Source organism: Mycobacterium sp. NGS17, from assembly GCF_059813205.1.
In genome coordinates this window covers 1-230,686 of record NZ_JCALED010000009.1, presented here as the reverse complement: position 1 = coordinate 230,686, position 230,686 = coordinate 1, and the positions used below count along the sequence as shown (strand labels likewise).

Genomic DNA, 230,686 nt, shown 5'->3' with positions numbered 1-230,686 from the left:
ATGAAGAACCGCGCCGACTTGCCGTCCGGCGACAGGAACATGCGAAGACCCGTCTGGAAGTCCGGGTTGTCAAACGCTTCTGGCGGCAGGTAGAAGAAGTCGTCGTTCTTGGAGTTGTCGAAGCTTTGCCCCATCACGATGGCGGTGTTGCTCATCGCCTCCATCTGGTTGATCATCGCCTGGAACGTCTGGTAGAGCGTCAGCGTGATGCCCCTGGTGTTCTTCAGCGTGTTGATCAGTATGGGAAACAGCGCATTCAGGTCGTGTGTGGCCTTGGCGGTGTGCGCGATATCGGTGGTGAGGTAGTGGAACTGCTCGGCGAGCTGGTCGAACCCGTCGAACGTGTCGAAGAGGGACCGCAGCCCGATGCACAACGGAATGTCGTAGCAGTGCTTCTCCCAGTAGAAGTACGTGCGCACCGGCCGGAAGGTGTCGTCGAAATCCGCGATGTGGTCGCGCAGGGTGTCGGTGATCTGCGACGTCACCGCCGTGGTCTTCGCGCTGTCGTCGGCGGCGCCCGCCAGGTCTAGCGACACCTCGTACTGGCGCTGCGTGGTGTCGATCTGGGTTTGCAGGTCGTCGGCCATCTTCAGGATGTCGTTCATCCGCTCCTTGAGGAAGCCCATGTTCTGCATCGTGGTCTGGCTTTGGACGCTGTTCTGGAACGGAATCGAGCTGTGCTGGATCGGAATGCCCAGTGGCCGCGTGATGTCCTGGACCATGGCAATGCCGAGGGTGCGCATCTCGTTTTTGGCCACCCGGTCCAACACCAGCATGTCCGCCGGGTTACGCATGTCGTGGTCAGATTCGACCATCAACAGGTCGGGGTTCATCCGTGCCTCGGAGAAATGCCGGTTCGCGGCCTCCTGTCCTTGGTTGGACGGGGCCGACAGCGGCAGGTAATGGCGGTCGTTGTAGCTCGTGTGGAAGCTCGGCAGGGCGATCATGCCGACCAGCACGATCGCTGCGCTGACCGCCAAAATCGGTGCGGGCCAACGCACGACGGCGGTGCCGACCCGACGCCACAGCCGACCGCGCTTGGCCTGCCGTTCGAAGAGGTGGAAGCGACTTCCGACGAAGACCACCGCCGGGCCCAGCGTGATGCCGGCCAGCACGACCACCAGCATGCCGATCGCCACGGGCGCGCCCATGGTGTTGAACCACGGCAACCGCGAAAAACTCAGGCAATAGGTCGCGCCCGCAATCGTCAGGCCCGATCCCAAGACGACCGGGGCGACGCCCTTGAATGTGGTGTAGTACGCAGTTTCTCGGTCCTCGCCCGCGGCCAACGCCTCCTGGTATCGGCCGACGAGGAAGATTCCGTAGTCGGTTCCCGCGGCGATCGCCAGCATGGTGAGGATGTTGGCGGCGAAGGTGGTGAGCCCGAATGCGTTGTGGTAGGCGAGAACCGCGACGACCCCGCGCGAACAGGCCAGCGCGACAAAGGTCATGAACAGCTGCACGAGCGTGGTGACGATCGACCGGTAGACCAACAGCAACATGATCGCGATGGCGCCCAGGGTGAACAGCGTGATCTTGGCCAGGCTGGCGTTACCGATGATGTGCATGTCGTCGGACAATGCCGCGGGACCGGTGACGTAGGCCTTGACGCCGGGCGGCGACTTGTTCTCGTCGATGACCTTGCGAACGGCGTCCACCGACTCGTTGGCCAGCGTCGTGCCCTGGTTACCGGCGAGGTTCACCTGTACATACGCGCTCTTGGCGTCGGCGCTCTGCGCGCCGGCGGCGGTGAGCCGGTCGCCCCAGAAGTCCTGAATGTGCTGAATGTGCTTGGGGTCCTGGCGGAGTTGCCGGATCAGCTTGTCGTAGTACTGGTGCGCGTCCGGGCCCAGCGGGTGCTGACCCTCCAGGACGATCATGACGGTGCTGTTGGAGTCGAACTCGTGGAAGTTGTGGCCCAGGCGCATCATCGCCTTCATCGACGGCGCGTCCAGCGGTGTCATCGGCGCCGAGTGCGCCTCGCCGACCTTCTCCAGGGTGGGAACGATGACGTTCACCAACACGGTGACGGCCACCCAGCCCAGAATGATCGGTATCGCGAAGATGCGGATCGCGTGGGGCAGGTAAGGCCGGTGGCCCCGTTCGGCCTTGGACAGGCGTCCAGTTTTGATCGGGCCGGTGTCGGCGGCGCTCAGGTCGCGCTCGGTCTTGCTGTTCACTTCGCTCATGCGGACTTCACCAGGCAGAAGGTCTGGGCGTTATGGCCGTCGGAGTTCTGGTTGTCGCGGACGATGCCGTCCACGGTGATCTTGCAGCTGATGGTGCTGCCGTCGCTCTGCGCCATGATGTTGGCGCTCACCGACGGCAGCGTGGTGGAGATCGTGGTCGACCACGGCAGCGGGGCGTTGTTGACCTGATGCGTGTTGGCGTTTTCGTCCCAGTAGTTGATGTTCGCGGTCGTACCCGGGGAGCCGGAGATTTCGTAAACGACGACCTTCGGGTTGAACTGCACGATGTCGATTCCCTTGCCGGCGTTCGCGTTGAGATCTTCCGAACCGAAGATCCTGTGCAGCCGCGACACGATCAGCGCCGAGGTCGCCAGAACGACCACCAGCACCAGCGGGATCCACCCGTGTTTGAGCGCGCGGGTCAAGAGGCCGGGGCGGGAATCTGAGTCTGGACTAGTCACCACCTGACCGCCTTCCGCAAAGCTCACCAACCGTCGCCGACGACACCACTGTCAACGGAACATTTGCTCAGTTAGGGATACTAACCTTAGTGCACGCAAGCGTTCCTCCCGGGGCCGCCTGTTGTGGCGAACGGCATAGCCGCTAGGGGGCCAGCCGGCCGGTGACCGGAGGCAAATCCGCCAGCGTCACGATCCCGGCCGGGGCGGCCACCACCGCCGGGACGGCATTGGTGACCGGCATGGCGGTGTAGATCATTCCCAGTCCCATGAACCCGGGCTCCGTCCAATCCTTGGGCGGCAGGCAGTGCAACACGGTCCGCATGTTGGGCAACCCGAAGACCTGAATGACGTGGCCGTGCTCGAGTGGCTTGGGCGGGACGACGTGGCTGCCCATGGTCCAGTTGAATCCGACGCTGACGACGTTGCGGTCGCCGACCCAGCCGCGGTGGTATCCGTAGACGCTGCCGACCGTTCCGGCGGGGATCTTCATGAAGCCCAGATCGGAGTCACCGGTGGCCGCGGTGAAGGTGACGTCGAAGGTCATCTTGTCCAGCTTCGCGCCGATCGCGTCGGCCATCATCGCGGCCGATTCCGCGAAGACCTCGCTTTCCCGCCGCACGTTTTCGGCCAGCCCAGGGGTATCGGGATCTTGCGAAAAACCCATCGCCGTCTGGGTTTCCGCCGACTCGTAGGTCGAGCAGTCGACCGACTCGGTGATCCGGATCTCGTCGACGCGCTCGCACGAGGCGGACAGAACCATGCCCACCATATTCGTCATGCCCGGGTGCGCTCCGCTGCCGAAGATCGTCGAATTGCCCTTCTGGCAGGCATCCTCGATGCGTTTGTGGTCCTGCGGCGTCTGCTTGCCGCCGGTGATCCACGCGGCGCTGGTGCACACGTTGACTCCCGATTCCAGCAGCCGCACCAACTCGTCGATGTTGGGCCACAACGGGTTATAGCAACACGCGTCGGCGCCCAGGGCCAGCAGCGCGTCGATGTCGTTGGTCGCCCGTACCCCGGTCGGCTCCGGCCAGCCCGCCAGATCGGCGGCGTCGACGCCGACCTTGTCGGCGCCATGCGCATACACCCCGGCCAGTTCCAAGTCAGGCCGCCCGATGATGGCGTGCAGGGAACGGCGCCCGATGTTTCCCGTCGTCCACTGGATCACCCGCAGCGGACGGTCCTTGCTTGCCTTGCTCATCGCGGCTCCTTTGCCGTGGGGCGAACTAGTTGCTGATGTCGAATCCCGCGTTGACCTTGGTCGGGCGCACCCGCACCACTAATTCACCGGGAACGGCGTTGCGACGGCCGAATTCTTCGGCGCGGTCGGCACCCATGTAGCGGCGCCCCGTGCGGGTGGCGATGTCCAGCACGTCCTGCACGTCCTCGCTGACCGCGGCCACGCCCTGAACCTGGACGAACGAGTACGGCGGGTGGGGGTCGTCAACGCAGATCACCACTCGCGAATCCCGAGCCAGAGCACGGCCTTTCGACGTGTCGCGCCCGGTGTTGAACGCCAGTTCAGCGCCGTCTTGCCCGATGTCGACCACGAACCACACCGGCGCGACCAGCGGCCGGCCGTCGGCGGCGACGTAGCCCAGCATCCCGGTGCGGGTGCCGGCCGATAGGAACTCGATGACCCTCTGGCTTAATTCCGCGCGCTCGGCCATGCCTTAAAGACGGGCCAAGTCGTAGTCGCCGACATGATCAATCAGGTTGTGCAGGTGCTCGCCCGAGGTGCCCAGGGTGTTTTCGATCGCGGTGAGCCGGGCGGCGTAGTGGCTGACCGGGTATTCCGCCGTCACCCCGATGCCGCCATGCATCTGGACCGACTCCTGCGCGATGTGCCGGCCCGAGCGACCGATCTGCAGTTTGGCCCGCGAGGCGATCAACGGGTCGAGCTTGCCGTCGGCGATCGACATGGCCGCGTACAGGGTCATGCTGCGCGCCATCTCCAGCGACACGTACATGTCCGCGGCGCGCTGTGTGAGCGCCTGGAACTTGTTGAGCGTGACGCCGAATTGCTTGCGGGTCTTGAGGTAATCGGTGGTCAGGCGCAGCGATTCCTCCATTGCCCCAAGCGCTTCGGCGCACAGCGCCGACTGAATGCGCACGACGGCGTCGCGGACGGCACCCGACACGTCGCCTGCTTCGCCGAGGGGTTCGGCGGCGGTGGAATCCAGGTCGATCTGGGCGCCGCGCTGTCCGTCGAACGTCCGGTACGGGTGCCTGGTCACCGATGCCGCATCGACCAGGAACAGCCCCGTGCCGCCGTTCGGCAAGCCGGCACTGACCACCAAGGTGTCGGCGCAGTCGCCGGCTAGGACCGGGTTCTTGCGACCGGTCAGCGTCCACGAATCCCCTTGCTGCGCAGCCTTGGTGCTCACCTCGGCGGACGGCTTGCGCTGGCCCGGCTCGAGGTGGGCGAACGCCAGCAGCCGCTGTCCGCCAGCGACCTCCTCGAGCAGTTGCTTCTGCTCAGCGCTGCCCCGCTCGGCGATCAGCGCACCGGGCCCCAGCGCGGCATGCAGCACCGGTTCGGGGGCCAGTCGGCGCCCGATTTCGTGAAGCACCACCATGATCTCGATCTGGCCGGACTCCTCGGGCTCGAAGCCGAGACCCAGAATGCCGGTGTCGGCGAGCTGATTCCACACCTCGCGGCTCCAGCCGAGATCGGAGCCGATGATCTTGTTGCGGCTTTCCGGGTCATAGGTGCGCGACAACAGGTCGCGGGTGGTGTCGCGGAGCAGGGCTTGCTCGTCGCTCAACTGAAAGTCCATGGCTGCCTCACAATCCCAGAATCGTCGACGCGATGATGTTGCGCTGCACCTCGCTGCTACCGCCGTAGATCGACGTCTTGCGATAGTTGAGGTAGTGCGGCGCACTGTGTTGCGCCCAGGGCGGCGACGAAATGTCTTCGCCGTCGGCCGGCAGCGCATCCGGCCCGGCCACCTCGACGAGCAGTTCGGTGGCGACCTGCTGAAGTTGGCTGCCGCGCAGCTTGAGCACCGACGAGGCGGGGTTGGGCTGTCCGTCCGCGGAGTCCGTGACCACTCGCGACTGCGTGAGTTCCAGTGCCAGCAGCTCGTTTTCGGCCTCGGCCAGCCGCGCCGCGAACAGCGGGTCGTTGAGCACCCCGGTAGCCGTGGCGTGCTTCTTCACCTCGGCGAGGCGCACCTTGGTCCGCCCCACGCCGGCGATGCCGGTGCGCTCGTTGCCCAGCAGGAACTTGGCGTACGTCCAGCCCTGGTTCTCTTCTCCGACAAGCTGATTGGCGGGCACCCGGACGTCTTCGAAGAAGACCTCGTTGATCTCTTGTCCGCCGTCGATCGTTTTGATGGGCCGCAGGGTGATGCCCGGCGTATCCATGTCGAACAGCAGGAACGAAATGCCGGCCTGCCGCTTGGGCGCCTGCGGATCGGTGCGGACCAGGCAGAAGATCCAGTCCGCGTATTGGCCGAGCGTGGTCCAGGTCTTCTGGCCGTTGACGACGTAGCTGTCGCCGTCGCGGACCGCGGTGGTACGCAGGGACGCCAGGTCCGAGCCGGCCTCGGGCTCCGAAAAGCCCTGGCACCACCAGATGTCGAGGCTGGCCGTCGGGGGCAGGAAGCGTTGTTTGACCTCCTCCGAACCGAATTCGGCGATCACCGGGCCCACCATTTTGGTGTTGAAGTTCAGCGGCTCGGGCACGCACGCCAGCTGCATCTCGTCGGCCCAGATCTGGTGCTGGGTCGGCGTCCAGTCCTTGCCGCCCCACTCGACTGGCCAGTTCGGTACCGCCAAGCCGTGCTCGTGCAGGATCTTGTGGCTGGTGACGATGTCCTCGTGGATCACTGCCGCCGACCCCTGGCGCACCCGCTCGCGCAGCTCCTCGGGAATCTTGGTGGTGTAGATGTTGCGAAGCTCGTCGCGGAACGCGGCTTCCTCGGGTGTGAGCGCCAGTTGCATCGGCAGCCTCCTGTCGTTTCGGGTGAGGTGTGACCACGCAGCGCCCAGAGCTGCTTTCTGGCGATGCCGGTCGTTCGCTCGACTTCCATCTTGACCCATCCCTCGCGGACTCTGTGCACAGCCTCGGGTTAATTCACAGATCGGCCCGGTGGCGCCGCTGAGCGATGCCGTCGGGGCGGTGCGCGGACCTACCGTCGGCCCATGCGAACAGAACTTCCGGCGGAGCGCCTACAGCGACGGCTCAACGCTGAACCGGAGACCGAAGCGCCCGTCGAGCCCGGCGACGCGCCCTCGGGCTCGACGGAGGAGGCCCCCGATGACGACCAGAATTCGCTGTTGCCGCGGTGGCTCCCCGACGCGTCACAGGGCCGCGGCTGGGTGGCCAGGGTGCGTGCCGACCCCGGACGGGCCGGCGCCATCGGGTTGGCGATCGTGGCGGCGCTGGCGGTGCTGGTCACGGTGTTCACCTTGCTGCGCGACCGCCCGGCGCCGGTGATGTCGGCCAAGCTGCCACCGGTGGAGAAGGTCTCGACGGCCGGCCCCAGGTCATCGGCCGGCCCGGGTGCCGCACAGCCGCCGAGTCCCGACCGCCCGGTGGTGGTCAGCGTGGTCGGCCTGGTGCACTCGCCGGGTCTGGTGACGCTCGCACCGGGCGCGCGCATCGCCGATGCGCTGTCGGCCGCCGGCGGCGCGGTGGACGGCGCGGACACCATCGGATTGAACATGGCCCGGCCGGTCGGTGACGGCGAACAGATCGTGGTGGGTCTCGCCCCGGTTCCCGGGCAGCCGACGGCGCTGGGCAGTTCGGTGGCAACCGGAACGACACCCACATCGAAGGCACCGCCATCGGCGCCGGGGTCGGTCAAGCCGAAGCCCGGCCAGACCGTCGACCTGAACACCGCGACCGCTCAGCAACTCGACGATCTTCCCGGGGTCGGACCGGTCACCGCGGCCGCGATCGTGGCGTGGCGGCAATCCAACGGCAAATTCACCAGCGTCGACCAGCTCGCCGAAGTCGAGGGCATCGGGCCGGCGCGGCTGGAGAAGCTGCGCGCCCTCGTCCGTGTCTGACCCCGGTGGTTCATCCCGGACCGGGCGAATCGCCTTCCGAGCATGCCGATGTGCGCCTGGTGCCGGCCGCGTTGACCTGTTGGGTGGTGACCGCCGGCGGGGTCTGGTGGCAGGCCGGCCCGATGCTCGCCTGGTGCTGCGTCGGGTTGATTGCCGCGTCCGGTGCGCTGGCGTGGCGTGCGGCGCACCGGCCCGGCCGGAATGCGCGGCTGCGATCGATCAGCGCCGGCCTCGCGGCGGTCGGTGTGGTGGGGGCGGGGTACGGCTTCGCCATCGCGCTGCGCACCGACGCCGTCGTTCACCACCCGATCACCGCGGCCTTCGGCAGCAGCGCCCAAGTCACGGTCACCCCCACCGAGAGCACGGTGTCGCTGGGCAGCAGCCGGTTGATGTTTCGCGCCACCCTGCAGCGCTTGCGCACCGCCGAAACATCCGGCCGGGTGGTCGTTTTCGCGCGCGCCTCGGACTTCGCCGCCGTGGCGGTGGGCCAGCCGGTGCAGTTCACCGCGCGCATCACCCGGCCGACCCGTCGCGACTTGACGGTCGCGGTGCTCAACGCATCGGGGCAGCCGACCATGGGCGCCGCAAGCGCCGTGCAGCGGGCCGCGCACGCGGTGCGCGACCGATTCGCCGTCGCCGCCCGCGACGCGCTGCCCGGGGAGCAGGCAGCGATGCTGCCCGCGCTGGTGCTAGGCGACACCTCGGCGGTGCCGGCCGACATCAACCGCGATTTCCGCGCGGCCGGCATGACGCACCTGATGGCCGTGTCGGGCGCGAACGTGATGATCGTGTGTGGCGCGGTGTTGTTCTCGGCGCGGTTGATCGGCCCGCGGGCGGCTGTCGCGCTTGCCGCGCTGGCCCTGGTGGCCTTCGTCATCGTCGTGCAGCCCACGGCGAGTGTGTTGCGGGCGGCGGTGATGAGTGCCATCGCGCTGGCGGGCATGTTGTCTTCACGCCGGCGCCAGGCCATTCCGGCCCTGGCCGCCACGGTGCTGGTGCTGCTGGCCGTCGCCCCCGCGCTGGCCGTCGACGTGGGGTTCGCGCTGTCCGTGGTCGCCACCGCCGCGCTGGTCGTCATCGCGCCGGTCTGGTCGCGGCGCCTGGTCGGCAAAGGATGGCCCAAGCCGCTGGCCGATGCGCTGGCCGTCGCCTGGGCCGCGCAGGTGGTGACCGCGCCTCTGGTGGCGGCGATCTCGGGCCGATTCAGTGTGGTTGCCGCGCTCGCGAACCTCGTGGTGGCCGCCGTCATCGCGCCGATCACGGTGTTAGGCACCGCGGCGGCCGCGCTGTGCGGGATATGGCCGGGCGCCGCGCGGCTGCTGATCCGGTTCACCGGTCCCGAGTTGTGGTGGGTGGACCAAGTCGCCCGCTGCGCTGCCAACATGGCGGGCGCGACCTTGCCGGTGCCGCAGGGTGTGCCCGGCACGATGATCGTCGGCGGGGTCACGGTGCTGGCGGTGGTGTTGTGGCGGTGGCGGCCTTTCCGCGTCGTGGGGGCAGTGGCGGCGCTGACCGGGCTGGCCTGGGCGCTGTCCGGGCTGTGGTAGCACGGATTGCTGAGCCGTTGGATCCCCGGGCGGCGCAGTCGGTGGGGCGTGACACCATCGTGGGGTGAGCGAGGTTTCGCCGTTGCACCTGGTCCTGGGAGACGAGGAACTGCTGGTCGAGCGGGCGGTGGCTAACGTTTTGCGGTCGGCGCGCAAACGGGCCGGCACCGACGACGTTCCGGTCAACCGAATGCGCGCCGGCGATGTCAGCACGTATGAGCTCGCCGAGCTGCTGAGTCCGTCATTGTTCGCCGACGAACGCATCGTCGTGCTCGAGGCCGCCGGCGAAGCCGGCAAAGACGCTGCGGCGGTGATCGTTTCGGCCGCGAGTGACATGCCGACGGGCGTGGTGCTGGTCGTGGTGCACTCGGGTGGCGGGCGAGCCAAGGCGCTGGCCACCGAGCTGCAATCCCTGGGCGCCGAGGTGCATGCGTGCGCGCGGATCACCAAACTCAGCGAACGGATCGACTTCGTCCGCAAGGAATTTCGCGGTTTGCGGGTCAAGGCCGACGAGGACACGGTGACCGCGATGCTGGATTCGGTCGGTTCTGATCTGCGGGAGCTGGCTTCTGCCTGCTCCCAGTTGGTGGCCGACACCGGCGGGCTGGTCGACGCCGCTGCGGTGCGCCGCTATCACAGCGGCAGGGCCGAGGTGAAGGGCTTCGACATCGCGGACAAGGCGGTGACCGGCGACATCGAAGGAGCCGCCGAGGCGCTGCGGTGGGCGATGATGCGGGGGGAGCCACTGGTGGTGCTGGCCGATGCGCTTGCTGAGGCGATCCACACGATCGGCCGGGTCGGCCCCCTGTCAGGTGATCCCTACCGGCTCGCGTCACAGCTCGGGATGCCGCCTTGGCGGGTGCAGAAGGCCCAGAAACAGGCGCGGCGTTGGTCGAATGACTCGGTGGCCTCGGCGATGAAGGTGGTGGCGGCGCTCAACGCGAACGTCAAGGGAGCGGTGGTGGACGCCGACTACGCCCTGGAATCCGCGGTAAGGCAGGTTGCCGAGCTGGCCGCCCAGCGCGGTCGCTAGAGGGTGGGCGTCGCCTGCCGGTAGGGCCTCAGATTTTGTTGAGGGCCTGCGCCAGCGCCGACTTCTTGTTCGCCGCCTGGTTCTTGTGGATGACGCCCTTGCTGGCGGCCTTGTCCAGCTTGCGGGTGGTCGACACCAGCAACTCGGCGGCCTTCTCCTTGTCGCCGGCGTGGGCGGCCTCGCGGAAGGCGCGGACAGCGGTACGCAGCGACGACTTCACCGACTTGTTGCGCAGGCGAGCGCGCTCGTTCGTCTTGTTGCGCTTCTGCTGCGACTTGATGTTGGCCACGCTGGAGTTCCTTCTTCGATTAGACGTTTTGTGGGGCGCCGGATATCACCACAGCGATTGCCCAGGTTATCAGTGAGTTACGTTTTCTCCCAAAACGGGAACACGTGGGCTGCCAGAACGTCGACTTGAGGCAGCATCTGAACAGTGAGTCTTACGAACCAGCTTGACGACACCAAGCGGGGTTTTCGCGCTGCCCGTTCTGAACGCATTTTCGGCGGGTACAACGGGTCTTCGGACGCCTACGAGATGGCGTTCGACGAGATGTTCGATGCTCAGGGCGCCGTCCGCGGCCCGTACCGGGGTATCTACGCCGAGCTCGCGCCGTCGGACGCCTCGGAGCTGAGGGCTCGCGCCGAGGCGCTCTCCCGCGCCTTCCTCGACCAGGGGATCACCTTCTCGCTATCGGGCCAGGAGCGGCCGTTTCCGCTGGACCTGGTGCCGCGGGTGATCTCGGCGGTCGACTGGATGCGCCTGGAACGCGGCATCACCCAGCGGGTCAAGGCGCTCGAGATGTACCTCGATGACATCTACGGTGACCAGGAAATACTGAACGACAGTGTCATCCCGCGCCGGCTGATCACCTCTTGTGAACATTTCCACCGCCAGGCGATGGGCATCGTCCCACCCAACGGGGTGCGCATCCACGTGGCCGGCATCGACCTGATCCGCGATGACAAGGGCGTCTGGCGGGTTCTCGAGGACAACCTGCGCTCGCCGTCCGGTGTGTCCTACGTGATGGAGAACCGGCGCACCATGGCGCGCGTCTTTCCCAACCTGTTCGCCACCCACCGGGTGCGTGCGGTCGACGACTACGCCTCGCACCTGCTGCGGGCTTTGCGCAACTCCGCGGCCACCAACGAGGCGGATCCGACCGTGGTGGTGCTGACCCCGGGCGTCTACAACTCGGCCTATTTCGAGCATTCGCTGCTGGCCCGCCAGATGGGCGTCGAGCTGGTCGAAGGGCGCGACCTGTTCTGCCGCGACAACCAGGTGTACATGCGCACCACCGAGGGCGAACGCCAGGTCGACGTCATCTATCGGCGCATCGACGACGCCTTCCTGGACCCGCTGCAGTTCCGCGCCGACTCGGTGCTGGGCGTGGCCGGCCTGGTCAACGCGGCCCGCGCCGGCAACGTCTCCATCTCCAGCGCGATCGGCAACGGCGTCGGGGACGACAAACTCGTCTACACCTACGTCCCCACGATGATCGAGTACTACCTGGGCGAAAAACCCCTGCTGGCCAACGTCGAGACGTTGCGCTGCTGGCTCGACGACGAGCGTGAAGAGGTGCTGGACCGCATCGACGAGCTGGTTCTCAAGCCGGTGGAGGGATCCGGAGGCTATGGCATCGTGTTCGGTCCGGAGGCCTCGGAGAAGGAGCTGGCCGCCGCCGCCAAGAAGGTGCGTGACGATCCCCGGAGCTGGATCGCGCAGCCGATGATGGAGCTGTCGACGGTCCCGACGCAGATCGGCAACACCCTGGCCCCCCGCTACGTCGATCTGCGACCGTTCGCGGTCAACGACGGCAACGACGTGTGGGTGCTGCCCGGCGGGCTGAGCAGGGTGGCCCTGGTCGAGGGGTCGCGGGTGGTCAACTCCAGCCAGGGCGGAGGCTCCAAGGACACGTGGGTGTTGGCGTCGCGGGCGGCGGCCGGCGACCACGAACTCGAGGCGGCGGAGGTGGTGCGTTCGCTGCCCGACCCGTTGGAAGAGGCGCAACGGCTGACATCTCAGCAGGCGCAGCCCGCCGAACTGCCCCAGCGCGAGCAGCTCGAGCAGCAGCAACAACAAAGGGCGGTGCACGATGCTGGCACGTAACGCCGAGGCGCTGTACTGGATCGGCCGTTACGTCGAGCGCGCCGACGACACCGCCCGCATCCTGGACGTGGCGCTGCACCAGTTGCTCGAGGATTCCAGCGTCGACCCGGACCAGGCATCGCGCCTGCTGCTGCGGGTGCTCGGCATCGACCCACCGGATCACCACCTGGACGTGTGGTCCTTGACCGACCTGGTGGCCTACAGCACCAACGCCCAGGGTGGCTGCTCGATCGTCGACGCCATCACCTCGGCACGAGAAAACGCGAAATCGGCGCGCGAGGTGACCTCCAGCGAGATCTGGGAGTGTCTCAACACCACCTATCACGCCCTGCCAGAGCGGGAACGGGCCGCCAAACGTCTTGGGCCGCATGACTTCTTGTCGTTCATCGAGCGTCGTGCTGCGATGTTCGCCGGCCTGGCGGACTCGACGCTGTCCCGCGACGACGGCTACCGGTTCATGGTGCTGGGCCGGGCGATCGAACGGGTCGACATGACGGTGCGGCTGCTGCTGTCGCGTGTCGGTGACAGCGCCTCGTCCCCGGCGTGGGTCACGCTGTTGCGTTCGGCCGGCGCCCACGACACCTACCTGCGCACCTACCGCGGTGTGTTGGACGCGGGCCGGGTGGTCGAATTCATGTTGCTGGACCGGCTGTTTCCGCGTTCGGTGTTCTACTCGCTGCGGCTCGCCGAACACAATCTCGACGAACTGGTCCACAACCGGCAGAGCCGGATCGGGGCCACCGCCGAGGCGCAGCGGCTGCTCGGCCAGGCCCGCAGCGAGTTGGAGTTCGTCCAGCCCGGCGTGCTACTGGAATCGTTGGAAAGCCGGCTGGCCGGGCTGCAGCGGACCTGCCGTGACGTCGGCGAGGCGTTGGCGCTGCAGTACTTTCACGTCACGCCCTGGGTGGCGTGGTCGGATGCGGGGCAGCGCGCCCGGCTGGTCAGCAGGAAGGGGGACGGCTGATGTGGCGGCTGCGGGTGGTGCACACCACCGGATATGCCTACCAGTCGCCGGTGACCGCCTCCTACAACGAGGCTCGCCTGACCCCGCGGTCGAACACCCGGCAGAACGTGATCCTCAACCGCGTCGAAACCATCCCCGCGACCCGGTCCTACCGCTACATCGACTACTGGGGCACCGCGGTCACCGCTTTCGACCTGCACGCGCCGCACACCGATCTCACGGTGATGTCGTCCTCGGTCGTCGAAACCGAGCGGGCCGAGCCACTCTCGATGGATGTGGACTGGAGCGACCTGCAATCGGAGACGGTGATCGATCGCTACGACGACCTGCTTCGCCCCACCGAGCATGCCCCGGCCAGCAAGCGCGTCGCGTCGGTTGGCAAGAAGATCAGCAAAACCCACAAGCCGGCCGAAGCCGTTGTGGCGGCAGCCGATTGGGTACGCAACGAATTGGAATACCTTCCGGGGACCACCAGCGTGCACTCGTCCGGGCTGGACGCGCTGAAGGCGGGCAAGGGTGTCTGCCAGGACTTCGTGCACCTGTCGCTGATGTTGTTGCGCAGCATGGGAATTCCTGCGCATTACGTATCGGGCTATCTGCATCCCAAACGCGATGCCGTGGTCGGGGACACCGTAGACGGGCGAAGCCACGCCTGGATCGAGGCGTGGACGGGCGCGTGGTGGAGCTATGACCCCACCAACGCCACCGAGATCACCGAGCAGTACGTGGGCGTGGGCGCGGGCCGCGACTACGCCGACGTCTCCCCGTTGAAGGGCATCTACTCCGGGGAGGGCGCCACCGACCTCGACGTGATCGTGGAGGTAACTCGGCTCGCCTAGCCGGGGTGATACTCAGGCACGGGGATAGCGTTGCGGGAATGAACGATTCGGCCGGGGTCGCGGCTCGGCGCGACGAGAACCCAAGTCGTAGCGGGTGGCCCCTTGCGCCGCTGTCCCTGGGCTGCATCGCGCTGCTCGTCGGCGGCATCGCCATCGGGGTCGCCGTAGGCGGCGTCATGCCGTTGCCATACGGCCCGCCGGCCGCCGTCACGAACTACGTCCGGGCTCAGCCGGCGGCCGTACGGATCATCGCCGTCGGGACGTTTGCGTCCTCGGTGCCGCTGGCGCTCTACGGTGCGATCGCCGGTGCCCGATTGCGGCACCTCGGGGCGAGGGCCGGATCCGCGTCGGTCGCGCTGACCGGTGGCGTCCTGGCCGCCGGTGCGCTCGGCCTGGCCGGGCTGCTGGGCTGGACGTTGTCGATACCGGAAGTCGGGGCGAACCAGGCATTGGTGAGGGCGCTTTACTTGCTGGTGTTTCTCGCCGGCGGTCCGGCGCACATCGTGGCGTTGGGCCTGCTGGTCGGCGCGATCGCGGCCTCCGGGAGGGCAGTGCTGCCCAAACCGCTCGCCGGGATCGGTTTGGCGACGGCCGTTCTCGCCGAGGCGGCGGCGGTGGTGCTGATCTGGCCGGCGCTAGGCGTCATTTTGCCGGTCGCGCGGGTGCTGGCGCTGACCTGGCTGATGGTGGCAAGCTTTGCGTTATCCCCTGCGGCGCAACGAGGTTCGGCAGACCGATAAAGCGGCGGCCGTCACGTGTGTGCGTCGATCTGGACCCGGTGCAAATCGTCACCGAGTTCGATGCGTCCACCGAAATTCGTGGCCGCCAGCGCACGCCATTGTTCTTCCTGGCCGGGCACCGGCGCGGGGACGTAATGCGTCATCACCAGGGTGGCCACCCCGGCCCGGGCCGCGGTCGCCGCCGCTTCCTCCACAGACGAGTGGTAGTCACAGATGTCCTGCAGCCGCTGCTGGGGGATGGTGGCGACGATGTCCTTGCGGATAACGGTGTGCACCAGCGCGTCGGCGCCTGCCGCCAGCTCGTCCAGGCCGGCGCACGGGACGGTGTCACCGGCGAGCACCACCGAGGCGCCCTGATATTCGACCCGAAAGCCGATGGTCGGGGACACCGGCCGGTGGTCGGTGGGGGCCGTGCGAATGGTTACCCCGTCGCGATCCCAGACGGGGCCCTCGGTGTATTCGTGGACGTCCACCGCCGGCGGCTCGCTGATGTCCTGGTGGTGGGCGATCCGGTAGCCGATGTCGTGGCGGAACGCGTTCAACGTCGCCGCGACCGCCTCGGCGGTGCCGGGGGGTCCGATGATGGGCAGCGGCGGGGGATTGGGCGTGAAAGTGCTGATCCACCGGGTGATGAGCACGTCGCCGAGGTCTCCGATGTGGTCGCTGTGCAGGTGGGTGAGTAGCAACGCCGACAATCCGGCCGCGCCGACCCCTACTGCGGCGGCGCGCTGCAGCACGCCGCGCCCGCAATCGACCAGGAACGCCTGCCCTCCGGCGCGCACCAGGGTTGAGGGCCCGGCGCGGTTCGGATCGGGGATCGGACTTCCGGTACCCAGCAGCGTGACCTCGATCATGGCCCTATCTTGCAAGCCCCGGCGTGCCCGCAGGGGTCCAATCGCCCGATCAGCGGCGCTTTCACCGATTTGGACACGATCTGTTTGCAGGTTCTCTTGGCGGCTTTCCCGCCGCGCGAGGAAGCCGTAGCCTGATGTGAAGCGGATCACAACCCGGCTGGAGGCCCCATGCGGATAGCGGACGTCTTGCGGAACAAGGGCGCGGCGGTGGTGACCATCAACCCGGACGCGACGGTTCGCGAGCTGCTTGCGGGGCTGAGCGACCAGAACATCGGCGCCATGGTGGTGGTCGGCGACGAGGGTGTGGTGGGCATCGTGTCGGAACGCGACGTGGTGCGCCAGCTGCATACGCACGGCGCCAGCGTGCTGTCTCGCCCGGTATCCAAGATCATGACCTCGATGCTGGCGACCTGCAGCAAGACCGACGAGGTCGACGCCATCAGCGTGTTGATGACCAAGAACCGGGTGCGGCACGTGCCGGTCCTGGACGGCAAGAAGCTGATCGGCATCGTCAGCATCGGTGACGTGGTGAAGACCCGGCTGGAAGAACTCGAAGCAGAGCAGCGGCAGCTGCAGTCCTACATCACCCAGGGCTGAACGAGCGCTTCTCCGGCGCCGCTCGCGCGGCTCCGCTCGCCGGCGTCACTCGCCGAACGTGCACTCACGGCGAAAATCTCGGCGTTTTCTCGCCCTGAATGCACGCTCGGCGGCGCACTAACGCCCTGAGTGCACGCTCGGCGGCGCACTAGCGCCAGGAGTACTCGGCACGCAGCCGCGCGGCGACCACATCGAAGATCTCGCGATCCAGGATGGCTCCTTCACGCCGAATGCCCTCTTCGGGCACGTCGAGCACCCGGTCCAGCCGGACCCAACTTGGTCTGCCCTCGTAATCCCAAGGGCCAGAACCGATTCCAATCCAGTCGTGATCCGCGGCGTGACGCTCCTGGCTGGACACCATCAACCCCAGCAAGACGCTGCGGTCCCGTCCCACCACCAGGACCGGGCGGTCCTTGCCCCGGGTGGGGTCGTCCTCGTAGACCACCCACGTCCAGACGATCTCGCCCGGATCGGCCCGGCCGTCCAGGCTCGGCGCGTACACCAGCTTGCGGGCCCGCTGCGCGGTCGGCAGGCTGGCGCTGGTCACCGGCCGGCCGGTGACGGGCGTATCGGCGGGCGCCGGCGACACGGCGGCGATCACGTTCGCGGTGATCCGCACCGCCTGCTGCAGCTCACGCAGTACGGTTTGGGAATTCTGCACCTGCCGGGCCAGGCGAGGGGCGTTGTTGAACACCAGATTCTCGGCAAACCGCTGAAACGTCTTCCACTGGGATTTCCGGGGGGACGCCATATTCGCAGCATAGACGCGAGGGGCGGGGTGCGATTGTGTCCAAGTAGGTCAGCGCGGCCCGGTCTGGATACGCTGGACAGACCCGCGAACCGTCCCAGAAACGGCGGCAAAGCACCCCGTCAAGCTTGCACGCACCAGGAGATTCCCATCAGCAGTTTCGCCGACAAGACCTTCACAGCGCCGGCGCAGATTCGGAACTTCTGCATCATCGCCCACATCGACCACGGCAAGTCCACGCTGGCCGACCGGATGCTCCAGCTCACCGGCGTCGTCGACGAGCGGTCGATGCGCGCCCAGTACCTGGACCGGATGGACATCGAGCGCGAGCGGGGGATCACCATCAAGGCCCAGAACGTGCGCCTGCCGTGGAAAGTCACCGGCGGCCCCGACGCCGGAAAAGATTACGTGCTGCACCTGATCGACACCCCCGGCCACGTCGACTTCACCTACGAGGTGTCGCGCGCGCTGGAGGCATGCGAGGGCGCGGTGCTGCTGGTCGACGCCGCACAAGGCATCGAGGCGCAGACCCTGGCCAACCTCTACTTGGCGCTGGACCGCGACCTGCACATCATTCCGGTGCTGAACAAGATCGACCTGCCGGCGGCCGACCCGGATCGCTACGCCGCCGAGATCGCCCACATCATCGGTTGCGAGCCGGGCGACGTGCTGCGGGTCTCCGGCAAGACCGGAGACGGCGTCGCCGACCTGCTCGATCACGTGGTGCGCGAGGTGCCACCCCCGCAGGGTGAGGCCGACGCGCCGCTGCGCGCCATGATCTTCGACTCGGTCTACGACATCTACCGCGGTGTGGTGACCTACGTCCGGGTGGTCGACGGCAAGATCACCCCGCGCGAGCGCATCGCGATGATGTCCACCGGCGCCACCCACGAACTGCTCGAGGTCGGCATCGTCTCGCCGGAGCCGAAGGCCAGCGACGGCCTGGGCGTGGGGGAAGTGGGTTACCTCATCACCGGCGTCAAAGACGTCCGACAATCCAAGGTGGGTGACACCGTGACGACGGCACGCCACGGTGCCGCCGAAGCGCTGACCGGATACCGCGAACCCAAGCCGATGGTCTACTCCGGCCTGTATCCGGTGGACGGTTCGGACTACCCGGTTCTGCGCGACGCCCTGGACCGCCTGCAACTCAACGACGCCGCCCTGACCTACGAGCCGGAGACATCGGTGGCGCTGGGCTTTGGATTCCGTTGCGGCTTCCTGGGTCTGCTGCACATGGAGATCACCCGTGAGCGCCTGGAGCGCGAGTTCAATCTGGACCTGATCTCGACGTCGCCCAACGTGGTCTATCGCGTGATCAAGGAGGACAGCACCGAGATCTGGGTGACCAACCCGTCGGACTGGCCGGAGGGCAAGATCCGCGAGGTATACGAGCCGGTGGTCAAGACCACGATCATCGCCCCCAGCGAATTCATCGGCACCATCATGGAACTGTGCCAGTCGCGTCGCGGCGAGCTGGGCGGCATGGATTACCTGTCACCCGAACGGGTCGAGTTGCGCTACACCATGCCGTTGGGCGAGATCATCTTCGACTTCTTCGACTCGCTGAAGTCGCGCACCCGGGGCTACGCCAGCCTCGACTACGAGGAGGCCGGCGAGCAAGAGGCTCAACTGGTCAAGGTCGACATCCTGTTGCAGGGCGAGGCGGTCGACGCGTTCAGCGCGATCGTTCATAAGGACGGGGCATCGGCCTACGGCAACAAGATGACCACCAAGCTCAAAGAGCTCATCCCGCGCCAGCAGTTCGAGGTGCCCGTCCAGGCCGCCATCGGATCGAAAATCATTGCGCGCGAGAACATCCGCGCGATCCGCAAGGACGTGTTGTCCAAGTGCTACGGCGGCGACATCACCCGTAAACGCAAGCTTCTGGAAAAGCAGAAGGAAGGCAAGAAGCGGATGAAGACCATCGGGCGCGTCGATGTGCCACAGGAGGCGTTCGTCGCGGCGCTTTCCGCCGACGCCGCGGGGGACAAGGGCAAGAAATAACCATGCGAATGCGGGGAATGGCGACGGTGCTGATGGCCGTCGCCGCACTGGCGACGGGCTGCGGTGACGTCGTGGCCGGCACGGCGAAGCCGGCGCCGAACCTGAAGCCGGGACCGCTCAGCGGCGCGACGGTCAAGCAGGTGCTCCTCGACGGCGCGACGCTGTCGCGGATGCTCGATCAGACCTTCGTGGCGCGTGATCCGGCCTCGTTCGGCGGGCCCGAAAAGCTCTATCAGGTCAAGCGATCGACAACGCAGGCCGGCTGCCTGGGCGTGACGGCGATGTTGCAGCAGGGCGTGTACCGGTCGGCCGACGTGAAAGATGTTGCGTCGGAGTCGTGGTGGAACAACGGCCAACCGGCGCAGGTGATCGTGGTCGAGGAGGGCGTGGTCACGCTTCCGTCGGCCACGCAGGCCCGGGCGCTGTTCGCTCAGTTCTCGGGGCAGTGGCAGCAGTGCAACGGCATGACGACGTCGGAACAGTCCGGTCCGATCAGCACCACGAACGTCATCAGCGATGTCCGCGCCACCGAATCCACCGTCGCGGCAACCAAAACCGCGACATCCATACTGCCCAACATGCCGCCCCTGCGACCGACCCCGCAGGCACGCGCCATCGGCATCCGGTCGAACTGCCTCGTCGAGGTGCAGGTGGTGTTCTTCGGCGGACGCCGGTCCTCTGACCCGGGATCGGCGGACATCAACTCCAGCGCGATCGACGTGGCGCACGCCCTGATGGACAAAGTCAGCGCGCTGGGCTGACGTCGCGCCGGGGAGGCAAGGAACGAAGTGACAAGCAGCGGGCGCCCGCTGGCCGCTTTGGTTGCGGTGCTGCTGGCGAGCGGGTGCACCGAAACCACTTCTGGCACAGCCACTCTGGCGCCGGACGCGGGGCGGGTGCCGGCCATCAAGCGGGCCTTGTTCGACGGCACCGCGCTGGCAAGGCTGCTCGGTCAGCCGTTTCAGCCCTACCCGCACTACTCGGAGTTCGGCGGCACCGACAAGTTGGGAAGCAACTGGGACAACGGCCAGCCCGCCGACTGCATCGGAGTCGTTCACCTGATGCAGCGGGGCACCTATGGTTCAGCGCCGATCCAAGACACTGCCGCCGAAATGTGGGTGCACAAGGGTGATTCCGTGAAGGTCGACAGCATCCAGGAAGGCATCGTGGCGTTGCGCACGACCGGGGACGCCAGCGCGTTGTTCGCCAAATTCACCGCGCAGTGGCAGAAGTGCGACGGCACCACGCTGACCGTCGAGCCCATCGACGTATGGGGTTCGGACGCCATCTCCGACGTACGCGTCCGGGATTCCGTTGTCGCGGCTACCGTTTCGATGGGGTCCGGCCCACACGGGGGTTTGAACGCAATCCCCACCGCGCGGGCCCTCGGCGTCAAGGGGCCTTACCTGGTCGAGGTCACCGTCGACTTCATTCCGATCTATACCCCGGCAGACGCGGGGAACGCCGATATCAACTCGACGGCCGTCGACCTCACCCACGCGCTCATGGACAAGCTCAGCAGCCGCGGCTGACGCGCTGCGGGGTCTGATGGTGGCGACCCGCTTCGCCCGGCTCACGCCGCGCTTGCGATCGCCACGTCACATCGGAGCGTTCGCCGGCTGGAACATCCCGGAACCGTCGGCTTCCTCCTCGGCGCGAATGACGTGCACCACTGCGTTGATCAGCGCCAGGTGGGTGAACGCCTGCGGGAAGTTGCCCAGCTGCCGGCCGGTGCGCGGCTCGATCTCCTCGGCGTAGAGGTGCAGCGGGCTGGCGTAGGACAGCAGCCGCTCACACAGGCGTTTGGCGCGCCGCACCTCTCCGATTTCGACCAGCGCCGACACCAGCCAGAACGAGCAGATCGTGAAGGTGCCCTCTTCGCCGGACAGCCCATCGTCGGTCTCCTCGACCCGGTAGCGCAGCACCAGGCCTTCCTGGGTGAGCTCGTCGGCGATCGCCAAGACGGTGTTGCGCACCCGCGGGTCATCCGGTGGCAGGAACCGCGTCAGCACCACCAACAGCAGCGAGGCGTCCAGCGCGTCACTGCCGTAGCGCTGGGTGAAGACCCCGCGCGAGTCCACGCCGTGTTGCAGGATGTCGTTCTTGATCTCCTCGGCGATCGCCCGCCACTGCTGGGCATAGCTCTTCTCGCCCTGCCGCTCGGCCAGCTTGGCTCCGCGGTCGAGTGCCACCCAGCACATCACCTTCGACGACGTGAAGTGCTGCGGTTCCCCGCGCACCTCCCAGATGCCGCGGTCCGGCTCGCGCCAGTGCTTGATCGCCTCCTCCACCTGCTTCTTCAGCACCGGCCACAACGTCTCCGGGACCTGCTCGCGCGACTTGGCGTGCAGGTAGAAGGAATCCAGGATGGAGCCCCAGATATCGTGCTGGATCTGGTCGTAGGCGCCGTTGCCGATTCGCACCGGTCGGGCGTGGTCGTAGCCCGATAGGTGATGCAGCTCTTCTTCGACCAGGCTGCGTTCGCCACCCACGCCGTACATGACCTGCAGCGGGTGCCGCTCGTTGTGGTTGGCGCCGGAGACGTCGGCGATGAACGCGAAGAAGTCGTCGGCCTCGCGGTCGAGCCCCAGTGTGTACAGGCCCCACAACGCGAACGTCGAGTCGCGCACCCACGCGTAGCGGTAATCCCAATTGCGTTCGCCCTGCGGCGTTTCCGGCAGCGACGTGGTGCTGGCCGCCAGCAGCGCACCGGTGGGCGAATACGTCAGGCCCTTCAGCGTCAGCGCGCTGCGCTGCAGGTACGCCCGCCACGGGTGGTCGGGGAAGTTACCGATGTTGATCCACTGCCGCCAACACTCGGTGGTCTGCCACATTTTCTCGGCGGCCTCTTGGTAGGTCTGCGGCGCCGGGTGCTTGGTCCAGCTCAGCGCGACGAACACGTCGTCGCCCTCTTTCATCCGGGTGCGCGCGCGGGCCTCCCGGCCTTCGAGCCCAATACGCAGATTGCTCGTGAGCCGCATCGTCGGGTGGGCGTCGGGGTCCTTGGTGGCGCGCGCGACGGCCTCGCCATACGCGTTGGCGGAGTACTCCCAGGCGGCGCCGACGCGGTGGTAGTCGAACGCCGGCTCGCAGCTCATCATCAATTCGACGGTGCCGCTGACGCAACGCACGGTGCGCAGCAGGATGTGCTCGGCATCCCAGTCCATCGGCGTGCGGCGATGGGTCCGCGACCGCCGCTCCAGGTCGTGCCAGGGCCCCATGACCAGCGCGTCACGCACGATCAGCCACCCGGTGTGGGTCTGCCAGGTGGTCTCCATGATGAGGCTGCCGGGAAGGTAGCGGCGGGCCGAGGGCACCGAGACGCCGTACGGCCCCAGCCGGAAGTGGCCGGCGCTGCGGTCCAAGATCGCGCCGAACACGCTGGGGGAGTCCGGCCGCGGCACGCACAGCCATTCCACCGACCCGGCCGGCGAGATCAGGCAGGTGGTTTCCCAGTCCGACAGGAATGCGTAGTCGGCGATCGGCGGAAACGGATTCCGCAGCGCCGCACTGGGAGCGAGCGGCCCGGCCGTGCGCAAGTCGATCGACGAAGACGCCGCCGACGCGGCCGCGGGAAACGCGTCCTCGGGCGCGGTGTCGGTCGGCTGGTCTTCGGGTTGGGCATGCAGAACCATCTGGACATCATCGCTGCTCAGTGATCGCGCGTCCAACCTTTCGGCGAGGTGGCGTGGCGCGCGCCGGGGCAGTCGTGCGCCGACCTTTCGCGCATTGGTCTTCGGCAGCCGGGCCGAATAAGGTGGGCCCCGTGAACGCGTTCCTCAATTGGTGGGACGGCAACGAGCTTTGGCTTTCGGGGCTTCCTTTCGTAGTGCAGGCCATGGTGGTGATGCCGATCGTGCTGGTGGTGGCCTACGCGGTGGCGGCCGCGTTGGATGGCCTACTCGGCAAGGGCATCGAACTGATGCGCCGCGCCCGCCACGCCGACGGGGCGCCCGAGTAACGCGCATGCCTCGATCACACGTGACGCTGATCCTTGGCATCCTGGTGGCGCTGGTGCTCGTCACGTGGTTGGTCACCCACCTGGTGCACCACTAGGGGCCGTGGCCCGGTCGCCCCCCGTCGCGGTGGCGGCAACGTCAATTCCTGTTAGGCTTCCCGCCATGCGCGTGGCATTCGGCATTCCGGGCTGCTATCCCTTCGTGCACTGTTGTCGCTGACTCCCAAACCCGTACGCGGTCTGGTCTGGAGTTATCGAATTCTCCTGAAGTTCTAGGTGCCTATCCGCAGAAACGGGACCGAAATCCCCTACGTTCCGCATCGGAAGGCCCTCAATGGACATCAGGACCGCAACACAGTGGCGGCCCGTCCTCGCCCTTGCCCTGCTTGCCGGCCTCATCGCCGGATGCCACGGCGGTGCCAGTGATGCCGTCGGTGGCGGCGGGCTGGCCAACGCGCGCACCAGCATCACCCTGGTGGCCTACTCGGTCCCAGAACCGGGGTGGAGCAAGATAATTCCGGCGTTCAATGCCTCCGATGAGGGAAAGGGCGTGCAAGTCGTCACTTCCTATGGGGCATCCGGCGACCAGTCCCGCGGCGTCGTCGACGGCAAGCCGGCCGACGTCGTGAACTTCTCCGTCGAACCCGACATCGCTCGTCTTGTGAAGGCCGGCAAGGTTTCCAAGGACTGGAATGTCGACGCCACCAAGGGAATTCCGTTCGGCTCGGTTGTCACACTGGTGGTGCGAAAGGGCAATCCGAAGAACATCAAGGATTGGGATGACCTGTTGCGGCCGGGCGTCGAGGTCATCACCCCGAGCCCACTGAGTTCCGGATCGGCCAAGTGGAATCTGCTCGCGCCGTACGCCGTCAAGAGCGAAGGCGGCGCCCATAGTGATGCCGGCGTGGATTTCATCAAGAAGCTGGTGACCGAACACGTCAAACTGCGCCCCGGATCCGGGCGCGAAGCCACCGATGTTTTCGTCCAGGGCAGCGGTGATGTGTTGATCAGCTACGAGAACGAGGCCATCGCCACGGAGCGGGCGGGAAAGCCGGTCGAACACATCAATCTGGCGCAGACCTTCAAGATCGACAACCCGGTGGCCGTGGTCAACACCAGCCCGCACCTGGACGCCGCCGTCGCCTTCAAGAACTTCCAATACACCGCCGCGGCCCAAAAGGTCTGGGCGCAGGCCGGTTTCCGTCCGGTCGATCCGGCCGTCGCCGCCGATTTCCGAAACCAGTACCCGGTACCGGCGAAACTGTGGACCATCGCCGACCTGGGCGGCTGGACCACGGCGGATCCGCAGCTGTTCGACAAGAACAGCGGCAGCATCACCAAGATCTACACGAAGGCGACCGGATGACGGCCATCACGCCGGACCCGCTGGCGATCCGGCCCGAGCTCAGCGGTGACGCACCACCGGGACCGCTTCCCGGGCGCGGCCGCGGGACCACCGCCCTTCGGGTCGGAGCGGCCACGGTGTGGCTGTCGGTGATCGTGCTGCTGCCGCTGGCGGCCATCGCCTGGCAATCCGCCGGTGGCGGCTGGCACGCCTTCTGGCTCGCGGTCTCCTCGAACGCCGCGGTCGAGTCGTTCCGGGTGACCCTGACGATCTCGGCCGGGGTGACCGTGCTCAACCTGGTCTTCGGCCTGGTCATCGCCTGGGTGCTGGTGCGTGACGACTTTCCGGGCAAGCGGCTCGTCGACGCGATCATCGATCTGCCGTTCGCGCTGCCCACGATCGTCGCCAGCCTGGTGATGCTGGCGTTGTACGGCAACAACAGCCCGGTCGGCCTGCACCTGCAGCACACGTCATGGGGTGTGACGGTGGCGCTGGCCTTCGTCACCCTGCCGTTCGTGGTGCGCGCCGTCCAGCCGGTGCTCTTGGAATTGGATCGCGAAACCGAGGAGGCCGCGGCGTCGCTCGGTGCCAGCGGCCCGAAGATCTTCACCTCCGTGGTGCTGCCGTCGCTGCTGCCCGCGTTGTTGTCCGGTGCGGGCCTGGCATTCTCCCGGGCCATCGGCGAATTCGGATCCGTGGTTCTCATCGGGGGTGCGGTGCCGGGCAAGACCGAAGTGTCGTCGCAGTGGATACGCACTCTGATCGAGAACGACGACCGCACCGGCGCCGCCGCGATATCGATTGTGCTGTTGGCCATTTCGTTTGTCGTGCTGCTCATCCTGCGGATCGTGGGCGGGCACGCGGCCGAGCGAGAGGAGCTGTCCGCATGACATCGTCTGCGGGAGTGCGCTATTGGTTGCGGTTCATCGCGCTCGGATACATCTTCGTCCTGCTGGTCGTCCCGGTGGCGTTGATCCTGTGGCGCACGTTTGCTCCCGGGCTCGGCCAGTTTTACGCCTGGGTGAGCACCCCCGCCGCGATATCGGCGCTGAATCTGACGCTGCTCGTGGTCGCCATCGTGGTGCCCCTCAACGTCGTCTTCGGCATTCCCACGGCATTGGTGCTCGCGCGCAACCGGTTTCGTGGCAAGGGCGTGCTGCAGGCCGTCATCGACCTGCCGTTCGCCGTCTCGCCCGTCATCGTGGGCGTCGCGTTGATCGTGTTGTGGGGGTCGGCCGGTGCGCTGGGGTTCGTGGAGCAAGACCTCGGGTTCAAGATCATCTTCGGCCTGCCCGGAATCGTGCTCGCCAGCATCTTCGTCACGCTTCCTTTCGTGGTTCGCGAAGTCGAGCCGGTGCTGCACGAGCTGGGAACCGACCAGGAGGAGGCGGCGGCCACCCTGGGTTCGGGGTGGTGGCAGACCTTCTGGCGGATCACCTTGCCGTCCATCCGGTGGGGCCTGACCTACGGCATCGTGTTGACCATCGCACGTACGCTCGGGGAATACGGCGCAGTGCTCATGGTGTCCTCGAACCTGCCCGGGAAGTCGCAGACACTGACGCTGCTCGTCTCCGACCGCTACAACCGCGGCGCGGAGTACGGCGCCTATGCGCTGTCCACGCTGCTGATGGGAGTCGCCGTGCTGGTGTTGGTTTTCCAGGTGGTGCTCGACGCGCGCCGCACACGAGCGGCCAGACAGGCCTGACGAGGGGAATGACCGTGACCGACGCCGGCTCCAACCGCGACGACCTCGCCATCATCGTGCGTGATGCCAACAAACGCTATGGCGATTACGTCGCCCTGGACCACGTCGACTTCGTCGTGCCCACCGGCTCGCTGACGGCCTTGCTGGGTCCCAGCGGTTCGGGAAAGTCGACCCTGCTGCGTACCATCGCCGGCCTCGACCAGCCCGACACCGGAACCGTCACCATCTACGGCCGCGACGTGACCCGGGTGCCACCGCAGCGCCGCGGCATCGGATTCGTGTTCCAGCACTACGCGGCGTTCAAGCACCTGACGGTCCGCGACAATGTCGCCTACGGGCTCAAGGTCCGCAAGCGACCCAAAGCCGAGATCAAAGCCAAAGTCGACAACCTGCTGGAAGTGGTTGGACTGAGCGGGCTTGCGGCCCGCTACCCCAACCAGCTGTCCGGCGGTCAGCGCCAGCGGATGGCACTGGCGCGGGCGCTGGCCGTCGATCCGCAGGTGCTGCTGCTCGACGAGCCGTTCGGAGCGCTGGACGCCAAGGTGCGCGAGGACCTGCGAGCGTGGTTGCGGCGCCTGCACGACGAGGTGCACGTGACCACGGTGCTGGTGACCCACGACCAGGCCGAGGCGTTGGACGTCGCCGACCGCATCGCGGTGCTCAACCAGGGCCGCATCGAGCAGATCGGTTCACCGACCGACGTCTATGACACCCCGGCGAACGCGTTCGTGATGTCGTTCCTCGGTGCGGTGTCCACCCTGAACGGCACCCTGGTGCGCCCGCACGACATCCGGGTGGGTCGCAACCCCCAGATGGCGATCGCCGGCGGGGACGGCACCGCCGATTCCGTCGGGGTGGTGCGCGCCGTCGTCGACCGCGTGGTCACGCTGGGTTTCGAGGTACGGGTCGAGTTGACCAGCGCCGCCACCGGCGGCTTCTTCACCGCCCAGATCACCCGCGGCGACGCCGAGGCGTTGGCCCTGCGCGACGGCGACACCGTCTACGTGCGCGCCACCCGCGTTCCGCCGATCGCCCTTGATTCCGCCGACGCTAGCCGCGCGCACGGGGCCGACGAAGATGACAACACGCTGACGTCGGCGTAACCCCGAGGGCGCCGGTGTGCGCGCGGGAACTACGACGCGTGCAATCCGCATTCCGTCTTGGCGCGTCCCTGCCAGCGACCGCTGCGCGGGTCGGCGCCCGCCAGCGGCTTGGCCGTGCAGGGCTCGCAGCCGATCGATGAATAGCCTTCGTAGATAAGCGGATTGACCAGAACGCCGTGTTCGTCGATGTAGTTCTGCACGTCTTCGTCGGTCCACGTCGCCATCGGGTTGACCTTCACCAGCTTGAAGCCCTCGTCGAAGCCGACCACCGGTGCGTTGGCGCGCGTCGCCGTCTCCGACCGGCGCAGCCCCGTCACCCACGCCGAGTATCCGCGCAGCGTCTTGCCGAGCGGCTCGACCTTGCGCAGCCGGCAGCATTCTCCCGGGTCGCGCGCGAACAGATCCTTGCCCCGCAGTTTGTCCTGCTCGGCGACGCTCTGCTCGGGAGTGACGTTGAGCACCCGGATGTCATACACGGACTCGATCGCGTCCCGGGTGCCGATGGTCTCCACGAAGTGATATCCGGTGTCCAGGAACACTACCGGCACACCCGGACGCGCCTTGGCCGCCAGATCGATCAACACGGCCTCCTGCATGCTGGAGGCCACGACATAGTTGCAGGTGGCCCAGCCGCGGGGCCCGTTGACGCCGCCGAATGTCTGGTCGGTCCACCGCAACACGTCGGCGGCGCTGGCGCCTTCCAGCTCGGCCGCGCCGCGGGCGGCAAGCGCGCGCAGCTCGGCTTCCGGAAGCCTGGTCGTTCGTTCGCTCATCGCAAATCGTCCTCGTCTGCCCTCATAGCCCACTGTGCGAAACGTTCACCCTCACCGCGATATTTCAGGAAGTTGCGTGTGACCCGCTCGATGTAGTCGCCGAGCTCGTCGCTGGTGACCTTGTGCTGGCGCAGCTTTCGGCCGAACCCGCTGTCCAGGCCCAAGCTTCCGCCCAGGTGCACCTGGAAAGCCTCGACGGAGCCGCCGTTTCCGTCGTCGACCATTTGGCCCTTGAGCCCGATGTCGGCGACCTGAATGCGCGCACACGAATTGGGGCAACCGTTGAGGTTGACGGTGATCGGCACGTCGAGTTGCTCGTTGACGTCCGCGAGGCGGCGCTCCAAATCGGGCACCAAAGACTGCGCCTTGACCCGGGTTTCGGCGAAGGACAACTTGCAGAACTCAATCCCTGTGCACGCCATCACATTCCGGCGCCAATGTGACGGCTGAGTGTGCAGGCCGAGCGCTTCGAGGCCCGCGATCAGCTCGTCGAGCTTGTCGTCGGGCACGTCGAGGATGACCAGCTTCTGGTAGGGGGTGAGCCGGATCCGGTCCGACCCGGCCCCCTCGGCGAGGTCGGCCACGGCGGTGAGGATGGTGCCCGACACCCGTCCCGCGATCGAGGCGACGCCCACCGCGTTGAGCCCGTTCTTGAGCCGCTGCACGCCGACGTGGTCGATCGGGCGCTTCAGCGGCTCGGGAGCCGGGCCGTCGATCAGCGGACGCTTGAGGTACTCGGTTTCCAGGACTTCGCGGAATTTCTCGATGCCCCAGTCCTTGATGAGGAACTTCAGCCGCGCCTTGGACCGCAGTCGTCGGTAGCCGTAGTCGCGGAAGATCGAGGTGACCGCGTTCCACACCTCGGGCACGTCTTCGAGCGGTACCCAGGCGCCGACCCGCTGGGCCAGCATCGGGTTGGTCGACAGCCCGCCACCGACCCACAGGTCCAGCCCGGGGCCGTGCTCGGGGTGGTTGACGCCGATGAACGCGATGTCGTTGACCTCGTGCACCACATCCTGCAGGCCCGAGATCGCGGTCTTGTACTTGCGCGGCAGGTCGGCGAAGTCGGGCTGACCGATGTAGCGGCGCGCGATCTCCTCGATCGCCCAGCTGGGGTCGAGCACTTCGTCGAGCGACTCCCCGGCCAGCGGTGAGCCCAGGATCACCCGGGGGCAGTCACCGCACGCCTCGGCGGTCTGCAGCCCGACCTCGGTCAGCCGCCGCCAGATTTCGGGGACGTTCTGGACCTCGATCCAGTGGTACTGCACATTCTCGCGGTCGGTGATGTCGGCGGTGTCGCGGGCGAATTCGGTGGAGATTTGGCCCACAGTGCGCAGCGCGGCCGCCGAGAGCGCGCCGCCGTCGCAGCGCACCCGCATCATGAAGTACTTCGCCTCCAGCAATTCGGCGTTGTCGTCGCCGGTGAACGTGCCGTCGTAGCCCTGTTCGCGCTGGGTGTAGAGGCCCCACCAGCGGAAGCGCCCGCGCAGGTCGCTCTTGTCGATGCTGTCGAAGCCGTCGCGGGCATAGATCGTCTCGATGCGCTCCCGCACGTCCAGCGGGGCGCCGGCCTGCTTCATCTCTTCGTTCGGGTTCAGCGGCTCACGATTCCCCAGTGCCCATTGGCCCTCGTTACGGGCCTTGGCGGGTCGGGCGGTGGTCATCGGAAGTTCTCTCCTTCAACAAGATCGCCAGCGCGGCCAGCACAGTTCACCGGCACTTTTGGGCGGCGCGGAACCTCGGCCAGCTGGAGACACAGGGGGCTGGGTCTACCACGTCAAGGCAGACAGATACAGCTGCAAACGCGCTTGAGATCAATGTGCCGTCGCGCCACGAGCACCATGTGCGGGCTGGGCTGGGCGACAGTCACGCCACCATTGTGCCATGGATGCCGAAGGGCCGTGCGAGCAGGTCAAATCTCGGCTCACGGTGATTAAAAATACCGTGCAATTCTGGTAAATCGCACTCGCATACCCTTCAATGCGATCCTTCGCTGGGGGCGGCGGGTGCCGCAGCCGAACCGACGGCCCAGGGCCGACACGTTCGTCGTGGGATCATTTGGCATGGCCATTCGCGAGAAGCCGGTCGACCTGCCCGACATCGGGGTGGTCGCCGGGCGGCCGTTTGGGATTTACGTGCATGTCCCGTTCTGCGTAACACGTTGCGGCTACTGCGATTTCAACACCTACACCCCGGCCGAGCTGGGTGGCGTGAATCCGGACGCCTGGCTCAGCGCGCTGGGGGCGGAACTGGAACTGGCCGCCGCGAGATTGCAGGCGCCGCCGGTGAATACGGTGTTCGTCGGTGGCGGGACGCCTTCGCTGCTCGGGGGAGCGCGGATGGCGACGCTGCTGGGCATGGTGCGTCAGCACTTCACGTTGGCTCCGGATGTTGAGGTCACCACCGAGGCCAATCCCGAGTCGGCATGGCCCGATTTCTTCGACGCCATCCGAGCGGCCGGCTACACCCGGGTATCGCTGGGGATGCAGTCGGTGGCGCCGCACGTGCTGGGTGTCCTTGACCGCATCCACACGCCGAACCGGTCAGCAGCCGCGGCCCGCGAGGCGCTGGCCGCGGGATTCGGGCATGTCAGCCTCGATTTGATCTACGGGACTCCGGGGGAGTCCGACGACGACCTGTTGCGCTCGGTCGATACCGCCATCGAGACCGGCGTGGATCACGTGTCCGCCTATGCGCTGGTGGTCGAGGACGGCACCGCCCTGGCTCGGCGAGTCCGGCGCGGCGAACTGGCCGCACCGGATGACGACGTGTTGGCGCATCGCTACGAATTGGTGGACGCGCGGCTGTCGCAGGCGGGACTGTCCTGGTACGAGGTGTCCAACTGGTCGCGGCCCGGCGGTGAGTGCCGGCACAATCTCGGTTATTGGGACGGCGGCCAGTGGTGGGGCGCTGGGCCGGGCGCACACGGGTACGTCGGTACGACGCGTTGGTGGAACGTCAAGCACCCCAACGCTTATGCGGAGAGGTTGGGCGCCGCGGCGCTGCCGGTGGCCGGGTTCGAGCAGCTCGACGCCGACGCCTTGCACACCGAGGACGTGTTACTGAAAACCCGGCTGCGTCAAGGCCTTCCAATTGACCTGCTGAGCGCTGCCGAGCGCGGCCGCGCCCAGGGTATGGTTGCCGACGGGTTGTTGGTGTCCGACGGTGACAGGCTGGTCCTGACTCCGCGGGGACGGCTGCTGGCCGACGCGGTGGTGCGAACGCTGTTGGCCTAGCGGCGTTGTCCGTGCGGTCAGACGCCGAACCAGTGCTCGAAGGCGCGGGCTATCTCGATGTAAAGCGGGATCCCCACGGTGACGTTGTAGGAGAACGTCAGGCCCAGGGATGCGGCTAGCGGTAGCGTCGGGCTCGCCTCGGGGATCGCCAGGCGCTGCACCGCGGGGACCGCGATGTAGGACGCCGCGCCGCAGAGGACCGCGAATAACACGTATGTCCCGGTCTTGAAGTCGGTGTGGGTCAGCGATGCGTAGCTGCAGGCGACGATGATGCCCAGTGTCGCAAAGACATTCGGCGCCACCAGGCCGAAGACGATGAAACCGGGACCCGCGCTGCGAAGGTCCTTCAACTTGCGCGACGCCGTCATTCCCATCTCGAGCAGGAATAGACACAGCACGCCCTGGAAGGCCAGCACGAAGAATTTGTCGTCGTCGGCGACGACCTTCTGCCCCTGCAGTCCACTGACCAGGCCGATGATGATGCCGCCCATCAACAGGACGAGGCCGGGATTGAGGAAAACCTCCTGAAACAGCTCCCGGGAAAAAATCGGCACCCGCTTGCCCGTGGTGCGCGCAGGCCTCGGATCGGGCTCCCAATCGGCGTGTTCCAGCTTTTCCAGCGAGAGCTCCAGCTCCTGCTCGATGGCGGCTTCCTCCTGGCTCTCGAGGCTCTGGCCCTGCGGAGGACGCGCGGCGGTGCCGGGCCCGACCCCGACCTTGACGGGCGGTGTGTAACCGGCCTCGTCGGGCATGTAGCCCGCGGAATCCATGCCCCGATGGCGAAGTCGCGCCACGAAATACAGCGCGACCAAGCAGCCCGGGATCTCCATCACCGCCAGCATCACCGGCATGTAGGCGTTGAAAGCGACGTTCACCGCGGCCAGGACGGCCACGCAGGTGGCGAAGGTGCCCGCTGAATCCGACCCGTAATAGCCGGCGATGGTTGCGCGATCGACTTTTCGGAGGGATTTGAGTCGGCTGAGGCCCAGGTAGGCCAGGCCGCCGATCAGGCAGTTCAGTGCGAAGCCCAGGACCATGAACCCCACGATGGCCCCGACGCTCGATGCGCTGACCTGTGCGAGTTCTTCCCCGCCGTGCCAGCCGATGGCCAGCAACAGATACATGGTCAACCCCTGATAGATGACGTAGGGGAACTCGAACCGCACTTTGAGAATGGGAATCAGGAACCCGAAGTAAAAGAACAGCAGTAGCGGTTTGAACAGGTTATGGGTGAAGTTGTGCCAGAACTCCTGCAGCATCGATGCCTCCGTTGGTTAGAGCGCTGATCTGGGGAAGCACCGTCCGCAAGCGGAGCAACCACGAAACATCGCGACGACCGTCAAGAATTTATCCCCGCCGCTGACTGGTCGCCACTCGAACACGCGCCGGGCAACGACGCCTTCATCGCCTGCCCACGGTCGCCAAAAACGCAGGTCAAGACGAAATCAACCCGGCAAGAGTCCTCTTGTTTTCGGCCCTCGGACGCCACCAGTTTGGTGTGAGAATGCTGTGCATTTACTGTGGAGTTAATACGCTCGTCGTTTGGAATTGAGCTAAGAAAAGTCTGGCCGTCGAAGCCGCTTGTTGTGCGGCGGCGATGTAAACGACTGGGAAACACTCCGAGTCGCGATCCGCACAGCCGCTCGCATCTGGGGGGGCAGAGCTCAGGCACTCGGGGCACTGTTCGGGGGATCGGTTGCGCGCGGCTACATAGGTTAGGCTACATTTACTAACCGTGACCGAGGTCAGCGTCGAGACAAGTTCCGCCGGCTCTGAGTCGCCGTCGATTCCGCTCCCCTTGCATATCGATCCGGCCGATCTTGCGGCCGAGCTCGTCGCGAAACTGTCCGAGCGCGCCGGCGAAGAGTATCTGCTCTACGAGCGCGGCGGTGAATGGGTGCTGGCCACGGGCATACGCGCCATGATCGAGCTGGACAGCGACGAGCTGCGAGTGAGCCGCGACGGCGTGACCCGAAGCCAACAATGGTCGGGCAGGCCCGGGCCGGTTCTCGGCGAGGCCATCGACCGGCTGTTGCTGGAAACCGACCAGCTCTTCGGCTGGATCGCCTTCGAATTCGGCGTGTACCGCTACGGGCTGCAGCAGCGCCTGGCACCGGGAACCGCACTGGCTCGGGTGTTTTGGCCGCATGGCCGCATCGTGGTGACCCGGGAGGAGGTCCGGCTGTTCGGTGCGTCGGCGAGCCACCGGGACGAAGTGCTGGGCGTGCTGGCCGGCGGAGTGCCCGACGTGCGCGTCGCCTCGACGGTCGACGTGGTGGCTGACCCGTCCGCCTATCGTGATCGGGTGGCGTCGGCCGTCGGCGAGATCGCCGCGGGCCGCTACCACAAGGTGATCCTTTCCCGGTCCCTCGAAGTGCCTTTCCCGCTTGATTTCCCGTCCACCTATCGGCTGGCCCGACGGCACAACACCCCGGTGCGGTCGTTCCTGCTGCGGCTGGGTGGCATTCGCGCCGTCGGTTATAGCCCCGAACTGGTCGCCGCGGTCCATCGCGACGGGCTCGTGGTAACCGAACCGTTGGCGGGCACCCGTGCGCTCGGCCATGGCGAGGTCCGTGACCGCCAGGCGCGCGACGACCTGGAGTCCAATTCCAAAGAGATTGTCGAGCACGCTATTTCGGTGCGAAGCTCGCTGCAGGAAATGGCCGAGATCGCCGAGCCGGGCACCGCCGTCGTCACCGATTTCATGACGGTGCGGGAACGGGGGAGCGTGCAGCACCTCGGCTCCACGGTCAGCGGTCAGCTGGGTACGGGAAATGACCGGATGGATGCGCTCGAAGCACTGTTCCCGGCCGTCACCGCATCGGGCATTCCGAAAGCGAATGGGGTAGAAGCGATCATGCGCCTCGACGAGGGGCCTCGCGGCCTGTATTCGGGTGCGGTCGTCATGTTTTCAGCCGACGGTGGGCTTGATGCGGCGCTGACGCTGCGGGCAGCCTACGAACACGACCGCAAGACCTGGCTGCGGGCCGGTGCGGGCATCATCGGAGAGTCCACACCCGACCGCGAGTTCGAAGAGACCTGCGAAAAGCTCTCCACACTCGCGCCGTATCTGATTGCGCGCCAATAGCTTTAGCGTGGCTTGACAGCCACGTGCTCAGGCCGAGGAGCTCGATTCCAGGTAGTCGGCCAAGATGCGGCCGACGAGCGATTCGATACTGGATTCGATCGACGAGGCGAGCGTGGCGGTGACGGTCGCCACGGCTTGCGTTCGGAAGCGCACCAGCATGGTGATCAGCTCGGCGATTTCGGCGTCGGCCGGCAGCGGTTCACCGGGCTTGATGCGATCCAGCACGTGTTCGGCCCCGGCACGCACCAGCATGTCGCTGATCTTGTCGATCTCCGGGACGATCTGCTCGTGGAGGTCGATGAGCTTGTCGATCTCGACGCCATAGCCGCGTATTTCGTTGAAGGCTTCGATGAGCTTCGGGCGGGTGACGGTGGCTTGCGTCCCGTCGATCCGGATCACCTGCAGCGCCACCAGGCGTTCGAACGCGTCGGGGTCGTCGACCAGTCGCCGGGCGTCGGCCAGCGTCATCGTTTCCGGCTTTTCGGTGGTCCAGGTGCCGACGATCGCGGTCTCGAGGCCCAGCACGTCGCCGAGGTTCTTGCCTTCTTCCCACGCGCTGAGCATTTCTCGCACGTGTGCGATGTTGTACCCGCGGTCGAGCATCGAGGTGATGAGCCGCAGCCGGGTCAGGTGGGTGTCGTTGAACAGCGCGATGCGGCCCACTCGCAGGGGTGGCGGCAGCAGCCCGCGGTCGCGGTAGACGCGGATGTTGCGGGTGGTGGTACCGGCCAGCCGGGCCAGGTCGTCGATCCGGTATTCGCCGGAGTTTGCCGTGCCGTGCGGGTGCCGGGCCGCCGCATCGAAGAGCTGTGACACCGCCCCCTCGATGAGTTGGCGGTATTCCCGCGATTGGCGCCGAACCCGTTTGGGTGCGCGCCGCACGTTGTGCAGCACGCTGGCGATGGTGCCGGGTTCGGGCCGCGCGGCGCGTTCGGTGGCCATGTCAGTGCGGCATCTCAGGCCGACGCGGTGGCCTGTGCCTTCGCGTGATGTGCCACCGCCTGATAGTCCTGGTACCGGAAATCCCGCATCTGACGAAGATACTGCGTGGCAAACCCGGGGTACATCGAGACGTTGCGTCCGTCCTTGGTCAAATACCAACTGCTGCAACCCGACATCCAGGTCGTCTTGGTCAGCCGCCGCTGAATGCGTTCGTTATAGCGGCGCTGTACGTCCTGGCGAACGTCGAGGTAACGCAGGTCGCCCTCCAGAATGGTCGTGATGCCACGGACGGCGTAGTCGAGTTGCCCTTCGATGTAGACCAGCAGCGAATTGTGACCGGGCCCGGAGTTCGGGCCTGTCATGAAGAACAGGTTCGGGTAACCGTGCGCGCTGGCGCTCTTGTAAGCCTGTGCGCCGTCGGCCCATTCGGCGCTCAGCGAACGTCCACCCAAACCGGTGACCGGGAACGGCGGACCCGTCAGATGCACGTCGTAGCCGGTGGCGAACACCAGGCAATCCAAGTGGTGTTCGATGCCATCGCTGGTGCGTAGACCGACCGGGCTGAGCGTCGCGATCGGCCAGTCGATCAGCTTGCAGTTGTCGCGTTGAAGGGCGGGGTAGTAGTCACTGGACACCAGCATCCGCTTGCAGCCGGGGGTGAAGTCCGGCGTCAGCTGGCGGCGCAGCCATGGGTCTTTGACCTGTCGGCGCAGGTGCATCTTGCCCAGCCGGGCGACCACCGAGGTCAACGGCGTGTTCCACACCAACGCCGTCGCGCTTGCCTCGTGCCCCCAGTACAGCGCCTGGCGCGCAAGCTGTTGCAACGCAGGCGCTTTGGCGAAGGCGTCCTGTACCGCGGGCGGCGTCGGGAAGTCGAAGCGGGGAAGCACCCAACCCGGCGTGCGCTGGAACACCTTGACGAACTCGGCCTGCTTGACCAGTTCGGGGATGATCTGGATCGCACTGGCACCGGTGCCGATGACCCCCACCCGCTTGCCGGCGAAGTCGTAATCGGAGTCCCAGTGGGCGCTGTGAATCTTGTGGCCCTGGTAGGTCTCGATGCCGCGGATGTCGGGGAAGCTGGAATCCGGCAGCGGGCCGGACGCAAGGATCACCGTGCGGGCCCGAAAGCGCTTGCGGGCGGCCGTGGTTGCGGTCCACACGCCGGCGTCCTCGTCGAAGGACAGCCCGGTGACTTCCTGCCCGAACTGAACGTGGCGACGGATGTCGAAACGGTCGGCCATCTCTTCGAGGTGGTTGCGGATCTCGTCGGCGGGCGAGTAGGTCCGCGACCAGGTCGGATTCTTGACGAACGAGAACGAGTACAGCAGCGACGGAATGTCGCAGCTGGCACCGGGATAGCTTGTGTCGCGCCAGGTTCCGCCGACTCGGTCGCTGCGCTCCAGGATGACGACGTCGTCGACGCCGGCCTGGGCGAGCTTGATCGCCGCGCCCAGACCGCTGAAGCCGGCTCCCACGATGAGCGTCGCGTAGGTGTGTGCCTTTGCCATGGTCATGCCGCCGGCTCGTGAGTGACTTCGCGGACCCAGGTGGGTACCGACGGCAGCAGCGGCCGCGGGTACCGCTCGGACAGCCAGACCATCGAATTGGCCAGCAGGTGGTAGGGGTGGCGGGGATTCGTCACCACTCCGGCGTAGCGCCTCAGGAACCGGTAGGTCGGTACCCGCCTGGCGTGCTCGGCGCGGTCGCCCAGTTCCTTGAATCGCTTGACGGCCCTATAGAGTCGCTCGGGCTCCATGCCCATGGCGACGATCTCGTTGCGGATTCTGTTGATCAGCGGTGCCCCCATGACCGCGCCGATGATGAGGCCCGGGGTTGCGTTGTGGCCGATGAAGTCGATCAGCATTCGTCGGATCTTCGCGTGACCGATCATGTCGAGAACTTCGAAATCGACCACTAGATGGCGTGATTCGTCGTTGTTGATTTTCTCGAAGACCCGATGGCACACCGGGTCGTGTACCTCGTCGAGGAGGAATTTCAGCAGTGCGCCGTCCAGCGCGACTTCCAGCATCGGGATGACGGTGCCGAGCAGTGACAGTGGCATGTCGTCGGCCCAGCGATCCAGCCAGTCGATTGCCAGTCGGATGTTGACGTTCGGCTCGGGAACCTCGCCGTCCTCGAGCATGCCCCAGCGCTTCATCAGCGCCAGTTCGGCGTTGGCGTGCCGCTGCTCCTCGGCGTGGAAGTAGCGGTAGATCTCGCCGATGGTGGGGGTGGGTGCCTTCTTGGCCAGCGCCGCGAATCCTCTGGCGCCGATGTTTTCGATCCAGCACAGGTCGGCCATGAACGCCTTGAGTTGTGGCCGCTGCTCATCGGTGATCGTGTCGGCACCGGGTGCTTCCCAATCGATGTCGGCGAGCGCCCACTGTCGATCCTTGATCTTGGCGAGCATGGCTTCCATGTCGATGGCCATCAAAACGCTCCTTTGCGTCGGGTGATCAGGGCAGGTTGATTCGGGACACCAGGCCGGCCGCACGCGTATAGGTCTGTGGGGCCAGGCGTTTGATGTTCCAGCCGATCTTGGCGTCGAACTGTGGCATGCAGTACAGCTCGCCGCGGTCGTGGGCGTCCAAGCAGGTGCGTGCGACCTTCTCCGCCGATAATCCGGTCCAGCGCATCAATTTTCCGGCCAGTTCGCTGGACTGCTCGCTGATGCGGCCGGACTCGATGATGTTGGTCTTGACGAAAGTCGGGCACAGCACGGTGACCCGCACCGGCGTGCCGGCCAACTCCGCGGCGAGGGTTTCCGAGAGTGAGAGCACACCGGCCTTGCTGACGTTATAGGCGGCCATGCCGGGCGCCGCACCGAACGCCGCGGCGGAGGCCACATTGATGATGCCCCGCGGCGCGTGCGACGGTTCGGCCTCGCGCAGGATCGGGGTGAACACGTGGCAGCCGTGAATGGGGCCCCACAAGTTGATACCCAGGGTCCACAGCCAGTCGTCCAGCGGCGCTTCGCCGACGGCGGCGCCGCCCGCACCGACGCCGGCGTTGTTGATCACCAGAGTGGGTGGCGCGGCGAACCAGGACTGCGACTGTTCGGCCAACGCTTGTACGTCGTCGAATCGCGATACGTCGCAACGGATTGCGACCGCCTTCGCACCGCGCTCGTTGATCGTGTCCGCCGTCCGCTGCGCGGCCGCTTCGTCTATGTCACTGCACACCACTGCGCCGCCGCGCTTGCCGAGTTCGATGGCGAAGGCGGCACCGATGCCGCTTCCGGCGCCGGTCACCACCGCGGACGCGCCGCGGCTGGTTTTCGACCGATCGAACAATCTGTCCAGGGGGCCGAACATGGTCAGTGGACCTCCTCGGTGACGGCGCGCGCATCCTGCAGGGCGTGAGCGATGAATCGCGCCACGTAGGCCATGGCCTTGGCGGCCTCAGGCGTCATGCGCGGCAACGCCTGAAAGACGTGCACCTGATGGGGCCAGATCTGCAGTTCGCATCTGCCGCCGGCGGTGCGGATGTCGGCGGCGAGCTGGCGCGCGTCCTCCTGCAGCATTTCGGCGCCACCGGCCTGGATCAGGGTGGGCGGAAGCGCGGGGCCGCGGGCGACGTCGAGCGTCAACCGCTGGTGGGTCAAGTCGGTGCCGCTGTGATAGAGGCCGACCAGGCGGACCGCGTTCGCCGCCCGGGTGGCGGGATCGGGGCGTATCCGCTCGCGGGCCAGCGCCAGTTCGAACGTGAGGTCGTACAGGGGAGACAGGAGCACCATGGCGGCGGGATGATCGACCCCGGGCTGCAGCAGCAAGTCCACCGACAGGTGACCGCCTGCCGAATCTCCGGCGATCACAATCTGTTTCGGCGACACGCCGCAGGTATTGACCAGCCAGTCCCACCCCGCGCGGACGTCGTCGGCAGCGGTGGGGAACCGATGACGTGGTGCAAGTCGGTAATCGATGCAGAACACCGGAAGGCCGGTCAGGGCCGATAGCCAGGATGTCAACCGCCGGTGCGTCTTTGGCGAACACACGGCGTATCCGCTGCCGTGGACGTAGTAGATCGCACCATCGCTGATCGAGGAGCGCTCGGTTTCGCTCGTGGGTGTTCGCGGCCCATAGACCCATTCACCCTTGACGCGGCGGCCGTCGGGAAGCCTGACGTCTACCGACTCGACACGGGTGCCCGCGAGTGAAGGCCCGAAGGTCCCCATGATTCTGGCAACGATCTGGCGCGATAGCCACAGTCCCCAGGCCCGTTCGGGCGGAATCACGCTGGTGATCGGCCGAAGGGTGTACGTACTTACCGCTGCCGCGCCGCGGGACCTCAACGACCCGCGAGCCGGAACGCCGTCCGTCATACAACGCAGTCAACACCAAATGGTGACATTGGTCAATGGCAGCTTTTGAAGATGCGCGCTGACGGCGATCACTACCTACTCCGGCAGTGGCGACGCTGGCATCAGCTGACTGCCGAGTTCGCAGCGGCGCAGTTGTTCGAGCGGTCGCCTAAGCAGTAGCGGTCCGATCAACCCTGTTTCGCCTCGTAGCGCAGCAGCACCGTGCCGCCCGGAAAGGTGCGGTTCTCCAAGAGCCGCAGCGAGATCCATGACGGCAGCGTTGGAAAGAACGGGGTGCCGCCGCCCACGGCGGCGGGTGCGACCACGATCCGGTATTCGTCCACCAGTCCGGCCTGCACGATCGGTGCGGCCAGCGTCGCGCCGGCGACCTCCAGCCTGCCGTCGGTTTCGGCTTTCAGCTTCGTCACCACCTCGACCGGGTCGCCGCGTTCCAGGCGGGAGTTCCAGTCGACGGACTCCAGGGTGTGCGAAAACACGACCTTGGGCATGTCGCGCCAGATGCGGGAGTAGTCAACGATCAACGGGCTGGCATTCGCGGCCTTGTCGGCAGTCGGCCAGTACGCGGACATCAGTTGGTAGAGCCGCCGCCCGTAGAACGACAGGGCGGTCTCGCGCTCGAAGTCATTCCAGTACTGGTGCAGTTCTTCGCTCGGATCGGCCCAGTCGATGTTGCCTTGCGCGTCGGCGATGTACCCGTCCACCGACACGTTGAAGCCATAAATGAGTTTGCCCATCCAGTTCAGACTGCACCGGCGGGCAGATCTCATTGCGACGACACACCAGACATCGATCAATCGTGGATGGCCAGCGTCAGCGGCTTCCCGTTCCGTCTCGTCAGCGCCCGGTTCATTCGGGACGCTCGATGAGCTTGCCGTTTTCGAACGTCGCGCCACCACGAACGAGGGTGATCAGGTGCGGCGCATGCCAGCGGGCTGGAGGCACTTGATCAGCTTGTGGGCCATGGCATCCAGCCATCCGCGAGCCCGGCCCCTGGGTGCTTTGCTGCGGTTGCGCACGGTCGCAACGGTGAGCCAGCCTGTCCCGCCCGCGACGGGACAGCTCAAGCCGTTGCTCCTGGCAACTGACCGGTGTTACGGCAGCGCCAGCCGACTAAAATTTTTTTAAGCGATCCGGTTAAACCGTTCGGCCGAGATTTTCGTTATCAAGGGGTGGGGGATCAAAGGGTGGGGGAAATTAGTGTCATCGCGGGCGTGTCTGGTGCGTTGCCACCGTATCGCTATTCCCAGCGAGAGCTCACCGACCTTTTCCTCAGCATCCCAGGGTTCGACGATTACGAAGACATCATTCGACAGCTACACGCCAGCGCCCAAGTCAACAGTCGGCACCTCGTTCTGCCCAAAGAACAGTATCTGGCACTGGCCGACTTCGACCAGGCGAACCGGATCTTTATCAAGAACGCCGTAGACCTCGGGTGTGAGGCGCTGATCGGCGCGCTCAACAAGGCGGGCCTGCAACCCCAAGACCTCGACGCGCTTATCACGACGACGGTCACCGGCCTGGCGGTGCCGTCGCTGGATGCTCGCATTGCCGGGCGGCTGGGTCTGCGCGAAGATGTGCGGCGGACACCGTTGTTCGGCCTGGGCTGCGTGGCCGGCGCGGCCGGGGTAGCGCGGCTGCACGACTATCTGCGCGGTACCCCCGACGGCGTGGCAGCCCTGATTTCGGTCGAGCTGTGCTCACTTACCTACCCCGGGTACAAGCCGACCCTGGCCGGTTCGGTGGGCAGTGCGCTATTTGCCGACGGGGCTGCGGCGGTGGTCGCCGTCGGCGAGAGTCGCGCTGAACATATCGGCGCCGCCGGCCCCGATATCCGCGATTCGCGCAGTTGTCTGTATCCCGACTCGCTGCACGACATGGGCTACAACGTGGGCACCGCAGGGTTTCAACTGGTGTTGTCGAAAGACGTCGCGACCGCACTACAGCAATACATTGGCCAGGACGTCATCACGTTTCTGGCCACGCATGGCTTGACTACCACCGACATCGGCGCCTGGGTTGTCCATCCCGGCGGCCCCAAAATCCTCGAAACGATCAACAAGGCCCTCGACTTATCACCGGATGCCCTCGCACTGAGCTGGCGTTCGCTCGGCGAAGTGGGCAACCTGTCGTCGGCGTCGGTGCTGCACGTGCTGCGCGACACCCTCGCCGTACCGCCGCCCAGCGAAAGCGCGGGCCTGATGATCGCGATGGGTCCTGGCCTGTGTTCTGAACTCGTGTTGCTGCGCTGGCACTGACTCGTGCCTAAACGTGTGTGGCCCTGCCGGTGTCGCCTGCTGCAATGACTTTGCAGGCGCCTGTGGCTGGCGACCGCGCGCTGTCCTTGCCGATCTGATAAGCATCACTAATGGCCACCGCACGGGTTGCGCAGATACGGAGTGTCGGGCTTTCTGACTTACGTTTGAGATGAGTGAACATCGGGGTGGTTACTGCGTGTCATTGGGCGGCTGTGTGGATTGGCTGTTGTGCTCGCTGTACATCGCGTCGATCTGGGCGGCGTACCCGGTGACGATCGGTTTGCGTTTGAGCTTGGCAGTCGGCGTCAAGTACTGGCTGCCGGGTTCCCAGATATCGGGCAATACGGTGTAGCGCTTGATTTGCTCGACCCGGGACAGCTTGCGATTGGCCGCCGCCATACCCTTGTCGATTTCGGCATGCACCGCTGGATTGCGAGCGAGGTCGTCAAGTGACCCCGAAACCCCTTGCGAAAATCCATATTTGGTGACGGCGTCGGGATCCAGGGTGATCAGAGCGGTGTTGTAGGGCCGAGCGTCGCCGATGACGACGACTGGACCGACCAGTGGGCAGTTCGCGGCGATGGCGTTCTCGATATTGGTCGGCGACATGTTCTTGCCGGCGGCGTTGATGATCAGCTCTTTTTTGCGGTCGACGATGCGTAGGTAGCCGTCGTCGTCGATCTCACCGATGTCGCCGGTGTGCAGCCAGCCCTCGTCATCGATTGCCTCGCTGGTCTTCTCGGGATCTCTGCGGTAACCGCGCATGATGTTCTTGCCCCGCACCAACACCTCCCCGTCGGTTGCGATGGTGACCTCGGTTCCGGGAATGGGCGTGCCCACCGTTCCGATTTTGATCCGTTCCGGACGACTTAGGGTCGCCCCGGCCGTACATTCGGTCATTCCGTATCCCTCGCACACCGGGATGCCTAAACCCAGGACGAACTCGTGCACCTCGGGCGGGATCGGGGCTGCGCCGGTGACGCCGATGCGGAGCTGGTCCATGCCGAGCCGGTAGCGCACTTTCGACAGCACCAGCCGCTCGGCGATGGGGTGGGTCAGCTTCTCGGTGAACCGCAGTGCGCGGTCATCTGATGCGGCCCGCGCCTTGGCCTGGCCCACCCTGAATGCCCACGTGGCCAGCGCACGTTTGACCGGCCGCTCCGCGGCGACGGCCGATTCCAATCCGGCTTTGGCTTTGATCCATATCCGTGGCACGCCGAGGAAAAGTGTCGGCCGCACTTCGATCAACGCCGGAAGTACGGCCTTGACGTCGTCCACCGTGGTGATCTGCAGGCCGTAAAGCAGGTTCTGATAGTGAGTGATCCAGCGATTGGCCGCGTGCGCGTCTGGTAGATACGACACCGCACGGTCGGCATGAGTGATCCCGCCGACTTCTTCGGTGATACGGGCGTTTTCGATGAAGTTGCTGTGGGTTAGCTCCACGCCCTTTGGCGGGCCCGTGGTGCCTGAGGTGTATACGATCGTCAAGACGTCATCCGGCTTGACCGCCCGCCACGACCGTTCGAAGTCGAAATCGGCCGCCGGGGAGGCCTCGAGTTGATCCAACCCGATGGCGCCTTCCGCCATGCCGTCGACGCAAACCACGTGTTTTACATCGCCGCCCCGGTCTGCCGCGGCGAGAACCTGCGGCAAAAACTGGCGCTCACAGATCACGGTCTGGGTGTCGGCGTTGTCGAACTGATACGCCAGCAGCTCGGGAGGATTGGTGTTGTACACCGAGAACGGGGTGGCTCCGGCGTGCAGGACGGCGGTGTGGCATAAATGAAACTCCGGCCGGTTAGTCAGCATCAGTGCGACGGTGTCGCCCCGGCCGATGCCGAGCCCGGCCAGCCCCGCGGCGATGGCCCGCACTCGGTCGCGGTACTGACGCCAGGTGATCGTCACCGCGTCGCCGAGCGTCCGCAGCGCCACCGCATCCGGATACTTGTTGGCCGTCGATTGGAAGGCTTCGCACAGCGTGGTGGGCCGGCTGCCCGCGGGATTGGTCATCAGTTACCTTGAACTAGTCGATTATGCTGTATACGATACAACTGTATTGTTACGGAGTTGTGGCCTTAAAGCAAGGTAAGGACGATGACGGGTGGTCACCGAGGACTGGATTCGCCGTTCGACCCCGAAACCAGCGCAGACGACTTACTGCGTGAGCCGCAGGTCACCTATGACGTGACACGGTGACGGCCCACGACGGCGCGCGCCTGCATGTGCGCAGTTATGGTCCCGCGCATCGTCAGCCGATCGTGTTGATCCATGGCTTCGGGTGCCGCATCGAGTACTGGAACCCGCAGATCAACGCCCTGGCCGCCCGCTATCGGGTGATCGCATACGACCAGCGCGGCCTGGGCCGCAGCACCCTGGGGTCCGACGGCGTGCACCCCGATGTGCTTGGGCGCGACCTCGCCGCTGTGCTGAGCGCGGTGCTGGGGCCGGCGGAGCGGGCGGTGTTGGTGGGGCACAGCTTCGGGGGGATCACGGTCATGGCGTGGGCGCAGCGTTACGGTGCTCGCACCGAGCGCGCGGTGTCGGCCGTTCTGTTGGCCAACACCATCGCCGAGCGGTTCCGCGCCTCCACGATGCTGCTGCCATTCGCGAACCGGTATCGCTACATCCGCCGACCGTTGCTCACCGCATTAGCGAGCTCGACGATCGCGCTTCCCTCCATCCGCTGGTCACGATGGCCGCTGCAGCGGTTGGTGTTGTCCCGCTACGCCGATCTTGCGGCCGTGAACTTCGTGTATGAGATTTTGGCCGATTGCCGCACCGATGTGCGGGGCGTCTGGGGAGCGGGGCTGTCGCGGCTGAGCGTGGCCGCGGGGCTGGAGAACCTCACGGTGCCAACCACCGTGGTGGCCGGCAACGAGGATCGGCTGACACCACCGGCAGCAGCACACCGGATCGCCGATATCCTGCAGGCTCGGGGCAGACTGCACCGGTTTGTGCGGCTGCCCCGCGTCGGGCATTGCACGAATGTCGAGGCGCCACATGCCTTTAATGCCGAGATCGAACGGCTGGCAAAGTCGATCCGGTCATAGTCAACGCTAGGTCGCTCAGTTCTCGACGGTGATACGCAACCGCGGTTTGCGGCCCTCAGGTGGTTTGTCGACGCGGTCCCACACCGCGTCAACCATCGGCTGCAACAGCAGCTCGCCCATTTGGCGGATCAACACGCCCAGGATCTGGGAGGATTCGGGTCGTTTGGTGGATGCCACTCCCGAACCGCGCATCGCCGTGACTTCGCGGCGAGTCAGCTCGATGAGCGCGTCGAGCAGGTGCAGCCGGTCTTCGGAGGGCTCCAGCACCGCGCGCCGCACATAATTGACGACCGGCGGATTGTTGCGCAGCATGCGGGCGACGGCCTCGTCGCGCGCCGCCGCGACGTGCCGCGCGCTACCCTCGGCCGGGACCTGGGCGAGCGCGTGGGCGAAATAGTCCACCACCAGCTGGTCGACCGCGTCGCGCACGCCGGCTTTGGTCTTGAAGTGGTGCTGCACCAGTCCCAGGGTGACCCCGGCCGCAGAAGCGATGTCACGCAACGAAATTCGGTCTTCGCCATATTGCGCGTAGAGGTCCAGCGCAGCGTTGCGAATCCGCGCCTTGGCCGTCAGGTCTTCATTGGTCGCCCGCGGATCGATCATCGCCACAGCTCTCCTCCTCACCGCCATCCTAGGGCCCAACCTAATCTCCTCTACGTTTGATCTATTTACGATACAACTGTATTGTCTCCGGCATGAAGGTGACGTTCTAGTGCGGCCCTTGGCCGGTATCGCGGTGGTGTCCCTGGCGGTGAACCTGCCCGGTCCGCTGGCGGCGGCACGGCTGGTCGAGTTGGGTGCTGCGGTGACGAAGGTGGAGCCACCGGCGGGAGATCCGCTCGCGGCTGCCGCGCCCGACTGGTATGCGCGTTTGGTCGAGCACCAGAACGTGTTGACGCTGGATCTCAAAGACACGGGTGATCGGGCCAAGCTCGATGAGTTGCTGGGGGATACCGATTTGCTGATCACCTCGATGCGGCCCTCGGCGCTGGCGCGGTTGGGGTTGGCCCGTCCGCACGAGACGTTTCCGCGGCTATCGCTTATCGACATCGTTGGCTACGACGGCGAGCGAGCCGAGATTGCGGGCCATGATCTCAACTACCAGGCGGTGCACGGGACACTGACGCCGCCGCATATGCCGAAGGTACCGATCGCTGACATGCTCGGTGCTGAGCGCGCCGTGACGACGGCGGTGGCGGCACTGCTGCAAGCCGCGAAAACCGGTAAGGGGCAACCGCACCGCGTGGTGTTAGAGGAGGCGGCCGCCCGTGCCGGCGATGCGGTGCGCTATGGGCTGATGGGGGAGGGCGCAGCGCTCGGTGGCGCATTTCCCGGCTACGGCATCTACGAATCGGCCGACGGATATGTCGCGCTGGGTGCGATCGAACCGCACTTCTTCGCGCGGACATGCGCGACGTTTCACGCCGACGGCAGCCACCAAAGCCTGCGCGAGGCGTTCAAGTTGAGAACGACCGCGGAGCTAGAAGAGCTTGCGCGGCATATGGATATTCCCCTGAACGAAGTGAGGTAGACGTGTCCGAGTTGTTCCCCGATTACCGCGCGAGCTGGGAGACCGACGCCCACCGCGACTTGCGCAAGCATGCCGCGGAGTTTCTGCGCAAAGAGTCGACCCCCAACCAGGAACGCTGGGCCAAACAGCACCAGGTGGATCGCGAGTTCTGGAACAAACTCGGCGACGCCGGTCTGCTTGGCCTGGACTTGCCGGAGGAATACGGCGGCACCGGCGGCGATTTCGGCATGTCCGCCGTCGTTGCCGAAGAGATTGCGCTGGCCCACGATTCATCGACGGGTTGGGTCGTGCACTCGCCGATCGTGGCGCACTACATCAATACCTACGGTGACGATGAGCAACGCAAGCGCTGGATGCCCGGCATCATCACCGGCGAAAAGGTGCTCGCGATCGCGATGACCGAGCCCGGCACCGGTTCGGACCTCCAAGCGGTGCGGACCACCGCCGTCCGCGACGGCCAGCACTATGTGATCAATGGATCGAAAACGTTCATTTCCAATGGCACTCACTGTGACCTGTTGGTAATCGTCGCCAAGACCGATCCGACGGAAGGCGCGGCGGGCGTGTCGCTGATCGTCGCCGAGACCGATGACGAGTTGGCCGGATTCGAACGTGGGCGGGTGCTAGAGAAGGTTGGTCAGCACGGCCAGGACACCCGCGAGCTGTTCTTCTCCGACATGCGCGTGCCGGTGACCAATCTGCTCGGCGAGAAGGAGGGCCTGGGTTTCTACCAGTTGATGGAACAGCTCGCCCGCGAGCGCCTGATCATCGCGTCGCTGTGCGCCGGCATGGCCGAGGCCGCGGTACTCGAAGCGATCAAGTACACCAAGGAGCGCGAAGCGTTTGGTAAGCCGCTGATCAAGTTCCAGCACAACAAGTTCGAGCTTGCCCAACTCAAGGCCGAGGTTTTGTCGGTCAAGACGACTGTCGACTACTGCATCCAGCGCTACATCGACGGCAGCAACGACCCTGCCACCGCATCGATGGCCAAGCTGGTCGCCGCGGACAAGGCTGTCGACGTGGTCGACCGCTGCGTTCAGTTCTTCGGTGGCTACGGCTACATGATCGAATACCCCATCGCCAGGGCGTACGCCGCCGCGCGGGTCAACAAAATCTACGGCGGTACAAGCGAAATCATGAAAGAAATCATCAGCCGCTCACTATAAGGACACCCATGATTGAGGCATACATTTACGAGGCGATCCGCACCCCGCGGGGCAAAGGCAAAGCCAGCGGCGCGCTGCATTCGGTGAAGCCGATCTCGTTGGTGGTCGGGCTGATCGACGAGCTGCGCCGCCGCTTTCCGGACCTCGACGAGGACCGGATCTCCGACATCGTGCTCGGTGTCGTCACCCCGGTGGGCGATCAAGGCATGGACATCGCGCGCACCGCGGTCAACGTGGCCAAGCTGCCCGACACCGTGGGCGGTGTGCAGCTCAACCGGTTCTGCGGGTCGGGCCTGGACGCCGTCAACGCCGCGGCCAAGGCGGTGCGGTCAGGTTTCGACGAGTTGGTGATCGCCGGTGGGGTGGAGTCGATGTCGCGGGTCGAGATGGGCAGCGACCACGGCGCGATGGCCTACGACGCGGCGACCGCCTACGACAACTACTTCATCCCGCAGGGTGTGGCCGCCGACCTGCTGGCTACCATCGAGGGCTACACCCGCGAGGACGTCGACGCCTACGCGACGCGCTCCCAGCAGCGCGCGGCAGCGGCGTGGTCGGGCGGCTACTTCGCTAAATCGGTTGTGCCGGTGCGTGATATCAACGGCCTGACCATTTTGGATCACGACGAGCACATGCGCCCGGGCAGCACGGTCGACGATCTGGCCAAGCTGCCGCCCGCGTTCGCAGGCATCGGTGACTTCGGTGGCTTCGACGCCGTCGCGATGCAGCGCTACCACTGGGTCGAAGCGATCAACCACGTTCATACCGGCGGCAACAGCTCGGGCATCGTCGACGGTGCGTCGCTGGTGCTGGTCGGCAGCGCGCAGGCCGGCAAGGCGTCCGGCCTGACCCCGCGGGCGCGCATCGTGTCCGCGGCCACCAGCGGCGCTGACCCGGTCCTGATGTTCGGTGGCCCAATCCCGGCCGTGCACAAAGCACTTGACCTTGCGGGCCTTTCCATCGACGACATCGACGTGTTCGAGATGAACGAGGCGTTCGCCGCCATCGCCATCAAAATCCAACAGTACTTCGGCGTCCCGGACGAGAAGTACAACGTCAACGGCGGTGCTATCGCGATGGGCCATCCCCTCGGCGCCACCGGCGCCATGTTGCTGGGCACTGTGGTCGACGAGCTGGAGCGGCGGGGTGGCCGCTACGGCCTGATCACTCTCTGCGTCGCCGGCGGCATGGGCGTGACCACCGTCATCGAAAGGGTCTGAGTTCAATTGTTTAGCAGCATTATTAGCTGGGCGAAAGACGCCGACGGGATCGTCACGCTGACGATCGACGACCCGAACAACGGCGCCAACATGCTCACCGACGCTTACGTCGAGCAGATGGGCGCGACGATCGACCGGCTCGAGGCCGAAGTCGACGGTGTCACCGGTGTGGTAATCACTTCGGGTAAGTCGACGTTCTTCGCCGGCGCCGATCTGACCCAGATCCTGGGCGCCGGACCCGAGCATGCGCAGCAGCTGTTCGACGGCTCCACGGCGATCAAACGTGATCTGCGTCGGCTGGAGACGCTGGGCAAACCGGTGGTCGCCGCCATAAACGGCGTCGCGTTGGGCGGCGGACTGGAGCTGGCGCTGGCATCCCATCACCGCATCGCGGCAGATGTGCCCGGCAGTGTTATCGGCCTCCCCGAGGTGATGCTGGGAGTGCTGCCGGGGGCGGGCGGTGTGACGCGCACGGTGCGCCTGCTCGGCATTCAACCCGCGCTGATGCAAGTGTTGTTGACCGGCAACCGATTCAAGCCCGCCAAGGCTCGACAGGTGGGGCTCATCGACGAACTGGTTGGCTCGGTCGAAGAATTGGTGCCGGCCGCCAAGGCGTGGATCCTGGCCAACCCGGACAAGCATCTGCAGCCGTGGGATGTCCCGGGTTTCGAGATCCGTGGGGGAAGCCCGTCGACGCCGGCATTCGCGGCCAATTTGCCGGCGTTCCCCGCCAACTTGCGCAAGCAACTCAAGGGCTCGCGGATGCCGGCGCCGCGGGCGATCATGGCGGCCGCACTCGAGGGCGCCCAAGTCGACTTCGACACCGCGCAGCTCATCGAGACCCGCTACTTCGTGCACCTGGTCACCGGCCCCGTCGCCAAAAACATGATCCAGGCGTTCTTCTTCGATCTGCAGGCAGTGCAGGGCGGCACGTCGCGTCCGGCCGACGTTCCCGGGCGCACGATCAACAAGGTCGGCATCCTGGGTGCGGGCATGATGGGCGCCGGCATCGCTTATGTGACAGCGAAAGCCGGCATCGACGTCGTCCTCAAAGATGTCACCGTGGAGGCGGCCAGCAAGGGTAAGGCTTACTCGGAACACCTCGAACAGAAGGCGTTGGCCAAAGGTCGTACCACCGAGGCGAAGTCGCAGGCGCTGCTGGATCGCATCACCCCGACCGGCGATGCCGCCGACTTCGCCGGAGTGGATTTCGTGATCGAGGCTGTGTTCGAAAACACCGAGCTTAAGAACAAGGTGTTCGCCGAGATCGAGAACGTCGTCGAACCCGGCGCCGTCCTGGGCTCTAACACCTCGTCGCTGCCGATCACCGATCTGGCGGCCGGGGTGGGCCGGCCGGCGAACTTCATCGGCATCCACTTCTTCTCACCGGTGGAAAAGATGGACCCGATCGAGATCATCCGCGGCGCAAAAACATCCGATGAGGCCCTGGCGCGGGTCATCGACTACGCGCTGGCCATCAAGAAGTATCCGATCGTGGTCAACGACGGCCGCGGGTTTTTCACCACCCGGGTGTTTTCGACCTACCTGCTCGAGGCTTTCAACATGCTCGCCGAAGGCGTCGACCCGGCCACCATCGAGCAGGCGGCGTTTCAGGCGGGCTACCCGGCCGGACCGCTGCAAGTGGCCGACGAGCTCAGCTTCGGCACCATCCGCAAGATCATGGATGAGACGGTGCAGGCGGCCGCGGCCGACGGAGTCGCGCTCGACGAGTCGGTGCGCGTGGCCGGCGAAGTGGTCGCCACCCTTATGGACAAGTTCGACCGTACCGGTAAGCAGGGCGGTGCCGGTTTCTATGACTACGTCGACGGTACCCGCGCCGGGCTGTGGGACGGGCTGAGAAGTGCATTCAACACCAAACGCACACTGTCGGTTCCGTTCGACGACCTGCAGGACCGCTACCTGTTCATCCAGGCGATCGAAACCCAAAACGCCTACGACGACGGCGTCATCGGCTCTGACCCGGACGCCAACATCGGCTCGATCTTCGGCATCGGCTACCCGCCGTGGACCGGCGGGGTGCGCCAGTTCGTCACCGGCTACCCGGGCGGTATTGAAGCGTTCCGTGAGCGCGCCGGCGACCTCGCGGCGGCGTATGGCCCGCGGTTTCGGCCACCGAACAGCGAAGGCTGACAGTGGATCTAGCAGACAAGGTCGTCGCGATCACCGGCGCGGCACGCGGCATCGGGCTGGCGACCGCCCAGGCGTTCCTGGCCGCCGGCGCGAAGGTCGCCATCGGTGATCTCGACACCGAACTCGCTGAGAAACAGGCCGCCGGACTCGGCGCCGACCCGCCCGCAACGGTCATCGGGTTGTCGCTCGATGTCAGCGATCCCGCGTCGTTCGCCGCGTTCCTGGACCGAGTCGAGGCCAAGCTGGGTCGCCTCGACGTGCTGGTCAATAACGCCGGCATCATGCCGACCGGCCCGTTCGTCGACGAGTCACCGACCATGACCCGTCGCATGATCGACGTCAACGTCTATGGGGTGCTCAACGGCTCGCGGCTGGCGGCCGGGCGGTTCGTGCCCAGGGGCGCGGGTCACATCGTCAACATCGCGTCGCTGGCCGGTGTCACCGGTGAGCCGGGGATGGCGACCTATTGCGGCACCAAGCATTTCGTGGTCGGCTTCACCGAGTCGCTGCACCGCGAACTGCGCCAGCACGGTGTCGGGGTCAGCATCGTGCTGCCGGGCATCATCAACACCGAACTATCGGCAGGCACAAAGGTGCCCGGCTGGGCCAAGCCACTGGCCACCGCCGAGCCCGATGCCGTGGCCGCCGGCATCATCGCCGCAGTCGTCAAGGACAAGCCACGCAAGAGCGTGCCGGCCGCACTCGGCGTCATCCTCAAGTCACTCTCGCTGCTGCCCGACAAATCTCGCTTCGCCGTCGCGCACGTCGCCAGGTTCGACCAACTCGTCTGCGCCGCCGAGCCGCAAGCGCGCGAGGCCTACCACCGGCGGCTGTAGTCCGCGAAAGTGTGGTGCCGCGCGCTTATGCAACCTTGAGGGGGAGTTGCAGGAACGACGGGCGAGTTCCGCCGGTGTGGATGACGTGTTGCCCACTGTTTTGCGGCGTGTATTCGCGAAGTCCGGGCATCCATGAGCCAAACAGATTCCGCGCACTGATGACCAGCCGTAGCTGTTCGCCAGGGTAAAGCACCAAGCCGATTGGCAGAAGGTCGATTTCGATGTCAACGACCTCACCTGGACTCAGTTTCTCGACCCGATCGAAACTGTGGGCAGGGACTTCGTCGGTCGACAGCGACTCGTCTAGGTGGCGCATCGATACGCGCAGCTGGCCGCTGGAGCCCTTGTACCGCAGGATCGAGGCGCCTCGCTCGGTGACGTCGTGGATCCTGGCGCCGTGATTGGGCACCGTGAACACCTGCAGCGGCGTTCCCTGCTCGTTGAGCTTTTGGACGAAGACGAACAGGTCCATGTCGTCGGCATCTTCTGCTTCCACCCACAATCGCACTCTGGGGTAGCCGACCAACGTGGTTTCCTCGTCGAAGCGGACAACGAAAGAAGCCAAACCAGGGCTGGTTTCGGCGTCGTACACCGTCGTCGCCTCCTCCGCCGGTGCGTTCGTGCTCAGCGTGCGCGAACGACCATCGAGATAAAACTTCGTGGAGGCGACACCCTGCGGAGGAAAGTTGTCGGCAGGCAGATTTATCTGATCGCCGCCCTGTAGATCGAGAAGCGCATACCGAACACGCGGGGTTGTTTCCCAGCCGTTGTCCTTGCCCTTGAGGAAATGATCGAAGAACCGGCGTAGGTCCTCCCTGTTTGCTTCGTCGTAGTAGTCGGGCCATTCCTGGCTGTTGTGGATACGCAGCCACTTGTCCTTCGACCCCAACCGACGCCAGGCTCGGAAGGTGCCGGCTGTGTGCAAAGTGTTGGAGTAGCTGGCCACCACGTAGGCAGGCACGCTGATCCGGTCAACATGCGGAATCTTGTTGCGCCACAAATCGTTCATCAGCGGATACCGTTGCGCTTCAGCGAGAATGTCCTCCTTGCGGCCCTTACCCCAAAAGCTGTTGTCTTGCAGTTGTCGTGCGAACCCGGTGTCGGGCATGCCGCCGCGCATCACCAGATCGCGGTAGACATCGCTGATGCCCTCCCATGGGTTGATCGCGGTCAGGTGCGGCGGCTGTTCGGCGGCTGCAAACCATTGCGCCACTGCGAGATAGGAGGTGCCGCTCATCGCGACCTTGCCGGTGGACCACTCCTGTGCGGCCAGCCACTCGATCAAGTCGTGGCAGTCCTCACCCTCTTGGCGATCCCACAGCACGCTGTCACCGTCGGAGTCGCTGACGCCTCGAGGATCCGGATTGCAGATCGCATAACCCTGGGCACACCAATATGCCGGGTCCGGACCTTCGAACTTGTGCAGACCAGACACGGTGGCGTTATCCAAGCCAACCAGCCCGAACACCCCCATAGCCGCCGGCGCGCTTCCCTCACCCTTGCCATACGGACTGAACGCCACAATGACCGGCGCCCTGTCGTCGGTCACCGGCCGCAAGATATCGACATAGATCCTCACGCCGTCGCGCATGACGACTGGGACATCCTTCTCGCGCACGATGTCGACCGGCAGGGCACAAAATGCCGGCGCGAGTCGAAAACCCGCCGGCAGTGTCCTCGTGCCCGGATCGAAACCGCTCAGAACTCCGTACCGTTCACCTGGCTCCAGAGGGTGGGACGGCATGAACACCTTCTCTTCCATAGCCATATCCCCTTCCATCCCAATCCTCTTGATCGCGCTTCTTCGAGCATAGGGTCCGTACGGACAAAAATCAACAGACGTTGATATTGAGGAGTTATAGGCGGTAGATTCTGGGTTGTGACACCGAACAAAAGCCGAGCGCCGGCCGGCCGTCGGGGGCGTCGGCCAGGGATCAGTACGACTCGACAAGCCATCCTCGACGCGGCGCGCGCCCGCTTCGCCAGCGATGGTTTCGCCGCGACGACCATTCGCCAAGTCGCGGCCGACGCCGGGGTGGACGCGGCACTGGTGATGCAGTTCTTTCGGTCGAAAGATCAGCTGTTCGCCGAGGTGATGTCGATCTCCCCGGATGCGTTGGCGCGGTTGAGCACCGCGTTCGACGGGCCGGATGAATGCCTCGGTGAGCGGGTGGTCCGCGCGTTTCTCGACGTGTGGGAGGGGACTCCGCAAGATTCCGAGCCCCTCATGGCGATGCTGCGAGGCGCCATCGCCCACGAGCACGCCCGCGCACAGCTGCGCGAGTTTATCGAGGCCCGGCTGCTCGATAACGCCGGATCGCGCGCAATCGATGACGCGGTGGTCCGTGCGGGGCTTGCGGCGTCGATGCTGGTCGGGATCATCGTGGGGCGGCGAATTGTGGGTGTGCCGGTCCTTGCGAACACGGATCGTGACAAGGTTGTCGCTCTTGTTGCACCAGCAGTACAGAACGTGCTGACATCGAAGTGAACTCTTGACGCGTCAACCGAGGACAGGATTCATTGACTGGGGCTCCTGTTATCAGATTCGCCAGCACAGTTGGGGGTGCCGCATCATCTGAGAGGTGTTATGTCGAAGGGCTACTCCGGACCCATCGAGGTGACTCCAGTCGTCAGATACGCAACAGCGCTTCGACGTTGTTGTGCGCGATGGCGTGCATCTGCTGATCGGAAAGTCCCGAGCTGGTGAGGAATTCGGTGACGTTGTCGCGTTTGACATAAGGGAAGTCCTCGGAATAGATGATCCGCTCGGCGCCCAGGTCGGCGACGACATGGTCGAGCTGATGCTGGTTGAACATTCCGGAGGGGGTCACCCAGATTTGTTGGCGGTAGTAGTCGCTGATGTCGCGGTCGTGGCCTTTGCGTACCAGTGCGAAGGTTTCGTCGAGTCGTTCGAGCCAAAACGCCATGACTTCTCCCCAGTGCCCGCTAAGCAGTTTCAGCCCTGGGTGACGGTCTAACGCACCGGACAAAATCAGCCGGATGATGTGGATGCCGGCCTCGGCGTGCCAGCCGAAGGCGGGTCCAGAAAACATCAGTCCGATGGCGGCCGACCACTCGCCGAAGTAGTAGGGCCGAGAGACTTGCGGGTGGGGCAGTCCAGGATGCACATAGATCGGCAAGTCCACCGCTTCGGTGGCTGCGAGTATTGGGTCGAAACGCGGGTCATCCAGGAAGTGTCCTTCGAATGTTCCCGCGATCAAGGCGCCCACGAACCCGAGGTCTCCGACACAGCGGCGCAGCTCCTCGGCTGCTTTGGCCGGTTCATAAAGGGGGAGTGTGGCAAATCCCCGAAAACGATCGGGGTGTTCGGAGATCTGTTGTGCCAGATCGTCATTCACCTGCCGGCACAGCTCTACTGATTCAGGGGCGGCCAATGTACTTGGGCTGCCGTTACCGTGGGAGACGACTTGGACATCGACGCCTACCGCATCCATATGCGCCAATCGATGTCCGCCGAGCCGGGCGGCGGCCTCGCGGTCGTCGTTGAAGACCGAACCGAAGTCGGCGAGCTCGTCCAGCGGCAAGCCGCTGGGTGGCCCACCGAGCTGTAGAACCCGCTGACTGACCTCGGGGTGCTCAAAGTGTTCCTCAACGGTGATGATGCGCATCCGGTTCGCTCCTTCGACTCTGGTAGCCCGTGCAGCTGTTGCCGCTCACACGGGCGGAATGGCTCGATGAGGGGATTGTGAGGTTCGCCGATATCGGCACCTGCTTCGCCCTTGACTTCATACATACAGTGTGTATGTTAATACATACTGTATGTATCTGAAGGGTAGGGGCATGAGCACCACAATCGACGCCATGACGGAAGAACGCTGAGTCGTGTTGGATCTTTGTTCGAAGATGCCGGATGCGATGTGGGAGAAAGACAGTCGATGCCCCGGCTGGTCGGTCCAGGACCTCGTGTCACACATGGCATGCAGCTTCTGGCTGGCCGTCGATCCGTCGACGCTGCCCAGCCCGGGCGAAATACCTGCCGAGCGCGCGGCGGATCTCTATGTCGCCTCGCGGCGTTCGATGACTCCCAAAGAGGTTGTGGCCGATTATGAATCGGTCAGCGCGCGAGGGCTGGAGATGCTCGCAGCAATCGAGACTCAGGACATCGATATACCGATAGGCGACGTCGGGACCTATCCGGCATCGATCGTTCCGACCACGTTCGTCTTCGAGTCCTTCATTCACACCCGGTTTGACCTGTTTTCGCCGGATGGGCCATTGGAAGGCGATCCGCCGCCCGTCGACGAGCTGCGGCTTGCCCCCACCCTTGACTGGATCGAAGCGGCGCTGCCGCAACAGAACGTGCACTTACTCAACGACTTACACACCGGAGTAGAAGTGAGCCTCGACGGGCTGTGCGGGCGCACCCTGCACATCGGCGGCCACTGCGATGTCGCTGCGCGTGTCACGTCGGATTCGCAGGCCTTCGTCCGGTGGATCACCCAACGCGGCAGTTGGGAGAGTCTGGGCGTTCAGGCCGAGGGTGACTCGTCATCGCTGGACATTGTTCGCCGGCTCAGGGTGTTCTGAGCTGGGCGCAGACGGCGACGCGACATCGGCCGGTAGCAGAATCGCGGACCTTTCATGCGGTATGCATGAAATGCATACGCAGAAAGGTATGGGTTGATGGCGAACGACGGTCGCCGCACGCAGGCCGAACGTGCGGCCGAGACACGCGATGCGTTGATCGGTGCCGCCCGGCCGTTGTTTGCGTCAGTGGGATTCGCCGACGCATCCCTGGAAACGATCGTCCGCAACGCGGGGGTAACGCGTGGGGCCCTGTACCACCACTTCACTGACAAGACAGAGTTGTTCGCAGCGGTATTCGAGCGGGTGGAGGGTGAGATGGCCGCCCGGATGGGGGAGGCCGTCGCGGCCTCGGGACACTCCGATCCGGTCGAGATCATGCGACTGTGTTCGGGTCTGTGGTTGGACGCGTGCGCCGAACCCGAGATCCAGCGCATCGTCCTGCTCGAGGCGCTGGCGGTCCTGGGATGGGAACGGTGGAGCGACATCGGCCACCGCTACAACATCGGGTTCGTGACCGGACTGCTCACCGACGCCATCGAGTCCGGCGGCATTCCGGAACAGCCCGTCGAGGCGACCGCCCTGACGATCATGGGGGCGCTGCGCGAGGCAACGCTTTATATCGCCCGCGCGAAGGATCAGGGCCAGGCCCGCGCGGACGCCGGTGCGGTGATGGATCGTCTGATCGATGCGTTGCGCGCCAACACTTCTGGCGGGCCCGCGACACGGTGAGCGGATGGTGAGCAGCCGGGAAAGTGCCGGGTTGTCAGCTGCCTGGCTCCACATGGTATCTTCGCCGACGTGAATATCGGCGTGCGCAAGTATTGGCGCTTTATCGTGGCTCCGGGTGGAGCCGGCGAGACAGCGTCTGGTTGACGCAACCGCACGACTGATACCCGGAGCCCAGCAGTGACCATACGGTCGCTGCTTTTCGTTTTTCAGGGCATCGGGAACCAGCGGGCGTGCCCTGGGAGCCAGCAGAGAAAGGCACACACCCTCCATGTCCATCCTCAATTGCGACACGGCGACCATCGATACGTCCGATCATCGGATCGTCTCGTTCCGGGAACTCTCGGCCCCTGCCGTGATCCGCACCGAGCTGCCGTTGACGGCTCGGCGTGCCCAGACCGTCCAACGCGATCGCGAGGAGATCTCGGCGATCCTGGCCGGTGGTGACGACCGGCTATTACTGGTCGTTGGGCCCTGCTCGGTGCACGATCCCGCCGCCGCCCTCGATTACGCACGCCGACTTGCGCCGGTCGCCGCCGAATTCGCGGATCGGCTGAAGATCGTGATGCGGGTCTACTTCGAGAAGCCGCGCACGACTGTCGGCTGGAAGGGACTCATCAACGATCCCAACATGGACGGCAGCTTCGACGTCGAACGTGGGCTCCGCATTGCGCGCGGGCTATTGCTCGACGTCATCGACGTCGGCCTGCCGGTGGGATGTGAATTCCTGGAGCCCACCAGCCCGCAATACATCGCCGACGCGGTCGCCTGGGGCGCGATCGGCGCCCGGACCACCGAGTCGCAGGTTCACCGCCAGTTGGCGTCCGGGCTGTCCATGCCGGTGGGATTCAAGAACGGCACCGACGGCAACGTCCAGGTCGCCATCGACGGTGTCAAAGCCGCTGCGGCAGCACATCATTTCTTCGGTACCGACAACGTCGGTCGCGCGGCCGTCGTCGAGACCAAGGGCAATCCCGACTGCCACGTGATCCTTCGGGGTGGAACCGCCGGGCCCAACTACGACACCGCCTCGGTGACCACCGCCGTCGAACGGCTCAGCAAGGCAGGGCTTTCCACGCGGGTGATGATCGACTGCTCACATGCCAACTCCGCCAAAGACCATGTGCGGCAGGCCGAGGTCACCGCGGAGGTTACCGCACGCATCGCGGCGGGCGAGCGCGGTATCGCCGGCCTCATGCTGGAGAGCTTCCTGGTGGCCGGCGCGCAATCGCTCGGCGGCGAACTGACCTATGGCCAGTCCGTGACCGATCAGTGCATGGACTTCCGAACCACGGCGGGCCTGCTGACCGAGCTGTACGCGGCGATGGGCTGACGCGGGCCGTGGGAGAGCGCGCAAAGCTAGTGTCGCGCGGGTGCCTGTTGCGCCGAAACCCGGCGCGCAATGGCCTTTTTGTCGATCTTGCCGATCGGGGTGGTGGGCAGCGCCGTCATCGCAACCAGAACGTCGGGGCGGGCGTGCGCGGCCACCCCACGCTCGTCGAGATAGCCGTTCAATTCCGGCAGCGATAGCTCGGGGCCACTGAAAACCACGGCCGCACAGATCTTCTCGCCCAGGTAGGAGTCTGGCAGCGCGACCGCGGCCGCCGAGAAGATCGACGGGTGGGTGTGCAGCTGCTCCTCGAGGTCCGCCGCGGAAATCGTTTCTCCGGCACGACAGATCACGTCTTTGACGCGACCGGTGACCACCAGATAGCCGTCGCCGCGTAGCCGCACCACGTCACCGCTGCGGAAGAACCCTTGCGCGTCGAAGCTGCGTTCGTTGTCGCGCTCGGCCCGGAAATAGCCGTTGAACGTGTACGGCCCGCGAACCAGTAGCTCGCCTTCCTCGCCCGGCGGCACCGGCTCGCCCTGCGCATCGACGACGCGCAGTTCGTCGGCGGCCGACAAGGGCCGTCCCTGGGTGTGTTCGGTGAGTTCCGGGGGATCGTCGAGCCGGGTGTAGTTCAGCAGCCCCTCGGCCATCCCGAACACCTGCTGCAGGCCCGGGGTCAGGGCGCTGCGCACCAACCGGGCATCCTCGGGTTCCAACTTCGCGCCACCAACCTGCAAGAGCCGCAACGTCTTTGGTGTCACGGGTTCCCAGTCGCAGGCCTGCGCCCACAGCTTGGCCAACGCCGGCACCAGGGCGGTCACCGTGACGCCGTGGCGGTCGATGGCGGCGAAGGCCGCTTCGGGACTGGGGTCGGTGCCGAAAACGGTGGTGGCGCCGACGGTCATCGCGCCGAGCAGGCCCGGGCAGGCCAGCGGGAAATTGTGGCCGGCCGACAGCAGCGCCAAGTAGACGTCGTCCGAGGTGAGCCCGCAGAGTTCGGCGCTGGCCTTCGCGTTGAAAACGTAGTCGTCGTGGGTGCGGGGAATGAGCTTGGGTGTTCCGGTGGTACCGCCCGAAACCAGTAGCAACGCAGGCGATCCCGGGTCAGGCGGCCGGGGCGGCGTGGACATCGCCGCCTGATCGCGCAGCTGCGCCCATGGGATGAACGGTCCCGGGTCGCCGTCGACGATGACGTGCTTCAGCGCGCCGTGCTCCTCGGACAGCGCGCGCGCCATCGCCCGATAGTCGAAACCCCCTGCGGCGTCTGCGATCAGGAGCCCGGTGGCCTCGCTGACCGCGGCGAAATGCCCGAGTTCGGCGGCCCGGTGCCCGGGCAGGCACATCACCGGGATCGCTCCCGCCCGCAGCAGCCCGAACAGCGCCACCGCGAACTGGCAGCCGTTCGGCAGCTGCAGCAACACTCGGTCGCCCGGCGCAATACCCGCGCGCAGGAGTCCACCGGCCGCGCGGTCAGCCTGGTCGTCGAGGTCCGCATAGGTAATGCCGGCACCGGCCATCGCGTCGCGGACGGCGATTCGGTCGGGCCATTGCTGGGCCGCGTCGCTCAGGATGGTGTCCAAGGGCCGCCCCGTCCAGTAGCCGGCCGCTCGATAGGCGGCGGCCCGATCGGCGGGAAACGGCACGAACCCATCGAGGCCTCCGGCCGGCGGCTGCGGTGTGTTGACGCTCATTGGGTCCTTCAGCAGGGGGCTTCGAACGGGGCTAGTAGCGGGGACGCCGGGAGTAAGGATAGGGTAACCAAAAAATTAGGGCAGCCTGTGCTAATCAGGGAGGGTCTGTGGTGCACGCCTCGGCACGCTCGGAGGACATCCGGGCGGAGGTGGCCGAACTGCTCGGCGTTGACGTCGATGCAGTCCAGCCGGGTAGCAACCTGATCGGCCAGGGCCTGGACTCCATCCGGATCATGACGCTGGCCGGCCGCTGGCGCCGCCAAGGCATCGCCATCGACTTCGCCACACTTGCCGAAACCCCGACGATCGAAGCCTGGGCCCGCCTGGTCGAAGACGGCGGGCAAGGCGCCGACCAGCAGATCTTTACCGCCGAGGCGCCCGGCGACCCATCCGGGGAGGACGAGCCATTCGCCCTGGCCCCCATGCAACACGCGATGTGGGTCGGTCGCCATGACCACCAGCAACTGGGTGGGGTTGCCGGTCATCTCTACGTGGAGTTCGACGGCGGGCCGATCGACGCCGAGCGCCTGCGCAGGGCGGCCACCGCGCTGGCACGTCGTCACCCGATGCTGCGGGTGCGGTTCCTGCCCGACGGAAACCAGCGCATCCCCGCGGCCGCCGAGAGCGGCGACTTCCCGGTCAGCGTCGAGGACCTGCGCTCGTGGAGCACCGACGAGGTCGAGCATCGGCTCGCCGCGACCCGCGACGCCAAATCACACCAGCAGCTCGACGGCGCGGTGTTCGAACTGGCGGTGACGCTGCTTCCGGGCGAGCGCTCCCGGCTGCACGTCGACCTCGACATGCAGGCCGCCGACGCGATGAGCTATCGCACCCTGATGGCCGATCTGGCTGCCCTCTACCGTGGCCGCCACCTCCCGGGGCTGAGCTACACCTACCGGCAGTACCGCCAAGCCATCGAGGCCGAGGACGCACAACCGCAGCCGTCGCGCGAGGCCGACCGGGCCTGGTGGGCCCAGCGCCTCGCGGAGCTGCCAGACCCGCCCGCATTGCCGTCGACCGGCGGCCGCGGTGCGAACCGGAGCACCCGGCGCTGGCATTGGCTCGACCCGCAAACCCGCGATGCGCTGTTCGCCCGCGCCCAGGCACGCGGCATCACCCCGGCGATGGCGCTGGCCGCGGGATTCGCCAACACCGTGGCCCGCTGGTCGACCACCTCGCGCTTCCTGCTGAACGTCCCGCTGTTCGGGCGCCAGGCTCTGCACCCGGACGTCGACGCGTTGGTGGGTGACTTCACCTCGTCGTTGCTGCTCGACATCGATCTCGTCGGCGCAGACACCGCCACGGCGCGGGCACGGGCCGTGCAGGACGCGATGCGTGCGGCCGCCGCCCACTCCGCCTATCCCGGCCTGTCGGTGTTGCGCGACCTCAGCCGCCATCGCGGCACCCAGGTGCTCGCGCCGGTGGTGTTCACCAGCGCGCTCGGGCTCGGCGAACTATTCAGCCGCGACGTGACCGGCCAATTCGGCACGCCGGGTTGGATCATCTCCCAGGGTCCGCAGGTGCTGCTTGACGCGCAGGTCACCGAGTTCGACGGCGGGGTCTTGGTGAATTGGGATGTGCGCGAAGGCATCTTCCCCTCGGGCGTCATCGACTCCATGTTCGCCTACCACATCGACGAGCTGCACCGGCTGGCCGCCGCCGACGACGCGTGGGACGCGCTGGGCCCCTCGCCGCTGCCGGGGGCGCAGCGTGCGGTGCGGGAGTCGGCCAACGCCCGCACCGCCGAACCCAGCGGAGAAGCGTTGCACGACGGGTTCTTTCGGCAAGCCGAGCAGCGGCCCGACGCCCCGGCCGTGTTCGCGAGCAGCGGTGATCTCAGCTACGCGCAACTGCGCGACCAGGCGTGGGCGGTGGCCGCGGCGCTGCGCATTGCCGGCGTCGCGGCTGGCGACACCATCGCGGTGATGGGCCCGAAAACCGCCGAGCAGATTCCGGCGTTGCTGGGCATCCTGTCCGTCGGCGCCGTTTACCTGCCGGTCGGTGTCGACCAGCCGCGTGACCGTGCCGAGCGGATCCTCGAGACCGGTCGGGTGAGCCTGGCGCTGGTGTGCGGGGGACAACGGCTGTCCCTGCCGGTGCCCGAGCTGGTACTCGCCGAGGTGCTTCGCAACCCCTCCGTCGGCGCCGAGATGGCCTCAGCGAGAATCGATCCCGACGAGCTCGCCTATGTGTTGTTCACCTCGGGCTCCACCGGCGAACCCAAAGGCGTTGAGGTCACCCACGACGCTGCGATGAACACGGTGGAATTCATCGGTCGCCACTTCGAGATCGGTCCCGCGGACCGATGCCTGGCACTGTCGACCCTGGAAGGCGACATCTCGGTGATGGACGTGTTCGTCACCTTGCGTACCGGCGGGGCCATCGTGGTGGTCGAGGAAGCCCAGCGGCGCGATCCCGACGCCTGGGCACGGCTGATTAACACCCATAAAGTCACCGTGCTGCATTTCATGCCCGGCTGGCTGGAGATGCTGATCGAAGTCGGAAGCGGGCGCCTCTCCTCGGTGCGGGTGATTCCCACCGGAGGCGACTGGGTGCGCCCCGAGGTGGTACGTCGCCTACGGGCCGAAGCGCCGAACCTGCGCTTCGCGGGCCTCGGCGGTGCGACCGAAACCCCGGTGCACAACACCATTTTCGAGGTAACGGGGGTGCTGCCGGACGATTGGGCGGCCCTGCCCTTCGGCATCCCGCTCCCCAACAACGCCTGCCGCGTCGTCAGCGACACCGGCGCCGACTGCCCCGACTGGGTCCCGGGGGAGCTCTGGGTGTCCGGCCGCGGCGTCGCGCGCGGCTACCGCGGACGTCCCGATCTCACTGCGGAACGCTTCGTCCAGCATGACGGCCGAACCTGGTACCGCACCGGCGATTTGGTGCGTTACTGGCCGGACGGCGTCCTCGAATTCGTCGGCCGCGCCGACCACCGCGTGAAGATCAGCGGGTATCGCGTCGAGCTGGGCGAGATCGAGACCGCGTTGCGGCGCGTGCCCGGGGTGCGGACGGCGGTGGCCGCCTTGATCCCCGTATCCGGGCAATCCGACGTGCTCGCCGCGCAGGTGTGCACCGACGACGCATCTTTGACCGCCGAGCGGATGCGGCGGCGCCTTGGTGAGCTGGTTCCCGCGCACATGGTCCCACGCCACATCACGGTGGTAGAGCGGATCGGTTTCACCGATGCCGGAAAGCTCGACCGGCGGACCGCCGCACGCGAATTGGAGACCGCCGCCTCGCAAGCGCAGCGGCCCGGCCACCGCCGCGCGTCGACACCCTTGGAATCGGCACTGGCGATGATCGTCGGTGATCTGCTCGGCCGCGAAGACGTCGGAGTCGACGACGACTTCTTCGCGCTCGGCGGCGATTCGGTGCTCGCCACCCAGGCGGTGGCGAGGATTCGGGCGTGGCTGGACGCACCGGACATCATCGTCGCCGACATCTTCGCCAACCGAACCGTGTCGGCGCTGGCCGCGGTGCTCAGCGCCGCAGAGAACGACCCCGGCAGGCTGGATCAGGTCGCCGAGCTGTACCTGGAAGTCGTCGGCATGGACGCCGAATCGGTTCTGGCGGCGTCTCGTCCGCCTGCGAAATCGTATACGGCGCAATGACTGTGAATAACTTGATCACCGTGTCTTCCACGTTCCCGTCCTGGATCAAGCTGACCCCTGGCCGCGGCAACGGATCGTCGACCGGTGCCACCGTGATATTTCCGCACGCCGGCGCGGCCGCCGCGAGCTACCGGGTACTGGCGGCGGCGCTGGCCGCCGGTGGCGACACCTACGTCGTGCAGTACCCGCAGCGGGCCGACCGCCTCACCGAACCGGCGCACGACAGCGTGCACGACCTGGCCGTCAGCCTGTTTCGGGCGGCGCCGTGGCCAAGCGTCGCGCCGCTGAAGTTGTTCGGGCACAGCATGGGCGCCGTCGTCGCCTTCGAGTTCGCCCGCGTCGCCGAAGCGTACGGCGCGGCCGTGCAGAAGCTCTGGGTATCGGCCGGTCCGCCGCCCTGCGTCGTCGCCGACATGCCCGAACTGCCGACCAGTGACGACGGACTGTTGGCCGATATCGCCGATCTGGGTGGTACCGACCCCGAACTGCTTGCCGACGAAGAGTTTTCCGAATTGCTGACCACCGCCGTACGCGCCGACTACCGCGCCTTCAACGGGTATGAACCCAGCCCCGATGTCCGCATCGGCGCCGACATTCACGTGCTGGGCGGTCACGACGACCACCGCATCGCCGCCGTCGTGCTCAAGCAGTGGGAAAGGCACACCGCCGGATCGTTCGCGGTGTCGCTGTATGACGGCGGGCACTTCTACGTCTATGACCACGTCGAGGCGGTCGCCGCGCAGGTGAATGCCGGGTGATGCCGATGTCTGACAATGCCTTTGGCGAGGGTCCACACGACGACGGCGCCGATCCCGTCGTGATCGTGGGAATGGGTGTGGAGGCGCCCGGCGGCATCGAAACCGCAGAGGACTACTGGGATCTGCTGGCCCACGGCCGCGAGGCGCTGGGTCCGTTTCCCACCGACCGCGGATGGGCGGTGCGCGAACTGCTCGCCGGCTCGCGCCGCAGCGGCTTCAAAGAAATCCATGACCGCGGCGGCTTCCTCACCGGGGCAACCACATTCGATCCAGAGTTCTTCGGCATCTCGCCCCGCGAGGCCGTCGTGATGGACCCGCAGCAGCGCGTGGCGTTACGGGTGGCCTGGCGTGCGTGCGAAAACAGCGGCATCAATCCCGACGACCTGGCCGGGCACGATGTCGGCTGCTTCGTCGGCGCCTCGGCCACCGGCTACGGACCCGACATGGCCAGGTTCTCCGAACACAGCGGTCATCTGCTGGCCGGCACCGCGCTCAGTGTGATCTCGGGCCGCATCGCCTACACACTGGGATTGACCGGGCCGGCGCTGACCCTGGACTCCTCGTGCGCGTCCGCGCTGGTGGCGTTCCACGTCGCCACCCGCTCCCTGCAGAACGGCGACTGCGACCTGGCCATCGCGGGTGGGGTCAACGTGCTGGGTTCGCCGGGCTTCTTCGTCGAATTCTCCAAACAGCACGCACTCTCCGACGACGGATACTGCCGCCCTTACAGCGCGCAGGCCAGCGGAACCGTGTGGGCCGAGGGAGCGGCGATGTTTGTGCTGCAACGTAAGTCGGCCGCGCTGCGCGCCAGTCGGCGGATCGTCGCCGAGGTGCGGGCCACCGCCATGAATCAGGACGGGCGCAGCGCCGGTCTGAGCGCGCCCAGCGGTGATGCCCAGGTGCGGCTGTTCCGGCGCGCGATCGGCCAGGCCGGGGTCAAACCCGCCGAGGTGGGAATGATCGAGGGGCACGGCACTGGCACGCGCCTCGGTGACCGGACCGAGTTGCGGTCGCTGGCCGAGACGTACGGCGAGACCGAACCCGGCCGCGGGGCGTTGCTGGGTTCGGTGAAATCCAACGTGGGCCACTCGCTGGCCGCGGCGGGTGCGCTGGGGCTGGCCAAGGTGCTGGTATCGGCCGAACACGGCGCCGTACCAGCCACCCTGCACGCCGGCGAAGCGAGCCCCGAAATCGACTGGGACACACAAGGGTTGCGGTTGGCCCAGACGCTGACACCGTGGCCGGCCATCGACGGGCAGCGCACCGCCGCGGCGTCCGCGTTCGGCATCGCGGGCACCAACGCACATCTGATCGTCACCGTCCCCGAGGTCGCATGATGCGGACCCATCGACTGCCGGACGGGCGCGTCCCGGTGCTGCTCAGCGCCCACGACCCAGAGTTGCTCCGGCGGGACGCCTTGGCGATCGCGGACTACCTTGGTCGTGCCGACGACTCGGCAGACCTGACCGCCGAGGTCGCCGCGACCCTGCTGCGGTTGCGCCGCGTGCGACGTCACCGCGCGGTGGTACGAGCGGCGGACAGCGCCGAGCTGGCCGCCGGACTGTCCGCGATCGCTCACGGCGAAGAACACGAGTTGGTGTCGCGCTCCGCCCAGACGACGCCGCCGCGCATCGCGTTCGTGTTCCCGGGCCAGGGCAATCAATGGCAGGCGATGGGAGCAGAGGCCTACCGGCGGCTGCCGGCCTACCGCGAGGCCGCCGACCGGTGCGCACACGCGTTCACATCCGCCGGATTTCCTTCTCCGCTGCCATATCTGGTGAGCGACGACGAGCGCAACTGGTCGCGAACCGAGATTCAGGCGGGGCAGTTCACCCACGCGGTGAGTCTGTCAGAAGCGTGGCGATCCTACGGGGTGCTGCCCGACGTCACCATCGGCCACAGCCTCGGCGAGGTGGCGGCCGCCTATGTGGCCGAAGCGCTTTCGCTACCGGACGCCGTCGCACTGGTGGTTGCGCGCGCGACCGTTGTGGACCAACTGACCGGCCGCTACGCGATGGCGGTGCTCGGGACCGGCCTCGACATCGCGCAGTCGCTGCTGGCCGAGACGCCCGGCTGGCTGGAAGTCTCGGCGGTCAACGGGCCGTCGTCGACCGTGGTCGCCGGCGATCACGAGGCGGTGGTCGCCGCAGTGCGGCTGGCCCAGCAGCGTGGCATCTTCAGCCAGCAACTCTCCGTCGACTATCCCGGACACACCAGTGCGCTTCGACCGCTGCGGACGAGTCTGGCCGAGCTGACGCCGAAGTCGGCGTTCCGGGACGCGCCGGTGAGATTCATCGGCTCCACGCTGGGAACCGAGTTGGGCGACACGACCGATTTCTCCGACTATTGGTATGAAAACCTCTGTGGCACTGTGCGGTTCGACCTCGCCGTGGGATATGCCCGCGCCTGCGGGGTCGACGCGTTCGTCGAGCTTTCGGCGCACCCGTCGCTGCTCTACCCCCTGGGCGGCATCGTCGACGACGAGTCGACCGTCATCGTCGGCTCGGGGCATCGCGACCGATCCATCACCGATTCGCTGTCGGCGAGCATCGCCGCCATCGCGACCGCGGACCCCGGCTGCAAATGGGCCGACGCCGTCCCGATCAGCGGCCGGCCCGCGCTGCGGGGATTCCCGAACGCCCCGATGCGCGCGGTGCACCTGTGGGCGGCACCGGAACGACTGACCGAAGCGGCGCCGGCGCAGCCGCTCACCGCGGCCGTCGAGGACTGGCGGCCGATGACGGCGCCGATCACACCGGTGGCTCCCGCCGTCGACATCGGCTTCTCCGGTGCGGGCGCGCTGACGCAGCGACTCGTCGATGCCGTTGCTGCACACGGCGACTGCCGAGCGGTGTCACCGAATCAAGCGGAAATCCTCGTGGTGGCCGCTGCGGAAATCGACGAACTCGACACGTCCGCCGCAATCGATCGGATCGCGGGCCGGCCCGATGCGGGTCTCCCCGATTATCCCGCGCTCATCGGCCCTCGATGCCGGGCCGTCTGGTTGCTCACCGCCGGCGCCGAACAGATCGACCGGGATGACGCAGGCGTCTCTCCGGCTCAGGCGGCGCTGGCGGGCATGCATCGCAGCGTCGGCTTCGAGTTCGCGGATCAGGCCTTCGGGCACCTGGATCTCGCGCACCGCGATCTCGATCCCGCGACGGCACAGGCCGCCGTCGAGGTGCTGCTCGGCGAGGCGGCCGAGGTCGCGCTGCGGGGCGGCGAATCTCCGCGACGCTACGCCCGGACGTTTCGCGCGTGCCGCGAACCGGTGACTCGGCGACCACTCGAGGCCGCCGCGCTGGAGGACGTGGTGATCACGGGCGGCAGCGGAGCCATCGGGCTACAGTACGCGCGGTATTGCCTGGACCGCGGCGCCCGCACCGTTACCCTGTTGAGCCGCAACGGCGTTGACCCGGCCGTACTGCGTGAGCTCGCCGACCGGCATGACGCCGAGGTCCGCGCCCCGCAGTGCGATATCACCGATCGCGCCGCGCTTGCCGCGGTTGCCGCCAATGCGGGGTCGGGTGCGTCATTACTGATCCACACCGCGGGCATCGCACGAGCGCGCTCGCGTGCGGATCTCACCGGTGCGGACGTCGCGGCGGTCTGCGGGGCCAAGGTCAATGGACTGGCCGCGCTGGTCGATGTGTGGCCGCTGCGGCCGGACTGCCGGATCCTGGCCTGCTCATCGGTATTCGGAGTTTGGGGCGGCTACAGCCACGCGGCGTACGCGGCTTCCAACCGGATGCTCGACGTATTGGCCGCGCAGTTGCGTGCCGCGGGCCGCGACTGCACGGCGATCCGATGGGGCCTGTGGCAGGGCGCCGGGGTAGTGGTGGGTAACGAGATCACCCGCACCGAGCGCTCCGGTCTGGTGGCAATGGAACCGGAGCGGGCGATCGAGGCCAGTCTGTATCGCTACGAGGGCGATCCACTGATTTTCGATGCCGACTTCGAGCGGCTCCGGGTCTTCTTCGAAAGTCAGGGAATGCCAATGCCGTTCGTCGCCGCCCGCACCGGCGACGACGACGACGGCCGCGAAAGCCCGGTTGAGAAGCCACTCGCCGAGATAGTCGGGGCCGAACTGGCCGCGACGTTGCACCTGGGTGATTCGCCATCGATTGACCCTGGCACGTCGCTCATTGACCTGGGTGTGGACTCGTTGCTCGCACTCGACCTGCGTAAGCGGCTGCGCCGCACGCTAGGCAAATCGGTTCCGGTGTCCCGCATGCTCGGCGGCATCACCGTGACCGAGCTGATCGAGGCGTTGCGTGCAGACTCGACCGGCGGGACCGTAATGCCGCCGTCATTCGAGCGCCCCGGCGCCGCCAACGGTGCGCACCACTCAACGCTCGCGATGCTAGAAAGGTTGGACTCCTAGCGTGACAGACACCACCGGCGTCAGCACCCATCTCGACGATGAGCGCCTGGAATTACTGCGCCGCAAGCTCACCGAGCGTGGCCTGGCCAGGACGACGGCCGTGGCGCCGGTGGCGGGCGACGGCGAGCCGCGTATGTCGGTCGGGCAGCACCGGATGTGGTTCGTCCAGTCCGTTGATCCCGACAGCGCGCTGCTCAACATCTGCGTCTCCTACCGCCTGTCCGGCACGGTCGACACCGCGCGATTGCACCATGCGCTCGACGCCGTCGCCGCGCGGCACCCCGTGCTGCATACGACGTATGTCACCGACGGGGAGGGTGACCCACATCCGGTGATCCGCGCGAACCTGCAACCCGAATGGGCCGAGCACGACCTGACCGGGCTGACCGATCAGGCGCGCCGGTTACGGCTGGATGTGCTGGCGCAGCGGGACTTTCGCCGGCCTTTCGATCTGAGCAAGGATTCACCGTTGCGAGTCACGGCGGCGCGCCTGGCCGACGACAAGCTGATGCTGCTGATCACCGCGCACCACATCGCCTGGGACGATGGCTCGTGGACGCCGTTCTTCGCCGATCTGACTCGCGCATACGCCGAACCGGACGTCTTCGCCGATACCCGAGCGCTGGTGGATCATTCGGCGGCCGCGACCGCCATCCGTCAGGCAGACCTGGACTATTGGCGACCACTGATGGCCGACCTGCCGGAGCCGCTCGAGCTTCCCGGGGCCAATGGTTCGGTGGTTCCCACCACTTGGCGCGCGCAGCGCGCGTTCACGCGGTTGTCGGCGGACACCGTCGATCGGGCGGCCGCGCTGGCCCGCGAGACGGGCGCCACTCCGTACCTGGTGTTGATGGCCGCGTTCGCCACGCTCGTGCACCGGTACACCCAATCGACCGACTTCCTGGTGGCGGCGCCGGTCCTCAACCGCGGCGCGGGCACCGAGGATGTGATCGGGTATTACGGCAACACGGTGGTGATTCGGCTGCGGCCGCAACCGCACCAGACGTTCCGCGAGCTGCTGGCCCAAACGCGTGACGGCGCGGTAGGCGCCTTCGCGCATTCGCGGGCCGACCTGGACTGGCTGGTGCGCGAGTCGAATCCGGATCGTCGCCATGGCGCCGACCGGATGACCCGGGTGAGCTTCGGGCAGCGCGAGCCCGACGGCGCCGGCTTCTGCCCGCCCGGCGTGCGTTGCGAACGCGGCGAATTGCGCGGGCATTTCAACCAATTGCCGCTGAGCTTGATGGTCGAGCTGAACCGGACGTTCGACGGCTCGAGCGGCGGCATGCTCGAGGCCGAGTACCTGGTTGAGGTCATGGATCAGCAACTGGTCGAGCAATTGCTGCGTCACTACGCCGCCCTGCTCGACGGCCTGCTGTCCGAGCCCGACGCGAAGCTGTCGGCATGCGCGTTGATGAGCGCCGAAGATGCCGAGTGGCTGCGCGCGGTGTCGACGGGCGAGGAATTCGTCACCCCGGCCAGCACCCTGCCCGAACTGGTCGGGCGCAGGGCGGGGCAGACGCCCGATGCCGTCGCGGTCGTCTACGAGGGTCGCGCCTACAGCTACCTGGAGATCGACGAAGAGTCGAATCGTGTGGCGCACTGGCTCATCGAGCAGGGCATCGGCACCGAGGATCGCGTCGCGGTGCTACTGGACAAGTCACCCGAATTGGTCATCACCGCACTCGGGGTGCTCAAAGCGGGCGGGGTCTATCTGCCGGTGGATCCCACCTACCCGGAGGACCGGCTGACGTTCATCCTCGAGGATGCGGACGCCAAACTGGTTGTGCGCGGACCGGTTACCGACGCGGGGCACTATCCGGCCACCGCGCCCGCCGAGCTCATCCGACCGCTGAGCCCGCAAAACACCGCCTACCTGATCTACACGTCGGGTTCCACCGGGCTGCCCAAAGGCGTTCCGGTGTCGCACGCACCGATCGCCGAGTATTTCGTCTGGTTCGGCGACGAATACCGGGTTGACGACACCGATCGCCTGCTGCAGGTCGCCTCGCCCAGCTTCGATGTGTCGATGGGTGAAATTTTCGGCACGCTGATCATGGGCGCCCGCTTGGTGATTCCGCGTCCCGATGGACTGCGCGATATCGGCTACCTGACCGAACTGCTGGCGCGTGAGGGCATTACGTCGATGCACTTCGTGCCGTCGCTGTTGGGTCTGTTCCTCTCGTTACCCGGCGTGGGCCAGTGGCGGACCCTGCGGCGCGTCCCGATCGGTGGAGAGCCCCTGCCCGGCGAGATCGCCGACAAGTTTCACGCCACCTTCGACGCGTCGCTGTACAACTTCTACGGGCCGACCGAGACGGTGGTGAACTGCACCAGCTATCCGGTGGAGGGCGCCCAGGGCACCCGGGTGGTGCCGATCGGCCGGCCCAAAATCAACACGCAGGTGCATCTGCTCGACAACGCGTTGCAGCCGGTTCCGGTCGGGGTGATCGGTGAAATCTATATCGCCGGAACGCATGTCGCCCATGGCTATCATCGCAGGCCTGCGCTGACGGCCGAGCGTTTCGTCGCCGACCCATTCACGCCGGGCGGCCGGATGTACCGCTCGGGTGACCTGGCCCGCCGCAACGCCAACGGCGACATCGAGTTCGTGGGCCGCGCCGACGAACAGGTGAAGATCCGCGGTTTCCGCATCGAGTTGGGTGAGATCGCTTCAGCCATCTCGGTCGACCCCAGCGTCGGGCAGGCGATCGTGCTGGCGATGGACCTGCCGCAGTTGGGCAAGAGCCTGGTGGGATACGTGACGCCGGCCCAGGGCGCCGGCACGGAAACGGTTGACGTCGAGCGCATCCGGGCCCGGGTTGCCGCGGCGTTGCCGGACTACATGACCCCGGCCGCCTACGTGGTGCTCGACGAAATCCCGATCACCGCACACCAGAAGATCGACCGCGCCGCGCTGCCGCAACCGCACATCGCGGCGGCCACCGAATACCGCGATCCCACCACCCCCACCGAACAGCTTGTGGCGCAACTGTTTTCCGGGCTGCTCGGCCACGAGCGGGTGGGCGCCGACGACTCGTTCTTCGATCTGGGCGGCCACTCGCTGGTCGCCACCAAACTGGTCACCGCCATCCGCGGGGAGTGCGGCGTGGAAATCGGCATCCGCGACGTGTTCGAACTCGCTACGGTCGCAGCGCTGGCCGAGCGGATCGACCAGCTGACTTCGGGTGAACTGACGCCGTCGCGGCCCAGGCTGATCACCACCGCGCACGACGAGCCCATGCCGCTCTCGGCGTCACAGCTCCGCAGCTGGTTCGCCTACCGCGTCGACGGGCCCAGCCGGGTCAACAACATCCCCTTTGCGGCGAAACTGACCGGGCCGTGGGACATCGATGCGCTGATCGCCGCCATCGGCGACGTCGTCGCCAGGCACGAAATTCTGCGCACCAGCTATGTCGAGCTGGACGGTGTGCCGTATCAGGTCGTGGGTCCGGCCGGCGTCGAAATTCCGGTTCGCCGCGAGGTGGGACCCGACGACGCCTGGCTGCAACGACAGCTCGACGTCGAGCGGTGCCATTGCTTCGAGCTGGACGCCGAATTGCCGATCCGGGTCGCGGTGCTGCGCACCGAGAACGCGGGCGAGCACGTGCTGTCGGTGGTCGTGCACCACATCGCTTCCGACCATTGGTCGGCCGGCGTGCTGTTCTCCGACGTGATGACGGGCTACCGGGCCCGGCGCGGGGGAGAAGCGCCGTCCTGGGCCCCGCTTCGGGTGCAGTACGCCGACTACGCGGCGTGGCAGCGGACGTTCCTGGGGGACGCCGGCGGGCAGGAATCCGCGATAGCCGCCGACCAGCGGGAGTATTGGACGCGGCAACTGGCCGGGCTGCCGGAGGACACCGGGCTGCGCCCGGACTTCCCGCGCCAGCCGGTGCCCAGCGGCGACGGGGAATCGGTCGATTTCCACATCGACTCGGCCACCCGCGCCAAGCTCGGTGAGCTGTGCCGCGAGCTGGGCGTCACCGAATTCATGCTGCTGCAAACGGCCGTCGCCGTGGTGTTGCACAAAGCCGGTGGCGGAACCGACATCCCGCTGGGCACCCCGGTCGCCGGCCGCACCGAAGCCGAGTTGGACCAGCTGATCGGGTTTTTCGTCAACATCCTGGTGCTGCGCAACGACCTGGACGGCAACCCGACGTTGCGTGAACTGCTCAAGCGGGCCCGGGAGACCGCGCTGGCCGCCTACGCCCACCAGGACCTGCCGTTCGACCGCGTGGTCGACAGCGTCAGCCCGGTGCGCTCGCTATCGCGTAATCCGCTGTTCCAGGTCGTCGTGCACGTGCGGGATCACCTGTCCGCCACCCGGGTCATCGAGACCGCCGCCGCGGGCAGCGGCGAACGGGACACCGTGTGCACCTCGCTGGACCCCATCTTCGATATGGCGCACGCGGATCTGAGCGTCAACTTCTTCGGCACCGACGGCTCCGGCGACATCGGCTACCACTGCAATCTCATCTACCGCACCGAGCTCTACGCCAGGACCACCATCGAGCGGCTGGCCGGGTGGCTGACCCGGGCGCTCACCGAGTTTGCTGAAGACCTCGATCGGCCTTTGCGGGACGTGCGGCTGATCGATGCCACGGAACAGCAGCGCATTCTGCGGGACTGGAGCCGCGGCGAGCAGCCGCCGCACGACCGGCCGCGCACCATCCCGGAACTGCTGGAACCCAGCCGGGCGTGGGGCACCGGCCGCATCGCGGTGCGCTGCGGCGAGCAGAGCATCGATTACCCTGCGCTGCACCGTCGTTCGGATAACCTGGCCGCGCTGCTCGTCGGGCACGGAGTGGGCCCTGGGTCGCTGGTCGGGCTGTCGACCCGGCGCAGCATCGAGCTGGTGGTGGCGCTGGTGGCCATCATGAAGGCGGGCGCCGGCTACTTTCCCATCGACCCCGGCTATCCGCTGGCGCGAAAGCAATTGATGCTCGACGACGTCACGCCGCCGGTCGTGGTCGCGACGGACGAAGCGGTGGACACCATGCCGCAGGTGCCCGGCATACAGCTGATCTCGCTGGACGATCCCCAGGTACGCGCCGTGGTGAACGGCGATGACGCGGCTCCGCGGTCGGGGGCCTTGCCGCTGCCGCACCCCGACGACCCGATGTATCTGGTGTTCACCTCCGGGTCCACCGGCAAGCCGAAAGGCGCGGTGGGCACGCATCGTTCGATGACCGCCCGGCTGGACTGGCAGCTGCGGCACTACCCGCCGCGAACCGACGACGTGCGACTGGCGCAGGCCTCGATCACCTTCCTCGAGGGCGGCATGGAAATGCTGGCCGGCCTGGCGGTCGGCGCGACCATGATCCTGGCCGACGACGCCGAGCACCGCGATCCAGAGGCCCTCGGGGAGCTGATGAACCGGTATTCGGTCGCTCAGGTCACTGCGGTGCCCAGCCTGGTGTCGGCGTTGGTGGACGACCGGCCCGCCGCCGTGCGCTCGCTGTCACGGCTGGTGTGCGGTGGCGAACCGGTGAGCGCGGGGCTGCTGCAGCGGCTGGTGTCGGTGTGCGCCGACGAGGACGGCGCCGGCATCGAGTTGCTGAACAACATCGGCTCCACCGAGACCTCCGGCGCGGTGTCGCGGGGGCGGCTGGTCCTGCCGAATCCGCTTGTCGGAAAGCCCGTCCCGGGCGCCGAGGCCTATCTGCTCGACGATGGATTGCGTCCCGTGCCGGTCGGCGTGGTGGGCGAGCTGTACTACGCCGGTGACCAGCTGGCTCGAGGATATTGGAAGCGGGCGGGCCTGACCGCGACGCGGTTCATCGCCAACCCCTATGGTGCAAAGCCCGGTTCGCGGTTGTACCGCAGTGGCGACCTGGCCCGGTGGACCGAGGACGGCCAACTGGAATTCATCGGGCGTTCCGACCACCAGGTGCAGGTGCGCGGTTTCCGCGTCGAGCTCGCCGAGGTCGAGGCGGCGCTGGCCGCAGCCGACGGCGTCGCCGCCGCGGCGGCGCGGACGTGGGAGGTGCACGGCGGCACGTCGCTGGCCGGATATGTTGTGCCGCAACGACCGATCACCGACGATGCCGGCAAGTCGTCCTTCGCGGCGGACGTGCGTGCCGCGATCGCCACCACATTGCCGGGTTACATGCTGCCGTCGTCGCTCACCGTGCTCGACGTCCTCCCGAAAACCGAATCGGGCAAACTCAACCGGCCGGGACTGCCGCGGCCGGCGGTCAGCACCGGCGGCCAGACCGAACCCGCGCGCACGGACACCGAACGGGCGCTGGCCCAGGTCTTCGCGGAGTTGCTGTCTACCACGGAAATCGGGCGATTCGACGACTTCTTCGCGCTCGGCGGCGACAGCATCCTGTCCGTGCAGCTCGCCTCGCGGGCGCGGGCGGTCGGCCTGGCCGTGAGTCCGCGCATGATCTTCGAGAATCCGACGGTGCAGCAGTTGGCCGCGGCGTTGGACGCCGTGGGCGACGAAGGGGCCGACATCGAACAAGGCGCCCAGGTGACCGACACGCGTTTCGAGCCGATGAGTACCTCCGGACTGTCGCCATCGGATCTGGCTGCCGTGACGCAACTTTTCGCGTCGTCGCGCGAAGGCACGACATGACGGCCGCCAAAACCGAGGTCGCGCCCGACATCGACGACGTGATGGCGTTGAGCCCGCTGCAGGAGGGCTTGTATTCGCTGACCACTCTCGCCGAATTCGCCGACGGCGAAGCGGCCGACGACCCGTACGTCATCGGCATCGCGGCGGACATCTCCGGCGAACTCGATGTCGCGCTGCTGCGTGACTGCGCGGAGCAGATGCTGGTGCGCCACCCGAACCTGCGGGCCAGCTTCTTCAGCCGGGGAATCCCGCGACCGGTACAGGTTGTGCCGTCTCGCGTCGAGCTGCCGTGGCGCCTGGTCGCCGCGACACCCGCCGACGTGCCGGCGCTGGAAACCGGCGAGCGCCGACGCCCGTTCGATCTGGAACAAGGGCCGGCGATCCGCTTTCTGTTGATCGAATTGCCAGGCGCGCAATGGCGTTTGGTGCTCACCGCCCATCACATCGTGATCGACGGCTGGTCGTTGCCGGTGTTCGTCAACGAGATGATGATCCTGTATCAGGCCGGCGGTGACCCGTCGGCGCTGCCGGTTGCCCCGCGGCCCTACCGCGACTACATCGGCTGGCTGGCGAATCGCGATCCGGAAACCAGCCACAGAGTGTGGCGCGAGCACCTGGCGGGGATGCCGGGGCCCACCCTGCTCGCCGCATCGCTGGGATCCGTTGAGACCACCGAGGGCCGGCAGACGGCGCTGCCGCGCACCACGGGGCTGCGAATGCCGGCCGATACCACCGCCCGGCTGATCGACGACAGCCGGGCCCGCGGCATCACCGTCAACACCCTGGTGCAAATGGCATGGGCGCTGGTGTTGTCGCGGCTGATCGACACGCAGGATGTGGTTTTCGGCGTCACCGTGTCCGGTCGGCCGCCCGAACTGACCGGCGTCGAAACCATGGTCGGTCTGTTCATCAACACCGTGCCGCTGCGTGTGCGGCTGGACCCGGCAGCGGCGGCCGGCGAGCAATGCCGAGCCGTCCAGCGCGACGCCGCGCTGCTGCGCGAGCACAGTTATCTGGGGCACGCCCAACTGCGGGCCCTCGGCGGGGTCGGGGAAATGTTCGACACCCTGCTGGTCTACGAGAACTTCCCGATGGACGGCCTGACCGCGGGCGGCGAATTCACCGCTGGTGCAGCGACATTTCGCCCGTCCGCCCTGCAAACCCTGTCGCACTTTCCCATCGCCATCGCCGCTCACATGGAAGGCGGCGAGCTGGTGGTGCTGGTCGAAGCGATCGACGGAGCACTGGGTGCCGTCCCCGCCGCCACGCTGGGCCGGCGGGTGCTCACCACCGCCGAGAGGCTGTTGCAGGGCTGGGAGCGTCCGCTGCGCGACGTCAGTGTCCTGCTTGACGATGAGGCGCACCCGCTGGGCGCCGCTGGTACGCCAAAGCCACTGCCGCCGTTGAGCATTCACGCCCGCTTCGCCGACGTTGTGGCCAGGACACCGGACCGCCCGGCGGTCAGCTGGGCGGGTGGCGCGCTGAGCTATCGCGACCTCGACCTGCACAGCACCCGGCTGGCGGCGCGACTCGCACACCGGGGGGTCACGCCCGAAACGCCGGTGGGCATCCGGCTTTCCCGGGGCCCGCGGTACGTCATCGCGATACTCGCCGTGCTCAAGGCCGGCGGCATGTGCGTGCCGATGGAGCCGGGAATGCCCCCCGAACGGGTGAACTCGATCCTGCGTCAATCGGGCGCCCTGATCGTGTTGGACGAAGAGCTCACCGAGTCGCTGCTGGAGCACGGCGAACCGCGCGACGACCACTTCATCGCGGTGGACGTTCCACCCGCCCAGGCCGCGTACGTCGTGTTCACCTCGGGCACCACCGGAGAACCCAAGGGCGTCATCGGAACTCACGGCGCGGTGGGCGCCTACGCCGACGATCATCTGGACCGCGTGTTGCGGCCGGCGGCCGACAAACTGGGCCGGCCGCTGCGGGTCGCCCACGCGTGGTCGTTCGCCTTCGATGCCGCGTGGCAGCCGCTGGTCGGTTTGCTCGACGGGCATCGCGTGCATGTCGTCGACGAACACACCCAGACCGATGCCGAGGCGCTCGTCGCGCTGATCGCCGCGCAGGGAATCGACATGATCGACACCACCCCGTCGATGTTTGCTCAACTGCACGCATTTGGTTTGCTGACCGAGGCGCCACTGACGGTGCTGGCGCTGGGCGGCGAGGCGGTCGGCGGTTCGGCCTGGGCCCGGATCCGCAACACGTGCGAAACGACGTCGATGACGGCCTACAACTGCTACGGGCCGACCGAGACCACGGTCGAGGCGGTGGTCGCGGCCATAGCCGAGCACGACGAACCCTCCATCGGGCGGCCGACCCGGCACACCCGCGGCTACGTGCTGGATTCCGCGCTGCGCCCGGTGCCCTGCGGGGCGACGGGTGAACTGTATCTGGGCGGTGCCCAGCTGGCCCGCGGCTACCTCGGCCGCGCCGCCGAGACCGCGGCCCGCTTTCTCGCCGACCCGTTTGGCCGGGCCGAACGGATGTATCGCACCGGCGACCTGGTGCGCCGGTTGCCCAGCGGCGCACTGCAATACGTGGGCCGCGCCGACGCCCAGGTGAAGATCCGCGGCCACCGCGTCGAACCCGGCGAGATCGCCGCCGCCCTCGAATCGCACCCGGCCGTGCGGCACGCGGGTGTGTTGGTACAGCAGCGCCGGGGCATCGCCCGGCTCACCGCGTACGTGGCCACCGACACGGCCACCGCCCGGCCGGCAACCGCCGAGCTGCGGAGCATGCTCAGCACCCGGCTGCCGCGCTACATGGTTCCACATCGCATCGTCCTGGTCGACGAAATCCCGTTGACCGCCAACGGAAAGCTGGACGAAGCCGCGTTGGCGGCTCTCGATCACGCCGAGTCCGAGGTTGGCGCGGCGACGCCCGAGACCGACACGGAAGCCGCGCTGTCCGAACTGCTCGCCGAGCTGCTCGGGCAACCGCGCATCGACGTCACCGCAGACTTCCTGCAGCTCGGCCTGGACAGCATCATGGCGCTGTCGGTGGTACAAGCGGCCCGTGCACGCGGAATTGCGTTGCGCGCCAGGCTCATCCTCGAGTGCAGCAACGTTCGCGAACTGGCCGAGGCGATCGACTCGGAGACCGCGGCCGCTGCCCAGCAGGTTGACACGGGCACCGGGCCAATGCCGTTGCTGCCCAACGGCCGGTGGCTCTACGAATTCGGCAACCCATGCAGGCTCGCCCAGACCGAAGCCATCCGGCTGCCCGAGACGCTGCACCGCGAGCGGTTGCATGCGGCTTTGGCCGGGATCATCGAGGGCCACGAAGTGCTGCGCACCCGGCTCGACCGGTCCAGCATGACCCTGGTGCCCGTGCCGGCCGCCGATACCGCCGACCTCGTCAACGAGGTTGAGGTGGTTGACGATCTGGCCGGCGCCGTGCCGGCCCACGTCGCCCAGGCCGTCGACCGCCTGGACCCCGAACGCGGAACGCTGCTGTCCGCGGTGTGGTTACGACCGCCGGCGGGAGGCAGCGTTCTGCTGCTGGCCGCGCACGTCGTCGCGCTCGACCCGGCGTCGTGGCGAGTCATCCTCGGCGAACTCGCTGCCGCCCTGACGGCCTCGGCCTCCGGCCACGCGCCCGCACCCGTCCGCGAACACACGAGTTATCGGCGCTGGGCAGCCGCGCTCACCGCGCGGGCACACCGGCTGGACACGGTCGAATTCTGGGCGGCGCAACTGGACGGCGACGATCCTGACCTCGGCGCCCGGCGCGTCGATCCAATCCGCGACCGGGCTCGCAATGTGCTCGTCCGTAACGTCGTCACCGACGCCGAGGTCACCCGCCGGCTGCTGGAATCGGACCTGTCGTTGCCCACGCTCCTGGTCGCCGCGACGGCCGCGACGGTGACGCGCTGGCGCGAGCTGCGCGGCCAAGCCACGCCCCCGCCGCTGCTCGCACTCGAAACCCACGGCCGTGCCGATAGTTTGGTGGACGCGCCGGGTGCACACGCCATCGACACCGGCGACACGGTTGGATTGCTCAGCTCCATCTACCCGGTGCGACTGGACTCGACGGATCCGCACAAGGTGGGGGAGAAGCTGTCGGCCATCCCCGGCGATGGCCTCGACTACGGGCTGTTGCGCTACCTGCGCGACGACACCGCCGAGCGGTTCGCCGCATTTTCGCCCCCGCAACTGCTGCTGAACTATCTCGGCGCCGCCCACACCGGCGGCGGCATGGGGCTGCGGCTCGAGCGCGAGTTACTCGCCGGGACGTCGCCGGTGCCCGAGCCGGAGCTGGCGGTGCGCCACGAGCTCACCATCGCGGCGATGGTGCTGACCTATGACGGCGAGCGGGTTCTCGCGGCGCAGTGGCGCGCCCTGCCCGACGTTCTCGATGACGCGGATATCGCCGCGCTACAGCAACTTTGGATCGATTCGCTGCGGGAGGCGGTGAGATGAGCACACTGGCGATCGTGGGAGCCGGCGCCAAGGCGGTGGCCGTGGCGGCCAAGGCCTTCGCGCTGCGCGAAATGGGCGTCGAGGTTCCCGACGTGGTGGCCGTGGAGCGGATCGGCGTCGCGGCGAACTGGCAGGCCAGCGGCGGCTGGACCGACGGTGCGCACCGGCTGGGCACCAGCCCGGAAAAAGACGTCGGGTTCCCCTACCGGTCGGCGCTGGTGCCGCGCCGCAACGCCGAACTCGACGACCGGATGACCCGCTACAGCTGGCAGTCATATCTGATCGCGACCGCGTCGTTCGCCGAATGGATCGACCGCGGCAGACCGGCGCCGACGCATCGCCGGTGGAGCCAGTACCTGAGTTGGGTTGCCGACCACGTCGGAATGAACGTGGTGCACGGTGACGTCGAACGATTGGCGATCACCGGGGACCGCTGGGCGCTGCACACCCACGAGACGACCGTGCACGCCGATGCGTTGATGATCACCGGTCCCGGCCAGGCCGAAAGGTCCTTGCTCCCCGGCAATCCGCGCATGCTGTCGATTGCCCAATTCTGGGACCGCGCCGCCAATCACGACCGGATCAATGCGGAGCGGGTGGCGGTGATCGGCGGTGGCGAGACGGCCGCGGCGATGCTCTATGAACTGTTCCGCCACCGCGTGTCGAGCATCACCGTGATTTCCCCGCAAGCTACGTTGTTCACTCGCGGCGAGGGGTTTTTCGAGAATTCGCTGTTCTCCGATCCCACCAATTGGCCTGCCCTGACCCTCGCCGAGCGCCGCGACGCGCTGGCCCGCACCGACCGTGGGGTGTTTTCGTCCAACGTGCAGGAAGCTCTGCTGGCCGACGATCGCATCCACCACCTGCGTGGCCGCGTCGCGCACGCGGTGGGCAAGGAGGGGCAGATCCGGTTGACGCTGTCCACCAACCGCGGCAGCGAGAACCTCGAGACGGTACACGGGTTCGATCTCGTGATCGACGGCTCCGGCGCTGACTCCCTTTGGTTCGCACCGTTATTCAGTCAGGACGCGCTGGATCTGCTCGAGCTCGGCCTGGGCGGGCCGCTGACCTCGGAGCGGCTGCAGGAGGCGATGGGTTATGACCTGGCCGTCACGGATGTGACGCCCAAGCTGTTCCTGCCGAACCTGTCAGGACTCACCCAGGGTCCCGGTTTTCCCAACCTGAGTTGCCTTGGCCTGCTGTCCGACCGGGTGCTGGGGTCCACCATCGGCCCGTCCAGGCATTCGGTGAGAACTAGACACGATGAGCGCCAGACCCTTTGACGACGCCGGTCGAATTTTGTGCGGCTACCTTCTTGCGGCACAGCTCGTTTAGCATGTTCGACACGTTGCGACCGTAGCGTCGTCGTAACGTGACCCACCTGAGACACAAATTCCGGACTCACGGTGCACACTTACACCATCTTCATCCATTGGAGACGTGTGACCGCGTGCGGCCGCCCGCAAGGTATCCGCCACGGTCCATGTGCATCGAAGGGGGACCTGTGATATCCGTGAAGTCCATTGCCACGGGCGTGGCGGCCTTGACCGCCATTGGCGGCGCCGCCGCCGGTGTGGCTTCCATCGCCGCACCGATCGGCCTCGATCAGGTGCAACTGGCTGCGGTCGGCGCGCCACTGCCGCAGGACCCGCCGCCGCCACCGGGAGCGCCGGGGCAGCTGCCGACGGCTGACCAATTGGCCAACCTCTGCACCCAAGCAACCGACCCCGGCGTCAACTACCGGGACAAGGCCAACCTCGTTGAAAACGGCATCCCTCAGAACGAGGGCATGGTGGCCGACCACGACCTGCGGAAGGCCTACCGCAACGGGAATTTCCCCGAGCAGTTCAACGTGACCAACATCGCGCCGGCGGGTCCGAACATGGCCCAGGCCGACGTGGGCATCACAGGGCCGAAGTTCGCCGGGCCGGTCAACAAGCACCTGGTGTTCGTCAACCAGAACGGGAACTGGGTCTTGCAACACGACGCGGCGCTTGCCCTGCTGCAGGCGGCGACGGCGACCAACTAAGGCAGATCGGCGTCGAGTAACACCGACGTTTCACACCAAACCCCATGCGCCCCCGGAAGGCGGCGCATGGGGTTTGGCGCTTCGCCCGCGCACTGACTGGTCGCCCCGGCGGCATCAACGCATGTTCTCGCACGGCCGGCGCACAATTCACTGATGGTTTTCCCACATCGGATCGCCGTAACGTATCGGCGCCCCGACGCGAAGTATCAGACGCAAAGGGCACGCTGACACCTCCACGCCGCCACCACATGGGCGGTTCGGACGGCGGATCGTGCGTGCAGACGTGCTCGTTCAAGGGGGAAGCATGAAAACCGTCAAGATCATTGCCACCGGCCTGGCAGCGCTGGCCATCGTCGGCGGCGTCGCCGCAGGCGTGGCCTCGGTCGCGACACCGAGTTCGCTCGCCGCCGGAGTGCGACTCACCACAGGGGACGCGCCGCTTCCGCAAGATCCGTCCGCGCAGCCCGTGACGGCCGCAAACGTGCCCACCCCCGATCAGCTGACCGGCGTGCTCACCACCCTCGCCGACCCCAAGGTCTCCTTCACCAACAAGAGCAACCTGGTGCAGGGCGGCATCAGCGGAATGGCAGCGCATGTCGCCGACAAGAAGCTGCAGAAGGCGGCCAAGAACGGCGACCTGCCGCTGTCGTTCGGTGTCACGAACGTCCAGCCGGCCGCGGACGGTTCGGCGACCGCCGACGTCGCGGTCTCCGGCCCCAAACTGACCTCGCCGGTCACGCAGAACGTCACGTTCGTCAACCAGGGCGGCTGGGTGCTGTCGCGGGCGTCGGCGATGGAGTTGCTGGAGGCCGTCGGTCAGTGATCGGCGCTTAAGGCCCGCAGGTCCAATCTGGCGATGCGCGCCGGATCCGCCAGCACGTCGATGGCGCGGATCCGGCCGTCGCGCACCACGAAACCCATGACGGCAGCCGCACGACCGGCGAGGAATATCACCGCTCCGGCGGCACCGTTCACGGTCGCGCTTCGCACCTCGCGTTCCGGCCCGGCGTAACTGCGGGCCAGCTGGGCCACCGACGACGCCCCCTCCGCGCGGAAGACGGCCGTGGCCGAGCCGAAGTCACCACGCAACACCACGTCGGGATGGAGCACCGCCACCAGGCGGTCGAAGTCGCCGCTGCGCCCCGCCGCGAAGAAGGCGTCGACAACCTCGCGTTGGGCGACCAAGGTGCCGTCGGGAACCGGGTCGGCCTGCTCGATCCGGCGCCGGGCCCGGCTGGCCAGCTTGCGGGCCGCCTCCGGCGTTCGATCGACAATGCCCGCGATCCGATCGAACGGCACGGTGAACACGTCGTGCAGCACGAACGCCAGCCGCTCGGCCGGCGGCAGCGTATCCAGCACCACGAACAGTGCCAGCCCCACCGCGTCGGCCAGCATCGCGCGGTGCTCGGGGTCGAATTCACCAACCGCCTCCACGAGCGGATCCGGCAGGTGACCGATCAGTTCCTCGTGGCCGTGAGTCCGGCGGTCGCGCAACATGTTCAGGCAGATGCGCGCGACCACGGTGGTCAGCCAGGCGTCCAGGTTGGCGATGCGGTCCACGCCGTCCGATTCGGCGCTGCGGTTCAGCCGCAGCCACGCCTCCTGCACCGCATCCTGAGCGTCGTCGACCGAGCCCAGCATGCGGTAGGCGATGGCGCCCAGCTGAGGTCGGGCCGCCTCGAAGCGAGCCGCCAGTGACGGATCCGCCTTCACGGCCGATCGGGCTCGGGCAATGCGCACACCCGATTGGCCGAAAAGCCCGACGACCCGATACCGAGGGCGATGTTGAACCGGGCGCGCATGTTGCCCAGGTTGATGACGTGGGTCAGGCCGACGAGCTGGGGTGTGTCGAAGTGGACACGCAGCGCGTCGAACAGTTCATCGGTCACCTCGACCGGGGTGCGACTCATCGCGGTGGCGTAGTCGAGGATCAGCCGGTCGACGTCGGAGAAGCACACGGCGTTGCGGTAATCCGCCATCGCCAGCAATTCTTCGTCGGTGATGCCCCACTGCCGGGCGATCTGTGAGCCGAGGTCGATGCAGTACTCGCAGCGCACCGTCGTCGCGGCCTTGAGCTCCGCCAGCGCACGGTGGCGGGGACTGAGGATGTCCAGTTTCGACTCGGCCTGCTCCAACTTGCCGTATGCGCTGAGCAGTCGGGGGATGTGCGCATACATCCGCAGCGGCTCCAGCATCCCTGCGGTTTCGAGCCCGGCCATCTGTGCGAGCTTGCGTCTGGTGAAGAAGAACGCGATCTTGGCGCCGAGGCCGGCGTCGCGGTCCGAGACTCCTTGCAGCCGTGGCATGGCGATCCTCCTGGCAAGTTGTGGCGGGAAGCCAACGTCCTTACTAGGTCGACACGCGGCGAGGCCCGAACGTGACACTTATGCGGGCGAGCCCAGCGGTATATCCATATCGAATACCCGGGCGTGCAGCACGGTGCGGTTCCGTAGGGCGGCGCGCACCGCACGGTGCAGGCCGTCTTCGAGATACGTGATGCCCTTCCACCGCACCGCGTGCGGAAACAGATCGCCGTAGAAGGTGGAGTCCTCGGAGAGCAAGCGGTCCAGTGCGAGCACCGTTGTGGTGGTGACCAATTCGTCGAGCCGGATCTGCTGCGGCGGTATCTGGGACCAATCCCTATAGGAGAGGTTGTGCTCGGGATACGGCTTGCCGTCGCGCACGCCCTTGAAGATCATCGGCCGACCTTTCTCGATTCATTGCTGTGGCCCGACCGGTTCATTCTGGAAAGGCTAGCCGGACTGATGCTCGGCAGCACCGGTGCGTTCCGAGAAAGTTTCCAGCAGCCGGCGCGGCCATCGCCGAACCGCTGCTGATCACGGTCGGCATCGGCTCAGCCCGTAAAATGAATCCGGTCGACGCGGTATAGAAGGAGGTGGCGGCCGGTGGGAAGTGCCGATGACCGTCGGTTCGAGGTGTTGCGCGCCATCGTCGCCGACTTCGTCGCCACCAAAGAGCCGATCGGTTCGAAGGCGCTGGTGGACCGACACAACCTGGGCGTCTCGTCCGCCACGGTCCGCAACGACATGGCGGTACTCGAGGCCGAGGGCTACATCACCCAGCCGCACACCAGCTCCGGCCGCGTGCCCACCGAGAAGGGCTACCGCGAATTCGTCGACCGGCTCGACGACGTCAAGCCGCTGTCCTCGGCCGAACGGCGCGCGATTCAAAGCTTCCTCGAGTCCGGCGTCGACCTCGATGACGTTTTGCGGCGGGCGGTCCGGCTGCTGTCGCAACTGACTCGGCAGGTGGCCGTGGTGCAGTACCCGACGCTGTCGTCGTCCACCGTGCGCCACCTCGAAGTGATCGCCCTGACCCCGGCCCGGCTGCTGATGGTCGTCATCACCGACTCCGGCCGCGTCGACCAGAGGGTCGTCGAACTCGGTGACGTCATCGAGGATCACGAACTTTCTCAACTGCGGGAAATGCTCGGCCAGGCGCTGGTGGGCAAGAAGCTGTCGGCCGCCTCCGTCGCGGTGGCCGACCTCGCGGGCCAGCTGAGCAGCCCAGACGGCTTGGGCGACGCCGTCGGCCGATCCGCGACGGTGTTGCTGGAATCGCTGGTCGAACACACCGAAGAGCGCCTGCTGCTGGGCGGCACCGCGAACCTGACCCGTAACGCCGCCGATTTCGGTGGCTCGTTGCGCTCCATCCTGGAAGCGCTCGAGGAGCAGGTCGTGGTGCTGCGGTTGCTGGCCGCCCAGCAGGAAGCCGGTAAGGTGACGGTGCGAATCGGCCACGAGACGGCCGCCGAACAGATATTGGGCACCTCCGTGGTGACCACCGCCTACGGCACCTCCGACACCGTCTACGGGGGAATGGGTGTGCTGGGGCCCACCCGGATGGACTATCCGGGAACTATCGCCAGCGTTGCTGCGGTTGCCCTATATATCGGCGAAGTCCTGGGTGCTCGATGAACGCGCACCTGCAGGGTGGGTAGGCGCGGGGATAGACCAGGTATAGGAGAGTCAAGCGTGGCACGCGATTACTACGGGCTGCTCGGCGTGAGCAGAAACGCCAGCGACGCGGAGATCAAGCGCGCTTACCGCAAGCTCGCCCGCGAACTGCATCCCGATGTCAACCCCGACCAGGCCGCGCAGGCGAAATTCCAGGAGATCAGTGCCGCCTACGAGGTGCTGAGCGACCCCGAGAAGCGGCGGATCGTCGACCTGGGTGGGGACCCGCTGGAGAACGCGGCCGCGGGCGGCGGTTTCGGCGGATTCGGCGGCGGCCTGGGCGATGTCTTCGAGGCTTTCTTCGGCGGCGGCTTCAGCGGCGGCGCGACCTCGCGCGGCCCGATCGGGCGGGTGCGGCCGGGCTCGGACTCGCTGCTGCGGATGCGGCTCGACCTCGAAGAGTGCGCCACCGGTGTGACAAAGCAGGTCACCGTCGACACCGCGGTGCTGTGTGACAGGTGCCAGGGCAAGGGCACCAACGGCGATTCGGCACCGGTGCCCTGCGACACCTGCGGTGGCCGCGGCGAGGTACAGACGGTGCAGCGCTCGCTGTTGGGGCAGGTGATGACGTCGCGACCCTGCCCGACCTGCCGCGGGGTCGGCGTCGTCATTCCCGACCCGTGCCACCAGTGCATGGGCGACGGCCGGGTGCGGGCCCGCCGCGAGATCAGCGTCAAGATCCCGGCCGGCGTCGGCGACGGCATGCGGGTGCGGCTCGCCGCGCAGGGCGAGGTCGGGCCCGGTGGTGGGCCGGCCGGTGACCTGTATGTCGAGGTGCACGAACAGGCCCACGACGTCTTCGTCCGCGAAGGCGACGACCTGCACTGCACGGTGTCGGTGCCGATGGTTGACGCGGCGCTGGGCGTCACGGTCACCGTCGACGCCATTTTGGACGGCGTCAGCGAGATCACCATTCCGCCCGGCACCCAACCGGCTTCGGTCATCACGCTGCGTGGCCACGGCATGCCGCACCTGCGGTCCGGCACCCGGGGCGATCTGCATGTGCACGTCGAGGTGGTAGTGCCGGCCCGGCTGGACCACCGCGACACCGAATTGCTGCGCGAGTTCAAGACGCGCCGCAGCCGCGACGTGCCCGAGGTCCGCTCGACCCACGCCGGCGGAGGCTTGTTCAGCCGGCTCCGCGAAACCTTCACCGGGCGCTAGCCGGCGCCCGGAAGCGCGCACATGGTCGCGACCCTGTTTTACCTCGACGATCTGCCCGAGCCCGGCTCGCTCGCCGTACTGGGCGGTGACGAGGGATTCCACGCCGCCACCGTGCGGCGGATCCGTCCCGGCGAGCGGCTCGTTCTCGGCGACGGCGCCGGAGCCCTGGCCCACTGCGAGGTGGAACATGCCGGGCGCGACGGGTTGCGGGCACGGGTGCTCGAGCGCTGGAGCGTCGCGCCGGGGTCCCCGCCGGTGACGGTGGTGCAGGCGCTGCCGAAGTCGGAGCGTTCGGAGCTGGCCATCGAGCTGGCCACCGAGGCCGGCGCCGACGCGTTCGTGGCGTGGCAGGCCGCCCGATGCGTGGCCAACTGGCAGGGCAATCGGGTCGAAAAGGGCTTGCGCCGATGGCGTGCCGTCGTCCGGTCGGCGGCCCGGCAATCCCGCCGGGCGCACATCCCGCCGGTCGACGGTGTGTTGTCCACCGGGGAGCTGACGCTGCGGATCCGCGACGAGGTGGCCGCCGGAGCGACGGCGCTGGCCTTGCACGAGTCGGCCACCGAACGACTCGCGGATATCGAGCTGGCACAAGCGAAATCGCTGCTGCTGCTGGTCGGTCCAGAAGGCGGGATCGCCGAGGACGAGATGGCGGCGTTGTCCGGCGCGGGCGCGGCGGCGGTGCGGCTCGGTCCCCAGGTGCTGCGGACGTCGACCGCCGCGGCGGTGGCCTTGGGCGCGCTCGGCGTGCTGACCCGGCGCTGGAATCAGCCCGGCGAGGTGCCGGCAAACGGCGTTTCGCAGCAGATTCGCGACACCGGCGCGCCGTCGAGTACGTTGCGCAACACTGACCAAACCGGGCCTTCGGCGTAGACTGAGACGGCCCAACAACCGCCGACAAGCCGAGAAAGCAGGCATCGAGAGCCACGTGACACCCCGCGAGACCAGCGCTGCTGACGCAGCCGGAGCCGTCCCGGACTCTGCTCAGGTTCGCAGCAGCATCGATGTTCCGCCCGATGTCGTGATGGGCTTGTTGGGTTCGGCGGACCAGAACCTGCGGGCCCTGGAGCGCAGCCTGAATGCCGACCTGCACGTGCGCGGCAACGCGGTCACCCTCGCCGGCGAGCCCGCCGACGTCGCGCTCGCCGAGCGGGTGATCTCCGAACTGGTGGCCATCGTTGCGGGCGGTCAGCCGCTGACCCCGGAGGTGGTTCGGCACAGCGTCGCCATGCTGGCCGGCACCGACAACGAGTCACCGGCCGAAGTGCTGACGCTGGACGTGTTGTCGCGGCGCGGGAAGACGATCCGGCCCAAGACGCTCAACCAGAAGCGCTACGTCGACGCCATCGACGCCAACACCATCGTCTTCGGGGTCGGCCCGGCCGGCACCGGCAAGACGTATCTGGCAATGGCCAAGGCGGTCAACGCCCTGCAGACCAAACAGGTCAGCCGCATCATCTTGACCCGCCCCGCCGTGGAAGCCGGTGAGCGCCTTGGCTTTCTGCCCGGCACGCTCAGCGAGAAGATCGATCCGTATCTGCGGCCGTTGTATGACGCCCTGTACGACATGATGGACCCCGAACTGATCCCCAAGCTGATGTCGGCCGGAGTCATCGAGGTGGCGCCGCTGGCGTACATGCGCGGGCGAGCTCAACCGGTGTTCACCAAAGTGTTGACTCCGAACGGTTTTCAACCGATCGGTCAACTGCGGGTAGGGGATTTCGTGATCGGTTCTGATGGCCGACCCACGGAGGTTTTGGGTGTTTATCCGCAGGGCTTCAAGGAAATCTATCGGGTTTCAACGCAAGATGGTTCCTCGACGCTCGCATCCGGTGATCATCTTTGGTCGGTCTACACACGATCAGACAGGCGGCGTAACAGGCCTGCCCGTGTGCTCCAAACGAAGGAGATGATCGGCAACCTTCGTGCCGCTCACTATCACCGCTACGAGTTGCCGCTGTTGAGTTCGCCGGCGAATTTCGAAACCCGACCCGTGCCCCTCGATCCGTATGCTCTGGGTCTGCTGCTAGGTGACGGGTGCCTCACGTGCGCAACGACGCCCTCGTTCGCGACGACGGACCCCGAACTTGCCGAATCCCTCGAACGTCTGATTCCCGGCATCGAAGTACGACGCAAGTCGGCTGTGGATTACATCCTGAACCGGTGTCGTCACGAAATTGCCGGCCGAGAGAACCCAGTTACCAGCGCTCTTCGCCAGCTGGGTCTAGCCGGTAAGCGGTCCTCCACGAAATTTATTCCTCGGGATTACCTCATCAACTCGCCCGATGTGCGGCTGGCTTTGTTGCAAGGGCTCCTTGACTCGGATGGAGGCCCGGTCACCCAGCAGGGACGAACATGCCGGGTCCAATTCACCACGGTGTCGGCTCGGCTCCGCGATGATGTGGTGTTCCTGATTCAGTCACTCGGCGGGGTCGTTTACTGGCGCACCAGACGTGCCGACGGGCGAAAGTCCGGACTTGCTCGAGGTAGGCAGGTGCATCACCGCTCGGACGCATACATCCTGGACCTCCGGCTTCCGGACGGGCTTATGCCATTCCGGCTGGCCCGTAAGGCCGCGAAATATGACCTGACCGGTGGCGGTCGGCCCATACGTTTCGTCGATCGGATCGAACCGGCGGGCACCGAGGAGGCAGTGTGCATCCAGGTCGCAGCCGCAGATTCGCTGTATGTCACCGAAGATTTCTTGCTGACGCATAACACCTTGAACTCCGCGTTCATCGTGCTCGACGAGGCGCAGAACACCACCGCTGAGCAGATGAAGATGTTCCTCACCCGACTCGGCTTCGGCTCGAAGATCGTTGTCACCGGTGACATCACGCAGGTCGACCTTCCGGGCGGCGCCAAGTCGGGCTTGCGTTCGGCGATGGAAATCCTGGACAGCGTGGATGACATCCACGTCGCGGAGCTGACCAGTGTGGATGTGGTCCGCCACCGCCTGGTCTCCGAGATCGTCGACGCCTATGCGAAGTTTGACGAGCCCGGCCTGACGATGAACCGGGCGTCGCGGCGGGCGGCGGGCTCGCGTGGTCGTCGATGATGTGCGGTGAGTGGGTTCTATGAGCATTGAGGTATCCAACGAATCGGGTATCGACGTCTCTGAGGCCGAACTGATCAGCGTCGCGCGGTTCGTCATCGCCAAGATGGACGTCAACCCGGCTGCCGAGCTGTCGATGGTGCTGCTGGACACCGCCGCTATGGCCGACCTGCACATGCGCTGGATGGACCTGCCCGGCCCGACCGACGTGATGAGCTTTCCGATGGACGAGCTCGAGCCCGGTGGACGACCGGACGCCCCCGAGCCGGGTCCCTCGATGCTGGGCGACATCGTGCTGTGCCCGGAATTCGCGGCCGGCCAGGCCGCCTCGGCGGGCCACAGTCTGGGGCACGAGCTGGCGCTGCTGGCCATCCACGGCGTGCTTCACCTGATCGGCTACGACCACGCCGAGCCGGACGAGGAGAAGGAGATGTTCGCCTTGCAGGACCGGCTGCTCGAGGAATGGGTCGCCGATCAGGTCGAGGCCTACCATCAGGACCGCCAGCAGGAGCGCGACCGCCAATTGCTCGACGAGTCAAGGTATTTCGACAATTGAGGCCACTCAAGATTCTGGCGGCAGCCGCCATCGCGTTCGCACCGTTGCCGGTGTGGGTCACCACCGACACCGAGGCGCGGGCGGCCCCGTGCGCGGGTGCGGGATCGAACCCCGTCGCCTGCGAGCACTGCATGTTCTACGTGAACGCCTACCACACGGCGAACGTGTGCAACGAGGACCGCCACGGCGTGCAAGGGCCCCCGAGCAACGCGCCCTCACCGGTTCCACACGTCCCCGTTCCGGTTTACGAGCCGCCCCCGCTCCCGGCGCCGGTGGAGGGCCCGCTGGTACTCCCGCCGCCGAATTCCGGTCAGAACCCCGTCCCGGTGGTGGAGATCAATCCGCCTGGCCCGGACGCACCACGCAATGCCCCGGTGGTGGCGCCCCCACGGGGGCTGGATGCGCCGTCGCTGGCGATCGCGGCGGCCAAGGCCGCCCCGCCGACGCGAGTCGACCCCGCCAACCCGCCGAAGCCGCCCTCCCAGGTTGATTTCAACCAGCAGGTGCAGAACGTCGTGACGTCCCACCGGGACAACGTCGACATTCTCAAGGTTGACGATCAGAAGTTCATCCGGCCGCGCCACTGGGACTACCTCGACTACGACGACGCCTACCGTCGTCCGACGATCTACAACCCGCTCAGTCAGCCGGTTACGTTCCGCTACTTCTACAACGGCGCCTACCAGGAGGCGTATCTGCCGCGCGGAGCGCGGATGGTGCTCGACGCCAGCACCGTCGGCGTCGTCCCGTTCACCGCGGTCAGCGACAGCTACGTCGCGGCGGGCAGCTTCTACGGCGCGGGTTCGATACCGCCGAACGAACCCAACGGCGCGACGGCACCGGACCGCAAGCCGGCGCCACCCAAGCTCTACGAGAACGTCACCGTGTCCGTCCCCGCCAAAAGCGAGATCGTCGAAGTGGGCCACGTGGCGCTGGTGGGTCACGACGGCAGTCAGTCCGCGGGCGGCCAGGACACCTTCCTGCTCGATGACTCCACTCTGGCCTGGGGGCAGATCGACAACTCCAGCAGCGCCCCCGCCCAGATCAGGGTGATCAAGACCCAGCCGACGCCGGGCGTCGGGCCGACCGACGACGGCAGCTTCTTGGTGTTGCTGGCCGTCCATCACCAGGAACCCGGCCTGCCCCACCAATCCGGGTGGGCCCTGCCGCTGCGCTTCGGCGGGTTTGCGGTGGTGGTGGGCCTGATCGCCTGGCTGCTCAACCGCCGGAATCGGAGCGAGGAGCAGAGAGCTGAGGAGCAGAAGGCTGAGGAGCAGAAGGCTGACACCTAGCGGGCGCCGGTCTGGGCACCGGCAAACCGCCATGCCGCGGGTCAAAGCCACAGGGGAGTCAGTGACCAAGTCAAGGTATGTCGACAATTGACGGGCTGGTCTGAGCTGCTCGGTGCAGTCGCGCTGATCGCGCTGGGCGGGCTATTCGCGGCGATCGACGCGGCCATCAGCACGGTGTCGCTGGCCCGGGTTCAGGAGTTGGTGCGCGACGAGCGGCCCGGCGCGGTGGCCTTGTCCAAGGTGATGTCGGAACGGCCGCGCTACATCAACCTGGTGGTGCTGCTGCGGATCACCTGCGAGATCACGGCGACCGTACTGCTGGTGGTGTTTCTCTACGACAACTTCGGGCTGAAGTGGGGATTGTTCGGCGCGGCTGCCATCATGGTGGTGACCAGCTTCGTCGTCATGGGAGTGGGGCCGCGCACCCTCGGCCGGCAGAACGCCTACTCCATCGCGCTGACGACAGTGCTTCCGCTGCAAGCGATCTCGTGGCTGCTGATGCCGATCAGCCGGTTGCTGGTGGTGCTGGGTAATGCGGTGACTCCCGGCCGCGGCCTGCGGAACGGGCCGTTCGCCTCGGAGATCGAACTGCGCGAAGTCGTCGATTTGGCCCAGCAGCGGGGAGTGGTCGCGGCCGAAGAACGCAGGATGATTCAGTCGGTCTTCGAACTCGGTGACACCCCGGCCCGCGAGGTGATGGTGCCGCGCACCGAGATGATCTGGATCGAAAGCGACAAGTTCGCCAGCCAGGCCATCAACTTGGCGGTGCGCAGCGGGCATTCCCGCATCCCGGTGATCGGCGAGAACGTCGACGACATCGTCGGCGTCGTGTATTTGAAAGACCTTGTCCAGCAAACGGTTCTGTCTGGTGACGGCGGCCGGACCCCGCCGGTGTCGAAGGTCATGCGTCCCGCGGTCTTCGTGCCGGACTCCAAACCTCTGGACTCGCTGCTGCGCGAAATGCAGCGCGACCGCAACCACATGGCTCTTCTCGTCGACGAGTACGGCGCGATCGCCGGCCTGGTCAGCATCGAAGACGTGCTGGAGGAAATCGTCGGCGAGATCGCCGACGAATACGACCAGGCCGAGACGGCGCCGGTAGAAGAACTGGGCGACAAGCACTTCCGGGTGTCGGCGCGACTGCCGATCGAGGACGTGGGCGAGCTGTATGACGTGGAATTCGACGACGATCTCGACGTCGACACCGTCGGCGGCCTGCTCGCCCTGGAATTGGGCCGGGTGCCGCTGCCGGGCGCCGAGGTGGTGTCCCACGGTCTGCGGCTGCGGGCCGAAGGCGGCACCGATCACCGGGGCCGCGTACGGATCAACACGGTCCTGCTCAGCCCGGCCGAATCCGACGGTTCATCCAATGGCGAGGAATCCCAGCAGCATGACTGAATTCCGTTCCGGGTTCGTATGTTTGGTCGGCCGCCCGAACACCGGTAAATCGACGCTGACGAACGCGCTCGTCGGGAGCAAGGTCGCGATCACCTCGATGCGGCCACAGACCACCCGGCACACCATCCGCGGCATCGTGCATCGAGACGACTTTCAGATCATCCTGGTCGACACGCCGGGCCTGCACCGCCCGCGCACGCTGCTGGGCCAGCGATTGAATGACCTTGTGCGCGATACCTATTCCGAAGTCGACGTGATCGGGCTGTGCATTCCGGCCGACGAAGCGATCGGTCCGGGGGACCGGTGGATCGTCGAACAGATCCGTTCGACCGCGCCGAGGACGACTCTGGTCGCGATCGTCACCAAGATCGACAAGACGCCCAGAGACCGGGTAGCCGCGCAGCTGGTGGCGGTCAGCGAGCTGGTCGGTGACTCCGCCGAGATTGTCCCGGTGTCGGCGCTGACCGGGGCGCAGGTCGACATCCTGACCGACGTGCTGGCCGCCGCTTTGCCGCCCGGGCCGGCGTACTACCCCGACGGTGAGCTGACCGACGAACCCGAAGAGGTCCTGATGGCCGAGCTCATTCGCGAGGCCGCCCTCGAGGGTGTTCGTGACGAGCTGCCGCACTCGTTGGCGGTGGTCATCGACGAAGTAAATCCGCGGGCGGACCGTGACGACCTGATCGACGTCCACGCCCTGCTCTACGTCGAACGCGACAGCCAGAAGGGGATCGTCATCGGCAAGGGTGGCGCCCGGCTGCGCGAGGTCGGGACCGCCGCGCGCGCCCAGATTGAAAAGTTGCTGGGCACCAAGGTTTACCTCGACCTGCGCGTCAAGGTCGCCAAGAATTGGCAGAGCGACCCCAAACAGCTTGGCCGACTTGGGTTTTAGGGTTCACATCCGACCAGCGCGTGGACCATGTGAGTGTTGGTGCGCACGCTCATGTCGCGGTGACCCGGCGGCGTAAACCCGTAGCGATTCTTGGCCCGATAATCGGCCAGCGCATCGAGCAGGGGAGCGGTCGATGGTCCATCGCCAACGGATACCCCCGCTGGCGGCGGCTAATTCGCGGCGACACCTGCGAAAACGCGCCCTGGCACGTCAGCCGTTGGTTGCGGAGGCGCCGGGAGCGTCTGTGGTCTGATCCCACCACGACTGCGGTTGTTGGCTAACCCATCCGCAGACGGCTTCCAGCTCGGCGGCCAGCGAAATCAGCATGCCCTCGCTGTTCGCCGGACCCATCAGCTGCACACCGATCGGCAAGCCGTCGGAGGTGAAGCCGGCCGGAACGTTGATCGACGGCCAGCCCAGGACGTTCCACGGGAACGTCAGCGGGCACGCCGCGATCATGGCGCGGTCGGTGCCGAAGCCGCTCAGCCGGTCGAAGGCGCGCGCCAGTGGCGGCGGTTGGGCAGTGGTCGGCGCCAACACGACGTCGACGATGTCGAAGATCGAGCCCACCCGCCGCTGGTCTTCCACTTCGTGGCGGCGCGCGCTGCGCAAGATCGCCTGTCCCAGCACGGCGCCCAAGCGCAGATTAGACAGAGTGCGGGGATCCAGCACGACACCGTCGCCCAGCCGCTCCTCCCAGTCCCGCAAGCCCGAGGTGGACCGGGCGAGAAAGTCCCAGGACAGCCGCACGCCGTAGTCCGGGTTGCCGGACACCACGGTATGGCCGAGCAGTTCGAGTTGCTTGCCGACGACTCGTGTCGCGGCCAGGATCTCCGGGTGCAGCTTCGGCCGGAAGCCGGTGAACGGGAAGCGGGTGGACAGCGCGATGTTCAGCGGGCCGGGCGCTTTGCCCACGTAGTCGGACGCGGTAATCCGCGGCGGCTTGTGCCGGTCGCCGTTGACGTTGCCGGACGCGGCGTCGAGCACCAACGCCGCATCGGCCACGGTCCTGGCCAGCACGCCGTTGACCGTGATGCCGTTGAACGCCTCCGGCAACGGCCAGGTCGAGATGCGTCCACGCTGCGGCTTGATGCCCACCAGATGCGTCCACGCCGCCGGGATGCGGATGCTGCCGGCGCCGTCGGAGCCGATCGCGGCGGTGACCAGGCCCGCCGCCACCGCCGCGGCACTGCCGCCCGACGATCCGCCGGGGGTGTGCCGGCGCGACCACGGGTTGCGGGTATGCCCGAAACCAGGCCCGCTGGTGAACGGCCACTGGCCGAGCTCGCAGGTGTTCGTCTTGCCGACGATGACGGCACCGGCCGCTTTGAGACGGCGCACCACCTCGGCGTCGTGCGTGGCCGGCGGGACCGACCCCTCGGTCCCGAAGGCGGTGGGCACCCCGGCAACGTCGACGTCGTCTTTCACGGCGATCGGGATCCCCAGCAGTGGGGCGGTGTCCCCGGCCGCGCGCCGCCGGTCGGCTTCCGCGGCGTCGGCCAGCGCCGACTCGGTGAGCACCACCCGGAAGGCGTTCAGTGTGGGCTGGCTGGCGTGAATGGCGTGCAGGGAGCGACCCACCAGGGTGGTGGATGTCACCGAGCGGCTGGCCAGCTGATAGAGCAGGTCAGTGAGTGTGGGCAGGCGCCGGTGGCCCGATCCGGAAATGGACCCGGAACCCAACCCCGAAGCGCCGATCACGGGGTACGAGACTAACGGCGCGGATACCCGTAATGTCGCGGCGGGGTGCAAAACTATTGTGATGCGGCTATACCGAGACCGAGCTGTTGTGTTGCGCCAGCACAAGCTCGGCGAAGCCGACCGGATCGTCACCTTGCTTACTCGTGATCATGGACTGGTCCGCGCGGTCGCCAAGGGCGTGCGCCGCACCCGCAGCAAATTCGGTGCCCGGCTGGAGCCGTTCGCGCACATCGACGTGCAACTACATCCCGGCCGCAACCTCGACATCGTCACCCAGGTCGTCTCCATCGACGCGTTCGCCACCGACATCGTCAACGACTACGGCCGTTACACCTGTGGCTGCGCCATGCTGGAAACCGCCGAGCGCCTCGCCGGCGAGGAGCGGGCGCCCGCCCCGGCCCTGCACGGGCTCACGGTGAGCGCGTTGCGGGCGGTGGCCGACGGCCGCCGGTCCAGGGGCCTCCTTCTGGACGCCTACCTGTTGCGCGCGATGGGCATCGCCGGATGGGCACCGGCGCTGGGCGAGTGCGCCCGGTGCGCCACGCCCGGCCCACACCGGGCATTTCACGTCGGCGCCGGCGGTAGCGTCTGCACGCACTGCCGCCCGGCCGGTTCGACGACGCCGCCCCCGGGGGTGCTGGACCTGATGTCCGCGCTCCACGACGGTGATTGGGACTTCGCCGAAAAAACGCCGCAATCGCACCGCAACTACGTCAGCGGCCTGGTGGCCGCGCACCTGCAGTGGCATTTGGAGCGCCAGCTCAAGACGCTGCCGCTCGTGGAACGGACGTATCACGTCGATCGCACCATCGCCGACCAGCGCGCGGCGCTGATCGGGCAGGATATGGACTGTGGCTAAACTCTGGGCCGGCGGCTCGGGTCGAAAGGCCGAGTCCGCCACGGCGTCAGCCGATTTCCCGCAGCTGCCCCCCGCTCCGGACGACTATCCGGTGTTTCCCGACAAGTCGACCTGGCCGGTCGTCTTTCCGGACCTGCCGCCGGCCCACGACGGGGGGCCGTGCCGGCCACCGCAGCACATCTCCAAGGCGGCACCGCCCAGAATCGAGGCCGCCCGACTGCCCAATCATGTGGCCATCGTGATGGACGGCAACGGCCGCTGGGCCACCCAGCAGGGCCTGACCCGCACCGACGGCCATAAGGCGGGCGAGGCGGTAGTCATCGACATCGTCTGCGGTGCAATCGAACTCGGCATCAAATGGCTCAGCCTTTACGCCTTCTCCACGGAGAACTGGAAGCGTTCCCCCGAGGAGGTCCGCTTCCTGATGGGGTTCAACCGCGACGTGGTGCGCATGCGCCGGGTGAACCTGAAGACCATCGGGGTCAAGATCCGGTGGGTGGGTTCGCGGCCGCGCCTGTGGCGCAGCGTGATCAAGGAGTTGGCCATCGCGGAGGATATGACGAAGGACAACGACGTCATCACCGTGAACTACTGCGTCAACTACGGCGGGCGCGCCGAAATCGCCGACGCCACAAAGGAAATCGCGCGCCTGGCGGCCGCGGGCAGACTGAACCCCGAGCGCATCACCGAGTCAACCGTGACGCAGCACCTGCAGCGACCCGACATTCCCGACGTGGACTTGTTTTTGCGAACCTCGGGGGAGCACCGGTCCAGCAACTTCATGTTGTGGCAGGCGGCCTACGCCGAGTACGTCTTTCAGGACAAGCTGTGGCCCGACTACGACCGCCGCGACCTATGGGCGGCGTGTGAGGAATACGCTTCTCGTAACCGCAGATTCGGGAGCGCATAATGCCGTCGTTGCAGGAACGCCTGGCTTCGATCCTCGGCGACGTCCTTCCCCTCGAGGAGGAGCCCGACGGCGCGGTGACGGTGCGCCACGACGGCACCATCGCCTCGTTGCGCGTGGTGAACATCGCCGAGGGCCTCGATTTGGTGTCGCTCACCCAGATCCTGGCGTGGGATCTGCCGCTCACCAAGAAGGTCGGCGAGCAGGTGGCCGCGCAGGCGCGCGACAACAATTTCGGCAGCGTGACCCTGATCGAGAAGCTCAATGAGAAGGCTGTGCAACGTAATTCGAGCAAGCGCGCGTCGAAAACCGCCGACGTGATGCTGCGCTACAACTTTCCCGGCGGGGGCCTGACCGACGATGCCCTGCGGACGCTGATCCTGTTGGTGCTGGACACCGGCGCCGGGATACGCCGGACACTGATGGCGTAGTCGGCTATCGGCCGTTGCATTCCGAACAGGTACCGAAGATTTCGATCGTGTGGCTGACGTTTGAGAAACCATGTTTGGCGGCCACTTCCGCCGCCCACTCCTCGACCTCGTGATCGCCCACCTCGATGGTGGCGCCGCAGCTGCGGCAGACCAGGTGGTGGTGATGGTGCTCGGAACACCTGCGGTAGACCGACTCACCGGTGTCGGTGCGCAGCGTGTCGATCATTCCGGCCGTGGCCATCGACTGCAGCGTCCGGTAAACGGTGGTCAGGCCGATGTTCTCGCCGCGGCGGCGCAGCTCGTCATGCAGCTCTTGGGCCGAGCGGAACTCGTCGAGCGTCTCCAGCAGCGTGGAGATGGCCGCACGCTGCCGGGTGGAGCGGACGCTGACCCCGCTCATTGGCGCCACTCCTTCTCATTGCTTCGCGCTGCATCGTCGCTGGCGCGGGTCATTGGCGCGGTTCCTCACTGGCGTGCGCGACGGCGTCCACCACGATGTGCGCGAGGTGATGATCGGCGAGCCGATACAGCACCTCGCGGCCGGATCGCTCCCCGGCGACCACGCCGGCGGCCTTGAGAATCTTCAGATGCTGGCTGACCAGCGGCTGGGGCACGCCGAGCGCATCGACCAGCTCGTGGACGCAGCGATGGGACTCGCGCAATTGCAACACGATGGCGATACGCACGGGCGCTGCCAACGCACGCAACAGCTCACCGGCGGCATCGAGGATGTCCCGCGGCGGCGGCACGGGGTAGGCGGCCGAACCGGAGTGCCCACCGGCGCCGAGCGCGTCGGGGTCGTGGCCGACCACGCCCAGGTCGGCGTCGCCGTCGTCGGCGGCCGGCATCGAGGCAGAAGGTGACGGGGACGTCATCATGGGAGCGGCATCACCTCGAGAAGTGCCAGGTAGTGGGAAAAGTATCCGCCATTGAATGTCGTTATCGGCTGCCATCCACTGTCACATGCATGATGACGCATGTCAAAGACCGCGGCGTCGATCGTTACCATGACTGATGCTCTGCGCACCGCGGTTGATCCCCGCGTGTGCCCATCCAACCCCGGAAAGGGAGTGCACCGCCCCGTGGCGTCCGTCATCGACACCGTAGTGAACCTGGCCAAACGGCGCGGCTTCGTGTTTCCCTCCGGGGAGATCTACGGCGGCACCCGGTCGGCGTGGGACTACGGTCCGCTGGGGGTGGAGTTCAAGGAGAACATCAAGCGGCAGTGGTGGCGCTCGGTGGTCAGCGGTCGCGACGACGTCGTGGGCCTGGATTCATCGATCATCTTGCCGCGGCAGGTGTGGGTCGCCTCCGGCCACGTCGAGGTCTTCCACGACCCGCTGGTCGAGTCGTTGATCACCCACAAGCGCTATCGCGCCGACCATCTCATCGAGGCCTACGAGGCCAAACACGGGCACCCGCCGCCCAACGGCCTGGCCGATATCCGCGACCCAGAGACCGGCGAGCCGGGCCAGTGGACCGAGCCCCGCGAGTTCAACATGATGCTCAAGACCTACCTGGGTCCGATCGAGACCGAGGAAGGCCTGCACTATCTGCGTCCGGAGACCGCGCAGGGCATCTTCGTCAACTTCGCCAACGTGGTGACGACCGCGCGCAAGAAGCCGCCGTTCGGTATCGGCCAGATCGGCAAGAGTTTTCGCAACGAGATCACACCGGGCAACTTCATTTTCCGGACCCGTGAGTTCGAACAAATGGAAATGGAGTTCTTCGTCGAGCCGTCGACCGCGAAGGAATGGCATCAATACTGGATCGATGCCCGGCTGCAATGGTATGTCGAGCTGGGCATCGACCCGGAGAACTTGCGGTTATTTGAACATCCGGCCGACAAGCTGTCGCACTACTCCGATCGCACCGTCGATATCGAGTACAAGTTCGGTTTCGCCGGTAATCCCTGGGGCGAGCTGGAAGGTGTCGCCAACCGCACCGATTTCGACTTGTCGACGCACACAAAGCATTCCGGCGTGGACCTGTCGTTCTACGACCAGGTCACCGACACCCGGTACACGCCGTATGTCATCGAGCCGGCCGCCGGCCTGACGCGGTCGTTCATGGCCTTCTTGATCGACGCGTACGTGGAGGACGAAGCCCCGAATGCCAAGGGCAAGATGGAGAAACGCACGGTGCTGCGGCTCGACCCGCGCCTGTCTCCGGTCAAGGCTGCGGTGCTTCCGCTGTCCCGCCACGCCGACTTGAGCCCCAAAGCGCGAGACTTAGCCGCCGAGTTACGCAAATCGTGGAATATCGATTTCGACGATGCCGGCGCGATCGGGCGACGTTACCGGCGCCAGGACGAGATCGGCACACCGTTCTGCGTGACGGTGGATTTCGACTCACTCGAGGACAACGCCGTGACCGTGCGCCAGCGCGACGACATGTCCCAGGAACGGGTCGCGATGAATGCCGTCTCCGAGTATTTGGCGGTGCGCCTCAAGGGCTGTTGATCGTGTCGTCTTTGACGATTTCTGTTCGGCGCAACGGGTCGCCGCGCCAGCGTGGCGATGCGTCGTCACTGGCGCCGGGTGTCGCGAAATAAGGTTGTATAAGATTCGGCCTTTCCCGCATGGGTGCCTTAAGATCCCCTACTGGGCAAAAGTTTGGTGGCTAATGGCCGCGGGTGGACGTCGAGCCGCCCAGGGCAGCGGCCGTTGACTCGGTCGGTTGGGGTTTGCGATTGATTCCCGCGTTTGTGTTCTTCCCTCCCGAGATCAACTCGGCCTTGATAGTTGGCGGTCCGGGGTCCGGACCCCTGTTCGAGGCGGCCTCGGCGTGGGATGGGCTGGCCGCCGAGCTGTCCTCCTCGGCATCGTCGTTCAACACCGTGGTTTCGGATCTGGCCAGCGGTCCCTGGCTGGGCCCGTCGTCGACGTCGATGACCGCGGCCGCGGCCCCGTACGTGGAATGGCTGCTCCTTGCTGCGGCACAGGCAGAGGTAGCGGCACTGCAGGCCCGGATGGCGGCCCTGGCTTACGAGGGGGCTTTGGTGGCGACGGTGCCGCTGCCGGAGGTGCTGGCGAACCGGACCCGGCTTCTCGTCTTGATAGCGACGAACTTTTTGGGCGTGAACACCGCGGCGATCGCGCAGACCGAGCTCGAGTACGTCGAGATGTGGGCGCAGGATGTGGCCGCGATGTTGGGCTATCAGGCCGGGGCGCAATCGATGGCCCAGGCATTGCCGAATTTCGGCGTGCCACCCGCGGCCCTCGGGGATGGCGCACCATCCGCGGATGTGGCGAACCTGGCCGGATTGGTGACCGCACCCCTGAATTTTGCGTCGCAGTTCTTCCAGGGCTTGTCGTCGCTGGGCACCGCGTTCACCTCCCAGCTGCAGTCGGTGTTTTCGGCGCTCTCGCCGGCAATCTCGTCCTTGACGTCGCTGCTTTCGTCGACTCCGGTGGCCGGATTGACGACCGCCGCGCAGGCCGCGGCTTACCCGGCAACCGCGTTGATGACGCCCATGGCGACGCTCGCGCAAAGCGCCGGCCCGGCGGCGGCACCCACGCCGACGCCGTCGCCGGCACCGGCGTTTGCCGGTGCCACCAGCGTCCCCCTCAGCGCGCCCCATAGCGCGGGTAGCGCGTTAACCGACCTTCAGCCGTTGGCCGGTGGGGGGTTGGGCGCCCTGGGCGTTGCGACGGCGGGGCTGGGCGGCGCGCGATTCGTCGGTGCGTTGTCGGTGCCCGCCGAGTGGGAAGGGTCGATGCCGGCTTACATCGCCGCTCCTGCGATGTCGGGTGTGGGCTCTGGCGCGCCGGTTGGGGCGGCAGCCGCGGGGTCGGGCAACGGCGCGCCGATGGCGGCGATGCCCGTGGACGAGAAGCGCCCCAAGGGTGAGGACCGCGGGACCAGGGCGCAGGTGGTGAGGTCTCGTCCCAAAGTGGTTCCACGCGGCCGGGGCGGATAACGCGACGTGCTGCTGTTGCAGGCGTGGATATTGTGCAAAGTGGCGAGAATTTGAATTCTTGGATTCGTCAACATGCGCCGCAACGTGCATTGCGTCGCGACGCGGAATCGTCTGACGTCCCTAGCAAAATCGGCAACTCCGCTTTTTTCCTTCTGTTTGTCTTACGATGTGAGCCGGTGGGTGTGAATTCGATTCGCCACAGCGCCCGAACGCTCTGATCGGCTGTGGAAGGGGGCAGGGGTGCTTTTGCCTCTCCGTTCGCCGTTGCCGGATGACACGGTGTCGGCAGTTCGCGGTGAGTCCGGCATGCTCGGCGGTCTGTCGGTCCCGCTCAGGTGGGGCGTCGTCGTCCCGCCAGACGACTACGACCATTGGGCGCCGAAGCCGGAAATCGACCCCGAACCTCCCGAAGATACGCCCGACGATGGCCGCCCGGCTGCGGCTACAGAAGGAGCGCGCAGCGGGCGGGAGGGCGACACGATGCCACGAAAACCGGGCGTGATACCGCATTCCCCGGCAGCTGGTTGAGACCGGAGAAAACCCAAAGCCGTTGCGAGCGCCGATGTCCGGCGCTGCTCAGAAGCGGCCGCCGCCACCCATGAAGCCGCCGCCGGACGCACTTGGGCTGCCGCCGAACGAGGTCGGGCTCCAGCCGCCGAATCCACCCCGCATCCCTCCGGCCAGGACATTGCCGATGATGATGCCGCCGAGCATCGCACCCATGTCGCTGCCGCCGCGGCCCAGGTAGGCCCGCTGCGCCAGTTGCACGTCGTCGTTGGCCAGGGACTGCGCCGTGGCAGCCAGCGTCGACGCCGCATTCGCGTGCGCGATCGCCTCGGTCGGGAGTGTTGATCGTTTGTCTTGTGCGGCTTGGAGATGCCGCTTGGCTTCGGCCAGCCGGGTGCGCGCCTCGGGACCGATGCTGCCCCGACGCGTGTCGACGTAGTCCGACACCGCACGCACCCGCGACTGCGCGGTGAACAACGCCTGCTCCAATGACCGGTTCAGCTGTTCGGCGGCGGCCTGCTCCTGGGCCAGGGTGGCGAGTAGCCCATTGAGGTCCGCGTCGGCCTTGGTCAGCTGTCCGAATTCGCCCAGGGGATCGTCCGAAGCACCGGCTCGTGCGCTTTCGACGGCCCTGATGGCCGCGTCGCGCGCCGCGATCAGATCGCTGGCGTGCGCGGTTTTGAGGTTCGATGTCTTGTGCAGCAGTTCGTCTGCGCGCGTGATGTCGTTCTGGATGTCGGTCATCGCCGACGGCAGCCGGTCGATGGCGTGCTGGATGTCGCCCGCCGCGTGGTCGACCGCGTCGAGCAACGCGCGCGCTTGGCCGAGCGCCGACTCGGCGGCGCGCACGGCGTCGACCAGAGGGGATTGCTGCCCGCTGACGGCGTGGGCGGCAAGCTCACGCGCAGCGCCGATGTTGCGGTCGGCGAACGCCAACCTCTCCTTGGCGGTCGTGACATTGCCGGACACCGAAGTCAGCGCGGCAGCGCTGAACTCCTTGTGCAGTGCGGCAAGTCGTTGTTCGGCCGGCGCGACGCGGGTGGTGAGTTCCACGTACTGCTGCGTCAACGAGTCCAGGCGGGCGGGGGCGTTGATCACCAAATCGCGCAACTTCTCGAACGCCTCGGTTTGCGACTCCAGTTCGCGGTCGGCGCGCGCCGCCGAGACGATCACCCGGGTGAGCAGGTCGCGGCGCTGCGCGGGGGTCTCGGGCATTGCGTCGTCGAGCTGCTGCCGGATCGTGAATGCTTGGGACAGAGCCGCTTTGGCGTTCGTCACCGCCTGCGTGAATGGGCGGGTGCGGTCTTCACCGAATTCGGCGACCGCCAGGTCCAATTCATTGGCGCTGGTGCGTATCGCGTTGTCGACGTCCACCACCAGTTCGCGGGAGAGATCGTCGAGTGCCTGCGGCGGCACCTCGGCCAGCGCGGTGGCGTCGGTGGGATCGACGCGGCGTGCCGCGGCCAACGCCGCGGCGCGCCGGCGCCTGCCGCGATGACGCATGACCAGCAACAGGACTGTCAGCGCGAGCAGAATGCCCGCCAACACGGCCAGCAGGGCTACTCGGCCCGACGATCCCGGCGAGGTGTCCAACCCGTTGGCCGCCGCAACGGCGGCACCGCTCCAATCGCCGTTGTGCAGGGCGGGCTCGATGCTGTTGCGCCGCAACTTGTCGACCTGATTCGAGTTGACGCTCTTGATCGTGGACGGCACCAGGAAGGCGTACTGACGGCTCACGGTGCCGACGGCCAGCAGCGCGTCGTAGTCGCCCAGGTCGCTGCTGCTCAGGGTGCGGCGTGCCCAGTCCGCGGCGGGCTGCCCGGAGAAGTCGTCGACGTAGACCACCCACAGCCGGACGTGGCGGTCGGTGTACAGCTTGTTCAGGGCGGCGTTGACCGCGCTGCGCCCGGAATCCGACAGCGCGCCCGCGCGGTCGGTGATGTAGTCGGCCAACCGGAATGGGGGCTGCGCGCCGGCGGCCGGCGCCGGCAGCAACCCGCCGCTGAGGCCGACGGTGAGGATCGTCGCGATCACGGCGATCAGGCGAGCGGTGCGCATAGGGTCAATCTAGCCCCGCGACGATGCAGGCCAGTAGGCCTGAGCCGAGCCGGACTCCGGCAGGCAATCCCTGGCAGACTGTGCCTCGGTGACCGGGAATCAGCACGACCCATACGACGACTTCGACCGTCAGCGACGGGTGGCCGAAGCGCCGAAGACTGCCGGTCTGCCCGGTACCGAGGGTCAGCACCGCACCGACTTCGCCCGCGATCGCGCGCGGGTTCTGCACAGCGCCGCATTGCGTCGATTGGCCGACAAGACCCAGGTGGTCGGGCCCCGGGAAGGTGACACACCGCGCACCCGGCTGACGCACTCGCTCGAGGTGGCCCAGATCGGGCGGGGGATGGCGATCGGGCTGGGCTGCGACCTCGACCTGCTTGAGCTGGCGGGGCTGGCCCACGACATCGGCCACCCGCCGTACGGCCACAACGGCGAACACGCGCTGGACGAGGTCGCAACGGAGTATGGCGGCTTCGAGGGCAATGCCCAGAACTTTCGGATCCTGACCAGCCTCGAGCCCAAAGTCCTTGATGCGCAAGGCAATAGCGCGGGGCTGAATTTGACGCGCGCATCGCTGGATGCCGTCACCAAGTATCCGTGGTTCCGCGGCGAGGGGCGGCGCAAGTTCGGGTTCTACGACGACGACCGCGAGCCAGCCGCCTGGGTTCGGGCGGGTGCTCCGGAGGGCCGGATGTGCCTGGAGGCGCAGGTGATGGACTGGGCCGACGATGTGGCGTATTCGGTGCACGACGTCGAGGACGGCGTGGTGTCTCAGCGCATCGACCTGCGGGTGCTTGCCGACGATGACGAGGCCGCCGCATTGGCCGCGCTGGGGGAGACCGAATTGTCGCGGGTGCGCGCCGACGACCTCATGGCGGCCGCGCGGCGGCTCTCCGCTTTGCCGGTGGTCGCGGCAGTCGGCAAGTACGACGCCACGCTGGCGGCGTCGGTCGCGCTCAAGCGGTTGACCAGTGAATTGGTCGGGAGGTTCGCCTCGGCCGCCATCGCCACCACCCGCGCGGCGGCCGGTGCCGGACCGCTGGTGCGCTACCGGGCCCAGCTGCAGGTTCCCGACCTGGTACGTGCCGAGGTCGCCTTACTGAAAATCTTGGCGCTGCAATTCATCATGTCCGATCCGCGGCATCAGGAAACCCAAGCCGGACAGCGTGAACGCATCCACCGGGTGGCGCACTGGCTGTATGCCGGGGCGCCACGAACGCTCGACCCGGTCTTTGCTGCGTCCTTCAACACCGCTGCCGACGACGCCGGCCGGTGGCGGGTCATCGTCGATCAGATCGCGTCGTACACCGAGGGCCGGCTCGAACGCATCGACGTCCGCCAGGTGCGGCCGTAGTGGCCGGTGGGCATCAAGTCGTCCGGTCCGGGAATCAGCGGACCCGCCGCGAGTTAGGCTGCCCGGCATGAAGAAATTCAGCGGCTCGCCCTTGGTCGCCTCGTTCTTGATGGGACTTCCCGTCATCGCCATGACCGCGTGCAGTTCACCGCAGCACGCGAGCACCCAACCGGGCACCACGCCTCCGGTGAAAAGTGGCGCTCCGGCGTCGTCCGGTGAGACGACGACCCCGGCACCCGCCGGCGGCTCGCTCAACGCGGACCTGAAGACGCCCGACGGCCGCTCGGCGGCCACCGCGACCTTCGACTTCACCGGCGGCTATGTCACCGTCACCGTGAAGACGGTGGCGCCCGGCATCCTGACGCCGGGCATCCACGGCCTGCACGTGCACGAGATCGGCAAGTGCGAGCCGAACTCGGTGGCCCCCACCGGCGGTGCGCCCGGCAACTTCCTGTCCGCCGGCGGTCATTACCAGGCCCCCGGCCACACCGGTAAGCCCGAAAGCGGCGACCTCGCGTCGCTCGAGGTCCGCCAGGATGGCTCGGCATACCTGGTCACCACCACCGATTCGTTCAACCGGGACGATCTGCTGGCGGGCAACAAGACCGCGCTGATGCTGCACGGCGCCCAGGACACCGAGAACGCGATGGATCGGGTCGCCTGCGGCGTCATCGGTACCGGCTAGCGTTCGCCGTCGCGCCTTAGACTGAGCCGATGTCAAGCCCGGCAGGTTCACGCGCCGAGGGCGATGGCCGTTCCCGGGGTCGCGGCCGGATCCCCGACCGCGATATCGCGGCCATCCGCGAACGGGTGCGCATCGACGAAGTCATCGGCGATTACGTTCAATTGCGGCGCGCCGGCGCCGATTCGCTCAAAGGCCTGTGCCCATTTCACGACGAGAAGTCGCCGTCGTTTCACGTTCGCCCCAACCATGGCCACTTTCACTGCTTCGGCTGTGGCGAGGGGGGCGACGTCTACGCGTTCATCCAAAAGATCGAACACGTCAGCTTCGTCGAGGCCGTCGAGCTGCTGGCCGACCGGATCGGCCACACCATCAATTACTCCGGCTCAGCAACCAGCGTCCAGCGCGACCGCGGTAGCCGCAGCCGGCTCGTCGCTGCCAACGCCGCGGCGGCGGAATTCTATGCGGCGGCGCTGGAATCCGACGAGGCCGCTCCGGCCCGGCAGTACCTGGCCGAGCGGAACTTCGACGCCGACGCGGCCCGTCACTTCGGTTGCGGCTTTGCGCCGTCGGGCTGGGATTCGCTGACAAAACACTTGGTGCGCAAGGGTTTTGAGTTCAAAGAACTGGAAGCGGCCGGCCTGTCGAGGCAGGGACGCCGCGGACCGATGGACCGCTTTCACCGCCGGTTGTTGTGGCCCATCCGGAGTTCCGCCGGCGAGGTGATCGGCTTCGGGGCCCGGCGGTTGTTCGACGACGATCCGATGGAAGCCAAGTACATCAACACGCCCGAGACGCTGCTGTACAAGAAGTCGAACGTGATGTTCGGCATCGACTTGGCCAAACGCGACATCGCCAAGGGCCACCAGGCCGTCGTCGTCGAGGGCTACACCGACGTGATGGCGATGCATCTGAGCGGGGTCACCACCGCGGTGGCCTCGTGCGGCACCGCGTTCGGCGACGAGCATCTGTCGATGCTGCGCCGACTGATGATGGACGACAGCTTCTTTCGCGGCGAACTGATCTACGTTTTCGACGGCGACGCGGCCGGGCGGGCCGCCGCGCTCAAGGCCTTCGGCGGCGAGCAGAACCTGGCCGGGCAGTCTTTTGTGGCCGTCGCACCCGACGGCATGGATCCCTGCGATCTGCGGCTGAAGTCCGGCGACGGCGCGCTGCGCGACCTGGTGGCGCGGCGAACGCCGCTGTTCGAATTCGCGATTCGTTCCGCACTCGCCGAGATGGATCTGGACAGCGCCGAGGGCCGCGTCGCCGCGCTGCGCCGCTGCGTGCCGATGGTGAGCCAGATCAAGGACCCCACCCTGCGCGACGAGTACGCCCGTCAGCTCGCGGGCTGGGTCGGCTGGGACGACGTCGCGCAGGTCATCGACCGGGTGCGCAGCCAGGCGAAGTCCACCAACACCCAGGCCCGCGGCGGTTCTGCGCCCAGGGCTTCCCGCCGCGTGGCCGAGCCGGCGCCGGACGCAACCCAGGCCGCCGCCGCCAGCCGTCCAGACCCGCGCGACCCCACCCTGTGGCCACAACGGGAGGCGCTCAAGGCGGCCCTGCAGTACCCGGCGTTCGCGGGGCCGGTGTTCGACACGCTGACCGTCGAAAGCTTCACCCATCCCGGGTACGCGGCCATCCGCGCGGCCATCGAGACCGCGGGCGGTACGTCGAGCGGTGTCACGGGCGCGCAGTGGATCGAGGCGGTGCGTGATCAGGCCTCGTCGCCCCTGACGGCCGGCCTCGCCAGCGAGCTGGGCGTCGAGGCCATCCAGGTCGACGAGGAGAAGCTGCCGCGCTACATCGGCGGTGTCCTGGCCCGGCTGCAAGAGGTGTGGATGGGCCGCCAGATCGCCGAAGTCAAGTCAAAGCTGCAGCGCATGTCCCCGATCGACCAGGGCGACGAGTACCACGCCCTATTCGGCGACTTGGTGGCGATGGAGTCCTACCGTCGCAGCCTGCTGGAGCAGGCTAGCGGCGGCGATTAGACGGTGCCAGCGCGGCGTCGGCCGAGCCGGCGACGTCACGTTCCATGATGGCCGTCTGGTCGTCGATCTCCGTCAGCGTGACAAAACCGGCGTCGGGGGAGATCCGATTGGCGACCCTGCGCCGTCCCCCTTCGATCATCGACTTGGCCACCGGACTGCTGGTCAGCGCGCGATAAGTGCCGACCAGCTGCTCGTACCGGCGACGCCCGGCCTTCGAGCCCAGCACGTAACCCAGTCCAAGCACCACGACATACCGGATCAAAACGTTCCTCCCGACGATCGATGGCTTCCATCCTGCCTCACCGGCGGTCGACGCGCTGCGCCGCGCAGGCGATCGAGGCGGTCCACGCTAGTTGGGTGCGGTCGTGCCAGTACGCTAGAGTCGTCCCGCGATCGGGTTAGTCCCCTGTAGCTCAATTGGCAGAGCATTCGGCTGTTAACCGAAGGGTTCCTGGTTCGAGTCCAGGCGGGGGAGCATTTCTCAGCCGACGGCGGCCTGATGCGCCGTCTGCCCCGGGGTGGGCAACAAGCCCAGATGCTCGCGCAACGTGTGGCCGCGGTATTCGGTACGGAAGCTGCCCCGCTCCTGCAGCAGCGGGACCACCCTGTCTACGAACTCGTCGAGGCCGTGCGGCGTCAGGTGCGGCACCAGGATGAAGCCGTCGCAGGCATCCGACTGCACATAGCGATCGATCTCCTCGGCCACCTGCGCCGGAGTCCCGACGAACTGCTGGCGGCTGGTCACTTCGATGATCAACTCGCGGATCGACAGGTGCTCGGCTTCGGCTCGGGCGCGCCAGGTTTCGGCGACCTTCCGGGGGTCGCCGTGCCGGACCCGCCCCCGGGTGATGTTCGGGTTCTCCACGGGCTCGACGGCCGGCAGCGACCCGTCGGGGTCGTAAGACGAAAGGTCCACACCCCACACCTGCTCGAGGAACGCGATCGCGGTCGGGCCGCTGACCTGCTGCTCGCGGATATGACGGGCGTTGTCCTGCGCATCGGCGGGGGTGTCGCCCAGCGCGAACGTCGCGCCGGGCAGCACCTTGAGCTGGTTGGGGTCCCGCCCATAGGCCGCGGCACGGCCCTTCACGTCGGCGTAGTAGCGCTGGCCCGCCTCGAGCGACCCGTGCAGCGTGAACAGGGCGTCGGCGTGCTTGGCGCCGAAGTCGCGACCGTCGTCGGAGTCGCCGGCCTGCAGGAGCACCGGATGGCCTTGCGGTCCGGCGGGCAGCGAGGCGACGCCGCGGACGCGGAATTGCGGACCGTCGTGTTCGATGCTTCCGATGAGGGCCGGATCCGCATAGACTCCGGCGTCGACGTCGGCGGCCACTGCCTCGGGCGCCCAGCTGTCCCAGAACCGCTGCGCCACGGCGATGAACTCCTCGGCTCTGCGATAGCGGTCAGCATGGGCGAGAAACCCGCCGCGCCGGAAGTTCTCCCCGGTGAACGCATCCGAGGAGGTGACCATGTTCCAGGCCGACCGCCCGTCGGACAGGTGGTCCAGCGTCGCGAATTGCCTTGCCACCTCGTAGGGTTCGTTGAACGTGGTGTTGATGGTGCCGGCGAGGCCGAGGTGGTCGGTGACCGCGGCGAGCGCGGCCAGCACCGTGAAGGTGTCCGGCCTGCCGACGACGTCGAGGTCGTGAATTTTGCCGCGATGCTCACGCAGCCGCAGGCCCTCGGCTAGGAAGAAGAAGTCGAACAGTCCCCGTTCGGCTGACTTCGCCAGGTGCACAAACGATTCGAACGCGATTTGGCTACCCGCGCTCGGATCGGACCACACCGTGGTGTTGTTCACCCCTGGAAAGTGCGCACCCAAATGAATCTGTTTGCGGCGCCCAGCTTCTCGAACGATCATCCGGTCAATCCCCATCGTTTCGCGATCAGTTCATGCGAGCGCAACCGGTCGACATGCCGGTGCGTCACGGAGGTGATCACCAGTTCGTCGGCATCGGTGACCCGGCGCAGCAGGTCGAGCCGATCGGCGACCTCGTCCGGATTGCCGACGAATTGTGTTGCGGTGCGGTCTGCCACCAACGCCTGCTCGTCCCCGGTCAAGGGTTGGCAGAAGTCGGGATCCGGGTAGGGGATGGCGCCGTGCCCACTGCGGATGGAATGCACCCAGCGACCGTAACCGGACGCGAGGTGGCGTGCGGTCGCGCTGTCCTCGGCGACCACGACGTCGGCCGAGACTACGACATACGGCTCGGATAGCCGGGCGGACGGTCGGAATGCGTTGCGGTACGCGGTGATCGCATCGATCGCGGTGCCCGGGGTGATGTGGTAACTCGCGACGAACGGAAGCCCACGCGCACCGGCCACTTCGGCGCTCTGGCCCTTGGTGCTGCCGAAGATCCATGGCGTCAACTGGGCGTGCTCTCCCGGAACGACGTGCAGTTCATGGCCATTGACGGTATAGGTGCCGTCCAGCATCGCTTCGATGTCTGCCAGCTGTTCGGCGAAGTCCGGGGGTTGCGCGCACGGTTGAGCGAGGACGGAGCCCTGAGCCCGGATCCGGTCGCTTTTCATCAGCGGCGTCTGGTCGAAGGGCGCGGGGATCACAACCCCGGCTACCTCACGCCAGGGTGTGGGCGCACGTTCGGATACGGCCGGAGACGAGGTGGCCGCCTCTTGGCGCCGCTGCCCGGACCGGCCCAGCCCCATGTCGATGCGGCCGGGATAGAGCGCGTCGAGGATGCCGAAGCTCTCCACCACGGCAACTGCCGTCGTGTGACCCACCTGTATCGCCGCCGACCCGACGTGGATTCGTTCTGTGGCCGCGGCGATTTGGCCGATCAGCGTCACGGGTGACGAGCTGGCCACCGCGACGAAGTGGTGCTCGGCGAGCCAGTAGCGCCGGTAGCCCCAGCGCTCGGCGTGCTGGGCCAGGTCGATGGTGTTGCGCAGTGCTGTCGCGGCGTCGCTGCCGGCGCTGATGGGTGCGAGGTCGAGGATCGACAGGGGAGTGACGGTCATGACGGGACCGCCGCGTAGCGGTTCGGCGCCGGCGCCAGACCCAGGCGTTCGCGCAGTGTTTCGCCGTCGCGGTAGCCGCTGCGGAACCGGCCGCCGTGCTGCAGTCGCGGCACCAGGTCGTCGACGATTGCGGGCAGGTCGATGGCGTTGATCGCGGGCCGCAGCCGCACCCCGTCTACCCCGGCGTCCTGCCAGGCGAGCAGGAGCTCCGCCAGATCGCTTGTGTTGCCGGTGAATACGTGCGCGTCGGACGAGAGGGCCGCCGCCGGTGCCAACGGGTCGTCGGCCAGCGACACCACCAGATCGGCGTAGACCAGGATCCTCCGGCCCACGGCGCGCTGCGCGAGGCCGACCTCGGCCAGGATCGCACGCAGCGAGCGCTCGTCGCGCGGGGTGATGAAGACCAGGTCAGCGTTCGCGGCGGCGAAATCGTAGTCGGCGTGTGCCAGCGCCGTCACCACCGGTTGGCCCTGAGGCGGCCGCGGGGTGATCGACGGCCCCTTGACCGAGAAGTATTTTCCGGCGAAGTCAATGTAATGCAGCTTGTCGCGGTCTATGTAGCGGCCGGTTACAACGTCACGGATGACGGCGTCGTCCTCCCAGCTGTCCCAGAGACGGCGCACCACCTCGACGGCGTCGGACGCTTCGTCGAACAGTGCGTCGCCGTCGGGGGCGGGCCGCCTGCCGAACAGCGCCGCTTCGTGCGCCGTCGGGCTTACCCGAATCTGCCAGCCGGCGCGGCCATGCGAGATATGGTCTAGTGTCGCAATCGCTTTCGAGACGTGGAACGGCTCGGTGTGTGTGACCGTCGCAACGGGAATCAAGCCGATGTGTCGGGTGGCCGGCGCGATCCGGGCGGCCACCAGCGTGGCATCGGCGCGTCCCGCCAGGCGCCGCGGGGAGATTTCGGCACGGTGCCCGGGTTGTGCGTCCAGGCTGTCGTCGATGGTGAGGAAGTCCAGCAGTCCACGTTCGGCGGTGGCGGCCAGCGCGGCCCAATAGCGACCGCTGAGTTGGCCGCCACCGGTCGCGTTGTGCGCGAACGCGTATCGCCACGCCTGGGGGTGCCAACCGTAGCCATCCAGCCCCACCGCCAGATGCAGCTCGGTCATAGGTGCTCCTGGAAAGTCACACCGTCACGCAGCGTGGTCATAACTCACTGTGCAACGCTGCGGGCGGCGATGCATTCCAAGGGCGCGTTATGTTCAGCGTGAGTAATACTTCGCCGAGCTCAAGCCTGTGAAGCGCGGCGATGCGGGTTCGGTGCAGGCTGGCCAATACCGCCCATCAGACGGTGTTGAGCTGAGCCATCTTTCAGATGGAGAAATCCTCGCCATGCCAGACACCGGCTTCCGGCGGCCTGATGACGTGATTGGTTTGGGAGCCGTCCGCTTGGGCTTCGAGTCGGGTCACGCGGGTCAGCAGCGATTGCAGGCTGACGCCGACGAGGTCCGGCATCATCGAGTCGTCCGGGCTGCCGGGACGGCTGCGGCTGATGACCTGCCCGGGCACCCCGATGACCACGGAGCTCGACGGAACCTCCTTGACCACCACGGCGTTGGCGCCGATGCGGCTGTCGTCGCCGACTTTGATCGCGCCCAGAATCTTGGCGCCGGCGCCGATGATCACCCGGTCACCGATGGTGGGGTGTCGCTTTCCGGTGTCCCTGCCGCTGCCGCCGAGCGTGACGCCGTGGTAGAGGGTCACGTCCTCGCCCACCTCGGCGGTCTCACCGATCACCACACCGGTCGCGTGGTCGATGAACAGGCCGGGGCCCAGGACGGCACCGGGATGGATTTCGACGCCGGTCAGAATCCGGGTGATTTCGGCGGTGATACGCGCGGCCAGCTTTGCACCGCGCCGCCACAGCCAGTGGTTGATGCGGTGGCACCAGATGGCGTGCACACCCGGGTAGGCGAAGACCACCTGCAGCGTGGTCGGAGCGGCCGGATCGCGCTCCTTGGCCGCCCGGATGTCCCGTCGTATGGCTTCGAGCACGATCAATCTGCCAGGTCGGCGAACAACGGCGTGCTGAGGTACCGCTCGCCGAAGTCGGGTAGCACCACGACGACGAGCTTCCCAGCGTTCTCGGGCCTGCGGGCCACCTGCAGCGCGGCGACCACCGCCGCCCCCGAAGAGATTCCGACCAGCAGTCCCTCCTCGGCGGCCAGCCGCCGGGCCAGGGTCATGGACTCCTCGTTGCCGACGGCGATCACCTCATCGACCAGATCCATCGCGAGCACGGGCGGGACGAACCCGGCGCCCAGGCCCTGGATGGGGTGCGGCCCTTTCTGCCCGCCGGACAGCACCGGCGATCCGGCCGGCTCCACGGCGACGAATTGTGCTGAAGGCTTGCGTTCCTTGATCACCTGCGCCACGCCGGTGATGGTGCCGCCGGTGCCCACACCGGCGACGAAGATGTCGACCTTGCCGTCGGTGTCGCGCCACACTTCCTCCGCGGTGGTGGCGCGGTGGATCGCGGGGTTGGCCTTGTTCTCGAATTGCTGTGGCACGAAATACCGTTGGTCGCTCTTGGCCAGTTCCTCGGCCTTGGCGATAGCGCCCGGCATGCCCTCGGAGCCGGGCGTCAAGACGATCTCGGCGCCCAAGGCGCGCAACAACATTCGTCGCTCGACGCTCATGGTCTCGGGCATGGTCAGCACGCAGCGGTAGCCACGGGCCGCGGCCACCAGCGCCAGGGCGATGCCGGTGTTCCCGCTCGTCGGCTCGAGAATGATCGTGTCCGGCTTGATGAGGCCCGCCTGCTCGGCCGCGTCGATCATCGCGACGCCGATGCGGTCCTTGACGCTGTTGCCCGGGTTGAAGTACTCCAGCTTGGCGACGACGTCGGCGACCGCACCGTCGGTGACCCGGTTGAGCCGGACCAGCGGGGTGTTACCGATCAGTTGCGTGACGTTCTCCGCGATGCTCATCTACCTATTGTCTCCAACGACGTAGGACCAGGCCTGGGCCTGCCAGCTAATATCGAACTCTATGTTCATCTCGGCGGGGATGGCTAGCGCCACCGGGTTGATGCGCTGCGACGCCTCACCCGTGAGCACGCGTCCGCGCAGATCGCAAACTGTTTCCGCGCCGCCGGGGACCCGAGGAAATCAACAACAACAGCAACAGCAACAGCAACAGCAGTCCACGGCAAGGTAGCGCGACGGGACAAAGCGCGGTTGTGCGGGGCGTTGCATGTCACCACTATAGGGCATCGGGCCTGGTCGGTCGTTTGGCTCGGCCCGGCTATAGACCTCTGGCCAGGACTTATTCCGTCTTCATGCGGCGCGGGCCCCGGCGGCGGTGGGCGGGAGGTCACCTGGTCGCGACGCCGCCCAGGGGCCGTCGCGTAGACAGCGGGACGCCCCCGTTGCGCAGCCGTTTGCCGAACGCGGCCAGCCGGGCGGAGAGCGCGACGCGGTTGCGCGCCGACCCTTAGGCTGCTGCGCCCCAGCCGAATACGCGTGACGTCAGCAACACGATGCCGAGCGAGACGGTGGCGACGACGGTGAGTCCGATGACCGCGACCACGAGCGGACGCCAACCGGTGCGCGCGATCTGACGGATATCGGTGTTGAGCCCCACGCCGGCAAAGGTCAGCAGAAACGCCCATTTCGACACGTTGGCGAGGTTGGCGGTTTGGCCCTTGGTCAGCCAGCCCGCGGTGGCGATCGCCGACACCACCAGGAAACCGAGCACGAATTTCGGGAACTTGTTCCAGATGAACGCGGCCTTGGCCGTGGCGCCCCGCGCGATTTCGTCGGCTTGCCCCCGAGCCGCCCAAAACAGCGCGAAGCCCAGCACCACGAACCCGATCAGCGCGTTGCGGGTCGACTTCACCAGCACCGCGATCTTGCCGGCATGGTCGGAGTAAAGGTATCCGGTGGCGGTGGTTTCGGCGGTGTTGTCCACGGAAAGCCCTGCCCACAAACCGAATTCGTGGTCGCTCAAACCGATCGCATGTCCCAGGGGCGGCAACACGAACAGCGACACCGCTCCCAGTGCCAGGATCGCGGCGATCGCGTAGCTGACGTCGGAGTTGCGGGCCCGGATCGCGCCCTTGGCCGCCACGATTGCCGACACCCCGCAGATGGACGTGCCGATGGCCAACAGCGAGCCCAGCTTGCCCGATAACCCGAACGCGCGGGCCACCACGATGATGATCGTTCCGGCGATGGTCATGTCCACCAGGATCTGCACCAGGCTGATTCCGCCGAGTTTGGCGATGTCGCCCAGCACGAATCGCGAGCCGAGCGCCACGATCCCGGCCTTGAGCCAGAATTCGTAGGTCAGCACACCTGGACGAAAGATCCGGTGCAGGCCAATGGTGTTGGTGATGAGCAGCCCAATCACGATCGCCCACAACACGTATTCGATGTCGGGCACGGTCCAGTGCTCGTGCTTGGCCAGGGCATTCCACCAGATCTGGGCGTACTTGCCCAACACCCCGACGCCGATCAGGAGCAGGACGCCGGGTACATAGTCGAGCGGACGGGTGCTGGTGAACGTGGCTTCGGCCGGCGTCTCGTCGGGCTGCACTTGGACGGTGCTCACGGCGGTCACCAGGGAATCTTCGGGAGCACGTCGGCCACGGCCAACGCGACGATCACGCCCGCAACCGCGGTCGCCCACCAGTCCACCGACACCGAATGGAGCCGGGCGGCCCAGTCCGGGCCCGGCCGGGCGTCGGGGTCGTCGATTGGCACGCCTTCACCCACGATGATCTCTCCTCAGCGCCGATGGCGGCGTCCGTCGGCCGCACCCGTTGACTGTGGTGTCCGCCGCCGCTGAATCCAAGTGATTGGCTCGGGCTGAATTTAGCTATGTCGCTCGATCAGGTTGGCAGGCCGTGCTTCTCGGCGTCGGCACGGTAGCGGTCCACCCATTCGTCGGAGCGCTGGTCGGCCTGGCGCTCCAGCACCGGATCGGGCGCCAGCTGGGGGTCCAGCCCCAGAGCCTCGAGGATGGATCCCACCACCTGAGTCAGGTTGCGCCATAACACCGGATACGAAATGTCCATCGGCTGAATGTCTTCTTCGGCGAACCAGTTGCGCCAGCCCTCTTCCTGGGCGCGCAGCATTTTGACGACGTGGGCGATCGCTCCGGCGTGATAGGTGGCCCGAGCGTCCCGCACCGGATCGGGCCTGCCCCGCCAGACCCGCGTCTGCACCGCGCGCCAGAACGACACCGCCTGGGAGATCACATCGGGCCGGTAGACGTGGATCAGCAGCGGCTGCTCGCCCACCACGTCGGTGATCGCCGCCAGCAGGCCGTCACCGCTGCGGTCCGGCAGGTTCTTCGCACGGTCTAGCAGCAGCGGCGTCTGGTTCCACATCAGCTTGCCGCCCCACACCCCGTTGGGTGTCCGTCCGACCGTGCGGATGTAGGCGCGCCAGATCTCGGGCGGCGCCAGGTCCGGCGTCCCGACATCGAGCGGGTCGAGCAGGCTCAGGATCGACTCGTCGTCGACGCCGGCGAACCACTCCCGCGGCTGCGGGGACTGGCTGGTGGCCGGGAGGTACTGAAAAAACTCCTGTGGCTCGCCTGCCACGCCGGTGGCGCGCAGCGACTCAACCAGCAGCGTGCTGCCGCTGCGCTGCGACGCCAACACCAGATATGACGACGGGCTACTTGTCACCGGCAGAGTGTATCCAGAACCTTCAATTCTTATCCGGGGTCGCGCGGTTACGGTCAGGCTGAAGGAAACCCTTGCCTCGAAACCGACTTACCCGAACTGTGGCGTTCGGCGACGACAGCCGAACGGGACGGTGGCCGTGGGTGCTCATCTGGTTTCGGAGCGGACGGAAAGCCGCGTCAGCGGCGCGACCCGTGCTGCGATGAGAAGCGCTACGGCACAATCTATTTCGGGCGGTCACCCGGGAATACCCATCGGTCGATCCCGCCGTTTGCGTGCGCCACCGCCCGGGCATCGGCCCGTCTGCCGGCAGCCGCTAAGCAGCCCCCGCGCAAGGCCGACGCCAAGCAGCCACGCGGGCTCAGGGCCTGCCGATCCGCGTGGGCGATAGGAATTTCGGCCAGAGCCCCTCGGCCGTCGCCCACATTTCTTCTTGTTGATTACAAACCTGACGTCGGGCATCGCTATGCCCGTACATTCCCTCATCTATGCGCTCGAACAGACGCGGCGCAGGTAAACAGTGCTGTTTGCTTCAGGGCCAGCGAATCACGAACGTGTAAACGCCGTTACGAAATGGGGGTCGGGTTTGAGTCAAGGACCGCCATTGGGTTGGGCAAGCGGCGTGAACGGGGCGGCCCTCGCGAAGCCCATGAACGCGCTGGGCCAATTTTTTCTGCTCAGCGCCGAGGCCTTGGTCGCCGCGGTGCGTGGGCCCTGGGCGTGGCGTGAGGTCCTCGAACAGATTTGGTTTGTCGCCCGGGTTTCCATCTTCCCGACCATCATGTTGTCGATCCCGTACACGGTGCTCATCGTGTTCGTCCTCAACATCCTGCTCGTCGAAATCGGTGCCGGCGACCTCTCCGGTGCCGGTGCCGGGCTGGCCTCGGTAACCCAGGTCGGACCCGTTGTCACCGCGATGGTCGTCTCGGGCGCCGGGTCGACGGCCATGTGCGCCGACCTGGGCGCGCGCACCATCCGCGAGGAAATCGACGCGATGAAGGTGATCGGCGTCAATCCGACTCAGGCGCTGGTGGTTCCGCGCATCATCGCGGCGACGTTCGTCGCGGTCCTGCTGTACTCGGTGGTGGCGGTGACCGGGCTGACCGGCAGCTATATCTTCGTGGTCTTCGTCCAGCACGTCACGCCCGGTGCGTTCATCGCGGGAATGACCTTGGTGACCGGTCTACCGCAGGTGGTCATCTCGCTGATCAAGGCGACCCTGTTCGGACTGTCCGCCGGCCTGATCGCCTGCTACAAGGGCTTGTCGGTGGGCGGTGGCCCGACCGGCGTCGGCAACGCGGTGAACGAGACCGTGGTGTTCTCGTTCATGGCCCTGTTCTTCATCAACATCTTGACCACCGCGCTCGGTGTGAAGGTGACCGCCAAATGACCGATGCCGCACGCGAACCGTCGTGGTTCGTCACCCTCGGGCCCCGGCTGACGCATTCCACCCGCAAGCTGGGCGAGCAGACCGCGTTCTACGGACAATCTCTGGCCGCCACCGTCGATGCGATCCGGCGCTACCCGAACGAGCTCCTGCGGCTGATCGCCGAGATGGGCATGGGCACAGGCGCATTGGCCGTCATCGGCGGCACCGTCGGCATCATCGGCTTCCTCACGCTGACCACCGGCGCCCTCGTCGCGGTGCAGGGTTACGACACCCTGTCCAACATCGGCGTCGAGGCGCTGACCGGGTTTCTCTCGGCGTTTTTGAACGTCCGGATGATCGCGCCCTGCACGGCCGGTCTGGCGCTCGCCGCCACGATCGGCGCGGGCGCGACGGCGCAACTGGGCGCGATGCGCATCAACGAGGAGATCGACGCGCTGGAGGTCATGGGCATCCGGGCGGTCACCTATCTGGCGTCCACCCGCATCATCGCCGGCATCCTGGTCGTCATCCCGCTGTACGCCGTCGCCGTGCTGATGTCGTTCATCGCGGCGAAGTTCCTGACGATCTACGTGTACGGCCAGTCACGCGGCGTCTACGAGCATTACTTCGCAACGTTTTTGCGACCCACCGACCTGTTCTGGTCGTTCCTGGCGGCGCTGACCATGGCGGCCGGGGTGATGGTGGTGCACACCTATTACGGTTTCACCGCGACGGGCGGCCCGGCGGGCGTCGGGGAAGCGGTTGGCCGGTCGGTGCGGTCGTCGATGATCGTCACGGCATTCGTGTGCCTGATGATCTCGCTGTCCGTCTACGGCCAGTCCGGCAACTTCAATCTGTCGGGGTGACCGGATGAGTGATCACACGGCCGGCGGGGCATTCCAGCGGAACAGGACCCGCAGCAGCAGGATTGATCCGATCTGGTGGGCGCCCACGCTGTTCATCCTCGTCGGAGGTCTGATCGCGATGACGGCGGCCTCGTTCTCGGGCAAGTTCCAGGACTTCGTCCCGCTCACGCTGGTGTCGGACCGCGCGGGGCTGGTGATGGAAGACGGCGCCAAGGTCAAGCTGCGCGGTGTCCAGGTCGGCCAGGTCGCGTCCATCGGCACCGACGTGAAAACGGCTCGGCTGCAACTGAAGATACAGCCGGACGCCTTCAAGTATCTGCCGAGCAACCTCGAGGCCGAGATCAAGTCGACCACCGCGTTCGGCTCCAAATTCGTCGACCTGATCGTTCCCGACCATCCCAGCGCCACGTCGCTCAAGCCCGGCGCGTTGCTGCACTCGCGCAACGTCACCGTCGAAGTCAACACGGTGTTCGAGAATCTGCAGGCGGTGGTCCAGGCGCTCGACCCGGCACAGCTGAACTCGATCCTGTCGGCCTTCGCGCAATCGGTGCGCGGCAAGGGCGAACGGATCGGTCAGGCGATCACCGACGCCAATAACGTGCTCCTCACGGTCAACCCGCGCATGGATACCATCGGAAAGGACTGGCGGCTGTTCGGCAAGACCACCGCCATCTATTCCGATGCGGCACAGAACATCCTGTCCATCCTGGACTCGGCGACGACGACCAGCGCCACCATCACCGACGACCAGCGTTCGCTGGACTCGCTGTTGCTGTCGGCGATCGGCTTCAGCCAGACCGGCATCAACGTGATCGGCCGCAACGAATCGAACATCGTGCGGTCGATGAACCTGCTCGACCCGACCATGGCGCTGCTGGAGAAATACTCCCCGACCTACACCTGCCTTTTCCAGGGCGCGCAATGGTATGTCGACCACGGCGGCCGCGATGCCCTGGGCGGCAACGGCTACTCTGTGATCCTGGACGCGGCGCTGCTGTTCGGCGACGACCCGTACCGCTTCCCGAAGCACCTGCCCAAGGTGAACGCCACCGGCGGCCCGGGCGGCAAGCCCAGCTGCGGTTCGCTCCCCGACCCCAGCGCGAACTTCCCGGTGCGCGCGCTGGTCACCGACACTGGCTGGGGCGCGGCCCCCAACGAGATCCGCACCAACGTGGCGGCGGGTAATCCATGGTGGGCCAACTGGTTCCCGACCACCAAGAACCCGCCGGAAGGGCCACGCTACTTCTGGCGCGGGGGGCAGCCGCCGCCATGAGAAGGAAGCTCTCCAGCATCATCCTGCGCGTCGGGATCTTCACCGCGGTCTGCCTGCTGTTCACGTTTGCGCTCATCGCGGTGTTCGGGCAGCTGCGCTTCGAGGACCGCACGGGCTATCGCGCGATCTTCACCAACATCTCCGGCCTGAAGTCCGGCAACTTCGTGCGCATCGCCGGGGTGGAAGTCGGCAAGGTCGGCGACTTGAGCCTGCACCGTGACGGCACGGTCACCGTCGATTTCAAAGTGGACAAGGGTGTGCGCCTCAGCGAGGGCACCAAGGCCGTCGTGCGCTACGAAAACCTGATCGGTGATCGCTATCTCGCGCTCGAGGAGAGCCCCGGACCGCCGCGCCGGCTGCCGCCGGGCGCGACCATTCCGCTGGCCCGGACGTCCCCCGCGCTCGACATCGACGCGCTGATCGGCGGCTTCCGCCCGTTGTTTCGTGCCCTGGACCCCGATCAGGTCAACGCCCTGTCCGGCCAGCTGCTGCGGATCTTCCAGGGGCAGGGCGGGACGCTGGCCTCGGTGCTCTCCCAAACCTCGATCCTGACCTCGACCCTGGCCGGGCGCAGCGAGCTGATCGGCCAGCTGATCACCAACCTGAACACTGTGCTGCACACCTTCGCCACCCGCGACCGCGAATTCTCCGATGGCGTGGGCAAGCTGGCCCAGCTGGTCGACGGGCTCGCGCAGCGCAGGAACGACATCTCCACCGGGCTCGCCTACATCAACGCGGCCGCGGGCTCGATCACCGACCTGCTCGCCCAGTCCCGCCAACCGATCAAAGACGTTGTGCACGAGACGGATCGGGTGTCGGGGCAGGTGCTCTCCGACAAGGAGTACGTCGACAAACTGCTCACGGATCTCCCGGACATCTATCAGGTGCTCGCCCGGCAGGGCCTGAACGGCGACTACTTCGGCTTCTACTTCTGCGAGGTATTGCTCAAGCTGAACGGCAAGGGGGGCAACCCGATCTTCGTCAAACTGTTGGGCCAGCCCAGCGGGCGGTGCACGCCGCGATGAGGCTGCAACTACCCAAGGTCAAATCGGCCGACCGGCGAAGCCCCTTCGTGCTTGGCGTGATGGGAACCGTCATCCTGGCCTGCGTGACCGTTGTCGCCTTTCAGTACAACAAACTGCCGTTCATCAAGAACACCGACGACTACGCGGCCTACTTCTCCGAGGCGGGTGGCATCAAACCCGGTAACACCGTGCGGGTTTCGGGCATGGGCGTGGGCCGGGTCTCCGACCTCCGCCTGGAGGGCACCAAGGTCCGTGTCGGCTTCACCGTGCACAAGGGTGTCGAGCTGGGCGACCGCACCGAGGCCGCGATCAAAACCGAGACGATCCTGGGCGCCAAGATGCTCGAGTTGACTCCTCGTGGCAACGGGCAACTGTCGGGCACCATCCCGTTGGAACGCACCACCTCGCCGTACGAGCTGCCCGACGCGCTGGGTGACCTGACGACCACCATCAGCGGGCTGGATACCGCCCAACTGTCCACGGCCCTCACGACATTGGCCGACACGCTGAAAGCGACGCCGTCCAACCTGAGACCCGCCTTGGAGGGCGTGGCCCGGTTCTCCGACACCCTCAACGGCCGCGACGCGCAGCTGCGCAGCCTGCTCGGCAACGCCAACAAGGTCTCGACGGTGCTGGGCAGGCGCAGCCAGCAGATCGCCGGGCTGGTGGCGAACTCCAACGCGTTGTTGGCCGCGCTGCTCGACGAACGAGACTCGCTGGACGCGTTGATGAACAACCTGACCACGGTTTCGCATCAGATCTCCGGACTGGTGAACGACAACCGAACCCAGCTCAAGCCCGCGCTCGACAAGCTCAACGGCGTGCTGGAGATCCTGGACAACCGCAAGGAAGACATTCAGAAGACGCTGCCCAAGTTCAAGCGGTACGCGATGTCCTTCGGCGAATGCCTGGGCTCCGGACCATTTTTCAAGGCCTACGTGGCCAACCTGGTTCCCGGCCAGATCGGCGGCCCGGTGCTCGACGCGGACATGTATGACCGGTTCCTGGACCCCAACCAGAAGCTGCCGTCAGAAGCGGTCGACCCGCCCACCGGCACGCCGCCCGTGCCGCCGGAGAACGCGCCGGTGCCGCTGTGGTCCCAGCCGCCCTCGCCGCCGCCGTCGACGCCGCCCATCCGGACCGTTCCGCCCCCGTCGCCACACGATTTCGATTCGCCATGAGCGTGACTCGAGGCACCCTACGCAAGGTGACCGCCGCCAGTCTGATCCTGACGCTGGCCGTGGCGTCATTCCTGGTCGCCGACAAGCTGTGGAGCGGCGTCGAAAAGAACACGTACTCTGCGTATTTCGCGGAGGCCAATGGTTTGTTCGTCGGCGACGAGATCCGCATCCTCGGGGTAGCCGTCGGCGTGGTCGACAAGATCGAGCCGCAGCCCGCCAGCTCCAAGGTGACGTTCTCGGTCGACAAGCAGTATTCGATTCCGGCCGACGCCCGCGCCGCCATTTTGTCACCTTCGCTGGTGACCTCGCGGGCGATTCAGCTCGTGCCGGCCTACTCCGGTGGCCCCAAGTTGACCGCCGGATCCTCGATTCCGTTGAGCCGCACCGCGGTTCCGGTGGAATGGGATGACTTCCGCAAGCAGCTGGAGAAGCTGACCGACGCCTTGCAGCCCGCCACTCCGGGCGGCGTCAACTCCGTCGGCGAGTTCATCGACTCGACGGCCGACAATGTGCGCGGCCAGGGAGACACCGCTCGCGATACCGTGCTCAAGCTGTCCGAGGCGATCTCGGCGCTCGGCGATCACGCCGACGACATTTTCAGCACCGTCCGCAATCTGCAGCTGCTGGTGTCCGCACTCTATTCGAGCAGCGATCTGCTGGCCTCGTTCAACCAGAACCTGGCGAGCGTGACGACGCTGCTGTCGAACACGCCCAACGAAGTCGGCAACGCGCTGAAGTCTCTGGATGGGGCGCTCACGGATGTGCGTGACTTCCTGGCCGAGAACCGTGAAGCGGCGGGTGTCACGTTCGATCGGTTGGGTTCCATCACCACGGCACTCAACGACAGCCGTGGCGATATCAAACAGATCCTGCACATCGCCCCGACGGTGTTCCAGAACTTCCTCAACATCTACCAGCCGGCGCAGAGCGCGATGACCGGCATCCTGGCCCTGAACAACTTCGCCGATATCCCGCAGTTCATCTGCAGCTCGATCGAGGCGGCGTCGCGGGCGCGCCTGGCGCGGGTGTCGAAACTGTGCTTGCAATACCTCAACCCGATCATCAAAAACCGCATCTACAACTACATCCCGGCGGGCATCAACCCGTTCGTCGGAACGCAGGCCCGACCCAGTGAGATCACCTACAGCGAGGACTGGCTGCGGCCCGGATACACGCCCCCGCCCGGCGCGCCCGCGCCGCCCGATGGTTCCCCGGCGCCACCGCCGGACCAGCCGCCTCCCGACCAGCCGCCTCCCGACCAGCCGCAACCCGTCGAGGCGCCGCCCGCGAATACGACGTCCAACTCGATCCAGGTGCTGCAAAATCTGATGCTTCCGACGGGGCCATCATGAGGCGCGCGATAGCCGTTGTCCTCGGATTGGTATGCGTCGCAGCCCTATCGGGATGCGGCTGGCGCGGCCTGAACTCGTTCAGGCTGCCCGGCACCGCGGGCGGGGGACCGGGCTCGTACACGATTCAGGCGCAGATGCCCGATGTGGTCACCATCCAGGAGAACACCCGGGTTCGGGTGGACGACGTCAACGTCGGCAATGTCACCAAGATCGAGCTGCAAGACTGGCACGCGCTGGTGACCATGCGGATCGATGGCGATGTGCGCCTGCCGGCCAATTCGACCGCCAAGCTCGGCCAGACCAGCCTGCTGGGTTCGATGCACATCGAGCTGGCGCCGCCCCAGGGCGAGCGGCCGGTCGGCCAACTCAAAGCGGGGTCGGTCATCCCGTTGTCGCGCGCGAGTCTGTATCCCACCACCGAGCAGACGCTGGCGTCGGTGTCGATCCTGCTCAACGGTGGGGGGATCGGCCAGCTGCAAGAGATCACTCAGGCGGTGGCCAAGGCGTTCGCCGGCCGCGAGAACGACATGCGCAGCCTGCTGGGCCAGATCGACGAGTTCGTCGCCCGCACCAACGACCAGACCGACGACATCATTGCCGCCGCCGAGAACCTCAACGCCCTGGCGGGCCAGGTCGCCGCCAACGACGACGTCGTCGACAAAGCGTTGACGTCCGTGCCCAAAGCGTTGGACGTGTTGGCCAAGGAGCGCACGAAGATCGCCGACACCATCGATCAGGTCGGCAAGTTCAGCGCGATCGCCGCCGACACCATTCACCAGAGCAGGGAATCGCTGGTGAACAATCTGCGCAACATCGCACCCGTGCTGCGGTCGCTCGCCGACGCCGGGCCGTCCCTGACCAAGGGCCTGGATGGGCTGGCGACCTATCCGTGGCCGGCATCCACCGTGCGGAACTGGTTCCGCGGCGACTACGCCAACCTCACGCTGGTCGTCGATTTGACGTTGAGCCGCATCGATCAGGGACTGTTCACCGGGTCGCGATGGGAAGGCAACCTCACCCAGCTCGAACTGCAGTGGGGACGCACCATCGGCATGCAGCCGAGCCCGGTCACCGGGGGCAACCCGCTGACCTATCCATACCATTTCGGGGGATACTGAATGCTTCGGTTGAACCGCCGGACGTGGATCCAGTTGTCAATCCTGACGCTGGTGACCGTTGTTTCCTGTGGCGCAATGGCATTCAACTTCATGAAGCTGCCGGCCACGTTGTTCGGAGTCGGCGAGTACAAGGTCACGGTTGACCTGCCGCAATCGGGCGGGCTCTACGAGACTTCGGTGGTCACCTACCGCGGTACCGATGTGGGACAGGTGAAGTCGGTCGGCGTCACCGCCACCGGGGTGCGCGCGGTGCTGGCTTTGAGGTCCGGAGTGAAGGTGCCCGCCGAGGTGCAGGCGTCGGTGCACAGCCGCTCGGCCATCGGTGAGCAGTACATCGAGCTGACGCCGCAGCCCGGCAAGGACGGCCAACCTTCCCGCACGCTGCGTGACGGCGACGTCATCACCGCCGGGCATGTCGACGTTCCCGTCGACATCGGGCGCCTGCTCGACATGACCAACCGCGCGTTGCAAGCGATTCCGCGGGACAACTTGCGCACCGTGATCGACGAGACCAACCGCGCGGTCGGCGGCCTCGGGCCGGAACTGTCCCGCATCGTCGACGGGTCGACCGCGTTGGCCGTCGCGGGCGGCCGCACCATTGACCCGCTTGCCGCCCTGATCGACCAGTCGCCGCCCGTGCTCGACTCTCAGGTGCAGACGTCGGATGCGATCGCCGCCTGGGCCGGTCACACCGCGGCGGTCATGGCACAGTTCAAGGCCCAGGACGCCGCAGTGCGAGACCTGTTGAGGCAGGGCACTTCCGGCATCGAAGAAGGCCGCGCGATGCTGGATCGGGTGGCGCCGGCGTTACCGGTGTTGTTCGCCAATCTGGTGAGCCTCGGCGATATCGCCGTGGTCTACCGCCACGACATCGAACAACTCCTGGTGCTGCTGCCGCAGGGCATCGCGGCCATGGCGGCGATCATCGTGCCCAGCTCGAACACCAAACAGGAATACCGGGGCGCCCAGCTGGATTTCAACCTCAACCTCAACCTGCCGCCGCCCTGCACGACGGGATACCTGCCGCCGGCGCAGCGGCGCTCACCGGCCAGCGTCGATGCGCCGGACCGGCCGGCAGCGGACCTGTTCTGCCGGGTGCCGCAGGATTCGGAGTTCAATGTCCGTGGCGTGCGCAACATTCCGTGTGAGAGCAAGCCGTGGAAACGCGCGCCCACCGTCGAACTGTGCGAAAGCGATGAGGAGTACGTGCCGCTCAACGACGGCTACAACTGGAAAGGCGACCCCAATGCCACCACCAGCGGTCAGGGCGTCCCGCTATATCCGCCCGGCCAGGACCCGCGGCTACCACCGCCGCGGGGCACCGCACCGCCGCCCGCGCCCGTAGCGGTGGCGACCTACGACCCCGCCAGCGGCGAATACATCGGCCCGGACGGCCGCCGCTACACCGAGTCGGACCTGGCGCACCCACGCGCCAAAAGCTGGCAATCACTTCTTGTCCCGCAACCCTAAAGTTTCCAAGGAGCACCATGGTGGACAAACCCAACACCCGCACCGCGAATGAAAGCGGTGACGAATCAACGGAACTCGACGTCCCAGAGGATATCGACGCGGGCGAAACCGAAGAGGCCGAAAAAATCCACACCGAAGACGGTGACGATCACGCGAGACCACGCGCGGGCCGGCTCGCGCGGTGGCGCGAGTCCGTCCAAGGGCGGCGGCTTTCGCGCACCGGATCGGCCCTGGTGGCCGGCGGTCTCATTGTGGCGACGCTGGCCGGCCTGAGTGGGTGGCTCGGCTACCGCGCCTTTCAGAAGCACGAGATCCAGGCGCGGCAGAACTTGTACGTCGCCACCGCCCGTCAGGGCGCGGTGAACCTCACCACGATCAACTACACCCAGGTCGACGCCGACGTGCAGCGGATCCTCGACCTGGCGACCGGTGCGTTCCGGGACGACTTCGAGCAGCGGGCCAAGCCGTTCGAAGAGGTCGTCAAGGCGGCGCAATCGAAATCAGAAGGGACGGTCACCGATGCCGGACTGGAATCCCAACGCGGCGACTCCGCCCAGGTCCTGGTGGCGGTCGCGGTGAAGTCGCGCACCGCAGGGGGCGAGGAGGCGCCGCGGGAATGGCGCATGCGCATCGAGGTCCGATCGGTCGGCGATGACGCCAAAGTCTCCAACGTGGTGTTCGTGCCATGACGACATTGAAGGACGACGTGAACGTCGACACAGCAGCCGAGGAACCGGACTCGGCAGCCGAAGTGGCGCAACAGGAATCGGATGCCACCGGGTCGTCCGCCGAGGTGCGGCCCGAGGCCAAGAGCGCAAAACGCCACATCGCGTGGTCACGGGTCTTCGCCTACGGGATTTTGCCGGCGCTCGCATTGGCGTTGACGGTTGGCGCGGGGTACCTCAAGTGGTCGGTGGGGGCAGCCGACCATCTCGCACAAGCCCGGGCCGAATCGGTGCAGGCAGCCCGCGACGACACGGTCGCGTTGCTGACCTATCACGCTGACACGGTGGACAAGGACCTCGCCGCGGCGCGCGAGCGGCTGACCGGTGAGTTCAAGGATGCCTACGGCGAGCTGACCCGCCAGGTCGTCGTGCCCGGTGCAAAAGAGAAGCACATCTCGTCGGTGGCCAAAGCCAATGCGGCGGCCTCTGTTTCGGTGACCGAGAACCACGCCGTGGCGCTGGTGTATGTCGACCAGACGGTGACCATCGGTGCGGGCGCTCCCACCGACACCCAGCCCGTCGTGCGGGTGACCCTGGACAAGGTCGACGGCCGGTGGCTGGTGTCGCGTTTCGAGCCCACATAACCTGAAGGAACGGCCATGAAACCAGCGATGCGCCGCCGCGTGGCCGCCGGCGTTGTCCTCCTCGGCGTGGCCGTTGTAGCGGCTCCGGTCGCGCAGGCCGACAACAAGCGGCTCAACAGCGCGGTCGTCTCGGCCGTCTACACCCTGCAGCACCAGGCGGGCTGCACGAACGACGTCATCAGGAACAACGCGCTCACCCTGGCCGCCGAATGGCACGCCGAAGACATGATGAACAACCGAAGCATCAACGGCGACATCGGCTCCGACGGATCCACGCCGCAAGACCGCGCTAACGCCGCCGGCTTCCGCGGCCGGGCCGCCGAGACGGTGGCCGTCAACCCGGCGATCGCCATCAGCAGCCTGGAACTGGTCAACCAGTGGTACTACAACCCCGACGACATGGCGATCATCCGCGACTGCGCCAACACCAGCATCGGGGTGTGGTCGGACAACAGCATGGACCGCACCGTGGTGGTGGCGGTGTACGGGCAGCCGGACCTGCCGAAGCGTTGAGCGGCCTCGAGTGACTGCACCCCGCGGCAAAATCGACGCGTTGGTCCGAGACGAGTCGCTAGCCGCTGGTGAGCGATTCGTCCTCGAGGATCTCGCAGACGCACACGTGGGCGCCTTGTCGCCACGGTCCGAATTGCGTACCGCGCCTGCGCAGCAGGTGCTGCTTGTAGACCTTGTCGCGCTGATCCTGCGAGAACGCGAAATCCAGATTGACGGGCAGGCCCGCCCAGTCGCACTGGTCACCGACCGGTTCGTCGGCCGTGCCGGCGTAGCGCACTCGGCATTGCAGCGGGCAGCCGTTCTTGAAGACCCGATCGGGTCCATCACACTCCCGAGCCACGATGACGTCACTCCTTCAGGCGCGCACCTTGTGAGTGCATCGTGCGACGCGGAAGTTTCGGTGGTAGGTGTGCGATGTTTCCGCTGTGTTACGGGTGCCCCAGCAGATCGGCGTTAATAGACGTCGCGGTGGTAGCGCTTGTCGGCGCTCAACGATCGGACGTAATCCGTGGCCGCATCCGGCTCGAGCTTGCCGAACTCGGCCGCGATCTCGCAGAGCGCCCGGTCGACGTCCTTGGCCATGGGATCCGCGGTGCCGCAGACGTACAGCTGGGCGCCGTCCTGCAACCAGTTCCACAGCTGCGCTCCACGCTTGCGCATCAGGTGCTGCACGTAGACCTTCTGCTGCTGGTCCCGCGAGAACGCCAGGTCCAGCTCGGTGAGGAACCCGTCCTCACGCATCTGCTCGAGTTCCTCGCGGTAGTAGAAGTCGGTCGCGGCGTGCTGCTCACCGAAGAACAGCCAGTTCGGTCCGGTGTGGCCGAGCGCGCGTCGTTCCTGCAGAAAACCGCGGAACGGCGCGATGCCGGTCCCGGGGCCGATCATGATCATCGGCGTGTCCGAGTCACTCGGCGGCCGGAAATTGCTCGACTGCTGCAGATACACAGCCACTCGGTCACCGGGCGAGCGATCGGCCAGATAGGTCGAGCAGACCCCGCGGCGCGGCACGCCCTGGAAGTTGAAGCGCACGGGTGAGACCGTCAGGTGGACTTCCCCCGGACAGGCTTTCGGGCTGGACGAGATCGAGTACAGCCGCGGCTGCAAGCGTTTGAGGACGCGCAGCCACTCGTGGGCCGATGCGGAAACCGGCAGCTTCGACAGCAGGTCGATGGACTGGCGACCCCACGTCCAATCCGCCAGTGCCCGCTTGTTTTCCGGCTTTAGCATCTCCGCGAGGGTGGGGTCACCGGTGCGCTCCTGCACGAAGCGCACCAGGTCCCGGCTGATGTGGGCGATCTCGATGCGCTCGGTGAGCGCGGAGCGCAACGACATCAGACCGTGCTCGCCCACCTCGACCGGGGTCTGCCCGTTCAGCCCGGTGACCGACAGCCATTCGTCGACCAACTCGTCGCTGTTGCGCGGCCACACGCCGAGCGCGTCACCGGCCTCGTAGGTCACGGATTCTTCCGGCATGTCGAAAACCAAGTGCCGCACATCTTTTGTCGATTGCGGCTGACTCAGCACGACGTTGCGCATCATGCCGGTGATCAGCGGATGCTTCTTCGTGTAGGTGCCGGCTGCGGGCGCACCCGGGCGTGATGGCGCCACCACCGCGGAAGCGCGGGGCGGCGCCGTCGCGGCTCCCTCTCCGCCCACCGACGTGGGCGTCTTGGTCAGGGCGTCGATGACGTCGCCCAGCCACTTCGCCGCGGTGTCGTCGTAGTCCGGTTCGCAGTCCACCCGATCGGCGATGCGGGCCGCGCCCAGCTCGGCGAGGCGCGCGTCCAGTTTGCGTCCGTGACCACAGAAATCGTCGTAGTTGGAGTCGCCCAGCGCGAGTACGGCATAGCGCATGCCATTGAGTCGCGGCGCGCTGTCCGAGGTCAGCGCCCGCCAGAGGCCGGCGCCATTGTCGGGCGCTTCACCGTCGCCCGTGGTGCTGGTGACGAGCAAAAACTCCCGCGTCGTCGCCAACTCGGCGGGCGGGAAATCGTCCATGCTGTGCAATGCGACCGGAAGTTCGGCGGCACCCAACCGCGCGGCGATCTCGGCGGCGAGCTCCTCTGCGTTCCCGGTCTGCGATGCCCACAGCACCACGACGGGCGCGCGCTGGGCCGCGGGTCCGGCACCGGCAGGTGCGACGGGCGGTCGCCGGGTGGCCGGGGGCGTCGCCGCTCGGGCTTCCTGTGGAAGCGCCGCTGGCTCCGGCCCATCGATGCGCGAGAACAGCCCTGCCAGCAGGCCGTCTACCCAAAGCCGCGTGGTGGAATCGAACGGCGCGCTCAGCGGCAGGGTCGGCACACCGCCGGCGCGGCGACCCGCGGTCGAGCGAAGCCCCGACAGCATACCGGCGAGGTATGAGCGGCCGAGCTCGTTGAATTCGGGTTTGGGTTGTGTTGCCACACCGAGCAATTCGCCGAGGGCGTCTACTTGTGACACGCTGATTTCTCGTACCTCCGTGGACGCGGGTCCTGGTGTGTCGCCGGGGGGCGGCGCCGCGATGTCCGAAACAGTTTGTGCGACGCTGACTTTCGTCAGCGTAACGGCGCAAGCCTTGAACTCCGGCTGGCTCGAGATCGGATCGACCGCATCGTTGGTGACGGCGTTGATGGACAGGTATTCGCCGAAGGCGTCGTTCCAGTGGAACGGCGCGAAGCAGTTGCCGGGCCGCACCCGGTCGCTGATGACGGCGGGCAGCACGGCGCGACCTCGGCGCGAAGCGATCTCGACCCGATCGCCCTCGGCGATCTGTAGGCGCGCGGCGTCGTCGGGGTGGATCTCCACGAACGGCCCGGGGTTGAGCTTGTTGAGTTTGGCCACCTTGCCGGTCTTGGTCAGGGTGTGCCATTGGTGCGGCAGGCGACCGGTGTTCAGCAGGAACGGGTAGTCGTCGTCGGGCATCTCGTCGGGCAGCAGGTGCGGGCGGGCGAAGAACACCGCACGACCCGTCGCCGTCGGGAAGGCCAGCCGCGGGACGCTGCCATCCTCGCGGACCAGCCGCGTCTGGCTGATGCCGTCGTTGAGATAGCGGATCGGGTTGCGGTCGGCCTCACCTTCGGGGGCGCATGGCCACTGCAGCGGGCCCTCACGCAGCCGCTCGTGGCTGACGCCGCGCAGGTCGTAACCGGTCTTAGGGTTCGAGAACCGTTTGATCTCTTCGAAGACTTCCGCAGCGGAGTCGTAGCTGAAGGCTTCCGAAAAGCCCATCTCGCAGGCGATCCGGGCGATGATTTGCCAGTCGGGCAAGGCGCCGCCGGGCGCCTGCACCGCCGGCTGGAACAGCGTCATGTTGCGCTCGCAATTGACCATGACCCCTTCGGACTCCGTCCACAGGGCCGCCGGCAACAACACGTCGGCGTATGCGTTGGTTTCGGTGTCGATAAACGCGTCCTGGGCCATCACCAATTCGGCGCGCTCCAGGCCGGCCAGCACCGTCTTCCGATTGGCAACCGAGGCAACGGGATTGGTGCAGACGATCCAGCACGCCTTGATCTGCCCGTCGGCCATCCGGGAGAACATGTCGATAGTGCCGCCGCCGACCTCGGTGCGCAGCGTTCCGCGGGGGATGCCCCACAGGTTTTCGACGAACTCGCGGTCCTCGTCGGATGCCACCGAACGCTGCCCGGGCAAACCCGGCCCCATGTAACCCATCTCGCGACCGCCCATCGCGTTGGGTTGACCGGTGAGCGAGAAGGGACCGCTCCCCGGCTTGCAGATCGTGCCGGTGGCCAGGTGCAGGTTGCAGATGGCATTGGTGTTCCAGGTGCCGTGGGTGCTCTGGTTGAGGCCCATCGTCCAGCAGCTCATGAAGTTCTCGGCTTCGCCGATCAATTGAGCCGCTTTGCGGATGTCCGCTTCGGGTATCCCGGTCACCGCGCTCACCATGTCGGGGGTGTACTGCTCGAGGAAACTGGGCATCACCTCCCAGCCCTCGGTGAATTCGGCGATGAAGTCCGCGTCGGTGTGCCCGTTCTCGACGATCAGGTGCAGCAGTCCGTTGAGCAGCGCCAGATCGGATCCCGGCGCGATCTGCAGGAAAAGATCCGCCTTGTCGGCGGTCGCGGTGCGGCGTGGGTCGACGACGATCAGCTTTGCGCCCGCCTTGACCCGGTCCATCATCCGCAGGAACAGGATGGGGTGGCAGTCGGCCATGTTGGCGCCGATGACGAAAAAGACGTCGGCACGCTCGAAGTCCTGGTACGACCCGGGCGGTCCGTCAGCTCCCAATGAGAGCTTGTAACCGGAACCCGCGCTGGCCATGCACAGCCGCGAGTTCGACTCGATCTGGTTGGTGCCGATGAACCCTTTGGTCAGCTTGTTCGCCAAGTACTGCGCCTCGATGGACATCTGGCCGGACACGTACATTGCGAAAGCGTCCGCGCCGTGTTCATCGACGATTGCGCGTAACCGCTTCGCGCACTGAGTGATTGCCCGGTCCATGTCGACGGGCTCGAATGGTTCGCCGCGGTCGGCCCGCGCCTGCGCCGAATCCATCCGCCCGGGCGCGCGCAGCATGTCCGCGGTGGTGGCGCCCTTGGTGCACAAGCGGCCGAAGTTGGCCGGATGTTCTTTGTTCCCAACCGACTTGGCGACGTGATCGCGGCCGGTTTTCGGATCGGTTGTGATCTGCAACACCATGCCGCAGCCGACGCCGCAGTAAGCGCACATGGTGTTCACGGCGTTGTGAGGCGCCATGGACTCCCTAGCCACGCTTACGTCCCTCCCTCAGGTGCGTACGGGTTAGCTCCGTATCGGGTGAGTTCATTGTGGAGCAGGCATGTTTCGGCATCGCGCCGCGAAATTTCCCCCGGTTTACTTCTTCCTCTCAACGGCCGACGCGCCGGTGTGAAATCGCCGGAGGAATTCGCGGTCAAGGGCCGTATCAGCGCAGGTCATCGTCGACCGCCCGGCCCGCTCGAGGTTACTCAGCACGGCCCTCGAAACGCTTCTCAGAACAGGGTTTTTGACCAAACCGATGGGACATTCACAGTCTTCGCTAAGCTCACCGCGTGCGTCAGCTGATTGTGATCTTCCTGGTTTTGCTGGCCTCCGGCTGCGGCTGGAAGCCGGCCGCGCCGCCGCAGGCCCGGCCCGACACGTGCAAGGACTCCGACGGGCCTACGGCCCACACGGTGCGCCGGGCCATCACCGCGGTTCCCATTGCCGTCCCTGGCACCATCTGGGTCGAGATGGGCAGGGGGCACACGCGAAACTGCCGGCTGTACTGGGTGCAGATCATCCCGACGATCGCCAGCGAATCAACTCCGCAACAGCTGATCTTCTTCGACCACGACACGCCGCTGGGCAGTCCGACCTCGAATCCAAAGCCGTATACCACCGTCCTGCCGCCCTCGGACGACACCGTCACCGTTCAATACCAGTGGCAGAAGGCAAATGACCAGCTGTGCTGTCCCACCGGCATCGGGACGGTCAAGTTCCGGATCGGCCCGGATGGCAAGTTGCAAACCCTCGGCAAGGTGCCGAACCAATAACGTCCGCGAGCCCTGGGCGGGCACGGACTTGAGGAGATCGCCGAGTGGCCCGTCAGTTGGTGATGGCCTCGGCCAGGTTCTCCGGGTGCAGCATTTCGACGTAACGTAGCCGCTCCGGAACCCCGAACCCGTCGACAAGCGTCTCGGCGTGCGGGCGCAGCGCGCGGCACCGGTCGTTGATTCCCCGGGTGACGGCTTTGGCGCGCTCGGTGGACAGGTAGCGGTGCTCGATGTACCAGGCTTTGTCGTCCTCGATGACTGATAGTGCGTACAGGTCGCACAAGATGCCGAGCAGTTCGCGGGCCTGCTCGTCGGGGCACGCCTCGATCCCGGCGACGAACGCTTCCAGGATGACGCGATCGATGTGCGCGCTGGCCGCGTGCAACACGTGATCCTGCACCGAGTTGAACGCGTCGAATGCCGGCATCTCTTTGGATTTGGCCTGTAGCCGCCGGGCCACCGACGCCAGCAGATACTCCTCGCGGTCCTCGAACATCTTGATCTGGGTGCCGCGGTTGAAGAGGCTGCCCTCTTCCTCGCTGTCTTGGCGGGAATCCACGATGGTCTGGATGATCGCTTCTGCCGCAGTACGTTTCACGACGCGTTCGCCAACGGTGTTGGCTGCGAAGCGAACCCATTCGACCGGGCTCATGCTCTTGATGTCGTCGGCGTAGGCCGTGAGCAATTCCTTGGCCACCAGTTGGGTCAGCACGTGGTTGTCGCCCTCGAACGTGGTGAAGACGTCGGTGTCACCCCGAAGCCCGATCAGCCTGTTCTCGGCCATGTAACCGGCGCCACCACATGCCTCGCGGGACTCCTGGATCGCGCGACTGGCATGCCAGGTGTTGGCCGCCTTCAGACCGGCGGCACGCGCTTCGAGTTCGCGCTGCTCGTCGGCGTCGGGCGCGTCAGCGCTCTGCACGTCATGACACTTGCCGACCAATTCGTTCTGCGCGAACTGCAACGCATAGGACTTCGCGATCAACGGGAACAGCCGCCGCTGGTGCACCAAGTAGTCCATGATCAGCACTTCGGACTCGTCATCGGGTGAGCTGAACTGCCTGCGCTGCAACGCATACCGGGTGGCGATATCCAGCGCCACGCGTCCGGCGGCGCCGGCGCTGCCGCCCACCGTGATCCGGCCGCGGACCAGGGTGCCAAGCATGGTGAAGAACCGACGGTTCGGGTTGTCGATCGGCGAACTGTACGTGCCGTCTTCGGCGACGTCGCCGTATTTGTTCAGCAGGTTGACGCGCGGGACGCGGACCTGATCGAACACGATGCGGCCATTGTCGACCCCGGGCAGCCCGCCCTTGTATTCGCAGTCCGACGTGGTGATCCCGGGCAGGTCGTTGCCGTCCTCGTCCCGGATCGGGACCAGGACGCAGTGCACACCGTGATTGACCGGCTTGCCATCCTCGGTGGTGATCAGCTGCGCGAAAACCGCTGCCATGGTTGCAGTTTCGGCGGCGCCGCCGATGTAGTCCTTGCGGGCCGACGGGGTGGGGGAGTCGATGACGAACTCTTGGGTCTCAGGGTCGTACGTCGCGGTGGTCTCGAGCGACTGCACGTCACTGCCGTGTCCGGTCTCCGTCATCGCGAAACAACCGCGCAACTCCAGGCTGATGATCTTGGGCACGTACATCTCGTGGTGGCGCTCCGTGCCCAGGTTCTCCACGGCCCCGCCGAACAGCCCCCACTGCACGCCGGCCTTCACCATCAGCGACAGGTCGGACATCGCCAGCATCTCGATCATCGTGATCGCGGCACCGACGTCGCCGGTGCCGCCGTGTTCTTTCTTGAAACTGTCGGCGGCCGCGCCGAAGGCCGCCATGATTCGCATCTGCTCCGCCACCTTGGTACGGGCGATCACCGTGTTCGGTGTGTAGTGCGGGCGGAACAGGTCCTCGGTGAGCGTGTCCCGCATCCGGTTTCTGACGTCGCGCCAACGCCCGTCCAAGGCATTGCGCAGATAGTCGGCAGTGGTAGTCGTTTCAGGCGCCATGATCCGACACTAATGGGCGGTTCGCGTCGCGGCGAACAACGGCGCCCGAACTCAGCGCCGCGGTTGAGGGGCTTCCCGGGGTCCGGGCGACGGGTTGCGGTTCTCGCCGAGCGGCGACCGCAGTCGGTAGAGCGTGAACCCGGCCGCGATGACGCCGAACAGGACAAGCATCCCCATGTCGAACACCCACCAGCCGCTGTAGTGGGTCCACGTCACGGCGTCGGCGGCCAGCGAGTCGACCCTGCGCAGATTCGCGGTGGAAGCCGTGGCCGCGAAACCCCATTGGGCCGGGACGAACCAGCTGATCTGCTGCAGGCCCCAGACACTCACCAGTTGCACCAGGCTCCCGTTGAACAGCGCAGATGCCAGGATCACCGGCACCACCAGGGGCAGAACCTCCCGCAGCGACTTCCCCAGCGACGACAGCGCGAGCCCGACGACGGCGGACACGATCGCGGTGACGGCCACGCTCACGTACAGCTCGACCGTGGCGTTGTGCAACAAGGCGGCGCTTGGCGCCGGCTGACCCTTGACCGCGATGACGATCGCCACCACGACGGCCGTCCAGAGGGCCGCGGCCAGGCCGTACACGACGATCTTGGCGGTCAGGTATGCCGGTGCGGTCAGTCCGACCTCTTGCTCGCGCCGAAAGATGCGGTGTTCACAGACCAGCGCCCTGATGGTCAGCGCCGTGCCGATGATGACCGCGGCGACGTTGAGGGCGGCCAGGATTTCGATGGCCTCGTGCGTGTTGGCGCTGCCCGGGTCGGGTCGCGTCAGGCCGGATTGGCCCGGAATCAGCAGCGCCAACCCCGCCAACACGAACGGCAGGATCGCCAGGAACGCGAAGTAGCTGCGATCGCCGAGAAGCAGGCGGACCTCGCGCCGGGCCACCAGCCGGATCTGCCGGTTCCTGGACGGCCCGGGCGGCGGCGGAGCGGGTGCCGCGACTTCCGGTGGGGTGGTCGGTGCCGCCGTCTGCTGCCTCGCACGGAAGGCGCGGTGGGCTGCGTCGGAATCGACGCCGACCTGCGAAACCACTCTCGTCCAGTCGGTGGTGCCCATCGCGGACTCGATCTGCAACGGCGTTCCCAGATAGGCCGCCTTGCCCGCCGCGGTCAGCACCAACACCTGGTCGCACGCGTTGACATCGGCGAGGGACGCGCGATTCGAGATCGCGACTACGATGGCGCATCCGATGTCGGCCTGGTGCCGCAGGATCGCCATGAGCTGACGTTGTTGGGCCGGATCCAGTCCGGCGGTCGGTTCGTCGACCACGAGCAGGCTAGGCCGGGTGACGAGCTCGACCGCCAGCGCGGCGCACCGACGCAGCTCGGGTGTGAGTTTTCCGATTCTGGTGTCGCGGTGCGACGCCAGCTCGAGTTCGTCGAGAACCTGGCTGACCACGCGGTCGCGTTGCTCGGGCAAGGTGTCGGGGGGCAGCCGAAGTTCGGCCGCATATTCCACGGTCTGCGCGACCGTGAGCTGCCTGTGCAGACGATCATCGCGCGGGACCACCCCGATGCGAGTCCGCATGGACTTCGGCTCTGTGTGGACGTCGTGTTCGTCCACGGTGACGCGCCCGGAGCTGGGTGCTCTGGTGCCGGCCAGCAGCGCGAGCAGCGCGGAATTCCGCGCGGCCGACGGCCCGATGACCGCGGTCATGGAACCGGGACGCGCCCTGAATGAGATGCCCGACAGGGTCTCGTGCCCGTCGATCGTCAACCCCAGCTGATAGGCCGTCATCCCGGTGGTTCGTGACGCGGTCTGCAGCGGCAGGCGATAGGTGGAGTCGGGTTCCGCGGTGCGGAACGACGGCCGCTGTGCGCGGAGCTTGCTGGTCACCATCCGCTCGATCAGGCTTGGGCCCTTGTGCGGGTCCTGTTCCGCGGCGGGCGGACCCATGGGCGCAATCGGTGGCGGGGCCGCGGGCGCCGCGGGCGGGGGGTCCGCACCGGGCGGCGGTGGCGGCGGGCTGGGCTGGAAAGGCTGCTGGGCGGCCGGCGGCGGCGCGGCGACGGGCATGCGCTGGGTGGCGCTCTGGGTGGGCATCCGCGGGTCGGGCGCGTTCGGAGCACCCGGCGGGCTTGGTGGAAACGGAGGCGCCTGCGGTGTGTGCGGCGGGGGATACGCCGGGCCGCCGGGCGGGGGAGGTCCGGGTGGTGTGGCCGCGGGCGCGGTTTGAAAGACCAGCCGCGGACCGTGCTGGGGATCCCCGATGGCGATCCCCAATCCGTCCCGGATCTCGAGGCTGGCCAGGCGGGATCCGCCGGCGAAGATGCCGCGGCGACTCAGATCGATAGCCACCCACTGGGTTCCGGTGAACCGCAGGATCACGTCGACTCGGGGCGCTGGCGGCGACTGCGGGGGATCGTCGAGCCGCTCCAGCGGAATGTCGCAACCCGGGCCGTAGCCCACGATCACGTCACGACCCGGGCTGAAGACATACCTCGTCGGCCCGGCCCACACGGTCAGCGAGGCCGGATGTGCCGAAGCCTCGGTCGGCATGGCCGCCACCTTTCATCACCGGTCAGCTGGATTGGTCTCGCGCTTCAGGACTGCCACACCTTCAGGCGCCGGTCGCCGCGCTCGCTTAACTGTCTACCCTCGTCCTAGCTCCACCGTGGTGCGCCGGCCCGCGAGGGAGGTGCCGCGCGAGGCGTTGTCGAGCAGTCCGCGCAGCACGTCGACCGCTTGCACCAGCACCTGGCGGTCCGCGGGGTCGAGCAGAGCCAATTGCGGTTCGATCGCTGCGGCGCGGTCGGCCCGAACCGCGTTGAGCGTGCGCCTGCCCTCGGCCGTGATGCGGATCCGGACCGCACGCGCGTCTCCCGGGTCGACCATCCGGGTGACCAGGCCCGCCTCCTCGAGGCGACGCACCTGCGTCGTCATCGTCGGTTGCGAACAGTGGTCGACGCCGGCCAGGTCACCGATTCGGGCTTCGCCGTGAGCTTCGATGGTGGCCAGCAGCCTGGCCTGCGCCGCAGGCAGTGGCATGTGGATGCGTTGGGTGGCCATGCGGTTGAGCCGCGCGACGACGGCGAGCAGATCGGCTCCCAGCCCCTGCGCTCCCTCGAGCTTTGCGGCATCGACGACGTTGTCCATGCATCCATGGTTGCATAGCTTTGCTAAGCGAGGCCAAAACGGCGACCCATGTCGCGTCGTGCGCAGATCACACGATGTATTGGCGGGGCATAGCGCTGCGGCCTGGCAGAATCGTTGAAGTGAAAACCCCACCCCCGGTCCGTTTGCGTGATCGGGGTGGACCCCTACAACCGACCGAGTTGGCACAGGCCTCGGTCATGGGTGCTCTGTGCGCAGTGATCGCCATCATCGCCACGGTGATCCCGTTCGCTCAGGGCTTGGCGCTGCTGGGCACGGTGCCCATGGCGCTGTTGGCTTACCGCTACCGGCTTCGAGTGCTCCTCGCCGCGACGGTCGCTGCCGGCATGATCACTTTTCTCATCTCGGGCCTCGGTAGCTTGGCGGCCGTCCTCAACTGCGTCTATATCGGCGGGTTGACCGGGCTGGTCAAACGCAAGGGTCGGGGCGCACCGACAGTGGTTGTCACGTCGTTTGTCGCCGGAGCCGTCGTCGGCGGCGTAACCGTCGGAATGCTGACAGTGCTAACTCGACTGCGGCACCTCATTTTTCAAGTCATGACCGCGAATGTCGATGGCGTCAAGGCATTCTTGGTGCGGGTACACCTGCAGGGAGTCGCCGCCGGTGTGCAGCGGGGCTTTACCTATGGGCTGCATTACTGGCCGTGGTTGATGCTCGGCTATCTCACCTACGGGGTGATGATCTCGTCGTTGATCGGGTGGTGGGTACTTTCGCGGCTGTTGGAGCGCATGCACAACATTCCCGACGTGCACAAGCTGGACACCCCTGACAGCGCTGGATTGTCGGATGCCGCGATCGGTCCTGTGCCTGTGCGGTTGGTCGACGTGCGGTTCCGTTACCCCGGCGCGAGCCAAGACGCCTTGCGTGAGATGAGCCTGGACCTCCGGGTCGGCGAGCATGTCGCCGTCGTCGGCGCGAACGGTTCGGGGAAAACGACCTTGACGCTGATTCTGGCGGGCCGGGAACCGACGTCGGGCGCCGTGTATCGCCCTGGCGCAGTGGGTTTGGGGAGAGTCGGTGGCACGTCGCTCGTGCTTCAGCACCCCCAGACCCAGATTCTGGGCACCAGAGTGGCAGACGATGTGGTGTGGGGCTTGCCACCGGGCACCAAAGTCGACGTGAACCAGTTGCTGAGCGAGGTCGGCCTCGAGCGGCTCGCCGAGCGCGACACCGGCAGCCTGTCCGGCGGCGAGTTGCAGCGGCTGGCGCTGGCCGCCGCACTCGCCCGGGAGCCCTCGCTGTTGATCGCCGACGAGTTCACCAGCATGATCGACCAGCCGGGCCGCGAACTCTTGTTAGATGTCCTGTCGGGTCTACCCGAGCGGCACCGCACGGCCCTGGTGCACATCACGCACTTCGACAATGAGGCGGCGTCGGCCGACCGCACGATCAATCTCAGCGAGTCATCCGATAACAGCGGCATGGTCGAGATCGCGCCGGCGCCGGTGCCGACCAGCGCCGCCACCCCCGGTTCCAACAAACCGGTCCTCGAGGTGGTGGGGGTCGGACACGAATACCACAGCGGTACGCCGTGGGCGAAGACGGCGTTGCGCGATATCAACTTCACGGTGGAGCAAGGAGATGGGCTGCTCATCCACGGCGGCAACGGCTCTGGCAAGTCGACTCTGGCGTGGATCATGGCCGGGCTGACTGTGCCCACCGAGGGCGTCTGCCTCATCGACGGCGAACCCACGCATCGGCACGTCGGCGCGGTGGCTCTGTCGTTCCAGGCCGCCAGGCTGCAATTGATGCGCAGCCACGTCGACCGGGAACTGGCTTCAGTCGCGGGCTTTTCGCACCGCGACCACGATCGCGTGGCCGCCGCGCTGATCGCTGTCGGACTGGACCCGGCACTCGCCCAGCGGCGCATCGATCAGCTCAGTGGTGGACAAATGCGCCGCGTGGTGCTGGCCGGACTACTGGCGTGTTCGCCCCGGGTCTTGATTCTCGACGAACCGTTGGCAGGGCTGGATGCCAGCAGCCAGCGCGGTCTTTTGCGAGTGCTTGCGAATTTGCGCCGTACCCGCGGCGTGACGTTAGTGGTCATTTCGCACGACTTCGTCGGGCTTGACGAGGTTTGTCCGCGCACTATCCGGTTGCGCGACGGTGCGCTGGAAACGGTGTCTACCACTGCCGCGGCGGGAGGCCTAGCGTGACGACAACCTCGACCGCGGCGACCAATGTGAATCGGCGGCGTTCCCCATCGGTCGTCCTGCTGGTCCCCGTTCCCGGAAGATCGGCCATTCACGACCTGTGGGCCGGCACCAAGTTGCTGGTTGTGTTTGGCGTTTCGGTGCTTCTGACGTTTTACCCGGGATGGACGACGATCGCGTTGGTGGCGGCCCTGCTGGCGGCGGCGGTCTGGATTGCACGAATCCCGCGTGGTGCGCTGCCGCCGATTCCGCGGTGGCTGTGGGCTCTTCTCGCGTTGGGCTTTGTGACCGCGGCGCTGGCCGGCGGCAGCCCCACGGTGCCGATGGGTGGCGTGCTCATCGGGCTCGGTGGAGCGCTGCAATTCCTCAGGATCACCGCCCTGTCGATCGTGCTGCTGGGCCTCGGGGCGATGGTGTCGTGGACCACGAACGTTGCCGAAATCGCGCCTGCGGTAGCGACGTTGGGTCGTCCGCTGAGGGTGCTGCGCATTCCGGTTGACGAATGGGCGGTGGCCCTGGCTCTCGCGCTGCGCGCCTTCCCGATGCTGATCGACGAATTTCATGTGCTCTACGCCGCGCGGTTGTTGCGGCCCAACCGAATACCCTCAGGTCGCAGGGCACGGTTAAGGCAGCAGCGCCGGGGCGTGATCGACCTGATGGCCGCTGCGGTCGTCGTGACCCTGCGTCGGGCTGACGAGATGGGTGACGCTATCACCGCCCGCGGTGGCATCGGTCAGCTGTCCGCCAGCCCGGCACGGCCGAAACTGGCCGACTGGTTGACACTCGCCATCACCGTTGTCGTCTGCGTCGCCGCGGTAGTGATCGAGACGGTGCTTCCGCAAGTGGGCTGATCGCTGATTGCGTCATTTGGTGAAAGCGCCCCACGGTCCGACGCAGTTGCGGCAGGCTGCTTCATAATCAGCTGATCCGGCCACAGGAGGGGCGCTTGCCAGCCACGTCGATCAGCCTGAAAGAACAGATGCTGCGGCGGCGCCCGGTGGTGGGTGCGCACGCCGCGCACGGGGCCGCGGATCACCTCAAGCGCGGCATCGGAACATTTCAGCTGACCATGTTCGGGGTTGGCTCGACGGTCGGCACCGGCATCTTCTTCGTCATGTCGCAGGCGGTCCCCGAAGCGGGGCCGGGCGTGATCGTCTCCTTCCTTCTCGCTGGTATCGCCGCTGGCCTCGCGGCCCTCTGTTACGCCGAATTGGCCTCGGCGGTGCCGGTTTCCGGGTCGTCGTATTCGTATGCGTACACCACGCTGGGAGAGGTCGTGGCCGTGGGCGTGGCGGCCTGCCTGCTACTGGAATACGGGGTGGCGACCGCGGCGGTCGCGGTCAACTGGAGCGGCTATCTGAATAAATTGCTGAGCGATGTCCTGGGATTCCAGCTGCCGCAAGCCCTGTCGGCCGCGCCGTGGGACACCCAACCCGGATACGTGAACGTGCCTGCGGTCCTGCTGATCGCCATGTGCGCGTTGTTGCTCATCCGCGGCGCCAGCGAATCGGCCAAGGTCAACGCGATCATGGTGATGATCAAACTCGGCGTATTGGTCGTGTTCGCCGTCGTCGCCTTCACGGCGTTCGACGCGAGCCATCTCCGTGACTTCGCGCCCTTCGGCGTTTCCGGTATCGGTTCGGCCGCCGGCACCATTTTCTTCTCCTACATCGGCCTCGACGCCGTGTCCACCGCGGGCGACGAGGTGAAGAACCCGCAGAAAACCATGCCGCGCGCGCTGATCGGCGCGCTGCTGACCGTCACCGGCGCCTACGTTCTCGTCGCGGTCGCCGCGCTGGGCACCCAGCCGTGGCAGGACTTCGCCGGCCAGCAGGAAGCCGGGCTGGCCACTATTCTTGACAACGTCACCCACGGCGGCTGGGCCGGCACGATTCTGGCTGCGGGAGCGGTCATTTCGATCTTCAGCGTCACGTTGGTCACCATGTACGGCCTCACCCGCATCCTGTTCGCGATGGGCCGTGACGGGCTACTGCCCGCCAGGTTCGCGACGGTGAACGCGCGCACCATGACCCCGGTGACCAACACGGTGATCGTCGCCGTCGTGGCCTCGACCCTGGCCGCCTTCATCCCGCTGCAGAAGCTCGCCGACATGGTGTCGATCGGCACGCTCACAGCGTTCGTCGTCGTATCCGTCGGAGTAATCATCTTGCGGGTGCGCGAGCCTGATCTGCCACGAGGATTCAAGGTCCCGGCTTATCCCGTCACACCGATTCTTTCGGTGGCGGCCTGCGGCTACATCCTCGCCAGCCTGCACTGGTACACCTGGGTCGCATTCACCGGCTGGGTGTTGCTGGCGTTGATTTTTTATTTCGTGTGGGGTCGCCACCACAGCGCGCTCAACGACGAGGTGGTCGAGTCCTCATCGGACGATGTCCGGTAACCAGAACTCACTGGCGCGCCGCGGCGGCGTTGGCCGCCGCCTGAGCTCGCTGCAATATCGCCGCGACATCGCCGCGGCCCAAGAACATTTCGTCGAAGTACGGTTGCAACGCGTCGTTGCCGGCGGCGAAGCCTGCCCCTCCGGGGGCGGGGATGCGCGGACCGTTCAGCACGGCGAAGAAGGGCGTGACGTCGACACCCCGGGTGGCCCAATACCGGAAGTAGACAGGCTGGGCGGTGGGCACCGCGGGGATTGCCGCGCCGTAGCGCCCCAGGTATTCGTTGCCCTGTTTACTGCCCATCCAGGCCAACACCTGGCGCACGGCGTCGGGGTGCTTCGTCGCCGCATTGCCCGCCGCCGCAATGCCATTGGTGACGCTGACCCGTCCCGCGGGGCCGGCGGGCATCATCGCCACACCCCAATGGAAGCGGGCATCGCGCGCGACCGGCGCCAGGTTGTAGGTGCCGGATTGAAAGAGAGCCATTCTGCCGGCCAAAAACTGATTGCGGGAGAAGTCGCCGTTGTCGTTGGTGTCGGCGGCGGGTGGCGCGACGTGGTCGCGGTTGATCAGGTCGACCAGATACCGGAAGGCCGTCACTGCGGCGGGGTTGTCGAAGGCGAAAGAGTCGCCCCGCTGGAACACGCCGCCGGCCGAACCGATGTAGTTCAGGTAGATGCCCTGGGGATCGTTGGCCGCGTTGTAGGCCCACTGTCGCACCCGCCTCGCGTCGAAATATGGTGTGTCGCCTCGGTTTCCATCGGCGTCGACGGTGAGCCGGCTTAGCAGTGGACGCAAAGTGTCGCCGTCGCCGGGGCTCCACCGCAGCGAGCTCAGCTGGGCCGGATCGACGCCCGCGGCGGCGAGAAGATCTGCGTTGTAATACAACGCGATTCCGGCGTCGGTCAGCTGCGGCACGCCCCACAGCGTGCCGTTTCGAGTGAACTGCTCGACGACCGGTCGCTCCCACTCCGAATCGGCCTTGGGCCCAAGCATTTCGCCGATGTTCAGGAGCCGGCCGCTGTCGGCATACGCCGCGAGGTAGGCGTTGGACAGCCAGAAGATGTCGTCGGCGCTGCCACCGGCCACATCCGTGCGCAGGGTGTTGAAGTAGGTCGAGTACGCCACCAAGTTCAGGTGTACCTCGATGCCGGGATGGGCGCGGTTAAAGGCCTCGAAGGATTGTCGATAGGCCGCACCGAGCTGGTCGCCCCAGACGCGGACCGTGACGACAGTCTTGCCACCATGCGGCTGCGCGGAGTAATCCAGCAGCACCGCCATCGCGGCCAGCAGCACCGCCACCAGCGCGATCGATCCCGCGACCAGTGTGGAAAAGCGCGGCCGCATCACCGTGCGCACCCAGATTGCCATGGGGGTCGTGAATTCGCGGAACGGACAGCCACGGCGGCAATCTCGCCGCATCGCCGCCTCACTTGAGTCCCGAGACGACGATCGAGGCGACGATATGGCGCTGGAAGACCACGAACAGTGCGATCAGCGGGGCCATCGCGACCGTGGTTGCCGCCATCACCAACGTCCATTGGGAATTGAACCGCGACTGCAGGTCGGCGGTCGCGACGGTGAGCACGCGCCACTTGTGGCCGCTGGTGATCACCAACGGCCACATGAAGTTGTTCCACTGCGAAACCACGGTGATCAACGCCAGCGCGGCCAGGACAGCGCGACTGGACGGAATCACCACGTGCACAATTACGTCCAAGGTTTTCGCGCCGTCCAGTCGAGCGGCGTTGATCAGATCGTTCGGGATGATCCGAAAGTGCTCACGCAGCAAGAAGATCGCGTACGGCGAGCCGAACATGAACGGCAGCACCAAGGCCCAAAACGTGTTGCGCAGACCGAGCTGAGCCATCATGAGATACATCGGCACCACCGTGACCGTCCCCGGCACCATCAGCGTCGCGATGTACACCCAGAACAGCGCGTCACGGCCGGGGAACTGCAAACGGGCGAAGGCATATGCGGCCAGCACCGAAAAGGTCAACTGGCCCACCAGAATCACCGCCGTCATCAAGGCGGTCACCGCCGCCGCGCGGCCGAACCCCGCCCCGCCCAGGTTGGCGAAATTCGACAGCGTGGGTGGCCGCGGCAGCTGCAGCGGGCTGCCCGTGACGAACTGGTGTGCAGAGGTGAACGACGTCATCAGTCCAAGCGCGAACGGCGCCAAGGTGATCAACGCGCCCAGCGACAGTCCGGCATAAATCACCGCATTGGACGTGATCCGGCTAGGTGAGGTCATAGCTGATCCGTCTCCGGAAATACAGATGCTGTACCAGGGTGACGCCGATCAGGATCACGAACAGCACCACCGCCATCGCCGACGCCCGGCCGATGGCCGCCGAACCGAAAGCCTCGGCGTAGATGCGATGGGCCACCAGGTCGGTGCTGCCGGCCGGTCCGCCGCCCGTGAGCGCGTACACCATGTCGAAAACCTGTGCCGTGCTGACGATCCCGGTCACCAACACGAAGAAGGTCGTCGGTCGCAGCATGGGCATGGTGATGCGCCAGAACCGCTGCCATGCGGTGGCGCCGTCGGTGCGTGCGGCGGCGTGGACGTCCTCGGGAATCGCCAGCAGGCCCGCCAGAAACGACAACGAGACGTAGCCGACGTTGGTCCACACCACCACGGCCGATACCAGCGGCAGCGCAAAGCTGGGATCCGACAGCCATTCGATGCTGTGCCCCAGCACAGTGCTCACGGCGCCGTCCGTGGGAGCCAGGATCCAGCGCCATAGCACCGCGATGGCCAGCGGCGCGCAAATCCACGGGAGCACGAACAGGGTGCGAAACAGATTGGTGCCGCGAAGCTGCCGCGCCAGCATGGTCGCGGCCAGCAGTCCCAAGACGGTCTGCGCCGGCACCACGATCGCCACGAAGATGACCGTGACGATCAGGGAGTTGCCGAATCCGGCGTCGGTCAGGACCGAGCGCCAGTTGGACAGGCCGACGAAGTGCAGCGGGCCGAGGAGATCCCAGCGGCACAGGCTCAGCCACAGCACGACCAGGATGGGCAGCAGCAAAAAGGCGAGCACGCCGAACAGGCTGGGCGCCAGCAGCGCGTAGCCCAGCGCGGTAGATCGAGGGTGAATCCCGCGTACCGCGCTGGCCATGGAGTAATTAAAGCGGGCGCTGGCGGGGTTTGGGCTGACCGGTCGTTACGGTGGGAGCGTGACACCGAACCGGGGGATCGATGCCGACTTCCTGGACCTGCCGCGCCACGATTTGGCCGAAGCCACGCTCTCGGCGGCCACAGCGGCCGGGGCGACGCACGCCGACCTGCGGGTTCATCGCATCATCACCGAGATCATCCAGCTGCGCGACGGCGAGCTGGAGACCGCGGTGATCAATCGCGAGGTGGGCCTGGCGGTGCGAGTGATCGTCGACGGCACCTGGGGATTCGCCTCGCACGCGGAGCTGGTGCCGTCGGTGGCCGCCGAGACGGCTCGGCGCGCAGTGCACGTCGCGACCACGCTGGCGACGCTGAGCAGCGAGCGCGTCGAGTTGGCGCCCGAACCGGTCTACGCGGACGCGGCCTGGGTGTCGGACTACCGAATCGATCCGTTCGACATCTCGACGACCGACAAGATCGCCGTGCTGGAGGACTACTCCGGTCGGCTGCTGAGCGCCGACGGCGTCAACCACGTGTCGGCGGTGCTGACCGCCGTCAAGGAGCAGACGTTTTACGCCGACACCTTCGGATCCTCGATCACCCAGCAGCGGGTGCGGGTATTGCCCTCGCTGGAGGCGGTGACCGTCGACCCCGCGGCCGGCAGCTTCGATTCGATGCGGACGCTGGTGCCGCCGATGGGGCGGGGCTGGGAGGCCGTGGCCGGCGACGAGGTGTGGAACTGGAGCGACGAGCTGGCGCAGCTGCCGTCATTGCTGGCCGAAAAAATCAAGGCGCCCAGCGTTATTCCAGGGCGCAAAGACCTGGTGATCGACCCGACCAACCTGTGGCTGACGATTCATGAATCAATCGGGCACGCAACCGAATACGATCGTGCGATCGGCTATGAGGCCGCCTACGCGGGAACGTCGTTCGCCACGCCGGACAAGCTGGACACCATGCGGTACGGGTCGCCGGTGATGAACGTGACGGCGGATCGCACCGTCCAATTCGGCTTGGCCACCATCGGTTACGACGATGAAGGCGTGGCCGCGCAAAGCTGGGATCTGGTGCGTGACGGGATCTTCACCGGCTACCAGCTTGACCGGGTTTTCGCCCAGCGGCTGGGCCGGCCGCGCTCCAATGGATGCTCGTACGCCGACTCGCCGCATCATGTGCCGATCCAGCGGATGGCCAACGTGTCGCTGCAGCCCGCACCCGACGACATCAGCACGGACGACTTGATCGGCCGGGTCGAGGACGGGATCTACATCGTCGGCGACAAGTCATGGTCAATCGACATGCAGCGCTACAACTTCCAGTTCACCGGCCAGCGTTTCTTCGCGATCCGTGACGGCCGGCTGGACGGTCAGTTGCGTGACGTCGCGTATCAGGCCACCACGACCGAGTTCTGGAATTCGATGGAGGCGGTGGGGGGCCCGTCGACCTGGCGCCTTGGTGGCGCGTTCAACTGCGGCAAGGCTCAGCCGGGCCAGATCGCGGCGGTCAGCCACGGCTGCCCGTCGGCACTGTTCCGCGGCGTCAACGTGCTCAACACCCGCACCGAGGGCGGCCGATGATCCGCGCCGGCGACGATGCAGAGTGGAGCGATGCTGAGGAGCGGCGCCGATGATCACTGCGCAGCATGTCGTCAACATCGTGCTCGATGAGGCGGCCAAGCTCGGCCGCGCGGACGAGACCATGGTGCTGGTCACCGATAAGGTCGAGGCGACATTGCGCTGGGCGGGCAATTCGATGACTACCAACGGGGTTTCGGTCAGCCGCAGCGTGACGGTGATTTCGGTGGTGCGGCGCGGGTCCACTGCGCGCATCGGCACGGTCGTGTCCGCCGAGGCCGATCCACGAGTGCTGCCCGGGCTGGTTGCGGCATCGCAGGAGGCGGCTAGCGCCGCGCCAGAGGCTGGCGATGCCGCGCCGCTGCTCGCCGATACCGGCGTGCCCGTCGATTGGGACGCGCCGGTGCCGGGCACCGGGCCCCTGGTTTTCTCCGACGTCGCCGACTCGCTGAGCCGTGGCTTCCGCGGCGATGACCGACTTTATGGCTTTGCCCACCATAGTGTTTCGACGACATTCCTGGCGTCGTCGACCGGATTGCGCCGACGTTTCACCCAGCCCACCGGTGCGGTGGAGATCAACGCCAAACGCGGCGATGCCAGCGCCTGGGCTGGCGTCGGAACACCTGACTTCGTCGATGTGCCAACGGATTCGCTGCTCGAGCAGCTCTCGATGCGACTGGGCTGGGCGCAGCGCAGTGTCGAGTTACCGGCGGGCCGCTACGAAACGATCATGCCGCCGTCGACGGTGGCCGACATGATGATCTACATGGCCTGGTCGATGGCGGGCCGCGGCGCCCAGGAGGGCCGGACCGCGTTCTCGGCGCCCGGCGGCGGAACCCGGGTGGGGGAGCGGCTCACCGACCTGCCGCTGACGCTTTTTTCCGATCCCATGGCTCCCGGCCTCGCCTGCACGCCGTTCGTCGCGGTCAGCAGTTCCTCGGAGACGGTGTCGGTGTTCGACAACGGGGCGGAGATCAACCAGGTGGACTGGATCCGCGACGGGGTGATCAACGCGCTGGCTTATCCGCGGGCCACGGCCGCCAAATACGATGCCGACGTTGCAATCGCTGCCGACAATCTCGTGATGACCGGGGGAACGGCCAGTCAGGACGACATGATCGCGGCCACCGAGCGCGGCCTGCTGCTGACCACGCTGTGGTACATCCGCGTCGTCGACCCCACCACGCTGTTGTTCACCGGGCTGACCCGCGACGGCGTCTACCTCATCGAGGACGGCAAGGTGACCGCTGCGGTCAACAACTTCCGGTTCAACGAGAGTCCGCTCGACCTCCTGCGACGGGCCACCGAGGCCGGCGTCAGCGAGAAGACCCTGCCGCGCGAATGGGGCGATTGGGCCACCCGGGCGGCCATGCCGTCGCTGCGGATACCCGATTTCCACATGTCATCGGTGAGCCAGGCCCAGTAATTCTTTGCCGCCCGGCAGCGCACGTTCTAGCGTGTGACGAATGGCGGCTCCGGTTTCTGTTCGCGAAGACCAGCTCACCCGGTTGGTGTCGTTATGCCCCGGTGATGGTCGCACCGCGGCGCTGGTTCGGCGGGTGTGCGCACAGACGATGTCGCTGTCGCCGTTGCCCGCGAGCGTCGAGGTGGGCGAGCCGCAATCGGAAGCCGAGGCCGCCGTCACCGTGTTCGCCGAACAATTCAGCGCCGACGTCTCGTCGGTGACCGCCGAGCAGCGGACGCGGTTGTGGAAGCAGCTAGGGGACCGCACCTTTGGCGTCGTCGTGCAGATGTACCTCGCCGACTTCATTCCCCGGGTACGGGCCGGGCTGGAAGCGCTCGGGGTCGGTGCGCAGTATCTGGGCTGGGTTGCCGAACCGATCAGCTGGGATCACACCACCGAACCGGCGGATCCGGTGTTCAACGACTTTTTAATCGCGGTGGCGCGAATGCGTGCGCTCGACCCCGTGACCTCCGAGCTGGTTCGGCTGCGCGGGGCGGCGCAGCACAATTGCCGCTTGTGCAACTCGCTTCGCGAGGGCGGCGCGCTTGATGCCGGCGGTTCGGAAAAGCTGTACGAGGAGATCGAGCGCTTCGAGTCGTCGAGTTTGCTCGACGACCGCGCTAAAGCAGCGCTGCGCTATGCCGATGCGTTAATTTGGACCCCTGCGCACCTCGCCGCCGATGATGTCGCCGAGGTGCGCTCCCGGTTCTCCGAGGCCGAAGCCGTGGAACTCACCTTCGACATCATGCGCAATGCCAGCAACAAAATAGCCGTGTCGTTGGGCGCTGACGCGCCGCGCGTCGAGAACGGCACAGAACGGTACTTGCTCGACGCCGACGGCCAGACGGTGTTCAGCTGACATTTGCGGATGCGGGCTGGGCGGAGCCGAGCTTTAAGGCTCTTAGCTGTCGGCGCCCCTGACGCCGAGCAGCAGCCGTTTGTCGCGCTTCCGGCGCGGCTTGGCGGCCAGGCCCGCGGTCAGACATCCCGGGCCGAGGGCACCAAATGTTAACCATCCATACACTGACTCGCAAGTGTCCGTTTCCGCTGTATGCGGGGGCCATTCGCTACTTTTAGCCCGGTCGCCGACACTGAAACGACACCGAAAAGTGGCGGTAACCAGATGGCAGCGTGGCCCGAGCACGATTGCCACCGACCGTGCGTCATTGGCCGGCGGTCGTAGGGCTTGTTCAGCTTGGGGTTGCGCCGGAAGCGACTGCGTTCTCGCGCAGAGGGAGGTTCGGAAATGACCAGCACCCGTACACGTTCGCGCGTTCGAGTGTCGTCGGTGTGGGCTGCCGGTGTTGCGTTGGGCGCCTCGATGCTCGGCGGGGCTGTGCTGTCCGCTCCGTTAGCCTCGGCTACCTGCAATTTGAGTCCGGCCGACGATCAGTACATCAAACTGTTGGCGCAGAACAAGATGGTGCACAACGCCGACTACAGCGATTGCCATGAGGCCGCCGAGGGCCGTTGGTTCGCCGATCAGGTGCGGGCCAACCCCAATCCATTCGGCGAGGGCCAGGAGCTGATCAACATGATCACCCGCACCACGCCGATGACCCAGGAGCAGGCGGAGTGGGAGGTCGAGTCGGCCATTTACGTCTACGCGCCCGAACTGATTCCCAAGATCAAAGATCAAGCGGCGAAAGCAAACTGGCCGGCCGAGTCTTAGGCATCCCAGCGTCGTTGCGGCGCAATGGTTTTGTGTTTCAGAACGTCAGCGGCCGTGAGGGCTTTGCTCTCCGGCCGCTTTCGTTTGTCAGCATTGGCTAACTCAGGACTGCCATGATGCACCGTTGATCAACGGCGTCAGCAAGCCGTGTGGCACTGCTGCTTTTGGGCTTCATATCGTTGCCGCATTGAGCCCGAAGAATTTCTCGCACAGTAAGTTTTGGCTGATTGCTGTTCACCCGTTGTTCGTAGGAATCGTCGTTTGCCGCGCTGATCGGCGGTGGTATCCGCTCTCTGCCGCGAGAGAAAAAGTAGCAAATTTCCACGACAAGGGGGTCCGCAGAAGTGACAACGACACGATTGCGCGTGCAGGTGCTGACGGTGGGGGCCGCCGGTTTTGCGCTGGGGGCCGCGATGTTCGGTGGCGCTGCGGTGTCAGCGCCGCGGGCTGCGGCGGCCTGTAATTTGAGTCCGGCAGACGATCAGTACATCAAACTGTTGGCGCAGAACAAGATGGTGCACAACGCCGACTACAGCGATTGCCACGAGGCCGCCGAGGGCCGCTGGTTCGCCGATCAGGTTCGGGCCAACCCCAATCCGTTCGGTGAGGGCCAAGAGCTGATCAACATGATCACCAGAACCACCCCCATGACCCAGGCGCAGGCGGAGTGGGAGGTCGAGTCGGCGATTTTCGTCTACGCGCCAGAGCTGATTCCCAAGATCAAGGCTCAAGCCGGGCAGGCAGGGCCGGCTCCCTCATAGCCGCGCGGGATATGAGGCGGGTCGCCCGCTGGGCGCCTCAGTCCTTAAGGATGTGCCGCCGCCCGACGGACGTTGGTTCCGGTCTTCCGCTACGGTTTCCTACGGAACTACTCCGTCGGGGGCGGTAGCTCAGTTGGTTAGAGCCGCGGACTCATAATCCGTTGGTCGCGGGTTCGAGCCCCGCCCGCCCCACCGAAAAGGTGTATGACCTCGGGTGATGCGTGACACTTCGTCTTCGGCTGATAGGTGACAGTGTTTTGGCTGATGCTTGACAGTTACTTCGGCTGATCCTTGACACTCCCTAGACGAGTGAGTTAACCGTCGCCGAGCAGGTTGGCGGTAATCAGCGATGCGTTGTCGGTGTCGCAGGGGACCGGTCGCACCGGTCGGTGGGTTGTCAGCATAAGTGCCCCGCGGTGTTGGAGTTGCGGCGCTCGCAACCCCACTGGCTCAACTTCTTCGTTCTGCCGCCCAAAGTCACTGAGTGGAATTGACTTTGGTCAACACCAGCGCCGCTTCGTTGTACGGAAACAGGCGGTAGAAGACACCAGATGGCCCCGTGACGAGCGTTGCGGCCGCAGCCTTACTTAGGAGGCGGGGGTTGGCTAGCGCGGTACTCTTGCCGCGCTTGTGCAGCACTGCCTGTCCACCGGCGAATACATTCTTCAACCAGTCCGACTTCAGCCCATACCCGATGAGAAAGACGAAGCCTTCGCGGATGGGAAAAACTAACAGCGGCGTTCGATAACGCCTGCCTGATTTGCGTCCGACATGTTCGAGTGTGCACAGGCCTGGAAGCCACGGCGCGATCGACCGAGCTGCTGGATTGGTGACTTGGCTGTTGAAGTCTGCGACCGCCCTTGGCACCCGCATCATTCCCCCTCGTTCACGACCAACCTGGTGATGTGCCGACTCACGCGGACGCAGGAACGAGGGCGCTGATGTCCTCGCCTTGAAGAAGCCGCACCGTCAGATTCAGGTCGAAATAGTCGGTCCAGCGAGTGATTCTCCCATCGTCATCGACGACGAAGGTCCCCATCACTGGGATGGCCGGCTTGCTTCCGTCGGGAGCCTGAATATAGTCCAGGCGTTCGGTGAGCACCACGCAACCATCGCTCGCGAGGTTGACGATTTCGAAGGCGTAGGCGTCCGGAAACATCGCGAACTGGGCGGCCATGTTCTCTACGATGGCGTCCGGTCCAGTGAAGGCGGGCATTCCCACGTTCTGATAAACGGCGCCTTCGGCGAGGAGAGGACGCAACGCTTCGGCGTCCCGCTGCTCCATCAAGGTACAAAAGTTGCGAACTACGTCGGCTGGTGACGACATGAGTGAATCCCTTCACGGCGTTGAGGTGGCTGACACTGTTTCGGCTGAGACGTGACGGACATTTCGGTTGGTCCTTCACACTTCCTGAGAGTCAGTGATCGTGAATGATCACCCCGCGGATGTTGCGGCCGGCGAGCATGTCGTCGTAGGCCTCATTGATGTCGTCGAGCTTGTACTCGGTGGTGACGGCTTCGTCGAGCAACAGCTTGCCGCTTCGATAGAGGCTGATCAGTCGAGGGATGTCGGCCCGCGGGTTGGCTTCGCCGTACAGGCTGCCCAGCAGGCGTTTCTGGAACAGCGTGAACAACGTCAGCGGCAGCGTCGGCGTCACATCGGACATCGATGCCAGGGCGGTGGCCACCACGGCACCGCCCTTCCGCACCGCGTTGAGCGCGTCGTTGATCATCGCGCCTTCGAGCACGCCTGGCGTGAGGATGGCCGAGTCGGCCATGACTCCGCGCGTAATCTCGCCAACTAACTGCGTTGCTTCCTCCATCGAGGCGGCAAAGTGAGTGGCCCCGAACTGAAACGCTTTGTCGCGCTTGCTCGGCTCGATATCAACCACGACGATTTGCTCCGCCCCTGCCAGCCGCGCGCCCTGAATGGCGCCGCTGCCGATCCCGCCACAACCGACAACAACGACCACGTCGCCGGGACTGACGTTCGCGGTATTGACGGCCGAACCCCAGCCGGTGGTGACGCCGCAGCCGAGCAGACACACGCGCGACAACGGCACATCCTTGTCGATCTTGACGACGGAGGCCTCCGACAACACGCCCCACTGCGCAAAACTACCGACGCCGGAAAGTGCTCCGATGCCCTGGCCGCGGGCTCGGCGCCGGAAGGTACCGTCGGCCTGGACCCCCGCCAGGATGATCGCCCCGTAATCGCAAAGGTTCTGACGGCCCGTGGCGCACCAGCGGCAGCGACCGCACGCCGGCAGGAACGACGTGACCACATGGTCGCCCACCGCTAGATCGCGCACTCCCGGACCAACCTCTTGGACGATGCCCGCCCCTTCGTGTCCACCTATCAAGGGAAAACTCACCCCGAACATGTCGCCGGTGCGGATGTGGTGGTCGGAATGGCAAAGGCCGGTGGCTTCGAACTGGACGAGTAGCTCGCCTTCCTGTGGCGGATCGAGTTCGATCTCTTCCACCGACCACCGCTCGTTCAGCCCCCACAGAACTGCACCATTGCTCTTCATGGCGACTCCTTGATGATATGTATGGCACGCTCGGGGCAGTTCGCGATGGCATTGTGCGCCCGGTCTTCCCATCCGGGAGGAATATTTTCGACGGTGACGAATGCGATTCCGTCGTCGTCGATATCGAAGATCTCCGGATATGTTGCGTAACAACGGCTGTGGCCTTGACACATTTCCGCGTCGACACGAAGCTTCACCGTTCAGTCCAATCCGCCCGGTCGGTTCCCGATGACGCCGTGCTCTGTCAGCGCCGCTATCGATGCGGCGTCGAGGCCGAGTAGGTCGCCGAGGATGCTCGCGTTGTGCTGCCCTAAGGTCGGCGCTGCTGACCGATACCACGTCTCAACGCTGCGGTACTTGAAGGGAATCGCCGGCACGTGATGCCGTCCCACGATGGGATGGTCCAGGCTTTCGAAGAAGCCCCGTGCGGCAAGCTGAGGGTGCATCGAACCCACCCTGGCGTCTGCCAAATCCGCAGCCGGAACACCATATTCAACGAGCAACTCTGCCGCGGCCGCGGAATCCTGGTTGCCGGCCCATTGCTCGAGATGCTTATCGATCACATCGTGTGCCCGCAACCGCCCATCGTGGGTGTCCAACGTGGGGTCACTCGCCCAATCCGGTTCACACAGAGCCGACTTCAGTCGTCGCCACTGCTCATCCGTGGCGACCGAAATCGCCAGCCACCGCTCGGTCCCCTCGCATTGATAGAGCCCTTGTGGGGCGGCGTCGCGGCTCCGATTTCCCAGTCGCGATATCAGGTTCCCGTAGGCGGTGGATTCGACAACCTGCTCGGCGGCTGCGTTGAGCGCGGCCTCAACCATTGAGACTTCGATGAACGAGCCGCGGCCCGTTTGATCCCGTTGGCGGAGGCCGGTGAGCATGGCGAATGCGGAGTGCATTCCTGCCAGTGGGTCACACGGGCCGCGGGGGATTCGCGGCTGGTCGTACTCGTGGCCGGTCACCCAAGCCATTCCGGTCATCTGTTCCATCGTTTGCGCGAAACCCACGTTGTTGCGCCATGGTCCGTCGAGTCCGAACGCAGGCATCCGGACCATCACGATTCGGGGGTTCTGCTCACTGACGGCCTCCCACGTGATGGCGAAATTGTCGAAGACGCGGGGCGAGAAGTTCTCGACCAGAACGTCCGAACATCTGACGAGTCCGAACAACAGTTCCCGCCCGTCGGGAGAGGACAGGTCGAGGGTGAGCCCCCGCTTATTGGCGTTGGTCGCCAGGTACATCCCCGACCGCTCCCACCACTGAGCTTGATCGGCGAACGCTGCGGCCGCCATCCGTGCGCCATCAGGATGGTCCGTCGACTCCAGGTGAATGACCTCAGCGCCGAGCGCGGCGAGAATGTGGGTGGAGGAGGGGCCCGCCCACCACGCTGTCGCGTCGAGAATCCGTACCCCTTCCAAAGGAAGTCGCGGTGCACGGTCGGCGGCGGTCGCAATCCTGCTGTGGGTGGGCGCTTTTGCCATTTCGCCGAGGAAAGGAGCACCGGCTGTTGGGGCGGGTCGTCGGCCATTGATCTGGTAGGGCGCCAACGGGTGGGTGAAGCTGCCGTCGGCATACGTGCCCCACACACCGCGCGCCGCGAACTGAGGGTGGTCCAACACGGTCTGGCCATTGTTTACCGGTGAGACCGGGATCCGCAGATCGGAGGCCAACGCGACGATCTCCTCTGTGGAATGTTGCGTCGTCCATTCCCGCACAATCTGATTCCACTCCTCCCGCCGTTCCCACCGCGTCGTGGCGAGGGCCCACGCCGGGTCATCGTCGAGCAGGTCCAGTCGGCCGATCATCGCCAGGAACGACTCGAATTGTTGGCGGGTATTGGTGTTAAAGCCCACCCATCCGTCCGCGGTCGGTTCGATGGAAGGGGTTTCCACCTGTCGGGCCGGCACGGGCAAAGGGGGACGACCGGCCAACTCGTGGTAGAGGTCGGCGAATCCGCTGGCGCTGAGGTGGCACGTCTCCAGCAACGAGCAGTCGATGATTTCACCAGCACCGCCGAGTTGAACCCGCCGCAATGCGCCAAGCGCCCCAACGGCGGCGTAGCTGGCCATGACCCATTCGAATACTCGACCACCCGCTTGAATGGGTGGTTGGTCCGGACGGCCTCGCAACGCCAGGGTTCCGCTCTCGGCCTGGATCGTGAACTCCGTCGAGGGTCGGTCTCGGTAGGGTCCGGTCAATCCGTACGGAGTCAATGCCACGATCACCAGGTGTGGCGCGCGCCGTAGGAGGGCCTCGCGGTCGAGTGCCCCAGGGCCGAGAGAATCGACGAACACATCGGCGGAAACGATCAGCGCCTCTAGGTCGGTCAGCGAAGTGCCAAGGACTGAACGCTTGCCGGCGTTCAAGAATTTGAACAGCGCGCCGGCGTCGCTTTGCGCGCCAAACGTTCTGCGGCGGAACGGATCCCCGCCTGGATCCTCTATCTTAATGACCTCTGCTCCGAGGTCGGCGAACAACTTGGTGCAGTACGGGCCCGAAATTTCCGTCGCCCACTCGACGACACGAACCCCACGCAGAGCGGTCATCGTGCTGCTTTCCGCGTCAATGTCGGCTGAAGTGAGTTAGCCACCCGGATAAGTGCACACACGCCACTTCCTGTCTTCACGCTCGTGCCGATCGAGCAGGGTGTTCTGCGTCCGCATGGCTGCGGCTTGGTTGGCAACGACGCTAGCGACGGGAAAGCTGACGTGTCAAGTGTGACTCGATAACACTGGCCGCGGTTGAGTCGTTGGGGCTTTCAGTCGGCCGCACGCACCTTGGGGGACCGTTGGACCCGCCCGCTGCGTTTGGCGGGCGGCTTCGTAGTCGACGTGCTTACCCCTTTGGCGAGGATTTGCGATCCCAGTTCGATCTGCGCGCGGATATCTGACTCGGCCGTACCAAACCAGCGCGGTCCGAGGCTCGTTGTGAAGATGATGAAATTGGCCAGCAGCTCGGCGAACAGGTCGGCGTCCACGTCGGCGCGGATCTGCCCCGCGGCCTGGTAGTGGCGAACGCCTTCCGCGATCACGGCAGTACGGCGTGCGTGATTGGGTTGCAGCACCCGCAGCGAGAAGTCGGGATCTGACAACGCCCGACCGGAGATGTCCCAGCCGGGAACGCCGCTGTCCCGGTCATCGATCCTTAATCTCGCAAAGAAAAGCCGCTCGATATAGTCCTCGAAGCGCGTAGGCAGGTCCGCCACGACTTGCTCTTCTGCCTCACTGACCAGGTCCGCGATCTGGCGAGAAACGACTTGCTCGAAGATGCCTCGCTTGTCTACGAAGTAGTGGAACAGCATCGCTTCCGAGCAGTCCGCGCGACGGGCGATCTCCTTCGTCGCCGCGGCCGCGTATCCCGCTTCGGCAAACACCTCAGCGGCGGCTTCAAGGAGGGCTCGTTGTTTGCCGTCCTTGTCGCGAACCCGCCGCCGCGCGCCTGTGGTCATCACACATACTTTAGCGAGCAGCCGCCGGCTGAGGGAAAGCCTGCACGTGTGCCGCCCCTTCGCGCGCACTGCGCGGGCGCGTCGATCCTAACCGCTTTCAGGTAGTTATCGAGTGCGACTTGACTCCCCGGGGTCGACGATTTACTGTGCTGCCAAAGCAGATTTCGGCGTGTGCGAGAAATCCGAGGGCCGGTGCAGATGGCACGTGGACGGCACGATTGCGGCGTGCGTGGAATGTGGCCGGCCCCTCGGTGGTGGCTGTCTGGCCGGGCTGACCGCTGGCGGTGTCTCGAGATCGGCGGGGGCGGAAAGGACTACTCATGGTGAGCAAATCACCGGAGGAACACGCCCGGAACCTCGACCTTCGTCACGAGGATTTCAACGATCAAGAATTCCTCTACGAGGTCTACTCGGTGATGCGGGAGAACGGGCCGTTCAGTCACCAGGACGTGCCATTCCTGGGCCCCACGCCGGGGGGCGCGTGGGTCGCCACCCGCTACGACGACTGTTATGAGATCTTGCGTGATTGGCGCAGCTTCTCCAGCAAGCCCATGGGGCTGCAGGGCAACCCGATGTCGTTCGGCGACATCGTGATCACCCTGGATCCGCCACGGCAGCAACAACTTCGCAAGGTCCTCAACCCCTATTTTTCGCCGGGCCGGATGAAGGAGCTGGAACCCCAGGTGCGTGCGGTCACCGATGGGTTGATCGACAACTTCATCGAACTGGGCCGCGGCGATCTCGCCGACATCGCATGGCAGCAACCTGGGATCGTGTTCTTCCGGTATGTACTCGGCATGCCCGTCGAGGACGTGCCGCTCTACATCGAGACGGCCGACCTCGCGATCAATGGTGAGAGCGAAGAGGTCCGAAACGGTTCGATGACTAATCTGTACCTCCGCGTACGCGAGGAGATCGACAAGCGTCGTAGTGAACCGCCGCGTGACGACCTGATCGACGTCCTACTCGCCGCCGAGATCGACGGCGAGAAATTGAGCTTCGACGACGTTGTCGCCAATGTGATGCTGCTGGTGCAAGCGGGGCTCGAAACGACCTCTAGTGCAATGTCGTTCGCCTTCTTCTATCTGGGCACCCATTCCGCGGACCGCGACCGACTCGTACGCGAAGCCGGGTTGATGCCCGCGGCGATAGAGGAATTCATCCGGTTCGCCGGTTCGGTCCACGGACTGCATCGCTCAGTCGCCGAAGAGGTTGAACTAAGCGACCACAAATTCTGTCCCGGTGAGACGGTCGTCGTGAACTATGCGGCCGCCAACCGCGACGCGCGCGAGTTCGACGAGCCGAACAAGTGCATTCTCGACCGGCAGACAAACCGCCACCTCGGGTTCGGAGCCGGAGTCCATCGCTGTCTGGGCTCCAATCTCGCCCGGCTCGAGTTTCGGGTGGGCGTCGAACAGACCCTGAATCGGATACCCGACTACGCCATCCCCACTGGGGCAAAAGTCGATTTTCACGGGAATTCGGTCACCCGGGGCTACCGCGCCCTGCCCGTCGTCTTCACGCCGGGTGCCCGCATCGGCCGGTAAAAGGCGGCAGGCGACCGCCGAGATCGTCTCGCAGCCAACGTAATAGCGGAATCAGGGAGGAACCGTGGACAAGCAAGATCTTCAATGGATGATCTCCGTCGATGACCACATCATCGAGCCACCAAACCTATGGGTCGACCGCGCGTCGGCCGCCGACCGCGATCGAGTGCCACATGTCGAGCGCATCGACGGCGTCGATACGTGGGTCTACGAGCAAGCGCGCGCGTCGGTGCTGGGCATCTTGGTTGCGGCTCACCAAAGGCCGGCCGAGTATTCCCCGCTGCCAGTGAATTACGACGATATGCCCCGCGCATACTTCGACCCGGTGGCCCGCATCCCTGACATGGACGAGGATCATGTGATCGCGGGACTGAACTTTCCGTTTTTCCCCCGGTTCTGTGGTCAGATGTTCGCCCACCTCGGTGACCGCGACCTGGGTCTCAAGTGCGTTCGGGCGTACAACGACTTCGTCATAGATGAGTGGTGCGCGGCGGCGCCCGGTCGCTACATCCCGATGGTCATCGTCCCGTTGTGGGATACCCGACTCGCAGTCGAGGAGACACTGCGGTGCGCCGGCAAGGGCGCCAAAGCCATCGCCTTCTCGGAAAACTTGCACCCGCTGGGATTTCCGTCCATCCACTCGGGAGCATGGGACGATTTCTTCGCAGTGGTAAACGAGACGAAAATGCCGCTGTGCACACACATCGGCTCGTCGTCGGTTAGTCCCACTACGTCGCCTGACGCACCTTTCGGGGTTCAGGCGGTCAACATCAACCTCAATCTCGCGAACTCAACCACGGATTGGTTGTTCTCGGGAAAGCTGCAGAAGTACCCCGACCTGAAGATCGTGCTGGCCGAGGGCGGCATCGGCTGGATCCCCTACCTCATCGAGCGTGCAGAACATGTCGCCACCGACTACCAGTACCTGCGCGCCAACAACTGGGCGGTTGATCCGGCCACGATGCGCTTGACCCCGGTGCCCACCGACCCCGAGATTTTTCCGGAGTCACCGCGCCAGCTCTTCCGCGACCACATGTACGGCTGCTTCATCGAGGACGACTTCGGGGCGGCGAATCTCGACTCCATCGGCGTCGACAATGTGATGATCGAAACGGATTATCCGCACACCGACAGCCTGTGGCCCAACTCCCTTCAGGCCGCTCACAAGGCACTCGACGGCCGGTCCGACCTCGACAAGTACAAGGTGCTGCAAGGTAATGCTCGGCGGGTCTTCGACTTTGAGCCCGCCCCGTATCCGACGCTGACGTAGTCAACGGCTCGTTTGATGCGGGAGTACCAGAGCTTCATCGACGGTAAGTGGTTGAGCGACAACGCCATCGGCACCATCGATGTTATCGATCCGTCCAATGAAGAGTTGATCGGCCGAGTCGTCGACGCTGGACCAAAGCAGGCGGCCATGGCGATCGAGGCCGCCAGGCGGGCTTTCGACGAAGGTCCATGGCCATGGATGTCCGTGCGGGAACGGGCGAAGATCATCAAGCGATTCGCTGAGATCCTCGATGAGCGCAAAGCGGAGCTTCGGGAGCTAGTCGTCGCCGAGATCGGCTCGACCGGCTTCATCACGGACCTGATTCAGGTTGGCGGTGCCATCGAGGCCGCCCACTACTACGGCGAGTTCGTCGAACATGATGTGACGTGGGTGGAGACACCGGGCGGCCCCGTGGTTTCGCCGACCGGCCTGGGCGGCGTGACGGTGGTCCGCGAACCGGTCGGGGTGGTCGGCGTCATCACGCCGTTCAACTTTCCTTTCTCGATCAACATTCAGAAGTGTCTTGCCGCGTTGGCCGTCGGTTGCACTGTGGTGCTCAAGCCCCACCCATGGACTCCGATGAACGCCCTGGAGTTGGCCAAGGTGGGCGAGCAAGCTGGCCTTCCGCCCGGTGTGTTCAATGTGGTTGCGGGCGGTGCGGACGTGGGAGAGGAGCTGTGTACCCACAAAGGCGTTGACATGATTGGGTTCACCGGTTCGACGGCGACCGGGCGGCGCATCCGGGAGCTTTCGGCGGCAACGATGAAACGCGCGCAGCTGGAATTAGGCGGCAAGAGTGCGCACATCGTCCTCGACGATGTCACCGAAAGTGACGTTGCCGGAATAGGTTTCGGGCAAGTGCTCATGCATGCCGGACAAGCATGCACCGTCACGTCGCGACTTCTGTTGCCCGAGCACCTGCTCGAAGCGTATGTCGAGGGCCTCAAAGCCATGGCTCCGATGATCACGGTCGGCGACCCGCGTGATCCCGCCACTGTCGTCGGGCCGCTGATCAGGGATCAGCAGCGTCAACGAGTTGAAGCCTTCGTTCAGGCCGGGGTGCAGGAAGGCGCGCGGCTAGTGGCCGGCGGCAAACGTCCCGACCATCTGGAACGCGGCTTCTATTACGAGCCAACGGTATTCGTCGACTGCCGCAGCGACATGCGTTTATGTCAGGAGGAGGTGTTCGGGCCTGTACTGGCGGTGGTGACCTACAGCTCCGAAGACGAGGCCATCCGCGTTGCGAACGACTCGATCTACGGTCTGGCGGGTCTGGTGATGACCCGCAATGCGGCAAGGGGATTCAACGTCGCCAGGCAGATCCGAACCGGCACCATCATGGTGCAGACTGTCGCACCCGGTGTCGATCTAGGAGCCAATCCGGGTGGTGGGCAGGGCCCCGGCTGGTCTCTACCGGCGCGCGGCATGTTCAACGGCGGGGGGCCGTTCGGCGGCGTCAAGCAAAGCGGACTCGGCCGAGAGCAGGGGCGCTGGGGCTTTGAGGAATACACCGAGTTGAAATCGATCACAATGATGTAGCGCAGCACTGCGCCTTCGACGACGCGGCGTGGGTCCGCGTAGGGACTCCGGGCTGGAAAGGTCGCGTATGGAACTGCTGAAGGATGTCCGCGTCCTCGAAGTGTCACTGTTCTCGGCGGATGCGCTGGGCGGGCATCTGGCTGACCTGGGCGCAGAGGTGATCAAGGTGGAGCCGCCTGGCGGCGGCGGTTTCCGCGGTGCGGCGGTTTCCGGCGGCGAACTGCAGGACTCGCACTGGAATCGCGGCAAAAAGAGTGTGGCGATAAACCTGAAAACGCCTGAGGGTCAACACGCGTTTCGCCGCCTGGCCGCGACATCGGCGGTGGTGATCGACGGACTACGCTACGGAACCGCGCACCGGCTCGGTTTCAGCTACGACGACATCGCCGCAGTCAACCCGACAGTTGTGTACTGCGTGCTCAACGGCATGGGCAGCTATGGGCCCTACACCCGATTAGCCACACACGGGCTTTCCTTCGACTGTTTCGCCGGCTTAAGCCCGCCGATCATCGATGCGGATGGAACGCCACGCCTTTCGGGGGCGGCGACAGGGACGACAGGCGTTCTGGCGGGACCGCTGTATGCAGCGATGGGCGTACTCGCCGCGCTGCACGCCGCCGGGCGCGATGGCAAGCCGCAGTACGTCGAAGTAGCGCAGGTCGATGCTGCGATCAACTGGAACTTTCAACACCTCACAGCGCTGGCGAACGGTCAACCCACCTACGGTGAGGGAATCCGCGCTTCGCTTCGTTACCAGTACTACGAAACGAACGACCGCAACTACGTGGTGTTCAACGCGCTGGAGGACAAGTTCTGGCTGAGGTTCTGCGAGTCACTCGAGAGGATGGATCTCTATGAACCGGGGCGCCGGAAGCCGGGGGAGGATGTCGAAGCAGAGGCCCGGCTGCGCGAGGAGTTAACGGCAATTTTTGCGAGCCGCACGCGCAGGGAATGGACCGACTTTTTTATCGCGACCGATATCGCTGGTGCGCCAGCGTTTTTGGGAGCAGACCTGTTCGACGACGACCACGCGAAGGCTCGCCGACTCGTCTACGAGCAGGCTCAGCCGGACGGGACGTCGCAGCAATTGATTGGCACCTGCATCAAGACAAAACCCGACGAACGATTTGCACCGCCAGCAGCGCCGCGCGTTGGGCAGCATACGGAAGAGTTACTCAGCGCCCTGGCGGGCTACGACGCGGCCGAAATGGAGCGCCTTCGTTCGTCGGGTGCAATCTGAACACCGGCGCCTCCCTCGCTCACGGTTCATATATGAGGAGGTTCGGTGGGCGCCGGTTCATTCCAAGGCGTTTCGGCGTCTGTGGCGACCGTTGGAGCCGCTCATCCCCACCAGAACGACGTGGCGATCGCCACGTAGAGCGCGACGAGCACTGCTCCCTCAAACCAGGTCGACTCGCCGTCGAAGGTCACCAGCACCGCGACCAGCGCCGACATGACCATCGACGCCAACAGCAGTGGCGAGAACACCAGATCGAAACCGGGCTGGCCGAGCCATACCGCCGCCAGGCAGACGATCGGGGCGATGGTGAGTGCGATCTGGACCGGCGACTGGAGTACCACCTGAACCGCGTAGTCCATCTGGTTCTTGGCCGCCAGCTGAATGCCGACGAAATTCTCCACCGCGTTGCCGGCAATGGCCACGATCACCAGACCGGCGAACACCTCGTTGATGCCCGCGGCATGCATCGCTGGCTCTAGGGCGGCGACGAACCATTCCGATACAAAGGCCGCACCGATACCGGCGACGGCCAGCATGCCGATGGCCATCGCCAACGGCCACTCGCCGTGTGCCGTCGCGACGCTGGCAGCTTCGGCCGAATCGGGGCTGGCCACAATGGGAGAGGTCGCTCTCGAGGGTTTATCACCAGCTTGCAGCGCCGAATCGGCGGCCCGCTTTCCGAGCGTGGCGGGCAGCGAGAGTGCGAACAGCGCGAGCATGACGATGGAGACGACGACCGACACCGCCCGTTCGTGGTGTTGCGCCGGGGTGTGTATCGCAGCGGTCAGCGAGGGGACGGCCAAGATGAACACCGCGAGGGTGAACATCAGTCCGAGGGTGCGTCCGTCGTCGGCGGCGAAGCGCTGGCGGCCGTGCTTGATGCCGCCGGCCACGAATGCCAGCCCGAGCACCAGCAGGGCGTTGGACAGAATCGAGCCGACGATGGTGGCCTTCACCACGCCGGAAAGGCCTGCCTTGAGTGCGAACAGGATGACGAACAACTCGGGCAGGTTTCCCAGCGCCGTCTGCAGTATCCCAGTGGCGTTGGGCCCGAGCCGGTCTCCGACCGCCTCCACCGAACGGCCGACCAGAGATGCCAGTGTGGCCAACGCCAGTGCGGAGATCGCGAACGTCAGCAATGAATTCGCGTGGGTGAAGTTGAGAACCCCGGCTGCCATGGACGCGATCACGGTGATGGTGATCATGATGCGGTCGCGCCGGGTCAGCAGCGGTAGCCGTTCGGGATGGGTGGTCGTCACGCGCCTCTCCTCTGATCGCGCTGAAGTTTTCCACACCGAATGGTTCGCGCCGAAACCGCGCTGGTGCCGCTGCGGCGACCTCGACTTACCCCCGCCCTGTTTCGCCGAAGGCCCCCGGCGCGTCTTCTGCGGGGTTTTCGACCAAACAGACTGTTCGAAGAGCGGAAGCGGTGCCAAACTTCGGTGGTGTCCGTCGAGCTGCCGCCTCTTGTACTCCTGCATGGCGGAACCTGGTCTGGCGATCAATGGCGGGACATTGCGCCGCTGCTGTCCACCCACCACGACGTATACACACCGTCAGCCCTCGGTCATCGCGGCGGGCCGGTTGTGCAGCGGCGACCCGTCACGATCTGGGACGTGATCGATGAGTCAGAACGCTATCTCGACAAACACGGATTGGACCGCCCACATTTAGCGGGCCACTCGATGGGTGGCTTCACGGCGCTCGAATTGGCGCGCCGTGGCCGGGCCGCATCCGTCTGTGCATTTTCACCGGGTGGATTGTGGTCAGACGATCTGCGGGCCCAGGTCGCGAAGAGGGTGCGACGGCAGATAGCGATGGGCCGCTTGATGGGTCCCCTTAACCGGCTTCTGATGAAATCGCCGGGTATGCGCCGACGCTCATTGACCGATTTGACGCTGCACGGAGATCGACTCAGCTACGAGCGAACCATCGAAATCAACGAAGCGTCCTTTGCATGCACCATCACTGACGACATCTTCAACAACGCTGACGAGAAGGTCGCACCGATGGACCCCCTGCCGTGCCCAATCACCATCGCCTGGGCCGAAAACGACAGGATTCTTCCACTCGAGCTGTGCGAACCCATCGTCCGCGACTGCCTGCCCCGCGCGACTTTCACCATCTTGCCCGGCCTCGGGCACACTCCGACGGTCGATGATCCCGAGCTGGTCGCGAGCACCATCCTCGCCGTCACGTGCGCCGCAAAGGCGTAGCCATCGAGGTTGCCTTGAGCATTCGCCTGGCCTGAAGCCGTCGACGGGATCTGTTGTGCGACAACTGACCACCGCCGCAGTCACGATTGGGCACCGCCGCGATCGCGATCCGTCCGTTTCGAGACGCCGTCGTCATCACTGGACCGACAGCTTGAGAATCCGAAAGTGCAGGCCGTCGTTCAGGTACACGTTGCCCTTGCCGTCGACGGCCGCACTGGCAGGATCCTTGATGTTGTTGAACGGCAACACGATTGGAGCGAGAGCAACGTGCACGTTGTCAGCGACTTCCATCGTTACGCCGGCAGGGTGATTCATCAACTTTCCGAACGGCAGAACAATTTGGGGCGCATAGCTTCTGGGATGGGACGGTTGCGTAGTGCTTATAGGCGTCGCGGCGGTCGGCGCGCCGGGGTCGCCGCTGGCACATCCCGCCGCGGCAATCCCGATCCCGCGGTTAGGGCGATTAGGCGAGCCGGTTGTCTCATTTCAGAACTTCCTACCGCTGCCCCGGGTAGGGCACCGCGCTGACGACGCCACCGCCGTTGACGGTCTCGCCGAGCAGCACCGTCGAGGTTCCGGCCGAGGGGTTGTAGTCGATAAGTGACTGGCCGCCTCCACACCCGGCCCTGGCTTGAAGGTCGAGGTCGCCCCCGTTGACGCCGACCACCACGACGCTGCGGCTCTTCACGCCGGGCACCGAGACCTGCGACGTTGTGCCGTCGTCGTTGAGCTTGGCGACGAACACGACGCCGCACGCCCCCGTGGCCTGCAGGAACGTCCCCGCCGGGAGCCGCCACGCGTTCAGGTCACCGTAGTCGGGCCCGTGCCCGTCGTTGGGCGCGGTCAGAGCCGTCGGTGTCCCGCCGTCGATAGGCACCAACCACAGCTGCGACCCGGTGGAGGTACCGCAATGGGCGAGGGCAACACCGGTGTCCCACCAGCGCACAGGCCTGCAGTCCTTCTGCCCCGCGATCGGCAGGGTGTTGCCGGCAACCCCGTCGTTGCCCATCAAAGCCAGGCCGGAGTGTGTGCCCAGCACCAGCTGCGTGCCATCGGGGGTCGAGAGGTACCCGTCAACGTCTTGGCCCAGCGGGTACGTCAGCTGGTGGTTACCCGCGAGGTCGACGCGTTCGAGCGATGCAGGCCCCGACAGGTCCGACCTGTCCAGCAGGATCGCCTTGCCGTCCGGGCGTGTGTAGCGAGGGGACGCGTGGCTACCGTCGATGGCGAACGTTGTTCTCTCGCCGCTGCGCAGGTCGACCTCTGTGACGGTGTTGTGGCCCTTCTGCTCGCTGAGGACCAGGGCGCGTGTCCCGTCGCCCGACCAGTCGACCAACCTCGAACGCGAACCCTGGCCCGGCGGCGGGAAGGTGGTGATCGGGTAACGGCCACCCGCAGGATCGACGAGGTACAGCGTCGTGGTGGCCGTCTCCCAGGTTGGTGACCCGGGGGGAGGCGCTTCACCGGGATGCAAGCCCGGAACCGGGCTCCACACCGCGAGCATCCAACCCGGGCCAACTTGCGACCAGGAAACGGTCGTCAGCGGAGCCTCGACGCCGTGGGCCGCCATCGCTGGCGGGCTATCGGGCTCGGTGTGTGCGGTCGGCGGCGGGGCGATTGCCGCCGCGAACGTAGCAATGGCCAGCGGGAGCGTCGCCAGCCCAATCCGTCGCCGGAAACCCGTGCGCGGACTGACGTTACGAAGGTCGCGGTCTCCCGGGTGTGCGCGATGCGTTGGGTTGAGCATTTCGTGTCCTTCGAAAAACATGGCCGGACCTGGGCTCCGGCGTGGCTGGCTATGTGCTGGGGGCTGCGTTGCCCGGTCACGTAGAGGCTGCGCCGCATGCCTTGCGTGTTTCTTGCGCCGGGCTTGTGCCGGCCGGGCGACCCGCATCCGACGGCTTCCTCAGCAAACGGGTGCGTGGGCGGGCCGTGAGCGAGATACTGCGTCGGTACCCGAAGCAATCAAGGGGATGGTGGTGGACTCGCGCGTCGGTATGACGTTCGGTAAGTACAACCTCACGCGCCTGCTCGGCAAGGGCGGGGGCGGGGCGGTCTATGAGGCCTTTGACACGGGCAAACAGCGAACCGTTGCGGTGAAGATCCTGGCCGACGAGCTTTCAACCAACCCCACGTTTCGCACACGATTTCAGCGGGAGTCGCAGGCGGCGGCAATTCTGCAGGAACCACATGTCATTCCGATCCACGACTGGGGCGAGATCGACGGCAGTCTGTACATCGAAATGCGGCTGGTGCAGGGGCAGACCCTTCAGGAATTGATCGCGAACGGTCCGCTGACGCCCGCACGCGCGGTGGCCATCATCAGTCAGGTCGCCGCCGCACTGGATGCCGCACACGGCGAGGGATTGATCCATCGAGACATCAAGCCGCAGAACATCATCGTCACCGCCGCCGACTTTGTATATCTCGTCGACTTCGGAATAGCCGAGGGCCGAGGCGATCCTCGGCTGACGACGGTGGGAACTCAGATCGGCACGTTGAATTACATGGCGCCCGAACGATTTCGCAACGAAGTGGCCACACCCGCGGTCGACGTCTACTCGCTGGCGTGCGTGTTGTACGAGTCGCTCACCGCAGACGCCCCGTTTGCCGGAGACAGCCTCGAGCATGTGGTCGCCGCCCACCTAGCTCTGCCACCCCCGCGACCCAGCGCGACCAATCCGCGAATTCCCGCCGCGCTCGACGACGTCGTCGCCCGCGGCATGGCCAAACATCCCGACGACCGGTACGGATCGGCGGGCGCCCTCGCCCGTGCGGCCCAACGCGCGTTGGGGAGCGGTGGCGAAACCACCGGTCCCACAGCGGCACCGGATGAAGCATGGAATTACTTCGACGGCACCCGGCCGCTCGCCGCGGGAGCCCGATCGGGCCGCACTGCCGCGGAGCCTCGCAGCCAAGGCAGGCGCCGGTGGGTGCTGCCGAGCGTGATCGCGATATCGGCGGCTCTGGTGCTGGCCGGCATCGGTTTGGACATCGGCCTGTTCACCAACGGGCCGAGCGCCCAGCGGGAGACCCCCGCGCGTGCTTCGCTGCCTCCGCTGGTGACCGGCCCCGACCTGAGCGCCCTGCACCAGTCCTGCGATCAGGGCTTTTCGTTGCAGAATGCCACGGGTTTCGGCACCCACGCCGGCCGCGGGACCCCCGAAACCTCATGCCTTTTCGCCAACAGCGTTTTGACCACCTACTGGGCGGAATACGGCAACGCCAGCCCGCTACCCCGGGCCGTCTCGGCGCCGGGTGCCGTCGACTGCACAACGGTGTCCGGTGCGCTGTGCAACGGCTCCAACTTTCTCATGCACTGCCAGCAGCAACCGGGGGACAGCTGGATCACCTGCGTCGGCGGGAGCAGCGCGCGTGTGTACCTGTGGTGAGGGAATGGCGAACGGATTGCGATCGCTATGACGCTCAGCGCGTTGCGGTTTGGGCTCTTGGGGCCGTTACAGATGAGCGCCGACGGTACCGACCTACCGTTGGGCGCGGCGAAACAGCGAGCGGTGCTGGCCTTGCTGTTGATCAACCGCAACCGCACCGTTGCGGTTGATTCGTTGATCGAGGCTGCGTGGCAACAAGGCCCGCCGCCCGAAGCACGAGCGAGCCTGCATGCGCATGTGTCCAGGATCCGCCGATTGATCAGCGGTGCGGGCGCCGACCCCGCCGCGATCCTGGCCAGCATCCAGCCGGGCTATCGGCTTAGCGTGGCCGAAAAGGATTGCGATTTAGGCCGTTTCACGACCGAAAGCAAAGCAGGAATTGAGGCGGCGGCCGCCGGACGGTTCGAACAGGCCAGTGGTCACTTGTCGGCCGCGCTGGCCGAATGGCGCGGACCGGTGCTCGAGGATCTGCGTGACTTCCCGTTCGTGGACGCCTTCGACGCCGCTCTGATGGAGGACAAGTTGGTGGCACTCACCGCGCGGGCGGAGGCCGAAATGGCTTGCGGTCGAGCCCGTTCGATTATCGGTGAGCTCGAATCCCTGGCGACCGAGCATCCATACCGAGAGCCGCTGTGGGCGCAACTGATCACCGCCTACTATCTGACGGAACGCCAATACGACGCGCTTGATACCTACGCGCGGCTCAAGGCTGCGCTCGCAGACGATTTGGGCATTGACCCCGGCCCCACATTGCAGCGTCTTCATCAACGGATCCTTCGCCAAGAGCCGCTAAACGTCGAACAGGCTGCGCGCGCAACAGCCAAACGCGCTGCGGTGACTCGTCGGCGCTCCGCCGAGCCTGCGCACGACTCCGACGTCGCACACCTGCGCGACACCGAAGGAAGACGTTATCCGCTGCGAGGAACAGTAACCAGGATCGGCCGCCTCCCCGAGAATGACATCGTTCTCGACGATGACACCGTCAGTCGCTACCACGCGGTGATTGTCGACACCGGAAATACTTTCGTGCTTACCGATCTCCGGTCAGCCAACGGTGTCGACGTCGGGGAGCAGCGGATTCGCGCCAGCGCGACGCTGGCCGATGGCGACCAGATCTGCATCTGCGGCCACGGATTCACCTTCGAGATCGCGCGGTAGTCGACTATCGCAATTTTCGTGGCCATCCGTTGCGCCGGTACTGCCCGCCAAAGTCAGGGCAGCTTCTCGCGGCGGTCCGGCTCAATCCGGGTGTTCTGCCGGATCAGCGATCGTGCCTGATGCAGGTGTTTGGCCGCCCACCTGCGATACGTGCGTCGAGCCCACGACAGCCGCTCCTGCGAACGCTCGGTACGGCGCACCAGTTCGAGTTCGACATGGTCGAGCTCGCCCGCCCCGATCTCAACTCGCTCCCGACCGTGGATGAACTCCAACACCAGCGCATCGGGATCCAGCAGTTCGCGCTCCCAGGCCTCGTGGTCATCGACGTCCGCGATTCCCATCGCATCGGCCGCGTTGCGCAGCACCTCGCCGAGTTCGCCGTCCAGCAGTTGACGAAACGCGTCGGCGCCCTGCCGCGGATTGGCAATCATCCACGAGTGGTACGCGTCGGGCACCCGGTATAGCGTGGCGTCGGCCTCGTTGGCGATGTCGCGAGCGTGCGGGAAAGGCACAATCATGTCTTTTTCGGCGTGGACAACCATCGTGGGCATCCCCTCGTCGCGCATGGTGTGCAGCATCGGCGTGTAATCACCCGACTCGATGATGGCCTTGATCGTCCGGACGGCTCCAATGGGATAACGCAGGTTCGGCACCGCTACCGCCGCAAGCACGCGAAAGTACCCGAGCTGCTCCGCGGCCGAGAGCTGCGTCGGGTCGCCCAGCGTGTCGCGAACGGCGGTGTAGGCCGCACCCAACGCCTTCGTGGGCGACTTCACCAGTTCCGGGATGGTCGTGTCGAACCGCCCGCCGGCCGCCGGGTCGAACAGCACGGCGGCGAGTACCCGCTCGGGCGCCCGCGCGGCCAGCTGGATTGTCATTCGCCCACCCATCGAATGGCCGACGAACACTGCTTGCCCGATGCCGAGCGCGTCCAACGTCCGTAATACCGAATCGGCGCGATCGCTGAAGCCGCAGGCGTCGCCGGGCAGTCGCCCGGTGTCGCCGTGCCCGGCGGCATCGACGGCGACGACCAGAAATCCCATACCGGCGATGCGGCTGAGCATCCGTAGATATGCCTTACGACTCAGCAGAAGTCCGTGCATGAACAGCAACGGCACTCCGCGGCCGCCGACTGAAAGCCCGATCCGGCGCCCGTCATCGAGTTCCACGACGTGATGACTCAGGCGGATGCGGCTTGATGATGTCTGCGTCATGGCCACGGCGGAGTTCCCGGCCGGCCGGGCGTTGAAACGGCGTCTCGAGGCGTCGGTCCCGGTGTCGACCAGCACGCCTCGCGCTTGCGGGCGCCGCGGCAGGGGTACTCGGCTGAACAAGATGACGCAAATGTCCCATCGAAGCACGGACGACATCGACCCTTGCGTGCGCGTTTACGGGGCGCGGGTCCACAATCTGCGGGGTGTCGACGTGGTAGCGCCGCGTGACGCGCTGGTCGCGTTCACCGGGATCTCCGGTTCCGGCAAATCGTCGTTGGCCTTCGGGACCATCTATGCCGAGGCGCAGCGCCGTTACTTCGAATCGGTCGCTCCGTACGCCCGTCGCCTGCTGTTGCCGACCGGCGCGCCAAAGGTAGACGACATCACCGGTCTCCCGCCCGCGGTAGCGCTGCAGCAGCGCCGTGGTTCGGCGACGTCGCGGTCGACGGTCGGCACCGTGACCACCTTGTCCAACCTGCTGAGGATGCTGTTCTCCCGCGCCGGGACCTATCCCCGAGGCGCCACGGAACGACTGGACTCCGATGCGTTCTCGCCGAACACCGCGGTCGGTGCGTGCCCGGAATGCCATGGGCTGGGACGGATTCATCGGGTGACCGAAGAGACACTGGTGCCGGACCCCTCGCTGACCATTCGTGAAGGTGCGGTGGCCGCATGGCCGGGCGCTTGGCAGGGCCAGAACCTCCGCGACATCCTCGTCACGCTGGGCTACGACATCGACAAGCCATGGCGGAAACTGCCTAAGCGGCAACGCAATTGGATCCTGTTCACCGATGAGCAGCCAACGGTCGAGATCGATCCCAGCCAGCATCCCGTGCAGGCCGACTATTACTACAACGGCACGTTCTCCAGCGCCGAACGCCACGTCCGCCACACCTTGGCCAACTCGCATAGCGCGATGATGCGTCGTCGCGTACTGCAATTCGTCGACAGCGTCGAGTGCCCCGTATGCGACGGTTCCGGGCTGCGGCCCGAGGCGCTGAGGGTGACTTTCGCCGGCCGCACCATCGCCGACTACACGGCGATGCCGCTGGCCGAGCTTGCTGACGCGTTGCGCCCGACGGCTTCTCGGACCGATGCCGCCGCCGCTTACGAGTCAACGCAATCCGGTGAGCTGACAGAAGTGGCGACCATGATCGCCGCCGACCTGGTCGCACGCCTGCAGGTACTCATCGATCTTGGCCTCGGTTATCTCACTCTTAGTCGCCGCACTCCGACGGTGTCGCCCGGCGAACTGCAGCGGTTGCGGCTGGCCACTCAGCTGCGTGCCGGCCTGTTCGGCGTGCTTTATGTGCTCGACGAGCCGTCGGCCGGACTGCACCCCGCCGACGCCGAACCGCTACTCGAGGTGCTCGATCGCCTTCGGCGCGCGGGCAATTCGCTCTTCGTGGTGGAGCACGAGATGGACGTGGTGCGCCGTGCCGACTGGATCGTCGACGTCGGGCCCGGGGCGGGGGAGCTTGGCGGCGGCGTGCTCTACAGCGGGCCGGTGCCGGGTCTGGCCGACGTCGAAGAGTCGGTCACCCGTCGGTACCTATTCGACGGGGCCAGGCCGCAGTCACGCGAAGCCCGCACCCAGTCGGGGCAGCTGCGGCTGCGCGGGATCTGCTTCCACAATTTGACAGACCTCGACGTGGACCTACCGCTCGGTGTGTACACCGCGGTCACCGGAGTGTCCGGTTCGGGCAAGTCGACGCTCGTCGTCAAGGTCCTCGGCGATGTCGTGAAAAGCCATCTCGGCACGGGACGGGTTGTGGAGCCGACCGAATCCGATGACGACGAAACGGACAGCGGGATCATCGATCTCGATCACGACGCGAGCGTCGGAGTGACGGCCGAGGGGACCGAAAATATCAACCGGTTGGTATCGGTCGACCAGCGCCCGATCGGACGCACCCCGCGGTCGACGCTGGCGACCTACACCGGCCTGTTCGACGCCGTCCGCCGCGAATTCGCCGCGACTCCAAAGGCGCGTCGCCGCGGTTGGACAGCGGGCAGGTTTTCCTTCAATGTGGCCGAGGGCCGCTGCCCGACCTGTCAGGGGGAGGGGTTTGTCTCGGTCGAATTGTTGTTCCTGCCAGGCACATACGCAACCTGCCCGGCCTGTCACGGAGCGCGTTACTCCGACGAGACGCTCGAGGTGCGCTACCGCGACCGTACGATCGCCGACGTGCTCGCGATGACCGTCGACGAGGCTTCGGAATTTTTTGCCGGCGTCGCCAACGCAGCGCGGAGCCTGACGACGTTGCAAGAGGTCGGGCTGGGGTATCTCCGTCTGGGACAACCCGCGACCGAGCTGTCGGGTGGCGAGGCGCAGCGAATCAAGCTCGCCTCCGAACTGCAGCGGCCCCGGCGAGGGCACACCCTCTACGTCCTCGACGAGCCGACCACCGGGCTGCACCCCGCAGATGTGGACCTGCTCGATCGTCAGCTGCACCGCCTGGTCGACGCGGGCAATACGGTCGTGGTGGCCGAACACGATATGCGGATGGTCGCGGGTGCGGACTGGGTGATCGACCTGGGACCGGGAGCCGGCAGCGACGGCGGTCGGGTCGTTGCCGCGGGGCCGCCGAAGAAGGTGGCACGCGCAAAACACAGTCGTACGGCGCCGTATCTGGCGAAAGCGGTTGGCGCTGGCTGATACTCGGTGAAGCTGTCGATCGAACTGTCAAGAGCGCTCTTGCTGAGTCCGAGTCACATCCGCGAATAGCGGCTCAGGGCGAAGCTGTACAGGCCGTAAGCGGCAAATCCGCCTCCCGCCAGAAGGATCAGCCCTGTGCCGAACGGGGCCTCACGTAACGTCTTCACCGCGCCGTCCAGACCCGTCGCCTTCGATGGGTCGGCGCGGATGGAGGCGACGACGACCAGAAGGCCGGCCCCGGCCAACACGGTGCCTTCGGCGATGTACCCACAAAAGCCCAATGCGGTGATCGCGCGCCCCGGCGAAACGGTGAGATCTTTGCAGAACCGCCGCGATGCTCCCTTGAAGGCGAAGTAACCACCGATTATGACGATCACCAGGCCGACCGCCACCAGGACCACTTTGCCCTGCGCGGACTGCATCAACCGCGCGCTGAGTCCGGCGTTTTGCACTGCACTGGATTTGCGCCTCCCCAGCGCGAACTGCATCGCGGTGACTGCGACCGCCGTATACACAATGGCGAGCCCAAAAGCCTTGATTCGGTTGATTGTTCGAAAATCTCGAGGATCACGCCGACGTTCGGCTGGGTGGAGGCCGACAACGGTCTCCGCAAGCCGCCATAGCGTCAGGGGAACTAGCGCTACCGCGACTGCCCACAGCGCCACGAAACCGCCAGTGGTGTCGGCGATAGTTCTCAACGCGCCGGTCTGATCAGCATCGGCCTTGCCTCCTAGAGCTATGCGGACGACAAGGTATGCGATCAGCAAATGCATCAGCCCACTGATGACATACCCGACGCGCGCCGCGATCTGTGGGGCTCGCTCAGATGTGGCGCGTCGCACGACATCAGTGGGATTGATCGCCCCGCCCATTTCGCTGGCGCTGTCCCGCTGCGTGTTCCGGGCTTCATCCGCGCCGCTCATCAGCGTGTCCTTCTCTTTGGATGCAAGTGATGCGCCGAGTGGCGACTACCCCTTTTCTTGCTGAGCCACGCGCGCCGCGCTGGTCCTCAAGCGGCCAGGTCCCGTCGTCACAGCTTGCTCAGCTTGCCAATCGTGTGAAACTCAGAGTCTTGGTAGGGTCGCCCGTCGGGTTGGATCAAGTCCTGAAACCAGAGCTGCGGAACCGCGGTGTACGGGTGGTCCCAGGAGTCCCACGGAAAGTAGGTTTGGGTCTTACCGGCCACCAGCCCCCAGTTGATCGCACCGACGTTGTGCCGCTTGGCGACTGGCAGAACTCCGTCCACGGTGCTGCCCACTGTCCGAGCCAGATACTCGGTGCAAAGGATGGGGCGTCCCAACGGTGACAGCTCGGCGATCCGGTCCTCGAAGCCCGCCGGTTTGTCGTAAGAGTGAAACGTGATTACGTCGGAGTTAGTCAATTGAAGGTCTGCGATTTCGCTTCGCCTTGAACGATCTTCCCACACGCCGTCCCACACGGCGCTCGTCAGCGGTTGACTCGGATCAACCGAACGAGCCCACCCGAACACCAGCGAGAGCAGGTCGGCCACACGGTCCAGCTTGTCTGTTCGCTCTACCTTTCGGTACACACGGGCGGGATTGTCGGGCTCGTTCCATAGGTCCCATCCCAAAACACGCTCATCAGTGCGGAATTGGTTCAAGACACCCGTGACATAGTCTCGCAGGGTGCGACGGTAGTCGAGGTCATCGAGGCGCTCCGCGCCAGGGCTTTGTACCCAGCCGGAGTTGTGAACCCCCGGTTTGGGTGCGCGCTGCGGTCCGGCTTTCGGGAACGGATCCCAGCACGAGTCGAAGAAGACAAACAGTGGTTTGATCCTGTGGCGGGCCGCTATGGCGACAAACTCCGCTAGGCGTTTTTGAAAGCCTCGCGCGTCCTGCGCCCAGAGCTGATCGTGGAGGAAGACTCGTGCAGCGTTGAGCCCATGCGTCTGGGCCCAGCCGAGCTCGGTATCGATGCGACGGGGGTCGAAGGTGTCGGCCTGAAACATCTCGAGCTGGTTGATGGCGTTCGAGGTGATGTAGTTGGCGCCGACCAGCCATCCCTGCGCCTGGTACCAGCGATTAGCCCGGTCCGTCGACCATGGACTTTGGACTGCGGCGGCGAGCGGCGTCGGGGTCAGCGTAGTGGCCGCCGCCAGCAATACCGGGAGCGTTAGGACCGTCCGACGCCTCACGTAGTGACGATAGGAGATCGGCCGTGGCGCCGTGGCGAAACCGCTTACGACTGGAGTGGCGGCGGATCGAGCTCATCGAATGTTGTGAGCGCGGGGTTTGGCCTCTTCAAAGAACTCGACGCCGAGCGTCGAGCTCGTCGATGGCGGCGTCGATGTTGTCGGGGTCGAACATGACGTGCGCCGCGATCCGCTCGTCGGTTTCGAGCTCGACGACGCTAAGCATTTCGACGCGGAAATCTCCCTGCTCTTCGTTGGGGTTCGGTGCGCAGATACGCATCAGGGCCAGGCGCTCCCCGCGAATCGCAATGGCGGTCGACGTTACGTCTGTTAAGGCATCGGCAAGAGCTCGGATATTCGCGATTACGACATCGCGCCCTTCCCAGACACCGATGTTCACGACGCGGCGGCGATCGTCGACGATGCTATCGACGGCCAGTATCTCGGCCGCCGCAGCCCAGTTACGCGCCCGCGTGTGGGCGAAGAAGCGGTCATCCGCGCGACTCGCCGCGTTCTCTGGACGACGTTTTTCCGCGCTCAGCTCGTCGAAACGGGCGAGGGCTGCATCGAGATCTGCCTCGTCGAACATCTCGAACCGGCAGACCATGTCGCCGTCGAAAGCAAAAAGGGCTATCTCGCGCAACTCGAAATCGAAGCCCTCCCGCGAGGTCCCGGTCACTACCTCGGTGACGACCGCCCCCAAGCTGCTCAGCCGGTGGACGGCTTCGAGGTGACCCTTGACGTTTGGGGCAACGTCATAGGTGGCGCGTATGTAGGGGATCGCGTCGCCAGGAGCGAACGCTCTAATCCGGCGATGATCAAGGTTCACTATGTCCTTGGTCGCCGGAGGGACTTCGTGCCGGTTGTAGGCGGCTTGGACCTGCGTCATAGCCGTCCACGTTTGTGCGTGGGTGGACGCTTCACCGGCGACGTAGCGAGCGTCGAGTTCATCGAAGGCGGCGTCCATGTCATCGAGGTCGAACAGCACGGCAATCACAATGCGGTCGTCGGCGTCGGTCCCGACCACGCGGAGTACCGGGTTAAAGAACGCCCCAGGCTGCTGGCCGGGGCCGGATAACTGGACACGATGCAGCGCGAGGCGCTCCCCCCGGGTAGCGATGACAGTCGGCGTGACATTTGTGATCCCGAGTTCGGCTGTCACCCGCAGATTCTCCAGCTCGGCATCGCGGCCGCGGCGGATCCCATGGCCGACGAGACGACGTCCGTCCTCGTCAACGACGTCGTGGGCTATTGTCTCGGCCACGGCGGTCCAATTGCGAGCCATGAAGTACTTCCACATGCGCGCGTAGGTTCGGCTTGCCGCGTTTCCCAAACGCGTCGTCCGCGGGTGCAATTCCTCAAAGCGTGCAAGCGCCAGATCGAGATCTGCTTCGTCGAAAACTTCAGCGCGGCTAAGCAGGCCACCTTCGACGATCTGAACTTCGATCATCCGAAATTCGGCGTCTACACCGTCGTTCGAGGTTCCCTTGTGCACCTGTGTGTAGACGGCTCCGAGTTCGTCCAGCCGATGCACCTCCTCGACATAGACGTTGTACGCCGAAAAGATGTCGAACACTGCGCGAATAGAAGCGGCCAGGTCGGCCCCTTCGACCGAGACGAGCGGGCGATGATCGATGTAACCCGGATCCGGAGTCATCGGAGGAAGTTCACGCCGACTGACCGCGGCCTGTATACCTGCGATCACCGACCAGGTCTTTGCATATGGTGCGGCTTCGCCGGCGACGTAGCGAGCATCAAGCTCGGCGATGGCGGCATCGAAGTCGTCGAGCCCAAACGCATAGCGCGTCACGATTCGTTCGCGGGCGTCAATCTCAACGATGCCGAACACCTCGGCGATAACCTCCTCGGACTGCTCGTCTCGGATTGAGAAGCAGTCACGGCTGAGCGCGAGGCGCTCGCCTCGTGTCGCGATAACCGCTGACGTAACTGCCGAAAGCCCGAATGCGGCTGACGCGCGCATGCTTTCAATCGTGGCATCGCGACCTCGTCGTAGCCCGGCGTTCACCACTCGACGGCGATCGTCGTTGAAAATGTCATCGGCCAGCATCTCCGCCACGCCATCCCAGTCGCGGGCAACCCACCGCGCCATGAGGTGTTGGAATGCTTGGCTTGCCGCGTTTTCGAGCCGCCCCGGCTGCCGTTGCAATTCGTCGAACCGGGCGAGCGCGATGTCGAGGTCTGCCTCGTCGAAGCATTCGCAGCGATCTACCAAATCACCGTCGATTGTGACCAATTCGATGAACCGCAATTCGGCGTCGAGGCCCTCTTGCATGGTCGCGTTCACCGCCTGGGTGACGACGACTCCGTTTTCATCCAGCCGGTGCACTGCCTCGACGTAGACGTTGAAGGTAGAAGTGATGTCCCACAATGCATGTAGAGAGGCGGCGAGATCAACGCCCTCGATCGACACAAGCGCTCGATGATCGATGTAAACCGAATCCGGAGTGGTCGCGGGCACTTCTTGCCGGTTGACCCCGGCGGTGATCCTCGCAACAAGCGACCACATTTCGGCGTGGGCGCCGGCTTCCCCGGCGATGTAGCGAGCCTCGAGTTCTTCGAACGCGGAGTCGAGGTCGTTGGGATCAAACACGATGCCTGCCGTTATCCGACTGTTGGCGTCGATCTCGACGATGCTCAGTGCTTCACCAATGGAGCCCGGAGACCCCTCGTCTTGACCCCAAAAGTGCGCGCGGCATAGAGCCAGGCGCTCGCCGCGAGTCGCAATGACGGTTGAGGTTATGTTCGCACCAGCTTCGGCGAGGTTTCGCGTGTCCGCGATAACGGCGTTCGGACCGCGCAAAATCCCGGTGTTCACGACACGCCGGCGATCGTCCGTGGAAATGTCATCAGCCAGTACTTCCGCCATTGCGGCCCAATCGCGTTCGGCGAAGTACGTCTTGTAGCGCTCGTAGACTCGGGTGGCGGCGTTTTCCAGCTGCGATGCCTGCGGATGCAATTCGCCGAACCGGGCGAGTGCCGCGTCGAGGTCTGTCTCGTCGAAAAGCTCGCAGCCGCCGATACGGTCACCTTGCAGAGTCAAGACGTGAATCATTCGCCACTCGGCGTCGAAGCCCTCTGGTGAGGTCCCGTTCGCCCTGTGCGTGACGACGGCTCCCGAAGCGCTGAGCCTATGCACCGCCTCGATGCGGAAGCTGAGGTCTCGTGTCTGGGTCCAGAAGGCGCGGACGGAGTCAATCATGTTGCTGGATGCGAACAGTGCACCTCGACGATGGTCGACGACCGCCCAGTCGACCCCGGTGAGTTCGTGGCGGTTGAAAGCGGCATAGGTATCAGCGATGACTGTCCACGTGCGCGCGTGGGCGGCAGCTTCGCCGGCGACGTACCGGGCGTCAAGCTCAGCGAAAGCCGCGTCGATGTCGTTAAGGTCGTACAGCACGCACGCTGCTACCCGTTCGCCGGTGTCGAACTCAAGGACCTGCAGCACGTCGAATTGAACCGCGCCGGGGTCGGCGCCTGAGGCGCGCCAATGCGTGAGAATGTGGCGCTCGCCCCGGGTCGCAACAATGTCCACGGTGGCGATTGTCGTCAATCCGATGTCGGTAGCGACCCGCAAATCTTTGATTGCAGCATCGCGACCGCGATAAATCCCCGCATTGATGACCCGGCGGCGATCATCGAAGTAATAATTGTCGGCAAAGTCCTGGGCCATGGCATCCCAGTCGCGAGCCGCGAAGTGCGCTAGGAAGCGTTCCGCCACAGCGCTTTTCAGGCGACGGGAGCGCGGCTGAAGTTCCTCAAAGCGGGCGAGCGCGGCATCGAGGTCAGATTCGTCGAAGATTTCGTTGCCCTTTATTTGATCGCCATCGATAGTCAGAATGAAAAGCATTCGCCACTCGGCGTCGAAGCCGTCCGGCGAATTCCCTTGCGCAGCATAGGTTGCGACCACTCCAAAAGTGCTGAGGCGATGTACCGCCTCGATGCGGACGACGAGATTCGGCGTGATATCCCAAATGGCGCGCAAGCTTGCTTGCGGATTGGTCGCGTCGATTACAGCGAGCTGCCGATGGTCGACTTGGACCCAGTCCGTTACCGCGAGTTCGTGGCGGTTGAACGCGGCGCACTCCCGTGCAATAACCGACCATGTCTGCGCGTACGGTGCCGCTTCACCCGCGAGGTAGCGCGCGTCGAGCTCCTCGAAGGCGGCGTCGATGGCATTGAGGTCGAACAGCAGGCGGGCAGCGACCCGGTCGTCGGTGTTGATTTCGACCAGGCAGAGCGCCTCGTTGCGGAACGACTCGGGCCCTTGGTCTTCCACCGGCAGGAGGACATGAGAAAGGGCCAGGTGTTCACCGCGTGTTGCTACCGCAGTAGCCGTGATGTGCTCCACGCCGACTCCCGCAATCGCGCGCATGTCCGCGATTTCGGCGTCTCGACCGTGACGGATACCGGCGTTCACCACCGCACGGCGATCCTCGGAGCAGATGTCTTCGGCCACTACCTCCGCCAGGGCGATCCAGTCGCGCGCTGCGAAGTAGGTGAAGACCCGATCAAGCACTTGACTTGCCGCGTTTTCCAGCCGGGGGAGACGCGGATGCAGTTCCTCAAAGCGGGCGAGCGCCGCGTCGAGGTCAGATTCATCGAAGATTTCGCACCGATCAATCCGGTCTCCTTCTACACTGAGAAGTTGGATCTGCCGCCATTCGGCATCAAAGCCTCCTGCTGAAGTGCCTTGCTGCACATGTGTGATGACGGCTCCGAGCTTGCCGAGCCGATGCACCGCCTCGACGTGGATGCGCAGGTCTGGGGTTACGTCCCAGATGGCACGGATGGACGCGAGCATGGTGCTGGACGCGAACGGTGCTCCTCGCCGGTGGTCGATTGTGACCCAGTCCGTCGCAGGGAGTTCGTGTCGGTTGAACGCGGCGTAGATATCGGCGATGACTGACCATGTGTGCACGTGCGCTGCCGCTTCGCCTGCCAGGTAGCGGTCTTCGAGTTCGGCCATGGCAGCGTCGAGATCGTCGACGTTGAATGTTACGACCGCGACGGCCCGCCCGTCCGCATCGATCTCGTTGATGCCGAGCACCTCTGTGAGAAAGACGTCCGGCCTTTCATCGCGGTCCAAGAGGCGGATACGCATGAGGGCAAGGCGTTCACCCCGGATCGCCACGACGGTTGACGTCACGTCCGCGCTCCATAGGTCGGCGACCGCCCGCATGTCCACGATGTGCGCGTCTCGGCCATGTCGCACTCCAGCGCCGACCACCGGACGACGATCGTCATGGGAAAAGTCGACGGTCATCATTCGTGCCATGGCGTCCCAGTCGGCGGTCGCAAGGCAACTGTTGAAGCGCTCCATCATGCGGCTTGACGCGTTTTCCAACCGCGGTGCTTGCGGGCGCAGTTCTTCAAAGCGGGCCAGGGCGGTATCGACGTCTGTCTCGTCGAAGACTTCAAGGCGATTGAGCAGGTCGCCTTCGGCTGTAAGAAGGTTGAGCCCCCGCCACTCGGCATCGAAGCCTGCTTCCGAGCTCCCGTGCGCCGCCCACGTGACGATCGCCCCGACATCGGTCAGCCGGTGCACCGCCTCGATGTAGATCTTGAAATCGGGTGCGACGTGCCAGGTGGCGCGAAGGTACGGAATTGTTTCTCCGGGCGCGTACGCGATCCCGCGCCGGTGGTCGATGTTCACCCAGTCGGGTGTTGTCGGTGGCATCTCGTGGCGGTTGAGCGCGTCGTAACCTTCCGTGATTGCCGACCACATGCGCGCGTACGGAGCCGCTTCGCCGACCAGATAGCAGGCATCGAGCTCACCGACGGCGGATTCGAAGTCGTCGAGGTCGAACGCGCTGCGCGCTGCGATCCGTTCGTCGGCGGTGATCTCTACAAGGTTGAGGAATTCGATGTGGAATGCGCCGGATTGCTGGTCTTCACTCGAGACACAGGTCCGGCAGAGGACAAGTCGTTCGCCTCGGGTCGCGATGACCGTCGCCGTACTCGTCGTGGCCCCAATGTCGGCGAAGGCCCGCATGTTCGCAATTTCGATGTCTCGACCGCGTCTGACCTCGGCGCTCACGACCCGTCGGTGGTCGTCGACAGACGTATCGTCGGTCAGCAGCTCGGACATGGCGGCCCAGTCGCGTGCGGCGAAGTACTTGCGGAAGCGCTCGTACGCTCGACTTGCCGCGTTTTCCAGGCGCGGTGCCGATCGGCTGAGTTGATCGAACTTCGCGAGTGCGGCTTCGAGGTCCGCCTCGTCGAATACCTCAGCCCGGCTCAGCATCCCGCCATCGACGGTCATGATTTCGACGCCGCGCCACTCGGCGGCGAAACCCTCGTGCGAGGTTCCATAACCCGTCCAAGTGAAAACTGCGCCGAGGTCGTTTACCCGGTGTGGTGTCTCGATGTAGACGTTGAGGTTTATGTCGAGGTCCCATCCGGCACGGATGTACTCGACACCTTCGCCGGGTGCAAATGATGCCACTCGGCGGTGATCGATACTCACCACATCCGATGCGACCGCGGCGACTTCGCGCCGATTGTGCGCAACCATGGCGCCGGTGATCACCGACCACGTCGGCGCGTGGGCGGCCCCTTCGCCGGCGAGGTACCGGGCATCGAGTTCGGCGAAGGCAGCTCCAAGGTCGTCGAGGTCGAACACGACACTCCCGGCGATCCGATTGTCGGTATCGGTCTCGACGATGTTCAGGGCGTCATTTTGAATCGCGTCGGGGTCATGGCCCGACACCCGAACACGTATGAGTGCGAGGTGCTCACCGCGGACCGCCAGGGCGCCGACAACCGTCATCGCAAAGCCGACGCCAATGGTCGCCTGAGTATCTTTTATGTTCGCATCTCGACCATGCAAGATTCCGGCGTTGACCACCCGACGGCGATCGTCGACGCAGACGTTCTCGGCCGATATTTGTGACACGGATTGCCAGTCGTCGGCCGCAATGTAGGCGAAAAGGCGCTCCCAGACACGCGTTGCTGCGTTTTCCAGCCGCGGCGCCGGTCTGCTCAGCTGTTCGAATCTCGAGTTCGCGGCATCGACGTCTGATTCGTCGAATACTTCGCAGCGGTCGAACGAGTCGCCATCAATGGTGAGAAGCATGACCTCTCGCCACTCAGCCTCAAAGCCCTCCCGCGAAGTCCAACGTCCGTTGTGAGTGACGACCGCTCCGAGATCACTCAGCCTGTGCACGGCCTCGACATAGAAATGAATGTTTTGGTCGAGCTTCCACCCAGCATGGAGATAAGCGATCATGTTGCCAGGCGCGAAAGCTGCCTCGCGCCGATGGTCTTTGTCCTCGAAATCGACAGTCGTGACAGGGAGTTCGCGTCGGTTGATCGCCGCGTATGCGCTCAAGATGGCAGACCATGTCCGCGAGTAATGTGCCGCTTCTCCCGCGAGGTAGCGTGCATCGAGCTCCTCGACAGCGGCCTCGAAGTCGTCGAGGTCGAATGTGATCACTACCGCGATCCGTTCGTCCGAATCGATCTGGACGACTTGCAAGACATCGTTTTGGATCGCAGCGGGATCGTGTCCCGCAGCGCGAACACGCGCCAAAGCCAGACGGTCGCCGCGGATGGCCCTGACATCTACGACCGTTATGGTGAAGCCGATGTCGGCCGCCGCCCGCATTTCCCCGACTCCAGCGTCGCGACCGTGTCGAAGTCCGCCGTTCACCACTCGACGGCGATCATCGATCAACTCCTCCTCGGCCACCATCGCGATAATCGCCGCCCAATCGCGGACTTCAAAGTACTGCCACATGCGCTCGTAGGTTCGGGAAGCTGAGTTTTCGAGCCTAGGCATCGGTCGGCTGAGTTCGTCGAACTTGGCAATCGCGACGTCGAGATCTGCATCATCGAACAGCTCGCACCGGTCGATGCTGTCGCCTTCGACCATCAGGAGGAAAACCTCGCGCCACTCGGCATCAAAACCGTATTGCGAGCTGCCAATCATCGCATTAGTTACCACTGCTCCGCGACTAGTCAGCCGATGCGCCGTCTCGATATGGATGCGAGATTGCGGCGCTACATCCCAGGTGGCGTGGATGTATGAAATCATTTCGCCGGGTGCGAACGATCTTGCTTGCCGGTGATCGATGTTCACCCAGTCTGGCGTCGTCGGTGGAAGTTCGTGTCGGCTTATGGCGGCGTACGCCTCGGTAATCGTCGACCACGTGTGCCGGTACGCTGCCGCCTCCCCGGCGAGATAGCGCGCCTCGAGTTCCGCTATCGCGGAGTCGAAGTCGTCGAGGTCGAAATGGGTCCTGGCAAGTATGATTCCGTCGCAGTCGACCTCAATAATTGACAGTGCCTCAACTATCAGCCTGTCGGCACCGGTTGCCTCCGGCCTAGCGTCGTGCCCCTCGAACCGTAATCGGCTCAGGCACAGGCGATCTCCTCGTACAGCCAGAGGCGTTGCAATGATACTGGTTGCGCCGAGGGCGGCGATCGCCCGGATACTTGCGACCTCTGTTGCGCGGTCGTTGCGCGTTTGGCGAAATCCTCGGCGACGGTCGTCGATGCGGATACCTTCGGCGAACAGTGCTGTCATCTCATTCCAGGACCGACTAGCGAAGTACGCTATAGCCCGATCATCGGCTCGACTCGCCGCGTTCTCGAGCCGCCGCGGCGCTGGCTGTTCCTGCTCGAATCGGGCATAGATGGCGTCTAGTTCGGCCATGGCGGCGTCAGCGTCATCGACATCGAACCACATCTGCAACGCGATTCGTCCGTCCTCGTCCAGGCCGTACAACTGGAGAATTTCATCGCGCGGCGCCCCGGGGCTTACGTCGGCACTGCTTATCACCAAGCGAGCTAAAGCCAGGCGCTCGCCTCGCACGGCGACAACGACTTGGTTGAACCGTAGGTCGTCCGTCTGGATAGCGCGTCTGCTCTGATGCGCCCAATCGGCCGAGGGCAGGTCGCTCTGCCTGAAGCCGACGATCTTCCGGCGACTCTCCACGAGACCGTCGGGTGCATAGAGCTCCTCGACCACGTCCCAGGCCTCGCTATGAAGGGCAGCTATCACGCGTTGTCCCACGCGTACGCACGCATTCTCGAGCTCGGCAACCGGAGCGTCGGCCGGAGTCGGACTCACTGGAGCGGTCGGCATCTCACGCTGGCCGAGAACGAGACGCGCCTTTTCGACAAGTGCGGCGGCTCCCTTTCGTTCCCACAGACTCACCGATTGCTCGACGGCGGCTCGCGCTCCCGAGACGTCACCGGCGGCGGCCAAAACCGTTGCCAGCGCCAGACATGCGTCGCCGTGGTCGACCAACGCGTCGGTGCGCTCGGCCAGACTGACAGCGGCCTCGGCCATCTTGCGTGCCTCAACGTGATTGTTGCCGCGGGAGAGCAGCTGCGCCCGCAGGGTGCGCCATGCGATCGAGGGCTTGAGCGCGTGGCCGGCGAGACGCTCACTTTCCGTGCACAACTCGGCGGCCTCGGCGTCTCGGTCGAGCAGGAGACACGCGCGACCGAGCAGGGCGGCCGTCTCGGCGGTGTCGGCGTCCAGGCCCATGCGGCGAAAACCGTTGTAGGCCTTACGCAGCGGGGGCTCGGCAGCAGCAGGATCGTCGACGACCAACTCGACAATGCCGGCGAACTGCTCGACTTCTAAAAGCGCATGGCGCAGACCGAGGTCGGTGACGGTGCGCCGGGCCGAGTCGATCATCCGTCGTGCCGCGGCGCCGCGGCCACGGAAGGCCTCCAACACCGCCTGGCATCGCGTCGAGGTCGCCTCGACCGCAGGCGAATCGGTTGTTATCCGCAGTAGCCGCACCACGTCAAGACACCGACCGCCTGCACGCGGAACAGGATTGGGACCCCACAATGCGGCGAGCGGAGCGCCCGCCAGCACCGCGTTGACCCGCCGGTGTTCACGCGCGCGGCGCGCCGCGGTGAGAGCTTCGTCCAGGGCGATTTCGCAATCGGCGATTCGCCCGAGCCGCGCCAGACACGCGGCGCGCACGGTGTGCGCTTTGGCTTCTCCCGCGGCATCGTCCAATCCGGCCAGCTTTTCCGCGGCCGCGCCTAGCGCGGCTTCGACCTCGTCCAATCGCTCTGGGTGAATCAGCATCGACAGCTCGCCGTCGAAACACGTCGCCCATGCCGCCAGTCGGGCCGAATCGATTGTCGCTGCCTGTAATTGCGCGACAGCCCCCGCCGCCGATGTCACATCGCCTGCGGCCAGCAGAGCCTCGCAGCGCGCGACCAATAATTCCGCGGCCTGGTCGTTGCGGTCGGGTAGTTCGTCGTCGAGCTCCTCGAGTGCATGCAGTGCCCTGTCGTAGAGTTCCGCGGCACCTTCGTAGCCGAGTCGTGCCATCGCCTGGTCCGCGGCGCGCCGGCAGTACTCGACGGCCTTGGCCGCGTTTCCCGCCCATGCGCATTCGAAGTAGTGGTGCGCCAGTTCGGCCAACAGCTCGTCGTCGGCCCCGGGCTCGGTCTCCAGCGTCGCGGCGATGCGCTGGTGCAACCGCATGCGGCGCACCGACGCCAACTCGGCGAGCAGCGACCGCCGCACAATGGCATGGTTGAACCGGTATCGACCGCCGGGCTCCTCGATGACGATGCCGGCCTTGCAGGCCTCGTCGAAAGCGTCAACGAGATCCTGCTCGACCACCCGCTCCACGAGGTCCACGGCGAACCGGCTGCCGACGACGGCGGCCGCGGCAAGTGCCTTGTTGGTCTCTGCCGAAAGCCGAGAGAGTCGGCGGCTCACGGTTTCCCGGACCCCTTGCGGCAAGGTAGTCGGATCCCAGACCCCGCCACTTTCATCGACATGGCGTAGCGCCTCGATGAGGAAGAACGGGTTGCCACCGGTGACCGACGCCAATGCCCGCGCGAGCTCTTCGTCGTCGTAGCCGGCCTCGGTGACGTACGCGGTCACGTCCCCCTCGTCAAGACCACTGAGCTGCAGGCGATTAGCGGTGCCGGAATCGGCGCTGCGATGAAGGTCGGCGAGCATGGCCGCCAACGGATGGGAGCGGTCGAGGTCGGTGCTGCGGTACGTCCCGACGATCTGTACGCGTGCCTGGTCGCCGAAGCGCAGGAGATGACGCAGCAAGAGCAGCGTGGGTTTGGCGGCCCAGTGCAGGTCGTCGAGAACAACGACGACGGGTGCGCTCGCGGAAGCGACCGCCAGCAGCGCCACGACCGCGTCGAAAAGTGCGTAGCGCTCGGTGTCCGGATCGGCGGCGGTTGGCGCGGTCAGATCAGGTAGGACATCGGTAAGCCCGGGAACCAATGCGAGTAGTGCTTCAACACCGCGCAATCCGCGCAGCCGTGTGGCGCCGATGCACGGCACGAGCGAACGCAGTGCCTCCGCGAAGGGTTGGTACGGCGCCCCAAGATCCTCGTCGCAGCGGCCGTAAAGCACAACCGCGCCTTGCTGATAGGCCCGCCCCGACCACTCGCCCGCCAGACGCGTCTTACCCACGCCGGGTTCGCCGGCGATCAGAACCGCGTGCATCCCGCCTTCGAGCGCGGTCTCCCAAACGGACACAAGGCTTTCGAGTTCATCGTTGCGCCCGACAAACGGACCGGGACCAATCAGTACCGCGGGAAGGCCGGGCCGCTCGACGGGTGCATCGGCCGTCTGTTCCGCAGAACTGTCCTCGGTGGTTTGCAAGCGAAGCTCGAAGACGTGCTCTGGGCGTGCCAAGTTCTTGAGCTGACGCATTCCCAAGTCGGCGAACACGACATCGTCGGGCAACGAATCGATGACGAGTTCGGCGGTCGCGCCGGAGCACAGAATCTGGCCACCCACCGCCAGCGAACGCAGGCGCGCAGCGCGGTTGACTGCCCGACCGAAGTAGTCGCCGTCGCGAAGCTCGACCTCGCCGGTATGCAGCGCGATGCGAATGCGCATGGGTTCGCGCAGCGCCCATGGTTCTTTAGCAATCGCATCCTGTAGCTCCAGCGCTGCCGTGGCCGCCGCCGACGGCCGATCGAAGACCGAGAAGGTGGCGTCGCCCTCGCCGCGGGTCTTGATCAGCCTTCCGCCGCGGGATGTGACGACTTGTTCGGCAAGCTCGTCGTGGCGCGCGAGCGCGAGCGCCATGGCTTCGGCATCGGCCTCCCAGGCGGCGGTCGAGCCCTCGATGTCGGTGAGCAGGAAGGTCACGGCGCGTGTCACCGTCGTAAGCTGTTGTCCTACCGGGACTTCCAGCGATGCGTCCTGCGCTACGATCGCGGCTTCCAGCCGCCGAAGCTCCGGCCCGGGGTCGACGCCCAGCTCGTCGGCCAGCAGTGAGCGTGCTCGTTGGTAAGCGGCCAGCGCTTCGCCCTGCCTGCCGGCGCGGTAGAGGGCGAGCATCAGCTGGCCCCAACGCCTTTCGCGGAGGGGCGCGTCGGACACCGCCGCCTCGAGCTCGCCGATGATCTCCGCGGCCCGCCCGGTCGCCAATAGGGCATCGGCGCGATCCTCGACCAGCGCGGCGTGGCCCTCTATCCAGCGGGTCTTCTCGGATACTCCGCGGCGGGTATCGGGCAGCTCGGGGATTCCGCGCCAGAGGGTCAGCGCCTCGTCGAAGCGGGCTACCGCTTGGATGCTGTCGCCGGCGGCTGCGGCGTCACGGCCCATCTTGGTGGCCAGCTTGTAGCGCGAAGCATCGCTATCGGATTGTGTGAGGACCCAGCCGGTTCCCGCGGTCAAGACGAAGCCGTCATCCAGCGCGCGCCGCAGCGACGAGATGTGAGTCTGGAGCGCCTTGGCGGCGGTGCGCGGGGGATCGTCGCCCCACAGGAGCTCGAGCAGGGTTTCGGCCGACACGATCGAAGAACCGTGGAGCCCGAGCATGGTCAGGATCGCGCGGGGTTTGGCGCCCGGGATTGCGACCGGGGCGCCGTCCCGCCGCACCTGGAGAGGTCCCAAAACCCCCAGTTCCACCGCATGAAGCGTACTCACGTTCCGATAGTCACGGAGGGGAATCAACACACGGTCAAGGCCGAGTAAAGGCGTTTGCCGCCGGTGAACGGCAACCCTTTAGTCCGCGCGGGCGCTACTGAGCGCTTGAGGCATCGTCGGCCCGCCGCTGACCGCTCTGCCGGTGCTCAGATTATTTGGACGACCGCTTGTTCGAAGTACTGGTTATACGCGAGGTAGACAGGCTTTTTCCCGGTTCGGTCCAGGAACTCCTGGAATGCCTTGAATTCGTGTTCCGCGGCTTCGGGGTAATTGTAGAATTCGTCGAAAACTATTACCGTGCCCGACACAATATTTTCGACGAGCTGATCGAAGATTTCCTTTGCGGAGGTGTAGATATCGCAATCAACGTGTAGAAACGCGATGGGCGAAGATTTCAGGATCTCAGATTTGAACTGTGGAAGGGTGTCGCGAAACATGCCTTTCACCAGGCTCACATTGTGCAGAACCGGTGGCATCCACCCCTCGGTGTTGACCCGAAAAGTACCTTGCGGGACGGTGAGATCGGTGCGAGCCCATTCTTCCGGAAGCCCGTCAAAGGAATCGAACCCCCAGATGCGTTGCTCTGGATTGAGCGCGGCAATGAAATTGATGGTCCTTCCGGTGCACACCCCCATCTCCAAGTACGCGCCGCGCAGCGTGACGGCATCAGAACCGAACTTGAGCACGGCCGCATCGGTGTCCAAAGCCTTTGCGTCGGCAAAGTATTCCGCCACCATTGCCCGGGCCGTCGGTGAATCTCGATAGTCCTTGTCCATCGGGTAAAAGTTGAGAACTTGGTGCCCTTTGTGCCACTCGTCGCTCGCCGAGGGCATCTTCACCAAGCGGTCCCAGTCGAACCCGTTGGTGTGCGTCAGTTCTGGGGTCATCCGCGGTGTCGCGTTGCGTCGAGTGGCCGTGAGGGCAGACCGAACACGCCAACATCAACCGACATGAGTGACGCCGGGACGGACGGAAATTTCATGCGCTCAGCCTCCTCGTCGGATGACACAGCACGATTAGTCGGCAGCGTAGAGGGTTGGCGCTTAATTGACGATGGAATGCGGGGATTGCGCGCCCGGCGCCGGAGCGCACCCGTCGCGTTATGACTGAAGTGTCACCTGTGGCTGGCGTGACCGATGAGTTATTGCCCAGGCCCGCCATCGCGGCGCCCCTCGCCGCGCGGGGGTCGACGTGACGCAGTCTCGCGGCGACATTGTACGGAAACACCAAGAATTAAGATTCCGCCGCGACCGCGCGCACAGTACTGTTTATGTGCCAGCGTCTCCGTGAGGGAGAGGGATCGTGGGATCGCAGAAAGTCGTCGGTAGTCGGCCGGATCGGCTTCCATTGGTCGCACGGTCATCCGCGGTGCCCGCGACAATCCTCCAACTAGGCACTCGGTATCCGGGGGCCGCGGTGTTGCTGGCGGTGCCGCTGGCGGTCGCTGGCATCTGGGGGATGGTCACTTGCCCTTCCTTGGCCCTGCCGCTGGTGTTACTGGCCGGCGTGGCCTTGGTGTTATTTGATTTCCTGGCCGGGCCGTACCGGGCGGTTGAGCAGAAGGCGCGGGTCGCGGCCGGCCCGCATAAGCACAACCTTCAGCCGCGCGCCAGCCAACCCACCACCCAGGCCAAGCCCAAACCGTCGCGACGGGAGTTGAAAGCCGAAGCGCGGGCGCAGAAAGAAGTGGCGCGGGCGCAGAAAGAAGCCGCGGCGGCCGAGGCGTTCGCCGACGAAGCCGAGGCTGAAGCGCAAGCACAAGTTGCTGCCGCGGAGGCGCTGGCCGCCGAGGCCGAGGCTGATGCGCAGGCACAAGCCGCGGCTGCCGAAGCGCTAGCTGCCGAAGCCGAGGCGGTGGCTCAGGCAGAAGCCGCGGCGGCCCAAGCGCTGGCCGCCGAAGCCGAGGCGGTGGCGGCCGAGGCGCGGGCGCGGGCAGACGCGGCCGCGGCCGAAGCCTTAGCCGCGGAAGCCGAAGCGCTGGCCGCGGAAGCCGAAGCGCTGGCCGCCGAGGCGCGCGCGCAGGAAGAGGCCGCGGCTGCCGAAGCGCTGGCCGCCGAACCCGAAGCAGTGGCCGCCGAGGCGCGGGCGCAGGCAGAGGCCGCCGAAGCGCAAGCGCTGGCCGCCGAGGCGCGGGTGCGAGAGCGGGCGCACGCCGAAGCCGCGGCTGCCGAAGCGCTGGCCGCCGAGGCGCGCAAGCGCGCAGAGGCCGCGGAAGCCGAAGCGCTGGCCGCCGAAGCTCGCAAGCAGGCCAAAGCCGCCGAAGCCCTGGCGCTGGCCGCCGAAGCTCGCAAGCAGGCCAAAGCCGCCGAACCGGAAGCATTGGCCGCCGAGGCGCGGGCGCAGGCGGAAGCCGAAGAAATCGAAGCGCTGGCCGCCGAGGCGCGGGTGCGAGAGCGGGCGCGCGCGGAAGCCGCCGAAGCCGAAGCTCGGGCCATCGAGGCGCGGAAGCAGGCGGAGGCGGCGGAAGCCGAAGCCTTGGCCGCCGCGGCGCGGAAGCGGGCTGAAGCTGCCGAAACTCAGGCCCAGGCCGCCGAAGCGCGGGAACGGGCAAAATTGGCCGAAGCCGAAGCGCTGGCCGCCGAGGCGCGGGCGCGCGCTGAAGCCGCCGAAACCCAGGCGCTGGCCGCGGAGGCGCGGGCACGCGAGCGGGCGCGCGCGGAAGCCGCCGACGCCGAAGCGGTGGCCGCCGAGGGGCGGGCGCGCGCGGAAGCCGCCGAAACCCGAGCTCGGGCGGCCGAGATCTGGGCGGGAGCCCAAGCCGCCGAGGCGCAAGCGGTGGCCGCCGAGGCGCGGGCACGCGCAATCCGGCTCCGCCTCGAGGCTGAAGCCAAGGCGAAACGGCAACGCGACAAACCGTAAGCGGACAACCCGCCGTGTCGTTCCACGGCATCTGGGTATCCCAGCGGGCGTATGTCTACAGCACGAACACAACCGGATCAGCGCGAAATCGATAGCGTCCGGGGGACCGTCGACGCCATCTCCCAGGCATTCGCAGCCAAGATCGTCGGGCAGCGCGAGCTACGGGAGTCGCTGCTGATCGGCCTGCTCGCCGGCGGCCACATCCTGCTCGAAAGCGTGCCGGGTTTGGCCAAGACCACCGCCGCGAAGGTGCTTGCCGAGTCGATTCGGGGCCGCTTTCAGCGCATTCAGTGCACGCCCGACCTGCTGCCCAGCGACATCATCGGCACTCAAATCTACGACTCGGCGACCAACTCTTTCGTCACCCAACTAGGTCCAGTGCACGCCAACATCGTGCTGCTCGACGAGATCAACCGATCGAGCGCCAAGACACAGAGCGCCATGCTCGAGGCGATGGAGGAGCGGCAGACCACGATCGCCGGACAGGTTCACCCCCTTGCGGATCCATTTCTGGTCATCGCCACCCAGAATCCCGTCGACCAGGAAGGCACCTATCCGCTTTCCGAGGCGCAGACCGATCGCTTCCTGCTCAAGGAAATCGTGCGCTACCCCTCCGCGCAGGAAGAGGTTGAGGTCATGGCGCGGATCGACGCCGGTATCTACGACAAGGCACGGCCCACTGCGCCGGTGGTCAGCCTTGAGGACGTGGTGCGTGTCCAGGAGGTGGTGCGCCACGTTCACATGGACCGTGCGCTGATGCTCTACGCCAGTCAGCTGGTCGACGTGACGCGCCACCCCGCACGGGCGTTGCCCACGCAGATCGCGCGGCTGGTCGAGTACGGCGCCAGCCCACGTGCCACCATCGCGTTCTGCAAGGCGGCCCGGGCGCAGGCGGTGCTGGCCGGGCGTGCGCACGTGCTGCCCGAGGACATCGCCAAGCTCGCACACCGGGTGCTGCGGCACCGGCTCATCCTCGGCTTCGAAGCGGCCAGTGCCGACATCACTGCCGAGGTCGTGGTCGATGCCGCGCTACGGGCTGTCCGGGTTCCCTGAGGCGCCGAAAGGCCAATCGTGGGTAAGCACCTGAACCGGGCAAAGGCGCACTTCGGCACCGACACCCGCGGTCTGCTAGAAGGCGGCCGCTACGCGCTATTGCATACGCGCAGCATGGAATTCGACGATCTTCGCCCCTACGTTCCCGGCGACGACGTGCGAGACATCGACTGGAAGGCTTCCGCCCGTTCTGGCGGCGTGCTCATCAAACGATTCGTGTCCGAAAAGCATCACAAGATCCTGCTTGTCGCCGACGCCGGCCGCAACATGTCGGCGCTGGCCCCGAGCGGAGAGTGCAAACGCGATGTCGCCGTGCACGTCATGGGCGCGGTGGGGTTGATCGGATTACGGCGGTCCGACCAAATCGGCATGGTCTACGGCGACCGTCGCGGCTGCGTGAACATTCCGCAGCGGCGCGGCGAGTCGCACATCGAGGGCCTGCTGCACCGCTGGTACCAGCACACCACGGCCCGTGCCGGCCGTAGCGAGGTCACCGCCCAACTCGACTACGTCGCAACGCATTACCGACATACCATGCTCATCATCGTGGTGTCCGACGAGCCAGACGTCGACGATCGGCTGGGCGAAGTGCTCACCAGGCTGGCGGGGCGCCACGACATCATGTGGGCGATGGTGTCGGACATGCCTGCGGTGGGTCCCGACGACCTCGACGGGTACGACGTGAACACCGGTCGTTTCGTCCTGAACGGAGCCGACCTCGGCCCACGGGTCGTCACCGCGTACCGCCGCGCCGAGCAGAAGCGCCGCGACCGCCTCGATGCGTTCCTGACCGCTCACGCCATCGCGCACGCGACGATCGGCGGCAGTACGGACATCCGGCGTGAGCTCGTTCGCCTGACCGAGGTGGCCGCCCGTGCCGGATGACCTGCTGCGCCATGTGTTCGGTCCGCAGCCGTACTCGTCATACTGGCTGTGGTTGGCCATCCTATTGGTTCTGGCTGTGATCGGTTGGTACGTAGGCGTTTTCGTGTGGACGCTGCCGTCACATCGGTTGCGGCGCATCCCGGCCGTACGGCGAATGCACGCCCGGCTGATCCGCAACCGATTCGCCCGCTGCGTGCAGCGCATCGCCGGCGAGCACGAGGTCGGGCGACTGTCGGCTCCGGCGGCGTGCGCCGCAATCAGCCGGACGGTGCGCAGTTTTCTGCATCAAGCGACCGGCACGCGCGCCCAGTACCTTCAGATCGGTGCGATGGTCGACGGGGACTTGGCCCCGGCCGCGGCGCTGCTCACCCGGCTCGGTGACGCACAATTCAACGCCGAGTCGCGCATCGATGTCGCCGACGTGAGTAGCCGGGCGCAGGAGCTGATCCGCTCGTGGACTTGAAGTGGTGGCCAGTAGCTGCCATCGGAGCGGCCTGCTTGGTCGTGATCGTCGCGCTGGCGGCGTTGCTTCCGATGACCGCCGCTCGGAGACGGCTGCGACCATTGGCCAACGTCGCACGGCTTACCCGGCTGCCCGAGTACGCGAAAGTCGCTCGGCTGCGCTCGCTCTCGACGATTGTGACGTTGGTCGTGCTGACGGTCATGTTCGGCGCCGCGACCTGGGCCGCGGCCCGTCCCACCGTGGCGAGCAAGGATTTCGACGCTGCTCACCCCGAGGACATCATGCTGTGCGTCGGGCAGCCGGTGACCGATGCGACGACGACTGAGCTGCTCGACTACTTCGCGCGACAAGCCCTCGCGTCCCCGCAACGCCAACGCATCGGCCTGACATCGGCCAACCGCCGTTTGGTGCCGCTGACGCGCGACCATCAGTACGCAGCCGAGCGGTTCGGCGACTATACCGGCGCCCATGAGACGCAGTCGGCATCGTTCGCCCCGCCGGTGTCCTACACCGACTACGCCGCAAGCGTCAACGACGTTCTCGCGCTGTGCCTCTCGGGGTTTCCGTCCGACGAGCAGCACAGCAGTGACCGGCGCTCGGTCATCTATCTCGGTCCGTCGGATCTTCGCGCCGCCGGGGAGCAGCGTGCCGCTTTGTTCACCGATGGCAGTGTCCGAGCCCTGGCCGAGCGCGCCGGGGCCCAAGTGAATGTGATCGACACCGCCCCGTCACCCGCGAGCGGCGCGCTGGTCGCGCTTAGCGAGCGGACCGGTGGCCGGTACGCCGTGCCGACCACGAAGTCAGTTGCGGCGATTCTCAACGAGATTCGCGCCCACACACCGTCGGCGCGCCGCGCCGACGGCACCATCCTCACAGCGGACCTCCGCGATGCGCCGGTGGTACCACTGGTGATCGCCTTAGTGTCGGCGGCAGTGCTGTCGGTGGCCCTGTTGGTGTTGCGCCGATGACATTTCAGCCCGTGCTGCCCTGGCCGATCCTGGCTGTCGTTGCTGGTGCACTATTGCTGGCGCGCCTGGTGGCGCTGCGCCAGGCGCTCCTGTCGGCCGGACGCCGAAAGCGGGCCGCGCTGCGGTGGACCGGGGTGACGTTCGCGGTGCTGCTGCTCATCGCTGCGACCACTCGTCCGGCACTTCTCGATGACGGAAACCGCCAGGGCGCAACGGCCGTCGCCGGAGCGAACCTCAACGTGTTTCTCGTCGTCGATCAGTCGGCCAATTCGAGCGTCGAGGACTATGGCAATGGTCAACCGCGGATCTCCGGCATGCGCGAGGACATCGCGGCGTTGATCAAGCAGTACCCGGCGGCCCGGTACGCCCTGGTCGGCTTCGCCTCAAAGGCCTCACTGGATTGGCCGCTATCCCAAGATGTTTGGAGCCTGCGCCCAACCATCGCCGCGCTCGGCTCCCAGCCGGTCAGTCCCGACGCCAACGCGGGAGCGGCGGACAATGTGCTGCGATACCAGCTGATCGAGGCGACACAGCAATACCCGGGTTCGCGGAACGCGGTGTTCTACCTCGGATCAGGTGCGCCGGGATCGCGCGCGCCGCAGGGCGACTTCAACGTCATGCGGGGGTCGGTGGCCGGCGGAGCGGTGCTGGGCTACGGCCGCTCCGACGCGATCGATGAGGGCGAGTTGCACAGAATCGCAGCACAACTCGGCGTTCCGTACGTACACCGCGATCTCGGACAGCCCCTGCAACCGAGCCTGCCCGACACACCGCATAGCCGGGCGGACGCCCTGAACCGGACCGAGCTGTACTGGCTACCCGCGCTGCTTGCCGCCGGGCTGCTGCTCGCCGAGATCTACCTGTCCGTCCGCGAGTTTCGTCGTGGCCGCATCGCGCGACGGGACTTGGCGTCATGACGCGCGGGCCGGCGCGACTGCGGCTACGACGACGGCTCCTGGCCTACTCGGCCCCCGTCGTCGCCATCGCGCTGCTGGTCGCGATCAAGCTGTTTTCCGTTGTGTTACTCGGCAATTCAGCAGGCCACGCCTTCACCAGAGGCGACGCAAGCGCCGTACGGGCCGATGCGGCGATCCTCGGAGTCGCCAATGTGGTGGAACCGGCGCGGGCGCCGTTCGCGGAAGGCACAGCCGCCGTGCTCGACCGCCGACTAGAGGATGCGGACGCCCACTTCACCGATGCGGTGGCGCGCAGCGGCACCGTCGGTTCCTGTCCGGCGCGGGTCAACCTCGAATTGGTCCGCGAGACCCAGGGCGACCGGGCGGCAGCGGCAGGGGACCGCGCACGCGCCGACGAACGCTACGCGAGTGCGTTGGCGGTCGTCGGTGCCGCGCCGCGAGGGTGCTTCGCCGCCAACACCGACCCGGACCCGCAGCGGCACCTGATCCGCGATGACGCCGCAAACCGCTTGGCGACCAAGAGGACTGCGCTGGCTGCTAGGCCGCCTGCGCCACCGCCTCCGCCACCACCGCCACCGGCCGCGCTGCCTCCACCGCCACCGCCCCTCGCTGTCATCACGGGCGACGGCCGGGAAGTGCCCCCACGCCGGCTCGATCCCACGGGCGGCGATCCGCTCGACAAGCTGCAACAGGTGCTGCGGGACGCCGCAGGCGCCGCACCCGCGGGCGACTCGCCCTAAGGGTCTGTCAAGCTTTTGATGTGAACGACCTTCTCGGGCCGCGGTGCCCGTGCGGCAGCGACAGAAGCTATCGCGCCTGTTGCGGGCCGCTTCACCACGGCGAGACACAGGCCCAGACGGCCGAGGAATTGATGCGATCGCGCTACTCGGCCTTCGCCTACGGTCATTCGGATTACCTGTTTCGCACGTGGCACCCGCGCACCCGCCCGGCGGATGTGACCGCCGACCCGGACATCGCCTGGACCGGCTTGCGGGTGATCGCCACCCTTGCCGGCGGGCCAAACGATGATTGCGGAGAAGTGGAATTCACCGCCGACTACGAGTCCGGGGGCCGCGCGAGCCGCCTGCATGAGCGCAGTCGCTTCGAGCGCCGCGCCGGTCGATGGTTCTACCTCGACGCCGCCGCGGAAGATCTGTAGCCGCCTTTCGCGTCGAGAGCCTGGAGCGAGTGACGGGATTTGAACCCGTGTATACGGCTTTGCAGGCCGCTGCCTAGCCGCTCAGCCACACCCGCACAACTCGTAACCATGCCAGCGCACGTCGGCGTAGCCCAGAGTTTCCCTCGGCCCGATCATTTCGAGCACCGGCGGCGGTCACCGCGCTGCTCGCCGATCAGAGGCCGATGTAGACCGCTTTGGTATTGAAGTAGGCCTCGATACCCTTGCGGCCGCGCTCGCCGCCCCACCCCGACTGCTTGTGACCGCTGATCGGCATCGACGGGTCCGCCGCAAGCGAGGAGTTCACCCAAATCTGGCCCGCGCGAAGCTCGTTGACGACGCGGTGGGCGCGGGACAGGTTCTCGGTCCAGATGGAGCCGGCGAGCCCGTAGTGCGTGTCGTTCGCGGCGGCGATCACCTCGTCCTCGTCGTCGAAGGGGATCACACAGCCGACCGGCCCGAAGATCTCCTCCTTGATCAGCCGCATGTCCGGCGTGGTGTTGGTGATAATCGTCGCCTCATAGAAGTAGCCCTTGCGGTCCATCGGCTTACCCCCGGTGATCACCTGCGCTCCACCGGCCACGCCGTCGTTGACAATGCCTTCGACGCGCTTGCGCTGCTTGTCGCTAATCAGCGGTCCCAGAACCGAATCGGGGTCATCGCTGCCGCCCATCGGCAGCATCTGCGCGAATCCGGCGAGGCCCTCGACCACCTTGTCGTAGATGCCGCGCTGGACATACATCCGCGAGGTGCAGGAGCAGTTCTGGCCGGAGCCGGCGAGCAGGCCCATGCCGGCCCCCATGATCGCCTTGTCGAGGTTGGCGTCGTCGAACATGATCAGCGGTGACTTACCGCCGAGCTCAAGCGTCAGTCGCTTGAGGTTACCCGCGGCCGCCTTCACGATCAGCCGCCCGACCTCCGTCGACCCGGTGAAGGAGATCTTGTCGACGTCCGGATGCGCGGTGAGCGCGGCACCCGTGGTCTCGCCGTAGCCGGTGATGACATTCAGGACACCGTCGGGCAGACCGGCCTCGCGGAAGATCTCTTCCAACTTCAGCGCGGTGAGCGGCGTCTCCTCGGCGGGCTTGAGAACCGCGGTGCACCCCGCCGCGAGCGCGGGCGCAACCTTGAGCATCGCGACGAAAAATGGCCCGTTCCAAGGGATGATGAGGCCGACGACGCCGACCGGCTCGAGCTGGGTGAAGGTGTGGTAGGTCTCCCAGGTGCCGAGCAGGCCGTCGGACACAAGATTGGCCGACTCGCCGTGAATCTTGCCGACCCAACCGGCGTAGTACTTCAGCATGTCCACCGACACCGGGATGATGTGGCCGGCGGCCGTCAGGTTCATACCGTTGTCTTGGGCCTCGAGCGCGGCCAGTTCGTCTTTGCGTTCCTCGATGATGCGCGCGGCGCGGAAGAGGACGTTCGCGCGGTGCGACGCCGGCGCCTTGCGCCACACGCCCGACTCGAAGGTCTCGCGTGCCCGGGCCACCGCCGCGTCGACGGCCGCCTGGTCCGAATCGGGGACCTCCGCGATCTGCTCCTCGTTCGACGGGTTGAAGACCGCAATGGTGTTACTCAATGTCCCTCAGGGCCCTTCACTCGGAAATTGCTGTCGCCGCGCGACACAGGTTACGCGCTTAACCAGAGGGTGTCCAGTGTGTGCGGGGACCATGCCGAATGGAAGACGCAGCCGGATTCTGCTGGTCACCGCGGTGCTGGTAAGGAATGCTCAATCCGCTGGCCGGGGCGTTCAAGCTACGCCCGCGCCGCCTCGGATTGGCGGCTAGATTACGCATATGCGGGTTTTTCGCCTGTTCGGCGTCGTCCTGACAATTCTCACAGCGGTGCTGCTTTGGGCAAGCCCCGCTGGCGCGCAGCCGCCTTCCAAGCTCACCGACCACATCACCGACAACACCGGGGTGTTATCGGGTTCCGACCGGGCAGCGGTCAGCGATGCCCTTGACCGCCTCAACCGCGACCGCCACATCCAACTGTGGGTGGTCTACGTCGACAACTTCTCCAGGTTCAAGCCCGACAACTGGGCCGACCGAACCCGCAGTGCAAGTGGGATGGGCGACCACGACGCGCTGCTGGCGGTGGCCACGAACACAAAGTCGTACGCGTTCGACGTGCCGCCGCGATTCCTCACCGCCGCCGAGTCGAACAAACTGCGTACTACCCAGATTGAACCGGTACTGGGCGCTAAAGACTGGAGCGGCGCCGCGGTCGCCGCGGCCGACGGCTTGGACAAGTCGGCGAGCTCGTCTAAGCCGGCAAGTTCGTCGAAACCGCTCTGGCCGCTGATCGCGATCGGCGTTGTCGTGGTCGTGCTTATCCTCGTGTTTTCCTTGCTACTGGTGCTATGGCGCGCACGCCGGCGCCGGCGCGCCGGCGCCGCCCGGAGTGGCGGGCAGGTGGACATTGGCGCCGGCGATCATCCGGCGCAGCAGGCGTTGTCCACCGCGGACGCGAGGGTGCGTCAAATCTCCGATTACGTCGCCAGATATCGCTCCAACATCGGCTCCGAGGCCCAGGCGCGGCTCGACGAGGCGAAACGGCATCTGGCAGCGGCACACGGCACGGCAGCGGGGAACGGCTCTGACGCAATCGCGTATGCCAACAGGGCATCGACCTTAGCCGCTCAGGCACAGACGCTGGCCAACGCCGACGTCCTCGAAGCGCACCGCACGCCACGACGACGAGGGAGTACTTCTACCCGGTGATCGGCGGGATCAACTCGGACTGCACCCCGCGAGCGCTTTCGGAAGTTAGTCTGTGCGCGGGGCGACGCAGGGCCTCGATGGTGCCGTCTGTGTGCGCGATAACGCCACCGCCGCTAGGAATTCCGAGGCCGGCGACCGATTCGTCAAGCGTCTGAATCGCTCGCGTCAGCCGCGCCCACCCGGCTCGCTCGTCGTGCGCGTCGACAATCAGGGGAAGGAGATCGAACACACCGAGCAACTCCGTCCCCTCTGTGTCGGGTGTTTCGACGATGCCATAACGCCCGAGCTGAACCGCTCCGGCCGAAATGCCAACCAGTACAGCACCTTTGGCGTACCGGTCCAGGATCACGCCTTTCATGCCGGTTTCCTCGAACGTAGTCCAGCCGAGCCGCACATCGCCGCCCGCGAGGACGATCAAGTGGGCACGATCGAGGAACGCGCGATCGTCCGGGCCAAACGACGAGTCGATCATGCGGCGATCGCTGATCCCCACGGCATCCACTGCCGCTTCGAAGATTTCGTAGAACTCGCGATGATCGCCGTTGGAGGCGCCGATGTACGCCGCGGTCAGCTGTGCGTTCCGCGCCAATCCATCGAGGGCGCATTCAAGCAGCAGCTTGTCGTCACGTTTCCAGAACAGCAGCTGGCTGTCCGCCAGCAGAACGAGCGGTTGGGCTTGGGGCGCCGTCACTTTGCCTGGTCTTCGCCGGTGAGCTCGTCGAACCTCGCGAGTGCTGCCTCGAGGTCCGCCTCGTCGAAGACCTCGATGCAGTTGAGCCTGTCGCCACCAACCGTCAAAATGCTGACCTCTTGCCACTCGGCTTCGAAACCGTCGGGCGACCTTCCGGTCGCCGCGTGAGTGACGACGGCGCCGCGCTGGCTCAACCGATGCACCGTAACTATGCGGATGGTGAGGTCGGGCGTTTGGTCCAGCGCGCTGCGGACGAATTTCATCAGCTGGCCGGGCGTCATCGATGCCCCGCGACGATGGTCGATGTCGACGAAATCCGCTGTCGTCGAGGGAAGTTGGCCCCGGTTCAGGGCGGCATAATTCTCGACAATGGCTGACCACGTGCGGGCCTGCGCGGCGGCTTCACCGGCCAGGTAGCGGTTTTCGAGGTCCTCAAACGCCGCGTCAATGTCCTCGACATCGAAGGCGACCTGCGCCGCAATACGTGCCTCGCCGTCGATTTCGGCGAGGATCAGCATGTCGCTGCTGAACTCGCCTTGCCGCACATCGCGGTTGGGGGAACAGATGCGAGTCAGGGCGAGGCGCTCTCCCCGGGTCGCGATGACCGCCCACGTTGTGGGCGCCGCGTCGGCAAGGGCTCGTAGGTTGGCGAGCACGGCGTCGCGACCGTCCCAAAACCCGAAAGTCGTCGTCACGCGACGACGATCGTCGATGAAACTGTCGTCGGTCAGGATCCCGGCTATAGCCGTCCAATTGCGGTCGCGGAAGTAAACAAAGCAGCGGTCAAGTATCCGGCTTGCCGCGTTTTCGACCCGCGGTGTCTGCGCTTCCAGTTCATCAAAGCGCGCCAGCGCGGCATCAAGGTCTGCCTCGTCGAACACCTCAATGCGGTTGATCAGGTCGCCTTCCAGAGTCAGAAGGGTAGCCTCGTGCCACTCGGCGTCGAAGCCGTCCGGCGAAGTCCCATGCGTCGACTGTGTGACGACCGCTCCGAGATTGCTCAGCCGATGTATCGCATCGACGTAGATCTTGGCTTGCGGCATCACTTGCCAGGTGGCGTGAATGTACGGAACCAGATCGCCCGGCGAAAACGCTCGCCCTCGCCGGTGGTCCAGATTCACCCAATCCGGCGTCGTCGAGGGGAGTTGGTGTTCGTTGAACGCGGTGAAAGAGCGCAACAGCGTCGACCACGTATGCTTATGAGCGGCCGCTTCTCCTGCCAGGTAACGTGTTTCGAGCTCTTCGGTCGCGGCGTCGATGTCTTCTGGGTCGAATGCAACGAGGGCAGTGATCCGCGCTTCGCCTGAGATCTCGACTACTTGTAGGTAATCGACGTAGAACGCTTCGGACTCTGCGTGGCCGCGTGAGTACCTGGCATGAGTGAGGGCGAGGCGCGTCCCGCGGATGGCAACGGCGACCGATTTCGCATGTGTGACCTCGACGGCGGCGACGGCACGCAGGTCTTCGACTAGAGCCTCCTGACCGCGCCGAACCCCGCCCCCTACCACGCGTCGGCGGTCGTCGCTGAATAGATCCTCGGAAAGAATCTCGGTCATTGCGGCCCAGTCACATCCCTCGTAGTACGCCAACAGGTGTTCGTATACGTGCGTGGCCGCGTTTTCCAGCCGCTGCGCCGGTCGGCTGAGTTCCTCGAACCGCGCGAGCGCGGCGTCGAGATCTGCCTCATCGAAGACCTCGACACGGGTGTAGAGGTCGCCTTCGAGTATGCCGATAACGATTGCCCGCCACTCAGCGTCGAAGCCCTCCTGCGAAGTTCCATGCGCAGCCTGTGTGATGACCGCCCCTTTGTCGGTCAGCCGGTGCACCGCCTCGATGTAGACGCTGATGTCGGGCATGAGGTCCCACAAGCTAGGAAGGTATCCGGCCAGGCCCTCTGACTCGGTCGTCAAGACCGCTCGATGGTCGATGAGGACCGATTCCGGTGTCATGCCTGGAAGTTCGTGTCGATTGACCCTGGAATAGCCCCGAGTGATTACCGTCCAAGTGCGCAGGTATGCGGCAGCATCGCCGCAGAGGTAGCGCGCGTCGAGTTCCGCTAAGGCAGCGTCGATGTCGTCGGTGTCGAATATGACCATCGCAACGATCCGCTCGCCGGCGTCGATCTCAACGACGCCGAGCCACTCGGCGCCGACCTCGCCGAGCATGTCGCGGTTGAAGGCACGCGCATGGACGAGGGCAAGGCGCTCTCCGCGGGTCGCAAAGAGGCTCAGCGATATGGTCTTTGCGCCGACCTCTACGGCGGCTCGCAGGTCCGCGATGTGCAGATCTCGACCCCGACGAACTCCTGCGTTCACTACACGACGGCGATCGTCTACGACAAGGTCGTCGGCCAGTAGCTCTGCCATGGCGCCCCAGTCTGGAGCCGAGAAATAAGCTTGGTATCGGTCGAGTATTGGGCTTGCCGAGTTTTCCAGCTGTCGCGCCTGCGGTTGCAGTTCCTCAAAGCGGGCAAGCGCGGCGTCGACGTCTGCCTCTTCGTACATCTCGCAGCGGCTGACGAGGTCGCCATCGACTATGAATAGGGCGGTCTCTCGCCAAACGGCATCGAAGCCGTCTTGTGAGGTCCCGTGCCCCGAATACGAGACGACCGCACCGTGACTCGTCAGCCGATGCACAAAATCGATGCGAATTTTGATGTCAGGCGCGACGTCGAAGGTGGCACGGATGTAAGGCGCCAATTCGCCCACCGCAAAAGAGATGCCGCGTCGATGGTCAACATTCACCCAATCCCGCGTTGTCGAAGGTACCTCGTGCCGGTTGAGTGCGGCGTAGCCAGCAGCAATCGCCGACCATGTGCGAGAGTAGGCGGCCGCCTCACCGGCGAGGTAGCGAGCGTCGAGTTCTTCGAAGGCGGCGTCGACGTCATCGACATCGAACACTATGGACGCTGTGACTCGATTGTCGTCGTTGGTCTCCCCGATGCCGAGCGCCGCAGCCTGGAATGCCTCGGGCTCCTGCTCCTGGCTCGCGAAGGCGAAACGAAACAGTGCGAGATGCGCTCCGCGGGTCGCAACCACGGTTGCCCTAACATCGCTCATCCAGACGTCGCTGGTGGCAAGCCAATTCGCCATCTCGGCGTCACGGCCGTGTCGCGTCCCGGCGTTCAAGACTCGACGGCGATCTTCTGAGAAGAAGTCGTCGGCGAGTAGTTCCGCCATGGCATTCCAGTCGCGGCTCGAAAAGTGCGCCAGGAATTGCTCGATCACCCGGGTTGTGACGTTGGACAGGCGCGATGCCGGCCGGCTGAGCTCGTCGAATCGCGCGTTCGCGGCGTCTAAGTCGTTCTCGTCAAACACTTCACAGCGACTTAGCCGGTCGCCATCGACGATGAGAAGCATCATCATGCGCCATTCGACGTCTAGGCCGTCGGGCGAGGATCCGTGTGGACAATTGGTGATCAACGCTCCAAAACGGCTCAGTTTATGTACTTGTTCGATGTGCACGTGAAAATTTGGGGTGAGATCGAAGATGCTGTGAACGGCCGATGTCATGTCGTCCGCGGCGAATAGGGTGCCTCGCCGATGGTCGATGGTCACCCAGTCCTCTGGGGGAAATTCATGCCGGTTGAACGTCGCGTGCACGCCTGCCACCGCCGCCCACGTATCCGCATAAGTGGCTGCTTCGCCTGTCATGTAACGGATCTCGAGTTCGTTGAAGGCTGTGTCGATGTCGTCTACGTCGAACACCACGCGTGCCACGATCCGCTCGCTCGCGTCGATTTCGACAATGTCGAGGGCATCAGTGTGAAACGCCTCGGGACGCTGGTCGCGGCCCCATGTTCGAATTCGGCTGAAGACAAGGCGCTGACCGCGGATCGCGATGACATCCGAGGTTGCGTTCGTGACGCCGATCGCCTCAAGGGCCCGTGCCTCGGCAATCATGGCGTCTCGGCCGTGCCGCACTCCCATACCGACGACCCGCCGGCGATCGTCGTGGGAAACGTTATCGCCGAGTCCTTGAGCGAGAGCTGCCCAGTCGCGGGCCGCAAACGTCTCCTGGAACCGCTTGTTCGCCCGGCTTGCCGCATTTTGAAGCTGCGGCGTCGGCATAGTCAGCTGCTCGAAGCGCGCGATCGCGGCGTCAAGGTCCGACTCGTCGAAGACTTCCAAGCGGTCGATCAGGTCACCTTCGATGGTCAGAAGACTGATCACTCGCCACTCGGCATGAAAGCCATCATCCGAGGTTTCGTGCGTCACCGAGGTAACCACAGCGCCAAGGTCGTTAAGCCGATGCACTGCCTCGACGAAACTTCTTAGGCCATGCGTGGCGTCCCAATTAGCAATTAACACCGACGTTTCACCTGGCGCAAAGGACACTCCTCGCCGGTGATCGATGTTCGACCAATCAGCTGTCGTCAGCGGGTGCTCACGCCGGTTGAGCGCGGCGTAAGCGCGGGTGATCACTGACCAGGCGTGGGAATAGGGCGCGGCCTCGCCGGCGATGTAACGAGCGTCGAGTTCCGCGACGGCGGCATCAAAATCGTCAATGTCGAAGGCGACGAACGCCGCCATCCGGTTCTCGGAGTTGATCTCGACGACGCCGAGTTCCTCCGTGAGGACCCCTTCGGTCGCCTGGTCTCGGCCTGAGGAACGAGTGTGGATAAGCGCAAGGTGCGTGCTGCGGGTCGCATTCACGACGCACGAAAAAGTGGTAACCCCGACCTCGGCGATCGCTCGCAGGTTCGAGATTTGGGCGTCTCGTCCATGCAGGACGCCAGCATTCACCACATGTCGGCGATCGTAATGAGAAACATTCTCGGCCAGTGTTGCTGATATCGAGCCCCAGTCGCGGGCTGCAAAGTACGCAAAGAAGCGCTCGGCTATTTGGCTTGCCGCATTTTCCCGCCGCCGCGCCTCCGGGTGCAGTTCCTCGAACCGCGCGATCGCGGCATCGAGGTCCGACTCGTCGAAAACCTCAGTGCGATTGATCATGTCGCCTTCGACCGTGAAAACGGCGATCCCACGCCACTCGGCGCGCAAGCCCTCTCGTGCGATCTCATGCGCGGCATACGTGACGATGGCGCCGGTATCGCGCAGCCGATGCACTTGCTCGACGTGGACGTTGATGTCCTGCTCGGCGTCCCATCCCGCGCGGATGTATGCGTTCAGATCACCGGGCCCAAAGGCAGTCTCGTGTCGGTGGTCGATATTCACGCAGTCCGGCGTAGTCGACGGCAACTCGTGCCGGTTGAGCGCGGCGTAACTGCGTGCAACGGCGCACCACGTGCGCGCGTGGACGGCCCCTTCGCCGGCGAGGTATTGAGCTTCGAGCTCGGCGATGGCGGCGTCGAAGTCTTCGACGTCATACGAGACGACACTCGCGATCCGGTCATCGGCGTCGATCCCGACGACGTTGAGGGCATCGTCTTGGGCCACGTCGGGGTCGCGGCCGGTGGCGCGAGTCCGTGCGAGGACCAGGCGGTCTCCCCGAATCGCTATGGCGCTCACCATTGAAAGCGTGAATCCGACTCCTGCCGCCGCCTGCAGGTCCCTGATTACTTCGTTCCGCCCATGTTGAGTTTCGGCGCTCACTATTCGTCGGTGATCGATTCCGACGTAGTCGTCACTCACCATTTCAGCCATGGCGTCCCAGTCGCGAGTCGCGAAATGAGACCAGACGCGGTCGAATACGCGCGCCGCCGCGTTTTCCATTCGCGGTGCCGGTGCGTCGAGCTGTTCGAATCTCGCGAGCGCGGCATCCAGGTCGGCCTCGTCGAATACCTCTACACGGCTGATCATTTCGCCATCGATCGTCATTAGGTCGATGGCCCGCCACGCGGCGTCAAAGCCCTCATGAGAGGTTCCGTATCCCGCCCAAGTGAAAACCGCGCCGACGTCGTTCAAACGATGGACAGTTTCGACGTAGAGATTAAGATTTTGGTCGAGATTCCATCCTGCACGGAGGTATTCGATACCTTCACCGGGGGCAAACGCCACTGCACGGCGATGGTCAATAGTCACCGCATCCGGTGTCGCCGCAGCCACTTCGCGCAGATTGTGCGCGACTAAAGCACGGGTGATCACCGACCACGTGTGCGCGTGCGGCGCCGCTTCGCCAGCGAGATACCGTGCATCGAGTTCGGCGATGGCGGCGTCGAAGTCGTCGAGGTCGAACGCGGCCATCGCCGCGATCCGGTCGTCGGCGTCGAGTTCGACGATCTGGAGGAAGTCGACGCGGAATGTCTCCGATTCCAAGGTGCTTCGCGCGTAGCGGGCACGAGTGAGGGCCAAACGCTCCCCACGGGTTGCAACGGTCTCCGAACTCGCATCCGTCACATCGATGTCGGCGGCCGACCGGTAGTCCTCGATCGCGGCATCCGGACCGCGTCGGATCCCGGAACCTACCACCGAACGACGATCGTCGCCGCAGTAGTCGTCGGTGAGGAGCTCGGCTATCGCTTCCCAGTCGCGGGCTTTGAAATATGCGTGCAGGCGTTCGTATGCCCGCGTCGCGGAGTTTTCCAGCCTCCGCACATGCTCGTGCTCGAGTCGAGCGTAGGCCGCGTCGAGTTCGGCCATCGCGGCGTCCATGTCATCGACGTCGAACCACACCTGTCGCACGACTTGGCCATTCTCGTCGATGGCGTATAGCTGGAGCAGCTCGTCGTGCGGCGCTCCGGGACTCTCGTCGACAGTGCTCGTCATCAATCGAGACAGAGCCAGCCGCTCGCCTCGCGCAGCGACCATGACATAGTCGATGCGCGTGGCGCCCGCTTCGAGCTCACGCCTTACCTCACGTCGCCCCGCGTCCGATGGGTGGTCAACACCGACGATCTTCCGCCGATTCTCGATCGAAACATTCGGGGCGAACAGCCGCTCGAACTCATCCCAGTCCTTGCGATGAATGGCGGCCATCACGCGTTCGCCCACTCGCACGCATTCGCTGTCCAATTCGACAACAGGCACTTCGGGAGGAGCCGGGGTGGGCGGCTGAGCTGGCTCGCCGAGAACTTGCCGCGCCACGTCCGCAAGCGCCGCAGCGCCTTTTCGCTCATACAGATCGACCGCCCGCTCGGCGGCGGCGCGCGCTCCCGCGATGTCGCCGGCGGCGCCCAGAACGGTCGCCAGCGTCAGGCATGCGTCGCCGTGATCGACCAGGGCGTCGGTGCGTTCGGCCAGACTGACCGCCTCCTCGGCGACCCGTCGAGCCGCGTCGAAATCATTGTCTCGCGCCAGTAGATGCGCCCGAAGCGTCCGCCATGCGATCGACGCCTTCAGCGCGTGGCCGGCGAGACGCTCACTCTCCGAGCATAATTCACGAGCCTCGTCATCTCGACCGAGCGCAAGGCAGCCCCGGCCCAGCAGCGCCGCGGTCTCGGCGGTATCGGCGTCCAGGCCCATGCGGCGAAAGCCGTTGTACGCCTTGCGCAGATGGGACTCCGCTGCGGCGGCATCATTGCCGATGAGTTCGACGATGCCGGCGAACTGCTCAACTTCCAGCAACGCGTGGCGCAGGCCGAGCTCGGTCAGTGTGCGCCGGGCCGAGTCGATCATCCGCCGGGCCGCAGCCGTGCGGCCGCGGAACGCCTCCAGCACCGCCTGGCATCGCGTCGAGGTGGCCTCGACGGCAGGCGAGTCGGTCGTGATGCGAAGCAGCCGCACCACGTCAAGACACCTTCCGCCCGCGCGCGGAACAGGATTGGGGCCCCACAGCGCCGCGAGCGGCGCGCCCGCCAATACCGCGTTCACCCGGCGGTGTTCGCGCGCCCGACGCGCCGCGGTGAGGGCGTCGTCCAGAGCGATCTCGCAGTCGCCGATTCGCCCGAGACGCGCCAGGCACCCGGCCCGGACGGTGTGCGCCTTGGCTTCCCCGGCGGCGTCGTCCAGCTCCGCCAGTTTGGCGGCAGCCGCACCCAACGCGATCTCCACCTCGTCGAGCCGCTCGGGATGAATCAGCATCGACAGCTGACCGTCGAAGCACGTCGCCCACGCGGCTAACCGGGCCGAATCCGCTGCGGCGGTTTGTAATTGGGAGACCGCACCGGCGGCGGGGGCCACGTCACCCGCGGCCAGCAGAGCCTCGCAGCGCGCGACCAATAATTCAACGGTCTGGTCGTCGCGGTCGGGGAGCTCATCGTCGATGTCCTCGAGCGCGTGCAGGGCATGATCGTAAAGATCGGCGGCACCCTCGTAGGCGAGTCGAGCCATCGCCTGGTCGGCGGCACGCCGGCAATAAAAGGCCGCCTTGGCTGCGTTTCCCGCCCAAGCGCATTCGAAATAGTGATGCGCCAGTTCGGCCAGCAGCTCGTCGTCGGCGCCGGGCAGCGTCTCGAGTGTCGTGGCGATGCGCTGGTGCAGTCGCATGCGCCGCACGGATGCCAGCTCGGCCAGCAGTGATTGCCGGACGATCGCGTGGTTGAAGCGGTAGTACCCGCCGGGCTCTTCGATGACGATGCCGGCCTGGCGCGCTTCGTCGAACGCGTCGATGAGGTCAGTTCCTACCACCTGCTCGACCAGATCAAGGGCAAACCGGCTGCCGACAACCGCGGCCGCGGCAAGGGCTTTGTTGGTGTCGGCAGGGAGCCGAGAAAGCCTGCGGCTGACCGCTTCCCGCACACCCTGGGGCAGGGTGCTCTGGTCCCACACGCCGCCGCTCTCATCGACATGGCGCAGAGCCTCGATGAGGAAAAAGGGGTTACCACCGGTGACAGACGCCAATGCGTGCGCGAGTTCCTCGTCGTCGTAGCCCGCCTCGGCCACGTAGGCCGTCACGTCGTCCTCGTCGAGTCCGCTCAGCGTGAGCCGGTTCGCCGTCCCGTCGCGATGCAGGTCGGCGAGCGTCGCGGCGAGGGGATGTGAGCGGTCGAGGTCGGTGCTGCGATAGGTGCCGACGATCTGCACGCGGGCGTGGTCGCCGAACCGCAGCAGATGCCGCAACAGCAGCAGTGTCGGCTTGGCTGCCCAGTGCAGGTCGTCGACGATCATCACCACCGGCGCGCTCTTGGAGGCGATTTCGAGCAGGGCAACGACGGCATCGAACAACGCGTAGCGCTCGGTGTCGGGATCGGCGTGTGCCGGGGGAGTGAGATCGGGTACCACATCGGCCAGTCCGGGCACAAGCGACAGCAACGCCTCGACGCCGCGCACAGCTCTCAGCCGGTCCGCACCCACGCACGGCGCTAGCGAACGCAGCGCTTCGGCGAACGGCTGATAAGGAGCCCCGAGATCTTCGTCGCAACGGCCGTACAGAACGACCGCCCCTTGCGCGTAGGCCTGTTGCGACCATTCACCGGCCAGCCGCGTCTTGCCGACACCGGGTTCACCGGCAATCAGTACGGCGCGCACACCGCCGGCCAGCGCGGTCTGCCACGCCGAAAGCAGCCCTTCGAGTTCGCGGCCACGCCCTACGAACGGCCCGGGCCCAACGAGTACGGCGGGGAAGTTGGGCCGCTCCATCGGCATCTCGGGCGCCGGCGAATCCGATTGGTCTGCACCGGTTTCCAGCCGCAACTCGAAAACATGCTCGGGCCGCGCGAGGTTTTTGAGCTGACGCATTCCCAGGTCGGTGAGCATGACGTCGTCGGCCAGCGAGTCGATGACTAGCTCGGCGGTCGCGCCCGAGCACAGGATTTGGCCGCCCTCGGCCAGGGACCGCAATCGGGCAACCCGGTTGACCGCTCGGCCGAAGTAGTCGCCGTCGCGCAGCTCGACCTCGCCGGTGTGCAGCGCCATGCGGACACGGATGGGGTCCCGCGAAGCCCACGGCTCGTGAGCAATCGCGTCCTGCAGCTCGATCGCCGCCGCGACGCCCGCAGAAGGACGGTCGAAGACCGAGAACGTCGCATCACCCTCACCGCGCGTCTTGATCAGCCGACCGCCACGTGACGTCACGACCTGTTCGACCAGCTCATCGTGGCGGGCCAGCGCGACGGCCATGGCGCCGGCATCCGCCTCCCATGCGGCCGTCGAGCCCTCGATATCGGTGAGCAGGAACGTCACGGCACGCGTCACCGACGGAGCGCTCTGCGCGACAGCGATATCCAGCGACGCGTCCTGCGTGACGATCGCCGCCTCGAGCCGGCGAAGTTCCGGCCCCGGGTCGACCCCGAGATCGTCGGCAAGCAGCGACCGGGCCCGTTGATACGCGCCGAGGGCCTCACCTTGCCGGCCGGCGCGGTACAAGGCGAGCATCAGCTGGCCCCATCGCCTCTCTCGCAGCGGAGCGTCGGCCACCGCGCCCTCGAGATCACCGATGACTTCCGCGGCACGACCGGTGGCCAGCAGTGCGTCGGCTCGGTCCTCGACCAGCGCGGCGTGGCTCTCGACCCATCGCGTCCTTTCGGACGTTCCGCGCCGGCCGTCGGGCAGCTCGGGGGCTCCGCGCCAGAGGGCAAGGGCCTCATCGAACCGGGCCAGCGCTTGGCTGGTATCGCCCGCGGCGGCGGCCTCGCGTCCCAGCCGGGCCGTCGATTTATAGCGCGCGGCATCGACCTCGCTTTCGGCGAGAGTCCAGCCCGCGCCCTGGGTCACCACGAATCCGTCGCCGAGGGTGCGACGCAACGAAGAGATGTGGGTTTGCAGGGCCTTGGCGGCGGTGCGCGGCGGATCCTGACCCCAGAGCAGCTCGACGAGCGTGTCGGCCGGCACGACGGAACCGCTGTGCAGTCCGAGCATCGTGAGGATGGCGCGTGGTTTCGCGCCCGGTATGACGACGGACGCTCCGCCTTGCCGGACCTGAAGCGGTCCCAAAACGCCCAGTTCCACCGATGAAAGCGTACTCACGTCAGCTATCTTCGGCGGCACAATTCAATACCTGGTCAAGATCGAGTAAAGCCCCGCTGCCTGCAGTTCGTCGAGCGCCCGCAACCTCCCGTGACCTCGGCGGATGCCGGCCAGCTACTGAGGCCGGCGCTGGCCCGTCCGCAGCTGCAAAGGTCGGCGTGGTGCTATACCCATCCGGATACCGAACATTCGCGTTCACCGGACCGTTACCGTTGGTACCTATGCACAGCGACCAGGGCGAGTCCGCCTTCACTTGGCAGGGCCGGCGCGAACTGGTGAGCCGGATGCATGATCAGCTCGACGATCTGGTGGCGGCGCGCGACCAGATGGAACAACTGGTGCGGGTCATCGTCGAGATCGGCTCCGATCTGGACCTGGACGTGACGCTGCATCGAGTCCTCAAGGCCGCGATGGAGCTGACCGGTGCCCGCTACGCCGCCCTGGGCATCCGCGCCTCCGACGGGACGCTCGTTTCCTTCGTGCATGCGGGTATCGACGTTCAAACTGCCCGGCGGCTGGGCGATCTCCCGGTCGGCGATGGTTTGCGCGTCGACGACCTGAGCGCCCATCCCGACACCGTCGAGCTGGCCAGACACGAACCGCCGATGCGCGCGCTCCTCGGCATCCCGATTACCGTGCGGGCGGCCAACTTCGGCAGCTTATACCTGGCCGACGACCGGCCCGGGCGGGTGTTCTCCGACACGCAGGAAGGCGCCGTACGCGCCATGGCCACGGCGGCGGCCGCCGCTATTGACAACGCGCGGCTCTTCGAGCGAGAACGTGAATCGGCGAAATGGACGAAGGCCAGCCGCGAGATCACCACCGCGCTGCTGTCGGGCGACCCGCAGACGGGGCCGTTGCAGCTCATCGTGAACTTGGCACTGGAGCTGGCAGGCGCCGAGCAGGCCATCCTGCTGGTTCCGCGGGAGGCCGAAGTGCCTGCCGACAAGGTCGATACCCTGGTCGTCGCCGCGACTGCGGGCCGCTACTCCTCGGAGGTGATCGGTCGACAAGTTCCGATGGAAGGCTCGACCACCGGCGGCGTGGCCCGCCGCGGCCTTCCGCTGATCACCGATTCCTTCCAATACCCGATCGAGGGCTTCACCGATGTCGGTGAACGCTCGGCGATCGTCATGCCGCTGATTGCGGATGACGCGGTGCTTGGCGTCATCGCCGTGGCGCGAGACCCGCACCAACCCGCGTTCGGTAACGATTACCTCGATCTGGTCAGTGACTTCGCCCGGCACGCGGCGATCGCCTTGGCACTGGCGGCGGGCCGCGAACACGCGCTCAACCAGGAACTGGCCCAAGCCGACACCGTCGATGACGCGGTGCAAGCCGCCGCCGAGGAACTGCGCCGGCTCTGGCGGGCGCGCCGCGTTCTGGCCGTCACCTTCCCGACGCAAAACTCCTCGACCGAATCCGCCTATTACACACCGCGAGTGGTATCGGTTGGCGAGCCCGCGCAGTGGGACGACCTGGCGCCGCACATCCAGGCGGCGCTCAGCGCTTTGCGCGACGGAGACCTGCTCACCCCCAATGCGGCGCAACCCGGAACGGCGGGCATAGCGCTGCAGCACCCCGAAGGCGTGCTCGTCGTCTGGATGGACTTGACCGCGCAGCGCCCGTTCACCCTCGAGGACCAGACCTTGCTCACCGTCCTGGCCGGCCGCCTCGGCCAGGGTTTGCAGCGGGTGTACCAGGTCGATCAGCAGCGCGAGACCGCACTGGCATTGCAGCACGCGATCCTGGGTCCCGCCGATCTGCCCAACGGGTTCGCGGTGCGCTATCAGGCCGCGACGCGACCCCTCCAGGTCGGCGGCGACTGGTACGACATCGTCGATTTGGACGACGGGCGCATCGCGTTAGTCGTCGGCGACTGTGTCGGGCATGGTCTGGCCGCCGCGACCGTGATGGGCCAGGTTCGTAGCGCCTGCCGCGCGCTATTGTTCGAAAACGCAAGTCCTAGTGCTGCTCTCGCGGGGATGGATCGCTTTGCCGCGCGGCTGCCCGGCGCACAGTGCACCACCGCGGTCTGTGCGGTGCTCACCCCCGAGACCGGTGAACTGGTCTACTCGAGCGCGGGTCATCCGCCGCCCATCCTGATACACGGAGACGGCAGCACCCAGATCCTCGACGATGGCCACACCATCGCCTTGGGGATACGAGGCGACTGGACTCGCCCCGAAGCTCGCGTTTTCATTCCGGCGCGTTCGACGCTGTTGCTCTACACCGACGGTCTGGTCGAACGTCGCCGCCTTCCGCTCGACCATGGCATCTCCCGCGTCGCGGACGTCGCGCAGGACTCCCGTGCCTCGAAACTGGAGGATCTGGCGAACCAGATCATGTCCCGCGTCGCGCCGCGCGACGGGTATCAGGACGATGTCGTGCTGCTGCTCTACCGCCACCCGGCCCCGCTAGAACTGATGTTTCCCGCCGACGTCAGTCAGCTCGCGCCGACCCGTAATGCTTTGCGCAACTGGTTGACTCGGGCCCGGTTGGACCCCGAGCAGGCCCTGAACGTGCTCGTCGCCGCTGGGGAAGCCGTCGCCAACGCGATCGAGCACGGTCATCGTCATAGACCGCAGGGCACAATCCGGCTGGGGGCGGTCGCACTCGGCGACGAGCTCCAATTGACTATCACCGACACTGGCACGTGGAAGGCTCCGCAACCGGCCTCCTATCCTCATCGCGGCCGGGGCATCCCACTGATGCGAAGCCTCATGGGTGATGTCGAAATACGGCCCGATGCCGGCGGCACCACCGTCCACCTATCCACGAGGATCACCTGATGACCACCCCGCTCACGCTCGATACCGCGCGCGGCAGCGCCGGGAATTTCGTGTTGGTCGCCGCGGGCGAGATAGACATGAGCAATATCGATGCGTTCAGTCGGGCGTTGGCCAGCGCCGCGACGGAGGCCACCGGCGACGACGCAGCATTGCTCGTCGACCTCAGCGCGGTGGAGTACCTGGACAGCGCGGCCATCAGCATCTTGGCCGCTCACGCCGATAGCATCAGGCTCGTCGCGCACCCAATCCTGATGCCCGTCCTCAGGGTCAGCGGTCTCGCCGAACTGACCACCATCGAAGCCGCGCCGCCCACAGCGGGGCAGTGACGCCTGCCACACACCACGTTCGCCCCGCACAACATTCGCGCCAATCCTCGCGTGTCCGTCGAGATCGGCTCGGAACCTGCGAAGCCCGCGATCGCGCGCGAATTGCCGTGTGACGAAAGGGATTCGGTATACCGGGTGGTAGTCGAGCGCGCCCCCGGGTTCGGCGAGTACCAGCAACGCACGGATCGGCTCATCCCGGTCTTCGAATTGGTCACCGACTGAAGGTCTGAAGACACGGGCTGTCAAGGGCGTTCATGCTCGAGTCGACGGGTCATTTGCCGCACAATAATCGGCGCGGGCTTCCTTGCCCCTGCCGCGAATGGACCGGGTGCAACCCGGAGGGCCACGAGGACCAGGCGGGCTACGGGAACTTCACGAGCTCCTGGGTCGTTATGCCGGCTAAGTAACCTGTGAATCCGAGGGGGACAACAGCCGCATGCCACGTACAGACAACGACACCTGGGATCTGGCCACCAGTGTGGGCGCGACCGCGACGATGGTCGCAGCCGCGCGAGCGATCGCGACGAACGCCGACAACCCGCTGATCGAAGACCGTTTCGCCGAGCCGCTGGTGCGTGCCGTCGGGGTGGACTTCTTCACTCGCTGGATATCAGGCGACCTGGTGGCTGCCGACGTAGACGACCACGAGTCGGGCTGGAAGCTCGGACACATGCCCGCCGCAATGGCCGCCCGGACCCGATTCTTCGATTCGTTCTTTCACGCAGCGACGCAGGCTGGGATCCGGCAGGCCGTGATTCTGGCATCGGGCTTGGACGCGCGCGCCTACCGGTTGGCTTGGCCGTCGGATATGACGGTCTTCGAGATCGACCAGCCGCAGGTGATCGAATTCAAGGCCGCCACGCTGGCCAAGCTGGGTGCCGCCCCGCAGGCCGAGCTGCGCACGGTCGCCGTCGATCTGCGCAACGATTGGCCGAAAGCGTTGGCCGAAGCCGGTTTTGACAAGAGTCAACCCACGGCCTGGATCGCGGAGGGACTCTTCGGGTATCTGCCGCCGGAGGCGCAGGATCGACTGCTGGACAACATCACCGCACTCAGCGCCGACGGCAGCTGGCTGGCGTGCGAAGCTATTCCGGACATGTCAGAGGTAGACACCGAGAAAGCGCAGGAGATGATGAGCAGGGCCGCCGCCAAATGGCGTGAGCATGGCTTCGACCTGGAATTCAACGAGCTCGGTTACCAGGGCGAGCGCAATGACGTCGCCGTGTACCTGGACAACCTGGGGTGGCGCTCCGATGGCATTCGGATGAGTGAGCTGTTGGCCGACTCCGGTCTTGATGCCATTCCGCAAACCAACGACTCCGTGTCGATGGCCGACACCATCTACTACAGCTCGGTGCTGAGCAAATGACCGCGCCGCAGCGACGAGGGCTCAATGAGGCCGTCACGCGGATGTGGAGCTTCCTCGCGCCGGTGTACGATCTGCCCTTCCTGCAACGGTGGGTCTACCGACCACCGCACAACGAGGTGATAGCCCAGCTGCGCGACCACGGGGCACGCAAGATCGCTGATATAGCCTGCGGCACAGGCATTTTGAGCGATCGAATCCAGCGCGAACTGCAGCCTGACGAGATCTACGGCGTCGACATGTCCGACGGCATGCTCGGCCAGGCTCGGGCCAGATCTGATCGGGTGCAATGGATGCGCGGCCCGGCGGAGCGGCTTCCGTTTGACGACGGCGCCCTCGATGCGGTCGTGACGACCTCGGCCTTCCACTTCTTCGATCAGCCGGCGGCGCTGCGTGAATTTCATCGTGTGCTGGCTCCCGGTGGCCTGGTGGCCGTTTCGGCGCTGAGCACGCGGCAGCCGCGGCTGCAGTCATCTGCGAACGCTCGATGGAAGCCGCAGCACAACACGTCCGCGCCCGAGATGCGAGCGTTGTTCGAGGACGCCGGGTTCGTCATCACCGATCAACACCGGATCCCGCGCCCGGCGTGGACGGCGCTGGTGTCCGACCTGTTGACCGTCGGCACGAAAAGTTAGAGCCGGCGCCGGGCGTGAAACACCCTCGGCAGCAAGCGAAGACGCCCGCTTCGCCAATTGGCGAAGCGGGCGTCTTGTCAGCTAATCGATCACAGCGGGACCCACACTCCGAAGAGCCAGAAACCCCACTGGTGGAAACCGGGATCCCAGACGGGTGTTTCCTGGTAACCCCAGTAATTGATCGGGCCGTAATCCCAGTGGCCACCGGGCGGGGGGAGCGGTCGATCCCATGCCGGCCGCGGCGGCGCACCCGGTCCCCACGGTCCAGGACCATCGCCCCACGGCGCCCCGCGGAAGTAACCACGTTGGGCGTCCCCATGCCACGGGCCGCCAGGGTGAGGATCCGGTCCACCGAACCCGTTGGGCCCACCGGGGTGATCACCTGGTCCACCCGGCCCGCCGGGGTGATCGCCGGGACCACCCGGTCCACCGGGTCCACCCGGTCCACCGGGGTGATCGCCAGGTCCGCCTGGGCCGCCGGGATGATTTCCCGGTCCACCCGGGCCACCCGGGCCTCCAGGATGATCGCCGGGTCCACCCGGCCCGCCGGGACCACCCGGCCCACCCGGGCCGCCGGGTCCACCCGGGCCGCCGGGATCGTTAGGACCGGTGGGAGCGTGGCCGCCACCAGGTGCCGCCCCGCCGTGATTGCCCGGCGGCTGTGGCGCTCCGGGAGCAGCATTGGCAAATCCGGCGCCCATTCCGAAGGCCGCAGCGCCGAGCGCTCCGGCGATGGACACCCCTCCGACAAGTTGCTTCAACTTCATGATGCTTCACCTATCCACTAGGGATTACTTGCAAGGAAGTTCGTTGGAACACCCCCCGTTACCACCCCGACGCTAAATAGCTTTCCTATGGAACAGCTGTGGCTCGGCCAGTGCAGACCTTTGGGTCCGGCCCACTGACGATGTGTTTGCCGCCGGCACCCGTCCGCCCGTCACCATTGCGCGGCGCGTCCGCCGCGCATTGATTACCAGGCATTTTCACCACGATGGACGCGGACCGACCCGGTGCCGGGGTCTGTTTGGGAAGGCTACGTTGGCTAGTCGGCAAGGGTTTTCATCTATATGGTTGCGGCCGTGTCGAATGCGTCACATCCGCACGAACCCCACGTCGGTTCGGTGTCGTCGAAGCTGAATTGGCTGCGCGCCGGCGTCCTGGGCGCCAACGACGGGATCGTCTCCACCGCAGGCATCGTGGTGGGAGTCGCGGCGGCAACCGCCGAACGCGCGCCGATATTGACCGCCGGCAGCGCCGGACTGGTTGCGGGCGCGGTGTCGATGGCGTTGGGCGAATACGTCTCGGTCAGCACCCAGCGCGACACGGAAAAGGCGCTGTTGAGCCAGGAGCGCCGCGAATTGCGCGATGATCCCGCCGCCGAATTGGACGAGCTCGCGACGCTGTACGAGGCAAAAGGCCTGACGCCGGCGACCGCTCGCACCGTTGCCGAGGAACTCACCGACCACAATCCGCTGCTCGCCCATGCCGAGGTGGAACTGGGGATCAATCCCGAGGAGCTGACGAATCCCTGGCAGGCGGCATCGTCGTCGGCGCTCTCGTTCGCCATTGGTGCCCTGCTGCCGTTGATCGCCATCCTGGTTCCGCCCACGACGTGGAGAGTCCCCATCACGGTCGCCGCGGTACTCGTAGCGCTGGTGATCACTGGTGCGGTCTCGGCGGGATTGGGCGGAGCGCCAAAGGGCCGAGCGGTGCTGCGCAACGCCATCGGCGGCACTCTCGCGTTGGCGATCACCTACGCAATCGGTCATCTGGTGGGCGCCGCAATCAGCTGACCTTCGGGCGTAGTGGACGATGCATCTCCGGCGACTGGAAGCGTAACTGTAATATCGACAGTTGCGGTCCTCAGCCGAGCCCGCGATCCTCTTCCGTGGAGAGTCAAGCAGTGGCCGAGCCCGATATCTTGCCCGATGAAGCTCAATGGGCCGAACCGGTGCCCTACTTTGTGCGCGACGACAATTACTTCGTGCCAACCAAATTCGCGCGCGGGGGCTGGGGGCCGTCGCTCAGCGGACATGTTGTCGGCGGTCTCTTGGCGTGGGCGGTCGAGGATGCGGCTCCCGATGCGCAACTGCAGCCGGCACGGTTGACCGTCGACCTGCCCCGTCCGACCGCGTTGGAGCCGCTCGAGGTACACACGCAGGTCCGACAGGACCGACGCCGATTACGTCTGGTCGAAGCCGCGATCATCCAGGACGGCGCGGTGGTCGCGCAGGCGAGCGCCCTGTTTCTGCGCCGCGGCACGCAGCCCGACGGGCACGTCTGGTCACCACCCGTGCAGATGCCACCGATCCCGCTGGACGAGGACTACTCGACGCTGTTCATGCGCACCTACGGCTGGGGTGCCGATGTCCAGAACCCCGATCCGAACTGGCCTCACACGGACGGCCCGAAATACACCTGGATACACGAGACGCGCCCGCTGATCGACGACGAACCTCTCACCGCCTTCACCCGCGTGGCGATGGCGGGTGACATCACGGCTTCAATTGCCAACTGGGGCACCAACTCCCTGCAATTCATCAACGTCGACTACACGCTCACGCTCAGCCGGCTGCCGGTGGGCGACCACATCGGGCTGGCCTCCCTGACGCATCACAGTCACGACGGGGTGGCCAGCGGCTCGGCGGTCCTGGTGGACGCGAAGGGGCCGATCGGCACCGGCGTGTCCACCGCCATCGCGCACTCGGGGTTCCGCCCACCCGCCACCGAGCCGTCGGCCCGCTAGCCGAAAGGGACTGGCACGGTGACATTCTGGGCTTTGATCGCTGACGCGGCGCGGCGAGGATCGAGCCGGCCGCTGCTGGTCGATGAATACGGGCGAAGCCTGACAGCGCGTCAACTGCACGACGCCGCGTGCGCAACCGCCGCCGCACTCGCCGAGCGGGGCATTCGCGCGGGAACCGTCGTGTCCTGGCAGCTGCCCACCACGCTGGAGACCATGGTGATGATGGCCGCACTGGCCCGGCTCGGGGCCGTGCAGAACCCGATCATCCCCATCCTGCGGGAAAGCGAGGTTGGCTTCATCACCGGCCAACTGCACACCGAATTCCTTGTGGTGCCGCAGCTTTGGCGCGGCTTCGGATACGGGGACCTGGCCCGAGCATTGTCGGCGGACAGAGGATTCGACGTCATCACCCTCGATCTGGCAACGCCGCCGGCCGGTGCGCTGCGCCTGCCCGGCGCCGCCGTCGACGCCCTCCCGGCGCCACCAAGTTCCGCCGATGAGGCTCGTTGGATCTACTACTCCTCGGGAACCACCGCGGCCCCCAAAGGGATCCGTCATAGCGATACCTCGGTCATCGCCGGCTCGGCGGGAGTGGTGGGCATGGTGGGCGCCAACAGCACAGATGTGGATCCGGTCGCCTTCCCGATCGCCCACATCGGTGGGGCCGCGATGCTCGCCACCGCGCTGTTGACCGGCATGCGGTTGGCCCTGTTCGAGGCGTTCGACCCGGCTACCACACCGTGGGCCATCGCCGCGCACAATCCGACTTTCCTGGGCACCGCGACCCCATTCTTCGTCGCGTTCCTCGAAGCCCAACGGACGCAGGGTGATCGGCCGCTGTTCCCGTCGGTGCGGGGCTGCCTGGCCGGCGGCGCGCCCATCACGGCCGAACTGGGACGTCAGGTCCGCGAAACCTTCGGCCTGGCCGGAATCGCGAATGCCTGGGGGATGACGGAGTTTCCATGCGCGACCTCGCCTTCGCTGACCGCGGCGCCCGAGGTGCTCGACCATACGGTCGGCCCGCCGGTCCCCGGCGTCGAGGTGCGCGTGGTCGACTGCGAGGGCGCAGAGGTGGGCGCCGGACGCGAGGGGGAGCTGCGGCTCAAAGGACCTCAATGCTTCCTCGGCTACGCCGACCCGACGCTTGACGCCGATGCGTTCGACAGCGACGGCTGGCTGCGCACAGGCGATCTCGGCCTGATCGACGCGAACGGCAACGTCCGCGTCACGGGCCGCACCAAGGACGCCATCATCCGTAATGCGGAGAACATCTCGGCACTGGAAATCGAGAATGCGCTCGCCACGCATCCGGCCGTCGCCGATGTCGCCGTCATCGGAATTCCCGACCCGCGCACCGGCGAACGCGTCTGTGCCGTCGTGGTTCCCGCGACGGCATGCGAGGTGTCTTTGGAATCCCTTGTGCGACATTGCCAATCGCGCGGTCTCAGCCGATACAAACACCCCGAGCATCTGGTGGTCGTCGAAACGCTGCCGCGCAATCAATTCGGCAAGGTGATCAAGAAGAAGCTGCGCGAGACCTTTGGGTGAATCGCGCGGCGCCGCCGGACGCCTACAGCCCCTTGGGCGCGTCCCGGACGGCCTGCACCGCGGCGGCGTCGCCGTCGAATTCGACCTTGGCCTGTCGCCCGACCGAGAACAGCAGCAGCTCCTCGGGCGCCCCGGTCACCGTCACCGCCGGCCCCTGGCCCGCGGTGAGCACCGTCTTGCCCTCCGGGGTGCGCAACGCCAGCCGGCCTGGCGTCTTGGCGAGTGTGAGCCGGGCCATCAACGGCAGGGTCCGCCGCAACACCTTGCTCAGCGCGGGCTCCAGCGAGCGCGGCTGCCAGCCCGGCTGCGCTCGGCGCACATCCTCGTGGTGGATGAACATCTCGGCCACATTGGCCAGGGGGTCGAGCAGTTTGAAAGGCGAGTAGGCCGGCGGTCCGGCGGCGACCTTGCTAACAAGCTCGTCCCAGTCGTTCTGCTCAGCCACCTGGTTCTGCACCTTCTCGGTGTGGGATGCGAAGAAGGGGATCAAAATGCCGGGCGCCGCGTCTGGGCGGTACTCACGGATCACCAGGTGGGCGGCCAAGTCCCGCGTCTTCCATCCCTCGCACAGGGTGGGCGCATCCGGCCCCACGCCGCGCATGGTCTCCACAAGGGCGGCACGTTCGCGTTGAGCAACAGACATCCGTTCAGCCTAGAGCCGGTCACCCCGGGAGAGCACGGGGTTACCGCGCACCACGCGTCGGCGGCTCGGTAAATTTGGGACGTCATGTTGTCGAAGGGAATCTCATGAGCGCGCACGTTGAGCAGTTGGAGTTTCAGGCAGAGGCTCGCCAGCTGCTGGACCTGATGGTCCACTCCGTCTACTCCAACAAGGACTCGTTCCTGCGAGAGTTGATCTCCAACGCTTCCGATGCTTTGGACAAGCTGCGGCTAGAAGCGTTCCGGAACAAGGACCTCGACGTCGACACCTCCGACCTGCACATCGAAATCGACGTCGACAAGGACGCGCGCACCCTGACCATCCGTGACAACGGCATCGGGATGACCCGCGCCGAAGTGGTCGACCTGATCGGCACGCTGGCCAAGTCCGGCACCGCCGAGCTGCGCAAACAACTGCGCGAGGCCAAGAACGCCGCGGCTTCCGAGGAACTCATCGGTCAGTTCGGGATCGGTTTCTACTCGAGCTTCATGGTCGCCGATAAGGTCGAACTGCTCACCCGCAAGGCCGGCGAGAGCGACGCCACCAGATGGGAATCGAGCGGCGAGGGCACCTACACCATCGAGTCGGTGGACGACGCCCCGCAGGGAACGTCGGTCACCCTGCACCTCAAGCCCGAGGACGCCGAGGACGAGCTGCACGACTACACCGCGGACTTCAAGATCAGAAGCCTGGTCAAGAAGTACTCCGACTTCATCGCATGGCCCATCCGGATGGAGGTCGTGCGAAGCACGCCCGCGACGGAGGAGGGCGGCGAGGCGACCGTCACGATCGAGACCGAGACCCTCAACTCGATGAAGGCCCTGTGGGCCAGGCCCAAAGAAGAGGTCTCCGAGGAGGAGTACAAGGAGTTCTACAAGCACATCGCGCACGCCTGGGACGACCCGCTCGAGGTCATCGCGATGCGGGCCGAAGGCACGTTCGAGTACCAGGCACTGCTGTTCATCCCTTCGCACGCCCCGTTCGACCTGTTCAACCGGGACGCCCAGACCGGGATCCAGCTCTACGTCAAGCGCGTGTTCATCATGGCCGACTGCGACGAGCTCATGCCCGAATATCTGCGCTTCGTCAAGGGCGTCGTTGACGCGCAGGACATGTCGCTGAACGTGTCGCGCGAGATCTTGCAACAGGATCGGCAGATCAAGGCCATCCGGCGCCGGTTGACCAAGAAGGTCCTCTCCACGATCAAGGACCTGCAGTCGGAGCGCCCGGAGGACTACCGCACCTTCTGGACCCAATTCGGCAGGGTCGTCAAGGAGGGGCTGATGTCCGACTTCGACAATCGAGAGACGCTGCTGCAGCTCTCCTCGTTCGCCTCGACCCACAGCGAGGAGGAAGCCACCACGCTCGCCGAGTACGTGGAGCGCATGAAAGAGGGCCAGACGCAGATCTTCTACGCCACGGGGGAGTCGCGTCAGCAGATACTGAAGTCGCCGCACCTCGAGGCGTTCAAAGCCAAGGGTTACGAGGTGCTGCTGCTCACCGACCCAGTCGACGAGGTGTGGGTGGGCAGCGTGACCGAGTTCGACGGCAAGCCGCTGCAGTCCATCGCCAAGGGCGAAGTGGACCTCAGCGCCGAGGGCGACGAGAGCGAGGCCGAGCGCGAGGAGCAGCAGAAGGAATTCGCCGACCTGCTCACCTGGCTCAAGGAGACCCTGACCGATCACGTCAAGGAAGTTCGGCTGTCGAACCGCCTGACGGACTCGCCCGCCTGCCTGATCACCGACGCCTTCGGGATCACGCCGGCGCTCGCGCGCATGTACCGCGCCTCCGGGCAGGCCGTTCCGGTGGGCAAACGGATCCTCGAACTCAACCCCAACCACCCGCTCGTTACCGGTCTGCGCCAAGCGCACCAGGACCGCGGCGACGATCCCTCGGTGGCGGAGACCGCGGAATTGCTCTACGGCACAGCGCTTCTTGCCGAGGGCGGCGCGCTCGACGATCCGGCAAGGTTTGCCGAGATTCTCGCCGGCCGGCTGGCCCGCACGGTGTAACCGGGCTTCACCGGCAAATAAGCGATTTCGCCGATTGAAAACTCGCTGGCAGGGATAATGAGATCCCATGCCTGAGTTTCGCGTTCTCGACCCACGTGGCCGGGTCGTCGCGACGAAGAGTTTCGCCAATGCGGAGGCCGCGCATGCCTGGTTCGTCAACTCGGTCGGCGGCGACACCGAGCTGGGTTGGCGGATGGAGGTCAACGACGACGGGCAATGGGCATTCTTCGATGACACCGAAGGCTTCACCGCCCCGGTGAGCCGGCGGCCAACCAAACGCTGATCCGCTGCCTCCGGCCGGCGACCACGCGACGACGCGCCCGGACTCGCTCGACGTACGCTCCCACCATGCATGTCGACGCGATGACGACTCCCCAGCCGCTCGGCCAAATCGGTGACCTTGCCCGGCGGACGCAATCCGCCGGATTCTCCGGCCTGTTGTTCACCGAGACCGGCCGCACCGCATACCTGAATGCTGCCGTAGCCTCGCAGGCCGCGCCTGACCTCGAATTGTCGACGGGCGTTGCGGTGGCCTTCCCGCGTAGCCCCTTCGTCACCGCCGCCGCGGCATGGGAGCTGCAGGAAGCCACCAAGGGGAAGTTCCGGCTGGGCCTCGGGACGCAGGTGCGCACCCACGTGGTGCGGCGCTACGGCACCGCCTTCGAGCGGCCCGGGCCCCGGCTGCGCGACTACTTGCTTGCGGTCAAAGCCTGCTTCGCGGCGTTTCGCTCAGGGACACTCGACCACCACGGTGACTTCTACGATCTCGACTTCATCACCCCGCAGTGGAGCCCGGGGCCCATCGACGCTCCGGACCCCAAAGTCGATATCGCAGCGGTCAATCCGTGGATGCTGCGGATGGCGGGTGAGGTTGCCGACGGCCTGCACGTCCACCCCATCGGCGAACCGGGCTACCTGGCCCGGCACGTGCTGCCGACGGTCGCCGAAGGGGCGGCGAAAGCAGGCCGGTCGCCGTCGGACGTCGCGATCATCGTGCCCGTCATGACGATCGTCGGTGACACCGACGAAGAGCTCGACAAGCAACGTGAAGTGGTGCGCGCCAGCATGGCGTTCTACGGCAGCACGCCCAACTACGCGTTCATCTGGGATGAGGCGGGTTTCGAGGGCACGACCGCCCGGATCCGGGAGAAGCAGAAGGCCGGAGACTTCGCCGGGATGGCGGCTCAGGTCAGCGACGATCACATCGCGGTGTTCGCGACCGAGTCGACCTGGGATGGGCTGGCCGACGCGCTGGTCGCGAAATACGCAGGGATGGCAACGCGATTGGTGATGTACAACGCCGTCGCCGATCTGGAGCGCTTCGAGCGGTACGGCGAGGTGGCTCGCCGGGTGCAAACGGTCAGCGGCTGAGCTGGATGGCCTTGACCACGAGCAGCAGCGCGCCGGCGACCAGATAGGTGCGCAGCGCGATCATGCCCAGTCGCGTGCCGGGCGACCAGACGACCGGCTCGAGCAGCGTCAGCGGTGGCATGCGCCAGGTGCTGCGGTCGACACCGCGGGCCGGGAAGCGTGCGACGGGTCGCGCGGGTTGGCGGCGGGCCATCCAGCGCAGCGCGGGTGTGGCCGCGGCCGCGAAGACCACCATGGTCGCCACCAGGTAACCGGACACCACCACGACATCGATTTTGGGAAACAGCGTGGTGGCCATCAAGATTCCCGAGAGCAGCAGTAGCGTGCCCACGATCAGCCCGGCGACCCAGTTCAGCCAGGGCCGATTTACCCAGGGGCCCAATACTTCTCGATCGTTGCACAACAGCAGCAGGAATACGCTGGCGCTGGGCAGCAGTAGACCGGCGAGGGCCTGCACGGCGGTGGTGATCAGCCCGAGTGGGGCGCCGGGAATCAGGACGATCGCGGCGGCCAGCACCACCATTGCGGTGTAGGACAGGTAGAACTGTTTGGCGTCGGAGAAGCCGCGGTGCAGTGAGTGTTTCAGCCCGAAGACGTCGCCGAAGGCGTAACTGGTGGCCAGGGTGACGGCGGCGGCACCGATGATCGAAGCGTCCATCAGCACGATCGCGAAAATCCAGCCGAGCGTCTCGCGATGCTGGCCGAGCAGATGGGCGATGGCGCCGGCGTCGGTGAAGCCACCCACGGTGTTGGTGGAGCGCGCGGCCCAGTCGCCGGTCATCACCAACGCGGCGGCGCCGACCACCACGACGAAGGCGCCCAGCACGGTGTCCGCGCGTTCGTAGGCCATGAACCGGGGAGTGATGCGCTTGTCAACGACATTGGACTGCTGGAAAAACAGCTGCCACGGAGCGACGGTGGTGCCGACGATCGCGATGATCAGCAGCACCGCGTCCGAGCTGATTCCGCCCGAAATGCTGGGCACGACAAAGGACTTCGCCGCATTTATCCACTGTGGATGCGACATCAACAGCATCGGGATCTGCAGTAGCGTGACGGCGATGAACACGAACATGGCCCGCTCCCATCGACGGAAGCTGCCGCTGGCCATGATCGCCACCAACGCCACCGCCGAGACCGGTACCACAACGTATTTGGAGACGCCGATGTACTCGGCGGCCAGGCTGATGCCGATGAACTCGGTGACGATGGTCAAGAAGTTGAGCAAGAACAGGTCGCCGACCGAAAACCAGCCCCAGCCGCGACCGAAGCGTTCGTTGATCAGGCGGGCGTGTCCGACGCCGGTGACCGCGCCGAGCCGGACCACCATTTCTTGGTTGACGATGAGCACGGGGATCAGCAGCAGTAATACCCACAGCAGTGAGTAGCCGTAGTTCTGGCCGGCTTGGGCGTAGGTGGCAACCCCGCCCGCGTCGTTGTCGCCGACCATCACGATGATTCCGGGCCCGACGATCGCGAGCAGGGTCAGCAGCCGCGTCCGCCAGGTCCGGGCATGCTCGGTCTCGCCGACGCTGATGCGTCCGAACGCGCCCTCGATATCCCCCACGTGAGCGCTGTCCAGGACGGCGGTGCGCCGCGGCTGCGCCGGCTCGGAGCGCTGAACGTCGACGCCCGGCCCGTCGGCCTGGGCGGGGTCCTCGCCACCGGGGCTCACTGCGGGCTACCTCCCGTTGGCGGTGCGTCACGGCCGTCGGCGACGATTTCGCGGATGGGGCGGGGCGCGGGCTCGCGGCGGCGCCAGTCCTCGGGGATGGTCGCCTCCAGCACGTCGTCGACGGTGACCACCCCGAGTAGGCGGTCCTGCTCGTCGACGACAGGTATGGAGTAGAGATTGAAATCGGCCATCAGCAGCGCGATATCGGTCAGGTCCGCGTCGGCGTTAACCCGTACCGGGTCGGAATCCATTAGCGCGCCGAGCTTTTCGGCGGGATCGACCTGCAACAGGGTGATCACGGAAACGACGCCGTCAAGACGTTGGTCCTCGTCGAGCACGTGCACCTTGATCAGGGCTTCCGGCTGAATGCTGTGCGACGCGGCGATCAACGCCAACGCCTCGCCGGCGGTGGCGGCGGGCGAACACGTCACCGAGTCGACATTCATCAGACCGCCGGCACTTTCGGGGTTGAACCCCATCAAGGTGATGACCTTGGTGCGCTGTGGGGCCGGCATCAGCTCGAGCACGCGCCGGCGCCGGGACTGGCGCAGGTCGGCGATCGCATCGGCGGCGTCGTCGGCGCGCATCCGGCCGAGCAGCGCGGCGACCTCGTTGTCCGGCATGTTATCGAGCAACCGACTGGCCTTCTCCGGGTCGAGTTCTTCGAAGACGTCGGCTTCCAATTCGGGGTCGCTGTGCACGCGGTCGAGGATCTCGCCGCCCTCGGCCTTGTCCGCTTCCTCGAGAAGATCGGCGATCTCTGCGGCTTTGAGCTCGCCGAACCGGTCCGAGAGGCGTCGGACCGCATCCGAACGGGCGTGGCCGATCAGCGGCTCGAATGCCTTCCAATCGCGAGACGCATGCCCGCCCGAATGCTTGATCAGCCCGAACAATCGCGGTGGGCGGCGGGTGTCCAGGCGGGTGACCATCCAGCCTTGGCCGGTCTGTTCCAGCTCGACGTCGTAGGCGCGCACCAGCTCGACGGTGGCCACGTCGATCAGCCGGTGGCCCAACACGTCGGTGCGCAACAACACCTCACCCTCGCGGCGTTCGAACCCGCGAAGGTCAATTTTGTTCTTGGTCAACAGAACTCGGTCCACGGAGTATGCGTCGATGGATTTGTCGCCGATGAAGACCCGGCGTCCGCCGACCCCGGCGACTATCCCGGCCACGCGGGGGTACTCCTCCGCCCCGCCCAGCCGCACGATCACGTCCTCGACCCGGCCCACCGTTTCGCCGGAACGGGATAGCACGGGCGCACGCAACAGCTGGGAGAGGTGGATTACCGGCTGCCCGGCGCGCGGCTTCGACGCCTTTTCCGATGTGCTCATCTATCCCTCCTCAAGGCGGTACGACCGAACCCGCGGCCAACCTACCCCGAAACCAGGTATCGCGGCGCCGCGCGGCGTGAATTCGATCGTTGCACCGTCTCGGCGGCCACACCATACGCGCGCGGCGTCGCGGATGGCTACCGTCAACAAGTAAACGGCAGAAGGCTATTGGGTTTTTTACGTTGCGGGGGCGTGCTTTTGGTCATTCGGCGGCGTGTCGCTGGCCTGGCTGTGGGCCAGCGCCACCGTCGCCGCCGCCATCAGGCCTATCGACAAGCCCAGGGCCACCCAGCCTATGTCGTTGCTGTGCAGCGTCTCTCCCAGCACGGTGACGCCCAGCAGCGAGCCGACGATGGGCTCGGCGACGGTGACCGCCGGGAGCGAGGCGGTGAGCGGCCCGGCCCGAAATGCCGACTGTTCCCAGGCGGTAGCCGCGACCGCGATCACCACCCACACGTACAACTCGGGTGCGCGCAACAAGGCTGGGATGCCGCGGTCGAGTTGGTCGACCACACCTTTGGTCAACACCGAAAACAGTCCCCACAGCGAACCGGACATCAGCCCCAGCAACAAAGCGCCCACCGAACCCGGGAACATCCGCGCTCCAATCACACACAGGATCAGCGCCGGGCCCATCACCAGCGCCACGATGGTCCACGTCTGCGCCGAGCCGCGCGGTGTCCCCTGCTGGGGGTCGCCGACGGTCACCACCACCGCCACCGCGGCGGCGAGCAAGACCGCCCAAATCGCTTGCTGGCGAGTGATTCTGCGATGATTCGCCCTCGCGCTGATGAGCAATGCGAACAGCAACGAGGTCACCAGGAGCGCCTGCACCAGTACCACCGAGCCCAGGCCCAGTGCCGCGGCCTGGAACCCGAAACCGGCCGCGGCCACCAGGCTGCCCACCCACCATCTCCGGTCGCGCAGCAGCCGGCGGAACAGGGTGAAGGTGCCGACTGATTGATCGGTGACCTGCTGAGCGGATCGCTGCTGGGCGACGTCTCCGGCGCCCACCATCAGCGCGGCCGCCAGCGCGAGCAATGCGGCGATGTCTGCCTTATCCAAGCGGCCCTCCTGTGTAATCAGCCGATCTCAAGTCTTAGCGTGCGCGGTTGACGAGTTCAATCGGCTGGCTCGACGAGGAGTCGCGGCCCTAGACTTCTGCACGTACGCGGTCGACGGTGGCGGAGGCCGAAGCCGCTTATCCGCAAGGAGATACACGCCATGGACGAAACGACTTCCAGGATCGGCGTGATGGCTACCGAGGCGCTCGATCTACTCATCGACGCCGTCGACCGGATAGCGCCGGACAGCTGGTCGCAGCCGTCTAATTTAGAGGGCTGGAGTGTGCGCGATCTGGTTGGCCATGTCACCGGCAGCGCGGCCAAAATTGCGACCCTCGTGGAGAACGGCGAGATCTGGGACCGGCCCTCGCAACCCTCGGACTGGGTATGCGAGGATCCGGCGGCGCGGCTTCGCGAGCTGGCGACGCGCTTGGCGGACGCCCTGCCCAACGCCGACATGGATGGGATGCGGACCTCGCCGGAAGGTGAGGTTCCTCTGCGTCGGGCGCTGACGTATCCGGTCTCGGACCTGGCCATGCACGCCTGGGACGTCCATCGCTCACAGGGGCGACTGATCGAATTGCCTGCCGACCTGCTGGCGATGTGCCGCGACCTGGTGGAGTCGGTGCCGGAGGGGATGTTGCGGCGACCGGGCGGGTTCGGTCCGGCGCAAACCGCGCCGGCGGATGCGACGCCGACCGCCCGGCTCATGGCGTATCTCGGCCGCTCCGTCGATGCGGGATAAGATCAACCCTGTGGGATTCGCTTGTCCCGCAGCTGATTTCGTCATGAAGTCGGTCACAGCTGTAACACCAGTTCCCCCAGCGGGCTATGCAGGAGTTGCCCGCCTCTGAGCGACAACCCGGCCGAGGAAGCGCGGTGCCGGCCGCCCAGCGCGCTCG

At 66.0% G+C, this 230,686-nt stretch carries 173 protein-coding genes, 3 tRNA genes and 6 pseudogenes (1 of these 182 cut by a window edge); 108 read left to right on the top strand and 74 right to left on the bottom strand.

The features are described from left to right. From AC5Y7E_RS19910 to AC5Y7E_RS19885, 6 genes are all read right to left on the bottom strand, one after another. Positions 1-2,189, bottom strand: the 5' portion of a protein-coding gene (locus AC5Y7E_RS19910) for an MMPL/RND family transporter (protein ID WP_499950477.1). It extends 712 nt beyond the left edge of the window; 2,189 of the gene's 2,901 nt are visible here — the first part of the coding sequence; its start codon is at positions 2,187-2,189; its stop codon lies off the left edge, out of view. Beyond that, positions 2,186-2,614, bottom strand: coding sequence for an MmpS family transport accessory protein (locus tag AC5Y7E_RS19905; protein ID WP_499950511.1), 429 nt, complete (start codon positions 2,612-2,614; stop codon positions 2,186-2,188). The genes AC5Y7E_RS19910 and AC5Y7E_RS19905 overlap by 4 nt, the downstream gene beginning before the upstream one ends. Positions 2,615-2,792: 178 nt before the next feature. Next, complete coding sequence (locus AC5Y7E_RS19900; protein WP_499950476.1) at positions 2,793-3,851, bottom strand: NAD(P)H-dependent amine dehydrogenase family protein; 1,059 nt, start codon at positions 3,849-3,851, stop codon at positions 2,793-2,795. Positions 3,852-3,876: 25 nt separating this feature from the next. After that, positions 3,877-4,320, bottom strand: coding sequence for a PPOX class F420-dependent oxidoreductase (locus AC5Y7E_RS19895; RefSeq protein WP_499950475.1), 444 nt, complete (start codon positions 4,318-4,320; stop codon positions 3,877-3,879). Positions 4,321-4,323: 3 nt separating this feature from the next. After that, the gene (locus tag AC5Y7E_RS19890) at positions 4,324-5,430 is read right to left on the bottom strand and encodes an acyl-CoA dehydrogenase family protein (RefSeq protein WP_499950474.1); all 1,107 of its coding nucleotides are present in this window, start codon (positions 5,428-5,430) and stop codon (positions 4,324-4,326) included. Positions 5,431-5,437: 7 nt separating this feature from the next. Next, positions 5,438-6,598, bottom strand: coding sequence for an acyl-CoA dehydrogenase family protein (locus tag AC5Y7E_RS19885; protein WP_499950473.1), 1,161 nt, complete (start codon positions 6,596-6,598; stop codon positions 5,438-5,440). A 201-nt stretch (positions 6,599-6,799) separates the two neighbouring features. Between AC5Y7E_RS19885 and AC5Y7E_RS19880 the strand changes: the two genes are divergently transcribed. From AC5Y7E_RS19880 to holA, 3 genes are all read left to right on the top strand, one after another. Continuing rightward, complete coding sequence (locus AC5Y7E_RS19880; RefSeq protein WP_499950472.1) at positions 6,800-7,669, top strand: ComEA family DNA-binding protein; 870 nt, start codon at positions 6,800-6,802, stop codon at positions 7,667-7,669. Between the two features lie 50 nt (positions 7,670-7,719). Beyond that, positions 7,720-9,216, top strand: coding sequence for a ComEC/Rec2 family competence protein (locus tag AC5Y7E_RS19875; RefSeq protein ID WP_499950471.1), 1,497 nt, complete (start codon positions 7,720-7,722; stop codon positions 9,214-9,216). Positions 9,217-9,280: 64 nt separating this feature from the next. Then, the gene (gene holA, locus AC5Y7E_RS19870; protein ID WP_499915427.1) at positions 9,281-10,249 is read left to right on the top strand and encodes a DNA polymerase III subunit delta; all 969 of its coding nucleotides are present in this window, start codon (positions 9,281-9,283) and stop codon (positions 10,247-10,249) included. A 28-nt stretch (positions 10,250-10,277) separates the two neighbouring features. Here holA and rpsT read toward each other — a convergent pair whose 3' ends face one another. Then, positions 10,278-10,538, bottom strand: coding sequence for a 30S ribosomal protein S20 (gene rpsT / locus AC5Y7E_RS19865; RefSeq protein WP_499950470.1), 261 nt, complete (start codon positions 10,536-10,538; stop codon positions 10,278-10,280). 144 nt (positions 10,539-10,682) lie between these two features. Between rpsT and AC5Y7E_RS19860 the strand changes: the two genes are divergently transcribed. From AC5Y7E_RS19860 to AC5Y7E_RS19845, 4 genes are read left to right on the top strand one after another with little or no spacing between them, the layout of a single operon-like run. Then, positions 10,683-12,356: a circularly permuted type 2 ATP-grasp protein gene (locus AC5Y7E_RS19860; RefSeq protein ID WP_499950469.1), complete on the top strand. Its 1,674-nt coding sequence runs from the start codon at positions 10,683-10,685 to the stop codon at positions 12,354-12,356. After that, a complete protein-coding gene (locus tag AC5Y7E_RS19855; protein ID WP_499915432.1) occupies positions 12,343-13,320 on the top strand; it encodes an alpha-E domain-containing protein in 978 nt (325 codons plus the stop codon). The genes AC5Y7E_RS19860 and AC5Y7E_RS19855 overlap by 14 nt, the downstream gene beginning before the upstream one ends. Next, entirely contained in the window at positions 13,320-14,159 is an 840-nt protein-coding gene (locus tag AC5Y7E_RS19850; RefSeq protein ID WP_499950468.1) for a transglutaminase family protein, read from the top strand. Before AC5Y7E_RS19855 ends, AC5Y7E_RS19850 begins: the two co-directional genes overlap by 1 nt. 38 nt (positions 14,160-14,197) lie before the next feature. Continuing rightward, positions 14,198-14,899 carry a hypothetical protein gene (locus tag AC5Y7E_RS19845; protein WP_499950466.1) on the top strand — a complete coding sequence of 234 codons (702 nt, stop codon included), beginning with the start codon at positions 14,198-14,200 and terminating at the stop codon, positions 14,897-14,899. A gap of 11 nt (positions 14,900-14,910) precedes the next feature. Here the strand turns inward: AC5Y7E_RS19845 and AC5Y7E_RS19840 are convergent, their stop codons facing one another. Further along, positions 14,911-15,753: a ribonuclease Z gene (locus AC5Y7E_RS19840; RefSeq protein WP_499915438.1), complete on the bottom strand. Its 843-nt coding sequence runs from the start codon at positions 15,751-15,753 to the stop codon at positions 14,911-14,913. Positions 15,754-15,921: 168 nt separating this feature from the next. Between AC5Y7E_RS19840 and AC5Y7E_RS19835 the strand changes: the two genes are divergently transcribed. Beyond that, complete coding sequence (locus AC5Y7E_RS19835; protein WP_499915440.1) at positions 15,922-16,350, top strand: CBS domain-containing protein; 429 nt, start codon at positions 15,922-15,924, stop codon at positions 16,348-16,350. Between the two features lie 148 nt (positions 16,351-16,498). Here AC5Y7E_RS19835 and AC5Y7E_RS19830 read toward each other — a convergent pair whose 3' ends face one another. Next, positions 16,499-17,101, bottom strand: coding sequence for a type II toxin-antitoxin system PemK/MazF family toxin (locus AC5Y7E_RS19830; protein ID WP_499950463.1), 603 nt, complete (start codon positions 17,099-17,101; stop codon positions 16,499-16,501). Between the two features lie 141 nt (positions 17,102-17,242). Here AC5Y7E_RS19830 and lepA point away from each other — a divergent pair, with 141 nt between their 5' ends. From lepA to AC5Y7E_RS19815, 3 genes are read left to right on the top strand one after another with little or no spacing between them, the layout of a single operon-like run. Beyond that, entirely contained in the window at positions 17,243-19,105 is a 1,863-nt protein-coding gene (gene lepA, locus AC5Y7E_RS19825; RefSeq protein WP_499950510.1) for a translation elongation factor 4, read from the top strand. 2 nt (positions 19,106-19,107) lie between these two features. Then, positions 19,108-19,866 (top strand): sensor domain-containing protein, encoded by a 759-nt coding sequence (locus AC5Y7E_RS19820; RefSeq protein ID WP_499950461.1) that lies wholly within the window; start codon positions 19,108-19,110, stop codon positions 19,864-19,866. Positions 19,867-19,893: 27 nt separating this feature from the next. Further along, entirely contained in the window at positions 19,894-20,637 is a 744-nt protein-coding gene (locus AC5Y7E_RS19815) for a sensor domain-containing protein (protein WP_499950458.1), read from the top strand. 66 nt (positions 20,638-20,703) lie between these two features. Here the strand turns inward: AC5Y7E_RS19815 and AC5Y7E_RS19810 are convergent, their stop codons facing one another. Continuing rightward, a complete protein-coding gene (locus AC5Y7E_RS19810; protein WP_499915448.1) occupies positions 20,704-22,740 on the bottom strand; it encodes a glycoside hydrolase family 15 protein in 2,037 nt (678 codons plus the stop codon). Between the two features lie 122 nt (positions 22,741-22,862). Here AC5Y7E_RS19810 and AC5Y7E_RS19805 point away from each other — a divergent pair, with 122 nt between their 5' ends. From AC5Y7E_RS19805 to AC5Y7E_RS19785, 5 genes are all read left to right on the top strand, one after another. After that, positions 22,863-23,066: a hypothetical protein gene (locus AC5Y7E_RS19805; RefSeq protein ID WP_499915450.1), complete on the top strand. Its 204-nt coding sequence runs from the start codon at positions 22,863-22,865 to the stop codon at positions 23,064-23,066. A 331-nt stretch (positions 23,067-23,397) separates the two neighbouring features. After that, entirely contained in the window at positions 23,398-24,429 is a 1,032-nt protein-coding gene (locus tag AC5Y7E_RS19800) for a sulfate ABC transporter substrate-binding protein (protein ID WP_499915452.1), read from the top strand. Then, positions 24,426-25,298 (top strand): sulfate ABC transporter permease subunit CysT, encoded by an 873-nt coding sequence (gene cysT, locus AC5Y7E_RS19795; RefSeq protein ID WP_499950456.1) that lies wholly within the window; start codon positions 24,426-24,428, stop codon positions 25,296-25,298. Before AC5Y7E_RS19800 ends, cysT begins: the two co-directional genes overlap by 4 nt. Then, positions 25,295-26,113 (top strand): sulfate ABC transporter permease subunit CysW, encoded by an 819-nt coding sequence (gene cysW / locus AC5Y7E_RS19790; RefSeq protein WP_499915456.1) that lies wholly within the window; start codon positions 25,295-25,297, stop codon positions 26,111-26,113. The genes cysT and cysW overlap by 4 nt, the downstream gene beginning before the upstream one ends. A gap of 8 nt (positions 26,114-26,121) precedes the next feature. Next, the gene (locus AC5Y7E_RS19785; RefSeq protein ID WP_499915458.1) at positions 26,122-27,216 is read left to right on the top strand and encodes a sulfate/molybdate ABC transporter ATP-binding protein; all 1,095 of its coding nucleotides are present in this window, start codon (positions 26,122-26,124) and stop codon (positions 27,214-27,216) included. Between the two features lie 29 nt (positions 27,217-27,245). Here AC5Y7E_RS19785 and AC5Y7E_RS19780 read toward each other — a convergent pair whose 3' ends face one another. The 3 genes from AC5Y7E_RS19780 to AC5Y7E_RS19770 all read right to left on the bottom strand — a co-directional run bounded on the left by AC5Y7E_RS19780 (position 27,246) and on the right by AC5Y7E_RS19770 (position 29,832). Next, the gene (locus AC5Y7E_RS19780; protein ID WP_499950453.1) at positions 27,246-27,989 is read right to left on the bottom strand and encodes a phosphoadenylyl-sulfate reductase; all 744 of its coding nucleotides are present in this window, start codon (positions 27,987-27,989) and stop codon (positions 27,246-27,248) included. Continuing rightward, positions 27,986-29,653 (bottom strand): nitrite/sulfite reductase, encoded by a 1,668-nt coding sequence (locus AC5Y7E_RS19775; protein ID WP_499950450.1) that lies wholly within the window; start codon positions 29,651-29,653, stop codon positions 27,986-27,988. The genes AC5Y7E_RS19780 and AC5Y7E_RS19775 overlap by 4 nt, the downstream gene beginning before the upstream one ends. A gap of 113 nt (positions 29,654-29,766) precedes the next feature. Then, a complete protein-coding gene (locus AC5Y7E_RS19770; RefSeq protein ID WP_353852123.1) occupies positions 29,767-29,832 on the bottom strand; it encodes an Ms4527A family Cys-rich leader peptide in 66 nt (21 codons plus the stop codon). Between the two features lie 220 nt (positions 29,833-30,052). Here AC5Y7E_RS19770 and hemW point away from each other — a divergent pair, with 220 nt between their 5' ends. Further along, the gene (gene hemW / locus AC5Y7E_RS19765; protein WP_499950447.1) at positions 30,053-31,225 is read left to right on the top strand and encodes a radical SAM family heme chaperone HemW; all 1,173 of its coding nucleotides are present in this window, start codon (positions 30,053-30,055) and stop codon (positions 31,223-31,225) included. A gap of 17 nt (positions 31,226-31,242) precedes the next feature. On the opposite strand, the gene AC5Y7E_RS19760 is transcribed toward hemW, so the two are convergent. Beyond that, positions 31,243-32,484 (bottom strand): sodium-dependent bicarbonate transport family permease, encoded by a 1,242-nt coding sequence (locus tag AC5Y7E_RS19760; RefSeq protein ID WP_499950445.1) that lies wholly within the window; start codon positions 32,482-32,484, stop codon positions 31,243-31,245. Between the two features lie 476 nt (positions 32,485-32,960). Between AC5Y7E_RS19760 and AC5Y7E_RS19755 the strand changes: the two genes are divergently transcribed. After that, the gene (locus tag AC5Y7E_RS19755; protein ID WP_499950444.1) at positions 32,961-34,313 is read left to right on the top strand and encodes a salicylate synthase; all 1,353 of its coding nucleotides are present in this window, start codon (positions 32,961-32,963) and stop codon (positions 34,311-34,313) included. Positions 34,314-34,340: 27 nt separating this feature from the next. Here the strand turns inward: AC5Y7E_RS19755 and AC5Y7E_RS19750 are convergent, their stop codons facing one another. The 7 genes and pseudogenes from AC5Y7E_RS19750 to AC5Y7E_RS19720 form a co-directional block, all read right to left on the bottom strand. Beyond that, the gene (locus AC5Y7E_RS19750; protein WP_499950442.1) at positions 34,341-35,255 is read right to left on the bottom strand and encodes a MerR family transcriptional regulator; all 915 of its coding nucleotides are present in this window, start codon (positions 35,253-35,255) and stop codon (positions 34,341-34,343) included. Positions 35,256-35,269: 14 nt separating this feature from the next. Next, entirely contained in the window at positions 35,270-36,772 is a 1,503-nt protein-coding gene (locus AC5Y7E_RS19745; RefSeq protein WP_499950441.1) for a flavin-containing monooxygenase, read from the bottom strand. Next, the gene (locus AC5Y7E_RS19740) at positions 36,769-37,689 is read right to left on the bottom strand and encodes a ferritin-like domain-containing protein (RefSeq protein ID WP_499950440.1); all 921 of its coding nucleotides are present in this window, start codon (positions 37,687-37,689) and stop codon (positions 36,769-36,771) included. Before AC5Y7E_RS19740 ends, AC5Y7E_RS19745 begins: the two co-directional genes overlap by 4 nt. 25 nt (positions 37,690-37,714) lie before the next feature. Beyond that, complete coding sequence (locus tag AC5Y7E_RS19735; protein WP_499950438.1) at positions 37,715-38,572, bottom strand: SDR family NAD(P)-dependent oxidoreductase; 858 nt, start codon at positions 38,570-38,572, stop codon at positions 37,715-37,717. Positions 38,573-38,574: 2 nt separating this feature from the next. Then, positions 38,575-39,579 (bottom strand): alpha/beta hydrolase, encoded by a 1,005-nt coding sequence (locus AC5Y7E_RS19730; protein WP_499950436.1) that lies wholly within the window; start codon positions 39,577-39,579, stop codon positions 38,575-38,577. Between the two features lie 167 nt (positions 39,580-39,746). Beyond that, positions 39,747-40,313, bottom strand: coding sequence for a dihydrofolate reductase family protein (locus AC5Y7E_RS19725; protein ID WP_499950509.1), 567 nt, complete (start codon positions 40,311-40,313; stop codon positions 39,747-39,749). A 78-nt stretch (positions 40,314-40,391) separates the two neighbouring features. Continuing rightward, positions 40,392-40,607, bottom strand: a pseudogene (locus AC5Y7E_RS19720) (IS256 family transposase); the annotation flags it as partial. Positions 40,608-40,772: 165 nt separating this feature from the next. On the opposite strand from AC5Y7E_RS19720, the gene AC5Y7E_RS19715 reads away from it, so the two are divergent. Further along, positions 40,773-41,834: a type III polyketide synthase gene (locus AC5Y7E_RS19715; RefSeq protein WP_499950508.1), complete on the top strand. Its 1,062-nt coding sequence runs from the start codon at positions 40,773-40,775 to the stop codon at positions 41,832-41,834. 189 nt (positions 41,835-42,023) lie between these two features. On the opposite strand, the gene AC5Y7E_RS19710 is transcribed toward AC5Y7E_RS19715, so the two are convergent. Further along, entirely contained in the window at positions 42,024-43,844 is a 1,821-nt protein-coding gene (locus tag AC5Y7E_RS19710; protein ID WP_499950435.1) for an AMP-dependent synthetase/ligase, read from the bottom strand. A gap of 182 nt (positions 43,845-44,026) precedes the next feature. Here AC5Y7E_RS19710 and AC5Y7E_RS19705 point away from each other — a divergent pair, with 182 nt between their 5' ends. Then, positions 44,027-44,884, top strand: coding sequence for an alpha/beta fold hydrolase (locus AC5Y7E_RS19705; protein ID WP_499950433.1), 858 nt, complete (start codon positions 44,027-44,029; stop codon positions 44,882-44,884). A 15-nt stretch (positions 44,885-44,899) separates the two neighbouring features. Here AC5Y7E_RS19705 and AC5Y7E_RS19700 read toward each other — a convergent pair whose 3' ends face one another. Next, positions 44,900-45,487 (bottom strand): TetR/AcrR family transcriptional regulator, encoded by a 588-nt coding sequence (locus AC5Y7E_RS19700; protein WP_499950507.1) that lies wholly within the window; start codon positions 45,485-45,487, stop codon positions 44,900-44,902. Positions 45,488-45,596: 109 nt separating this feature from the next. On the opposite strand from AC5Y7E_RS19700, the gene AC5Y7E_RS19695 reads away from it, so the two are divergent. Genes AC5Y7E_RS19695 through AC5Y7E_RS19675 form a run of 5 tightly spaced genes read left to right on the top strand, consistent with a single transcriptional unit; the run spans position 45,597 to position 51,788 of the window. After that, on the top strand, positions 45,597-46,415 hold the full coding sequence (locus tag AC5Y7E_RS19695) for a CoA transferase (RefSeq protein WP_499950432.1): 819 nt from the start codon (positions 45,597-45,599) through the stop codon (positions 46,413-46,415). 2 nt (positions 46,416-46,417) lie between these two features. Continuing rightward, entirely contained in the window at positions 46,418-47,581 is a 1,164-nt protein-coding gene (locus AC5Y7E_RS19690) for an acyl-CoA dehydrogenase family protein (protein WP_499950430.1), read from the top strand. A gap of 8 nt (positions 47,582-47,589) precedes the next feature. After that, positions 47,590-48,801, top strand: a complete 1,212-nt coding sequence (locus AC5Y7E_RS19685; RefSeq protein WP_499950429.1) for an acetyl-CoA C-acetyltransferase — start codon at positions 47,590-47,592, stop codon at positions 48,799-48,801. 6 nt (positions 48,802-48,807) lie between these two features. Then, positions 48,808-50,952 (top strand): 3-hydroxyacyl-CoA dehydrogenase NAD-binding domain-containing protein, encoded by a 2,145-nt coding sequence (locus tag AC5Y7E_RS19680; RefSeq protein ID WP_499950427.1) that lies wholly within the window; start codon positions 48,808-48,810, stop codon positions 50,950-50,952. Positions 50,953-50,954: 2 nt separating this feature from the next. Beyond that, positions 50,955-51,788 (top strand): SDR family oxidoreductase, encoded by an 834-nt coding sequence (locus tag AC5Y7E_RS19675; protein ID WP_499950426.1) that lies wholly within the window; start codon positions 50,955-50,957, stop codon positions 51,786-51,788. A 25-nt stretch (positions 51,789-51,813) separates the two neighbouring features. Here AC5Y7E_RS19675 and AC5Y7E_RS19670 read toward each other — a convergent pair whose 3' ends face one another. Then, positions 51,814-53,550 carry a CocE/NonD family hydrolase gene (locus AC5Y7E_RS19670; RefSeq protein ID WP_499950425.1) on the bottom strand — a complete coding sequence of 579 codons (1,737 nt, stop codon included), beginning with the start codon at positions 53,548-53,550 and terminating at the stop codon, positions 51,814-51,816. A gap of 117 nt (positions 53,551-53,667) precedes the next feature. On the opposite strand from AC5Y7E_RS19670, the gene AC5Y7E_RS19665 reads away from it, so the two are divergent. Further along, positions 53,668-54,276 (top strand): TetR/AcrR family transcriptional regulator, encoded by a 609-nt coding sequence (locus AC5Y7E_RS19665; RefSeq protein WP_499950423.1) that lies wholly within the window; start codon positions 53,668-53,670, stop codon positions 54,274-54,276. 142 nt (positions 54,277-54,418) lie between these two features. Here the strand turns inward: AC5Y7E_RS19665 and AC5Y7E_RS19660 are convergent, their stop codons facing one another. Then, a complete protein-coding gene (locus AC5Y7E_RS19660; protein WP_499950421.1) occupies positions 54,419-55,417 on the bottom strand; it encodes an amidohydrolase family protein in 999 nt (332 codons plus the stop codon). Positions 55,418-55,631: 214 nt separating this feature from the next. Between AC5Y7E_RS19660 and AC5Y7E_RS19655 the strand changes: the two genes are divergently transcribed. From AC5Y7E_RS19655 to AC5Y7E_RS19645, 3 genes are all read left to right on the top strand, one after another. Beyond that, entirely contained in the window at positions 55,632-56,336 is a 705-nt protein-coding gene (locus AC5Y7E_RS19655; protein ID WP_499915476.1) for a maleylpyruvate isomerase N-terminal domain-containing protein, read from the top strand. A 96-nt stretch (positions 56,337-56,432) separates the two neighbouring features. Beyond that, a complete protein-coding gene (locus AC5Y7E_RS19650) occupies positions 56,433-57,065 on the top strand; it encodes a TetR/AcrR family transcriptional regulator (RefSeq protein ID WP_499915478.1) in 633 nt (210 codons plus the stop codon). A gap of 268 nt (positions 57,066-57,333) precedes the next feature. Beyond that, positions 57,334-58,395: a 3-deoxy-7-phosphoheptulonate synthase gene (locus tag AC5Y7E_RS19645; RefSeq protein WP_499915480.1), complete on the top strand. Its 1,062-nt coding sequence runs from the start codon at positions 57,334-57,336 to the stop codon at positions 58,393-58,395. Between the two features lie 26 nt (positions 58,396-58,421). Here the strand turns inward: AC5Y7E_RS19645 and AC5Y7E_RS19640 are convergent, their stop codons facing one another. Continuing rightward, entirely contained in the window at positions 58,422-60,086 is a 1,665-nt protein-coding gene (locus AC5Y7E_RS19640) for a (2,3-dihydroxybenzoyl)adenylate synthase (protein WP_499915482.1), read from the bottom strand. 107 nt (positions 60,087-60,193) lie between these two features. Here AC5Y7E_RS19640 and AC5Y7E_RS19635 point away from each other — a divergent pair, with 107 nt between their 5' ends. The 9 genes from AC5Y7E_RS19635 (at position 60,194) to AC5Y7E_RS19595 (ending at position 82,716) form a co-directional block, all read left to right on the top strand. Next, a complete protein-coding gene (locus AC5Y7E_RS19635) occupies positions 60,194-63,703 on the top strand; it encodes a non-ribosomal peptide synthetase (RefSeq protein WP_499950419.1) in 3,510 nt (1,169 codons plus the stop codon). Then, complete coding sequence (locus AC5Y7E_RS19630; RefSeq protein WP_499915485.1) at positions 63,700-64,461, top strand: thioesterase II family protein; 762 nt, start codon at positions 63,700-63,702, stop codon at positions 64,459-64,461. The genes AC5Y7E_RS19635 and AC5Y7E_RS19630 overlap by 4 nt, the downstream gene beginning before the upstream one ends. Then, the gene (locus AC5Y7E_RS19625; protein WP_499915487.1) at positions 64,458-65,798 is read left to right on the top strand and encodes a beta-ketoacyl [acyl carrier protein] synthase domain-containing protein; all 1,341 of its coding nucleotides are present in this window, start codon (positions 64,458-64,460) and stop codon (positions 65,796-65,798) included. Before AC5Y7E_RS19630 ends, AC5Y7E_RS19625 begins: the two co-directional genes overlap by 4 nt. Continuing rightward, entirely contained in the window at positions 65,798-68,845 is a 3,048-nt protein-coding gene (gene mbtD / locus AC5Y7E_RS19620) for a mycobactin polyketide synthase MbtD (RefSeq protein ID WP_499915488.1), read from the top strand. Before AC5Y7E_RS19625 ends, mbtD begins: the two co-directional genes overlap by 1 nt. A 1-nt stretch (position 68,846) precedes the next feature. Continuing rightward, positions 68,847-75,428 (top strand): amino acid adenylation domain-containing protein, encoded by a 6,582-nt coding sequence (locus AC5Y7E_RS19615; protein WP_499950417.1) that lies wholly within the window; start codon positions 68,847-68,849, stop codon positions 75,426-75,428. Continuing rightward, positions 75,425-79,864, top strand: coding sequence for an amino acid adenylation domain-containing protein (locus AC5Y7E_RS19610; RefSeq protein WP_499915491.1), 4,440 nt, complete (start codon positions 75,425-75,427; stop codon positions 79,862-79,864). Before AC5Y7E_RS19615 ends, AC5Y7E_RS19610 begins: the two co-directional genes overlap by 4 nt. After that, positions 79,861-81,147, top strand: a complete 1,287-nt coding sequence (gene mbtG, locus AC5Y7E_RS19605) for an NADPH-dependent L-lysine N(6)-monooxygenase MbtG (protein WP_499915493.1) — start codon at positions 79,861-79,863, stop codon at positions 81,145-81,147. The genes AC5Y7E_RS19610 and mbtG overlap by 4 nt, the downstream gene beginning before the upstream one ends. A 221-nt stretch (positions 81,148-81,368) precedes the next feature. After that, positions 81,369-81,893, top strand: a complete 525-nt coding sequence (locus AC5Y7E_RS19600) for an MTB12 family secreted protein (RefSeq protein WP_499915495.1) — start codon at positions 81,369-81,371, stop codon at positions 81,891-81,893. 304 nt (positions 81,894-82,197) lie between these two features. Further along, on the top strand, positions 82,198-82,716 hold the full coding sequence (locus AC5Y7E_RS19595; protein ID WP_499915497.1) for an MTB12 family secreted protein: 519 nt from the start codon (positions 82,198-82,200) through the stop codon (positions 82,714-82,716). Here the strand turns inward: AC5Y7E_RS19595 and AC5Y7E_RS19590 are convergent. The 3 genes from AC5Y7E_RS19590 to AC5Y7E_RS19580 form a co-directional block, all read right to left on the bottom strand. Further along, complete coding sequence (locus tag AC5Y7E_RS19590; RefSeq protein ID WP_499915499.1) at positions 82,710-83,606, bottom strand: sigma-70 family RNA polymerase sigma factor; 897 nt, start codon at positions 83,604-83,606, stop codon at positions 82,710-82,712. The two genes, AC5Y7E_RS19595 and AC5Y7E_RS19590, sit on opposite strands and share 7 nt — an antisense overlap. After that, complete coding sequence (locus AC5Y7E_RS19585) at positions 83,603-84,199, bottom strand: carboxymuconolactone decarboxylase family protein (RefSeq protein ID WP_499915501.1); 597 nt, start codon at positions 84,197-84,199, stop codon at positions 83,603-83,605. The genes AC5Y7E_RS19590 and AC5Y7E_RS19585 overlap by 4 nt, the downstream gene beginning before the upstream one ends. A gap of 78 nt (positions 84,200-84,277) precedes the next feature. Next, a complete protein-coding gene (locus AC5Y7E_RS19580) occupies positions 84,278-84,592 on the bottom strand; it encodes a type II toxin-antitoxin system VapB family antitoxin (protein WP_499915503.1) in 315 nt (104 codons plus the stop codon). Between the two features lie 207 nt (positions 84,593-84,799). Between AC5Y7E_RS19580 and hrcA the strand changes: the two genes are divergently transcribed. From hrcA to era, 10 genes and pseudogenes are all read left to right on the top strand, one after another. Next, entirely contained in the window at positions 84,800-85,831 is a 1,032-nt protein-coding gene (gene hrcA / locus AC5Y7E_RS19575) for a heat-inducible transcriptional repressor HrcA (RefSeq protein ID WP_499915505.1), read from the top strand. A gap of 57 nt (positions 85,832-85,888) precedes the next feature. Beyond that, a complete protein-coding gene (dnaJ, locus tag AC5Y7E_RS19570) occupies positions 85,889-87,034 on the top strand; it encodes a molecular chaperone DnaJ (protein ID WP_499915507.1) in 1,146 nt (381 codons plus the stop codon). A 21-nt stretch (positions 87,035-87,055) separates the two neighbouring features. Further along, a complete protein-coding gene (locus tag AC5Y7E_RS19565; RefSeq protein ID WP_499915509.1) occupies positions 87,056-87,904 on the top strand; it encodes a 16S rRNA (uracil(1498)-N(3))-methyltransferase in 849 nt (282 codons plus the stop codon). 55 nt (positions 87,905-87,959) lie between these two features. Continuing rightward, positions 87,960-88,679, top strand: a pseudogene (locus AC5Y7E_RS19560) (PhoH family protein); the annotation flags it as partial. Next, positions 88,668-89,489 (top strand): annotated as a pseudogene (locus AC5Y7E_RS19555) (LAGLIDADG family homing endonuclease); the annotation flags it as partial. The pseudogenes AC5Y7E_RS19560 and AC5Y7E_RS19555, both read left to right, overlap by 12 nt. Positions 89,490-89,750: 261 nt before the next feature. Continuing rightward, positions 89,751-90,089 (top strand): annotated as a pseudogene (locus AC5Y7E_RS19550) (PhoH family protein); the annotation flags it as partial. Positions 90,090-90,108: 19 nt separating this feature from the next. Continuing rightward, positions 90,109-90,642 carry an rRNA maturation RNase YbeY gene (ybeY, locus tag AC5Y7E_RS19545; RefSeq protein WP_499915511.1) on the top strand — a complete coding sequence of 178 codons (534 nt, stop codon included), beginning with the start codon at positions 90,109-90,111 and terminating at the stop codon, positions 90,640-90,642. Continuing rightward, positions 90,639-91,934: a hypothetical protein gene (locus AC5Y7E_RS19540; protein WP_499950416.1), complete on the top strand. Its 1,296-nt coding sequence runs from the start codon at positions 90,639-90,641 to the stop codon at positions 91,932-91,934. Before ybeY ends, AC5Y7E_RS19540 begins: the two co-directional genes overlap by 4 nt. A gap of 87 nt (positions 91,935-92,021) precedes the next feature. Next, positions 92,022-93,332: a hemolysin family protein gene (locus tag AC5Y7E_RS19535; protein WP_499950414.1), complete on the top strand. Its 1,311-nt coding sequence runs from the start codon at positions 92,022-92,024 to the stop codon at positions 93,330-93,332. Further along, positions 93,325-94,224, top strand: a complete 900-nt coding sequence (era, locus tag AC5Y7E_RS19530; protein WP_499950412.1) for a GTPase Era — start codon at positions 93,325-93,327, stop codon at positions 94,222-94,224. Before AC5Y7E_RS19535 ends, era begins: the two co-directional genes overlap by 8 nt. 210 nt (positions 94,225-94,434) lie before the next feature. On the opposite strand, the gene AC5Y7E_RS19525 is transcribed toward era, so the two are convergent. Continuing rightward, positions 94,435-95,925 (bottom strand): amidase, encoded by a 1,491-nt coding sequence (locus tag AC5Y7E_RS19525; RefSeq protein WP_499950411.1) that lies wholly within the window; start codon positions 95,923-95,925, stop codon positions 94,435-94,437. Between the two features lie 61 nt (positions 95,926-95,986). Here AC5Y7E_RS19525 and recO point away from each other — a divergent pair, with 61 nt between their 5' ends. Genes recO through AC5Y7E_RS19510 form a run of 3 tightly spaced genes read left to right on the top strand, consistent with a single transcriptional unit; the run spans position 95,987 to position 98,122 of the window. Further along, positions 95,987-96,784: a DNA repair protein RecO gene (gene recO, locus AC5Y7E_RS19520; protein WP_499915520.1), complete on the top strand. Its 798-nt coding sequence runs from the start codon at positions 95,987-95,989 to the stop codon at positions 96,782-96,784. Further along, positions 96,777-97,694 (top strand): decaprenyl diphosphate synthase, encoded by a 918-nt coding sequence (locus AC5Y7E_RS19515; protein WP_499950410.1) that lies wholly within the window; start codon positions 96,777-96,779, stop codon positions 97,692-97,694. Before recO ends, AC5Y7E_RS19515 begins: the two co-directional genes overlap by 8 nt. Beyond that, complete coding sequence (locus AC5Y7E_RS19510) at positions 97,694-98,122, top strand: hypothetical protein (protein WP_499950408.1); 429 nt, start codon at positions 97,694-97,696, stop codon at positions 98,120-98,122. Before AC5Y7E_RS19515 ends, AC5Y7E_RS19510 begins: the two co-directional genes overlap by 1 nt. Before the next feature lie 4 nt (positions 98,123-98,126). Here AC5Y7E_RS19510 and AC5Y7E_RS19505 read toward each other — a convergent pair whose 3' ends face one another. Together AC5Y7E_RS19505 and AC5Y7E_RS19500 are read right to left on the bottom strand one after the other, a co-directional pair. After that, entirely contained in the window at positions 98,127-98,522 is a 396-nt protein-coding gene (locus tag AC5Y7E_RS19505) for a Fur family transcriptional regulator (protein ID WP_499950407.1), read from the bottom strand. A 49-nt stretch (positions 98,523-98,571) separates the two neighbouring features. Next, entirely contained in the window at positions 98,572-99,000 is a 429-nt protein-coding gene (locus AC5Y7E_RS19500) for an ArsR/SmtB family transcription factor (protein ID WP_499915525.1), read from the bottom strand. 192 nt (positions 99,001-99,192) lie between these two features. Between AC5Y7E_RS19500 and AC5Y7E_RS19495 the strand changes: the two genes are divergently transcribed. The 3 genes from AC5Y7E_RS19495 (at position 99,193) to AC5Y7E_RS19485 (ending at position 102,572) form a co-directional block, all read left to right on the top strand. Then, entirely contained in the window at positions 99,193-100,584 is a 1,392-nt protein-coding gene (locus AC5Y7E_RS19495) for a glycine--tRNA ligase (protein ID WP_499950506.1), read from the top strand. 230 nt (positions 100,585-100,814) lie between these two features. Then, complete coding sequence (locus AC5Y7E_RS19490; protein ID WP_499950505.1) at positions 100,815-102,044, top strand: PPE family protein; 1,230 nt, start codon at positions 100,815-100,817, stop codon at positions 102,042-102,044. Positions 102,045-102,284: 240 nt separating this feature from the next. Then, the gene (locus tag AC5Y7E_RS19485; RefSeq protein ID WP_499915527.1) at positions 102,285-102,572 is read left to right on the top strand and encodes a hypothetical protein; all 288 of its coding nucleotides are present in this window, start codon (positions 102,285-102,287) and stop codon (positions 102,570-102,572) included. A 48-nt stretch (positions 102,573-102,620) separates the two neighbouring features. Here AC5Y7E_RS19485 and AC5Y7E_RS19480 read toward each other — a convergent pair whose 3' ends face one another. Beyond that, positions 102,621-104,609 (bottom strand): TPM domain-containing protein, encoded by a 1,989-nt coding sequence (locus AC5Y7E_RS19480; protein WP_499950405.1) that lies wholly within the window; start codon positions 104,607-104,609, stop codon positions 102,621-102,623. Positions 104,610-104,697: 88 nt separating this feature from the next. Here AC5Y7E_RS19480 and AC5Y7E_RS19475 point away from each other — a divergent pair, with 88 nt between their 5' ends. From AC5Y7E_RS19475 to dnaG, 3 genes are all read left to right on the top strand, one after another. Continuing rightward, positions 104,698-105,963 carry a deoxyguanosinetriphosphate triphosphohydrolase gene (locus AC5Y7E_RS19475; protein ID WP_499950404.1) on the top strand — a complete coding sequence of 422 codons (1,266 nt, stop codon included), beginning with the start codon at positions 104,698-104,700 and terminating at the stop codon, positions 105,961-105,963. Positions 105,964-106,030: 67 nt separating this feature from the next. Further along, the gene (gene sodC / locus AC5Y7E_RS19470; protein ID WP_499950402.1) at positions 106,031-106,648 is read left to right on the top strand and encodes a superoxide dismutase[Cu-Zn]; all 618 of its coding nucleotides are present in this window, start codon (positions 106,031-106,033) and stop codon (positions 106,646-106,648) included. Positions 106,649-106,677: 29 nt separating this feature from the next. Next, on the top strand, positions 106,678-108,636 hold the full coding sequence (dnaG, locus tag AC5Y7E_RS19465; protein WP_499950400.1) for a DNA primase: 1,959 nt from the start codon (positions 106,678-106,680) through the stop codon (positions 108,634-108,636). Here the strand turns inward: dnaG and AC5Y7E_RS19460 are convergent. Beyond that, positions 108,620-108,898 carry a hypothetical protein gene (locus AC5Y7E_RS19460; protein ID WP_499915535.1) on the bottom strand — a complete coding sequence of 93 codons (279 nt, stop codon included), beginning with the start codon at positions 108,896-108,898 and terminating at the stop codon, positions 108,620-108,622. The two genes, dnaG and AC5Y7E_RS19460, sit on opposite strands and share 17 nt — an antisense overlap. 140 nt (positions 108,899-109,038) lie before the next feature. On the opposite strand from AC5Y7E_RS19460, the gene AC5Y7E_RS19455 reads away from it, so the two are divergent. Then, positions 109,039-109,111 (top strand) — tRNA-Asn (locus tag AC5Y7E_RS19455). A gap of 6 nt (positions 109,112-109,117) precedes the next feature. On the opposite strand, the gene AC5Y7E_RS19450 is transcribed toward AC5Y7E_RS19455, so the two are convergent. The 9 genes and pseudogenes from AC5Y7E_RS19450 to stf0 all read right to left on the bottom strand — a co-directional run bounded on the left by AC5Y7E_RS19450 (position 109,118) and on the right by stf0 (position 117,253). Next, positions 109,118-110,494 carry an NtaA/DmoA family FMN-dependent monooxygenase gene (locus AC5Y7E_RS19450; RefSeq protein WP_499950399.1) on the bottom strand — a complete coding sequence of 459 codons (1,377 nt, stop codon included), beginning with the start codon at positions 110,492-110,494 and terminating at the stop codon, positions 109,118-109,120. Continuing rightward, a complete protein-coding gene (locus AC5Y7E_RS19445; RefSeq protein WP_499950396.1) occupies positions 110,491-111,612 on the bottom strand; it encodes an LLM class flavin-dependent oxidoreductase in 1,122 nt (373 codons plus the stop codon). The genes AC5Y7E_RS19450 and AC5Y7E_RS19445 overlap by 4 nt, the downstream gene beginning before the upstream one ends. Continuing rightward, positions 111,609-112,724: an LLM class flavin-dependent oxidoreductase gene (locus AC5Y7E_RS19440; protein WP_499950394.1), complete on the bottom strand. Its 1,116-nt coding sequence runs from the start codon at positions 112,722-112,724 to the stop codon at positions 111,609-111,611. The genes AC5Y7E_RS19445 and AC5Y7E_RS19440 overlap by 4 nt, the downstream gene beginning before the upstream one ends. 202 nt (positions 112,725-112,926) lie before the next feature. Next, positions 112,927-113,610, bottom strand: a complete 684-nt coding sequence (cysE, locus tag AC5Y7E_RS19435) for a serine O-acetyltransferase (protein ID WP_499915540.1) — start codon at positions 113,608-113,610, stop codon at positions 112,927-112,929. A gap of 2 nt (positions 113,611-113,612) precedes the next feature. Next, on the bottom strand, positions 113,613-114,545 hold the full coding sequence (gene cysK / locus AC5Y7E_RS19430) for a cysteine synthase A (RefSeq protein ID WP_499950393.1): 933 nt from the start codon (positions 114,543-114,545) through the stop codon (positions 113,613-113,615). Further along, positions 114,546-114,704 (bottom strand): annotated as a pseudogene (locus tag AC5Y7E_RS19425) (TQXA domain-containing protein); the annotation flags it as partial. Between the two features lie 346 nt (positions 114,705-115,050). Then, a complete protein-coding gene (locus tag AC5Y7E_RS19420) occupies positions 115,051-116,181 on the bottom strand; it encodes a YeiH family protein (RefSeq protein WP_499950504.1) in 1,131 nt (376 codons plus the stop codon). After that, on the bottom strand, positions 116,175-116,333 hold the full coding sequence (locus AC5Y7E_RS19415) for a hypothetical protein (protein WP_499950512.1): 159 nt from the start codon (positions 116,331-116,333) through the stop codon (positions 116,175-116,177). The genes AC5Y7E_RS19420 and AC5Y7E_RS19415 overlap by 7 nt, the downstream gene beginning before the upstream one ends. A gap of 116 nt (positions 116,334-116,449) precedes the next feature. Beyond that, positions 116,450-117,253 carry a trehalose 2-sulfotransferase gene (gene stf0, locus AC5Y7E_RS19410; protein WP_076054297.1) on the bottom strand — a complete coding sequence of 268 codons (804 nt, stop codon included), beginning with the start codon at positions 117,251-117,253 and terminating at the stop codon, positions 116,450-116,452. Positions 117,254-117,872: 619 nt separating this feature from the next. On the opposite strand from stf0, the gene AC5Y7E_RS19405 reads away from it, so the two are divergent. Genes AC5Y7E_RS19405 through AC5Y7E_RS19355 form a run of 11 tightly spaced genes read left to right on the top strand, consistent with a single transcriptional unit; the run spans position 117,873 to position 128,726 of the window. After that, a complete protein-coding gene (locus AC5Y7E_RS19405) occupies positions 117,873-118,640 on the top strand; it encodes an MlaE family ABC transporter permease (protein ID WP_076054299.1) in 768 nt (255 codons plus the stop codon). Then, positions 118,637-119,485: an ABC transporter permease gene (locus AC5Y7E_RS19400; protein ID WP_076054301.1), complete on the top strand. Its 849-nt coding sequence runs from the start codon at positions 118,637-118,639 to the stop codon at positions 119,483-119,485. Before AC5Y7E_RS19405 ends, AC5Y7E_RS19400 begins: the two co-directional genes overlap by 4 nt. 4 nt (positions 119,486-119,489) lie before the next feature. Then, on the top strand, positions 119,490-120,758 hold the full coding sequence (locus tag AC5Y7E_RS19395) for an MCE family protein (RefSeq protein WP_076107770.1): 1,269 nt from the start codon (positions 119,490-119,492) through the stop codon (positions 120,756-120,758). Then, a complete protein-coding gene (locus AC5Y7E_RS19390) occupies positions 120,755-121,783 on the top strand; it encodes an MCE family protein (RefSeq protein WP_076054305.1) in 1,029 nt (342 codons plus the stop codon). The genes AC5Y7E_RS19395 and AC5Y7E_RS19390 overlap by 4 nt, the downstream gene beginning before the upstream one ends. Next, the gene (locus AC5Y7E_RS19385) at positions 121,780-122,964 is read left to right on the top strand and encodes an MCE family protein (RefSeq protein ID WP_139334710.1); all 1,185 of its coding nucleotides are present in this window, start codon (positions 121,780-121,782) and stop codon (positions 122,962-122,964) included. Before AC5Y7E_RS19390 ends, AC5Y7E_RS19385 begins: the two co-directional genes overlap by 4 nt. Further along, positions 122,961-124,316, top strand: coding sequence for an MCE family protein (locus tag AC5Y7E_RS19380; RefSeq protein ID WP_499950390.1), 1,356 nt, complete (start codon positions 122,961-122,963; stop codon positions 124,314-124,316). Before AC5Y7E_RS19385 ends, AC5Y7E_RS19380 begins: the two co-directional genes overlap by 4 nt. Next, a complete protein-coding gene (locus tag AC5Y7E_RS19375) occupies positions 124,313-125,434 on the top strand; it encodes an MCE family protein (protein ID WP_499950388.1) in 1,122 nt (373 codons plus the stop codon). Before AC5Y7E_RS19380 ends, AC5Y7E_RS19375 begins: the two co-directional genes overlap by 4 nt. Next, on the top strand, positions 125,435-126,904 hold the full coding sequence (locus AC5Y7E_RS19370; RefSeq protein ID WP_499950386.1) for an MCE family protein: 1,470 nt from the start codon (positions 125,435-125,437) through the stop codon (positions 126,902-126,904). It begins immediately after the preceding gene. A gap of 17 nt (positions 126,905-126,921) precedes the next feature. After that, positions 126,922-127,593 carry an Rv1363c family protein gene (locus AC5Y7E_RS19365; protein ID WP_499950385.1) on the top strand — a complete coding sequence of 224 codons (672 nt, stop codon included), beginning with the start codon at positions 126,922-126,924 and terminating at the stop codon, positions 127,591-127,593. Beyond that, the gene (locus tag AC5Y7E_RS19360; RefSeq protein WP_499950383.1) at positions 127,590-128,213 is read left to right on the top strand and encodes an Rv1363c family protein; all 624 of its coding nucleotides are present in this window, start codon (positions 127,590-127,592) and stop codon (positions 128,211-128,213) included. Before AC5Y7E_RS19365 ends, AC5Y7E_RS19360 begins: the two co-directional genes overlap by 4 nt. A 27-nt stretch (positions 128,214-128,240) precedes the next feature. Further along, a complete protein-coding gene (locus AC5Y7E_RS19355) occupies positions 128,241-128,726 on the top strand; it encodes a CAP domain-containing protein (RefSeq protein WP_499950503.1) in 486 nt (161 codons plus the stop codon). Between the two features lie 58 nt (positions 128,727-128,784). Here the strand turns inward: AC5Y7E_RS19355 and AC5Y7E_RS19350 are convergent, their stop codons facing one another. Together AC5Y7E_RS19350 and AC5Y7E_RS19345 are read right to left on the bottom strand one after the other, a co-directional pair. Next, positions 128,785-129,066: a hypothetical protein gene (locus AC5Y7E_RS19350; protein WP_499950382.1), complete on the bottom strand. Its 282-nt coding sequence runs from the start codon at positions 129,064-129,066 to the stop codon at positions 128,785-128,787. 113 nt (positions 129,067-129,179) lie between these two features. Further along, a complete protein-coding gene (locus AC5Y7E_RS19345) occupies positions 129,180-133,421 on the bottom strand; it encodes a bifunctional nitrate reductase/sulfite reductase flavoprotein subunit alpha (RefSeq protein WP_499950378.1) in 4,242 nt (1,413 codons plus the stop codon). A 329-nt stretch (positions 133,422-133,750) separates the two neighbouring features. On the opposite strand from AC5Y7E_RS19345, the gene AC5Y7E_RS19340 reads away from it, so the two are divergent. Beyond that, a complete protein-coding gene (locus AC5Y7E_RS19340) occupies positions 133,751-134,218 on the top strand; it encodes an LppP/LprE family lipoprotein (protein ID WP_499950502.1) in 468 nt (155 codons plus the stop codon). 52 nt (positions 134,219-134,270) lie between these two features. Here AC5Y7E_RS19340 and AC5Y7E_RS19335 read toward each other — a convergent pair whose 3' ends face one another. The 3 genes from AC5Y7E_RS19335 to AC5Y7E_RS19325 all read right to left on the bottom strand — a co-directional run bounded on the left by AC5Y7E_RS19335 (position 134,271) and on the right by AC5Y7E_RS19325 (position 139,328). After that, the gene (locus AC5Y7E_RS19335; protein WP_499950375.1) at positions 134,271-136,223 is read right to left on the bottom strand and encodes an acyl-CoA dehydrogenase family protein; all 1,953 of its coding nucleotides are present in this window, start codon (positions 136,221-136,223) and stop codon (positions 134,271-134,273) included. Between the two features lie 51 nt (positions 136,224-136,274). Next, complete coding sequence (locus AC5Y7E_RS19330; RefSeq protein WP_499950374.1) at positions 136,275-138,731, bottom strand: ATP-binding cassette domain-containing protein; 2,457 nt, start codon at positions 138,729-138,731, stop codon at positions 136,275-136,277. Between the two features lie 93 nt (positions 138,732-138,824). Next, a complete protein-coding gene (locus tag AC5Y7E_RS19325; RefSeq protein ID WP_499950373.1) occupies positions 138,825-139,328 on the bottom strand; it encodes a MarR family winged helix-turn-helix transcriptional regulator in 504 nt (167 codons plus the stop codon). A 74-nt stretch (positions 139,329-139,402) separates the two neighbouring features. Between AC5Y7E_RS19325 and AC5Y7E_RS19320 the strand changes: the two genes are divergently transcribed. From AC5Y7E_RS19320 to AC5Y7E_RS19310, 3 genes are all read left to right on the top strand, one after another. After that, positions 139,403-141,502: an ABC transporter ATP-binding protein gene (locus tag AC5Y7E_RS19320; protein WP_499950372.1), complete on the top strand. Its 2,100-nt coding sequence runs from the start codon at positions 139,403-139,405 to the stop codon at positions 141,500-141,502. Then, positions 141,499-142,350, top strand: coding sequence for a CbiQ family ECF transporter T component (locus tag AC5Y7E_RS19315; protein ID WP_499950371.1), 852 nt, complete (start codon positions 141,499-141,501; stop codon positions 142,348-142,350). The genes AC5Y7E_RS19320 and AC5Y7E_RS19315 overlap by 4 nt, the downstream gene beginning before the upstream one ends. A gap of 95 nt (positions 142,351-142,445) precedes the next feature. Then, positions 142,446-143,900, top strand: coding sequence for an amino acid permease (locus tag AC5Y7E_RS19310; RefSeq protein WP_499950370.1), 1,455 nt, complete (start codon positions 142,446-142,448; stop codon positions 143,898-143,900). Positions 143,901-143,907: 7 nt separating this feature from the next. Here the strand turns inward: AC5Y7E_RS19310 and AC5Y7E_RS19305 are convergent, their stop codons facing one another. The 3 genes from AC5Y7E_RS19305 to AC5Y7E_RS19295 form a co-directional block, all read right to left on the bottom strand. After that, on the bottom strand, positions 143,908-145,248 hold the full coding sequence (locus AC5Y7E_RS19305; protein WP_499950501.1) for an ABC transporter substrate-binding protein: 1,341 nt from the start codon (positions 145,246-145,248) through the stop codon (positions 143,908-143,910). A gap of 79 nt (positions 145,249-145,327) precedes the next feature. Then, complete coding sequence (locus AC5Y7E_RS19300; RefSeq protein WP_499950369.1) at positions 145,328-146,155, bottom strand: carbohydrate ABC transporter permease; 828 nt, start codon at positions 146,153-146,155, stop codon at positions 145,328-145,330. Next, on the bottom strand, positions 146,142-147,026 hold the full coding sequence (locus AC5Y7E_RS19295; protein ID WP_499915575.1) for a carbohydrate ABC transporter permease: 885 nt from the start codon (positions 147,024-147,026) through the stop codon (positions 146,142-146,144). The genes AC5Y7E_RS19300 and AC5Y7E_RS19295 overlap by 14 nt, the downstream gene beginning before the upstream one ends. Positions 147,027-147,084: 58 nt before the next feature. Between AC5Y7E_RS19295 and AC5Y7E_RS19290 the strand changes: the two genes are divergently transcribed. The 6 genes from AC5Y7E_RS19290 (at position 147,085) to AC5Y7E_RS19265 (ending at position 152,689) form a co-directional block, all read left to right on the top strand. Next, positions 147,085-148,602: a TldD/PmbA family protein gene (locus tag AC5Y7E_RS19290; protein WP_499950368.1), complete on the top strand. Its 1,518-nt coding sequence runs from the start codon at positions 147,085-147,087 to the stop codon at positions 148,600-148,602. 49 nt (positions 148,603-148,651) lie between these two features. Further along, positions 148,652-150,025 (top strand): metallopeptidase TldD-related protein, encoded by a 1,374-nt coding sequence (locus tag AC5Y7E_RS19285; RefSeq protein ID WP_499915577.1) that lies wholly within the window; start codon positions 148,652-148,654, stop codon positions 150,023-150,025. A 40-nt stretch (positions 150,026-150,065) separates the two neighbouring features. Continuing rightward, the gene (locus tag AC5Y7E_RS19280) at positions 150,066-150,923 is read left to right on the top strand and encodes a carboxymuconolactone decarboxylase family protein (RefSeq protein ID WP_499915579.1); all 858 of its coding nucleotides are present in this window, start codon (positions 150,066-150,068) and stop codon (positions 150,921-150,923) included. Positions 150,924-151,310: 387 nt separating this feature from the next. Then, positions 151,311-151,736 (top strand): hypothetical protein, encoded by a 426-nt coding sequence (locus AC5Y7E_RS19275; protein WP_499915580.1) that lies wholly within the window; start codon positions 151,311-151,313, stop codon positions 151,734-151,736. A 380-nt stretch (positions 151,737-152,116) separates the two neighbouring features. Beyond that, positions 152,117-152,497, top strand: a complete 381-nt coding sequence (locus AC5Y7E_RS19270; protein WP_499916705.1) for a hypothetical protein — start codon at positions 152,117-152,119, stop codon at positions 152,495-152,497. A gap of 118 nt (positions 152,498-152,615) precedes the next feature. After that, positions 152,616-152,689, top strand: a tRNA-Ile gene (locus AC5Y7E_RS19265). A 285-nt stretch (positions 152,690-152,974) separates the two neighbouring features. On the opposite strand, the gene AC5Y7E_RS19260 is transcribed toward AC5Y7E_RS19265, so the two are convergent. The 6 genes from AC5Y7E_RS19260 to AC5Y7E_RS19235 all read right to left on the bottom strand — a co-directional run bounded on the left by AC5Y7E_RS19260 (position 152,975) and on the right by AC5Y7E_RS19235 (position 158,482). Further along, the gene (locus tag AC5Y7E_RS19260; RefSeq protein ID WP_499916707.1) at positions 152,975-153,370 is read right to left on the bottom strand and encodes a nitroreductase family deazaflavin-dependent oxidoreductase; all 396 of its coding nucleotides are present in this window, start codon (positions 153,368-153,370) and stop codon (positions 152,975-152,977) included. 40 nt (positions 153,371-153,410) lie between these two features. Then, complete coding sequence (locus AC5Y7E_RS19255; protein ID WP_499915582.1) at positions 153,411-153,824, bottom strand: limonene-1,2-epoxide hydrolase family protein; 414 nt, start codon at positions 153,822-153,824, stop codon at positions 153,411-153,413. 91 nt (positions 153,825-153,915) lie between these two features. Further along, positions 153,916-155,031, bottom strand: a complete 1,116-nt coding sequence (locus AC5Y7E_RS19250; protein ID WP_499915583.1) for an NDMA-dependent alcohol dehydrogenase — start codon at positions 155,029-155,031, stop codon at positions 153,916-153,918. After that, a complete protein-coding gene (locus tag AC5Y7E_RS19245) occupies positions 155,028-155,228 on the bottom strand; it encodes a ferredoxin (protein WP_499950367.1) in 201 nt (66 codons plus the stop codon). The genes AC5Y7E_RS19250 and AC5Y7E_RS19245 overlap by 4 nt, the downstream gene beginning before the upstream one ends. A gap of 3 nt (positions 155,229-155,231) precedes the next feature. Further along, positions 155,232-157,580, bottom strand: coding sequence for a CaiB/BaiF CoA transferase family protein (locus AC5Y7E_RS19240; RefSeq protein WP_499915586.1), 2,349 nt, complete (start codon positions 157,578-157,580; stop codon positions 155,232-155,234). A gap of 212 nt (positions 157,581-157,792) precedes the next feature. Next, entirely contained in the window at positions 157,793-158,482 is a 690-nt protein-coding gene (locus AC5Y7E_RS19235; protein WP_499915587.1) for a TetR/AcrR family transcriptional regulator, read from the bottom strand. A 320-nt stretch (positions 158,483-158,802) separates the two neighbouring features. Here AC5Y7E_RS19235 and AC5Y7E_RS19230 point away from each other — a divergent pair, with 320 nt between their 5' ends. The 4 genes from AC5Y7E_RS19230 to AC5Y7E_RS19215 all read left to right on the top strand — a co-directional run bounded on the left by AC5Y7E_RS19230 (position 158,803) and on the right by AC5Y7E_RS19215 (position 164,078). Beyond that, positions 158,803-160,029 carry a cytochrome P450 gene (locus tag AC5Y7E_RS19230; protein ID WP_499915589.1) on the top strand — a complete coding sequence of 409 codons (1,227 nt, stop codon included), beginning with the start codon at positions 158,803-158,805 and terminating at the stop codon, positions 160,027-160,029. Positions 160,030-160,093: 64 nt separating this feature from the next. Further along, complete coding sequence (locus AC5Y7E_RS19225) at positions 160,094-161,299, top strand: amidohydrolase family protein (RefSeq protein ID WP_499915591.1); 1,206 nt, start codon at positions 160,094-160,096, stop codon at positions 161,297-161,299. Positions 161,300-161,314: 15 nt separating this feature from the next. Beyond that, the gene (locus tag AC5Y7E_RS19220; protein ID WP_499915593.1) at positions 161,315-162,838 is read left to right on the top strand and encodes an aldehyde dehydrogenase family protein; all 1,524 of its coding nucleotides are present in this window, start codon (positions 161,315-161,317) and stop codon (positions 162,836-162,838) included. 67 nt (positions 162,839-162,905) lie between these two features. Further along, complete coding sequence (locus tag AC5Y7E_RS19215; RefSeq protein ID WP_499915595.1) at positions 162,906-164,078, top strand: CaiB/BaiF CoA transferase family protein; 1,173 nt, start codon at positions 162,906-162,908, stop codon at positions 164,076-164,078. A gap of 101 nt (positions 164,079-164,179) precedes the next feature. On the opposite strand, the gene cax is transcribed toward AC5Y7E_RS19215, so the two are convergent. Continuing rightward, the gene (cax, locus tag AC5Y7E_RS19210) at positions 164,180-165,337 is read right to left on the bottom strand and encodes a calcium/proton exchanger (RefSeq protein ID WP_499915598.1); all 1,158 of its coding nucleotides are present in this window, start codon (positions 165,335-165,337) and stop codon (positions 164,180-164,182) included. 186 nt (positions 165,338-165,523) lie between these two features. Between cax and AC5Y7E_RS19205 the strand changes: the two genes are divergently transcribed. Continuing rightward, positions 165,524-166,294, top strand: a complete 771-nt coding sequence (locus AC5Y7E_RS19205; protein ID WP_499915600.1) for an alpha/beta fold hydrolase — start codon at positions 165,524-165,526, stop codon at positions 166,292-166,294. A gap of 135 nt (positions 166,295-166,429) precedes the next feature. Here AC5Y7E_RS19205 and AC5Y7E_RS19200 read toward each other — a convergent pair whose 3' ends face one another. Then, positions 166,430-166,609, bottom strand: a complete 180-nt coding sequence (locus tag AC5Y7E_RS19200) for a hypothetical protein (RefSeq protein WP_499915601.1) — start codon at positions 166,607-166,609, stop codon at positions 166,430-166,432. Between the two features lie 181 nt (positions 166,610-166,790). Then, the gene (locus AC5Y7E_RS19195; protein WP_499915603.1) at positions 166,791-168,041 is read right to left on the bottom strand and encodes a hypothetical protein; all 1,251 of its coding nucleotides are present in this window, start codon (positions 168,039-168,041) and stop codon (positions 166,791-166,793) included. Between the two features lie 232 nt (positions 168,042-168,273). Here AC5Y7E_RS19195 and AC5Y7E_RS19190 point away from each other — a divergent pair, with 232 nt between their 5' ends. Both AC5Y7E_RS19190 and AC5Y7E_RS19185 read left to right on the top strand, forming a co-directional pair. Further along, on the top strand, positions 168,274-169,686 hold the full coding sequence (locus AC5Y7E_RS19190; protein ID WP_499950366.1) for a serine/threonine-protein kinase: 1,413 nt from the start codon (positions 168,274-168,276) through the stop codon (positions 169,684-169,686). 27 nt (positions 169,687-169,713) lie between these two features. Further along, entirely contained in the window at positions 169,714-170,844 is a 1,131-nt protein-coding gene (locus AC5Y7E_RS19185; RefSeq protein WP_499915607.1) for a BTAD domain-containing putative transcriptional regulator, read from the top strand. A 53-nt stretch (positions 170,845-170,897) separates the two neighbouring features. On the opposite strand, the gene AC5Y7E_RS19180 is transcribed toward AC5Y7E_RS19185, so the two are convergent. Beyond that, positions 170,898-172,058, bottom strand: a complete 1,161-nt coding sequence (locus tag AC5Y7E_RS19180; protein ID WP_499916709.1) for an alpha/beta fold hydrolase — start codon at positions 172,056-172,058, stop codon at positions 170,898-170,900. Positions 172,059-172,179: 121 nt separating this feature from the next. Here AC5Y7E_RS19180 and AC5Y7E_RS19175 point away from each other — a divergent pair, with 121 nt between their 5' ends. After that, positions 172,180-174,717 carry an excinuclease ABC subunit UvrA gene (locus tag AC5Y7E_RS19175; protein ID WP_499950364.1) on the top strand — a complete coding sequence of 846 codons (2,538 nt, stop codon included), beginning with the start codon at positions 172,180-172,182 and terminating at the stop codon, positions 174,715-174,717. 53 nt (positions 174,718-174,770) lie between these two features. On the opposite strand, the gene AC5Y7E_RS19170 is transcribed toward AC5Y7E_RS19175, so the two are convergent. The 4 genes from AC5Y7E_RS19170 to AC5Y7E_RS19155 form a co-directional block, all read right to left on the bottom strand. Continuing rightward, positions 174,771-175,589 (bottom strand): DUF1206 domain-containing protein, encoded by an 819-nt coding sequence (locus tag AC5Y7E_RS19170; protein ID WP_499950500.1) that lies wholly within the window; start codon positions 175,587-175,589, stop codon positions 174,771-174,773. 158 nt (positions 175,590-175,747) lie between these two features. Further along, positions 175,748-176,872 (bottom strand): glycoside hydrolase 5 family protein, encoded by a 1,125-nt coding sequence (locus AC5Y7E_RS19165; RefSeq protein WP_499950363.1) that lies wholly within the window; start codon positions 176,870-176,872, stop codon positions 175,748-175,750. 106 nt (positions 176,873-176,978) lie between these two features. Next, entirely contained in the window at positions 176,979-189,758 is a 12,780-nt protein-coding gene (locus tag AC5Y7E_RS19160; protein ID WP_499950362.1) for a BTAD domain-containing putative transcriptional regulator, read from the bottom strand. A gap of 164 nt (positions 189,759-189,922) precedes the next feature. Next, positions 189,923-190,663: a TylF/MycF/NovP-related O-methyltransferase gene (locus AC5Y7E_RS19155; protein WP_499950360.1), complete on the bottom strand. Its 741-nt coding sequence runs from the start codon at positions 190,661-190,663 to the stop codon at positions 189,923-189,925. A gap of 529 nt (positions 190,664-191,192) precedes the next feature. Here AC5Y7E_RS19155 and AC5Y7E_RS19150 point away from each other — a divergent pair. Genes AC5Y7E_RS19150 through AC5Y7E_RS19115 form a run of 8 tightly spaced genes read left to right on the top strand, consistent with a single transcriptional unit; the run spans position 191,193 to position 198,080 of the window. After that, the gene (locus AC5Y7E_RS19150) at positions 191,193-192,635 is read left to right on the top strand and encodes a hypothetical protein (protein ID WP_499950357.1); all 1,443 of its coding nucleotides are present in this window, start codon (positions 191,193-191,195) and stop codon (positions 192,633-192,635) included. Positions 192,636-192,686: 51 nt separating this feature from the next. Continuing rightward, the gene (locus AC5Y7E_RS19145) at positions 192,687-193,688 is read left to right on the top strand and encodes an AAA family ATPase (RefSeq protein WP_499915622.1); all 1,002 of its coding nucleotides are present in this window, start codon (positions 192,687-192,689) and stop codon (positions 193,686-193,688) included. Between the two features lie 18 nt (positions 193,689-193,706). Next, positions 193,707-194,573: a DUF58 domain-containing protein gene (locus AC5Y7E_RS19140; protein WP_499950356.1), complete on the top strand. Its 867-nt coding sequence runs from the start codon at positions 193,707-193,709 to the stop codon at positions 194,571-194,573. Further along, a complete protein-coding gene (locus tag AC5Y7E_RS19135; RefSeq protein WP_499950355.1) occupies positions 194,563-195,036 on the top strand; it encodes a hypothetical protein in 474 nt (157 codons plus the stop codon). Before AC5Y7E_RS19140 ends, AC5Y7E_RS19135 begins: the two co-directional genes overlap by 11 nt. A gap of 41 nt (positions 195,037-195,077) precedes the next feature. Beyond that, positions 195,078-196,004 carry a hypothetical protein gene (locus tag AC5Y7E_RS19130; RefSeq protein ID WP_499950499.1) on the top strand — a complete coding sequence of 309 codons (927 nt, stop codon included), beginning with the start codon at positions 195,078-195,080 and terminating at the stop codon, positions 196,002-196,004. Then, a complete protein-coding gene (locus AC5Y7E_RS19125) occupies positions 196,001-196,921 on the top strand; it encodes a vWA domain-containing protein (RefSeq protein ID WP_499950354.1) in 921 nt (306 codons plus the stop codon). The genes AC5Y7E_RS19130 and AC5Y7E_RS19125 overlap by 4 nt, the downstream gene beginning before the upstream one ends. Next, positions 196,918-197,661 carry a hypothetical protein gene (locus tag AC5Y7E_RS19120; RefSeq protein ID WP_499950353.1) on the top strand — a complete coding sequence of 248 codons (744 nt, stop codon included), beginning with the start codon at positions 196,918-196,920 and terminating at the stop codon, positions 197,659-197,661. Before AC5Y7E_RS19125 ends, AC5Y7E_RS19120 begins: the two co-directional genes overlap by 4 nt. 20 nt (positions 197,662-197,681) lie before the next feature. Next, positions 197,682-198,080, top strand: coding sequence for a YchJ family protein (locus AC5Y7E_RS19115; protein WP_499950352.1), 399 nt, complete (start codon positions 197,682-197,684; stop codon positions 198,078-198,080). A gap of 21 nt (positions 198,081-198,101) precedes the next feature. On the opposite strand, the gene AC5Y7E_RS19110 is transcribed toward AC5Y7E_RS19115, so the two are convergent. Both AC5Y7E_RS19110 and AC5Y7E_RS19105 read right to left on the bottom strand, forming a co-directional pair. Beyond that, a tRNA-Cys gene (locus AC5Y7E_RS19110) sits at positions 198,102-198,175 on the bottom strand. 98 nt (positions 198,176-198,273) lie between these two features. Next, positions 198,274-199,680, bottom strand: coding sequence for an aldehyde dehydrogenase family protein (locus tag AC5Y7E_RS19105; protein ID WP_499950351.1), 1,407 nt, complete (start codon positions 199,678-199,680; stop codon positions 198,274-198,276). 217 nt (positions 199,681-199,897) lie between these two features. On the opposite strand from AC5Y7E_RS19105, the gene AC5Y7E_RS19100 reads away from it, so the two are divergent. Next, positions 199,898-200,824 (top strand): TPM domain-containing protein, encoded by a 927-nt coding sequence (locus AC5Y7E_RS19100; protein ID WP_499950350.1) that lies wholly within the window; start codon positions 199,898-199,900, stop codon positions 200,822-200,824. Here AC5Y7E_RS19100 and AC5Y7E_RS19095 read toward each other — a convergent pair. Both AC5Y7E_RS19095 and AC5Y7E_RS19090 read right to left on the bottom strand, forming a co-directional pair. Continuing rightward, entirely contained in the window at positions 200,814-201,515 is a 702-nt protein-coding gene (locus AC5Y7E_RS19095; protein ID WP_499950348.1) for a Type 1 glutamine amidotransferase-like domain-containing protein, read from the bottom strand. The genes AC5Y7E_RS19100 and AC5Y7E_RS19095 overlap by 11 nt on opposite strands. Further along, positions 201,512-212,239 carry a BTAD domain-containing putative transcriptional regulator gene (locus tag AC5Y7E_RS19090; protein WP_499950498.1) on the bottom strand — a complete coding sequence of 3,576 codons (10,728 nt, stop codon included), beginning with the start codon at positions 212,237-212,239 and terminating at the stop codon, positions 201,512-201,514. The genes AC5Y7E_RS19095 and AC5Y7E_RS19090 overlap by 4 nt, the downstream gene beginning before the upstream one ends. Positions 212,240-212,478: 239 nt before the next feature. On the opposite strand from AC5Y7E_RS19090, the gene AC5Y7E_RS19085 reads away from it, so the two are divergent. The 5 genes and pseudogenes from AC5Y7E_RS19085 to AC5Y7E_RS19065 all read left to right on the top strand — a co-directional run bounded on the left by AC5Y7E_RS19085 (position 212,479) and on the right by AC5Y7E_RS19065 (position 217,376). After that, the gene (locus AC5Y7E_RS19085) at positions 212,479-215,049 is read left to right on the top strand and encodes a SpoIIE family protein phosphatase (RefSeq protein ID WP_499950347.1); all 2,571 of its coding nucleotides are present in this window, start codon (positions 212,479-212,481) and stop codon (positions 215,047-215,049) included. Continuing rightward, the gene (locus AC5Y7E_RS19080) at positions 215,049-215,375 is read left to right on the top strand and encodes an STAS domain-containing protein (protein WP_499915640.1); all 327 of its coding nucleotides are present in this window, start codon (positions 215,049-215,051) and stop codon (positions 215,373-215,375) included. Before AC5Y7E_RS19085 ends, AC5Y7E_RS19080 begins: the two co-directional genes overlap by 1 nt. Before the next feature lie 27 nt (positions 215,376-215,402). Further along, positions 215,403-215,597: pseudogene (locus AC5Y7E_RS19075) on the top strand (nitroreductase/quinone reductase family protein); the annotation flags it as partial. Positions 215,598-215,811: 214 nt separating this feature from the next. Further along, entirely contained in the window at positions 215,812-216,744 is a 933-nt protein-coding gene (locus tag AC5Y7E_RS19070) for an SAM-dependent methyltransferase (protein WP_499950346.1), read from the top strand. Then, complete coding sequence (locus tag AC5Y7E_RS19065; RefSeq protein ID WP_499950344.1) at positions 216,741-217,376, top strand: class I SAM-dependent methyltransferase; 636 nt, start codon at positions 216,741-216,743, stop codon at positions 217,374-217,376. Before AC5Y7E_RS19070 ends, AC5Y7E_RS19065 begins: the two co-directional genes overlap by 4 nt. An 89-nt stretch (positions 217,377-217,465) precedes the next feature. Here the strand turns inward: AC5Y7E_RS19065 and AC5Y7E_RS19060 are convergent, their stop codons facing one another. Further along, complete coding sequence (locus AC5Y7E_RS19060; RefSeq protein ID WP_499950343.1) at positions 217,466-218,143, bottom strand: chitin-binding protein; 678 nt, start codon at positions 218,141-218,143, stop codon at positions 217,466-217,468. Between the two features lie 312 nt (positions 218,144-218,455). On the opposite strand from AC5Y7E_RS19060, the gene AC5Y7E_RS19055 reads away from it, so the two are divergent. The 3 genes from AC5Y7E_RS19055 (at position 218,456) to AC5Y7E_RS19045 (ending at position 221,670) form a co-directional block, all read left to right on the top strand. Next, on the top strand, positions 218,456-219,169 hold the full coding sequence (locus AC5Y7E_RS19055) for a VIT1/CCC1 transporter family protein (RefSeq protein ID WP_499950342.1): 714 nt from the start codon (positions 218,456-218,458) through the stop codon (positions 219,167-219,169). A gap of 110 nt (positions 219,170-219,279) precedes the next feature. Then, positions 219,280-220,122, top strand: a complete 843-nt coding sequence (locus AC5Y7E_RS19050; protein WP_499950339.1) for a thioesterase family protein — start codon at positions 219,280-219,282, stop codon at positions 220,120-220,122. A gap of 18 nt (positions 220,123-220,140) precedes the next feature. Then, positions 220,141-221,670, top strand: a complete 1,530-nt coding sequence (locus AC5Y7E_RS19045; RefSeq protein WP_499950335.1) for a class I adenylate-forming enzyme family protein — start codon at positions 220,141-220,143, stop codon at positions 221,668-221,670. Positions 221,671-221,692: 22 nt separating this feature from the next. On the opposite strand, the gene AC5Y7E_RS19040 is transcribed toward AC5Y7E_RS19045, so the two are convergent. Next, positions 221,693-222,313, bottom strand: a complete 621-nt coding sequence (locus tag AC5Y7E_RS19040; protein WP_499950334.1) for a TIGR03085 family metal-binding protein — start codon at positions 222,311-222,313, stop codon at positions 221,693-221,695. A 104-nt stretch (positions 222,314-222,417) separates the two neighbouring features. On the opposite strand from AC5Y7E_RS19040, the gene htpG reads away from it, so the two are divergent. The 3 genes from htpG to AC5Y7E_RS19025 all read left to right on the top strand — a co-directional run bounded on the left by htpG (position 222,418) and on the right by AC5Y7E_RS19025 (position 225,714). Next, positions 222,418-224,343, top strand: a complete 1,926-nt coding sequence (gene htpG, locus AC5Y7E_RS19035) for a molecular chaperone HtpG (RefSeq protein WP_499950332.1) — start codon at positions 222,418-222,420, stop codon at positions 224,341-224,343. Between the two features lie 67 nt (positions 224,344-224,410). Further along, positions 224,411-224,626 carry a hypothetical protein gene (locus AC5Y7E_RS19030; protein ID WP_499915658.1) on the top strand — a complete coding sequence of 72 codons (216 nt, stop codon included), beginning with the start codon at positions 224,411-224,413 and terminating at the stop codon, positions 224,624-224,626. A gap of 65 nt (positions 224,627-224,691) precedes the next feature. Next, entirely contained in the window at positions 224,692-225,714 is a 1,023-nt protein-coding gene (locus tag AC5Y7E_RS19025) for a TIGR03617 family F420-dependent LLM class oxidoreductase (RefSeq protein ID WP_499950331.1), read from the top strand. Here the strand turns inward: AC5Y7E_RS19025 and AC5Y7E_RS19020 are convergent. From AC5Y7E_RS19020 to AC5Y7E_RS19010, 3 genes are all read right to left on the bottom strand, one after another. Further along, entirely contained in the window at positions 225,704-227,281 is a 1,578-nt protein-coding gene (locus AC5Y7E_RS19020) for an NRAMP family divalent metal transporter (RefSeq protein ID WP_499950497.1), read from the bottom strand. The two genes, AC5Y7E_RS19025 and AC5Y7E_RS19020, sit on opposite strands and share 11 nt — an antisense overlap. Positions 227,282-227,385: 104 nt before the next feature. Further along, positions 227,386-228,720, bottom strand: coding sequence for a magnesium transporter MgtE N-terminal domain-containing protein (locus AC5Y7E_RS19015; protein ID WP_499950329.1), 1,335 nt, complete (start codon positions 228,718-228,720; stop codon positions 227,386-227,388). Between the two features lie 177 nt (positions 228,721-228,897). Further along, complete coding sequence (locus tag AC5Y7E_RS19010) at positions 228,898-229,785, bottom strand: DMT family transporter (RefSeq protein ID WP_499950328.1); 888 nt, start codon at positions 229,783-229,785, stop codon at positions 228,898-228,900. A 159-nt stretch (positions 229,786-229,944) separates the two neighbouring features. On the opposite strand from AC5Y7E_RS19010, the gene AC5Y7E_RS19005 reads away from it, so the two are divergent. Beyond that, positions 229,945-230,529 carry a TIGR03086 family metal-binding protein gene (locus AC5Y7E_RS19005; RefSeq protein WP_499950325.1) on the top strand — a complete coding sequence of 195 codons (585 nt, stop codon included), beginning with the start codon at positions 229,945-229,947 and terminating at the stop codon, positions 230,527-230,529. The last annotated feature ends 157 nt before the right edge of the window (positions 230,530-230,686 follow it).

What these genes read in the sequence shown, in the direction of transcription:
- AC5Y7E_RS19900 (WP_499950476.1), bottom strand. Translation starts at nt 3,851, where the DNA reads ATGAGCAAGGCAAGCAAGGACCGTCCGCTGCGGGTGATCCAGTGGACG.
- AC5Y7E_RS19895 (WP_499950475.1), bottom strand. Translation starts at nt 4,320, where the DNA reads ATGGCCGAGCGCGCGGAATTAAGCCAGAGGGTCATCGAGTTCCTATCG.
- AC5Y7E_RS19890 (WP_499950474.1), bottom strand. Translation starts at nt 5,430, where the DNA reads ATGGACTTTCAGTTGAGCGACGAGCAAGCCCTGCTCCGCGACACCACC.
- AC5Y7E_RS19885 (WP_499950473.1), bottom strand. Translation starts at nt 6,598, where the DNA reads ATGCAACTGGCGCTCACACCCGAGGAAGCCGCGTTCCGCGACGAGCTT.
- AC5Y7E_RS19880 (WP_499950472.1), top strand. Translation starts at nt 6,800, where the DNA reads ATGCGAACAGAACTTCCGGCGGAGCGCCTACAGCGACGGCTCAACGCT.
- AC5Y7E_RS19855 (WP_499915432.1), top strand. Translation starts at nt 12,343, where the DNA reads ATGCTGGCACGTAACGCCGAGGCGCTGTACTGGATCGGCCGTTACGTC.
- AC5Y7E_RS19850 (WP_499950468.1), top strand. Translation starts at nt 13,320, where the DNA reads ATGTGGCGGCTGCGGGTGGTGCACACCACCGGATATGCCTACCAGTCG.
- AC5Y7E_RS19845 (WP_499950466.1), top strand. Translation starts at nt 14,198, where the DNA reads ATGAACGATTCGGCCGGGGTCGCGGCTCGGCGCGACGAGAACCCAAGT.
- AC5Y7E_RS19840 (WP_499915438.1), bottom strand. Translation starts at nt 15,753, where the DNA reads ATGATCGAGGTCACGCTGCTGGGTACCGGAAGTCCGATCCCCGATCCG.
- AC5Y7E_RS19835 (WP_499915440.1), top strand. Translation starts at nt 15,922, where the DNA reads ATGCGGATAGCGGACGTCTTGCGGAACAAGGGCGCGGCGGTGGTGACC.
- AC5Y7E_RS19830 (WP_499950463.1), bottom strand. Translation starts at nt 17,101, where the DNA reads ATGGCGTCCCCCCGGAAATCCCAGTGGAAGACGTTTCAGCGGTTTGCC.
- AC5Y7E_RS19820 (WP_499950461.1), top strand. Translation starts at nt 19,108, where the DNA reads ATGCGAATGCGGGGAATGGCGACGGTGCTGATGGCCGTCGCCGCACTG.
- AC5Y7E_RS19810 (WP_499915448.1), bottom strand. Translation starts at nt 22,740, where the DNA reads ATGGTTCTGCATGCCCAACCCGAAGACCAGCCGACCGACACCGCGCCC.
- AC5Y7E_RS19800 (WP_499915452.1), top strand. Translation starts at nt 23,398, where the DNA reads ATGGACATCAGGACCGCAACACAGTGGCGGCCCGTCCTCGCCCTTGCC.
- cysT (WP_499950456.1), top strand. Translation starts at nt 24,426, where the DNA reads ATGACGGCCATCACGCCGGACCCGCTGGCGATCCGGCCCGAGCTCAGC.
- cysW (WP_499915456.1), top strand. Translation starts at nt 25,295, where the DNA reads ATGACATCGTCTGCGGGAGTGCGCTATTGGTTGCGGTTCATCGCGCTC.
- AC5Y7E_RS19785 (WP_499915458.1), top strand. Translation starts at nt 26,122, where the DNA reads ATGACCGTGACCGACGCCGGCTCCAACCGCGACGACCTCGCCATCATC.
- AC5Y7E_RS19780 (WP_499950453.1), bottom strand. Translation starts at nt 27,989, where the DNA reads ATGAGCGAACGAACGACCAGGCTTCCGGAAGCCGAGCTGCGCGCGCTT.
- AC5Y7E_RS19775 (WP_499950450.1), bottom strand. Translation starts at nt 29,653, where the DNA reads ATGACCACCGCCCGACCCGCCAAGGCCCGTAACGAGGGCCAATGGGCA.
- hemW (WP_499950447.1), top strand. Translation starts at nt 30,053, where the DNA reads ATGGCCATTCGCGAGAAGCCGGTCGACCTGCCCGACATCGGGGTGGTC.
- AC5Y7E_RS19760 (WP_499950445.1), bottom strand. Translation starts at nt 32,484, where the DNA reads ATGCTGCAGGAGTTCTGGCACAACTTCACCCATAACCTGTTCAAACCG.
- AC5Y7E_RS19750 (WP_499950442.1), bottom strand. Translation starts at nt 35,255, where the DNA reads ATGGCCACCGAACGCGCCGCGCGGCCCGAACCCGGCACCATCGCCAGC.
- AC5Y7E_RS19745 (WP_499950441.1), bottom strand. Translation starts at nt 36,772, where the DNA reads ATGACCATGGCAAAGGCACACACCTACGCGACGCTCATCGTGGGAGCC.
- AC5Y7E_RS19740 (WP_499950440.1), bottom strand. Translation starts at nt 37,689, where the DNA reads ATGGCCATCGACATGGAAGCCATGCTCGCCAAGATCAAGGATCGACAG.
- AC5Y7E_RS19735 (WP_499950438.1), bottom strand. Translation starts at nt 38,572, where the DNA reads ATGTTCGGCCCCCTGGACAGATTGTTCGATCGGTCGAAAACCAGCCGC.
- AC5Y7E_RS19730 (WP_499950436.1), bottom strand. Translation starts at nt 39,579, where the DNA reads ATGACGGACGGCGTTCCGGCTCGCGGGTCGTTGAGGTCCCGCGGCGCG.
- AC5Y7E_RS19725 (WP_499950509.1), bottom strand. Translation starts at nt 40,313, where the DNA reads ATGGGCAAACTCATTTATGGCTTCAACGTGTCGGTGGACGGGTACATC.
- AC5Y7E_RS19710 (WP_499950435.1), bottom strand. Translation starts at nt 43,844, where the DNA reads ATGACCAATCCCGCGGGCAGCCGGCCCACCACGCTGTGCGAAGCCTTC.
- AC5Y7E_RS19700 (WP_499950507.1), bottom strand. Translation starts at nt 45,487, where the DNA reads ATGATCGATCCGCGGGCGACCAATGAAGACCTGACGGCCAAGGCGCGG.
- AC5Y7E_RS19685 (WP_499950429.1), top strand. Translation starts at nt 47,590, where the DNA reads ATGATTGAGGCATACATTTACGAGGCGATCCGCACCCCGCGGGGCAAA.
- AC5Y7E_RS19670 (WP_499950425.1), bottom strand. Translation starts at nt 53,550, where the DNA reads ATGGAAGAGAAGGTGTTCATGCCGTCCCACCCTCTGGAGCCAGGTGAA.
- AC5Y7E_RS19660 (WP_499950421.1), bottom strand. Translation starts at nt 55,417, where the DNA reads ATGCGCATCATCACCGTTGAGGAACACTTTGAGCACCCCGAGGTCAGT.
- AC5Y7E_RS19650 (WP_499915478.1), top strand. Translation starts at nt 56,433, where the DNA reads ATGGCGAACGACGGTCGCCGCACGCAGGCCGAACGTGCGGCCGAGACA.
- AC5Y7E_RS19645 (WP_499915480.1), top strand. Translation starts at nt 57,334, where the DNA reads ATGTCCATCCTCAATTGCGACACGGCGACCATCGATACGTCCGATCAT.
- AC5Y7E_RS19640 (WP_499915482.1), bottom strand. Translation starts at nt 60,086, where the DNA reads ATGAGCGTCAACACACCGCAGCCGCCGGCCGGAGGCCTCGATGGGTTC.
- AC5Y7E_RS19630 (WP_499915485.1), top strand. Translation starts at nt 63,700, where the DNA reads ATGACTGTGAATAACTTGATCACCGTGTCTTCCACGTTCCCGTCCTGG.
- mbtD (WP_499915488.1), top strand. Translation starts at nt 65,798, where the DNA reads ATGCGGACCCATCGACTGCCGGACGGGCGCGTCCCGGTGCTGCTCAGC.
- AC5Y7E_RS19610 (WP_499915491.1), top strand. Translation starts at nt 75,425, where the DNA reads ATGACGGCCGCCAAAACCGAGGTCGCGCCCGACATCGACGACGTGATG.
- mbtG (WP_499915493.1), top strand. Translation starts at nt 79,861, where the DNA reads ATGAGCACACTGGCGATCGTGGGAGCCGGCGCCAAGGCGGTGGCCGTG.
- AC5Y7E_RS19595 (WP_499915497.1), top strand. Translation starts at nt 82,198, where the DNA reads ATGAAAACCGTCAAGATCATTGCCACCGGCCTGGCAGCGCTGGCCATC.
- AC5Y7E_RS19585 (WP_499915501.1), bottom strand. Translation starts at nt 84,199, where the DNA reads ATGCCACGGCTGCAAGGAGTCTCGGACCGCGACGCCGGCCTCGGCGCC.
- AC5Y7E_RS19580 (WP_499915503.1), bottom strand. Translation starts at nt 84,592, where the DNA reads ATGATCTTCAAGGGCGTGCGCGACGGCAAGCCGTATCCCGAGCACAAC.
- AC5Y7E_RS19565 (WP_499915509.1), top strand. Translation starts at nt 87,056, where the DNA reads ATGGTCGCGACCCTGTTTTACCTCGACGATCTGCCCGAGCCCGGCTCG.
- ybeY (WP_499915511.1), top strand. Translation starts at nt 90,109, where the DNA reads ATGAGCATTGAGGTATCCAACGAATCGGGTATCGACGTCTCTGAGGCC.
- era (WP_499950412.1), top strand. Translation starts at nt 93,325, where the DNA reads ATGACTGAATTCCGTTCCGGGTTCGTATGTTTGGTCGGCCGCCCGAAC.
- recO (WP_499915520.1), top strand. Translation starts at nt 95,987, where the DNA reads ATGCGGCTATACCGAGACCGAGCTGTTGTGTTGCGCCAGCACAAGCTC.
- AC5Y7E_RS19510 (WP_499950408.1), top strand. Translation starts at nt 97,694, where the DNA reads ATGCCGTCGTTGCAGGAACGCCTGGCTTCGATCCTCGGCGACGTCCTT.
- AC5Y7E_RS19505 (WP_499950407.1), bottom strand. Translation starts at nt 98,522, where the DNA reads ATGAGCGGGGTCAGCGTCCGCTCCACCCGGCAGCGTGCGGCCATCTCC.
- AC5Y7E_RS19500 (WP_499915525.1), bottom strand. Translation starts at nt 99,000, where the DNA reads ATGATGACGTCCCCGTCACCTTCTGCCTCGATGCCGGCCGCCGACGAC.
- AC5Y7E_RS19480 (WP_499950405.1), bottom strand. Translation starts at nt 104,609, where the DNA reads ATGCGCACCGCTCGCCTGATCGCCGTGATCGCGACGATCCTCACCGTC.
- sodC (WP_499950402.1), top strand. Translation starts at nt 106,031, where the DNA reads ATGAAGAAATTCAGCGGCTCGCCCTTGGTCGCCTCGTTCTTGATGGGA.
- dnaG (WP_499950400.1), top strand. Translation starts at nt 106,678, where the DNA reads ATGTCAAGCCCGGCAGGTTCACGCGCCGAGGGCGATGGCCGTTCCCGG.
- AC5Y7E_RS19450 (WP_499950399.1), bottom strand. Translation starts at nt 110,494, where the DNA reads ATGATCGTTCGAGAAGCTGGGCGCCGCAAACAGATTCATTTGGGTGCG.
- AC5Y7E_RS19445 (WP_499950396.1), bottom strand. Translation starts at nt 111,612, where the DNA reads ATGACCGTCACTCCCCTGTCGATCCTCGACCTCGCACCCATCAGCGCC.
- AC5Y7E_RS19440 (WP_499950394.1), bottom strand. Translation starts at nt 112,724, where the DNA reads ATGACCGAGCTGCATCTGGCGGTGGGGCTGGATGGCTACGGTTGGCAC.
- cysK (WP_499950393.1), bottom strand. Translation starts at nt 114,545, where the DNA reads ATGAGCATCGCGGAGAACGTCACGCAACTGATCGGTAACACCCCGCTG.
- AC5Y7E_RS19400 (WP_076054301.1), top strand. Translation starts at nt 118,637, where the DNA reads ATGACCGATGCCGCACGCGAACCGTCGTGGTTCGTCACCCTCGGGCCC.
- AC5Y7E_RS19395 (WP_076107770.1), top strand. Translation starts at nt 119,490, where the DNA reads ATGAGTGATCACACGGCCGGCGGGGCATTCCAGCGGAACAGGACCCGC.
- AC5Y7E_RS19390 (WP_076054305.1), top strand. Translation starts at nt 120,755, where the DNA reads ATGAGAAGGAAGCTCTCCAGCATCATCCTGCGCGTCGGGATCTTCACC.
- AC5Y7E_RS19385 (WP_139334710.1), top strand. Translation starts at nt 121,780, where the DNA reads ATGAGGCTGCAACTACCCAAGGTCAAATCGGCCGACCGGCGAAGCCCC.
- AC5Y7E_RS19380 (WP_499950390.1), top strand. Translation starts at nt 122,961, where the DNA reads ATGAGCGTGACTCGAGGCACCCTACGCAAGGTGACCGCCGCCAGTCTG.
- AC5Y7E_RS19375 (WP_499950388.1), top strand. Translation starts at nt 124,313, where the DNA reads ATGAGGCGCGCGATAGCCGTTGTCCTCGGATTGGTATGCGTCGCAGCC.
- AC5Y7E_RS19370 (WP_499950386.1), top strand. Translation starts at nt 125,435, where the DNA reads ATGCTTCGGTTGAACCGCCGGACGTGGATCCAGTTGTCAATCCTGACG.
- AC5Y7E_RS19365 (WP_499950385.1), top strand. Translation starts at nt 126,922, where the DNA reads ATGGTGGACAAACCCAACACCCGCACCGCGAATGAAAGCGGTGACGAA.
- AC5Y7E_RS19360 (WP_499950383.1), top strand. Translation starts at nt 127,590, where the DNA reads ATGACGACATTGAAGGACGACGTGAACGTCGACACAGCAGCCGAGGAA.
- AC5Y7E_RS19355 (WP_499950503.1), top strand. Translation starts at nt 128,241, where the DNA reads ATGCGCCGCCGCGTGGCCGCCGGCGTTGTCCTCCTCGGCGTGGCCGTT.
- AC5Y7E_RS19345 (WP_499950378.1), bottom strand. Translation starts at nt 133,421, where the DNA reads ATGGCGCCTCACAACGCCGTGAACACCATGTGCGCTTACTGCGGCGTC.
- AC5Y7E_RS19335 (WP_499950375.1), bottom strand. Translation starts at nt 136,223, where the DNA reads ATGGCGCCTGAAACGACTACCACTGCCGACTATCTGCGCAATGCCTTG.
- AC5Y7E_RS19330 (WP_499950374.1), bottom strand. Translation starts at nt 138,731, where the DNA reads ATGCCGACCGAGGCTTCGGCACATCCGGCCTCGCTGACCGTGTGGGCC.
- AC5Y7E_RS19325 (WP_499950373.1), bottom strand. Translation starts at nt 139,328, where the DNA reads ATGGACAACGTCGTCGATGCCGCAAAGCTCGAGGGAGCGCAGGGGCTG.
- AC5Y7E_RS19320 (WP_499950372.1), top strand. Translation starts at nt 139,403, where the DNA reads ATGTATTGGCGGGGCATAGCGCTGCGGCCTGGCAGAATCGTTGAAGTG.
- AC5Y7E_RS19300 (WP_499950369.1), bottom strand. Translation starts at nt 146,155, where the DNA reads ATGACCTCACCTAGCCGGATCACGTCCAATGCGGTGATTTATGCCGGA.
- AC5Y7E_RS19295 (WP_499915575.1), bottom strand. Translation starts at nt 147,026, where the DNA reads ATGGCCAGCGCGGTACGCGGGATTCACCCTCGATCTACCGCGCTGGGC.
- AC5Y7E_RS19285 (WP_499915577.1), top strand. Translation starts at nt 148,652, where the DNA reads ATGATCACTGCGCAGCATGTCGTCAACATCGTGCTCGATGAGGCGGCC.
- AC5Y7E_RS19280 (WP_499915579.1), top strand. Translation starts at nt 150,066, where the DNA reads ATGGCGGCTCCGGTTTCTGTTCGCGAAGACCAGCTCACCCGGTTGGTG.
- AC5Y7E_RS19275 (WP_499915580.1), top strand. Translation starts at nt 151,311, where the DNA reads ATGACCAGCACCCGTACACGTTCGCGCGTTCGAGTGTCGTCGGTGTGG.
- AC5Y7E_RS19260 (WP_499916707.1), bottom strand. Translation starts at nt 153,370, where the DNA reads ATGCGGGTGCCAAGGGCGGTCGCAGACTTCAACAGCCAAGTCACCAAT.
- AC5Y7E_RS19255 (WP_499915582.1), bottom strand. Translation starts at nt 153,824, where the DNA reads ATGTCGTCACCAGCCGACGTAGTTCGCAACTTTTGTACCTTGATGGAG.
- AC5Y7E_RS19250 (WP_499915583.1), bottom strand. Translation starts at nt 155,031, where the DNA reads ATGAAGAGCAATGGTGCAGTTCTGTGGGGGCTGAACGAGCGGTGGTCG.
- AC5Y7E_RS19240 (WP_499915586.1), bottom strand. Translation starts at nt 157,580, where the DNA reads ATGACCGCTCTGCGTGGGGTTCGTGTCGTCGAGTGGGCGACGGAAATT.
- AC5Y7E_RS19235 (WP_499915587.1), bottom strand. Translation starts at nt 158,482, where the DNA reads ATGACCACAGGCGCGCGGCGGCGGGTTCGCGACAAGGACGGCAAACAA.
- AC5Y7E_RS19230 (WP_499915589.1), top strand. Translation starts at nt 158,803, where the DNA reads ATGGTGAGCAAATCACCGGAGGAACACGCCCGGAACCTCGACCTTCGT.
- AC5Y7E_RS19220 (WP_499915593.1), top strand. Translation starts at nt 161,315, where the DNA reads ATGCGGGAGTACCAGAGCTTCATCGACGGTAAGTGGTTGAGCGACAAC.
- AC5Y7E_RS19215 (WP_499915595.1), top strand. Translation starts at nt 162,906, where the DNA reads ATGGAACTGCTGAAGGATGTCCGCGTCCTCGAAGTGTCACTGTTCTCG.
- AC5Y7E_RS19200 (WP_499915601.1), bottom strand. Translation starts at nt 166,609, where the DNA reads ATGAATCACCCTGCCGGCGTAACGATGGAAGTCGCTGACAACGTGCAC.
- AC5Y7E_RS19195 (WP_499915603.1), bottom strand. Translation starts at nt 168,041, where the DNA reads ATGCTCAACCCAACGCATCGCGCACACCCGGGAGACCGCGACCTTCGT.
- AC5Y7E_RS19185 (WP_499915607.1), top strand. Translation starts at nt 169,714, where the DNA reads ATGACGCTCAGCGCGTTGCGGTTTGGGCTCTTGGGGCCGTTACAGATG.
- AC5Y7E_RS19180 (WP_499916709.1), bottom strand. Translation starts at nt 172,058, where the DNA reads ATGACGCAGACATCATCAAGCCGCATCCGCCTGAGTCATCACGTCGTG.
- AC5Y7E_RS19175 (WP_499950364.1), top strand. Translation starts at nt 172,180, where the DNA reads ATGACGCAAATGTCCCATCGAAGCACGGACGACATCGACCCTTGCGTG.
- AC5Y7E_RS19170 (WP_499950500.1), bottom strand. Translation starts at nt 175,589, where the DNA reads ATGGGCGGGGCGATCAATCCCACTGATGTCGTGCGACGCGCCACATCT.
- AC5Y7E_RS19155 (WP_499950360.1), bottom strand. Translation starts at nt 190,663, where the DNA reads ATGACCCCAGAACTGACGCACACCAACGGGTTCGACTGGGACCGCTTG.
- AC5Y7E_RS19145 (WP_499915622.1), top strand. Translation starts at nt 192,687, where the DNA reads ATGTCTACAGCACGAACACAACCGGATCAGCGCGAAATCGATAGCGTC.
- AC5Y7E_RS19125 (WP_499950354.1), top strand. Translation starts at nt 196,001, where the DNA reads ATGACATTTCAGCCCGTGCTGCCCTGGCCGATCCTGGCTGTCGTTGCT.
- AC5Y7E_RS19120 (WP_499950353.1), top strand. Translation starts at nt 196,918, where the DNA reads ATGACGCGCGGGCCGGCGCGACTGCGGCTACGACGACGGCTCCTGGCC.
- AC5Y7E_RS19100 (WP_499950350.1), top strand. Translation starts at nt 199,898, where the DNA reads ATGCGGGTTTTTCGCCTGTTCGGCGTCGTCCTGACAATTCTCACAGCG.
- AC5Y7E_RS19085 (WP_499950347.1), top strand. Translation starts at nt 212,479, where the DNA reads ATGCACAGCGACCAGGGCGAGTCCGCCTTCACTTGGCAGGGCCGGCGC.
- AC5Y7E_RS19080 (WP_499915640.1), top strand. Translation starts at nt 215,049, where the DNA reads ATGACCACCCCGCTCACGCTCGATACCGCGCGCGGCAGCGCCGGGAAT.
- AC5Y7E_RS19070 (WP_499950346.1), top strand. Translation starts at nt 215,812, where the DNA reads ATGCCACGTACAGACAACGACACCTGGGATCTGGCCACCAGTGTGGGC.
- AC5Y7E_RS19065 (WP_499950344.1), top strand. Translation starts at nt 216,741, where the DNA reads ATGACCGCGCCGCAGCGACGAGGGCTCAATGAGGCCGTCACGCGGATG.
- AC5Y7E_RS19060 (WP_499950343.1), bottom strand. Translation starts at nt 218,143, where the DNA reads ATGAAGTTGAAGCAACTTGTCGGAGGGGTGTCCATCGCCGGAGCGCTC.
- AC5Y7E_RS19040 (WP_499950334.1), bottom strand. Translation starts at nt 222,313, where the DNA reads ATGTCTGTTGCTCAACGCGAACGTGCCGCCCTTGTGGAGACCATGCGC.
- htpG (WP_499950332.1), top strand. Translation starts at nt 222,418, where the DNA reads ATGAGCGCGCACGTTGAGCAGTTGGAGTTTCAGGCAGAGGCTCGCCAG.
- AC5Y7E_RS19030 (WP_499915658.1), top strand. Translation starts at nt 224,411, where the DNA reads ATGCCTGAGTTTCGCGTTCTCGACCCACGTGGCCGGGTCGTCGCGACG.
- AC5Y7E_RS19025 (WP_499950331.1), top strand. Translation starts at nt 224,692, where the DNA reads ATGCATGTCGACGCGATGACGACTCCCCAGCCGCTCGGCCAAATCGGT.
- AC5Y7E_RS19015 (WP_499950329.1), bottom strand. Translation starts at nt 228,720, where the DNA reads ATGAGCACATCGGAAAAGGCGTCGAAGCCGCGCGCCGGGCAGCCGGTA.
- AC5Y7E_RS19005 (WP_499950325.1), top strand. Translation starts at nt 229,945, where the DNA reads ATGGACGAAACGACTTCCAGGATCGGCGTGATGGCTACCGAGGCGCTC.